This is a genomic window from Rhodococcus sp. MPR-R1B (assembly GCF_058793255.1).
In genome coordinates, this window is sequence record NZ_JBXAFO010000001.1 from 284,605 (window position 1) to 507,879 (window position 223,275).

Sequence of the window (223,275 nt, forward strand, 5' to 3'; positions counted from 1 at the left end):
GGAATCTGCTTGTCCGCATACATTTTCATGTACATCGGATGGCCCAGCCACTCGACGGTGGAATCGAACATCGAGACCTCGACGAGCGCTCCCTTGCCCGTTCGCTCTCTACGGAACAGGGCGCTCAGAATCGAAGTCAGCGCGTACATTCCTGCCGCGATGTCGGAGACCGGGATGCCGGTCTTGGTGGCCGTCTCCGGTGTGCCTGTCACGGAGATCATTCCGGTCTCGGCTTGGACCAACATGTCGTAGGCCTTGCGCTCGCGCCGCGGGCCGGCACTGCCGTAGCCGGACATGTCGATCACGATGAGCCGTGGGTATTTATCGCGCAGTTCCTCCGCGCCGAACCCCAGTCTCGCGGCTGCGTCGGGAGCCAGGTTCTGCAGGAACACATCGGCTCGCGCGACCAGATCGAGAAGGATCTGCCGGCCGGCTTCCGACTTCACATCGACGGCGATCGATTCCTTGGAACGGTTGAGCCACACGAAGTGTGATGCCTGACCGTGAACCGCCTGGTCGTAGTGACGCGCGAAGTCACCCTCGCCGACGCGTTCTATCTTGATCACCCGCGCACCCATGTCCGCGAGATGTCTGGTGGCGAGCGGTGCCGCCACCGCCTGTTCGAGTGCAACTACGGTGATTCCGTCGAGCGGAAGATCCGAGTTCGGCTGTCCCATGTCAGTAGTCACCCCAGAAGTTTTACACCCAGAATTCTCACACTCTGAATTCTTGCACTCGAACAGGACGGATCAGATGTGGCGGCCGCCGGTGATCTCGAGAACCGTGCCGGTCATGTAGCTCGAGAGGTCGCTCGCGAGGAACAGCACAACCGAAGCAACTTCCGAAGGCTCGGCTGCGCGCCCCATCGGAATCTCGGCAAGCTTCTCGTTCCAGATCCGTTCGGGCATCGCCTCGGTCATCGCCGTGCGGACCAGTCCGGGCTGAACGGCGTTGACGCGAACGTTCTTGAACGCGACCTCTTTTGCCGCGGCCTTCGTCAGACCGACGATCCCGGCCTTCGCGGCCGAGTAGTTGGTCTGCCCGAGCATGCCCACCTTGCCGGAGATGGACGAGATGTTCACGATCGCGCCCGTCTCACGCTCGCGCATGCGGGCGGCGGCAGCGCGTGTTCCGTTCCAGGCGCCCTTGAGGTGAACGGCGATCACGTCGTCGAAGTCCTGCTCGGTCATCTTCCGCATCGTGGCGTCGCGCGTCATGCCGGCGTTGTTGACCATGACATCGACTGGACCGAAAGCGCTTTCGGCCAGATCGAGCATGGCCTCGACCTGTCCGGAGTCACGCACGTCGCAGGAAGCGAAACGGGCGACCGACTCTCCACCGAGTTCGGCGACCGCAGCCGTTCCCACGGTTTCGTTGATGTCGCCGAGAACGACGGTCGCGCCTTCCTTGATGAAGGTGCGCGCAATTTCGAGCCCGATGCCCTGGGCTCCGCCGGTCACTACCGCAACCTTGCCGTCCAACAATCCCATGTCCACTCCGTTCGTGAGGTTAAAGCTCGTCTGGAAAATGTGTCAGCGCTGGTTTTGCTTTTTCGCTTGCGCCACGAGCCCACCACCGAGAATCAGACGCTGGATCTCGCTGGTTCCCTCGTACAGGCGCAACAGGCGAACTTCACGGTAGATGCGTTCGACCGGAACACCGCGCATGTACCCGTTGCCCCCGTGGATCTGCACGGCGAGATCTGCGACCTTGCCCACCATCTCGGTGCAGAAAAGCTTTGCCGCCGAAGGCCCGAGACGGCGATCCTCACCGCTGACGTACCGCGCGGCCACCTCGCGCACCATCGCGCGCCCTGCCATCACACCGGCTTGCTGGTCTGCCAGCATCGCTTGAACCAGCTGGAAGTCGCCGATCGCGGTGCCGCCCTGTTCCGTGACCACGGAGAACGCGACAGATTCGTCGAGCGCTCGCTGTGCTGCTCCCACCGAGAGCGCCGCGATATGGACTCGTCCGCGCGCGAGAGACGTCATCGCTGCGCGGTATCCGGTGTCCTGGTCGCCACCGACGAGGGCCGACTCGGGAACTCGGACGTTGTCGAAGGTGACCTCGGAGGTCCAAGCACCTTCCTGACCCATCTTCTTGTCCTTGGGACCGACCGTGACACCTGGCGTGTCAGCCGGAACCAGGAACACTGCAATTCCCGGACCATCGGAATCCGCCGGGCGAGTGCGCGCGAACACCACGAACAGCTGCGCCAGTGGAGCATTGGTGATGAACCGCTTGTTGCCGTCGATCACCCAGTCGGATCCGTCCAGCACTGCCTTGGTCCGAAGGCCGGCCGGGTTGGAGCCCGCGCCCGGTTCGGTGAGAGCAAAGGAAGCCACGACATCACCGGAGGCGATGCGCTCGAGCCACTGAGCCTTCTGCTCGTCGGTACCGAAGCCGACCAGCACCTGTCCGGCAATTCCGTTGTTGGTACCGAACATCGAACGCAGCGCCAGAGACGTGTAGCCGAATTCCATTGCCAGTTCGACGTCTTGGGCGAGATCGAGTCCGAGCCCACCCCATTCCTGAGGGATCGCGTAACCGAAGAGCCCGATAGCTGCGGCCTTCTTGCGTATGTCCTCAGGAATGGCGTCGGTGTCGGCTATCTCCTGCTCACGCGGAACTACTTCCTTACGGATGAACTCCCGCGCAGTCGCCAAGATATCTGCGAAGTCATCTGCGTCGACCTGCATTCCCACCACTCACCTTGCTGTTTCCGAAGTCCATGCCGTCCCCCGAAGTCAATACCGTGAGGCAATCGGAGTCAAAGACCTGAAAACGAACCGAAGGTAAGGCAGAACCTATAGCAAGCTTCAGACGGTGCGCAGTTCCCGCTTCAGTAGCTTGCCGCTCTGGTTGCGCGGAAGCTCGGCCACGAAACGGACATGCTTGGGCACCTTGAACGGAGCGATTCGCTCCTTGACGTGGGCAATCAACGCCTCGGGCGTCAACGCGTCGTTGCCGTCCTTGAGCACGACGATCGCGGTGACGGCCTCGATCCACTTCTCGTCGGGCGTACCGATCACGGCAACTTCTGCCACGGCGGGGTGCGTGTAGACCGCATCTTCGACCTCGCGTGACGCCACCAGGATGCCGCCGGTGTTGATGACGTCCTTGATCCGGTCGACGACCGTGATGAACCCTTCTTCGTCCCGCACGACCAGATCGCCCGAATGGAACCAGCCGTCACGGAAGGCCTCGGCGGTGGCTTCCGGATTCTCCCAGTAGCCGTTGCACAGCTGCGGTGAGCGGTAGAGAACCTCGCCGGACTCACCGTCGGCAACATCGTTTCCGTCGGCGTCGACGACGCGGGTTTCGACGAAGTACACCGCGCGACCACAGGAAGACGGGCGATCAGCATGCTCGCTGGGCTGGAGAACTGTTGCCAGTGGGCCGATTTCGGACTGGCCGAAGCAGTTGTAGAAACCGATGTCCGGGTAGCGCTCGCGCAGACGATTGAGCACGGTGACCGGCATGATCGAGGCGCCGTACTGCGCCTTCTTCAGCGACGACAGATCGCGGGTCTCGAGGTCCGGATGGTTGGCCAGCGGTACCCACACGGTCGGCGCCAGGAACAGCGATCCGATCTTTTCGGCTTCGACACGGCGCAGGATTTCCGGGATGTCCGGCGCCTGCATCAGACTGACCGTCGCGCCGACGGACAGGTACGGCAGCATGAAGACGTGCATGCCCGCGGAGTGGTACATCGGCATGCAGATCAGCGGGTTGTCGTTCTTGTCGAGGCCGAGCGCGATCACCGAGGACACGTACTCGTGAACCAGTGCACCGTGAGACATCATGGCGCCCTTGGGCTTCGAGGTGGTGCCCGAGGTGTACAGGAGTTGCGCCAGATCGGTCGACGTCGCACGCGGTTCGAAGACCGGCACCTCGCCTGCCTCACCGATCGTGACGACGGACAGTTCCGCGTCCCGCAGTGCGATCACGTGATCGAGATCGAGGTCGGAGCGTACCGAGTCGAGCGTCGGCGCCAATGCCGGATCCACCAACACCGCGCGGGCGCCTGACTGCGCCACGAGGTACCGGAGTTCCTCCCCCTTCAGTGCGTAATTGACCGGAACATGCACCAAACCTGCTCGTGCACAGGCAAGAAATCCGATTGCATAGGCGTCGGAGTTGGTTCCGTATGCCGCGACGCGGTCGCCGTGTTCGAGCCCCAGACCGAGCAAGTAGGCGGCGACCCGCGTCACCGCGTCGTCGAGTTCGCGGTAGGTGCGAGTGCGATCTTCGAATACGACGGCTACACGGTCGGGGTACTTGGCTGCCGAGCGCCGAAGCACTCCGTCGACAGTGTTGGTGCGTGGATCCAGGCTCATGCGCCTCAGGTTATAGGACGTCCAACTAAACCGGAAGAGCGATCGTTACTTATTGCGCCATTCGGGCTTTCGCTTGTCCACAAAGGCCTGCATACCTTCCTGAGCATCGCAGGTCACGGCGTTGGTTGCCATAGTTTCCGCCATCGCCTCGTACGCCTGCGCTTGCGGCAGATCGATCTGGCGATAGAACGCCTGCTTACCGATCTTCACCGTCAAGGGGCTGGCCGTCGTGATCTTGGCGGCCAGTTCGCGCACCTCTCGGTCCAGGTCTTCGGGCGCGACGACGAAGTTCACCAGACCCCAGTCCGCAGCGGTGTCGGCGTCGATCGTCTGCCCGGTGAGCAACATCTGCATCGAGCGCTTGCGCCCTACTGCCCTGCTCAGCGCCACCATGGGCGTCGAGCAGAACAGTCCGATCTTGACGCCCGGCGTGCCGAAGACAGCATTCGACGCAGCAACAACCAGATCACACGACGCGGCCAGTTGGCAGCCCGCCGCGATAGCCGGGCCCTGTACTGCGGCAATCACCGGCTGCGGAATCCGCTGTACGGTCTCCATCATCTCGGTACAGCCGTCGAAGATCGCCCGCTCGTCCTCGAGGGTTCTCCCGATCATCTCCGTCAGATCGTGTCCGGCGGAGAACACCGGGCCTTCGGCGCGCACCATCACGACCCGCACGCGCTCGTCTACAGACAATTCGACAAGGGCAGCCGTCACCTCACGCATGGTCTCCGCCGAGAGCGGATTGCGCCGCGCCGGCCGATCGAGCGTCAGGAAACCGAGTCCCACCGATTCCTCGACGGAAATCTTCACTGCAGTGTCTTCTACCTGTGTCTGCGACATGTGTTCTCTCTACCAATCGAATCCGTCCCGGTCAACGAGACGAAAAGGGCATCCACTCGCACCGCGTCGATACGGTCCGGTCAATACTTCGCCACTACGAGGAGTGCCCATGAGCACCGATGCCGCCGTCACCACTGATCTCGAAGAGATTCTGCGCGCTCAGCAGGAAGCAACTCGAGCCGCTGGTCTTCCGTCCGCGCAGACACGACGCGAGCGCATTCAACGCGTCGTCGATCTCCTGGTGGCAAACCACAAGGATCTGACCGAGGCGATCAACGAAGACTTCGGCGGCCGAATCCCGGCCTACTCGGTGATGAATGACGTTCTCGGGTCGATGGTTTCACTCAAGCACGTTCGTGATTCGCTCGAAGAGTGGATGATTCGCTCACCGAGAGCTACCGGAGCGATGCAGGACCAGTTGGGTGCCACGGCGTACGTGTCGTACCAGCCGAAGGGTTCGATCGGCATCATCGGAACCTGGAATGCTCCCCTGTTCACTCTCCTGAGCCCGCTCGCCTGCGCCCTCGGAGCAGGAAATCGCGCCGTTCTCAAACCGTCGGAGATCGTGCCCAATACTGCGGCCGTCCTGGCCGAGGCGGCGCGTCGAACTCTCGACCCCGTGGAGGTCGCGGTGGTGACCGGCGGCCCGGAAGTCGCTGATCTGCTGACGTCGCTGCCTTTCGACCACCTCGTCTTCACCGGCAGCACGACCGTCGGAAAGCTGGTCATGGCCAATGCTGCGAAGAACCTGGTGCCGGTCACCCTCGAACTCGGCGGCAAGTCACCGAGCGTCTTGAGCCGCAGTGCCGATATCAGCTCTGCTGCTTCGCGTTTGGCTATCGCGAAGTCCACCAACGCCGGTCAACTCTGTGTCTCTCCCGATCTGATCTACGTTCCGCGCGAGAACACGGAAGCATTCATCGACGCGTTCACCGACCAGTTCACGGGACTGTTTCCCACGATCGCCGACAACAAAGACATGGTCTCGATAGTCAGCGATCGTCACCTCGCACGCATCGAGGGGTACATCGCGGACGCCGAAGAACGTGGGGCACGAATCATCACCGTTCCCGACGAAGAACTCTCCGCAGACACTCGTCGTCGCCCACTGCGAATCGTGGTCGACCCTCCGACCGACGCGCAGATCATGAAGGAGGAGATCTTCGGGCCGGCCGTCGTCGTCTTGCCGTACGACCAACTCGACAACGTCGTCGCCGACATCAATTCACGACCGAAACCGTTGGCGCTGTACTACTTCGGAACCGATCTGGACGAGAAGGAATCCGTACTCGAACGCACCGTCTCGGGCGGCGTCACCATCAACGACGCGATGTCTCACCCCGGGCTGAGCGACGCACCCTTCGGCGGCGTCGGGGCTTCGGGCATCGGGCACTACCACGGCCGTGAGGGTTTCCTGGAGTTCAGTCACGCGCGAACGGTATTCGAAGCAGCGCAGCATGACCCACGCGGTGAATGGGGAATGCTCCCGCCGTACGGTGAGGGTTTCGAGCAGATGATGTTGGCTCAGGTAACGCCCTAGGGCCTCCGGCCCCGTGCGCCTTTTTGGTAGTTCGCGCTACCGGAAAGGCGCACCGGCAAGGCCGCGACTGAGGAACTCCACCAGCTGACCCGGCTCGGTGTCCTCGGACTCGATCAGTTGGATCAACTCCTTCTTGTCTTCTACCGCAAGCGGTTCGATGCCACCGAACGTGCGCATCGTGGACCCGGCCGGAAGAACACGAGCACACACGAGTGTGCCTGGCTCGAGGTTCAGCGAGCCCCACTCGTCCGTGACCTTCACCAGATGCCCGTTGCGGACGTCGCTGAGGGTCACCAACTGTCCCGGCTCCGTCGAGGCGACCTTGTACACCGAGCGCGGAATCGACAACCACTGATCGGCCAGTTCGCGTTCGTCGGCAGGCAGCAGTTCTCCGCGGCGCTCGACAAAAGCCGCGAAGATACCCGCATCGAACAAGGCAGCGTCGACGGCCAAACCACCTTCGACGGCCAGCGTCAGTGCTTCTTCGCTGTTGAACTGCTCGGCACGGATGAGCGCAAGATCGAACACGGCGTCGAAGTACTCCGGCGTGCGCGAGAACAACTGAGCCTTGACGTAGAGCCAGCTGGCCCGGTCGTCGAACGTCACCTCGGACTTACCGAGATGGCAAACCTTGAACTTTCGCCCGGAACCGCACCAGCACTTGTCATTTCGTCCGAGTTCGGGATGCTCGGCCGGGGCGTAGCGCTGGAGAACCTCGTGCAGAACCTCGGACTCGCCACCCTCGATTCGGCCCAGCAAAGCCAGCGCGCGCGTCACATCGCTTCGATCGGCGGCCAGTAGCGCCAGATCGAAGATCGCGGGAGTCCAGTCGGGATCTAGATCGTGCGCAGTTTCGTACGACGCCTCAGCGGCCAGGATCTTGCCGAGACGATCCGAAGCCTTGCCCGCCAGCCAGTGCGCTGCCGGCTTGACACGACGCGACCCTTTTTCGGCGAGAGCAGTTGCAACAGAATGCAATACGGATTCATGATCGTCGAGTTCGGACAACAGCTCCAACGCTGCCGCAGCCGCGGGCGGCTCGGCGAGGCCTGCGAAGGCCTGCGGATCCTCCTTGATCTGCTTGCGCGTCCAGTCCGAGACATCCTCGACGCCTTCGGCTTTCGCGGCCATGACCACATCGACGAAGGCGATCACCGACGCGGCTTCTTCGGGGTGCAGATTCTCGCGGACCTCGAGCATGCGGGCCCGGTTCGCCAGGTGGTATGCCTCGAAATCGAATCCGTCGACCGCAACGTAGTCACCGTCGCGGACGTAACCTGACGCCTCGAGCATCTCGCCCAGCGGGGCGGTCGGCTGACGGAACAGCGACGGCTCGTCGAGCATCAACTGCCAGACAATGGCATCGAGGGTGTCAGCACCGATGTCGGCAAGGACCGTCGCCAGGTGCTCGCCGAATCCGGGTGCGGGATCCAGTACCTCGGGGATGGTGCAGAGCGTCAGCTCACGGTCAGCGACGAACAATCCGATCAAGTCACCTGCCGAGCACTCGGCAAGGGTGTCGGTGTCGAGCAGAAAGCCTTCGTCGTGTGGGAACTCCGGATCTTCGATCCCACGATCAGCCAAAAGATCGTCGTCGGTCCCGCGGTGCACGACGCTGATGCCATGAATCTCGTCGTCGTCACGATCGAGGAACACCCGCAGCATCATCAGATCGGGGTTCGCGTCGAGAACGCCGGACCTGATTTCCGCTTCGGTGAGCCGATGGGTCAACACTCGATGCTCGAACAACGTGTCGAGGGCGGCGTACCGTTCCTCACTCAAGTATCCGAGCAACGGGTCCTCGACGTACTCGACAAATTCGGTCATGTCCTCGGCTGTGCCGTGGCCGGCGTCAGCCAACAGAGTGCCCCAGTCCGCCGCTGTCTGCGGGCCGTGCTCACGCAACAACTCCATCGCGGCTTCGGCGATCAAGTCATTGGCATCCATCGGTTCGTTCACCTATCCAACTTTAACGGGGTCGACTCGATACATCGTCACCGGTCATCGGTCGAGTGATCGGCGCCTCCACGCAACTCGCGCACCAGTTCTTCGGCCTCGAGATCTTCGGAAGCGAGAACCTCGAGCACCCTCGCAGCCTGCGATTCCGTTGCCATGACCACAACACCCACCGCAAACGCGCCAGTGGAGGCCGTCAGGACCCGAGCACTGATCACATCACCTGGCTTGCCTTCGACCGAGTGAGCAACCGTGACGGTCTCCTTGGACCCACGATCGAGCAGCACGACGCCGGTGTCGGACGTTTCGATCACCTCGTACACCGACCTCCGGATTCCGAGCCACTGTGCGGCTGTCACAACTTCCGCCTCCGGAAGTAGTTCGCTGCGTCTGGCCAAGAATTCGGCAAAGATTCCACCCTCGAACAGAGCGACGTCCAGTGCCGATCCGTCGAAGATCGTGGCCGCGATCAGTTCGTCCTCGGAGAGATTTTCGTTTTCGAGATCGTCGAGCCCGGTCACGATGTCGACGAATTCGGAGGCAAACGCAAACAGGCATGCCTTCTTGTACAGCCACCGACCGTCCGCCTTGACGGATTCATCGGCCTTTCCGAGGTGGCAGACCTTGTACTTGCGGCCGGAACCGCACCAACACTTGTCGTTTCGCCCGAGTTCCGGGTGATCGGCTGGCACGAAGTCCTGCAGTACGGCGTAGAGATTCTCTTCGGTTCCGCCGTCGATCCGCCCGAGCAGTGACAGCGCCCGGGTCGCATCGCCGCGGTCCGACGCGAACTGAGCCAGCTCGAACAAGGCCGGACCCCAACCGGATTCGGCAAGGAGCGCTTTCTCGTAGTGCGCCTCCGCTTCGAGGACGCGCCCCAGCCGATCGACGGCCTTACCGGCGAGCCAATGAGCCGCCGGCCGCACCGACCGTGGCCCTCGCTCGGCCAGTTCGGAGGCAAGCGCTTCGAGGATTGCGTCGGTCACCGGGTCCTGATTCCGAAATCCGAGATCGAACACGGCCACTGCAGCACCCGGATCTGCCAGTGAGACAAAAGAGTCCGGAGCAGCGCTCACATGACGGTGGGCCCAGTCCGCGATATCGAAGTCGGCGATGACCGCGTCGGTGTATCCGCGGTCCGCCAGATCGACAAACGCAACGGCAGAGACTGCCTCGTCGTGGGTCAGGTCGTAGGTACTGGCCACCAAGGCTGTCCGAATCTGCAGGTCGTAGGCGTCGAAGTCGAATCCCCGCCGAGCCAGTAGCTCACGCTCGTGCTCGTAACCTGCCACCTCGAAGATCTCACCCAGCGGCGCAACAGGAACCGTGAAGAGTGACGGATCCTCGATCAGGAGTTGCCAGCACACAGAATCCAGGGCCTCGACTCCGTCCTCCTCGAAGAGTTCGCCGAGCGCCGGAGCGAGATCGGGTTCGTCCTCGATCTCGACCAGACGAAACGCAAGTGTTCCGTCTTCGACAGCCAAGCCGACGAGATCACCGTCGGCGCACTCGCCGAGGGTTCCGGCCGGAAGTACCACAACTCGTCGACTCCGGAAGGGAGCAGCTCCGCGTTCGGAGGCTGCTTCTTCCGCCAGGGCCACCCGGATCGCCCCGTCGTCGTCGCCGAATGCCAAGATCGGTTCCAGGTCGGGGCTCGCGTCAAGGATGTCCGACGCAATTTCGACTTCGCTGAGCCGGTGAGTGAACACGAGCCCTTCGAGGACCGTGTCGAGAGCGACGTACTTTCCGTTGGGCAGGTACCCGAGCATCGGTTCGGACAGGTACTCGAGTACATCGGCCAACTCGGTCGCAGTTCCGTACTCCTCGAGATGGGTCGCCCACTCTTCGAGACTCAGCGGGCCTTGCTCGCGCAGAACAGCCAAAGCAGCGGAGGCAATGGAACCGGCAGCGTCGTCGTCGAAATCAGTCACCCGCCAATGGTAGGCGACCTATTGCAGTCCACTGAGCCCCTCGCCCAGCACGGTCGCACCGAGGATCGTCAGGATGACCGTCATCATCACCGCGTTGTTGGCGGTCATCCATGCCTTCGCGGACGCGAGGATCTCGTCGGCACGCTTGCCGGAGAACACCTTCACCAGGATCGGCAACGCGATGCCGACGCTCGCGATGACCGTGAAGATCACCGCGGCAACAATCTGTTGGGCAACGACATTCGTGGCGACCGCGATAGTGGCCGCACCGGATACCGCCAGCGCTGCATTCTTGGGATTGACCGCCGCGGACAAGAACGCCAACCCGAACGCCTTCCGCGGAGTCAACCCGTCGACGCTCTTCATCCACTTCGGAACTGTCGGATCACTTCCGTCTCTCGGTCGCGCTCGCCACTGCTTGTACGCCAATCCGAACAGAACAAGGCCCAACACGATTCGTACGACGCTCGACCACACCGAAGTCTGCGACGACTCCGACTCCGCGAACGAGTAGTCCGCGATCACGATGGTCGCTGCAACGACTGCCGAGATTCCGAGGACCCACCCGAGTAGAAAAGATGCCGCCCCTCGATGTGCTCCAGCGGTGATCATGACGAGCACGATCACCGCCATGGGCATCGAGGCGAAAAGCAGGCCGAGGGCAATCGGAAGAGACAAACCGATCGCAGCTAGCACCGAAAACCTCCAGTTGAATGCACGATCGACGATCGATTCGAGGTCGAAATCACGACGTCGGAGGCAGCATGACCTCGATGAGATGCGGGCCGGGTTCCGCCAGCGCTGCGGCAAACTGTTCGGCCAACTCCTCCGCTGTGTTCGCCCGCGACGCGGGCACTCCCAACCCCTCGGAGATCTTGACGTAGTCCATGTTCGGAGATGACAGATCCAGCATCGACTGTGCGACGACGCCGCCACCTTCTGCGCCGACTCGTTGCAGTTCGCCACGCAGGATGGCGTATGCGCGATTGTTGAGCAGAATCGTCGTGACGTTCAACATCTCTCGCGCCTGCGTCCACAACGCCGTGATGGTGTACATCGCGCTTCCGTCGGCTTCGAGATTGATCACCGGTCGCTCCGGCGCTGCCACAGCGGCGCCCGTCGCCACCGGGATGCCCTGGCCGATGGCACCTCCGGTGAGCGTGAGCACGTCGTGGCGCGGCGCTCCGGCAAGGGCAATCGGGATCGCCCAACCGGAAGTCGCCGCCTCGTCGGAGATGATGGCGTCGCCTGGCAGCAGGGCGCCGATCACGTCGGCCCAATTTCGAACGTCCAGAGGCCCGCTCGGCAGCGCCGGCCGATTCGCTTCCTGCAAAACAGGTTCGACTCCCGGTGCCACGAGTTCGGCCACTGCCTCCAGTGCACCGGCAACATCGTCGCCGACGCTTGCCAGCGTTGTCACCGCAGCACCCTCCGGTGACAGATCGCTCGGTTTTCCGGGATACGCAAAGAACGAGACCGGCGAAACCGCTCCGGCCAGAACCAGCTGAGTTGTTCCGCGAAGTTGTTCGGTGGCGTGCTCGGCGAAGTATCCCAAGCGCTCGAATGACGGTAGCCCCGCACCTCGTTGAAGCCTGGCTGGAAAAGTCTCGATCAGAATCTGGGCACCGGTCGCGACCGCAATTCGGGAAGCGGCGCGCAGCCCAGCTTCGGAACAGGCTGCGCCGCCCAGCAGTAGCGTGGCGCGACCCTCGGCATTGAGCGCGCCCACCACCGAGTCGATCTGTGTTGCAGAAACTTCCGCCCGCGGCGGCATGTCCCGAGGACCCGCAAGAACTCCACCTTCGCCCCACGAGACGTCGGCAGGGAGGACAAGTGTGGCAATGCGTCCGGGCGGATTCAACGAGGCGGCAACGGCGTCGGCCGCGTCGCTACCGACGGTCGCGGTGGATTCGGAACGTCGACTCCACCCCTCCAACCATTCGGTCAGCGCATCGATGTTCGATTCGAGAGGAGCGTCGAAACCGTGGTGGTAGGTCGCGTGGTCCCCTACGATGTTCACGATCGGTGTGTGGGCGCGGCGCGCGTTGTGAAGGTTCGCCAGTCCGTTCGCCATACCGGGGCCCAGATGGAGCAGCGTCGCGGCAGGCTTTCCGGCGATCCGTGCGTAGCCGTCCGCGGCACCGGTCACGGCGCCCTCGAACAAGCCGAGTACCGCCCGCATCTGCGGAACGGAATCGAGTGCGGCGACAAAATGCATCTCGGACGTTCCTGGATTGCCGAAGCACACCTCGACGCCCGAGTCGACCAGGCTTTGGATGAGCGACTGTGCACCGTTCATTTCGATCACCTCTTCTTCATGAAAAGCTGCGAATGCTTCCTGCGCTTCATCGTGAGCAACCGAACTCCCGGTGCGTGCTCCTCGATCCGAACAGTCATCCGTACCTCCGTCGTGGCCGAGAGTCTCGATTCAAGCTACTCGGTCGGGAGTTCAGCGTTCGTAGCCCTTGCGCATATCGTCGACGATGCGTGGCCGGTCGAGCGTCGAGGGTTCCAACTCCCGCCTCGGGCGATCGCGAGGAAACACCGAGGCCGACGCCAGCGTCGGCTCGTCGAGGAACCGTAGTTCCGGCACATCAGCGGGCAGACGAAGGTCGGGTGGAGTGGATCCCGCTTGCGCGAGCACATATCCCCAGTCACCGAAGCTCGGCACGAAAACGTGGTAGGGCGAGACGCTCAGTCCGACAGCCGATACCGTCGACACCGTTCGCCAGTACGCATCCGGCGTCGAGTACGGGCTGCCGGATTGGACGACCATCAGCCCGCCCGGATTCATCGCGGCAGCGGCAAGTCCGTAGAACTCCATCGAATACAAGCGGCCGAGTGCGGGGGTGTCGGGATCCGGGAGGTCGACGATCACCGCATCGAAACCCGGTTCCGGACGCTCTCGCAGCCACCGAAACGCATCGTCGAGTACGACGTCCACCCGTGGATCCTCGAGCGCTCCCTCGTTCAGATCACGAAGACGCGTGTTGGCCAACTCGATGACTGCCGGATCGAGTTCCACTTGAACGATCTGCTCGACGCTGTTCATTCGCAGCACTTCCCGTGCAGCGAGGCCGTCACCGCCGCCCAGAATCAGCACGCGCCGGGGGTCGTTCACCAGGGCCGGATACACCAGCGACTCCGTGTACCGATGCTCGTCGACACTGGAGAACTGCAGGTCTCCGTCGAGGAACAGGCGCACGTCGTTCCCCCGCTCGGTGACGACGATTTCCTGGTACACCGATCGCTCGGCGGCCACCACGGGATCGGTGTAGAGCCGCTGCCTCGACGTGGTCTCGATGTCCGACGCTGCGATCAGCAACCATCCGATCAAACTTGCTGCCAACAGCATTGCGACGACGACGGCGATCGATCGTGCGCGCAGGCTGAGCTGCCACCGAAGGAGTATCAGCGCGACCACTGCCGCAGCCACGAGATTGATCATGCCGGTGAGTGCGGCACCGCGAATCATTCCCGCCCACGGCAACAGTACGAACGGCCACAGCAGACCACCGATCAATGCGCCGAGGTAGTCGGCGGCATTGAGGTTGGCCAGTACCTTTCCGGTGCTCTGTGCGTCGTTGTCGCTGCGACCGGACTGCAAGAGCGTCATCAGCAGAGGCACTTCGGCACCGACGAGGATGCCGATCAGCGCGGTCGCCGCCACCAGAACTGCTGCGCTGGAACCAAAGAACGTGAAGGTCACGTACAGCGTGACGGCACTGAATCCGCCGATCAGCCCGAGCAGTATCTCGACCGTCACGAACGAAACGGCAGCGTGTCCCAGCAGAGGTTTGGCGGCCAGCGCTCCGATACCCAGAGCCGCAACAAATCCCGCGACGATCAACGACGTCTGGGTGATGCCGCCGCCGGTCAGACTCACGCTGAGTGTCAACAGGGCCAGCTCGTAGATCAGGCCACACGCAGCGCACGCCGCAACAGCCGCAAGGAGAAGGACGCGTGCGCGCGGGCCGAGCATCGTCGAACGCTCGTCAACTGTCACATCGGGATCAGCGGCAACCATCAGGTGAGCGCTGCGGCGTTCACCAAACCGATGGACAGCAAGCTCACACCCACAGCCCACGCGGCGCCACACATCTTCGGATCCTGCACCAGCGCAACCAACTTGCCGGGAAGGAATGCGTTCATCAATCGCAGCGCGATCGCTTGCAACACGATCGCGAACAGTCCGTACACCGCGGAGTCGGCGAGTCCCTGAGCAAAGCCGTCCGAACTGGTCAGGATTGCCGTCACCACGATGATCGCCAGCGCAAGATGATTGGAGGCCAACAGAATCGCAGCGTTCGGGTTCTTGTCGACGTAAACCTGGTGGCGGAGATTTCCGGGTGTCATGAGGTCGAGGACCAGGAATCCCGTCGCCAGAACCGCTGCACCGACGACGAAGTAGGCGAGGGTGCCGAGAACGCCCCCGACGAGCAATGCCGGATCCACCGTCCCGATCTCGACGGAAGTGGATGCAAAGATGTTCGTCACGCCGTTCTCCTTCTCATTGAGCATTACCGTCATTTGGCACTACCCGAGCCGCCGCTGCCACTGCTTCCACCCGCCGGGGATCCCGGGTTGAAGCCCGGTCCCAGGTACGCGTATCCGCCGCTGCGATACGTGCCGTCGATGTCCTCTACCTTGATGGTGCTGCCACCGCCCGAAGCCGAACTGACAGTGACGATGTCGTCGTCGTAGCGCAGGTATTCGTTGCCGCCGTCAGCACTTCGCGCCGCTGGTTCGTCCGCGTCGACAATCCGTGAGACGGTCGTGCCCACTGGATCTTTCGACGAGTACAACACGACGTCGCCATCCTGGGACGTCTTGGAATAGTTGTCCGCGATGAAGTCTTTGGCTCCACCACCGCACGCCGACAAGACAATTGCGGCCGCCAGCATCACCGGAGCCAACCACGTCCGCCCCCTCACGGGCGCCACCTGCTGCGTGTCTTCACGATCACTCCTGTCCCCTCCCCCGGGTACAAATGCCAACTCTGCCAACTCCACCCCTGGCGGTCTCGCACGCCATACAACGCGGTCAACGCTGTGTCGTCGCCGGGAAAGGATCCGCAGATCCAACCGTCCTGGCCGGCGGACTCTCTCAACGATGCAGCTTCCGAATCGAATTCGACTCGGTCCAGGATCAGCGAGGAAGACTCGAACCGGTAGTTTTCCGTGGACTCCACTGCCGGCAAGGGTTCACCGCCGGCGGCAAGAGCATCGCACGAAACCTGTTCGGTCAGTTTCTTTCCCGACGCCCAGGCCGTCACCACGTGCGAAGCCCCGAGCACTCCGAGTGTCAGCGTCGCGTCGGAAGTTCCGATCACCAACTCGGCGAGGGTCGGTGGCGCAGGAGCTCCCAGTACCAACCCCAGTGCCGAGGCATCCACGTCGGTCGGCTCCACGTCGAGTAGATACAGGCTCATTCCGGGGGGCCCGAGTGGATGACAGTGAGTTCGCTGCGAGTGACCGCCCGTCCCGTGGAAACCTCCCACAACTGTCCGCGCGCCCACTTCTCGAATGCAATCAGGCCGGTCTTGTCTGCGGTCGCATAGTCCGCGTATTCCATCGAGCCGGAAGGGGCCGTACCCGTCGTACCCTCGGCCGTGAACTTCGCCGTTCCACTTTCGATCTTGCGGTGAACCTTGTCGTCGAGAATGACGTCGCCGTTCGGGACCAGGTTGGTTCCTTCTCGACGCATCCAGAGAGTCATCTCCAATTCGCCCTCGTCGTCCTCGACCGTCAACCAACGACGACCGGTCGAACCGTCGAGAAGGTGCTCACGCCAGATGTACCCCTCTTCGTCGAGCGTGATGGTCCCTCGAACAACATGGTCGATACCCGCGTACGTGATGATGTCGCCGACCCCGATCTTGTGGGGGTCGTACACCTCGGGATAGTCGGCGAGCGGGTCGACGCGAGCACTCGGCTTACCCTGGCGTCCACGCAGGACCACAAACACGACGGCAGCGATCACTACGAGTATCAGGACAACTATCAGCACGTTGGTCAACGGTTTCTCCGAAATCGTCTCGGCAGGGTTGCCGCGGGCCATACCCTACCGATCCGTTCTCAGCCTTTTCGGATGAGACTGCCGGCAATCCGGCCTGTCGCCGACCGGACAGGTCTCCAGCGCCGCGGGCAGATCGAAAGACTGCCCCGGCGCACCTTTGCGTTTACGCTCAGCCCGAGGAACTCCGCGCGAACGAAAGCCGGTCGACTGACGATGAGCAAGAACACGGAGCCGTCTGCCCGCACCGTCATGCACACACCACGATTCTGGTTGACACCATTGATAGTGGTCACCCTGTTGATGTCTGCGCTGGCAGCGTTGTACATGGGCGGAATACTCGACCCCAAGAAACACCTGGACCAGTTCCCGATCGCCCTGGTCAACCAGGACGAGGGCGACACCCTCCCCGGTGGCGACCCCGCCGACCGCAAGAACTTCGGAAACGACATCGTCGCCGGCCTCGAAAGCGGAATCGACCACCAGAAGATCGACCTGCAGCAGATCGGTATCGCCGAAGCCCAATCGCGGTTGAACTCCGGCACGCTGTACGGCGCGATCGTGATTCCCAGTGATTTCACGAAGAGGACGATCATCCTGGCGGAGGCCAGCGTCGTCGCCGGTGACGTAGAGCAACCGATCATCACGATCTACACCAATCCTCGCGCCGGTTCCGTCTCGGCATCGCTGGTCCAGTCGATCGGAACCACAGCCCTCGCCTCGGTCAACAAGAACATGGGCGAGCAACTCACCGCCCTTGTCACCGCGCAGTTGGAAGCGGGAGGCACCGGAACCCAGATCTCCGGAGCGAGCCGCCTGCTGCTCGAAAACCCGGTGAACGTACTCACGGTTGCCCACGATCCGCTTCCCGACGGAACCGGATTCGGTTTGGTGGCATTCTATTTCGCGCTGCTGTTGGTCCTTGCGGGATTCACCGGAGCAACCGTGGTCAATTCCTTGGTGGACGGCATGCTCGGATACGCGCCTACCGAATTCGGTCCACTCTTCGTTCAGAACGACGTTGTGGGTATCAACAGGTTTCGAACGCTGCTCGTCAAATGGGCATTCATGATCGTGTTGTCCGGCATAGTCTCCGCGTTGTTCCAGTGGATCAGTCGCGCCCTCGGAATGCCGGTCACTCACGGGCTTGCATTGTGGGAGTACGGCGCGCTGGTCATCACAGCGGTGGGCATCACGGCGATGTCGGTGATGGCCGCGTTCGGCTCGTTGGGCATGTTGATCAACCTGTTCGTGTTCGTCATTCTCGCGCTGCCCTCGTCCGGTGGCACCATCCCCCTCGAAGCCAGCCCCAGGTTGTATGACTGGCTGGCGCAATTCGAGCCGATGCACCAGATCTACATGGGCACGCGATCGATCCTGTTCTTCGGCGCACGCGGTGAGGCAGGCCTGCTGCATGCCGTCTGGATGACGTTGGTGGGTCTACTGATCGGCGTCGTACTCGGCATCGTGACCACCCGTTTCTACGACCGCAAGGGCTACGAGCGCACCCATCGCCGCAAGGTGGCGTGACATGGTACCCAGCCGGGATTTGATCGAAACCTGTTGAGCCGATTCAATGTGATCGCGCGTTTCGGGAATCTTCGAGCCCCTTCCGCACGTTGTACAACTATGGCTAATTACAAAACAGTCAATCCCGCGACAGGTGAAACCGTCAGGGAATTCGATACTTTGGATGACGCCGGAGTTGAAGCCGCACTTGCGAACACGCATCGCGGCTACTTGACCTGGCGCAACAGTGCGCCACAGCAGCGTGCGGCAGTCCTGAGCAAGACCGCCGAACTGTACACAGAGCGCGCAGACGAACTGGCCCGAATGATCTCCTTGGAGATGGGTAAGCCGGTCCGCGAGGCCAAGGGCGAAGTACAACTCTCGGCCGCGATCTATCAGTGGTATGCAGACCACGGTCCGGCACTGCTCGAGGAAGAACGACTCGACGTTCCCGGGGCCGAGGAGTCGGTTGTGTACCGGCGACCGATCGGCGCTCTCATCGGCGTCATGCCGTGGAACTTCCCGTACTACCAAGTCGCCCGCTTCGCGGCACCGAATCTGATGCTCGGTAACACGATCATTCTCAAGCACGCATCGAACTGTCCGCAGTCGGCGCTGCTGATGGAAGAGATTCTGCGACAAGCCGGATTGCCGGACGACGCCTACGTCAACGTCTTCGCGACCAACGAGCAGATCGCGGACATGATCGCCGATCCCCGAGTTCAAGGTGTGTCACTGACCGGCAGCGAACGCGCCGGAACCAGCGTCGCCGAAACTGCCGGACGCAATCTCAAGAAGGTCGTCCTCGAACTCGGCGGATCAGACGTGTTCATCGTCCTCGATTCCGACGACATGGATGCCACCGTCAAGTCCGCAACCAAGGCACGTCTGTCCAATGCCGGCCAGGCCTGCAACGCGGCCAAGCGTTTCATCGTCACCGAAGATTTCTACGACGACTTCACCGACAAGTTGGCGACGTCCTTCGAATCCGTCACTGCCGGTGACCCGTTGGACGAATCCACAGTCTTGGGTCCGCTCTCTTCGCAGAGCGCGGCAGACACTCTGATCGAGCAGATCGACGACGCTGTGTCCAAGGGTGCCACGCTGCTGACCGGTGGAAAGAAGATCGACGGCCCGGGCGCCTACGTTCAACCGACATTGCTCGCAGACGTGACACCGGACATGCGGGCCTACAGCGAAGAACTGTTCGGACCTGCCGGAGTCGTCTACAAGGTCAAGTCGGCCAGCGAGGCTGTGGAACTTGCCAATTCGTCGGTCTACGGTCTGAGCGGATCCGTCTGGAGCAGCGATCTCGATTCCGCCCGGTCGGTCGCCGCAGATCTCGACGTGGGAATGGCGTTCGTCAACGAGCACGGAACGACGTTGCCCGGTCTGCCCTTCGGCGGAGTCAAGCGCTCCGGAGTCGGCCGCGAGCTGGGTCCGTGGGGAATGGACGAGTTCGTCAACAAGAAGCTGCTCCGCGTCTCGAAGAAGTAGTTCGACACAGAAGTAGCGCAATACAAAGGAAGGCCCTGATCTCTGTTGAGGTCGGGGCCTTTCCTCATATCCCACGAACCAGCAAGAGCAATGCCCTGGTCACTCGCTTGCCGGAGTGACACTCCCACGAGTGAGGCTCCACCCGAACCTCGTCGCGATGACAGCTGACAGCCAGCCCAACAGCGCACCCACCAGTGGAGCAGCGATCGCGGTGTAGATCGCCTCGTTGGAAACACCAACCGACACGGCGGAGTCACCGACGAAGGCGAAATCGGTTCGGGAGGCGAAGGACGCCCACTCGATCAGGCCGGAGACAACAATAATCAGGAACCCCAGCAGGAAGCCGAAGCCGGCCAGCAGAACGTGAAGTGCGCGCATCCGGTCAGTCTGCCTGTAACACCCACCCAGATAAAACCGACCTGCTGGTATGACACTTTCACGAATCGCTCGAACTACCGTAGTCGCCGCTGCCCTCTGCGCGAGTGCAGCCATCTGTTCCGCGACGTCAGCTTCCGCGGACGTAGTCGACGTCACGATCCTTCCGGGTCTCAGCAGCGGGCCGACGACGTCGTACGGAGCGGGCTGCACGTATCTGGTGGTTGCCAGGACAGCAGCGTTGAACGAGCCGAACGTCTCGATTGTCGACATGAACCGAGCGTCGACCATGTTCCCGCAGGAACTGATCTGGGACACCGTCAATCCCTACTTCACCTTGCCGGTCGTACTCGGCCACGCCGTCACGCTGTGGACTCCGACTGCACCGGGCGAACACTCTCTGATGGCCTACCAGACGTCCGCGGGCGGGCCGGTCACAACGGTCGATGTCAATCCGGCGACACCGATCGGTCCGGGGTGCGTCGTCGCACCCTGATCCGCTAGCCCTCCAAGAAGTCGACGAGCACCCGGTTGATTTCATCGGCGGGAACCATCGGAATGCTGTGATGCGAAGAATCTTTCAGCACCTCGACACGCGCTGCGGGAACCCTCTCCCGCACTGACTTCGACACGATTTCCGCATCATGCACCCGTCCGTCTTGTGCGAGGACCACCAGCAACTCGACATCCAGTGCGCTCAAGGCCTCCTTCGAAGGACGTCGAGGCACTACGAGATCGGGTCGCGGTAGATCCGAAGTGCCCACTTCCACAAGAGACAGCCAGTCGGAGTCGATACTCAACTCGCCTGTCTCCCATTCCAACAGTCGCCGTCGGCGCGCTCGCGACGGGGAGAGCAACAGCGGAAGCGCACGCAGAAGGTAGCCCGCCTTCATGCCGGAGAAACTCGAATTAGGGTCGAGCAGAACAAGTTTGCCGAGACGATCAGGTCGATGCAGCGCAAAGGCCAACGCAATCATCGCGCCGTAGGAATGTCCGATCACATCGACGGTGTCGACCCCGGTGCAATCGACTATCGAGTCCATCCACTCGATCAGATCGTCGACGGACTTCATCCGATCACCATTCGGAATGCTGAGTCCGGCATCACCCAGCGTGTCGACGGCAAAAACACGCCGGGATTTCGACAGCGCCCCAACATTGTCGAACCACACCGTCGAAGTGGCACCTCCCCCGGGCAGAAGGATCAACGGCCGCGAGTCTGCAGGTCCACAGACGTTCACGTGAGTGCTACCGAACCGCCCCGCGAGATCCACACCCAGCGGTTTCTGCGGCCATTTGGTCAGTACTGCGTCGTATGCGCGATTGAAGTCCATCCCCCACCCCCATTTCTCTCGATTATCGAGATAGTAGACAATCAAGAGACAACACACCAGGGCTGGAGGCATCCTTGAGCGTCGGAGATGCAGAAGACGAAGCGATGGCGATCGTCCACTCGCTTCGCGCACTGACCGTCGACTTGAACGTGGCGGTTTCCGGCTTTGCGAACAAGTACAAAATGCACTCCACCGACGTGCGCGCGTTGATCTGCCTTCTCGATGCCGAGCGCTCGAACACATCGGCGACGCCAGGTTGGTTGGGCTCACAGCTCGGGATCAACTCGGCGTCGATGACTGCACTGGTCGACCGGATGGTCAAAGCGGGGCACGTAGCTCGGGAGCGAGATTCAGCGGACCGCAGGCGGGTGCTCTTGCAGGTCACACCAACCGCAGTCGCACTCGGCGAGAGTTACTTCGGCCCACTCATTTCACGGGCGGTGAGCACCCTCGGCAATTACACCGCGGCCGAGCGAGCCACCATCGCGAGTTTCATCGTGGCGATGCGAGCGGACGTGGTGCGGACTCGAGTCGATAGGGAGCCCTCCCGGTGACTCGCATACTTCCCGCGGGAGAACGCGCATTGCTCGTGGACTTCGATTCCGATGCCGAGGTTCTCGCGTTCACCGAAGCACTGACGCGTAACACCCCGGTCGGGGTCGAAGACTTCCTCCCCGCAGCTCGCACGGTCCTGGTCACGTGCACCCCGGCGGCAGATCTCACGTACGTCCGGAAGTGCTTGAACGATCTCGAGCAGACCGATTCTGCGGCGACCACAGACGAGCATTCCGAGACGGATGCACTCACCATCGCCGTCAGGTACGACGGGCCCGACCTCGACGACGTCGCACAGTCACTTGGTATGAGCCGATCCGAGGTGGTTGCGGCCCACACCGGGGCAATGTGGCGTTGCGCCTTCATCGGATTCGCGCCCGGCTTCGCCTACCTGACTTCAGGCGACGCTCGGCTCGACGTTCCGCGTCGAACGCAATCACGAACCGCTGTGCCTGCCGGTTCCGTCGCCCTGGCCGCTGGATACAGCGCGGTCTACCCCCGTGCATCACCGGGTGGCTGGCAGATCATCGGGAGCACCGATGCCGTGATGTGGGATCTGAACGCCACACCACCGGCCACCGTTCAGCCCGGCAGACGCGTGCGCTTCGTGAACGAGGAACAACGATGAACGGCCTCGAGATACTCGACACCGGGCCGCTGAGCCTGATCCAGGACCTCGGACGGATAGGTCATCTTCGCTCGGGTGTCGGGGTTTCCGGTGCGGCAGACAGGCGATCTCTCAGGCTTGGCAATCGGCTCGTCGGCAACAACGAGGGCGCAGCCGGTGTCGAGGTCCTCCTGGGCGGGCTGAGTCTTCGGGCGCAGCAACCGACAACGATCGCATTCACCGGTGCGCCTGCACAGGCCTACCGCGACGGCATTCCGGTCGGGCATTCGAGCGTGATCGATCTGCGGGCTGGTCAGACCGTCCGCCTGGACTACGCACCGAGTGGACTGCGGACGTATTTGACCGTCCGAGGCGGCATTGTGGTTCCCGAGATCCTGGGATCGCGCAGCACCGACACGATGTCCGGGATCGGTCCGGCGCCTCTCGAGCCTGGTGTTTTTCTCCCGATCGGGCCATCGCCGACCACGTTCTCAGGCGTCGACCTCGCACCGGTGCCGCCGATGGCAAACGAGACTCTCGCCATTCGAGTGGTGTTCGGTCCTCGCGCAGATCGATTCACCAACCCCGAAACACTCCTCCAGGGCCGATGGGCGATCTCGACCGACTCGGACCGAATCGGCGCACGCGTCGATCGCGTCGATCGCGTCGGCGCCGACGAACTACTTCGAAGAACAGACGACACCGAACTGCCCACCGAAGGCGTGGCACTCGGATCGATCCAGGTCCCACCCAGCGGCCAACCTGTCGTGTTCCTCGCCGATCACCCCATCACCGGCGGCTATCCGGTGGTGGGAGTGGTCGCGGACGCAGATATCGACCGACTCGGCCAAGCCCGCCCGGGTCAGCACATCCAGTTCGTCGGGGCCTGAGCACGCCGAGCGATGGCGTGTCGGACCCAGCCGTCACACTGATGTCGTGCGAGTTGTCCTGGTCCCCGGTAGTACGACGTCCACGGGAGCTGTGACGGCAACTGTCCTACGGACCGATCCCGCTGGAACGCCGCTCGCCGATCCCGTCGAATACCCCGACCTGATCGCAGCGGTACGCACCATCGAGGAAGCCGAGCACCCGCGGTGGGTGTGGCCGAGTACGGCGACCGTGTACCCACCTCTACTGCGGGCAGGCGTACGGGTTCAGCGGTGCCACGACATCTCCCTGACCCGCGCGATACTCGGAATGCGCGCCGGCAAACCGTCACCGCCCGCCGAGGAGTTCGACGACGATCGACTCGGACTCTTCGACACTGCACCCGTTCTCGATCCCCTCGCCGTCGTCACCGAATTCGCCGAGCAGCGCGCAACCATCGGCGCGGACGCTCGACTGGACTTGTTGATCGCAGCAGAATCGGCCGGCGCTCTCAGCGCCGCCGAGATGACGCACACGGGCCTTCCGTTCTCGACGCAGAAGCATCGCGAACTCCTCGAAGAACGGCTGGGGCCGCGGCCGACGGGATACGACCTCCCCGCTCGTATGCAGGAACTTGCCGCACAGATCAGTGAGGTCTTCGGGCGCACCGTCAATCCTTCGTCTTCGGTGGAGATCACCGAGGCGTTCGGGCGTCAGGGCATCGAACTACCGTCGACGCGCAAGTGGTTTCTGCAGGAAATCGATCATCCGGCTGTGCCGCTACTCCTTCGTCATCGCGAACTCGCCAAGCTGTACAGCACCAACGGGTGGCAGTGGATGGACAGTTGGGTGCGGGGAGATCGATTCCGTCCGATCTACGTTCCCGGTGGTGTCGTGTCCGGCAGGTGGGCGAGCCGGGGCGGCGGGGCCCTCCAGATTCCTAAGACCATGCGCTCGAGCGTCGTCGCAGATCCGGGCCACGTGTTCGTCGTCGCCGACGCCGGTCAGCTCGAACCCCGAATTCTGGCCGCCATGTCCGGCGACCGCCGCATGATGGCGGCCGCCGGCGACGACGATCTGTACGCACTTGTCGGTGCCGAAGCCTTCGGCGGGGATCGCGCAAAAGCCAAGGTCGCAATCCTCGGAGTCCTGTACGGGGCGACGGCGGGTGAAGCCAAAGCACTGCTCATCTTGTTGCGGAAGCGATTCCCGGTCGCCGTCGAGTACGTCGAGCAAGCTGCCAAGGCAGGTGAGCGCGGCGAGGTGGTGAAGTCACTGCTCGGCCGGGCCTGTCCCCCACCGTCTCCCGACTTCTACTCCCACGGCGACGCTCATGCCCGCGGTCGTTTCACGCGAAACTTCGTCGTTCAGGCCACTGCGTCCGAGTGGGCGTTGTGCCTGCTCGCCGACCTCAGGCGCCGCCTCGCCGAAGATCCGGACGGCGAGTTGGTCTTCTTCCAGCACGACGAAGTGGTCGTGCATACCCGAAACCCCGAGTCAGGTGCCGCCCACGTGCTGGCCGCCGCGGCTTCGGCAACTCGATTGTTGTTCGGCGACACAGTCGTTCGTTTTCCCATGGACGTCGCAGCCCGCGAGACTTACGGCAAAGGCACTTCGTAGCGTCGTCAATTCCACTCCAAGTGGTTCCACCACGCCCGTATTGCGTGTTCTACTGGAAAACGTTGCTTTGTTGGTGCTGGTCGACTGTGTTCGAGGAGAACCATGACCAAGCTGGATACAACTGATGCAGAACGGAACGAGCGCGGAACGGTCAAACGCCTTCGCGTGCCGATCTTCACCGTGATCGCGCTTGCAATCTTTGCCTTCGTCGCAGGCGGATTCGGCGGTTCTTTCCAGGGCAAACTCGCCGAGGTTCAGAAGAACGACAACGCCTCGTACCTGCCGAGTTCCGCAGAATCGACGATCGTCAGCAATCAATCCGCGAACTTCCTCGCGGTCGAGACGATCCCTGGTTTTGTTCTGTTCCATCGAGATTCGGCCCTCACCGAGGCGGACAAATCTGCAATCAACTCGGCGTCCGGCGCCATTGCCGGCATCTCCGGGGTAGACGCCGACGGAATGCAACCCACTCAGTACTCCGCCGACGGCACAACTGCGTCGATCTTCGTGCCACTCGTCGCCAAGGACGGAGACACATCCGTGGCAGGCGATGTCCTGGCGACCACCGAGCAGAACGTCATCGACGCAGCAAAACAAGCAGCTGGTGATGTCGAGGTACTCCCAGCCGGGCCAGGTGGGCTACTCGTTGCGTTCATCGACGCCTTTGCCGGTCTGGACGGAGCGCTCCTTGGCGCGGCACTCCTGGTCGTGATCCTCATCCTGCTTGTCGTGTACCGATCGCCGGTGTTGTGGTTCTTCCCGCTGTTCTCCGCGCTCCTCGCCATCGGCTTGTCGTCGATGGTGATCTATTTCCTCGCGAAAGCCGAATTACTCACTCTGACCGGACAATCTCAAGGCATCCTTTTCGTGTTGGTGATCGGTGCCGGTACCGACTACGCCCTACTCTTGATCTCTCGCTATCGCGAAGAACTGCACACGTATCCCAACCGCTTCGACGCGATGATCAAGGCCTGGCGCGAGTCTGCGCCGGCCATCACCGCTTCGGCTGTCACCGTGATTCTCGGTCTGCTTTGCCTGACGTTCTCTCAACTCAACTCCAACAAGAGCCTCGGACCCGTCGCCGCCATCGGGATCGCCTGCACCTATCTGGTGATGATGACGTTCATGCCGGTCGCTCTGGCCGCCACCGGACGGTGGGTCTTCTGGCCGCGCAAGCCCAAGGTCGATCACGCCGCAGACCTTACGACGCACGGGATGTGGGGCAAGATCGCCGAGGCCGTCGGCAGCAAGGACCGCCCACTGTGGATCGGCGCCACAGTCTTGTTGATCATCCTGTTCGCGGCCGGGATCGGCAGTCTCAAAACCGATGGCCTGACATCCACCGAAAGCTTCACCAATCGTCCCGACGCTGTTGTCGGACAAGAACTCTACGACTCGAAGTTCGATCCCGGAGCCGGCGCACCGGCCGTGATCACCGCAAACGCCGACCAGGCCGACGCCGTCATCAAAGCAGCCAGCGGCGTCGAAGGTATCTCGCAGGATCCCGGCGCCGTCTGCACCCAGGTGGACGTCGCAAAGGTCAGCGAGCTGATCAAGACCAACCCCGCTGCCGTCGCACAAGCCGCCGCTGCGGGTTGCGCCCCTGCGGCTTTCACCGTTGCACCGATCGACGGCCGAACCATGATCAATGCAACCCTCGCCGACTCTTACGATTCGCCGCAGGCACTCGAAACTGTCAAGCGACTGCGGACTGCCGTCCACGACGTGCCCGGCGCCGAAGCGCTCGTCGGCGGCAGCACGGCCACCACCCTCGATGTCCAGGCCGCCTCGGTCCGCGACAGAAACCTGATCATCCCGATCGTGTTGGTGGTGATCTTCCTGGTCTTGGCCGCTTTGCTCCGCGCTCTGCTGATCCCGGTGATTCTCATTGTCACCGTGGTACTTTCCTTCGCGGCGACCCTCGGTGTGAGCGGATTCTTCTTCACACACGTATTCGGGTTCGCCGGGGCGGATCAATCGTTCCCACTGTTCGCCTTCGTGTTCCTGGTCGCTCTGGGTATCGACTACAACATCTTCCTGATGACCAGAGTCCGGGAGGAGACCGGAGAATTCGGCACCCGCGCAGGTGTACTGCGCGGTCTTGCGGTGACGGGCGGTGTGATCACGTCAGCCGGAATCGTCTTGGCCGCAACATTTGCCGTACTGGGCATCCTGCCACTGGTCTTCCTCGCCGAGATCGGATTTGCCGTGGCCTTCGGCGTGCTGCTCGATACGATCATCGTGCGCAGCGTCCTGGTGCCGGCACTCTCTCACGACATCGGGAAACGTATTTGGTGGCCGTCCGAACTGGCGCGCGCGAAAGACTGACCGACTACAGAAACGCTTCCTTGGTCCACAGATGAAAGAGCGCGTAGGCTCGCCAGGGTCGCCAGCGCTCGGACAACGCTGCGGCTTCTTTGCCCGACGAAACCCCCAACGCTCGCTTCAACACCAGATCGTCGGGTACGAAGGCGTCGCGATCACCGAGAATTCGAACAGTGAGATAGTCAGCGGTCCACGGTCCGATTCCCTTTAGCGCCAACAGCTCTCGCCGAAATTGGACAGGATCCGCATTCCAGGAGAGATCGAGGCCGTTCGCTGCCGCAGTTGCCAGCGTGTGCACTGTCCTTGCGCGCGCTGTGGTCAATCCGACGGCTTTCTGTATGCCCTCGGTTGATTGCGCTGCAACCACGTCCGGATCAGGGAAGGCAAGAAAATCCCCTTGCACCGGTACCCCGAATGCGCTGACAAAACGACCACCGAACGTCCTCGCCGCGCCGAGCGAAACCTGTTGTCCCAGAACAGTGAGCACTGCGGTCTCGAACCCGTCCACCGAACCGAGCACACGCAATCCTGGACGGGCGGCAACAAGTGGGGCCAACAACTCATCACTACCGAACGCCGCTTCGACAGCAGTGTGATCGGCGTCGAGGTCGAGCCAACGGCGCACGATCACCTCCAGCACTGCGGAATCCGCTACCGGCACATCGGAATCCACGACGACACCGTCGTCGGTCCACGACACCGACACGACAACGGGTCCGGAAGGCAACGGTACGACTCTGGTGTGAACACCGTCGTCGTGACGCTCGAGGCCTGCGACGCAGTGAGCCCGCAGGGCACCGGTGAGCGGTTCGACTGCATAGGGCGCCTGAAAGCGCAGCGTCACTGCGCTCACCGGCCGGCTTCCAGATCCAGCAGAATCGCTTTCAGTTCGGGGCCACCCGCGTACTGCCCGAGGCTGCCGTCGCTGCGCACCACCCGGTGACACGGGACCACCAACGGCAGCGGGTTCTTTGCACATGCGGTCCCTACGGCACGCACCGCACGTGGGCTTCCCGATGCTGCCGCGACCACCGAATAGCTTGCAGTGTGGCCGTATTCGATCTCGGGAAGATGACGCAACACTTCGCGTCGGAACCCCTTCGCGAGTTGGAAGTCCAAGCGCAGATCGAATTCTCGACGCGCACCGGCAAAGTACTCGTCCAACTCGCGAGCGACAGTGTCCAGCCTGCGCGGGTAATGAAGCACACGGGGGCTGACGGTGTCCGCCAAACGTTCCAGAACGAGGTCGTGCCCTTCGACGGCAAAGGCAACCCGCACCAGGCCGACATCGGTCGCCGCCAGGAGCAGCTTTCCGACCGGCGAATCGACGGTTCGATATGCCACGTCGATCAATTCAGCTTCGGACGCCTGAGCAGCCAGGCGCGCCCGTAGGCGGATCATGGCGTCAGCGTCAACGGCTGGAAGCGCCTCGAACACATCGTTACTCATGAGTGACTCCCTTCCGCAGCGGTAGCGGACAAGTAGGTTCTTCGTAGTGTGGCGATACCGTCGGCACCCGCGCGTCTGGCGGCCGCCGGGGTGTTGCCGAGGATGTCCGCGATCTCTGCGTACGGCAGCCCACCCAGAAAGTGATAGGCGACTGCCGCACGTTGTTTGAGCGGTAGCTGTTCGAGTGCGTCCCAGAGTTCGTGATCCCACGTTCCGGGTACGCCGATTCGCGTCGGCAACTCCGGAACGTCGTCTGTCGGCACGGCCACCCGGGCGCGCACTCGGGTGATGTCGATTGCCTTGCGGTGCGCGATGGTCACCAGCCAGGCTTCGATGTTCGCGTCCGGATTCAGATCCGGATATGCCCGCATCGCTGCGATGAACGTCTCGGACCACGCGTCCTCGGCGTCGACGGGCCCGACCACCGCGCGGCAGACACGGAGGACCACTGCACCGTATTCGGTCACGACGTCTTCGAACGGTTTGAGTGTCACGACCGGTAGACGTTCCCGATTACCGAATTGTGAGCCGAGCGCATCAGAAGAGGACATCCGATTCGCCGCCGTGCTCGCGGTCGAGCAGGAACCGCTTACGTTCGAGGCCGCCGGCGAAACCGGTCAGACTTCCGTCGCTACCGACCACACGATGGCAGGGAACGATGATGCTGATCGGATTCTTGCCGTTTGCCGCGGCGGCGGCACGGATCGCAAGCGGGTTACCCAAAGTTTGCGCGAGCTCCATGTATGTCCAGGTTTCGCCGTACGGGATCGTTCGCAAGGTATCCCACACCCGCTTCTGGAACTCGGTACCCACGGGCGCCAGCGGCACGGAGAACTCCGTGCGATCACCCTCGAAGTACTCGGTGAGCTGCGATTCGACTTCACCGAAGACCGCCGCGGAACGATCACCGAACGTGGACTCGTCCGGCTTGTGGCGATGCTCCGCCATGTACAGCCCGCAGAGGTCGTCACCTGCTGCTACCAGCGTCAACTCCCCGATCGGCGAGTCGATCACGGTGTGCGTACGGATAGCCGTCATGTCTCGATCCTTCCAGGTTGCGCGGTGCAGCAGGCAGCGGGTGAATTGACTGTCCGCGCCGGCACCGACACCTCGAAGACGCCGCTGGCCTCGTGAATGTGAGATTTACCTGTACTTTGACGTCACATCAGGCAGTATCGAGGGATGGCTCTAGTTTTGCCCGGCAGCTCCACCGTCGTCCGCTCCGTCGGCGACGTGGTGCACTGGTCCCTGTCCACGGTCGCTTTTGCGGTCACCCTGCCCACTCGACTCGAGGCGCTCCTCTTCTCGGTCGAGAGGTTGGTGGCACGCATCAACCAGATCGCCGACAACGCCGACCGCGTCGTCATCGGAGCCGCCGCCGTGACCGTTCGAGCTGAGACGCTGGTCGAGGCCGTCGAGCAGACGTCGGACATCGCGGGACAACTCCTCGAGATCTACGAGCCCATCGCCCTACAGCTCGCGCCGCTGGCCGCCAGGTTCGCCGACGACCTTTCCGAGGCAGAGGTCAGCGCCGCGATCAAGCTGATCGACCAACTACCGGAGCTCACCGACCGGGTGGCCGCGGTGTTGCCCATCCTCGGAACCTTGGACTCCGTCTCGCCCGAGATCCACGAACTCCTCGGAGTGGTCAAGGACCTGCGGCAGGCGATCGTCGGGGTGCCTGGCTTTCACTTCTTTCGCAAGCGGGGCGAAGCCAAGCTGGATTGAAATTTCAGGCGGAGTAGCCGTTGGTCCCGGCCCGCGCCATGACGACCTTCGGAACGACCGCTCGAGACGAGAGCTTGAGCAGACCGTCCACCAACTCCACGATGTCGTCGACCTTGATCATGGTGTCCGGTGTGATCCGATCGTGTGTCCATGCCGACATGTCGGTGTCGACGTAACCGGGAGCGATGGCCGTCGCACTGACGCCGTTTCCGGATTCCTCGGCGTTGAGTGCCTCGACCATCGAAATCAGCGCAGCTTTGGTGGCTCCGTAGACGGCCAGGCCGCTCTCGGCATACACACCGGCCATCGAGGCGAGAGCTATCACCTTCGCTCCGCCGGCAAGGTCCGCGTCCGCCGCTGTACGCAGGAGCGGCAGCGATGCTTGCAATAGTGCCAACGGTGTCCGGAGATTGACGGCAACGGTCTTGTCGAAACGTCGCATCGGGTAATCCGCCACTCGCCCACTGGTTCCCACTCCGGCGTTGAGGACGAGAGCCCTCATGGAGCCGAATCGCTCATTGTGTGTGGCGGCGAGTGCTGCGGCGAAGTTCTCGTCCGCCATGTCGCCGGCCGAGACGACGACGTCCGGCGATCCGGCGCGCGTAAGTTCTTCGGCGACAACGGCGAGCCGCTCGGTATCACGCGCCGTGATGGTCAGCCCGTACCCTTGCGAAGCCAAGCGTGTTGCGATGCCGAGCCCGATTCCCTTGGAGGCGCCGGTGACCAGTGCTGATCGAGTCATTCGAATTTCCCTTGCAGTGCGTTGAGTCCGGCCGAGATCAGTTCCGGCACAGAAGATCCAGCCTTGTCGAATCCCCCGCCGACGGTGGCTCCTGCGCGGAATCGGTGATCGATGCCCTGCGCCACGACGGCGAGTTTGAAGAACCCGAGCGCCATGTAGAAGTTCCAATGCGCCAGTTCACGACCCGACACGGACGAATACCGTTGCGCCAGATCGACAACGGACGGTAGCGACGGGCTCGTCCACGCAGCAGGCTCACCCAGAACCAGATCCAGCGCGGGATGCCGATAGACGCACATCATCGCGATGTCCGCCAGCGGATCGCCCAGCGTCGACAGTTCCCAGTCCACCACTGCGGCAACCTTGGTGACGTCGTTCGCCGCGAGAATCGTGTTGTCGATCCGGTAGTCGCCGTGCACGATCGACGAGGCTGATTCCGCCGGAATCAATTCCGCGAGGCTCGACGCCAACCTGTCCACGTCGGCCGAGTCCTCGGTCTTGACGCGTGACCATTGACCGGCCCACAACTTCACCTGGCGGGCTACGTAACCGTCGGGTCTGCCGAGTTCGCCGAGACCCACTGCGTTGTAGTCGACGTCGTGCAAGGCAGCGAGAACACGCACCAACTCGTCGGTGCACTGCGTGACCTGCTCTGCCCGAACAGCCTCCAACTCGGTTTTGGTCCGGATCACTTGACCGGTGACGAACTCGACCACCGTGAACGACGCACCCATCACCGAGGCGTCCTCGCACAGCACGACGGTCGGCGCGACCGGCACGGCGGTGTTCTGCAACGCCGAGGTGATTCGGAACTCACGCGCAACGTCGTGCGCCGACGGCGTGAGGCCGGCCGTGGGTGGACGACGGAGAATCCACTTCGAGTTGTCGTCGAAGATTCCGTAGGTGAGATTGGATTTGCCGCCTGAAATCAGTTCGGCTCGCAACTCTCCGCTCACCTCGACGCCAGCGGCTTGCAGATACTTGTGGAGCGCCGCGAGATCGAGTCCTGGAAAGTCCGTCACTTCGACTCCTCCCGAGCAGCGCGCTTCGCAGCTCCGACAACACGTTTCGCAATTGCCCAGCGATGAACCTCGGACGGGCCGTCGTAGACGCGGAAGGGACGCACTTCGCGGGACAAGCGTGCCAGCGGCAGATCGCCGGACACGCCCATTCCGCCACACATCTGAATGGAGCGGTCCACGATCCGGAAGATCGCCTCGGCAGCGTAGGTCTTGGCGATGGACGTCGCGTTGCTCGCGTGCCCGCCCTGATCGAGTTCGAAGCAGGCCTGCACCAGAAGTGCGCGGCTGGCTGCGATGTCGATCTCGTTGTCGGCGACCATCTTCTGGATCATTCCGAGATCACCGAGTTTCGAGCCGAAGCCTTCTCGTTCGGCAACTCTGGCCACGGCGACGTCGTGGCCGCGGCGCGCTGCACCGAGCCAGCGCATCACGTGCGTCATGCGGGCGGGACCGAGGCGAACCTGCGCGTAGGCGAAACCTTGATCGACCTCACCGAGAACGGCCTCGTCGGGTACGAAGAGATCCTCGAACGTGACCTCGCAGTGCCCACCGATCATGGCCTTGTCGAGGGTGTCGATGTGTCGACCCACTACCAGGCCGGGAGTGTCCGTCGGCGCCAAGAACATGGTCGCTCCGCCGCGCTGCCCGGGCTCGCCGGACGTGCGCGCCATGATGATGAAGAACCCGGCGCCGTCGGCGCCGGTGATGAACCATTTCTTACCGTTGATCTTCCAGCCATCGGGGACTTTTTCGGCGCGGGTGTTCAAAGCCGAGGGATCGGATCCCGCTCCGGGCGCGGGTTCGGTCATGGCGAATGCCGACCGCATGTCCCCGCTTGCGAGCGGCGCGAGGAACTGCTGCTTCTGTGCTTCGTTCGCCACGTGGGCCAGCATGTGAACGTTGCCCTCGTCCGGCGCCGCGATGTTGAGCGCCGTCGGCCCGAATAGCGAGTAGCCGGCTTCCTCGAAGACCGGCGCGCGATCACTCATGTTGAGTCCGCGTCCGCCGTACTCGATCGGCGCATGCGGGGCGAAGACACCGGCTTCTTTTGCTGCCGACTGCATCTCGATGCGGATTGCATCGCCACCCGCTACAGCGATGTCACCGGCGTGTTCGTCTTCGATGGGGAGCACTACGTTGCGCGTGAAGTCGCGCGTCTTCTCGATCAGCGCCACCACCTCGGGCGCGTACGTCAGATCGATTGCCACCAGCCACCTCCGAAAGAACATCCCGACCGAGCGATCGCTCGGTATCAGCACTCTCGCACACGCCGACGCGTCGGGTCAACAATCCTCGAGCATTGCCTCGCCCTGATCGAGCCGGCCGGCAACCACCATGTCGCGGTACAGATCGTCCTTGTCCATGAGCTCGTCATGGTTGCCGATGTTCCGGATCCGACCGTCTTCCATGACCACGATCCAGTCGGCGTCACGCACCGTCGAGAGCCGGTGAGCGATAGTCACCACGGCCCCGGTGCGCGCACGTTCGTTGATCGCGTCGACAATCGCGGCTTCGGTGAGCGTGTCGACCTGGGCAGTGGCTTCGTCGAGCAGAAGCAAAGCACTCGGCCGCAGAACTGCGCGCGCCATCGCGATCCGCTGACGTTGGCCGCCCGACAGCGAAGTGGCCGTCAGAGCGGTGTCGAGTCCGTTGGGCAGGGCCTCGATCGCGTCGTCGAGCCGGAGCAAGCGCAGAACGGCCTGGACTTCTTCGTCCGTCGCATCGGGATGGCTGAAGACGACGTTCTCCCGAATCGTTCCGGGCACCACCGGTGTCTCCTGCTCCACGTATGCGAGACTCTCGCGCACAGCGCGGTGATCGAGCGCGTCGTAACCGACTCCATGCAGGAGAACCTCACCCGATCGCGGTTCGACAAATCGCAGCACGGTCGAGAGCAAGGTCGTCTTTCCTGCGCCCGACGGGCCGACGATGGCCATGTGCCCACGCGTCGGAATGACCAGCGAGACATCGCGCAACGCCGGCTGGTTCGATCCGTGGTAGCTCACGGTGACGTCGCGCAACTCGATCAGCGGCGCGGCAGCGCTCGTTTTCGCGACCACGTCCACGACCTCGTCGTACTGCTCGGTGGGCAACGACTGCATCTCGCGAATCCGGATAGCTGCCGCGATTCCCGACTGAACGGAGGTCACGTTCTGCGCAAGCTCCGACACCGGCCCCATCAGGGTGAAGGCGTAGAGCAGAAACGCGATGAGCGTCGAGACTGCCATTTCGCCGTCGGCGACTCGCCAGGCACCGAAGCCCAGGATGGCAATGATCGATCCTTGAATGGCGGTCCACGCGACAGTCCACGCGGTTGCCGACACTCGCACCGCCGTGATCGCATGCTTTTTCGCATCGGACGCATTGTTCGTCACCAGAGCGCCGACGCGATCCTCGGCGAGGGAAACTTTGACCGTCCGGATCGCACGCAAGCCACCCTCGAGTACGCCGCCGAGCTGACCGAGCGATTCCTGGGTTCGCGCTTCGGCTGCGGAAATCCGAGGCATCAGAACGGCAAAGAGTATGGAGGCGAACACGATTGCCACCATGGTGACGCCCAACAACGGCAGATCCAGTACGCCCATCAGAACAATCGTTCCGATGGTCAACGCGGCTGCGTTCAGAATATTCACCGCGGCCGACGACGCAGCCTCCCGCAGCAGCAAGGTGTCAGACGTGACCCGGGTGACCAATTCACCCACGGATCGCGATTGCAGCGAAGGTACGGTCGCCGCCAGGAATCGCTTCACCAGCGACGACCTGGCGTCGAAGACAACCTTCTCGGCGGCGGTTCCGAGAACGATCCACTGAGCACAACCGAGCACGGCACCGACGATCAGAAGGACGACGAGCGTGAGGATAGGTCCTTTCAGCGACGCACCGGTATCGAGGGTGTCGAGAACCCACTTGGTGACCATGGGCGTTGCCAGCGTCGCCGCGGAGCCGCACAGCGCCAGTACCAATCCGAGAAGGAGCGACGGCAGATGCGGTCGAGCGAACTCCGAGAGGACGCGGAGATTGCTCCATTTCGGTGCGGGCTGAGAAGCGTCGGATTCAAGCATGAATTTATGGAACACGAATGTTCCATAAAGGGCAAGAGAAATTCCGATTCGGAAACACTGGATACCGAAACCGGACACGGCTACGCTTCGGATTCGTGACAACGATCCACAGCGCACCAGAACAAAGCGCGACCCGCGAGCGCACACGGAAGGCCATCCTCGATGCTGCCGTTTCGGTGTTCGCATCCAAGCCTGCTGCGACCCTCAGCGAGATCGCTTCGGCCGCAAAGGTCGGCCGGACCACTTTGCACCGCTACTTTCCCGAACGGTCAGACCTGGTCGACGCAGTCGCGGCCGAGGCCACCCGCGCCGTCGGAGAGGCAGCAGCAGCAGCTCGACTCGGCGAGGGTACCGGAGCCGAAGCACTGGTTCGCCTGTGCCATGAATACTTCGAACTGGCCGACCTCTTGACGGTCCTGTTCTTCACTCCCGGTGTGTATCAAGAAGATTCGTTTGCCGAGTCCGCGTCGAACGACGACTCAGTCACCGATGCCATCGAGCGCGGACACTCCGACGGTTCCATCGACCCCGACATGGGTTCGGACTGGGTGCAGAACCTGCTGTGGTCACTGCTCTACACGTCGATGGACTACGTGAACCGCGGTTCCGGGACGCGACTACAAGCCTTGGATCTGACGGTTCGCAGCCTCCGCCGCGGAATCGCCCCCGATCCCGCGGTCTAGGTTGTCGGCTGCTTGAACAGCGGCACGCCGTTTGGTCACGCCTAGTTTGCGGTAGATCGAGCGAATGTGAGTCTTCACAGTGGGATAGGCGATGCCGAGGTGCGCAGCGATCTCGTCTGCAGTCATCGTAGTTCGCAGAAAAGTGAGGATCTCTTTCTCACGTTCCGTCAGGACTCCGGCGAGCTTGGCAGAGAGCTGGCCCCGTTTTTCCAGAATCGTGCGTAGGAGCTCCTGGTGTCTCGACCCCTGTGTTGCGTGCGCGTTCAACAGATCGACGATTACCGGATCGCCGCTCAGAAATGGGGCGAGAATCCGCTCGGGGATTGCTTCCGCCAGCGCACGATCCAACTGCTCGTGCGCCTGCGGTCCACGCCCGGCGACGGAGCTCAGGGCGGCAGACGTGACAAGGGTGCTCACCAGCGCATATCGCGGCAGCGCGGCCGAGGTTGCCAAGCGAAGCGCTTGAGCCGACGGTTCCGGATCCCCCATGACTCGGTAGAGCTCCGCGAGAAGCGCGTGAGCGACCGCAGCACCTGTTCTGGTCAGCGTGGGCATTGCGATGCGGCGAGCTTGCTCGTCCTGTCCTTGAGCGTGGGCGAGCCAGGCCGTGGTGACGCGCCGCAGCGTATCCCAAGGAATGCCGTGCTTGTCCGCAGTGCTCACGCCTCGCAGCAGACGAGCGGCGTTGTGGTACCGGTCTTCCCGGTTCAGAGCGATCAGGCTCATTACCAGGTACAGACGGGCGAGCGCCTCGAAGTTGGTTCCGGGACTGCCCTCCTCGATGATCGAGTCGAACTGAGCGATCGCCTCCTCGAAGTCACCACGCCAGTAGGCGATGCACCCTCGATTCGACTGTGGGAGACCGCCTTCGAAGCGTTCCCAGTCGGACGCCACCTCTCGAGCAGGAAGGCCGTCGAGGATCTGTTCGGCTTCGGTGAATATCCCTGCGTGGGTGAGCGCGAAAGCCAAATTGGATTGTGCGAGACGCAACGTCTCCGTACGCGACTGCAACTGCGCCTCGTCGCCGGCCGAGCGAAGTAGCGCGATGGCACGAGGAAGGTCACGACGAAGCCTGATCTCGGTCCACCCGAGGAGGAAGAGCGCGGACGGGTAATCGTCCTCGGGCTCGCACTGGGCGAGCGCGTGGCGAGCGCGATCGGCGATGACGGCCTTGGTCGAGGTGTCCGGAGCGAGCAGCAGGTCGGTGAAGCAGACGACAAAATCGTCGGACGCCACCCGCAGACCCTGCCCGCGGAGAAACTCAGCGCCGTACGGATCACCGCTGAGATCGCGGCAGCACGCCCGTATCAGCAGGATGTGCGGATCGTGGGGATCGGGATGAGCAAGGCAGAGCTGCTCGAGTTCCCTGGTGTGAGATTCGAGAATCAAACGAAGCCAGTTTTTCCGCAGGACTCGTCGAGCCTGCTCCGCCTCACCAGAGGCGAGTGCGTCACGCACGGCTTCGATCATGTGTCGAAGATACTCGAGACGTTCGATGTCCGTGGAAATCCGGTCTCATCCGCTTCGGATGAGACCGCGATCGAAGCCTGCGGAAACCAGTGAGAATTGCCGGAATCAACCGAAATGCGCTAGTCGGCGGAATCCCGGTGCGCAGGCCTGACACGAAACGGATAAGACACATGAGCTTCTGGGAAAGCCTCGGCTGGATGCTGTGGGCAACCGTCTTCATCGGATATCTCTTCGCGCTGTTCGCGATCATCGCCGACCTGTTCCGCGACCACAAGCTCAGCGGTTGGTTGAAGGCCGTCTGGGTGTTCTTCCTACTCTTCCTGCCCATCCTCACCGCGCTCGTCTATCTCGTCGCCCGCGGCGAAGGGATGACGGAACGCAGCAACAAGGCCGCACGCGACGCCGAGAAGGCCGCCGAATCGTATATCCGCGAGGTCGCGGGGAAGAGCCCCAGCGAGGAGATCGCCGCAGCCGCAGCACTGCTCGAAGCCGGAGCGATCAGCGAGGACGAGTTCGCCGCACTCAAGCTGAAGGTCCTCTCGTGAGTGCCGCGCGTTTCGGCCCCGTCGACTTCTACCTTCTCGGCCTGCCTGGGCAGAGCCTCGACCCGGCCGCGCTCTCCGCACTGACCGACCTTACGGATACCGGCCTGGTGCGGCTGCTCGATCTGATCGTCATCTCCAAGTCCGAGGACGATGAACTCACCCTCATCGAAGTCGAGGAGTTGCCGAACGGCTTCGAGATCAACGTCGAGATGCTCGGCGCGTCCGGTCTGCTCGGGCATGAGGACATCACCGAACTCGCGGCCGCCATTCCCACCGGTGCCACAGCGCTGCTGGTCGCGCTCGAGCTGGTCTATCAGCGCGAACTCGCCGCCCGCACCGCTGCGTCAGGCGCGGTGCTACTGGGTTACGAGCGGATACCCGCACCCGTCGTCAATGCCCTCATGGACACGATCATCCCGAAATTGGAGGTCTGACATGCCGTACATCCCGAGACGAGGCCGCCCCGGACTGCTGGGCCTCGCCGCCCGCACCGCGGTCGTCACCGGTACCGCGACCGCCGTCAGCGACGGTATGGCCACCCGCCGGCAAAGGAGAGCTCAGGCCGACTACGAGCAGGCGCAGTACGAATTCGCCCAGCAGCATGCCGCACTCCCGATGCCCACACCCGCACCCGCGGCCCCGGTCGATCTCGTCGCCGAGTTGCAGAAACTCGGCGACCTCAAATCACAAGGCCTGCTGAGTGACGCCGAGTTCCAAGCCGCGAAAGCACGACTGCTGGGCTGATTCACCCCGACGGGCCATGGATTACCGCGCCCGCTTCCGTACCCCGACACCGATTGGAACCCACTATGTCCACGATCGCCGTCAACGTCCTGAACTTCAATCGGGCAGAGTCCGATCTCATGTTCGCTCGCCTGGCCGCGGGCGTCGGCCTGGGCACGTGGAACCACACTCGTGATCTCGGGTCACTCGACAACCAGCCGATCATCCGCCAGAACCGCGACACTCTGTACAGCAGCGCGATCATCGACGTGCGCGAGAACGTCACCATCACGGTGCCCGATACCGGCGAGCGCTACATCTCCGTGTGGGTGGTCAGTCAAGATCACTTCGGTCCCGTCATCCTGCGCGACCCGGGAGAGCACCTGCTCACGCGTGAATTGGTCGGGACCGACTACGCCGCACTGATCGTGCGCATCCTCGTCGATCCGAACAGCCCCGAAGACGTCGCCGAGGTGAACCGGTTGCAAGACGCCCTCAACATCGACGGCGGCGGAACGGGAGAGTTCCCGTTGCCCGACTACGACGAGCAATCGCAGACCGAGACCCGCGACGCACTCCTCGCACTCGCGCGTGGCATCACCACGTACGACCATTCATTCGGTACCGCTGCGGAAGTCGATCCGATCAGGCACCTGCTCGGTACCGCATCCGGCTGGGGTGGCCTTCCCGAGTACGAGGCCACCTACGTCAACTTCGACGAACGTCTCCCGGTCGGGGAATACCGTCTCCGCCTGAACGATGTTCCCGTGGATGCGTTCTGGTCGGTCTCGCTGTACAACGCGGCCGGATACTTCGAAGAGAACGCCCTGGGCGTCAACAGCATCAACAGCCTCACGGCCACCCCAGACTCCGACGGCAGCACCACCATCCGCTTCGGGGTCCATCTCGACGGCGTCGCGAACGCACTGCCCATCATGCCCGGGTGGAACTACGTACTGCGCCTGTACCGCCCCCGTCCCTCCGTGCTCGACGGCACCTGGACGGCGCCTCGTCCCGAAGCCCTGCAGCAAAGCGTTCCCCACGCACACACCACTCTCGGGTGACTCGACCTGATCACGGAGGTACAAGCCATGCGTCTGTTATTTCAGCTCATTTCGCAATGTGTTCTCGGCGCGATCGCGCTGATCGTCGTGCATTTTGCTCTTCCCGGGGTCGGCCTGAGCGTGAACGGCTTCTTGGCCGCTATCGGTGTATTCACCCTCGCACACATGATTCTCGGCCCATTCGTGCTCAGCGTGGCACTGCACTACGCGGCTCCGCTCGCGGGTGGTGTCGGCTTGGTCGCCACACTGCTCGCGCTCTGGGTTGCGACCCTGGTCCCCGACGGTATCGAGATCAGCGGCGTCGGGCCCTGGATCCTCGCCCCGATCATCGTGTGGGTGATCACGGCATTGGGCGGGTGGATCTTCATGGCTCTCGTCATCGACAAGTGGATCAAGAGACGCAATGCCGAAAAGCTCGTGCGCAGTGTGCAGAAGGCATGAATGATCAGTTCGGAAACGGAACCCACAAGGAGTCAGCCATGCCAACTCACCCGCTCGATCGCCGCGTTCTCCTGAAGACCGCTCCGAACTTCCGGGACCTCGGTGGCATTCCTGTTGCGGACGGCACCGTCCGCGCGGGCGCGCTCTATCGTTCGGCGACTCTGGCGAAACTCGACGGCGACGACCTTGCCGCGGTCGCCGACTTGGACGTCCGGACGGTATACGACCTGAGGACCGCCGCCGAGCGCGACGGCGCACTCGACAATCTCCCTGACTCGACGCGCACAGTCTGGCTCGACGTACTTGCCGACAATGCCCAAAACGCCGCGGCCACTGGACTACTCATGACGGACCCGGTCGCATACGCCGAGACCATCAGCGATGGACGTGGGATCGCACAGATGGAGGAAGCCAACCGCAACTTCGTCAGCCTGCCGTCCGCTCTCGACGCCTATCGCACGTTCTACCTCGACCTCATCGACGAAAAACGCACCGGGGCAGCACTTTTCCACTGCACCACCGGCAAGGATCGAACCGGGTGGGCCGCGACCTCTTTCCTACTCCTCCTCGGGGCCGACGAAGCCGATGTACGCGCCGACTACCTGGAGACGAACACCGATCTGGCTCCCATGACAGAACCGATCCTCGACTTCGCCGCGAGCAAAGGCGTTGACGCAGAAGTGCTACGACCCCTCCTCGGAGTCCGTGACAGCTATTTCGACGCAGCTCTCGACGAAATGCGCACGCACTTCGGCACCGTCGAGGACTACGCAATCAACGGACTGAAGCTCACCGCAGAGCAACTCACCGCGCTCCGCGAGCGGTTCACATCCAGGTCGGGAGTCATCAGCGCGAAGTGATCGGAGCCCTTACCGAACAGGCATTTTCGCCCTCTCCCCGCTTTTTCTGGTGATTGTCCGCCCGGGTGACCACGACGACGGCGAGGATCCCCACCGCCAAGCCGAGCGCGGTGAACGCAGTGAACGATTCTCCGAACATCAACGCGCCCCAGACCGCGGTGACGGGGGCGATCAAGAACATCAAGGTGTTGACGGACGTGATGCCGATGCGACGGAGCAGTAACCAGTACAGCCCGTAACCACCGAACGTGGACAGCACGACTAACCAGAGCAATGCGATCCAGAATGTGTTGACGCTTGGTGGTACGGCGACACCTGAGGCCACCGCCAGTGTCGTGAAAACTATTGCGCTGGTATAGCAGTGGATGGCCAAAGCCTGCAGTGGCGGTGTAGACGTGGGAGCGCGTTGTTGGACGAAGGTGGATGCAACCAGGCTGAGCATCCCCAGGAACGGAATCGCGTACGCCCACCACGGCGCCGATGTACCGGCCCCGGCATCGGCTGCCGTGACCATCACGACGCCGCCCATTCCGATCGCCAACCCGACCCACTGCATACGCGGGACTGCGACACCGAGGACCGGACCGAGCAGCGCGGCAGCCACCAGCGGCTGAATACCGTCGATCAGCGCAGTTGTTCCGGTGTTCACGCCGAGATCGACTGCCCAGTACACCGACAACAGGTAGCCACTCTGGGAGAGCATCCCGATCACCACCTGCCTGCCGAGAGCCCGTGGTGTCGGCATCGTGTTCTGGCGCCGGGCGGAGAACCAGACAATCGGGAGCAGTACCACCGCGAGCGGGAGAAAACGCCACATCAGCAGCGTGGGGACCTCGGCACTGCCAGCGCCGAGTTTGGCCCCGATGAATCCCGAACTCCAGCACGCGACGAACAGGACCGACAAGGTAGCCGTCACGGCAGATCTCGAGGTCACGATCCGAGGTATACCGATCTGTTTACTCATGAGCCCGACTATACAGATCGGTATACTTTTGTCCATGGCAGAGGAATCCACACCCGAATTGACTCCGAAAGCGCGTCGCATTCTGGAGTCTGCGTCGAAGCTGTTCTACGAAAAGGGGATTCATGCCGTAGGCGTGGATACCGTCGCACTGGACGCCGGGGTCACGAAGAAGACTTTGTATGAACGGTTCGGCTCGAAAGACGGTCTCGTCGTTGAATACCTGAGGGCTCGAGATCGGCGGTGGCGAATCTTTCGCGACGAGAAGCTCGCATCAGCCGGAGCTAGCCGCGCCGAACAGTTGAGTGCGGTATTCGACGCTTCCGCCTCCTGGTCCAAGGCGAGCGGAGGCAAGGGGTGCAGCATGATCAACGCGCACGCCGAGTTCAGCGATCACTCACATCCGGTGTTCGCTGTCATCGCCGAACAAAAGCGGGAGATGTCAGACCTTTTCCGGCGCATTCTGGCGACGGACGGACTAGCCGACGAACGTCTCGTCGAGGCAATCATGCTGCTTCACGAAGGTGCCCTCGTCGCAGACGGGATCGGTATCGGCACCAACCCCTTCGGTGCCGGCCGGAACGCAGCCCTCGAATTGTTGAAGACCTCGGGGTAACCCACCCCTCTTCGCACATTCCACAAGACCCTTCGACAGCGTCCACACCTGACATCGCGATCATTCCTCAGGCGCTACAAACTGACCGTCAACCATCGCCCAACCCGGGGAATACAGGAAACGCACATCACCGCGCATGGAGGTCGGGATTCCTGTCGACAATCTCATGCAAGGCATCGCTTATCGCCCGTACGCGGGCCAATCTGATCAGCTCGCGCGGGACAACGAGCCAATACGACCTCCGAATTACGAACTCGTCACGCAGCACCGGCACGAGGTCATCGTCGGTCGCGCCGATGTATGTCGGCAAGGGCGCGATTCCCACACCGTGCCTGACCGCCTCGTAGTGACCAGCGATGTTATTGGTCTGGATCTGCGCCCGCCCGGTGGGCAGTATCCGGTCGAGGATACGCAGAGGTTCGACATCCAAGAACGCGTCCACATACCAGACGAGCGTGTGATGACGTAGGTCGTCCACCGACGAGATCGACTCGTGCGTCTCCAGATACCGACGCGAGGCGTAAAGCCGCAAGTTGTAGTCCGCAAGTTTGCTGACGACCACAGATCGGGGAGAGGGACGCTCCAACGTGACGGCGACGTCGAAGTCACGCCCGGTCAACACATCGTGGGTAGTCGAAGTCAGCACTTCGGTGTACAAATCCGGGTGCCGGACACGGACAGAGCGCAGGCCCGGAACCAAGACGAAGGCACCGAAGCCGTCTGGGGTCAGGATCCGGACCGTCCCGTTGAGGCTCGGCGACGCCGAGGCGGTCGTCTCACCGAGCGCAGAAAGTAGCGTCGACTCGATACTCTCCGCGTAGGGAACCAATCGCCTGCCCGCCTCGGTCAGCTGCCAGCCCGAGACGCCGCGATCGAAAAGCCTTGCTCCCATGTCTTTTTCAAGCCTAGAGATTCTCCTGGAGACAGTGGTCTGATCGACCCCCAGCCGCTTCGACGTATCCGAAATGCGCCCCGTGCGTGACAGTTCCAGCAGAAAGCGCAGGTTGTCAGAAGTAAACATCGCCATTCCCGTTCTTGGCTGCAATTTTGCATTGAGTACTGCGATCTTACTTGTTGACGACGGCAATTCTGCGGCACAGACTCGAATCAACCCCAGCCTCAGGAGTGAATAGTCATGACTGTCATCGCACATTGGATCGACAACACGATCGCCCCCGGTTCGAGCGGAAACTCCGCTCCGGTCACGAACCCTGCGACCGGCGCCGTCACTGGCAGTGTCGCGCTCGCCAGCGTGCAAGACGCACGCGCCGTTATCGACGCAGCTGCTGCTGCGTTTCCCGATTGGCGCGACAGTTCGCTCGCCAAGCGAACCGCAATCCTCTTCGCGTTCCGCGAACTGCTCAATGCCCGCAAGCACGAACTCGCCGAGATAATCACCGCCGAGCACGGCAAAGTCCTCTCCGACGCACTCGGCGAGGTGTCAAGAGGCCAGGAAGTCGTCGAATTCGCTTGTGGCATCGCGCACCTGCTCAAGGGCGGTATGACCGAGAATGCCTCGACGAACGTCGACGTCACCTCGATCCGTCAACCACTCGGCCCGGTCGCGATAATCTCGCCGTTCAATTTCCCCGCGATGGTCCCGATGTGGTTCTTCCCCATCGCGATCGCCACCGGAAACACGGTAGTACTCAAGCCGTCCGAAAAAGTTCCATCTGCTTCGCTGTGGATCGCGGCACTCTGGGCCGAGGCAGGACTTCCAGCAGGCGTGTTCAACGTCCTGCAAGGCGACAAGACAGCTGTCGACGAACTTCTGACCAACCCTGCGATCAAGGCCGTTTCGTTTGTCGGTTCAACCCCCATCGCCCAGTACGTGTACAGCACCGGCACCAGCCATGGAAAGCGCGTTCAGGCTCTCGGAGGAGCGAAGAACCACGCGATCGTCTTGCCTGACGCAGACCTCGATCTGGCCGCCGACGCAATGGTCAACGCCGGATTCGGCTCGGCCGGCGAGCGCTGCATGGCGATCTCGGCACTGGTCGTCGTCGGCGACATCGCCGACGAACTCGTCGGCAAGATCGCCGAGCGGACCCGCACCCTGAAAACCGGTGACGGCACGAAGAACTCAGACATGGGCCCTCTGGTGACCAAGGCCCACCGCGACAAGGTCGCCTCCTACGTCGACGCCGGTGAGGCCGCCGGCGCGACACTCGTCGTCGATGGCAGGCAAGTGCAGGCGAACGGTGGTGAGGGCGGATTCTGGCTCGGCCCGACCCTGATCGACCACGTCACCACCGACATGAGCATCTACACAGACGAAATCTTCGGCCCTGTGCTCTCGGTCGTGCGGGTGAACTCCTACGACGAAGCACTCGACCTGGTGAATTCGAGTGCATTCGGGAATGGCACCGCGATCTTCACCAATGACGGTGGCGCAGCACGTCGCTTCCAGAACGAGATCGAGGTTGGTATGGTCGGGATCAACGTCCCTATTCCAGTCCCCATGGCCTACTACAGCTTCGGTGGTTGGAAGAACAGCCTGTTCGGCGACACGCACGCTCACGGTACCGAGGGTGTCCACTTCTTCACCCGCGGGAAGGTCGTCACTACCCGCTGGCTCGATCCCAGCCACGGCGGCATCAACCTCGGCTTCCCCGAAAACAACTGAGTCCCTATCCCGTCCGAATACCACGGGCTGGGAAATACATTCACAACATTCGAAGGGATCGGCATGGTTGCCAACATTTCATTTCCCCGGTTCTTGAAACTTGGTCCTGGGTCCGTCGAGAGTCTCGGCGAAGTGCTGACGGATCTGAACATCGAGCGTCCGCTTCTCGTCACCGACGCATTCATGGTCAGCAATGGTTCAGCCGATCGATTGCTGAAGATCGTTGCAGCAGCAGGAAAGAAGGCCGCACTCTTCTCCGAGACGGTTCCCGACCCCACTACCGATTCTCTACAGGCTGGTCTCGACGCTCTGACCGCCCACGATGCCGACTCGATCATCGGCTTCGGCGGTGGCAGCCCGATGGACACGGCAAAAGCACTTGCCGTCTTGTTCAAGCAGGGCGGCGTCATGCGCGATTTCAAAGCCCCTCGGGTGTACGCGGGGCCGGCGCTTCCGATCATCGCCATCCCGACGACGGCAGGAAGTGGCTCGGAAGCAACCCAATTCACGATCATCACGGATGTCACCACCGACGAGAAGATGCTGTGCCCTGGACTTTCATTTCTTCCGATCGCCTCAATCGTCGATTCCGACCTCACGATGTCGATGCCGCCGAGACTGACGGCCGACACAGGTGTCGACGCACTTACACACGCGATCGAGGCCTACGTCAGTAAGAAGGCAAACCCCATCTCGGACGGGCTCGCACTGTCTGCGATGAAGACAATCGGGGAGTACCTCTTGCGCGCGTACCGTGACGGCTCAGATCGGGAGGCGCGCGAACAGATGATGCATGCTTCCACTCAGGCGGGTATGGCGTTCTCCAATGCGAGCGTGTGCCTGGTACATGGGATGAGTCGTCCGATCGGCGCACATTTCCATGTGGCGCATGGACTTTCCAATGCAATGCTGCTTCCGGCGATCACCGCGTTCTCCATACCCGGGGCGCGTGATCGATACGCCGATTGCGCCAGGCAGCTGGGCGCGGCAGATCGCGGCGACTCAGACGAGGCGGCCTCGCACAAGCTGGTCGACTTCATCGATACTTTGTGCGTCGACGTAGAGGTACCCAGTCCGCGCACATTCGGCATCGACGAGACTCGCTGGGAGGAGCTCATTCCACTGATGGCGGACCAGGCGTTGGCGTCGGGTTCTCCGTCGAACAACCCGGTGGTGCCCAGCGCACAGGAAATCGCCGAACTGTACCGGAAAGTCTATCGATCCTGACCACTCCGGCCCGGTCAGCATGGTCTCGTTCAGACTGTGCTGACCGGGCCTGTCGAGTTTCGGACGATCAGCTTGGTTTTGAAGATCTTCTGCCTTCGCTTCGCGCCGTCGATATTGTCGAGCAGCATGGAGGCTGCGGCGCGGCCCTTCTCCACCAGCGGTTGACGCACAGTGGTCAGATCCATGAGTTCGGCGATGGGGGCATCGTCGAATCCGACAACCGAAACAACCTCAGGTACTGGGATATTCATGCTACGAAGCACGCTCAAGGCAGCGACGGCAAAGACATCTGACGTCGTGGCTATTGCGGTCGGATTCAGTTTCTCGACCATCGAGCGGACAGCACGGACGCCGCTGTCACGATCGATACCTGAAGCCTCGTAAACCTCGATCGAGACACCGGCATCTCCCCGCGCAGTTGCAGCATCGAAGTACCCGAGGATCCGATCTCGCTGGACCCGCTCGGAAGAATGTTCGACAACTGTCTTGGAGATCGACCCGTCGGTGCCACCGATGTTCAAACGTTCGCAGACCACACCGATTCTTCGGTGCCCGAGATCCAAGAGATGGGCCATCTGCTTGAATCCTGCAGCGCGATCATCGATTCCGATGAACGGCAAGCCGCAGTCCGCGGGTGAATCGATCGCAACTGCCGGCGTTCCGGAGTGAATCAGGGCCGCAATGATCGGGTGGGTAGGAGTCACATTGTGCAGGACGACTCCGTCGACCAAACCTCTGACCGCGGGAGAATTGAATCCTTCTTCCCTACTGGAGACCAACGGCAACAAAGTCAGGGCAACATCGGCGAGTTCGTTGACTTCGACTACCCCCTTCATCAACAGCATGGTCGACGGGTCTTCCAGTGCGTGCCCCAACGACTCCATCACCATGATGCCAACCGCTCCGACTCGGCCGGAGCGCAGGCTACTGCCGACGATGTTCGGCCCGGCGTAGGACAAAGACTGAGCGACTGCGTAGATGTGATCACGCTGCGATGCAGAAACTTTCGGAGAGTTACTGAACGCGTATGAGACAGCGGCTTGGGAGACGCCTGCTGCCCGCGCCACGTCCTTCATCGTAACCACTGAAGCGACTCCCCTTGCTCCGGACGAATCATCCGCCGTAACCCTTGACGATCTCACGAATTCTATCGTGGTCTCGTTTCAACCGAGTGTCGGCTTCGGTTGACCTGTCGTCACAGTAGATGGTGTTCACACATTCGCCCACACCGGACTGCATGCGTCCAAGCTCTACGAAAGCCCCCGAAGAGCTCGACACGGTATGGCACATCGTCTTTCCGCCCCGACATCGCCGTGTCGATCTCGCCACAGAGGTTGCATCGAGCTCGCACGGCGAGCGGCACAGACGGCTTGGGCATAGGCAACGACGAACCGATATGGCGACACGTGACACAGACGTACCCCACTTCTTCCTCCATACGGTGACCAGCCATGTTCGTCGCCCCACTCCTGCCGTAGCTCGGTAGCCTGAAAGATGTTTCTGCACTGAAGGTCCCGCATATGTACACACGACGACGTCCGTGAGACGTACTGTCGACAGCGGCGATTGCCCCGACTGGACACTTCGGGAGAAGGTAGGCGCGACACCGCGGTTTGCGATACTTTCGCCTGTCGCGCCACATCTCAACCTTCACCTTGTTTTACCACCACCGACATGAGTGAATCGTATCACCTAGTGATACGATTCACTCATCTCTTCTATGAAGGGAATCAACGAAATGCTCTAGCCGAAGTCGCCGTTCGTGCTCGACCGCACGAAATGGGCATTGCTTGTCATCTTTCGCACTTCACGGAGCTTGCCAAGCCTCTTGGGCGACAGGGACACCCGACGTCAAGAATGCACTCGAGCTCACCACCAGCGGATTCGGTTTCGTCATCTTGGGACTGCCCGGTGGTTCCCTGTGCGGATTGCCGGCAACAGGCCGTCTCACTGCCGCGCGCGCAGCCCGCACCGCCGTCCCCCTCATCGAAGTCGGAATGCTAGTTCCTTCCGGAACGTCGCGACGAACTGATCGCCGACCCCTCCAGCAGCTCGAGACCTTTGACTGCCAACAGCAAGCGCTGCCGCGTTTCCGGGGCATCGAGGGATTTCCCGAGAATCGTCGAGATCCGCTCCAACCTGTTGTACAGAGTTCTGCGCTGCACGTAGAGCTTGTCCGCCGCTTCAGTCTTGCGACCGTCGACGCTGAGAAATGCGCGCAGTGTCGGCAGTAGCGGACTGGCCGAGTGCGCATCCTTCGTCAACAACGGACCCAATTCGTCTTCGACGAAGCTCGCCAGTTCCGGGCCCTGCGCCAGGGTCACCAAAATCCGCTCGACCCCCAGTTCGTCGAAGTGAAGGACACCACCAGAAGCTCGGGCGACCGCGGCAGCACTGCGCGCTTGAGTGAGCGCGACAGCAACCATGTCACGTGAAATAGCGCGGCTCACACCGACACCCGCACCGACGAAACCGACAAGATCCTCGATCTCCGGCGGACGGCCACTCACTTCCGGCGCCACCGTGACGATGTAATCACCCATGTCGGCACTGATCGCATTGGGACTGCTCCTGCGCTTGGGCCGGATTCCAGCAGAATCATCACGAGTATTCTTGTTGGCCACGAACACTCGCATCAGGCCAGATCCGAGCCGATACCCCAGACGACTGGCCTGCTTCACGAACTCATCGCCGGAAATTTCTCCCAGCAGCAAGTGTGTCATCAAAGCGGTACTGCGCTGATCGTCACGCGCCTCGCGGCTACGATCGGTGAGAAGCGAGATCGCGATCGCTGCTGCTGCCCGCTCCGCCGCGAATTCAGCCGAGAACGGCGCGGTCGGCGATTGTCCTTGGAGCACGTGGATCCACCCCCACGGTTGACCACGCATGACGACGGGCCTTCGGACACAATCAGTTTCATTGTCGTGCGATACTCTGGCGTGACGATTCCACTCGTCGTCGTCGAATTCGACACCGTCCACTGAGAAATAGACCGTCACCCGGTGAGCGATGTTTTCCAGAACCACCGTGCTGTCGGTGAGCGCCGCCAGAGTCTCCACTATTCCGAGATGGTCTGCGCCGTCGAGCAGCAATCCCGAGAATGTTGCTTCGACCTCACGTTCACGAGTCAGGCTCCGAAGTCGCATTTCGGTCAGAATTTCGTGCACCTGGGCGGAGACTCCGGCGAACGACACTTCGTGGGTCAGCGCGATCACCGGAAGCAGCATTTGTTGGGCTTCCTGCACAACAGCTTGAGGAACTCGATCGAACATGCGACCGGATTCTTCGATCACCAGAGCTGCCGCACCGGCTCGAGAAACCGCCTTCACGTAAGCACGCTGCTCGGCTTCTGTTTCCCCTATACCGAGGCCCGCCGTCAGCAACAATTCGCCGCCGCTGAGAAATCGTGCGATATCGGGGATCTCGGACGAGTGAACCCATCGGACTTCGCGTTGATCCAGATCCGTTCCGCTGGTGAGTACGTGAGGACCGGCCGCGCGGATCAGTGAGAGTTCCAGAGCGTCCGCAACCGTGAAAGACATGTCAAAGACACTACACAAAACGTGTCGTCCAGCCGAGACATCTTTCCCGGCTTGCGTCTAGCTGTGAATGCAGTCACAGGACAGTATTTCTACAACCCCAGGGCTTCGCCGGGGGTCGCCAAACAGAGTTGAGACACATGGCGAACCCGCTTCCTACCTGTCCGAAGATTTGTTTCAGCGCCCCTGTACTGCCGGCCCACCGTCCGAGTAATCGCTACCGATTCTCGAACCGAACGCGAACTGCAGGGCACCGATCCGAATCTCGACACGCACAACGCCGTGCGACCGGGTGACCTGATTTCGCTCTTTCGACCGAACACCGAAACACCCTTTCGAGGAGTCCTCAATGCCCCTGACCGAAGACCAGCAGAAACGGCCGCCAAGCGCGGGAATCTCTGTCGATGACGTCGGCCGTTCCACTCGTTCCGCGGCACCTCAGCCGCCCCACGCATCCTCGCAGGAATGGCTACCGGCTCTGCTCAAACGCATTCTGCCGAGCACACCTTCGCAGGTCGTTCAGCGGGTGATGCTGACTGTACTGGTCGCATCGGTGGTGATTCTGTGCATCGCCAACCCGATCTTCCGGCAGTCGGACAACCTGCTCAACGTGCTGCAACAGGCGGCGATGGTCGGAATCATTGCCGGCGGTATGCAGCTGATGATTATCTCGGGTGGCTTCGATCTCTCGGTCGGAATCGTGGCAGCGGCAGCCGGATGCGCTGCAGCGTACGTCAGTCTCCAGCACGGTATAGCCATCGGAATTCTCGTCGGATTGGTCGCCGGTCTACTCGCCGGCTTCGTGAACGGCATCCTCGTAGCCAAGATCGGCATCAACCCATTCGTGGCCACGTTCGGTACACAAGCCGTCGTCACCGGACTGCTGTACGCCGCAACCGGCGCCACCCCGATCGCTCCTCTTCCTTCCGGATGGACCGATCTGGGCTTGAAGAACATCGCCGGAATCTCCTTTGCCAGTCTTACATTCGTCGTGGTCATCCTGATTCTGCTGTTCGTCTTACGATGCACGCTCTTCGGCCAGCACATCTACGCCGTCGGGAGCAACAAGGAAGGGTCGCGCCGCGCCGGAATCCATGTCGATCGGGTTCTGATTGCCGTCTATGCCATCGGCGGGCTGTGCGCCGCCATCGCAGGAATTCTTCTTGTCTCGATCTCCGGAATCGGGAGTCCGGCAACAGGTACACAGTGGGCACTTCTCGCCATCGCCGCCGTCATCATCGGCGGCACACCACTCACCGGCGGAGTCGGCGGCATCAGCTCCGCGGTGATCGGCATCCTGTCGCTCACCGTCCTGACAAACGCGTTGAACCTGTACAGCGTGTCCGCTTACTGGCAGCCGGCGCTGACGGGTGCGGCCGTTCTGCTCGCAGTCGGCTTCGAAGCGTTCCGCAGCGCCCGCAAACGCTGATACATCCGATTCCCCTCGCAGCCAACCACATTCCAGGAGTGAAAACACATGACCGTAAGAAGAACTTCTCGAACGATCCAAACCGCATTTGCCCTTTGCCTGGCTGCGTTCGTCGCCGTCGCACTCACGGCCTGCGGAACCGCACCTTCCTCGGGTGCGAACAAGACATTGGGCTTCGTGGTGTACGACGTCGGCGTCGACCCATGGATGAACGTAGCCATCTCGACTGTGCAAGAAGAAGCTGAAGCTGCGGGATACAAGCTCAGTGTTGTCAACGGGCACAACGACATCGCTCAGATGAGTAGCGGAATGGACCAGCTGGTCACGCAGAAGGTCGACGCCATTCTCCTCGCCCCCAGCGACCAGGACAGCATGACTCCGTCTATCAAACGAGCCGAAGCAGCAGGAATCCCGGTCATCGCATTCTCCCTGGCGCTGTCCGAAGACGCCCCGGTCTCCTCGTTCGTAGGGACCGACGACGTTCAGGTCGGACGCGAGCAGGCGAAGATGGTCGCAGGAGCAATAGGCAATCGGGGCAACGTCGCCTTGATGACCGGCATCCTCGGCAGTGGGCCGCAGATCGGTCGGTCGGAAGGATTCCGTGCCGAACTGCAGGAGAACTTCCCCGACGTCAAGCTCGTAGAAGAGCAGCCGAACAACTGGGCGAACGACAAGACCATCAGCCTGACCCAGGACTGGCTCGCGAAGTATCCGGCGGGGCAGATCAACGCCGTTGTCGCGCAAGGACCTGAATTGGCTGCGGGCGCCCGCCTGGCCAAGTCTATGGGCCGAAGCGAAATCGTCTTCGTCGGCAACGACTATCCGGAAGAGATGCGCGAGAGCATCCTCGCGGGAGACACGTACGGAACCATCAACGGTGATCCCAAGGAGATGGCGCGAGAAGCTGTCGCCGCCATGCTGACCCTGCTGGACGGTGGCACGGTGCAACCCAAGATCTTCGTCCCGATCCCGCCCGTAACATCCGCCAATGTCGCCGACTCTCCCGCAGCGTACTGATTCGAGACGACCCCCCAGATCGGAACCACCTCAATGAGTACTATCACCAACACCACCGAGCCTCTTCTCCAGACTACGAACCTCTCCAAGTTCTACGGCGGCGTCAAAGCTTTGCAAGGCGCCTCCATCAGCGTCGGACACGGTGAGCACATCGCCATCATGGGCGACAACGGCGCAGGCAAGTCCACCTTCGTCAAGATCCTTTCCGGCGCGCAACCGTCGAGTGATGGCACCATCCGATTCGACGGTGCGGACTGTGAGTTCCAAAGCCCGATCGATGCACGCGAAGCCGGGATCGAAACCGTCTATCAGGATCTTTCACTCGCAGACGACCTCGACGTCCTGACCAACCTGTTCCTCGGGCGTGAAGAGAAGCTGATCAACTTGGGCGGCTTGAGCGTGCTCAACAGACGCAAGATGGCCAAGCGTGCAACCGAATTGCTCACGGAGATCGGAGTGAACGTGCCCGAGGTACACCGGACCGTTCGGGGTCTTTCCGGTGGCCAGCGCCAGGGTATCGCCATCGCCTGCGCATCCGGTTGGGGATCGAAGCTCATCATCATGGACGAACCCACAGCGGCACTGGGCCTGCAGGAGACCGCCCACGTCCACGACATCATCAAACGCCTCAAACAACGCGGAGTCGCGGTCATCATCGTCAGCCACAACATGCAACAGGTGCTGGAACTGACCGACCGGGTGTACGTTTTCCGGCGAGGCCAGGTCGTCGGGTGCCGAAACACCAAGGAAACCACCGCCGACGAGATCGTCTCGATGATCACCGGCGCTCGACCTGCAGAGGCCGTCACGTAAGCAGCTGTAGCTGCAGGCAGATCGACGTACAGGCCCGTCTGAAGTCACCACGACTTTCGACGGGCCTGTTCGTGTCGCGGATCCGATACTCACCGTCACCGTCACCGTCACCGTCACCGTCACCGTCACCGTCGGCGTCGGCGTCGGCGTCGGCGTCGGACATCCGAGACCCTTTCCGTCACCCCTCTGGCCCCCACCGCCCCAGACGAGGCAGAACTACAGCCGCCGAGACGAAAAGTGCTCGGGCCCAACCTGATGAGGTTGGGCCCGAGCACTTTCGGTGTTCGGTTAGTTGATCTGTACTCGGCCATCGACGGCTTCGATCCGCGGGATCGGCAGTGCGCGTAAGGCAGGCGGGGCTGTCACGAACTCCTCGACGGTCGGTACTTCACCGTTCGGAATCCTCTGCTTCATCACGGACGGGTTCATGATCACGACTGTATTCATGTTTCCCGGATGCGTCTCCAAACCGAACACGGCTACTGACCGACTGCTTCGATCAATGCGCTGAGGTGGGTGTAGCTCTTCTTCGCGGCGTCGAGCGTGCCGCACTCCACCGACAAGACGACGTCGTGGTCGGCCGCGGCGAGCGTGTCGACGATGCGCTTCCAGTCGATGACACCTTCACCGCAGGCGCATCCCAGCATGCCTCTCACTTTTCCGCGTAGACGTTTCGCGTCGTCCACCGCAATGTCCTTGGCGTGCAAGTGCGTGACCTGACCGATGATGGCTTCGAGCCACTCGTGCGGATCGTTCTCACTCAGGTAGCTGTTTCCGGTATCGAGGTTGATCGTCAGGGCAGGACTGTCGACCAAATTCATGATCTTGTCGAGGCGCTCCGGAGTCGCGGTGTACGGCCCGTGGGTCTCGATTGCGATCTTGATACCCCGGGGCTCCGCGACCAGCGCTGCCTCCTTCAGGGTGTACCGCATGAGCGTGTAGTTCTCTTCCTCCGTGGTCCAGGACGGGGTGGGTCCATCGTCGACCATGATCATCGGAGAACCCACCTCCGCGGCGTAGCGGATGGCCTGGCGGAAGTACTCCACTGCCACCTCCGGCTTGGCGAGTGGCGCGTGGCTCGACAGCGACGAGATGCTGAGACCGCGATCTTCGGCCGCATTCCGCAGGATCAACGGATCGTCGAGCATGGAACGGCTGTGGAAATATCCTGCTGCACTGAGCAGTTCACGACCCCAGTGCACCATCGGCTCGACGTACTTGTAGCCGATCTCGGCAGCTTGGTCCATGGCCCAATCGAAAGAGCCGTTCTCGTATCGCGCGAACTCCAGATTAAGTCCGAGTTTGATGTTGCCCATGACTTACAACTACTTTCCGGTGAGGGGTGGGTCAGAAGCCGCGCTGGTTCACGTAGTCGTCTCGAACTTCGCCGTGGTAGGCCGGCACGGTGATATCCCACCAACCCATTGCATGCATCTCGGTCCAGGGAAGCTCGCGAGCACTGATCGCCTCGATGACTACGGGGCCCTCGGTCTCGAATGCGCGCTGAACAGCGGCGCCGAGCTTTGCGGGATCCTCGACTCGCTCGGACTTGCATCCGAGGGACTGCGCGAACGCAGTGATATCGGCGAAGTACGGGGATCCATCCGGCAACTTCCAGCCTGAGATGATTTCCCGTTCCGCGCCGAAGAGATTGATCTGGAGGTCCTTGATTGCTTCCCAGCCACCGTTGTTCAGAACGACGAAGACGACATTGACGCCGCTCATGGCGGCAGCTGCGATCTCCGTGCCGGTCTGTAGGAACGCGCCATCGCCGACGAGCGCGAGAACCGGCTTGTCCGGTGCGCCGATCGCGGCGCCGATCGCGGCAGGTACACCGAATCCGATTCCGGAGAATCCGCCGGCAACGATGTTGCTCTTCGGCTCGTAGATCGGGAATTCGTTGAACGCCTGGTTTGCCGGGTTGCTGGAATCGGTGACCAGAATTCCGTTACGCGGAAGGACCTTTCGGATCTCGACCATTGCCCGCGAGTTGGTCATCGGCAAGTAGTCGGTCTCACGCATAGGGCGCAGGTGCTCGTCCCACTGTGCCTTCAAGTCCTGAAGTTCGGCGTAGTAGTCGGTTGCCCGGAAGTCGTAATCCGCTGCCGGTGCGCCGAGTTCGTCGATCAGAGACGAGAGCGAGGTCTTGGCGTCGCCGACGATCCCGACCTCGACCGGGTAGTTGCGGCCGATCTCGAATCCGTCGATGTCTATGTGAACGAGTTTCGTGTTAGGGATGTCGAATGTGACTCCTGGGCGATACGAGGACGTGATGCGATCGCTGAACCGGCAACCCACTGCAAGAATGACGTCGGCGGTCTTGGTGACTCCGTTACCCGGAATCGATCCCATGTCGCCGCACGGCCACGCGTACAGATCGTGGTCTGCAGGGAATGCGCCTTTGCCCTGGAAGGAGTGCGTCACGGGAGCGCCGAGACGTTCCGCCAGTGTGAGGAGTTCCGCACCGGCCTCGGCTGCGATGACGCCTCCGCCAGCGAGGATTACGGGACGCTTAGCACCCGCCAGTAGCTTGGCTGCCTCGGCAATGGCGACGGGATCACCAGTCGCCCGGGTCTGAGCTCGGCGCGAGTACAACTCTGGAACATAGTCGCCGTACTCAGCTTGCAGGTCCTGCGGGATATCCACCAGGACAGGCCCTCTGCGACCTTCGAGCATCGTGTTGAACGCCTGAGCCATCGCGGAAGGTAGCTGCTCGAGTCGACCGGGCTGCCACCAGCGCTTGACGACCGGCTCGACCATCCGTGGGAAATTGTTCCCATGCGGCCGATCGATCTCCTGGAGGACGCCGCGGTTCTCCATATACGTGTGAACGGCGCCGGTGATCAGAATCATCGGCTGCGAGTCCGCGAACGCAGTCGCGATTCCGGTTACGGTGTTTGTCGCTCCCGGTCCGATGGAAGTACAGACGGCCGCGATCTTGCCCGATGCGCGGTAGTAGCCGTCGGCCATGTGTGCGGCGCCCTGCTCGTGGATGGCGGGAACCAACTCGATTTCGTCGGCCCGGTCGACGAACGCATCAAGTAACGCCGTATTGCCGTGTCCCGGAATAGCGAATACCTTTTCAACTCCTTCACGGATCAGTATGTCGACCACCATCTGGCCACCGGTGAGCTTTTGCACAGTCATGTTCTTCACTTTCGAATCGAAAAGAATTGGGGGTGAGCAATTTATGCAGAGATCGACGAGCCGTGCGATGCACCCGCCGTGGAGTCGCCGCTTCGAGCGATGATCGAATCTGCAACACGCAACGCGTTCGCCGCGATCGACAGCGCCGGATTCATCACCGGGAGCGACGGAAAGAAGGAGGAGTCGACGACATACAGGTTGTCGACATCGTGTGCCTGGCAACTCGGATCGAGGACCGATGTAGCCGGGTCGGTACCGAGCCGAACGGTTCCGGCCTGATGCGAGTTGACCTCTATCCCTGTTCCTTCACTGATGACCACCGGAAATCCGATCTTGCGAAGCATTTTTCGCGTCTCGCGAACCAGAACCTCGTGTGCCCGGACGTTATTCGGTTTCCATGCGATCTGGATACGCCCTCCGGGAGTCAGCGTGACACGATTTTCAGGGTTGGGCAGATCCTCCGTGAACAGCCACCAATCGGTACTACGGTTCGTGGCAAGGCTCAACGCCCATTTGGGGATGTGGGGTCGTTGCCCCTTGATCATCTCCGCTTGGAGCTTCCCGATCAGTTGCACGTGGCCTAGCGGATACGGATGATCGTCAGTGCCACGCAGGTAGAAGTCGTTGAAGTACAACGTCTTTTGAAATTCGGACTTGTTCTTCTTGAGTGGGTCGATGGCCACCATGATCGAGTTCATGTGCACCATGTAGTTACGACCGACCATTCCGGAGGAATTTGCGAGCCCGTCAGGATGGACAGATGTGGCCGAACGTAGCAGCAGCGCTGCAGAATTGACCGCACCACAGGAGATTACGACCGTATCCGCACGTACTGTGGAGGTGACGCCGCGATGGGTCACTTCGACGCCTGATGCTCGACGTCCGGAATCGTCGGTCAACACCTTCTCCACGTACCCGTTCGTGACGATTTCGACGTTGCCCGAATCGAGTGCGGGTCGCACGCAACAGACGTCGGCATCCGATTTCGCCAAGGTACGGCAGGGGAACCCGTCGCATGTCTTGCATCGAATACATGACCCACCCTGCCGAAGGTCGACCCCGAGAGGGAGATTGGAAGGGGTGAAACCCGCCTTACGCATGTCGTCGGCGACCTGCTGTATCGCTGGCTCGTGCCCTACGGGAGGGTACGGAAATGGTTGGTCGCGTGGCAACGTCGGGTCGTCGGTGTGGTCGCCGTGAACCTTGTACACCTGCTCGGCACGTGCGTAGTGGGGTTCGAGATCGTCATACGAGAACGGCCATGCCGGCGATTCACCGTCGTGATGCCGTGAGGACTGAAAATCCTCTCTCCTGAACCTGACCAACGAGCCACCGTAGAATTTGGTGTTTCCGCCGACGTAATAGTAGGTGCCGGGGGCGAACTCCCGCCCTTCGGTGTCGACCCATTTTTCGGCGTTCTTGTACCGATCTTTCTCGAACACCGCTCGGGGGTCCCAATTCTGACGTTCCTGTGGAAGGAAGTCTCCCCTCTCGATCAAGAGCACATCGAGGCCGGAATCCTTGAGAGCGTATGCCATCGTTCCACCCCCCATTCCGCTTCCCACGACGATGACGTCGTAGTTGCTCTTACAGGGGGGATGACTGTCCATTCGTGTCTTTTCGAACATGGTTTCCGTCTCCTGGCTGGCTTGGCGCGGTACGTCCTTGAACCGTGCCGACTCAGCTTCTGTCAATCCTGACACAACAGGACTGCAAGTAGTTATACGTATCACTAAACGATACCGCCCACATGTGCGGTGTCAACCGCCCTGAAGACCTGGTCAGGTCGACGGGACGAGTGGATCGAAATCGGGAGCCGACACGATCGCAGTTCGTGCCAAATTCGCAGGCTCCATGATCGCGTCCAAATCCTCCCTGCCCAACAACCCGCGTTCGAGCACCAACTCCACGACGGTACGACCGGAAGCAAGCGCGTCCGCCGCCAATTCCGTCGCGGCTGTGTAGCCGATGTAGGGATTGAGCGCGGTCACGACACCGATCGAAGCCGCGACCGTTCGTTCGAGATGCTCGACGTTGGCGGTAATGCCGATCACGCATCGCTCGCGCAACACAGTGCAGCCCCGCGTGAGGAGTTCTGCAGTCTCGAACAAGCTGTGTGCAATGACCGGTTCGAATGCGTTGAGCTGCAGTTGACCCGCCTCGGCAGCCATGGTGATGGTCAGATCGTTTCCCACCACCCGGTAGGCAATCTGATTGACCACTTCCGGAATGACCGGATTGACCTTTCCGGGCATGATCGACGAACCTGCCTGCACCGCAGGTAAATTGATCTCACCCAGACCTGCTCGTGGGCCTGAGGACAGCAATCTCAGATCGTTGCAGATCTTGGACAGTTTGACCGCGGTACGCTTGAGCACTCCCGACAGCTGAACGAAGGCCCCGACGTCCTGGGTTGCTTCGATGAGATCCGATGCCGTCGAGATGTCGAGACCGGTGATCGACACCAGATGCTCACGCACACGTCTGGCGTACTCCGGGTGCGCATTGAGACCGGTACCTATCGCCGTCCCTCCCAGGTTGATCTCCGAGATCAACCGAGCGGCCTCTTCCAGTCTCTGAGAGTCCTCCTTGATCATCACGGCGAACGTGACAATCTCTTGACCGAGAGTCATCGGGACCGCGTCTTGCAACTGAGTCCGCCCGACCTTGAGCACGTGGGAGAACTCGGCTGCTTTCTCCGCGAATGCGCCTGCAAGTTCGTCCATCGCACCTCGAAGCCTGGTGACGGCACCTTGCAAGCCGATTTTGATCGCGGTGGGGTAGACGTCGTTGGTGCTCTGACTCATGTTGACGTGTTCGAGCGGATGGAGGAATTGGTACTGCCCCCGTTCGCCGCCGAGAATTTCGAGCGCGCGGTTCGCGACCACTTCGTTGGCGTTCATGTTCGATGACGTGCCGGCACCACCCTGAATGACGTCGACGACGAACTGGTCGGTGAACCTGCCCGCACGAATCTCCTTGCAAGCTTGCTCGATCGCCGCTGCATGCTCGGGCGAGAGGATTCCGAGGTCGGCGTTCGCCCGAGCAGCGGCCTGCTTGACCGCAGCCAACGCCGATACCATGTCCGGGTGGACCGAGAGAGGAATACCGGTGATCGGGAAGTTCTCCAGTGCTCTCAGCGTGTGGATGCCGTAGTAGGCCTCCGCAGGCACTTCGCGATCACCGAGCAGGTCGTGCTCGATGCGCATCGTCATTTGAGGTTTGCCGCCACCGGGATCTCGCCCCACGGTAGTTCGGCTCCACCGAACTTCGCCGCACGCAGGTCACCTGAACGGGCGTGGCCTTCGAAGCGTTCCAGTCGGGACAGTCGCGCAGCGATCTCGCCGATCCTGGCGCTCGCCGCCGGATCGCGCACCTCCTGGAAAGTGAGGGTTTTGAGGAACTTCCCTACCCAGAGCCCTCCGGTGTAGCGCGCAGCGCCAAGAGTAGGAAGTACGTGGTTGGTCCCGATCACTTTGTCGCCGTATGGAACACACGTTCCTTCCCCCAGAAAAAGGGCACCGTAGTTGCTCATGCTGTCGAGCGCTTCACGCGGATTCTGCGTCAGGATCTGTACGTGCTCGGAGGCAAACTTGTCCGCGAGTTCATATGCTTCGGAGAGAGTCTCGACAACGTGGATCTGTCCGTGGTCGCGCCAAGCGGGCCCGGCGATCGCGTTCGTCTCCAGACCGGGTAGCAATGCGTCGATGTGTTTGATCACCTCGTTGCCCACAGCCTCGGACGTCGTGATCAACACACACGGTGAATCCGGACCGTGTTCAGCCTGGCTGAGTAGATCCACTGCGATGGTGAACGGGTCGGCGCACTCGTCGGCAACGATCAGTGTTTCGGTGGGACCTGCAAAGAGATCGATTCCGACCTCACCGAAGAGTTGACGCTTTGCCTCTGCCACGTATGCGTTGCCCGGCCCCGTGAGGATCGAGACAGGATCGATCGTCTCGGTACCGAGAGCCAGCGCTGCAATCGCCTGTACGCCACCGAGCACGAAAATCTCGTCGGCCCCGGCGAGATGCATTGCGGTGATGCTGATCTGGGGCGGAAGCCCGTCATTCGGGGGCGTCGTAGCCGCGACGCGTTCGACGCCTGCGACCTTCGCGGTCAGCACCGTCATGTGCGCCGACGCTGTCAGCGGGTACCTGCCACCCGGAACGTAAGCTGCAGCCGCGTCGATCGGAATGTTCCGGTGCCCCAAGAACACGCCGGGCAGAGTCTCGACCTCGAGGTCTGTGATGGTGTCGCGCTGCGCCTGGGCGAAGTCGCGAATCTGACGCTGCGCGAACTGCAGGTCCTCGAGGACCGTTGTCGGGACGGACTTGACGATCTCGCGGATCTGATCTTCGTCGAGCCGGAACGAATCCGGTGACCACCGGTCGAAACGGTCAGAGTACTTACGGACCGCGTCGTCACCGTTGGCACGAATGTCTGCGATCACACCCGCGACAGTGTCGACCACCGCCGGATTGCTGGCACGCTGCGCTGGTTCGCCGACTGCGGCTTTGAGAACGAACGACATTGGCGGGTTGCTCCTTCGAGGTGAGGCATGAAATCAAACTGATAGCCCTAGCTTTCCTGCGAAGTGATCCAGCGGACAGACACATAGGGGGAACCACTTCTGCCAAATTCTGCCCAATCCGTGCATGATATGCCGGTCGTTCGAAAGCTCACGGTCAGAGCAGGTGCAGCGCTCGCGCCTGCTCACAGTGGTCGATCAGCGGCTCACGCTTGCACGTTTTGGCGCTGTCGATATCTATCGCCACTTCGTAGGGTTGGCCTACCAGATTTCGTCCGCGCCGAACTCCTGACGTCGAGTCGGCCGATACCCGGAGCCGTCGCTGTCTATTCGACATCGTCGATGCCCGAGAAGGAATACTTCGATGAGCGAACAACCGCATCTCGTCTGGGGAATCGTCGGTGCGAGTGATATCGCCGAAACGAGAATGATTCCCGCACTGCGAAGGACCGGCCACCACATCAGTTCCGTGTACAGCGGAAATGCGGACCATGCCGAGCAGTACGCACGTCGGAACGAGATATCGAACGGAACGAACAAGCTGAACGATCTGCTCAGCGATCCCCTCATCGATGCGGTCTACATCTCCAGTGCAAATGATCGCCACCTCGAGCAGGTGTGCGCGGCGGCAGCAGCCGGAAAACACGTTCTCTGTGAGAAGCCGCTGTCGACGAGCATCGACAATGCGCGGAAGATGACCGCCGCTTGCGAATCCGCCGGCGTAGTCCTAGGCGTCAACCACCACCTGCCCGCCGCAGGTACGCACCAGGCCATTCGACGCACAGTGGCGCGCGGCGACATAGGCCGGATTCTGTCGGTCAGTGTTCGCCACACGTCGCTCCTACCCGAACGTTTGCGAGGGTGGCGACTCGGTAGCACGCCGGGATCAGGCGCCGTCATGGATCTTTCCTGCCACAACGCCTCCGTCGTGAATCCGCTACTCGGCACAAGAGCACTGACGGCGAGCGCGATCACTGTGGCCCAAGGAGATTGGGTGACCGAAGCCGAAGATGCAGCCTCCTCGTCGATTCTCTACGAGAACAACGTCCTTGTACGATTCCACGACACTTTCACTACGCCATTCGCACCCACGTATGTGGAGGTGCACGGGACAGCCGGCAGCCTTCATGCAGCCGACGTCATGACTCCGGAACCCATCGGGTCGGTCGTTCTGCACGATCGCCGGGGATCGCACGAGATCGATGTCGAAGACCGCCGGCACACGTACGACATCACGCTGGAACACTTCACCCGTGCCACGCGCGGTGACGGCCGACCAGTCGTCGACGGACTCGACGCGACCAACGCACTGGCAGTGAGCATCTCGATACTCGAGTCGGCCAGGACGGGTAACCGGGTCCCAGTCGACTTCTGTGGACAGTAGCCGTTCACAATTCACACTCGGAGCTGGTTCGATCCAAGGTAGAGGTTCATGAAACGTCCCACTGAGCGTGACGAAAATACGGATTGGAATAGATTCGCGATCCCACAATTCGTGGAACTTCTGCGGGCCGGTTCAGTTGGGCGCGGCCCGGCAATCGTAGGGATCGATGGGAGGGGTGGTTCCGGCAAGTCGACGCTGGCCGCACTGTTATCGGCAAACTGTACAGGGACGGTCATCGTGCACACAGATGACATCGCGTGCAGTCGAACATTTTTTGGCTGGGATACCTTGCTCGCCAAGGAATTACTGGAACCTATCCGGCGAAATGGGCTTCCATTCACCTTCCAGCCGAACCACGACAAGCCTCGCGATATCGCTGTCCCTGACCAGACGACGTTGCTTCTCGTGGAAGGTGCCGGGTCGATCCGCCGTTCATTGCGGATGTTGTACGACGCGACAGTGTGGGTCGACACCGCACCGGAGACAGCGCGACAACGATTGGTCGAGCTCGGCGAGGATCCACAGGGCTATCACGACGACAGGATGATCGAAGAGAATTCGTTGCTGAACGCGGACCGCCCTTGGGCGCACGCAATGTTTCACGTGTCTGGAACCAACTCTGCGACCAACGGCACAGTCCTGGTGCGCCGAACATAACCCCGTCGACCTCGAACGGCATTGGCATCACGAGTCGTCCACGGGGTTGTCTACGACGGGTCGCTGCCCAGTTGCGGCATATTCTCCTGTACAGAGCGTCGGTGTCTTGTCATGTACATGGCGTCGGTGTCGCCAGCGATCGCGCGGCCCGATTCTGTACGAGTAGCAACCTGGATCAATCCGAGCCGAAACACACTACCGGGCACGGCGAGCCGCGACGAAGGGTGAGATCGAGTCTCTCGGCGATATCGTGAGGCGCGAAAAGGGCCGAACCCGAATAGTTCTCGATCTCTTCCAGACTCCACCATCTGAAACCGTGTAGGTGCTCATCGCGCAATTCTGCGTCGGTCAGTGCCCCTCGTGGTTCGAATTCATGAACTCGAACCAGGAAATAGAAGTTGTCGACGCCGCTGAATCCGGGAAAGTGCTCTGGATCGATGATCGTTTGGCGCCAGACGAGCGGCTGCGTCGTGCGTAGTTCGAGCCCTACCTCTTCTCGAAGCTCTCGCTCGAGTGTGCCGCGTGGGGTCTCACGTTCCTCACAACGGCCACCGGGCGTGATCCAATAGGTTTCATCGGATCTAGATCGAAACTCGCACAACAGTATTCGATACGAATGATCCACGATCAGCGCTCGCGCAGAACGTCTGATCGACTCCGAAGGTCCGCCGGTGCTCATGTTTCTTCCTCAAATCCCGAACAGAATTTCCTTCCGTTCGGTGACACCAGTGCGAGTACACCGGATTTCGATGTACTCGCACGTGGGCCACTGCTTGTTCGACCTCAGTGGGAGACCGTGTGATGCTCCGGCTTCGGAGCATTTCCCGTACGTTCAGTTTCCGAGTATCGCGGAACGGTTTTCATCAATACAGGACCGCCGACGGCGATGAGCAGGAGCAAGATTGCCGGCAGCGCCGGCATCCAGCCGATTCCGAATCCGTCGACGATGAGCGTGATCGCAGCCGGCCCGGCGAGCATGCCGACGTAGCCGATCGCATTGACAATTCCGATGTTTCTTCCGGCGTTCTCGGGGTCACGACGGCCGGCAGCAGAGAGCATCAGCGGAGCCATGCATGCCAGCCCGAGCCCCAGGAGAACGAATCCCACCAGGGCGAACGGAGCTGACGCACCCCCGATCGCGAGCAAGGCACCGACGAATCCGATCACACCACTGACGGCCACGATGACGCGCGCACCGAAGTACTCGGCGAGCCGGTCGCCGAAGAGGCGCCCCACGAATTGTGCACCGGAGTAGAAGGTCACAGCTGTCGCAGCCATACCTGCGCTGGTATCGGCATGGCGCCGGACGAACTCCTGTCCCCAGTCCAGAATTGCGCCTTCGCTGAGCATCGATGCCAGCATCAAGAGGCCGAATCCGGCCATGATCAGCAAAGTCGTCGTCGACGCCGATCTCTCGGTTGTCGATTGCTTCTCGATCGCGACTGCGGCAGCCGGGGGAAGCAGCTCATCGCGAGTCAACAGCCAGCGACCGAACACAGCTCCGAGAACCGACATCGTGACACCGATCGAGATGTAGGCCACGGCGGGGCTCTCGACATAGTGACGGGCGATTGCACTGGCCACCAGGCCGATGACGAATCCGCCTGCCGGATAGGCCGCGTGGAACGCTGACATGATGGGCCTGCCGTAGTAACGCTCCACCTGCACACCGTGTGTGTTGAAGGCGGTATCGAAGGCACCTCTCAACAGGCCGATCATCACGCCGAGGAACATTGCGCTGGCAATACCCTGCAAGAACGCGAACGGGATATACATCAACGGGTAGATGATCATCGTCGGCATACAGGTGGCTCGCGGACCGTACCTGTCGACGAACGGCCCGATGAGGAAGCAGCCGACTGCAGCGCCGACGCCGATCGCCAGTGCCACCAGCCCGAAATTCGAGTCTCCGCCCTCCCCCGACCACCCCAGGTGAGCACGGAGCGCAGTGGTGTTCGTCGACCACGTGAGCATGACCGCTCCCAATTGCGCGAATCCGAAGAATGTCGCAACCCGGGCGAGCCGAATTCGCTGGAGGCTCAGCGCCGGCCGGTCTTCCGAAATGTTCGTAGTCATTGTGAGTCCTCAATCTGCACACGCGTGCCCCTCAATAGGGTTGCGAGGCACGTCATGTACTGCAATCAGCGTTGTCCAAATCACGTTACGGAGTCGCCATCACAACAACGATGCGCAGTGCGAGAACTAATTCACCATAAATATGCACATATCGCGCACATCCTAGGCCAAACAGTCCCCGCAGCCGCACGCCCGCCAGGTCGACACTGCGCACTGCATCATTGCGCGTAACGACACCGGGGGATAACATTCACCATTCTCGTGCGGTTAAACGTATCACCGCACGTGGAAGAGTCAATAGGGCAAGAATCAGCGCACTGGTAATTGATCGACCGAGCCGTGTGCCCGAAGGTGAGCCTCGTGCCGGTGTAGAAGTAGCTACAGCGAGCCTGCACTGTTTTGCAACGACGCGTGGACGGTCACCCGCGAGACCGCACTCGCAAGCCTCCTGGCCGGCGCTGACCGCCTACTGATCCCCGGCGGCGATGAAGTCACCACTGTTGCAAAGTCGTTGGCCGCCGCGGCCGTCCGGAATCCGATAGCTGGAGAACGCCTTCGCAACGCAGCAAACCGTGTCCGCGCGCTGGTCAATGCGACCGACCTACGCGATTTCCCAGGCAAACAAAAGCGAGGTTGAACGCGTCGTGGCCGACACCAAACGCTGGCGACCGCCTTCCGCGACACTGCACACAGCAGTTACTCCCCCACCCGCTTCGCCCCCACCATGCGCCTCGCTATCTCCAAATACCTCTCCACCAACTCGTCCGGAGACAACTCACCGTCCGGTCGGTACCAGACCGCGACGGCGACGCACATCGTCACCACGGCTCGGCTGGCGTCCTCGGGATGGTCGGCCTCGAACACTCCCGAAGCGACGCCGTCGAGGACGATCCGGTCCACCTGCTTCTGCTGTTCGTCGCGCTGGGCGATGTAACCAGCCCGGCTGTCGGGCTCCATGCTGCGGATCTCGGAGGAGGCGACGAACGACTGCTCGCGCCGAAACATGTGGAACCGCAACAGAGATTCGATCACCGCGTCGAAGCGATCGGAGGGATCGTCCCCGGCATCGAGTTCGGCGGCGCGGCTTCGCTCCAACAACTCCGTCATCACAACGGTCGCCAGACCGATCAGCAGAGCCTGCTTGGACGGGTAGTGGTGGTAGAGCCCCGGCACCGACAGCCCGGACCGCGACGCGACGTCACGGATCGAAGTCCCGTGATAGCCCTGCTCGACGAACGCCTCCAACGCCGCAGCGAGCGGTTTCGGTAGTCCCAGGTCTTCGTAATCGCGCCAGGACCCGCGTACCGGAAGCTCGTTCGTCATACCGATACCGTAGATCGCTCTTGCGCCGCCGCCGAACACGTCGGAGCCATTGGTTAGAGTCGGTGTTCACCGAAAGACAGGGACCAGTCATGATCCATGTTCGCCACACCGCGGTTGCTGCCGTGCCGGTTGATGTCGCCTTCGACTACATCGACAACTACCGCAATGTCCCGACGTGGATGTTCGGTGTTTCCGAGTTCACCCCGTTCGGAGAGTTCGATCAGGGACTCGGCGCCACGTTCGACGCGGCCATGCAGATCGGGCCGAGCACGTTGCGCTCCAAACTCGAGGTCACCGAGTGGGAGAAGAATCGGATCATCAAGCTGTCCTCGCTCGGCGGTGTATCCAACTCGTCCACGTGGGAGTTCGCCGCGATCGACGATTCCAAGACCGAGCTTTCCGTCGACTTCGCCTACAAACTGCCCGGCGGCATTGCCGGCAAGGCACTCGGCCGATTGATCGGGCCGTTCGTCGAAAACGCTGTCAAGAACAGCGAGGAAACACTGCGCCACAGCCTCGAGGAGCAGTTCGCGGCCCGCGGCGAAGGCTGAAACTACCCGCGGTCGCCTTCGAGCCCCAGCGCGTTGGCCCACACCTGAGTAGCCGTCTTGACGACGTCCTCGAACGGGACGGGGTTGCCGTCGGCGCCAGGTTCCTCGGAGACGAATGAACTGTAGGCAAGACGGCTCACCATCGCCGACAGTGCTCGGGAAGCCAGCAGCGGGTCCAACGAGGCGTCTGCCTTGCCAGCTGCTTGCAAGCGTTCGATGGCTCGGGCATTGCGAGAAATGAAGGTCTCGGCTCGGTCCCGACGCAGTTTCGCGAAGGCCGGGTCGATGTGCGATACCTGCTCGAGTAGGCCCATGAGTTTGGCGTTGCGGCGAAAAGCCGTCAGGTAGGCACGGTTGCTCGATTCGAGGACCGCATACGGATTGTCGACGTCGCGGACCCGTCCCATGCCTGGGTGCAGCATGTCTTCCTGCGCGACGTCGAGAACTGCGGCGAAGATCTGCTCTTTGTTGTCGAAGTAGGTGTAGAACGTGCCGGTGGAGCAGTTCGCTTCCTTGGTGATGTCCGTGAGACGGGCGTCGAGATACCCTGCGCGCTCGAACACCGTTCGAGCCGCTGCGACCAAAGAAGCCCTGGTCCGGACGCCGCGGGCAGTCACCGGCAGGTCACGCAGAAGCTCCGTCGCAGCCATGGATGGTGGCGGACGGTCTTCCCAGTTCTCCTGAGGTTCGGCGCGAGAGGTCACCAGCTACTTATACGGCAAAGCCGGCGACATCTCGGCATCGGCGTCAGGTGATGGTGATTCCTCCGTCGACGGCGATGGTCTGACCGGTGACGTATCCGCCGGCCTCGGACGCGAGCCACACCATGGTGGCCGCGAGCTCTTCCGGATCGCCCATGCGGCCGAGGATCAGGCGCGGAGCCATCGCGTCCAAGTAACCGTCGTTGTATTGGTCTGTCATTTCCGACTTGAAGAAGCCGGGCGCGATCGCGTTGACGCGAATGCCCTTGCGCGTTCCCCACTGCTGTGCGAGGTCGCGGGTCAATCCGACGACGCCTGCCTTGCTCGCCGCATAGGCGGCCTGCGGGAGTCCGGCGGTCGTCAATCCGAGAATGCTCGAGATGTTGACGATGGAGCTGCCCGGGAGCATGACGCGGCCGCAGGCCTGCGCTGCCCAGTAGGACCCATTGAGGTTGATGTCGATGACGGCGCGGAACTGGTCCGGGGTCTCGCGGGTCGCCGGAACGGCAGTTCCGACGCCGGCATTGTTGACCAGCACGTCCACGCGGCCGAACTTCTCCATCGCGGCGTCGACCATGTTCTGAGCCTGAGCCGGATCGACGATGTCGGTGGCCACGCACAATGCTTCGCGGCCTGCGTCACGCACGAGCTTGGCCGTGTCTTCGAGCTTGTCGACGCGGCGAGCAGCGAGGACGACGTCCGCGCCGGCCTCTGCTGCGGCTTTCGCGAACGCCACCCCGAGGCCCGACGACGCACCGGTCACGATGACCACTCGATCGGTCAGAGAGAACTTGTCGAGAACAGACATGCGCGGTGATGCTCCTGCGTCGTCGGGTTCGGGAAGTGGCGGTTGCAGTGACGTATCGACTGCAGTTGCGAAATTACAGGCCGAGATCGCGGCCGATGAGTTCCTTCATGATCTCGTTGGATCCGGCCCAGATCTTGGTGACGCGGGCGTCCATCCACGCGCGAGCGGCGCGGTACTCGGTCATGAAGCCGTAGCCACCGTGCAACTGAACGCAGTGATCGAGGACCTCGTTCTGCACCTGCGCGGTCCACCACTTAGCCTTGGCGGCGTCGATGGCGGTCAGCTCGCCGGCAGCGTGTGCCGCGACGCAGTTGTCGACGTAGGCCTGGGTGACCTCGATGCGGGTGACGAGATCCGCGAGAAGGAATTTGTTCCACTGCAACGAGCCGATCGGCTGACCGAAAGCCTTGCGGTCCTTGGCATATTGCAGCGTCTCTTCGAGGATCGGAGCGGCGTGCGCGATGTTGGACACCGCAGCGCCGACGCGCTCCTGCGGCAGCATTTCCATCATGTGGATGAAGCCGCGGTCGATCTCACCGATGATGTTGGTGGACGGCACGCGAACGTTCTCGAAGAACAGTTCGGCGGTATCGGACTCGTGCTGGCCGACCTTGTCGAGCTTGCGTCCGCGCTCGAAGCCTTCCATGCCGGTCTCGACGGCAAAGAGGGTGATGCCCTTGGACTTCTTCTCGGGACTGGTCCGAGCCGCCACGATCACGAGGTCGGCGTTGTAGCCGTTGGTGATGAAGGTCTTGGAGCCGTTGATGATCCAGTCGTCGCCGTCCTTGACCGCAGTGGTCTTGAGCGAGGCGAGGTCGGATCCACCGGAAGGCTCGGTCATGCCGATGGCCGTCAGCATCTCACCGGTGCAGAACTTGGGCAGCCAACGCTGCTTCTGCTCTTCGGTGGTGAGCTGAACGAGGTAGGGAGCAACGACGTCGGCGTGAATGCCGAAGCTCGAGGCAACAGCTGCACTGGCGCGCGAGAGCTCTTCGGCCAGAACCGCGTTGAAGCGGTAGTCGCCGGCTTCGCTTCCGCCGTACGCCTCCGGAACCTCGAGTCCGAGGAAGCCGTTGCGTCCCGCTTCGAGCCAGATTTCACGATCGATGAAGCGCTGGTCGATCAGCTTCTCTGCGACCGGAAGGATGTTCCGGTTGACGAATTCGCGAGCAGATTCGCGAAATGCCTCGTGATCGGGTCCGTACAGAGTGCGACGCATGACGAGTTGCTTCCTTTCGGCGTGGCAAAGCCACACGTAACGATGTTCCTAAGCATTCGCTTAGAATCTAAGCACCTGCTTATAGTGAATCGAGAGCGGGATATTGTCAACATCGAAATCCGTCACACCTGGAGGAAACCGTGAGCGACTCACCTGACGTGGTGATCAGCCCCTCCAAAGCCGCGGCCCGTATCCGCGCGGCAGCCGTGGACGCTTTTGCCTCCGCGGGCTACGGCGGCACCACCACCCGTGACATCGCCGCGCGACTCGACATGAGTCCCGCCGCCATGTACCCGCACTACCGCTCGAAAGAAGAGCTGCTTTTCGCGATCAGCTTCGAAGGCCACACCGAAGCGTTGAAGGTGGTCGAGGGCGCCGACCGACCTGGTGAAGAACCGTCCGTTCGTTTGCAGGAACTGATCAGCACCTTCGCCAGTTGGCAGGCCGGGCACCATTCACTCGCTCGCGTTGTCCAGTACGAACTCACTGCCCTCACACCAGAGCACTACCGAACCGTCGTCGCGCTTCGCCGCAGCACGACGCGGGTGGTCCGGGAGGTTGTCGATGCCGGCGTGCAGTCGGGCGATTTCACGATCCCTGATGCCGAAGGCGTCACCCTCGCCTTGATGTCCCTGTGCGTCGACGTGTGCCGCTGGTTCCCGGCCGGCAACTACACGAATCCGGAAGACATCGGAAAACTGTACGGAGACCTGGCATTGAGGATGGTGGGCGCCGCCCGAATCAGGTGACGCCGACCGCAGAAAGGACTCGGCCAGTGGCCAACCGCACCTATCTCTACTCGACCCCTGTTGCCCCGCATGAGAATCCGGCTGCCGCTCGCACCCGTGGACTCAAAGGAATCTCGGAGTGGTCGTACGCGATACCGCTGGTCCCCCGGATCCTTGTGTCCGTGAATCCGCTCCCCCGCCAGTCGATCATCTGGGACGACACCCCCGACCTGATCGCGGTCACCGCGCCCTGTGGTCCTGGTATCGCCCGGCTCGAAGACTTCCTCGGCCGCATCGATCACCCCGCACTCGGCACGATGGCCGGCGATGCGCTGCGTTTCCTGCACAGCCACACCGAACCCGACCACTACTTCGTCCTCGAGTGCGGCGAGATCTTCGACATGGACGACGAACCGTTCGCCGAACAGGGCACGGCCCTGATGACCGGTCTGGCGGACATCGACGCCGAGATGGAGGCGGCGCTGGCCACGCTCGCGCCCGTCAAGCCGCGCTTCTGGGAGCGACTGTTCACGCCGACTCAGGAGAGCGTCGAGGAACCGCTACGCGAGCTCGGCCTCGGTTACTGGTCCGAGACCCTGTACTTCGATCTCGACGTCCCGCGATAGGAGCCGATCAGTCCGAGATCTCACCCAACCGACGCTCCAGGTAGGCCCGCTCCGGTTCCGTACCAACGAGTTTCAGAGCTTGTCGGTACGCGGATGCCGCTGCGTCGGTGCGCCCCAACCGCGCGAGCAGTTCGGCGCGTGCAAGGTGATACGGGTGGTAGTCGGTAAGTTTGGGCTCCGCTGCCAGTTCTTCCAAAGCTGCCAGCCCAACCTCCTCGCCGTCGCGCATCGCCAGCGCCACTGCCCTGTTGACTGCGACGACGGGCGAAGGCGTCAACGTGAGAAGCACTCCGTAGAGCGCGCAGATCTGCGGCCAGTCGGTGCTCTCCACATCTGCGGCCTCGTCGTGCAATGCGGCGATGGCGGCCTGCACCCCGTACGGCCCCGGCGCTCCCCCGGTCAACGCGACTACGACGAGGTCGCTGCCTTCCTCGATCATCGGCTGGTCCCAACACCCGCGATCCTGGTCTTCGAGGAGCACGATCCCGCCGGCGGCGTCGGTACGGGCATCCCGACGCGCGTGGACGAGAAGCATCAATGCAAGCAACCCGGCGATCTCGCGCTCATCGGGAAGCAATGCGCGCAAGATCCTCGCCAGCCTGATCGCCTCCACCGCCAGGTCGACGCGTTGCAGATCCGGACCCGAACTCGCTGCGTACCCCTCGGTGAACACCGAGTAGATCACCTGCAGAACACCGGGCAAACGTTCCGGGAGTTCTTCGGCGCTGGGAGTGCGGAAGGGAATCCGAGCCTGACGGATTTTCTTCTTCGCGCGCACGATCCGCTGCGCCATCGTCGCCGAAGGAACGAGGAAGGCCCGAGCGACTTCGGGCGTCGTCAACCCGCCGAGGCAACGCAAGGTGAGTGCGATTCGGTCGTCCTCGGCCAGCGCTGGGTGCGAGCAGGTGAAGAACAGCTGCAACCGCTCGTCGGGAAGTTCTCCGTCGACCGTGGGCGGCGCCGGGTCGGCACGATCGGCGTCCACCTGCATCACCGCCAAGCGCGCCGCATAGGCCTGATCACGACGAAGCCTGTCGACAGCTTTGCGACGCGCCGTGGTCAGCAGCCAGGCACCGGGTTTGGCGGGCACACCGTCCACGGGCCAGTGCACCAACGCGGACTCGACGGCTTCGGAGGTGACTTCCTCGGCAAGATCCAGATCACCGAAGCGGCGGACGAGCGAGGCCAAGAGTCGTCCGCGTTCCTCCCGGAACACTGACTCGATGGAGTTCTCGGCCTGCTCGTCCACGGCGAATCAGTCCCCGAACCCGGCCAGTGGACGCACCTCGACGCTGCCGCCGTCGCGCGCGCCGGGGCACCGCGCGGCCCATGAAAGCGCCGCATCCAGATCGGGAACGTCGATGACGTCGTAGCCGCCGAGGATTTCACGGGTTTCTGCGAAGGGTCCGTCGGTGACGGTCTTTTCTCCGGACTGCGAGACCCGAACCGTCGTCGTAGTCGTCAGGTCGGCGAGGTCATCGCCGGACACCCAGATCCCGGCATCCTTCATTTCCTTGTCGTATTGCTGCCAGTCCTCGAACGTGCACTGGGGTTCGGTGTCTCCGCCGGGTGCGGTGTAGATGAGCAACATGTACTTCATGACTGACTCCTTGGTCTGTTGTTTTTCTTGCGGCTTTCTTGCCTTACAACATGACGACGAACGGTTCTCCCCGGAATCGACAGGCGACTCGAAAAAACTTTTGGCGGGTTCGTCCGAGGTGCTGCCGTTAGGCTGAGTGTATGACCGAACGCGACCGGGACGCCGCTGGGAACCCCCTCAATTCGCGGCCCCGTGACGGACTCGGACGTCCACTGCCACGCGACGCAGCGGGCGGTGTCCCGCGCATTCCGGACGATGTACGCCTGCCACCAGACGAGTCGATCACCGAGGCGCAGCGCCTCCTCGACCACGGCATGCCTTTCCACGCACACGAGATTCTCGAAGGAACGTGGAAAAGCGCGCCGCCCGAGGAACGTGACCTGTGGCAGGGACTGGCTCAGTTGGCCGTCGGGCTCACCCATCTGCTTCGGGGCAACAACACCGGCGCCGTCTCACTCCTCGGCCAGGGTCACGACCGCATCAGGCACTACGAGGTCGAGAGTCCGCACGGCCTCGATATCCTCGGTCTACTGACGTGGTCCGAACACCTGCTCGCCGAAATCGATCGCCCCGGCGATTTCCCCGCCCCTCCGATTCCGAGGTTGAGAATCCCCTGATGCCCATCTTCCCCATGTTTCCGCTCGGCTCCGCTTTGCTACCGGGTGAGGTGTTGCCCCTGAACATCTTCGAACCTCGGTATCGCGCACTGGTCGAGAACGTTCTCGAAGCTGCCGACGGCCCACTGTTCGGAGTCGTGCTCATCGCTCGTGGCCACGAGGTCGGTGGCGGCGAATCACGTCACGACGTCGGCACTCTGGCTCGGATCGAGTCTCATGTCGCCATGGGTGCCGGGCGGTATCAGTTGTATTGCCGGACCGAAGACCGCATCCGGGTCAATCGATGGCTGCCGGACGATCCCTACCCACTTGCCGAGGTCGAATTGTGGCCTGACGAGAACAACGGAACACCAGTCACTGCTTACGAATACGACTCGCTCCTCGAGCGCATCGAGTTCATGTACGGAATGTTGGGAAAGCTCGCACTTCGGGCCGGCGAACAGACTCCGCGAATGCCCGTCCCACCGGATCCCTTGGATCCGCTGGGTTCTCGGCTGTTTGCCCTCGCCAGGAGCATTCCGATGGGTGACGCCGATCGCCTGGCGATTTTGACCGCGCCAGGTGCCGACGAACGTATTCGCGCACTCTCGGAGGCAGTCGAGAACACCATCGAGGTCGCGCAGTTCAATCTCCTCTGAGCGCAACTACGCCATCGTCTGACCCATGTCGATGACGATCTTCGTCCCGGTGACCGCGCGGGAGAGGTCCGTCGCGAGGTAGACGACAGCGTTGGAGATGTCCTCGACGGTGGTGCGCGGGACGGACGTGAGCGGCCACTTGTACGAGTTCATGTACTCCGGATGAGTAGTGAGTACCTTACCGACGTTGGGATCGTTGCCCATCTCGGTCTCCACCGCGCCAGGGTGGATGGTGTTGACTCGAATGTCGAAGCTTCCCAATTCCGTTGCAGCAGTGCGAGCCAAACCCACGAGGCCGTGCTTGGCCGCCGAGTAGTGCGCGCAGCCGGGCGCTTCGGCGACGCCGGCAGCACTGCTCACAATCACGATGGAACCACCGTTGCCGGCTTCGATCATTGCAGGAACCGCAGCTGTCATCGTGCGCCAGACACCATTGAGATTGATGTCCACCAGCGTCGACCACTGCTCTTCAGGCATCTCCCAGAAACGGTTCCACGTAGCGATGCCCGCATTGGCAATCACGACGTCGAGGCGACCGAACTTGTCGACGCCCGACGCCACCGCCGCACGCAGTGCCTCGAGGTCACGGACGTCCGCTACAGCGGTGACGATCTCGCGCCCCTCCGCTCGCACGAGACGAGCCGTTTCTTCGAGGTCGGCTTCAGTCGCGGCCGCGTAACCCACGTCTTCGGACACCGACGCGCACACGTCGACAGCGATGACGTCTGCACCTTCCTGCGCGAGTCGAATCGCGTGATTGCGTCCCTGACCCCGCGCTGCACCGGTGATGAAAACGACCTTGCCTGCCAACAGTTGTGTCATGGCCGGGACGTTAGACGCTGATGTGGCCCGCTGCCTCCGAGTTCCCGCTCGACGGGAATCAACCGTCGACGATGACGACGTGAAGATTCCTCGGACCATGGACACCTTCGACGCGCTCGAGTTCGATGTCGGAGGTCGCCGACGGGCCGCTGATCATGGTGGTGGGGCGCTCCGGTGTCAGCTTCGCAATCGCCTCCGGCACTCCCACTTCCACACTGCTGCGATACACGACGCAGATGTGTGTGTCCGGTACCAGTGTCAACGCACGGCGTCCCTGTGATGGACCGGCGTCGAGGAAGATGGTGCCGGTTTCGGCGCACGCTACCTTCGAGCCGGTGACAACGGCGTCGAGGTTCTCGAGTTCAGGAGCCGGTACGTCCGGGCTGTCCACCACCAGCGTTCCGTCGAATCCGGCTACCCATGATCGGTCGAGGCCGGCGGGGATCCCCAGAGTGTGTAGTCCGTGCTCTCTCACTATTCCGGTGAAGGCCTCAGCGATTTCTGTTGCAGCGCAATGGTGAACGTGCGCCTTGTAGTCCACCAGACGGTCGACGAACAAATCGATGAGTTCCTCGTCGGACATGGTTCTGCCAGTCCGGTAGTTTCGCGGTATCTCGCCTTCGCGGGCGGGCGCCAAGGTGATGGCATCACGAATGCGTCCGAGCACCACGTCACGTGAATTCATCTGTCCGCCTTCCCGTCACGACGAGCCTCGTCCAATGCCGCGCGGCCTTCGTCGGAGTCCCACCAGGATCGGAAGGTCTGCTTGGGCGGTGCGGGAATGTCTCTGGCAGCTGTCCAACCGTTCAATGGAGGTGGCAACGTAGAGATCTTCCCTTTCCTGCCGGCCACGACGCGTCCGAGCCCGGCAGCTTTCTGAGCCAACGTCCACCGGCCCTCGGTCGACATCGCCAGAGAGGCGGCTTTCATCGCCAAAGACTCTGCCGTGACACCGGATTGCTCGACCTTCTGGTGCCGCAATTCGACGAGCAGCGAGGGTATGTCGATCTTGACCGGGCAGGCGTCGAAGCACGCACCGCACAGACTCGAGGCAAAGGGAAGCGTCGAGTTGGGATCGTCTTTGCCATGCATGCCCGCGAGCTGCGGAGTCAGCACCGCGCCGATCGGTCCCGGATAGGTCGATCCGTAGGCGTGACCGCCGGTGCGCTCGTAGACCGGGCACACGTTCAGACACGCCGAGCACCGTATGCAGCTCAGGGCTTCCCTCCCGATCTTGTCGGCAAGCGCGGCAGTCCGACCGTTGTCGAGGAGGACCAGGTGGAACTCCTGTGGACCGTCGTCGGGCGTGACGCCGGTCCACATGGAGGTGTACGGGTTCATCCGCTCCCCCGTCGAGGACCGCGGCAGCAGTTGCAGGAAGATCTCCAGATCCTGATACGTCGGCAGAATCTTCTCGATGCCCATCACGGTGATCAGTGTTTTCGGCAGCGTCAGGCACATTCGCCCGTTGCCCTCCGACTCCACGACGGTCAGAGTGCCCGTGTCCGCGATGCCGAAATTGGCGCCGGAGACGGCGACCGGCGTCGTCATGAACTTGTGGCGCAGAAACTTTCGTGCAGCAGCGGCAAGTTCGGCCGGGTTCTCCCCGAGGTTGGGGTCGACATCTGGCATCTCACGAAGGAATATCTCCCGAATCTCGGACCTGTTGCGATGGATCGCGGGAACCAGGATGTGCGACGGTTTGTCGTGGCCGAGTTGGACGATCAATTCCGCGAGATCGGTCTCGTAGGCGGTGATTCCGTGGGCTTCGAGATGCTCGTTGAGACCGATCTCCTGCGTGGCCATCGACTTGACCTTGATGACCTCGTCGGAGCCGGTGGCTTTGACAAGTTCGGTCACAATGGCGTTGGCCTCGTTGGCATCCGCCGCCCAATGCACATGCCCACCGCGCGCGATGACTGCAGCCTCGAACTGTTCGAGCAGTTCCGGCAACCGCGCCATGACGTCGGCCTTGATCGCCGAACCCGCGTCACGCAGCTCTTCCCAATCGGGCAGCTCTCCAGTCACGTTGATGCGCTTGGCACGGATGGTGTGCGTCGCCTTGCCGATATTGCGTCGCAGTTGCGCGTTGGCCAGCTCGTGATGTGCTGCGACGGGGAATTTCTCAGTACCTCGCAGGAACCCTGCACCCTCGGGCGACCTCGGCGGGAAGCTGGGCAGACCCAGCGTCACAGCGCTCATGCGTGCACCCGGCTTTCCACCGACGCCAGAATCTCCGCGAGGTGAATGGTCTTGGCGCCCATCTGCAGTCGTGACATACCGCCGCCGATGTGCATGAGGCAGGACGAGTCTCCGGCGCTGCAGAATTCGGCGCCGGTGTCCGCAACGTGGCGAATCTTGTCCGCCAGCATGGCCGTCGAAGTCTCCGCATTCTTGATGGCGAAGGTGCCGCCGAATCCACAGCAGGAATCTGCTTCGGGGAGTTCGACCAGATCGATGTCGCGGACGTTGCGCAGCAACTGAAGTGGCTTGTCCCCTACCCTCAGCATCCGCAGTGAGTGACAGGTCGGGTGATAGGTGACCCGGTGCGGGAAGTACGCGCCCACATCGGTGACCCCGAGAACGTCCACGAGGAATTCGGAGAGCTCGTACGTCTTTGCCTTCACGGTCTGCACCTGTCCACACAGCGACGCGGTGCCGTAGCGCTCGGCGACGATCTCGTGTTGATGACGGACCGAGCCGACGCACGACCCCGATGGTGCGACAACCGCGTCGATCGACGCATCACCGAAGGTGTCGGCGTAGTTCGCGACCAGCGGCAGTGCTCCCGGCTGATAGCCGGTATTGACGTGCATCTGCCCGCAGCAGGTCTGCCCGGACGGAAACACGACGTCGTGCCCGAGACGGGTGAGCAGGAGGGCGGTGGCCTTGACGGCGTCGGGAAACATCGTGTCCCCGATGCAGGTGGCGAACAGCGCTACTCGCATGTGGTTCCCCGCAATCTGTCGGTGTGGTCTGACCACAGTAATACATCCCCGGACAGGCCACCCCATAAACGGCGTCCACCCGGTTATGCTCTTGCCTCATGCCGACCGAGCCGAGCCCGCGAGCGTGGGAACAAGTACTGAGCCACCTCGAACGTCGGCTCGTTTCAGGCGAGGTGTCTCCTGGCCAGCGCCTGCCGGGAGAGAGAATTCTGGCAGCAGAGTTGGGCGTCGGACGGTCATCGGTCCGAGAAGCGTTGCGGGTCATGGAAGCACTCGGCCTCCTCAAGGCGCAGACTGGCTCCGGCCCGACATCCGGCGCGATGATCGTAGCCAAACCGACCGGCGGTATGACCATGCTGATGCGGATGCAGGTTGCAGCACAAGGCTTTCCGGTCTCGGATGTGGTGAAGACACGACTCGTGCTCGAATCCGAGGTGATGCAGTCCCTGGCATCGCGGACCCCGACACCCGACCTCCGCGCGGCCGTCGAACTGCTCGACTCGATGGAGGACGCAGCTCTCTCGGCCGAGGAATTCTTGCTACTCGACGCACAGTTCCACGTGGCGCTCGCCGACGCGGCGGGCAATCAGGTGATCGCAGCCATGATGACCGGCCTGCGCGAGTCCATCGAGGACTACGTTCTCGCGGGCGTCCAGATCGACAGCTGGCCGAGCACCTGCATGCGACTGCGTGACGAACACCGAGGATTGGTGGATGCGGTCAACGCGGGTGACGGCGAACTCGCACGTCAGCGCATAGTCGGCCACATCCGCGGTTACTACTCGGAAAGCGCGCACTCCAGCCGGTGACAGGGGGTGGTAATTGCGCCTCCAGAAGTCGTGTACTGTTGGTTTCACACCGACGCGGGGTGGAGCAGCTCGGTAGCTCGCTGGGCTCATAACCCAGAGGTCGCAGGTTCAAATCCTGTCCCCGCTACAAAGAAGAGGCCCGTAGGTTGCGAAAGCGACCTACGGGCCTTTTGCTGTGCGCCTTTATTAACCGTCGGGGGTTAATAAAGGCGCACAGCAGTGGTTCACACCACCACGTTGTGAAAATCGATCTCTGCGACCAGCATGCCGGAGAACCACCGATCCAGGTCCTCGTCGGTGACGGACTCGGGCATGGCGTCCACCTCGCACGCCAGCACCGCCACCTGAGACACGAACGGCGGAGCGACATGCATGTCCACCCAGTCCTGCAACGCTGGTTCGCGATCTACCTTCACTGCCGCCGCCTCCCGGCACCACGACAGATACAGGGTTTCCGCGGCGTACATGCCCACCAGCGCCGCCGCCCTGCCCTCTTCGCGAGCGAGGGCCAAGGCGTGCGTGGACAGCACGGCCGACTCCTCGACCAGCGCCGCTGCGTCACCCTCGTACGGGAAGCGGGAACGCAACTGCGCGAAATACTCGCGCTGCTCGCCCACCAGGTTCGACATCGACGTCACGTGGTCGAGCGCGTCGTCGAGCGTCGGGGATTCGGCGACCACCAACCCCAACACCTTGACGGCCGTCCGTACAAATGCCTCTTCGATCACGAGGTACCGGCGGAATCCCTCATCACTCAACGTCCCGCCGATGGTGTCCTCGATGAATGGAACCGCCCGCGCGGCAGCGAGATTACTCTGCTGCCGCGCGAGCAGGTCTGAGGAGCGACTCATTCGCCGGCGACCCAACTGATCAAGCCGTCGAACAGGTCGGTGTATCCGGGCCACTGCTCACAGAACTCCGGCGGAGCCCAGTGCGGCGAGCAGTCCGAGGTGAAGACGATCGACCGTCCGGCGCCGTATTCACCGGCAGCGACAAGCGGATCGCCGTTGATGGTGGCGGGAACCACGGCACCGTCCTTCGCGACGACGCGGTTGTATCCCAGGAGCGCCGGCCAGGAATCGCCGGCACCACCGAGAGCCGGGTGAGCAGCATCGACGACGGTGGGAACGATCCCAGCCGGTGTCTCGACGCGATCGTCTTCGGCCAGCATCGTCACGGGCAGTACCTCGGCGATCGCGGTCTGGCGGAAAGCTGCTCGCGCCTGGAATCCGGAGAACGAGAGGTAGCCACCGATCATCATCAGTGAGCCGCCGGCGTTCACCCAGTCATGTAGCGCGACAAGACGATCCTCGCCGGCGCGGAACTGGTCGAACACGCCGGGAGCCAGCTGCAGCGAGTTCGCTCCGATGTCGGAGAGAACGACGACGTCGAACTGCGACAGTGCTTCTGCGGTACCGGGGAACTGCGTCGGCACCAGGTGTGCGGGCATGTGTGTCACGTCGTGGCCACGTGAGGTGAGCGCATCCCGAAGCGGACCGACTCCCTCGACGTAGGAATGGACACTGAACTCGTCGACGCCCTTGACGTGCGTCGACGTCGTCATCCAGCTCTCGCCGGCGATCAGTACTCGTTTACCCATGACTGCTTCTGTTTCCTTTCGCGGCCTGCTCGAAGAGCGACCTCGGGTTGTCTCGCATCAATGCGGACACTTGCTGGGGATCTACGCCTGCGCGCACCAATCGGGCGGCGAAGGCGAGTGGTACGTAGGAGAATCCGTTTCCGCCGTGCTTTCTGAGCATTGATTTGAGGAAGAGGTCGTGACTGAGCAGGAGCTGTGATGCGTGACCGGAGGTGACCAATCCGGCTACCGCAGTGGCTGTTTCCGCCGGATGTGGAGAAAGACCCTCGCCGGGGAAATCGAAAGGCATCCCGATCATGTCGAACTCGAGAAAGACACCGCGGTCGGCGAGCGATCGTTGGTAGTCGGCGTCGTGTCCGGACGGGTCCATGTGGCACAGGACCACTGCTTGCGGATCGACGCCCATCTCGTCGACCACGATGTCGACGACGTGATGTCCCACGCGCTGCCAGCCCGGAAGGTGGACGAACAGGGGCACGTCCACCTCGCGCTGGGCGATGCATGCCGCCCGCAACGCTTTCGCCTCGTTCTGAGTGAAGAGCGGGGAGACTCCGATCTCCCCGATCACGCCAGGAGCCAATTCCTTTGCCGGATCGAACTCCTCGACGAGCGAACCTGCCAGATCGTCGACACCGAGTTCGTGGACCTCGACCGGATGGGTCGTCTCGAGGTACCACCCTGAACCCATGATCACTCGCACGTCTGACTTTCGTGAGAACTCCGCCAGCTTCTCCGGTGCCCGGCCCAGTCCCGGCGGTGTCAGATCGACGATCGTCCGACCACCGAGGCGGGCGAAGTCCGCAAGGTCTTCCACCACGGCCGATCCGTCGTCGACTCGACAATTGTCAAGACTGTAGTACGGATTGTCGTGAAGAAGCCAGGCATCCTCGGCGCGTACCGGACCAGCCAACCGCTGCGCCACAACCGGATCCGGGGCCTCGGTGTACGCACCGGTGACGTCGTTGTGCAGATGTTCGTGTGGGAGAACCAGTCCGAGTTCCGAGCTGTCCACGGTTCCCGTGACGGTACGAACCTTGCTCATGAGCGTGCAGGCCCCGACGGTGCGGACTGCAGGTGTCGCCACAGCGCGCTCAGTGTATGTCCGCGCATGTTGATCCAGATGGCCAGTAGCAGAACGACACCGGTGATGATCGGCGTCAGGAACGGGCTCACGCCGAGCAGGGTCAATCCGTTGGCGATGATTCCGGTCAGGACGGCGCCGATGACGGTACCGATCACGGTGCCGCGACCGCCGAAGAGATTGGTGCCACCGAGAACCACCGCGGTGATCACGGTGAGCTCGAATCCCGTTGCGGAGTTGGCCGAACCCGAGCCCAGTCGAGCCGCGATCAGCAGTCCCGCGATGCCGGCAGCCAGGCCGGTGAAGACGAGCGTCATCATGAGCACACGACGCGTGTTGACGCCGGACCGTCGCACGGATTCGACGTTGGATCCGATACCGGTGACGTAGCGCCCGAAGCGCATGCGGTTGAGCGCAATTGCTCCGATGACCACGACGACGAGAGCAATCCAGGCGCTGGCGGAGAACCCGAGGAACTCAGCAGTTCCGAGCTTCGCGAAGTAAGTGTCGGCCGGAACCGGAACGGAGAATCCTTCGGTCCGATACAGCGCGATACCGCGAATGACGGACATCGTCGCCAGAGTCACGATGAACGGCGGAATGCCCTGATAGGCAGCGAGCCATCCGTTGACCAGGCCCCAGGCCGCACCCATCACCGGGGCGGCGACGAAGACCAGGGACGAATCGACGCCGGCCTGGATAAGCTCGGCACTCATCGCCGCGACGAACGCGACGATCGCACCGACGGACAGGTCGATCTGACCTGCCGTGATCACGAAAGTCATCGCCACCGCGATGATCAGAACCGGAGCGATCTGGGTTGCCAGGTTCGACAGGTTCGTGAATGTCAGGAACGACGACGTGGTCGCCGAGAAGACGGCTGCGACAGCAACTGTCACCGCCAGCATCGCGAGGGTGGGCTTGTTGACGCTGTCCCACAAGGAGGGTTTCGCGGCGAGCTTGCGCTCGATCGGCGCCTGGGTCTTCTCGAGAGTGGTCATGCCGTGGCTCCCTGTGTTGCTGCCGATGTCCGTTGCGGCACCGGAGTTCGAGTGATGAGTCCGACGAGGGACTCGATGTTGAGGTCGCCGATCGGAACGTCGTCGACACTCTGCCCCTCGTACATGACCGTGATTCGGTCACACACGCGGAACAGGTCCTGCAGGCGGTGTGTCACGAGAATGACGCCCACGCCGGCCGCTGCGACGTCCGTGATCAGCTTGAGCACCGACTCGACCTCGGCGACGGCAAGCGCTGCGGTGGGCTCGTCGAGGATCAGTACGTCTGGGCGGAAGGAGACTGCGCGGGCGATCGCGACGGTTTGCCGCTGTCCGCCGGACAGTTGCCCGATCTCCTGGTAGGTCGACTTCACCTTGACATGCAGGTCGGCAAGAATGTGAGCCGCCTTCTCGTGCATGGCATGCCGGTCGAGGAAGGGGCCTTTTCGCGGTTCTCTGCCGAGGAACAGGTTGCTGGCGACATCCAGCGTGTCGCACAGAGCCAGATCCTGGTAGACGATTCCGATCTTTTTCTGCTGGGCGTCGAGAGGCGTCGAAAAGCGCACTGGTTCACCGTTGACGCGCATTTCGCCGCCGTCGTGCTGAACCGCACCGGCGAGAATCTTCATCAGAGTGGACTTACCGGCGCCGTTGTCGCCGACCACTCCGAGTACTTCACCCTTCGCCAGCCGAAGGTCCACTCCTTGAAGGGACTTCACCGGTCCGTACGACTTGGTGATGCCCGAGAGTTCGATCAGTGGAGGTGCCATGATTACTTCTCCAAGTAGTACATGTAGTCGGCCACGTTCTCCGGGGTCACGATCTGGGTGGGAACCGGGATGTTTGCCGGAGCGCCGCGTCCGCAAGCCAGGTCGATTGCCGAATTCATTGCCTCATGGCCGAATTCGAAGGTGTTCTGCTGGACCACGCCTTTAAGCCAACCGGCTTTGAGTCCGCCTACCGCCTGATCCGAAAGATCCCAACCGACTGCTTCGATGCGATCCTGCGCCTTCTGACTGTTGACCGCCGCGACGAGACCGATCAGTGCCGGCTCACCGGTTGCGTAGACGTACTTCATGTCGCCACCGCCGGTCAGCAGGTTCTCCGCCGCGGTCTGTGCGTTCTCCTGAATGTTACGTCCGTCCACGACGGTGCCGACGGTCATTCCGCGGCCGGTCACGGTCTCCGTGAAGCCCTTCTGCCGCTCCAACTGAACAGTACTGTTGAGCGCGCCGACGATACCGACCGTTCCGGTGTTGTTCGCGACGTCGGCCAAGGTGTTTCCGATCTTGGCACCACCCTCGGCGTTGGCCGTACCGACCTGAGTCGACAGTGCCGGATCGTCGATGGTCGCGTCCACCGCGACGACGGGGATGCCCGCGTTCTTGGCCTTGACCACCGACGGCTTGATTCCGTCCGTGTCGATTGCATCGACGATGATCGCGTCGACTCCGGCGGCGATCAGATTGTCGAAGGCGTTGGCCTGCGCGACGGAATCGTCGTTGCCGCTGATGATCTGCAGGTCGACGCCTGCCTTGTCCGCGACGTTCTTCGCGGCATTGTTGATCTGGTTGAAGTACAGCGCCTGGAGGTTGATGGTCACCAGACCGACCTTGAGCTTGCCGTTCGTCCCGTCACAGCTTTCGGCGACCCGGGTCGGCTGCGGGATGGACGAGCCCCCCGATGCGTCCTTCGAGTCACTCGACGAAGCCGAGTCACAAGCGGTGAGCGTGAGCGCGACTGCAGCTCCCAGCGCCAGAGGCAATGCACGTTTCATCATCGAGTCTCCAAAAGGGTGTGAGGGGTCAATGTTGCTGTGAAGCGGTTCAATTCATCTCGGGTGGGGCATCCGCGGGGGCCTGCGGTGGCGCAAGCCAATGCAGCCGATGCCCCGGCGAGTCGTGCGGCGTCCACCGGTGATCGCCCGGCGTCGACAAAAGCGATGTACGTACCGCCGAAGCAATCACCGGCCCCGACGGCGTCGACGACGTCGACCACTACTGCCGGTTCGCTCGTCACCTCGCCGTCCGGTGTGGCCAGTGTCCAACCTCGCGAGCCGTCGGTCACCAGCAGGTGTGTGTTGTGCTCGGCGGCCAGAGTCTGCCACTGGTCGAAACCGATCCCGAACTCGCCTTCCCACAGGGCACGCCCTACGACGACGTGGTCGGCCAGAGCGAACGCGCGCAGTGCCGCGGATTTGTTTTCACAACCGTCCAGATCGATTACCAGACTTACGCTTCCCGGCAATCCCTCTGGCAGGAAGCCCGCACGGTATCCGTCGAGGAACAGCCGTCCACCACCGGCAGCAGCCAATCGGGTGATGACAACTCCGATTCGTTCGGCATCGTTCGGGTCGTCCTGGCTGATGATTGAGCGATCGCCGTCCTGCGCGATGAGAACAACTGCCGTCGACAGGAACGCATCTCGCGGCGACCAACTGGTGTCGACGCCGTCTGCCTCGAGGGATTCGAGAAACTCGGTGGACCGCGCGTCCGGGCCCACGGCACCGGCAAAGATCACTTGCGCGCCCATTCTGGCCGCGGATACCGCAGCATTTGCATTCATTCCACCGTCGATCTGACTGATGGCCGTTGCCTGAACGCGCTCACCGAGTACCGGTACGTGTGGGACATGTACCGTCACATCGTTGTTGGCGTATCCACAAAAGACAATCATGGTTACTTTCCTGCGGCCCGGGACAGTTCGCGGACCTTCTCGCCTGCGACCCGTCCCCACCAGCGTCCATTGTCCTTCACCGAGGATGCAACTATGGCGCCGTCGCATTCCTTCATCAGCGCTGCGACATTGGCAGCCGTGATGCCGGATCCGATGATCACGGGAAGAACGGTGTTGTCTCGGATCACGGAAACCTCGTCGACCGAAGCGGCGTCACCGGTGCGCGAACCCGTCGCGATCAGAACATCTGCGTCGAAGAACTCGGCGTCTTCGGTCTGTTCCGCGACAGTGCGGTCCGCGACAATGGCATGCGCACCGTGCTTGACGTGCACGTCAGCGAAGATCCGGACCGGGTCGGCGCCGATGCGATGGCGGAAGCGCGTCGTCTTGGCGGCCTGGCCCTCGATGAAGCCCTCATTGGCAATGTAGGCATTGGCCCACTGATTGACGCGCACAAAACTCGCGCCTGCCGCCCACGCTGCGGCCACTCCGCACTCGCCGGCGTTGGACAGGATGCTGACGCCGACGGCCTTGCCGAACTCGCCGACCACCGCTGCCGTGATGACTCCCATGCTCGCGGCGGTTTCGTATCCGTGTTCGCCGGGCTTGAGGAACGGTATGTCCCAGTGATTTTCGACGATCACCCCGTCGAAACCGTTGTCGACATACGCGTGTGCTTCCTCGACGGCGAAGCGAGCAATTTCCGAAACCGGCTGCCCGGTGTAGTGCGGGCTGCCCGGCAGGGCCGGGAGGTGAATGGCCCCGATGAGAGATGGCGTGCCGGTGAACATCTCTGCCAGCGCCGAGGGCTTGGGCGGAAAGACTCCGAGCGGTGATGCGGTCACTTCAGCTACCCCATTCCATGCGCAAGATTTGCGCTGTATGTCCATGCACAAGATCTGCACACGATGTAATCGATTGCCTTGATGAATTAGCAGGTTATGCGATCAACACCGGGTTGTGTCAAGGATTTCACAATTCGAATTTGTAAACGATTGCCTCAATCGCGTTACATGCGGGACACTGGACCGTGCGGTTCGATAACCTCGGACCCGAATCGAGCAGAAAACGGGGGACGCATGCGCAAGGCGACCATTCGCGATGTCGCGGAACTGGCCGGGGTGTCGACGGCCACCGTGTCGCGGGCACTGTCCGGCTCCCGCCCTGTCTCGGACGAGCTTGCAGCGACGATCAAACGAGCCGCGGATTCTCTCGGATACTCGGGAAACATCATCGCCAGCTCACTGCGTCGCAATCGGACGGACACTGTCGGAATGGTGGTTCCGAGTATCGCGAACCCCTTCTTCACTTCGCTGGTGGTCAACGTCGAACACGTCCTCGCTCGGCGCGGCCTACAACTGTTCCTGTGCGATTCTCGTTCCGATCCCGACGTGGAAGCGCAGCGGCTCAAGTCGCTCGTCTCCCGGCAAGTGGACGGAATCATCATCAGCCCGTGCCACGGCGAACTGAGTGCAGAAGCCGTCCGAGCCAGCGCGGCAACGCTTCCGGTCGTTCAACTGGACCGGTTTGCAATGGATACCCAGACGGACTGGGTCGGCGTCGACGACGACGCCGCTCAATCCCTGGTGATGGAGCATCTGTCGGAGCGTGGCGCGCAATCAGCCGCCTTCATCAGTTCCGAGCTGACCAATTCGTCAACAGAACTTCGCCGGGCCGGCTTCTTCCGCCACGCGGATCGAATGGGCATCGAAACTCGTGACGAGTGGACACAACTCGGCGAGTACTCGATCGAGTGGGGGCGCACGGCATCCAACATCATCCTGACCGGCAAAACTCGCCCCGACGCCCTGGTCTGCGCCGACGACTTGATCGCACTTGGCGTGTTGCAGACGTGTCACACATTGGGCATCGACGTTCCCGGCGACGTTCTGGTCACCGGTTTCGACAACATCCCATTCTCCGAATTGTGCAACCCGCCGTTGACCACCGTCGGGCAGCCGCAGGAAAGAATCGCGGAAGAAGCTGTGCGACTTCTGGATCAGGCGATGAACAACTCTTCCGAGTCGACAGCCCACATCGCGCTTGCTCCTGAACTGATTGTCCGTCAGTCCACCGTCGGCCAAGCGGCGGCAACCGCACCGTAAGCAGCGATCGCATCGTCCAGTTCGGAGACCTTGACGCTTTCGTTGGCCGCATGCATCAGCGAGGGAGTGCCAGGGCCCCAGATCACGACGGGAGCACCAGGGGCGGCGGCGGCCAGTACCGAAGCGTCGGTGAAGTACGAAACCGGTTCGGTTGCAACAGGGATAGGCAGGGTGGCCAACCACGGGTCCGACGCGTCGGTACGCACACCTCCCAGATGAATCGACGTCTCCACCGAGTCGACTTCTGGTTGGGCTCGCCACCACGCGAGCAGGTCGGCGCCGTCTCCCACCGTGCGGGGATCGATCACCGCACGTGCACTGTCCGGCACGATGTTCGGAGCCGAACCCCCGCCGACCAAGCCGAGGTTCCAGGTTTCGGCACCCAGAAACGCGTCGGACGACAGCGGAAGCTCACGCCGGGCTCGGTCGACGACGTCAAGCAGTTTGAGGACGGCGTTAGTTCCTCGCTGCGGCGTACTCCCGTGCGCGGCTTTTCCTTTGACGGACACTTCGAGCCACAGTGCGCCGCGGTGCCCCAGGTTGATGCGATTGCCGGTCGCCTCGGGAACGATGACCGCCCCGACCTCGAGATTCGCAACGGCGTCGGCCGAACGAACAGCCCCGAGCGATCCGATTTCCTCGTCGCTCGTCAGCAACAGCGCGACCGGGACTCCACGTTCGAAAGCGTCGACAACCGCGGCAGTAGCGGCAACAAGGCCGGCCTTCATATCCGATGTCCCTCTGCCGAGGAACAATTCGCCGTCGACCTGTGCGGCATACGGATCGAACTCCCAGTCGGAGACAGTGCCCACCGGCACCGTGTCCACGTGGCAGGCGAACAGGAGTCTGGCTGCCGAGGGTGCAGCTTCGTTGGTGATCAAGGCCCAGGGATGATTGCCGGTCAGGTCTGACTCCACCTTCGCCTGTGGCGCACGTGAGAGAACCAACGAGACAATCGAATCCATCGCCCGCTGTTGAGGAGCGGACTCCCCCGAGACCGTGTCGAGAGCTACCAGTTCCGAGAGAAGTCCGAGGGAATCCATGTACCTATTCTTGCACTGCCACGGATTCAGTGCGCTGCCAGCTGGGCGATGACAACGTAATTGTCGTCGGTCGACTCTCCTTCGACGACATCACAATTGGCGAGGATCAGCCGTCCCGGAACCGATTCGCGCAACTCGTGAGCGCCCAGCAGCGAACCTTTGTGCAGCGGCCCGACTGTTTCGACGTCGTACTCGAGTGTGCCGTTCGGTGTACCCAGGAGAATTCGATCGCCCGGCTCCACTACCCGGAGCGCCCGGAATGGTGCTTCGCGAGTGGTGTAGTTGTGGCCGACCACGACAACTGTTTGTGTGGTCGACGTTCCCGGCATTCCGCTTTCACCCCACCACACCGGCAGTTCGTCGACGGGATTCAGTTGCTGCCCACTCTCGCCGCCGCGCATCAGTTTCTCCGAGTGCAACGGACTGCTCAGGTACGTGACCCCGGACGCAGACCTCAACTCGATCCTCTCGGGTTCTGCCGGATCGACGGTCACCGAAGCCGGTGCAGCCGCGATATGCGACTGCACCGGCGAGCGGTCAGGTAGCGATCCCGCGTTCTCGCCCGAACATCCGGATACGAGGACGGCGAGGATCGCTACCGCCGAGAGACCGAGGCTACGCAGACGTGTTGCCCGGGCCGTCATGACGCTTGCGACGAACAACCACCGTCGTAGCTGCTGCGGCGGCAGCGCCCACGACTCCGACGCCGATCAATACAGCCGGCAGGTTGGAGTTGCTGCTACCGCTGGTGCTGCTGCTTGCGGTGTCACCGAGAGCAAGGTCGACCGGGGGCAGGCTTCCGGCGAGCGCCGGATCGCCGTCGGCATCGGTGACGTAGTAGTCGACGACGTCGAAGGCTCCCTTGTTGTTGTAGTAGCCGACCAGCTTGACGCCGGTCTTGTTCACTACAGCGGTGGTCTCGTCGACCTTCGTGACCCCGGAGCCGTCGTCAGTGTGCTCACCGATGATCACTTCACCGCCGACGCCTGTTCCGTTGTCGATCTCCTTCTCGCCCTTTGCCTTGAGCTCGTCGACGATCTTCTGCGCTGCATCCGCTTCGGCCTTTGCGGCGGCTGCAGCGGCCTGAGCTTCCTTGGCCTTTGCTGCCGCGGCGTCGGCCGCCGCCTTCGCGTCTTCGGCGGCCAGGTAGAGATCCTGCGCCTTCTTGCTCGCCGCTTCGGCAGCTTCGGCCTTCTTGGCGGCTTCGGCAGCCTTTTCGTCGGCGATGGCTCGCTTGTCGGTGGCAGCCTCGCCCGCAGCATCGGCTTCGGCCTGGGCCGTCTCCGCGGCCTTCTGCGCAGCGTCGGCATCCTTCAGCGCGGAAGCCGCAGTAGCCGCCGCTTCATCTGCGGCCTTACGGGCGGCGGTAGCAGCTTCTACCTCGGTGGCAGCTGCGGACTCGGCTGCCTTGGCCGTGGTTTCAGCGGCGGTGGCCACCTTCTGAGTTTCCTTGACGGTGATCGCGAGCTGCTTGGCATTCCAAGCTGCGGCCAACGCCTGAGCCTTAGCGACGGCTGCCTTCGCGAAATCCCAGTTCTTGAAGGCTTCCTCGGCTTCCTTGTTCTTGTCCGCTACCAGTTTGGCGTTTGCATCCGCGGCAGCCTTCGCCTCATCGGCCTTGGCCTGCAGAGCATTAGCCTCGGCGCGCGCCTTTGCTGCCTCTTCGGTCTTGGGCCCCGAACCGGCGGCCTTCGCAGCCTCCTCGAGTTCAGCAGCCTTGGCTGCGGCCGCGTCGGCTTCTGCCTGAGCTGTTTTTGCTACCTCTTTCGCATCGGCCGCCGCGGACTCCGCAACCTTGGCTGCCTCTTCGGCTTCCTTGGCAGACTGTTCCGCGGCCCCGGCCTCCGCCTTGGCCTTGGTCGATTCGACCGCCGCCTTGGTTGCCTCGACGCTCGCCTGGGTCATTGCCTCGGTCGCCTTCACCGAAGTGTCTGTCGCTGCGGACGAGTCGACCCCTGCCGTCGCGGCTGCTTCGGCGGCCTTCGCTGCCGCGTCGGCAGCTGCCTTGGCTTTTGCTTCGGCTTCCGCCAGTGCTGCAGCGTCCGTACCAGCGGTTTCGGCACTGCCCGTGCCCGCGACCCCGGCTTCAACCTTCTCCGGCGTGGTCTCGGTGCTCGTCGCCGCGTCGGCGTCGGTGGTGGCAGCTGCCTCTTCCTCGGCGCAGGTCACCAGCGGATCAGCGCTCGGGGTACACACGGTTTCCGGCTCTGCCGATGCAATTCCCGTGCCGCCCACCGCCAATCCGAGAGCTAGTACGGCACCGGCGGCCGCAGAGCGGACCCTCCGAGAATGGGCGATGGACTTCTCCGACATAGCGCTCAACCTTTCGGCCTTCTTTACGAAGACGGCAATTCCGGCGTGGACAGCCTTTACTTCGTCGGCTGACTTCCAGACGTTACGACCGGTCGGTCCGAAAAATTGAGAGCTGCTGCGCTAACCGCAGGAATCAGGACCGCGGAACGCGCCCCATCAGGTAGAACTCCGGATTGGGCAGCATGCCGGAGAAGCTCGCCATGCGATTGCTCAGCCCGAAGAATGCAGTGATCGCGGCGATGTCCCACGCGTCCTCGTCGCCGAAGCCGTGCACACGAAGGGCGTCGAAGTCGGCGTCGGCGATTTCGTGCGAGGCGGAGTTCACCTTGGTGGCGAAGTCGAGCATCGCGCGCTGACGATCGGAGATCTCTGCGGTGCGATAGTTGACCGCAACCTGGTCGGCAACCAACGGCTTCTTCTCGTAGATACGCAGAATTGCGCCGTGCGCGACAACGCAGTACGTACATTTGTTGGCCGCAGAGATCGTGGTGACGATCATTTCTCGATCACCCTTGGTGAGTGCGGAATCTTCCTTGAGCATGATCGCGTCGTGGTATGCGAAGAATGCCCGGAACTCGGCTGGGCGCCGAGCGAACATCAGGAAGACGTTGGGCACGAACCCCGACTTCTCCTGGATCTCGAGAATCTTGGCGGCGATGTCCTCGGGCACCTCGGTCAATTCAGCCTGCGGAAAACGGGTGCTCACTGTGCCTCCTGGTCAACCATCGATGTTCGATTCAAGATAATGATGATTAACTGAGTTGTCCAGATGCATTTCCTGCCCTACTTTTTCGGGCACGGATAGTCGGGTACGGCCCAAGTGATCTGCGTAGCGTGAAACCCGTGAACAGGAAGACACGATGATCGACGGACTGAACCGCGCGCTCGACTACATCGAATGCAATCTGAGCGGCGAGATCGAGACAGCCGAGATGGCAAGCCTGGCAACCACCTCGGAGTATCACTTTCGGAGGATGTTCTCGGCCCTGGCCGGCATTCCCGTATCCGAATACATCCGTCGACGTCGACTCACCCTGGCCGGTGCCGAGTTGTCCGTCAGCAGATCCGGAGTGTTGGAGACCGCCGTGAAGTACGGCTACTCGTCCGCGGAAGCCTTCACACGAGCGTTCACCGCATTTCACGGCGTGAGCCCCGGCGCGGTCACACGCGCTCCCGCCGTTCTCAAATCCCAACAGAAACTTGTCATTCACGTGACACTGGAAGGAGCCACACCGATGGACTACATGCTTGTGGACAAACCTGCCCTGACGGTAGTCGGGTTCAAGACCCGGGTTCCATTGGTTCACGAAGGTCCCAATTCTGCGATCGAAGATTTCACCCGCTCCGTGGACAAGGTTGCGTTGCGAGGGTTGCGCGAGCTCTCCGATCAGGACCCGGCGGGAATCGTCAGTGTCGTCGACAATTTGGCGCATCCCAGAACCGAAGGCACAGAACTGGATTACTACCTGGGAGTGGTCACCGGCAAACCTTCACCCACGGGTTTCGATGTGCTGACGGTCGACGCACACACGTGGGCCGTCTTCACCGCCGACGGGTCGGAAATCGAATCTGTGCAGTATTTGTGGCGAGATATCTACACGGAATGGTTCCCTGCCAACCCTTTTCGCTCCGTACCTGGTCCCGAGATCATGCGTACCGAATACAACGACGATTTCACCGTCGCACGGTTCGAGCTCTGGATTCCGGTCGAGAGCGAGCTGAGCGACGTCGGGGCGTAAAACAGCCGCCAGGTCGGATGGAAGTCACGACCCGGCGGCTGAGCCATCAGATGAAACAGACTGTCAAAGAATCAGTTTCGCTCCGGTAGCAGCAACCACGTCCTGGACGCTGATGCCCGGCGCCGTCTCCACCAGGCGGAGACCGTCGTCAGTCACGTCGATCACGGCCATGTCGGTGATGATTCGCTGGACGCAGCCCTTACCGGTCAGCGGAAGCGAGCACTTCTCGACGATCTTGTGCTCACCCTTCTTCGAGACGTGCTCCATCATCACGATGACACGCTTTGCGCCGTGGACCAGATCCATCGCGCCGCCCATGCCTTTGACCATGTGGCCAGGGATCATCCAGTTCGCGAGGTCTCCGGTGGCACTGACCTGCATGGCACCGAGCACGGCAACGTCGACCTGGCCGCCGCGGATCATGCCGAACGACGCTGAGGAGTCGAAGAACGACGCACCGGGGAGAACGGTGATGGTCTCCTTGCCCGCATTGATCAGCTCGGGATCGAGTTCGTCCTCGGTCGGGTACGGCCCCACGCCCAGAACGCCGTTCTCCGAGTGCAATACAACGGTGATGTCGGTCGGGAGGTAGTTCGGAACCAGCGTCGGCATACCGATGCCGAGGTTCACGTACTGCCCGTCCTCGAGTTCGCGCGCGACGCGGGCCGCCATCTCTTCGCGGGTGAGTTTGGTGGGTAGTACAGAAGTCATGCTCGTACCGTCCGATTCTCGATGCCGACCGTCACGGGGCCGACGTGGACAACACGCTGAACGTGAATGCCCGGCGTGTGGATCTCGGCGGGGTCGAGCTCACCCGGCTCTACGAGGTGCTCGACCTGCGCAATGGTGATGCGCCCCGACGTTGCTGCAGCCGGATTGAAGTTCTGGGTACTCGCGCGGTAGACGAGGTTGCCATGCCGGTCACCTTTCCAGGCATGGACCAGTGCATAGTCGGCGACGATGCCGCGCTCCATCACATAGGTGACGCCGTCGAAGTCACGAGTTTCCTTGGGCGGACTGGCAACTGCGATGCCGCCGCTGCCGTCGTAACGCAGTGGCAGGCCGCCGTCGGCGACCTGGGTGCCGACGCCGGCCGGGGTGAAGAACGCGGGGATGCCCGCTCCCCCGGCGCGCATGCGCTCGGCGAGCGTGCCCTGCGGCGTGAGTTCGACTTCCAGCTCACCGGAAAGGTACTGACGCGCGAACTCCTTGTTGGAGCCGACGTACGAGCTGACAGTACGACGGATACGCCCCTTCTCCAGAAGCACTCCGAGCCCGAACCCGTCGGTGCCGCAGTTGTTGCTCACCGTTTCGAGTGATGTCGCGCCCTGCTCGAGGAGCGCATCGATGAGGATTTCCGGCACTCCGACGAGCCCGAAACCTCCGACAGCGATCGTGACGCCGTCCGGCACGTCGGCGACGGCCTCGGCAGCAGTGGGAATGACTTTGTCCATCATGTCGATCACAGTAGCGCGACCCGTACGTATTGTGCACCCCTGTCCGCATAACGAACATTTCTCGCCCCCGGCATTGCCTGGGTCACATCTACGAACTATTCTGTTCGCAGAGCGCAACACATGTACACATTGCGAACAACTTCACGTAACCGAACGACGAGGTTCCCTATGCTGCATCTCCCGCCGAGGTACCAGCGGCCGACTGGCGTCAACGCCCCGGCCGATTTCGCGGACTACAAGACGACTTCCCTTCGCCACCCGAAGCAGCCGCTGAAGCTGCTCCCCCAGCGGCTCACGGAGCTCACCGGGCCGGTATTCGGCGAGGATCGCGTCGGCGCCGGCGAAAACGACCTGACCATTGCCAACGGCGGCGAAGCACAGGGACAGCGCATCGTCGTTCACGGCCGCGTACTCGACGGCGACGGAAAACCCGTCCCCCACACACTGCTCGAGGTGTGGCAGGCCAACGCCGGTGGACGCTACCGCCACACCGGCGACAACTGGCCCGCGCCGCTGGATCCGTTCTTCAACGGCCTGGGTCGCTGCGTCACCGACGCGAACGGCCACTACAGCTTCACCACGATCAAGCCGGGCGCCTACCCGTGGATGAACCACGACAACGCCTGGCGACCGGCACACATCCATTTCTCGCTGTTCGGCACGGCATTCACGCAGCGCCTCGTGACGCAGATGTACTTCCCCGACGATCCGATGTTCTTCCAGGACCCGATCTACAACGCGGTACCCGAAGCAGCACGTCACCGCATGGTCAGCGTCTTCGACTACGACGCCACAGTCCCCAACTGGGCTCTCGGGTTCCGCTTCGACATCGTCCTGCGCGGCCGTAACGCCTCCGTATTCGAGAACGAGGAAGACCACGATGACTGATCACACCGCGAAGCCCGCACCCACTTATCCGGTCGTCCCCGGCGACTTCACCACCGCCCCCTTCGGTGTCACGCCCTCTCAGACCGTCGGGCCGTACTGGCACATCGGCCTCCCCTGGACGGACGGCCCCGACGCCGCTCCCGCCGATGCCCCCGGACGAATCACGCTGGCCATCACGGTGATCGACGGCGCCCGTACACCCGTCGCCGACGCGATGATCGAAACATGGCAGGCCGATACGCTCGGACGCTTCAACCATCCGGACGATCCCCGTGGCGCAGTGGAGCTCACTCCGGCTGGTTTTCGCGGATTCGCCCGCAGCGCAGCGGATCCCACGGGCACTGCATTGGTCCACACTGTCAAGCCCGGTGCGCAGCCCACTGAAACGGATGCGGACGAGGCCCCACACGTGAACGTGTCGGTCTTCGCTCGCGGCATGCTCGACCGCCTGGTCACCCGCTTGTACTTCCCCGAAGACGCCGACGCACACGCAACAGATCCGGTGCTGTCCTCACTGAGCGAAACCGAACGCGCGAAGCTGGTTGCAACCAAGGTCGACGGTGGGTACTCCTGGACGGTCTATGTTCAGGACGAGGACGCGAACGGCGTCGAGACGCCCTTCTTCGAGCTGTAAGAGGAGTACACATGCCCACTCGCGGCGCACTGTTCGACCCGGTGTTCGGGGCCACCCGCGTATCGGAGCACCTGTCCGACCAGGCGTGGGTCACCGCGTTGCTCGACGTGGAGGCCGCACTGAGTTGTGCGATGGCCACAGTCGGGTTGGCGGACGGGGAACATTGCGCCGCGGTGGCTGCTGCCGCGGCCGAACTCTCACAACCGGGCGGGATGGACATCGTGGCGCTCGGCCGCGCGTCGGCCGCCGGCGGAAATCCCGTCATTCCGCTGGTGAAGATGCTGCGCGAAAGGGTCGGACAGGAAGGTGTGCCTGCCTCCGTGGTGCACCCGGGCGCCACCAGTCAGGACATCATGGACTGTGCGCTGATGCTGTTGACGCGACGCGCGGGCGCGGTGGTTCTGGCCGACCTGACCCGCGCCGCCGATTCCGCCGCCCACCTCGCCCGTATCCATCGCTCTACTCCGATAGTCGCGAGAACCCTGGGACAACAAGCACTTCCGACCACCTTCGGGCTACTGGCATCGAGTTGGTTCACCGCACTCGACGCCGCAGCGATTCGCCTCGAGATCGTGCTGTCCACGTTGCCGGTTCAATTCGGCGGCGCCGCAGGCACACTCGCTGCGTTGTATCCCGACGGGCTCAGGATCGCCGACGCGCTGGCCGACGAACTCGGCCTGGCCAGGCAGGTCACTCCCTGGCACACCGACCGCGTGACTATCGCAGAACTCGCGACCACACTCGGTATCGTCGCCGGCGCCATTTCCAAGCCCGCCACCGACATCACCGTCATGGCGTCCACCGAACTGTCCGAGGTTGCCGAGAGCGCTCCGGGCGGCTCATCGGCCATGCCGCACAAGCAGAATCCGGTTGCCGCGATCACCGCCCGCGCGGCAGCGCGACGTGCTCCCGCGCTGGTGGCCACAGCCCTGTCGAACATGGATCACGAATTCGCTCGCGCCGCAGGCCCCTGGCACGCCGAGTGGGAAACCGTCACCGATCTCCTGCGTCTGGCAGGCGGAGCGGCGCACCAGCTTTCCGTGAGCCTCACCGGCCTGCAAGTACACACCGAGTCGATGGCTCGCAATCTCGACATCACCGGTGGCCTGATTCTCGCCGAGCGTGTCACCAAGGCCCTGTCCGCACACACTGATCGAGCGCGCGACATCGTCACCGCGGCAGCCACTTCCGGAACCAGATTGGATCGTGATCCCGCCATCGCAGAGCACCTGAGCGAAACCGAGATCGCCGAACTACTCGACCCCGCACACTATCTGGGCCACGCCACCGATCTGGTCGACCGCGCCCTCGCCGAACGCCCCACAGGAGGATCTCGATGAGCGTCGCGCTCAACTTTCAACAGACCGGCAATCTCGATGCCCCGGCAGTGGTTCTCCTGGGTTCACTCGGATCCGATCTGTCCATGTGGCAGCCGCAGATTCACACGCTGTCGAATCGCTACCGCGTCATCGCCGTCGACCATCGCGGCCACGGCAAGTCACCGGTGCCTGCGGGCCCCTACTCAATTGCCGATCTCGCCGGCGATGTCATCGCTCTCCTCGATTCGCTCGAACTCGAGTCCGTACATCTCGTCGGGCTCTCCCTCGGCGGCGCTGTCAGCCAGTGGATCGCCGCACACCACCCCACTCGCGTCGAGACGTTGACGTTGATGTGCACGTCCTCGCAGTTCGCCCCGGCTCAGCCGTGGATCGATCGTGCGCAGGCTGTCCGTGCGGACGGCATCGCGTCCATCGCGGCCGCCGTCGTCGGACGCTGGTTCACGCCGGGACTGGCCGAAAACGATCCGGAGCTTGTCGCCCGCCACGTCGCGATGGTCGAAGCCACACCCGACGAGGGTTATGCCGCCTGCTGCGAGGCGCTTTCGACGTGGGACGGCCGCAACGACCTGGCCCGCATCGTCGCTCCGACGCTCCTCGTCGCGGGCGAGCAGGATCCGGCGACGCCTCCGTCGACGTTGGGTGCGATCGCCGACGGCATCGCCGATGCGGTACTGCACGTGGTCGATCCGGGCGCACACCTGGCCAACGTCGAACAAGCCGGGCGCGTCACCAAACTACTTGCAACGCATATTGCCTCGCACACATCTGCGCTCGCCCAACGTAGCGCCGCGGTGTCGGCCGGCATGACCGTACGACGCCAGGTGCTCGGCGGCGCCCACGTCGACCGTTCCATTGCCGGTGCCACCGAGTTCACCGCCCCTTTCCAGGACTTCATCACTCGCACGGCGTGGGGTGACATCTGGTCGCGCCCCGGCCTCGATCACCACACCCGCAGGCTCCTCACTCTCGCGATCCTCACTGCCGTCGGCAACGAACACGAACTCGACATGCACATTCGCGCTGCGCTGCGTGCCGGGATCGATCCCGACGAACTCGTGGAAGTATTTCTCCATACCGCGGTCTATGCGGGTGTGCCGAACAGCAACTTGGCTTTTGCGCTGGGAAAGCAAGCACTCGCGGACCTCTCGGCCGAACCTGAGGAGAACGAGACAACATGAGTGAGAACAGCAGCGAGCAGGCGCCGGGACCGTCCCCGGACTACGTGCAGTCGCTGGCCCGTGGGCTTTCCGTCATCAAGGCTTTCGACGGTGAGCACCCGCGTCGCACCCTCAGCGAGGTTGCCCGGCACACCGATCTCACGCGTGCGACTGCTCGCCGCTTCCTACTCACGCTCGTCGAACTCGAATACGTACGTACTGACGGTTCGGTGTTCTGGTTGACGCCTCGCGTCCTCGAACTCGGCTACAGCTACCTGTCCAGTCTGTCTCTCCCCGAGATTGCCGGGCCGCATCTGGAAGCTTTGTCCGCCAAGGTCCGTGAATCCACGTCCGTGTCGATCCTCGACGGTGACGACGTCGTGTACGTGGCTCGTGTTCCGGTCAGCCGCATCATGACGGTGTCCATCACCATCGGCACGCGCTTTCCCGCGTACGCCACATCCATGGGTCGAGTTCTGCTCGCCGGCTTGCCGGACGACGCACTGGACGCCTACCTCGCCCGAGTGTCCTTCGCCCGCCTGACCGGCAAGACCATCTCCACCGCCGACGGACTGCGTGCCGAACTCGAGAAGATTCGCGCCGACGGGTTCGCGATTGTCGATCAGGAACTCGAAGAGGGTCTGCGCTCGCTCGCCGCACCCATCCGGGACGCGACCGGTGACGTGGTCGCTGCCGTCAACATCTCCACCCAAGCCGCCCGCTACAGCGCCGAAGCTGTTCGCGGTGAACTGGTTCCGGCCGCAGTCGCCACCGCGGACGCCATCTCCGTCGATCTCGGACGTACTCAGTCGTCCAACAATCACTCGGCTGCCACCCGCTGACCGAGCAGACCCAAGGAAGAACCAATGCCTGACGTTGTCATCTGTGAACCGCTCCGTACCCCTGTCGGCCGCTTCGGCGGTGTCTTCCGTGACGTAGCCCCGGAAGATCTCGCCTCGACGCTGATCACCGAACTCGTCACGCGTACCGGCATTTCCGGCGCGGAGATCGACGACGTCATTCTCGGCCAGGCTTCGCCGAACGGTGAGGCTCCGGCGATCGGACGCATCGCGGCGCTCAACGCGGGTCTGGGCATCGATGTTCCCGGCATGCAGGTGGATCGCCGGTGCGGGTCGGGATTACAGGCAGTCATCCAGGCCGTCATGCAGGTTCAGTCCGGTGGCAGTGACCTGGTCCTCGCGGGCGGTGCCGAGTCGATGAGCCAGGCCGAGTTCTACGCAACCGGAATGCGTTGGGGCGTCAAGGGTGAAGGAGTTGCGCTCAGCGATCGTCTCGCGCGCGCCCGCGTCACAGCCGGCGGACGTGACTTCCCGGTTCCCGGCGGAATGATCGAAACGGCAGAGAACCTGCGCGCCGAGTTCTCCATCAGCCGCGAGGATCAAGATGCACTCGCGGTTCAGTCCCATCAGCGTGCAGTCGCAGCACAGAAGAACGGCGTCTTCGCCGAAGAAATCGTTCCGGTATCCGTTCCGCAGCGCAAGGGCGAGGCCCTGCTCGTCGACACCGACGAGCATCCACGCGCCGACACCTCGATGGAATCGCTTGCGCGCCTTCGTCCCATGCGCGCAAAGATCGACCCCGACTCCACCGTGACTGCAGGTAATGCCAGCGGTCAGAACGACGGCGCAGCACTGGCGATCGTCACCACCGCCGACAAAGCTCGTACCCTCGGACTGCGACCGCTCGCACGCCTCGCGAGTTGGAGCGTTGCGGGCGTTCCGCCGCGCACCATGGGCATCGGCCCCGTACCGGCGTCGGAGAAGGCACTCGGCCGCCTCGGATTGACCCTGGCGGACATGGACGTCATCGAACTCAACGAAGCCTTTGCGGCACAAGCACTTGCAGTCCTGCAGAGTTGGAATCTCGAGGCCGACGACCCACGCATCAACCCCAACGGCTCCGGCATCTCCCTCGGACATCCGGTCGGAGCCACGGGTGGACGAATCCTGGCCACCCTGTTGCGCGAGATGGACCGTCGCGAAGCGCGTTACGGCCTCGAGACGATGTGCATCGGCGGCGGGCAGGGCCTGGCTGCGGTCTTCGAGCGCCTGTCCTGATCAAGCCCCGACGTGCGCGACGCCGGAGTCACCGAGTTCGCCGCGTAGGCCGTCGAGAAAGACACGCAGCAGTTCGGTGAGTTCGGCCTGCTGCTGCTCGGTGAGAATCGACGTCAGTTCGGCTTCACGGCCGAGAACTCGGTCCACCAATTGCTCCACCAGCTCGTGACCGGCGGCAGTGAGGGTCACGAGCACTATTCGTGACCCTTGCGCGGCGGAGGACCTCTCCACCAGACCCGCGTTCTCCGCGCGTGCGAGTCGCTGCGAGATCGCACCGGCCGTGACTCCGGTCTGCTCGGTGATCTGGCGAGTCGTCAACTGATACGGCTCGCCGGATCGCCGCAGGACACTGAGTAGGTCCAGCGTGGCTGTGTCCGCACCGGCCGAGGCGAGTACCCGTCGGCGATCCTCACCGAGCAGCTTGGCGCACATCCACAGCCTGGTGACGATGCCGATACCCTCCACGGGCGTGCCCGGCCTTTCGCGAAGCCACGCCAAGGCAACCGCGTCCACCGCGTCGTCCGGGTTGTAGTCGCCCACCACTGCACACCTCGTTTAGCTCTAAATGATACGTTCTTCGTATAGGTCTAAACGTAGCTCACGGAGGTAGGCATGACACGCACAGTTCTGGTAACCGGCGGCGGAACAGGGATCGGGCGCGCAGTTGCAGCGGCGTTCGCCCGGGACGGAGACACCGTTTTTGTCACCGGCCGACGCACGGAACCACTCGAAAAGACCGCGGAGGAGTTGGGCGATAATGTTCACGCCTTGACTTGTGACAACTCCGACCCGAAAGACCTGAAGCGGCTGCAGGATTCGCTTCCGGGAACCATCGACGTCGTGGCGCACTGCGCCGGCGGTAACACGGACTTCGATCGTGAAGCGCCGTCAGATCTGGAATCCCTGGCCGCCGGGTGGCGGGCCAATCTGGACTCCAATCTGATCTCGGCAGTGTTGACCACAGCAGCAGTTCGAGATCGAATCCCCAGTGGCGGTGCCGTCATCACCATCGGATCGATTGCCGCCGACAAGGGAGCTGGAGCGTACGGCGCTGCCAAAGCAGCAGTTGCGACGTGGAATGTCGATCTGGCCGCCGAACTGGGCCCAGAAGGCATCACGGCGAACATCGTCTCCCCCGGTTACATCGCCGACACCGAGTTCTTCCGGGACTTTCTGACGGACGAGCGTCGCGCGATGCTGATCGAATCCACCAGCACCAAGCGCGCCGGAACCCCGGACGACATCGCATCAGCCGTCCATTTCTTGGCCTCACCGGGTGCCCGGCAGATCACCGGTCAGGTATTGGCAGTCAACGGCGGTGAGAGAACCAGTCGCTGATCACGCCAGGTGGCGCTCGAAGAACGAGTCGATTCGCTTCCAGGCATCCTGCGCTGCAACAGGATCGGGACCGATTCCGAGGATGCGCTCCAAAGGACGAAGCACCTTGGGTCCGGCCTCCGCGTCGTTGAGGAACGCGTGGCCGGCGGTGGGGTACTCCTTGACGTCGTTCTCGATACCGGCATTGCTGAGCGCCGTCTCCAGCTTCGCTGCCGCGCCCCGGAGCGAAAAGTCCTTGCCTCCGAAACTCCCGACGATCGGGCACGCATCCACCACGGCCTCATCGAGTTTGCGTGGAAGCTGACCGTAATTGACCGAGGCAGCGTCGAAATCTCCGGCGCTGACCATCGCGAAGCCGCCGCCCATGCAGAATCCGATGACACCAATCTTTCCGGTGCAGTCCGGGGATTCCACCAGCCAACTGCGAGCGACTTCGATGTCGGTGAACGCCTTGCCGTGTCCTCGAAGCATCGACGTCATGGTGGGCACTAGGCACCGCTTCGCCCCGCCCGCGCTGTAGAGGTCGACAGCGAGCGTCAGGAATCCCGCAGCGGCCAGCCGCTTGGCTTGCCGCTGCATCACCTCCTCGAGCCCGAAGGCCTCGTGAATCATCACTACCCCCGGCCACGGGCCGGGGGTAGTGGGGGTTTCGAGTATCGCTCGCAGCGGTTGTGATCCGCCGACTACTGCGGCGCGGCCCGTCAGATCTATGTCCACCATGTTTCGATGCTAGGCCGACGCGGCGTCAATAGGCTCGGAAGCGAGGTCAGGGGAGCTGTTTTCCCTGGCCCGCCGCAAGCCCGGTCAAGACCCCGGCGAGCTGCGGCAAGGCGTACGGTGCGCTCAGTGGACCGAAATTGTCGACAAAGGCATTCGAGAGCAGAAGTTCGACCGGCGCATAGGCTCGCGCCTTCACCGCGGGGAGGTTCTGGAAAACTGCGAAGTTCTCCAACCTCGTCGTCGCTTCCTGATCAGAAGCGAGGCTGAGCAAAATGTCTGCGGGTGCGAGTACCTCCGCCTGCTCCATCGACAGCGCAGTCATCTGCTCGGCGTTGTATCCGCGATAGTCGAGTCCGAGTTCGCGCAGCAGAACCCCGGGCGCACTGGCATCCCCCTGCACATACAACTGATCGCCGTACATCGAGCCGATCATGATCGTCTTGCCACCCAAGCCGTTCAGCGAAGCGGCGGTGTCGGAGATCAGGGCGTCGGTCCGGGCGATCGCTGCAGCAGCGGCCTCGTCGACAAAAGCGGCCTGCCCGACCGTGGCGACGCCGTCACGCCACGAGGTGGTCCAGTCCAGCGCGATGACCGGCGCGATCTGGCTGAGCCTCTCGGCTGCCGGTTCGAGATAGGTCTTCATTCCGATGATGAGATCCGGTGAGTAGCGCGCGATGATTTCCGGGCTGATTTCGCCTGTGGTGTCGAAGCTTTCGAGATCGGCTATTCCAGCGGTGCTCTGCCACGGCAGTGCACCGCGGTCCCACGCACCCGTATTGCCGTAGGCGACTGGGTGAACGCCGAGAGAGAGCAGGAATTCGAGATCCGTGAAGTCGCTGGCAACAACGATCCTTTCCGGCTTCCCCGAGATCGTGGTGGTTCCGAGCGCATTGATCACCTCACGTTGTTCGCCGGCATCAGAAGCATCTGATGTAGTCGAACACCCCGCAAGGATGGCGGCCGCTGCCGCCGCGCCGACGCCGAAGAACCCACGGCGACTGAGCTGGTCCACAAGTTCAGCGGTCGTCGGTGATTCGCGAATCGTTCCGTACACGTGTGCACTCTCCTTCTCGGCGTCTGCTGCGCGCGCCGAGGGCACAGCGAATGAGAGGTTAGCCCACCCTCAGCTCCCGTGGGGCCCTACGTTGTCGACTTCGAGCGATCCGAGCGCGAGAACACAGCTGGGCAGCTTCTCGCTGGTCTAGCCCCGCAGGCTGGCATGCGAGCCACGAGTCCACGCCGTCGACGGATTGATCAGACAAGTGCTGAAGATCGGTATCCCTCCTCCTTGTCGGCCCCTGACAAACTCGCTTCTGCACGTCGCCCACCGTTCGACTTGCGCGGCATGGGAGGATAGACACATCGAGATCGGGACTTCGATGTGAGGGCCCGGATCGAGTTTGTAGGGAGTATCGGTATGGCACAGGGCATCGTGAAGTGGTTCAACGGCGAAAAGGGCTTTGGTTTCATCGCTCCCGACGACGGAACACCGGACGTGTTCGTTCATTACTCTGAAATCTCGGGCAACGGCTACAAGTCGCTCGACGAGAACCAGCGTGTGGAGTTCGAGGTTGGCCAGGGCCAGAAGGGTCCTCAGGCCACCAATGTGCGCGCTGTCTAATCAGTGACACAAGAAGAGGGGCCCCCCCCCCAAGGGTGCGGCCCTCTTCTGCATCGGATTCACCTCTGAATCACTGATCCTGAATGACGGCCAACGCTCCAACGATGTTCGACTCCGCCACCGACTTCGAGATTCCGAGATCAGCCAGAACACCTGATCCGTCTTCGAGTTCGAGCAGTGCGAGCAGGATGTGCTCGGTTCCGATGTAGTTGTGGCCCAGGCGAAGAGCCTCACGGAACGTCAGTTCCAGGACCTTGCGCGCACGAGCGTCGTACGGAATGAGTTCTGGTAGTTCGGAAGTCGGAGCCGGTAGTACACCGGCCACTGCAGCTCGGACGGATCCGAGCTCCACCCCCTGCGCCACTATCGCCTTCGCAGCCAACCCGGCAGGCTCCTCGACGAGCCCCAGGAGCAGGTGCTCCGGCCGGATCTCTGCGTTACCGGCGGCGCGGGCTTCGTTCTGCGAGGCCATGACGACGTTCTTCGCCCGGGGAGTGAACCGGTTGAACCCTTCGTTCGGATCCATCGGCTTCTGATCACTCGGCGCCTTGGGAACAAAACGCTTCTGCGCAGCCTGCTTCGAGACACCCATGCTCGCGCCGATCTCCGTCCACGACGCTCCCGACCTACGCGCCTGGTCGACGAAGTGGCCGATCAGGTGATCTGCAACTTCACCGAGATGATCAGCGGCAATCACGGCGTCGGAAAGTTGGTCGAGCGCGTCGGTGTGCACCTTCTTGATCGCGTCGATGAGGTCGTCGAGTCGAACCTTGTTGGTCATTTCCACTGGTTTGCTCATGCGTCAACCATAGGTTGACGCAATCGAAAACGTCAACCCTAGGTTGACGATCGTCTTCGCCGCCCAGTGCTCAGCCGGAAAAGAATTCACGCAGAGCCGGGACAATAGCGTCGTCGGCGACGCCGTGGCCCTGACCGGGGATCTCCAAAGTCTTTGTCCCCAAGACTTTTGCAGCGATTCTCGTCGCCGAGGCAGGTGCCCATTGACCACTGTCACCGCCGTACATGACCAACGTGGGGACGGTAATGGAGGCAAGCCAGTCGAGCGACTGACAGCCGTGATCACACACAGCGACGTCGTAAGGCAAGGTGTGCGCGATGGCGCACATGTCGGGCCAATCGGCACTCCGCTTGATCTCGTCGACCATCTCCGCGGATGCACCGGTCAGATCCAGAAAACGCGTCACAGCACCTTCCCTGTCGCCGCCCGCAATCAATCGCTCCAGGTCACTTTGGGCAGTCTCGTCACGCTGGTCGTCGTCCATGTACGGCGCCTCGTAGACGGCGAGCTTACGCATCGGAACGGCCTGCGCAGCGGCCTCCAAAGCCAGCGCGGCACCCGACGACAATCCGTAAACGAGCGGTGTTTCACCGGTGGCAGCGACGACCGCCCGCAAGTCCTCCACCTCGGCGTCGATCGAGAACGCGCGACTGTCACCGCTGTCCCCGCGTCCGCGCCTGTCGTACGAGTACACCGTGAAGTCCGCCGCCAACTCTGCAGCCAGGGAATCGAACCAACCGCGGTCGCAGAACGCTCCGGCGACCAGGACCACTGCTGGTCCGGCACCGGAGCGTTCGTATGCGATGGTCGTACCGTCGCGGGATTGCACTACCGCTGGGGATTGCTCTGTTTGCACGTCGATCTCCTCAGGTCTGGTCAATGCCTACCTGATTAGACCGCCCGCGTTACCTAAACTCATCGGTCCGGTCGGCAGAGGCTTCAGCTGATCTTGTTGTACAGGGCATCCCAACCCTGTGCCACGTACGAAATCGTGTAGATCGAACCGTAGAACGTAGAGCCACCCAGACTGGTGACGTTGCCCGCCTGCACTGCCGGGAGTCGCTGCCACAGCTTGCTCGCCACCAATGCCTGGTACGCCGCACTGTCCTCGTTCTCGGTGATCATGAAGCCGTCGACGCCGGCCAGCACGTCGAGGCCTTCGAGGCTGACGCCGCCCTCGGGATCGAGCCCCTCCGAGGTGGCGGTTTTGCCACCGATGTCGCCGAGCGTCATGTCGCTGGGCTTGTCGCCCTTCTCGGAGGTACGGATGCTCGTGACGTACAGCGTGTTCGTGTCCGGCATGAACGAGACACTGGCGACGGTCTTGGACGCAATCTTCTCGGCATGACGACTGCGGATGTCGGAAATCAGATTGTCGTAGTCGAGCGTCAATCGATCGAGTGTGGCCGTTCGACCGAGCCAGCCCGACAACCGCGAGAGGTTTGTGCGCCAGTCGTCGGTGAACTCTGTCGTCAGAACCGGTGCGATGGTGGACATCTCGGCCACCGGCCACCACTCGCTCTCGTAGTTCAGGCACACGATCAGGTCGGGCTCGAGCGCCAAGATCTGCTCGCGGTTGGGGATCTCCGACAGGAACGGTACCGACGAATCGATAGGCACCCACGGTGTCGCCTGGGCGTACGTGTAGCCGACGAGCGGAAGTTCCAGAGCTACAGCAGGTTCCAGATCGAGCCGCGAGTCGATCGCGACAACCCTCTTCGGATTGACAGGAATGTCGTACGTTCCGAGAGGTGTCGTCACAGAACGCATTTCGGTTTCACCCGAACTGCTCCCGCTGTCACCGCAGGCCGCCAGGAACGCGCCCAGCCCGGCGATCCCGGCACCGAAGCCGAACTGCCGACGTGTGAGGTCCGAAACGAGGCGGTTGTCGGAGTAGCCCTCGGGAAGCAAGAGCGTGGATTGAGCGGGCATGCGTGTCGAACCTCCAAAAGAAATGAATCATCCACTGTTGCGAGCGGATAAGGATGCCCTAACAGCGTACGCAGGGAGGGTCGTCGCGATCGGCCCAGAAATAGTCGAATCAGGCCAAATCGAGCCGCCCTACTTGTCGAGCTTGCGCATCTCGACGAAGTAGACCGCGCTGAACGCGAGGTAGGTGCCGACGATTCCGAGAACCGAGATGATCAGGACGAGAGCAAGAAACATAGCCATGATGGTCTCCACTGACACGGGTTGTTCACGATGTCGATCGAGAGAAAATGGCTTCGAACTGCGGCGCTGCGACTCGAAGCGGTGCCGAAACTTTGAGTTACACACACCACGGTAGCCCCAGGCGTCTCGAGTTTTGATGAACTCGAGGTGAACTCTCCTACGGCTGCGTCACACTTTTTGTCGGACGGTCAGTTCGGTCCGAGCACCTGCCCGGACCATTCGACCAAAGGTGTCAGTGCGCGCCACGCCGCGCGAACTTCCTTCAATGTCCTGGCGCTGTCCAACCACGGCGGGCTCGGGTAAGTACGCCCAGCGGTCAGCGACTTGTGACGCAGCAATTCGATCCGCGGGTGATCGACCGTGTATCCGCGAGGCGCCGTCTTGAGCTTGTCGCCGCCGATCGTGAATCCGGCCTTCTCGACGGAGGCCAGGATCTTCTCGAGCTCCGGGCCTCGAACGTCGTCGTCGACGGCCGCACGATAACGCGCGATGGTCTCCGAACTGCTGGCGTAGAAACCACCGGCCACCATCAACCCTGCCGCGTCGATCTGCACGTAGTAGCCACAGCTCTCGGCGAGACCGACGAACGCTCCCTGGTGCGTCTTGTACGGGATCTTGTCCTTCGAGAATCGAACGTCACGATACGGCCGAAAGAGCTTGGCCGTGCCGAATTCGTCCTCCAACGCCGCGGTCAACGACGCCATCGGACGACGAACCACTTCGTCGTACGTCTCCTTGTGCGCTGCCCACCAGGTCTTGCTGTTGTCGGCTTCCAGGTCTTCGTAGAAATCGAGTGCAGCAACGGGTATGCCAGTGAACGCAGCCATGACGTAAGCCTAGCTGCCTGTTCGGCTTTGGACCGTCTGCCCTGCACCGATGCCCGGATCGGCCCGAATCCGTAGACTGCATGGAGATGATTTCCGAAATACAAGCATGGGAACTGACCGATACCAACCGAGACTGGTTGATTCACCGACCCGTCGAGATCGCGATCTACGTGGCGCTCGCAGTCGTTCTGCGCTTCGCACTGCACCGCGGGATCGATCGAATGTCGAAGCCTCGCAAGTCTCCGAACGCCAAGGTGAACGAGCGCAGATCGCAGCGAGCCCGGACCATCGGTTCGGTACTCAAATCGACGGTGTCCATCGTCATCCTGGTCTGGTGTGTGCTGCAGATTCTCGGCATCCTCGGGATCAACGTCGCGCCGTTCATCGCATCCGCCGGAGTCATCGGCCTTGCCATCGGTTTCGGTGCACAAAACCTGGTGCGTGACTTCCTCTCCGGCATCTTCATGTTGCTCGAGGATCAGTACGGTGTCGGCGACGTCGTCGATCTCGGCGACGCGGTCGGCACCGTCGAAACAGTGGGCCTGCGCGTCACCACGATTCGAGATGTGAACGGCACCTTGTGGTACTGCCGCAACGGCGAAATCCTGCGAGTGGGCAACATGAGTCAGGGTTACGCCACTGCAGTTCTCGATCTCCCCATCGCCCACAATGCGAACGTGCACAAAGCGTGTGAGGTGGCGACGCGAGCTGTCCTCGAGGCGGCAGAGTCCGAACCGATCAGGGCGGACATGATCGACAAGCCGGAGATGCTGGGAGTCAATTCGGTTACTGCCGAGGCAATTACCATTCGAGTGACGGCGCAGGTCAAGCCTGGGCGCCAATGGGCAGTCCAGCGCGCATTTGCGCGCTCGGCTCTGACTGCGTTCGAAGAGCAGGGTATCGAGGCACCGTACCTGCCTGTTCTGCGATGACGGTTGAGACGGAAGCGTCTGCCCTTTCCATCAAGTGCGCGAGCCCCCGGCGCGGTCGATACCGCCGGGGGCTCGCTGGTGCCTGAAGCATGATTCAGACGGTGGAGGTCGAGACCTCCCGATCTGCCGATCTGTTGCCAAACGCCTTGTGCAGGAACATCGTCAGTGCAATGGCTACCACGATTCCGATCAGCGGCGGGATTCCCACCTCGAACTCACCGGAAAGCCAAGCGAGGAACGCTGCGACGGCATAGACGGCGAGGTTGCGCCAGTGGACCGGCTGCGGGGTGTACCCCTCGGGGATGCCTCGCCGCCACCGGCACAGGAAGTCAGCGATGATCACGCCGCCCAATGGCGGGATGAAAGTTCCGAGCAGACTCAGGTAGTCGACCAGATGGTTGTGCACACCGGTCAGAGCGAGCGCCGTGCCGATCACACATCCACCGATGACGAACGGGGTCTTGCGAGGCTTTCTGAACAGTTCGGCACCGGCCACTCCGAAGGCGTATGCGGTGTCTGCGTTGCTCTTCCAGAGGTTTCCGAACAGCAAGACCAGGCCCCAGCCGACAAGCCCGAGGTTGTAGAGGATCAACACGAAGTCACCCTCGTGGAACGTGATGGCTCCGATGGCGCCGAACAGGATCATCAATCCGTTTCCGAGGAGGAACCCGATAACGCAGGCCCACACCGCTTGTGATCCGGAGCGAGCAAATCTGGTCCAGTTGGGCGCTTGCGTTCCCGCCGATACGAACGTGCCGACGACAGTGGTGATTGCGAGCGCGATCGTCATGGTCGTCTGCGGTTGAACCGAGACCAGGCCGGAGAATCCACCGACCTCTTCGAGGGACCGGAACACGACCCAGCAGGCCAACGCCAGGATCAAGGGCGTCGAGACGAGCGAAACCCAGTACATTCCGCGGTAGCCGTAGCAGGCGGTGACGCACATCAAGATGCTCGCCGCGATCATCACCGACGCCCGCGCGAGATAGGACTCCCAGCCCAATGCCTGCGCGGTGAGATCACCGATCGTGCCGATGATGACTCCGTACCAGCCGATCTGAGTACCGCCCAGCAGGATCGAAGCGAGCTTGGACCCGCGAGTGCCGAAACTGTAGCGCGCCATCACAACTGTAGTCAGTCCGGTTCGGGCTCCGACGAACCCCATCATGGCGACGTAGACCCCCAAGATGGCGGATCCGGCGGCGATCACCACCATCAGTTTCCAGAACGAGAACGCGGTACCGAGCGCTGCTCCGGCCAACATCGTCGGCGTGAAGATGGTGAACCCCAACAACACGACCGCGAGCGAGAAGAACGGCTTACGTGCATGAAGCGGAACCGGAGTGACGGGATAGTCTGGATCGATCGGGTGGCCTGCGCTCTCCGAATCGCCTGCGACCGTGGCAGGTTCGACGGCGCTGCTCATACAACTTCGCCGATGTCTTCGAGCCACAGGCTCGCGCGCTCGGCCAGCATGCGGTCCATCAGTGCCACACACTCCGCGTCGTCGACGACGTCGACCTGAATTCCGCTGCTGCGCAACCATTCCTCCGATGCCTCGAAGGAACGATTTTCGCCGACCACGATTCGAGGGATCTCGTACAGGCGAGCCGTTCCGGCGCACATGAAGCACGGCGACAAAGTCGTGTAGAGGACACACTCGCGATACACCGAGGCCGGCAGTCGTCCGGCGCGCTCGATGCAGTCGGTCTCGCCATGACGGATGGCGCTGTTCATCTGGACCCGACGGTTACGTCCGACTGCGAGAACCTCGCCCCGGTGAATCAGCGCCGCGCCGATCGGCACGCCGCCCTCCTCCCAACCGATCTTCGCCTGTTCGATCGCAAGTCCGAGAAAATACTCATCGGTGTGTGCCGGATGATTCATGTGCGCTCCTGGAGTCTGATCAAAATCGTCGATTGTGGCTCGTGTCACAATCCGACCACGGTGGTAACAGCCCGACAAGGGACAACCTGTCAGTTCGGCAGAACTAGCTCTATGACGAAGTGCCCCCTCGGCGGACGATATAGAAATGCTCCCGACTCTGCGACAAGTTCTTGCGATGCCCTCGTTCAAGGCCGCCGCAATCGAGGTGCTCGCGGGCGACGTCGATACCGCGGTGGTCCGCTGGGTCCATTCGTCCGAGGTGTACGAAATGGGTGGGCTGCTGTCCGGAGGTGAGGTCCTTCTGACCACGGGCCTCGGTCTGCACGGGCGATCTCCCGAGCAGCTCACCGCCTACATCGACCAATTGGCGGACGCGGGATGCGTCGCACTCGCGATGGAAGTCGGGCGCTCGTTCCTCACGGCCCCTCCCGAACTCGTCGAAGCTTCGCGCCGACGGGGACTCGCGTTCTTGGCCCTGCACGCAGTAGTGCCCTTCGAGCGGATGGTCGAAGACTTTCACGACCTCATGCTCCGCCGCACTCTCGGTTCGGCGCAAGCGGGCGAGCCTGTCTGGCAAGAACTTCTGAGTCTCGTGGTTGCAGGCCAGGGCATGACTGCGCTGCTCGACAAGGTGTCACGACTCGCGGGGTGCGGCGTCGATCTGCTCGACGCGGATGGCAGAACCGTCGAGCGCAGCACAACCGGCGCAGAGCGATCCGAGACCGAACGCACTATCCACGACGTACGCGGCCCGACGAACTCACTCGGTCGACTTGTCCTGTGCGGGCCGGCAACCACACGCCGAACCGCCGTCGCAAACTGCGCCGCCGTCGCGGTAGCTCTGGAACTCGGCCGTCACGGCGATCTCGGCCCAAGACAGTCACTCGCCCAATCGGTGATCACCGACGTGGTGGGCGGTGTGCTCACATCGCACGGCGACTTGTCCGAGCGACTGACAGCGGCCGGGTGGACGCCGTTGTCGGAGGGGCACCACGTCCTCGTCGCCGCTGTCGACATCGATCGGCAAACCCCGGTTCGAGAGCTCGCTGACCAAGTACGCGACGCCGTGCGGGCCGTGCTCGGCTCCTGTGTCGTCGGGACTGCGGCCAATCACGTCATCGTGCTCGCGCACGGGTGGGCGTCCGCATCCCCCGCTCGAGTGCGGACTGCGTTCACCGAAGCCGACGAGCTGCTACGCCGCGGGCCGGGCGGTTCCGCGGTACGCACGCTCGGAGTGGCGACGCCGGTCGCGGATCTGTCGGGCGTCGGGGCTGCGGTCGCGCAAGCTCGCGAAGTCGTCCAGATCGCGCGGCGCTTCGGCTCCCGGACCGGAGTGATCCTCGCGAGGGACGTCGGCGTCCAACGACTGCTCACCGCCGGAACGACACCCGCTTCGCTGTCCGTGTTCGTAACCGAGCAACTCGGTTCGCTGATCGCATACGACACAGCACATTCCGCCGATCTCGTCCGAACGCTCGACGCGTACCTCGCACATCGGGGCGGCAAGGCGAGAACCGCGGATTTCCTCGGCATTCGGCGTCAGTCGCTTTATGCACGGCTCACGCGTATCGAGAAGCTGATGGGTGTTTCCCTCGACGATCCGGCACAGGTGGTCTGCCTCGGGCTTGCGCTGACCGCATGGCGCATGCGCACCGGCCTTGATCCACAAGCTGCGTTCGAGCGTCTCCCCGGGTGAGCGACAACCTCTGCGATGATGAACGAATGACCGGAGCAGCAGAGTTGATGATCGAGATCCCTGCCGGCCAGGTGCACCTTCGGGACGACCGCAAAGGTACTGCGTGGACCTCGAAAGTCGAATCCTTCCGCCTCGCACGCCATCTCACCACCAGGGCGCTGCTTCACGGAGATTCGTCGGACGATTCGAGCAAACCAGCGGTCGACCTTTCATGGAAGGACGCCATCGCAACCTGCAACACACTTTCGGTCGCGGACGGTCTGACACCCGCATATCGAGACGTCGACACCGATTCTCCGCAGTGGGACCGCGGCGCAACTGGCTACCGGCTCGCCACCGAGGCCGAGTGGCAGTACGCATGCAAGGCCGGCACCTCCGGCTACCGCTACGGCGAGATCGACGAGATTGCCTGGTACAGCGACAATTCAGAGGGTAGAGCGCATCCCGTCGGAACCAAGACACCCAACAACTGGGGCCTGTACGACATGATCGGCAATGTCTGGGAATGGTGCTGGGATCTCTACGACCCCGAGGTTTACGGCACGTACCGGATCTTCCGCGGCGGCAGTTGGGCCGAAAGTGAGCGCGGTTGCGGCGCTACCGTAAGGAGGCGAAGCCACCCGACATTTGCTATCGACGACTTGGGATTTCGCCTAGCTCAGACGATCTGAGGGCAGACGGCCGAGGACTTCGAGCACAGCCTCGATCTCTTCTCGACTGCGAAGCCTAACTATCGGCAACGACGGCACATCGACAAGGACCGTGGCCATACGCCCGACGTTGCGTCCGTCGCTTCGCCAGGCCCAGCGCACCACGTGATCCGGATCGAACAGAATGGTGTGCAGTGGCGGCTCCATGTTGCGATTCCACAACACCTCTCGCTGCAATCGCCGACGCACGGTTCGTGTGATCACCTGGCGCATCACCGTCCGCCGAGGCAGATCCAACCACAGCATCAGGTCCGCACGCTCGGCCAGAAGCTCACGCACCGCACCGTACTGCCACTCGGTCACCCAGGCCGGCTCGCTGGAAAAGCGTCGTACTTCGGTTTCGAAACTGTCGAGCGGAATCCAGTCGGGCCCGTGGAACAGCGAGTCCAGCTCAGTGTGTTCGATCTCGAGAAGCCGCCCGATTCGACCGGCGAGAGTCGTCTTTCCGGCACCGGAAGTCCCCGCGACAAGGATCTTCTGCGGACGAATCGTCAGCGCGGCGGGGTCTACGAAAGGCACCGATACACCCTAGGGGCCTTACACTTCGCAGTCCACCCATTCGATGTAACCGGTACCGTTGATCGACGCACCGTCGAAGCTTCCCCGGTAGGTGTACGCGCCGACGTATCCCTTGCCGTGACCGTAGCGCCACTCCGAGTCGATCTCCGCCTCGAACTCCACGACCGTCCTACCGTAATCGCGCACCTGCCAACGCAGTACGCGCGGCACACGCATCTCGCGACCCTGTGGGTCGACGTGCAATGCGTCGGCGTACTCGAGCACGTCGAACTCGACGTCGTCGAAGACCTTCGCACTACCGTCGACAGTCCGAATGTAGGCGAGCTTGCACGCCGAAACCCCTGACGCTCGAACATCGGTGAGCAACAACTGATGCCGGTCGTCCAGTTGAACGATCTGGTAGGTGAAAAAGTCGGCCGGGAGCTTCCACGACTCGGGAAGCGCGCGGCGAGTCAACGATTGCGGTGTCATGCACCGCGCGTACTCGACGGTGCACGGAGCCGAAATACTCACCGGTCCATCCGGACTCGCAATTGTTCCGGAGCACTGTGCCAGCAGACTGACGTGGTCGTAGACGGGATTACGCACGAACCACGACGCTTGGTCCGTTGCCACGATCTCGAGATCGACGTCGAATGAGTCGTATCGCCCGGTGACTCGGAAGTTCGGATAGCTGTTCTCGATGATCAGGTTGTCACCGAAGGCGATTCGCGAACCATCTTCTTCGAACGCACACTCATCGGCAGCGTCGTACGCCCGGTAGAAGTGATGGCCCGGCGCTGCGGTGGAACTCAGCACGGTTGCGGTGTTTCGCGCGTCGGGTGCAGCGAGATAGTCGTTGTCGAACACCACCGTCCCGGTTGCACCGATCAACGTCATGGTGTTGAGGTAACGGAAAGGCCCTGGCAGCCGGGGAACGAAGATCCCGTAGTGCGTCCACGCAAACTTCCGCGAAGCCAGGTGCGGACGCAGCATCTCGGGCCGATCGAACGGGCGTACCGATTCCGCCATTCGCTTGTCGATCAGCGGTAGCGCGCCGTCCAGCAAAGCCCGAACCGCGGGTCGCCACAATCGGCGCGAGCGGGTGGCGGGAACAGGGTCGGAACGATCAACGGTTTGTCCGGTCACGCCCCTAAGTTAATGTAACCAGCCGTAACAAACAAGTGTCGAAGTTTCCTCGACGACCTCACACCCTGAACACCCGCGCCCTGCCCACCGGGCGAATAGCATGTGAGAATCCGCGTACCGGAACCGGTCGCAGAGAGGGCGCAACAATGCAGCACGAAGAGTCGTCGTTCACCGGAGTCGCCGGTGCCAAGATCGTCTACGACGTGTGGACACCGGACCGCGAACCCACCGGGGTTCTCGTCCTGTGCCACGGACTCGGCGAACACGCGAGGCGCTACGACCATGTTGCTGCGCGGCTCGGGGAACTCGGGCTCATCGTGTATGCACCCGACCATCGCGGGCACGGACGCTCTGGCGGCAAGCGCGTTCACCTCAAGGAATTCTCCGACTTCACCGACGACGTCCACACGTTGTTCTCGATCGTGACGGCGGCACATCCCGGCAAGGACAAGTTCCTGCTCGGGCACAGCATGGGCGGCGCGATCGCCCTTTCCTACGCCCTCGACCATCAGGCCGATCTCAAAGCCCTCGCCCTGTCCGGACCTGCGGTGATCATCGCAACCGGCACTCCGAAGATCGTGATGCAGTTGGGCAAGATCGTCGGCAAATACCTCCCGGACGTGCCCGTCGAGAACCTGGAAGCTGCTGCCGTATCGCGTGATCAGAAGGTCGTCGACAAGTACAACGCCGACCCGCTGGTTCACCACGGCAAGGTTCCCGCCGGTATCGCGCGCGGCATGATCACCGCCGCGGAAGGCTTCCCGGCGCGCCTGCCCTCGCTCACCATTCCCGTACTGCTTCAACACGGCTCGGACGACCGTTTGACGGACCCGGCCGGCAGCAAGCTCGTCGCAGATCTGGCCGGCTCTTCGGATGTCACCTTGAAGGTGTACGACGGCCTGTACCACGAGATCTTCAACGAGCCTGAGCAGGAAGAAGTTCTGAACGATCTGATCGAGTGGCTGCGTCCGCGGGTCACCGGAGCATAGTCATGTCTACGTGCGGGATCCTGCTGGCGGCAGGGGCCGGATCCCGCATGGGCAAACCCAAAGCGCTCGTCACAAACACCGAGGGTCAGTCTTGGCTCCACCACGGGGTGACGACACTGCAGTCCGCAGGCCTCTCACCGGTCATCGTGGTGCTCGGCGCGCAGGCAGAGGACGCCCTCGAACTACTGCCCACCACCGATGTCATTGTGGTGATATCGGATTGGCAACACGGAATGAGCGCGTCACTGCGCTGCGGACTCGAAGCCGCCATGCGAATCGACGACGCAGATGCGGCAGCGATCTCTCTGGTCGACGTCCCGGACCTCAACGCCGACACCGTGACGCGGATCGTGGGTCAGATTTCCCCATCACGAAACATACTGCGAAGAGCTGTCTTTCACGGAAGACCCGGCCATCCCGTCCTGATCGGACGCGACCACTGGCCGACGCTTGCAAAGTCACTCACCGGGGACGGCGGCGCCAACACCTACCTACGCGAACACGGGGTCGAGTTGGTGGAGTGCAGCGACCTCAGCAGCGGCGTCGACGTCGACTATCCCGAAGCCTGATCGCACGTCACAATCCTCCCAGGTGGTGGGTGTCCGTATTCGGTGTAAAGATGGCCCGATGAAACGTACCGTCGCCGCCCTGCTCGACATCGAGATCGACGAGGCGACCAACCTGGAGTTCAAGATCGCGGTGACGCGCGCGCCGGGTGTCGAACTGCTGGAAACGATGTCGTTCGTCCATGACGGCAATCCGCTCGAACCCCGCGAGATCACCGCCGAACACGGTACCCGGATTCACCTACTCGACTGTGCCCCAGGCAAACTGATCGTCAGCTACGACGCAACCGTCATCGGCCGCGCAGAACCGGCGTCGGTCAGCGACTACGACGTGTCGAAATATCTGCGCCCCAGCCGGTATGCCGAGGCCGACAAGTTCTTCGGTTTTGTCGCCGGGCAATTCGATCTCGCCACTCCCCCGGCCGAACTCCTCCTCGAAGTCACTCGCTGGGTGAGTACACATTTGAGTTATGTTCCCGGCACCAGTCGCGGCACCGACAGTGCGGTCGACACCTTGCTCGCCGGCGCCGGAGTGTGCCGCGACTACTCGCACCTGACCATCTCACTGCTGCGCGCCGTGGGGATTCCCGCTCGACTGGTGGCCGTCTACGCGCCGGGCTGCGATCCGATGGATTTTCACGCCGTAGTCGAAGCCAATATCGACCACGTCTGGCGCGTGGTCGATGCAACGCAGTTGGCGCCGCGCAGCAATCTTGTGCGCATCTCGACCGGCCGAGATGCCGCAGACACAGCCTTCCTCGACAATCACGGCGGATCGATCACGTTGCATGCCTCGGAAGTTCGCGCAGTCGTCGACGGCGTTCTCGACAACGACGACTACGCAACACTCACATCGATCGGCTGAAAAGCAGCGTCAGGCGCTGATCTGGTTCTGCGAGGCCATCGTTCGCTCGAGGAACTTGATCGTGAGATCGACGATCGCCTTCCCCTCCCGAAGAGCTTTCCCGATCACCGGGAAAGCATGGATCTGCCCACTCCAGATGTGCGTTTCGACGGCTTGTCCTGCCTTGATCAAGTTTTCGGTCATGATCTCGACGTCCGGACGCATCAGTTCGTATTCGGCGGACACCAGGAACGACGGCGGAATCAGACTGGCGTCGGCGTTGATCGGCGACTGCGCACCAGGAATCTCGTCCGGCCCCTCGAGCCACCGGTCCTTGAGCTTTTCCACCTGTGACATCGGTAGGTAGGCATCACGTTTCATGAAATCGGGATCATGGTCCTCGAGGTTCACGTTGAGAAGAGGGGAATATCCCACCACGGCAGCGGGCCGCGTGATTCCGCGCAGTGCGGCAATTTCGGCGACCTTCATGGCCAGGTATCCGCCCGCCGAGTCACCGGCAACCACAATCTTGTTCGGGTCTTCGGCTGTCTCGAGCAACGCGGTGTACGCGGCCATTGCGTCCTTGACGGAGGTACCGATGGAACCTTCCGGCAGCTGGCGGTAGCGCACGGAGATCACCGGTACGCCGGCCTTCGCAGAGAGCAAACCGCACAGTGCCCGGTGCGTTGCCAGACCGCAGAAGACGAATCCCCCTCCGTGGAAGTAGAGGATCGTGGCGCCGGCCAACTCGCCCTGCGCTTTGCGTGGATGCTGCACCTTCTCGCTGGGCACACCACCCAGCGTGAAAGGCTCGATATCGAGGTTCTTCGGCTTCGGCAGTTTGTCCGCCATCGCGTCGAGTCGCTCGAGTTGGCGGATACCACGTTCGGTGGTCGGCCAGAGGGTGAACATCGGCTTCACGAACGTCCTGGTCAGGCAGAAGATAACCCGCGCTCGCGGACTCACGTTCCAATGCCATACCGTCGAATCTCGCGTCCGCATAGCGTCCTCCCAGGTCAAGCCGTTTTGTGCATTTGAGTTACACATACTTGTCGGCTGCTGATGTGAACGATAACTGACGCTGCGTCAAATTGACACGACGGGTATGGATCAATTGCTCGAGCGTGTGCAAGTTCTGGTCGCGATCACGGCCGGGAGAGATATGCGCACAGTCCGCGGTGCCCTCCACGCATCATCGCTTCATGATTCCACTCGAACAGCGGCTTCGCGACCTTCGCGGCCAGACCAAGCGCTCCGGACACCGCTACCTGTTGCCGAAATTCGGCTGTGCAACCAGATCCAGCGGGGCGCACCGCCCAGCTACTCCACCCGGTCATTGCGCCGGTGAGACGCACTTTCAGAAAGCGGTCAACTGAGTCTTCCACCTCGCGTCGCCCGAAGACCAGCAGCGTCAGAGGGACAGCGCTGCGGATGGACATGGAGCCTGAATGCTCGTCGATCGTCCCGACTCGGCGTATCTGAGGCCACCACTGCGAATACCGTTCGGCATCCGCGAGAACCTCGTAGACGCGGTCAGCAGAGGCAGGAAGCGTCCAGACGCTGTGGAAGTCGAAGTCGGTCACGGTTCAGTCCGTCTGCGCAGCAGCAGTCACCCAAGCACCGTAACCCGAACCGCGGGTGCCTACACGCCGGGCTTGCTCAGTATTCGAATGTCTCCACCCGTCGCAGGATCTCCTCCGCGATCTTGGCGGGACTCCCGCCCACGTCGACGACGATGGCCTGTTCGTCCGGGTCGACGGCCTCGAGTGTCGAGATCTGGGAGTCGAGCAGCGAGGCGGGCATGTAGTGATCGAGGCGAGCGGTCAATCGCTGGCCGATCTGATCCCGCGAACCGGCGAGGTGCACGAACACGACGTGCTCACCGCGAAGCACGTCGCGGTAGCTGCGCTTGAGTGCCGAACACGTGACGATGCCCGGCTGACCGGCGTCGGTATGGCTCTTGATCCAGACGGCGATCTTGTCGAGCCAGGGCCAGCGGTCTTCGTCGTTCAACGGATGCCCGGTCGCCATCTTGTCGATGTTCGCCTGCGGGTGGAGATCGTCGCCTTCTTGAAGGTCCCAACCCATCGCTCCGGCGAGCATGCCGCCGACCGTCGACTTTCCCGAACCCGAGACACCCATCAGGACGAGCACGGGATACTGCTTCTGCTGTGCCGCTTCGCTGTTCATGTGCTCGCCTACCTAGATGAATGCGCTCAACACGAGCACTCCGGCCAGGCCCGATACCGAGATGATGCATTCCATCACGGTCCAGGTCTTGAGGTTCTGTACCACGCTGACGCCCAGATACTCCTTCACCAACCAGAATCCGGCGTCGTTGACGTGCGAGAGGAAGAGCGAGCCCGCACCGATCGCCAAGACCATCAGCGAGACATGTGCGGACGAGAGGTCTGCCGCAACCGGAGCGAGGATGCCCGACGCCGTCACCGTTGCCACCGTTGCCGAACCCGTTGCGACGCGGATCAATACCGCTACCAGCCAGGCCAGGAACAGCACGGGGAGGCTGCTGCCCTTGATCGCGTCGGCGATCACTCCGGCGATACCGGTGTCGATCAGGACCTGCTTGAAACCACCACCGGCGCCGACGATCAACAAGATGCCTGCGATGGGAGGTAGGGAACTCTCGAGTGACTTCGAGATGGCCTTGCGGTCCATTCCGCCGCCGCGACCCAGCAGCACCATACCGACCAGAACCGCGAGACCCAAAGCCACAACGGGTGTTCCGAGGAAGTCGAGGACGGACTTGGGGAGTGCCTCGGAATCGGGTGCGATCACGTCTGCAAATGCTTTGCCCAGCATGAGAACAACCGGGAGGAGGATCGCTGCGAGGGTAGCCGCGAACGAGGGACGCTGCTTCTTCTCTTCCTCGCCTCGATCTTCGCCTGTGACAAAAAGATCCGGGACCTTCACGTCGACCCACCGCGCGGCGTACTTACTGAAGACCGGTCCGGCGAGAACAACCGTGGGGATCGCGACGAGGACACCGAGAGCGAGGGTGAGGCCGAGGTTTGCGTTCAAAGCCGAGACGGCAACCAGTGGCCCGGGGTGCGGCGGAACCAAACCGTGCATGGCCGAGAGGCCGGCGAGGGTGGGGATCGCGATGCGCATCAGGGACAAGCCGGAACGCCGCGCGACGAGGATGATGACCGGCATCAACAGGACGAGACCGATTTCGAAGAACATCGGCAGACCGATCACTGCGCCGACCAGAGCCATGGTCCACGGAAGCGCCTTGGTGCTGGAGCGGCCGACCAGCGTGTCGACCACTCGGTCGGCACCGCCGGAATCGGCGAGGAGTTTGCCGAACATCGCGCCGAAACCGATCAGGATTCCGACGCTTCCCATGGTCGACCCGAAGCCGGTGGCGAACGCCGCGACCGACTCGGCCGATCCGAGGCCGGCCGCCAGACCGACACCAACCGCACCGATGGACAGTGCGAGGAAGGGGTGCAGGTCGAGCCAGGTGATCAGCGCGATGATAACCGCGACGCCGGCGACTGCAGCGATGATCAATCGTGCGTCGCTACCAGCGGGGACGACCTCGGCCGCCAGCAATGCTGTGGTGTTCATAGGGACTCCCAGTCCGATGAGTGATTGAGGTCACTGTTCCTTAATTAACCTACAATTTCAAGAGCAGACACTAATTTGTAGTATTTATTCGGCTTCCACCGGGCTTACTCCATACGCATGGGACGATCTACGTATGCCTTCTGTCCCGTTTCAGCAGTTACACGACTCGATGCTGGAACAGCTCGGCCAAGACATAGTCGGTGGTGTGCTCGCTCCGGGTACCACGATCTCCGCCGACGAGGTGGCAACGCGCTACGACGTGTCGCGAACCGTCATCCGCGAAGTTGTCCGCGTTCTCGAATCCCTCGGACTTGCCTCGGTTCGTCGACGCGTCGGAATCACCATCCTGGGCTCCGAACACTGGAACTCGCTCGACCCCAATGTCATCCGCTGGCAACTGGCCGGTCCTGATCGGTTCGAGCAGCTGTCTATCCTCAGCGAACTCCGTTCCGGCATCGAACCTCTGGCTGCGCGACTCGCCGCAACTCGCGCCACACCTGAGCAGTGCGGCGCTCTCACTGCAGCCGTCATCGGCATGTCAGCTACCTCTCGCGCTGCCGATACCGGCGCCTATCTCGGCCATGACTCCGACTTCCACCGCACCCTGCTCGCCGCCTCCGGTAACCCGATGCTGCGGGCGATGTCGCAGATCGTCGTCGAGATACTCGAAGGCCGCACCCGCCACTCGTTGATGCCCCACGAGGCCGACCCCGAAGCGATTCACCTGCACGGAGTGGTCGCATCGGCCATTCAGGCCGGAGACGCCGACGCCGCGGAAGCCGCCATGCGCTCGATCGTCGCGGAATCCGCAGAAGCGGTCGAAACAATGCGCGAAAGCCCCGAACCGCCGCCTCATCTGTAAGTCGAGCCACAGACTCGGCGGAATTGGCCCGCAACTGCTCCGCAAGTGGAACGCTTGGCGCCATGACAGCACTCGCTACCCAGAACAGCGCACTCTGATGGCCCGCCCGGTACGCGTCGTCGTCCTCGGTGCCGGATCGTGGGGAACCACGGTGGCCGGCCTCGCTGCCCGCAACACCCCGACCCTGTTGTGGGCACGCAATTCCGAAGCAGCCGACGAGATCAATTCGCAACGGACCAACTCCAAATACCTTGGTGAGCGCAAACTTCCCAAGGGGCTCAAGGCAACCTCGGATCTGGTCGAAGCCGCCCGCGAAGCGGACGTACTCGTATGCGGGGTGCCTTCGCACGCCGTTCGCTCCACCCTCGCCGAGATCGCCAACGAGGTTCGGGCGTGGGTCCCGGTGTTGTCACTGTCCAAGGGTCTCGAGCCCGGCACCCGGCAGCGCCCCACCGAAGTGATCGCCGAGTGCCTGCCCGGCCATCCCGTCGGACTGCTCGCGGGCCCCAACATCGCCAAGGAGATCGTCGACGGCATGGCCGCGGCATCGGTCGTGGCCACCCAGGACGATCGCGTCGCCGCCGCGCTGCAACCCCTGTTCGCATCGTCGGTCTTCCGCGTCTACCGCAACACCGACGTACTCGGCTGTGAACTCGGCGGCATCCTCAAGAACATCGTTGCCATCGCCTCGGGCATGGCCGACGGTCTGGGAGTCGGTGACAACACTCGTGCGATGGTGCTCGCACGCGGTCTCGCCGAGATGACCCGACTCGGTGAGGCGATGGGCGCCAACCCGCGCACTTTTGCCGGCTTGACGGGCGTCGGCGATCTGATTGCCACCTGCATGGCTCCGACTTCTCGCAATCGTCGCGTCGGCGAAGCTCTGGCGCAGGGATTGACCGTCGAGGAGGCGGTAGCCAAGCTCGGCCAGGTTGCCGAGGGCGTCAAGACTGCCCCCACCGTCATGGATCTGGCCCGTGAATACGGCGTCGACATGCCGATTGCCGCGGAGGTCGAGGCCGTCATCGGTGGTCGCCAAAGTGCCAGCGACGCATATCGCGGACTTCAGAAGGTTGCCCCGGGCGGCGAGCACGAGGTGGCGTGAGGAAGATCTACAGGTATCTAGCGATTTGGCTAGATACCTGTAGATCGCCCGAGATCACGGAATTGGCGCGTCGACGAAGATGTCGATCGCCAACGGTGACCGACCGCCGTACTGCGAGAAATCCGAGATCCCCGCCTCGCGCAAGATCTCGACGTCGAGCACTGTACGACCGGTATCCGTGCCGGCGGGACGCCCAAGAATCTCGACAGCCGCATCGGCCATGATCTCGGGTGAACGCGAGTGCTCGATACTGTCGTCTCCCCCGAGCAGGTTTCCGACAGCGGCCGTGGCGATCATGGTCTCCGGCCACAGGCAATTACTCGAAATCGGTGCACCTGAATACTCTGCGGCGATGCCCAAGGCCGCCAATGTCATTCCGTATTTGGCCAACATGTAGCCCGGATGAGCACCCAACCAGTGCGGCGAAAAGTTGAGCGGCGGCGACAGCGTCAATACGTGCGCATTGGCCGAAACCCGAAGGTACGGAAGGCACGCGCGGGTGAGCGCGAAGGTGCCACGGACGTTGACCTGCTGCATCAGATCGAATCGCTTCATCGCGAGATCTTCGGTTTTCGAGATGTCGAGGACGCTCGCGTTGTTGACCACGATGTCGATGCCACCGAAGTGCTCTACCGCTGCAGCCACGGCCCGCGCGATGTCGTCGTCGTTCCTCACGTCGCCGACGACCGGAACGGCATGACCCTCGAGCTCGTTCAACTCGTCCACAGCCGTGTGGATAGTTCCGGGCAGCCTGGGATCCGGCGTATCGGTCTTGGCGAGCAACACGATGTTTCCGCCGCGGCGCGCTATCGCACGGGCGATGGCAAGTCCGATGCCACGGCTTCCCCCGGACATGATCGCGGTTCTTCCGCGGAAGTTCTTGTCGTCCAAAACGAATCCTTGTCATCGTCGACGGTCTTCGTCGCTGCGGGTGTGGCCGCGTGAAGTCCCCACACGACCACTCGTCGACTTCCACGATATGAGCGCCTTCATGCGATGACTACGTCCGCAGAGCATCAACAATCGTTGGTCCGTTGTCCTGACGGGACAAAGGCTCAATCCGGTCAGCCACCCACCGGGCGCAGAATCCACCATCCGCCGAGCACGAGCACCGCGACGTTCACGAGCAGGAACAACCCGACCCAGACGATCGCGGGTATCGGTGAGAGCCTGGCCAATTGGTCGGCGTCCGAGTCCGGTGCCCCGCCTCGTCGCATTCGCTGCCGTTGAAGTTCCACGACCGGGCGTGGTCCGGCAAAGAGGAGAAAGAGCGTCAGGAAGTACGCTGCGGCCACTTGCTGCTCCTGGGTCCCCCACCAGACGAGTCCGAACAACACGGCTCCCACCACGGCAAGTGAGAAGACTCCGTAGAGGTTTCGGATCAGGACCATCATCACCGCGATGACGAATACGCCGATCCACAGCACCGAGACCGCGCGCTGCGCGCCCAACAACCCGGCCGCGCCGAGTCCGAGAATCGACGGACCGACGTAACCCGCGAACGTCATCAGAATGACGCCGAAGCCGGTCGGTTTGCCCGACGAAATAGCAACACCCGACGTATCCGAATGCAGGCGAAGACCTTTCAACCGTCGACCGACCAGGACTGCGACGATCAGATGAGCGCCCTCGTGTGCGATGGTGACGACGTTGCGGGCGATCCGCCACAGGTGCGGTTCGAGAACGATGATCACGGCGATCAACGCGGCCAGTTGAACCACCCAGGCCGGCGGATTGGGACTGAGCGCCGCCACCCGATCCCACGCGGTTTCGAGCGCGTTCACTCCGCTTGTCCGCGCAGGTATCGGCCGAAGTGCGGGACCGTGAATCCGATTGATCCACGTTCTGCCGAATAGATCAGTCCCTTCTTGATCAGTCCATCGCGTGCCGGCGACAGGGAAGCCGGTTTGCGCCCCAACTCGACGGCGATCTTCGCGGTTGCGACGGGTCCGTCGTCACCGGCGAGATCGGCCATGGCGCGCATGTACTCACGCTCCGCGGGCGTTGCTCGCTCGTATCGCGATCCGAAGAAACCGACAGCGAGTTCTTCCTCAGCCGTCGGCGCGCCGACGCGCACGTCTTCTGCCGTGATAGGACTCGACGCCGCCACATCCCACGTGGCTTTTCCGTAGGCCTGAACGAAGTACGGGTACCCGTCAGCCGCTTCGTACAGAGCGTCGAGCGCGGATTCGGTGAACTCGACGTCCTCACGCTCGGCAGGTGCAATCAGTGCCTGATCTGCAGCTTCACGCTCGAGGCGGTCGATCCGGTGGTAGCTGAACAGGCGCTCCGAGTAGCTTTTCGACGCCGACAGCACAGCAGGTAGATGTGGAAGCCCCGCACCGACGACGATCAGCGGTGCCGCGTCCTGACTCAACTCGTGGCAGGCCCCGCAGATCGCCGAGACATCCGCGGCACCGAGGTCCTGCATCTCGTCGATGAAGATTGCGATCCCGACGCCGACATCCCTGGCCAGCGCCGACGCGTCGAGCAGCAACTCGACCAGGTCGATCTCGATGTCGCCGCTGTCCGCGCGACCTTTGATCGCAGGTGCGTCGATGCCTGGTTGCCAGCGCTCGCGCATTCCCTTGTCTGCAGTGGCGCGTAGGGCAAACGATTTGAGGACTCCGAGGAACTGCTCGACCCGCTCCGGATCGCGATGGGAGACCGCGATCTCTCGGACTGCCATGTGCAGCGCCGACGAGAGTGGGCGTCGTAAATCCTGATCGGGGCGCGCCTCGATCTTGCCTGTCCCCCAGCTCCGGGAGATCGCGGCCGAACGCAACTGATTGAGCAGGACGGTCTTGCCGACGCCACGCAATCCGGTGAGGACAACACTTCGTTCCGGGCGGCCACGCGCAATTCGCTCGAGAACGACGTCGAAGGCGTCGATCTGCTTGTCGCGCCCGGCGAGTTCCGGCGGGCGTTGACCGGCACCGGGGGCATACGGATTGCGCACGGGGTCCATGCCCATCGACGGTACAAGCCGAGTAGACGAATATCCCGCTCTCTAGCGCGTGTCCTAGAGAGAACTAGGAACCGCAATATCGGCTCGAACCTTGTCGAACCGGGCTCCGGCGTCGTCGTCTAACCGTCCAGGGTTGACGCTCGGGCGAAGTCCCCGGCCACGTGGGCTCCAATTGCTCCGGACAGAATGATCGCCGGATGCGTCGCGGCCAGATAGAGCCCCGACACGCCTTCGGCGAAGCCCAGCAGCGGGCGGCCACCACGCGGGATGGGACGGTCAGCGACTACCGCCTCGATCAGTTCCACTTGGTCACCGTCCTCGAGCTGACTGCGGATCGCGCGCAGCGTCGGCCCCGCAAGCTCACGAGCATCTCCGGAGAACCCGACCGGAACATCTTCAGCCGCAATCAGTGTCGTGTCGTCCAATTGCCGGATCTCGAAATCCGGAGAGGAGAGTATTCCGTTCACCAATGGGTAGGGCGTCGAGAATCTGATGAGGCAACACGGGGAGGCGTCGACCTCGACGTCCACTCCCGCCGACGCCGCGAGTCCAGGAATCGCGGTACCCGCAGCGAGCACGGTGGCCGATCCGTAGACGGGACCGTCGGCAGTCATTACTCCGCACACTCTCATGCCCTCCGCGAGCACCCCGAGCGCACTGACATCGGAATACACTGTGGCACCGTACTCTTCGGCACCTCGCAGGAGCGATCGAGCGAACGCAACCGGGTCAACGCCACCGTCATCAGGCGCGTACGCTGCGACCGAGGGGGCCGTCCGCAATCCCGGCTCACGAGCAAGGATTTCCTCTTTACCGATGAGGTCGACGGGATGGCCGAGTGCTCGATGAGCATCTACGAACGCTCGAGTCTCCGCTTCCGTCTCTTCCCAGGTGATCGCGCCTCTGCGGCGCAAACCGATTGGCTCGACGAGTTCGCGCTCCAGGCGGTCGATTTCGACTGCAGCGCCTTGCCGGAACGGATCTGAGTAAGTTTCTGCGGCACTCTTCGAGAGGCCGACCCAGGCAAAGGAGTTGCCGGTCACCCCTCCCGCCACCGAGCCGTGCTCCAGCACGGCGACTCGGAGACCAACGCGCGCCAGGTGATACGCGATCGACGCGCCGACGATGCCGGCACCAATCACCAGGATCGGACTGTCGTTTCGACCATTCGGATGCGTCACCATTGGACCATATCTGCGAGCCGCGACCTGGATCCACTCAATTTGGATGCGAGGACTTCGGCGGTTAACGGAGGACTAGGCATGTTCCCGCTCGGCGTACATCGGGAACGATACGGTGTGCTCATGCTCTGGCGTTGGTTCGCAGTCGTGATCGTCATCCTCGCTGTTGCCGGCATTTGGCACGTGACCATCCCCGACCGTCCTGTTGCCGCAATAGTCGACGCCGAGACGCTGGGGTGCGCGACCCCGTATCCGATCGGCCCGCTCCAGACGACACCAACTGCGACAGTTCCAGACGATTTCGTACCCGTCGCCGCCGTCACGTGCGACCCGTTTGTCAGCGACAACGTGGCAGCCGACCGAACCGTCAGCTTCTCTGCTCATCGTTGGGAGGGCGATTTCAGTCGGGCGGTGGAAATGCTGAACCGCTCGTCCGCGCACAAGACTTGGTTCCCCGAAGGCTGCGGTGACAACTACAGCCTGGCTGTCCTGGAGCAATTCTGGTTGGTCGACGATCGAGACCGAGCAACTCGGCCGGGGTATCCCTCCGATTCGTGTGGACTACCGAAACCCGGTGGCCTGGCCGCCATCAAGGAACTGACACCGGTCGGCAGTACCGAACACCGAATAGCGTTGTCCGACGATCAGATCTACGAACTGTCGCATTGCACGCCGACCTACCGACCAGCCACGACAGGTACAACGGCGCTGACATCGCTGTCGGCGGGCAGCGTTTTCTGCCGATTCTCCTCCACCGAATTCGTAGGCACATCGTCTACGACGGAAACCTTCGACGGACTTCCACCCGCTCCCGACTGTGACGCGGTGGCCACCGAGGTGGCGTCGACGATCTACGTGGACCGTCCTACGAACGAGGAACGATTACTCACCGTCGAGATCGACGGCTGTCGGCGCGTCATCGCCGACGGATACGCACCGATGCAAGCGTCGGACGAGCTGTTGGTGTCTTTCCGGTAGTGCTGTGCCACAATGCAGTTGATCTCCCGCCCGGATGCGTAGGTCCCGATGTGACCAGTGACAGCACTCAAAACCTGTCAGGCGCCCGGGAACTGAAGGTGCGCCTGGGTCTTTCCCAGAACCGTCTGGCCCTTGTGCGTGACTGTGACATCGATCCGCGTTGTCCGCATCGTGGCGTCGATCCGCGCGATCTTCGCAGTGATGGAGAGATCAGCACCATCGACGGCATCGACTACGACGGGCCGAGTAAAGCGAGTTTCATACGAGATCACACCGCTCGGGTCACCAAACCAGTCGACGATGGCCTGCAAAGCAATTCCGGCAGTGAGCATTCCGTGAGCCAGAACTCCCGGTAGCCCAGCCGCGGTAGCGATTGCGTCGTTGAAATGGATCGGGTTCATGTCGCCGGAGGCACCGGCGTAGCGAACTAGGTCATCACGAGTGAGGACCAGATCAACCTTCGCGACGATGTCACCAAGGACGAGGTTTTCGAAAACCGGCACGACGGGTACGGTCATGCGCCTTCTCCTCGCGCCAGTAGCGTCGAGGTGACCGTTGCTACCAAAGCGTCGGTCACGTCGTGGATCTCGGAAACTGTCGACAGGATCGCACTGCCTGCTCGCACTGTCACCCCTGTAATCGTCAGTGTCGTAGACAGGTCATCGCCAGCGACTATCGGACGCTGATGCTCGATCTTCTCGGAAGTATGGACCACACGAGTCGGATCGAGCCCGGTATCCGGCGTACGCAGCAGTGCCATGATCGCTCGTTGCTGGACAACGGTTGTGAACGTTGTCGGCGCGATGACATCGACGAACCCGGCCTCCCTGGCGACACCGACATCATGATGCAAGGGATTGCTCGAACGCACCGCCAGAGCGAACTCGCGAATCTTCTCGCGCCCGACAAGGTACGAAGACGAGGGAAACACCCGGCCGGCGAGCGCTGGGTTCACAGGAGACATCCCGGAATACTAACGGCGGCCGACTTCGGGTTGATTCGTGGCCTGAGGTCTCGTCGGCCCGAGAATGCGATCGAGGAGACGCTCAACCAACTGCACCGCCAATTCTGCTGTGCCGTAGCCGGGAAGCATCCCCTGGGCGAGCCCGGCGACAGCCGCCAGAATGAGCTCGGCGTCGAGGTCGGGATCCATTGACGGCGCAACCGCGTCCCGATTGGTCACTCGTTGAAGCTGGCCGGAAATGAGCGCTGTCAACTCTCTTGGCGCAGTGAGGGTTTCCTCGGCGGCGATTCCTTGTCCGGTCAGTGCGGCAGCGTGGAAGGCGCCGAGAACAATCGCTTCCTCCCGACGTTGTCGATCGAGCGGGAGCATGCCAACAAGGAACGCTGAAATAACCTCGCGGGGTGTCGCTTCCGCGCCAAGAACAGACAACTCCTGCATCAAGCGAGCACCCGCATCCTGACGCACAGCTTGATGCGTCGCGAGAAGGAATTCCCGCTTCGTGCCGAAGTAGTACTGCACGAGTCGCACCGAAATCCCTGCCTCGGCAGCAACGGACTGAAATGTCACCGCCGCGAGCCCACCGTCGACAATCACTCGCCGCACCGCATCGGTGATCTCCCGTTGCCTCACTTCATGGTCGACCAGTCGCGGCATGAGGCTGTCCTTCCCCTTTCGAATGGATGACTTTGACTCGTTAATGATACGCACGTACCGCATTAGTGATACGGTCATACCATCAAAATTGAAAGCAGCGAGAGGGAGGCTCATGCCGAAGATCGGACGATTCAAGAACGAGGCATCAAAGCAGGCGTACGAGAGCATCTACCGAGAACTGGAGGGCACCTGGCCGGTTCCGTCGACACAACTCGACGTGCCGACATCGTTCGGAACCACCCATGTCCGTAGGTCGGGGACCGGCACGGAGACGCCGATCGTCCTGCTGCACGCAGTCGGCGCCAATTGTCTGCAATGGCACATCGTCATCGAGGACCTGTGCCGAGACCGAGTCGTTTATGCGCTGGACACGATCGGTACTGCAGGCCGCAGTGTGCAGACCGCTCCATTGACCGGGGAATCCGACTTCGCCACCTGGGTGGGCGAGGTATTGAACGAACTCGGGGTCGATCGCGTCCACCTGGTCGGCTACTCGCATGGTGCGTGGCACGCCGTTCTAGTAGCACTTCACGCCCCTGAACGACTGGCGAGTGTGACCCTAATCGAACCGGGTGGAGTCTTCGACAAGCCCTCGTGGCGTGTGCTGCTGAAGATGATCCGCGCCGGTATGCGCCGCACCGACAAAAATATTCGCAAGCTCAACGATTGGCTGTCCCCCGGGTACGTCATCGGCGATCGCGAGTTCGCTTTGGTTACAGAGGCATTGAACTACCGGCCCGGTGTCGGGTGGGCACGAATGCTCAAAGATGCAGAAGTGCAGTCGATCTCGGTCCCAATGCTCGTAATCTCCGGCGCTGAGACGGTGGTCTCCAGCCCCGAGCAGGTGGCCGCGAGGTTAGCTGATCTCGTACCTGAAGCCGAAGTGGAGATTTATGCCGGAACCGGCCACGGAATCCTGGGACACATACCTGATCGGGTAATTCCCCGACTCATGAAGTTCGTCCGCAATCATGACGACGCGAAGCGGACGTGATCTCGCGGACCAGCCGCCGACAAGGTAGTGATGAAGCCGGTCAATCAGCCGGCCAAGGCGGTACAACTGACAGATGAGAACATTCCTCTCCGACCGCCGCGGTCAGGTAATGGTGGCCGTTGCCGCCGCCATTTTGGTCGTAGCGGGAGGTCTGTGGTGGACGAAGACCATCTCCTCGCGCAGATACTCGGTGGCAGTGCTTCCGACTACGAGTCCGATCTGACGATCACAGATGCGGACGTACCTGGGCTCGCGGTGACTGCCCGAGGTCGAACCCCCAGCGCTGCCCGAGCATTGGCGACCGACGCCGCCGAAGCTCTCTGTTCGATGTTCGAAGAAGCCAACGCAATGACTTCCGGAGGGTTCACGTTCACCGTCGTTCCACCGGGGAACTGACGGATCTATGGTCAGTAGCGCGGCCGCACCAGGTTTATGCCTGTTCGCGCTCGGCTGCGAGGGCGACCGCCTGTTCGAAGGTATGGACGAGCACTGCACGTCGAGCGACCTTGTGATCCTCGTCCGGTTCGAGTTCGTCAATGTAGCCATCCCACACGCGCAGATATCGATCGCGCCAGTCGATCAGCACTTGCGTCGATGGAAACGTCACACCGACTCGTTTCGTCTGGGCAATATCGGTGAGGATCTCGAGCCACGCCGGCACCATCTCCCCGCCCCATTCATCCGGCTCCAGACTCGAATCGTCTTCGAACTCGGCAGTGATGTCGTCCACGATTCGACCGGTCAGGGCCCCCAACCCATCCGCGACGGTGTCACTGTCAAAGTTTCCCGGACCCCAGACTCCCACAAGCCCTCCCATATCGATTGCGGATAAATTCAGGTCGACAGTCGCGTTCCTGTCGCAGCAGGCCGTGAGCGTGCTCGCAGTCGCAGGTCGGCAATTGCAAATTGGAGAATCTGCCGCCCGCTCAGTCAGAGCTTGCGGTCATTGGCGCCCGCCCAAATCGGACTGTCGACTATCTTCCGAAATTTCGGCGACCCGCCGATTGCTGAAATTTTGAGCATCAACCAGTTCCAGATTCTCACAGCCACCTCCGCGTCGTATCTCACCGTCAACACTAACCGACCGGCGGGACTCTTTTGGCTACCGGTACACCACTATGCGTCGACCAGTTAGATCAAGTGTGAACTCGAACTGGCGCAACAGATCGCCGGGAACTGCAGGAGCGCTTGGGTCTTTCCCAGAACCGTCTGGCCCTTTGTGCGTGACGGCGATTGGTTCTGGGTGCATCGATCCGGTCGGAAGCACTGCGATGTTTGTCGGCACACGGAATTGCGCTCGGTGGAGATCGAGGATCCGTATCCACGGGTGTCGCAGGCAATTCCTGAAGATTCGCAGAGGAAATAGCTGCGCATCGCCACCCCCAACAGCGATTCCGTCGATTGTGTAACAACCACACGAAGAACAGCCATCGATGTCCGAAAGGAAGACTGATCCGGCGAGACCGCGAGGTAGTGTCACATCTGCCCAGCAAAACTCGCCACGATCTCGAGAAGACGGTCGGCCTCGCCAACTGCCACCTCTGACGTTACGACGTTGCTGGGCAGGTGGTTACGGAAAAAGGTTTCGCACGCGGGGTACCGATCGCTGATGGGACTGATCACCCCTTCTCCGAAAGATATTGGTAACGAATCGAACCCGGAGCACAGAGGTGCAACGATTGGGCGAGTTGATTCAACGCCCCCGGTGTGCGATCTATCTATTTGCGCCAATCATCCTCGGCAACGGTTTAATTCGCCGAACGGGGCCGGGTACTGCAACAGCTGGTCGAGTATTCGATTACGCGTCTTACGCTAAGGAAGGACCGAGAACATGACTGAAGTAATTTTGTGGATTGTCCAGAATCCGATTGGTGCCGTCGTCGCGTTTGTTGCCGACATCATAATATTGACGATGTCGTCTGTCGCGGGATACTCGTAACCGAATCCGCCCGTCCTTCACGGTATTCCTAAGTCGGGAAACTACATTCGAAGCGCATAGGGCCGCAACCGCAGCGTACTGTCGGCGCTCGTCACCGACCGTTCGTGGCCTCATATGCCCAACTGCGCTGGATCCGTACTACGTCCCTCGTGTCGAGTGTCAAACCACCAGTTTCAATCAATCACGCCATCACTACTCAGGAGGAATCACAATGGGTTCGATCAACGCATTCAACGAATGGGTCAACCAAGCTACGTATGCGGGCGACCCGTTTGCCACCGCCATAGCGATCGTCCAGTTCTTCGCGGTGAGTCTCGTCAACCTGTTCACCGGCGGCCCCATTCTTTAAAGGAGTCCACTCGGTCTCACTTCTGCTCGGCGTCCATCGCAGCCTGTTCTTCGGCTGTAATGCTCCTCGCGAAAGGTGGCCGGGACATCGCTGACGAGCATGATGCGCAGTTCGGCCTCGCGGATGGCCAGTGAACGCAGTTTTGGACGGTCGATCAGGACGAGTCGACATCGGAGCGAATGAACACCGAAGTGCCCAAGCATGTTCGACGCTTGGGCACTATCGGGCTTGTTACCCGGCAGTCGGGGTGGGCTCGGGGTTTTCCTGGATGTATCGCAGATTGCGAACCCGTACGCTATCGCAATGGACTTGATGGTCTGGATCGTCACGACGCCATTTCTTGCAGCAGCACTGGCGGGCGTGATGCGACGAACGCTGGGGACGAGAGTCGGATGGCCGCGAACCCTTGCGGTCGCGGTGATAGCACTCTCGGTGGGGGTTCCACTGTCGGGATACGTCGCAACACTTGCAGGAATTGCCAGCCAGGACGATCAACTTCTGGTGAGCGTAGGAACAGCGCTCATATTCTTCGGAGTTGTCGCGCTCTGGGTGTTCGCAGCATGCCTGGCCGCATTGGTTTTCCTCGAAGTTGTCCTTCCAACAGGGTCCATCCCCGGACCGCCAGAAGCATTGCAGCGCAGCCGCAAATCGTGGCGACGAACCAAGCGATACGTCCAGATCATGGGCATCGTCGTGCGAGCGGGAGGCGGGCCGGCTCTCCGTGCTGGGCCATCAGCGCCTCAGTTCGGGGACGCGCTGATGGAAGTAATCAACCGGTGCGGTGTCACTTTCGTCAAGCTGGGACAGATCCTCGGCACGCGAGACGACCTCATACCACCCGAGTTGGCTCGCACTCTCTCGTCTCTGCAAAGTTCGGCACGACCGGCTGATCCAGTCCGCATTGCGGAGCTACTGGCATCGGAACTCGGCGACGCACCAGAGTCGGTGTTCGCATGGTTCGATGTGGAGCCGTTCGCCGCCGCCTCTGTCGCACAGGTACATTCCGCGCACACCGTTGAAGGCGTCGACGTTGTGGTGAAGGTTCAACGGCCCGAGGCGAGCGCACAAGTGAGCGTGGATTGCGATATCTTCCTTCGCGTGTCATCCCGCGCGGAGACCCGTTTTCCCTGGGCACGCGATATCGGCGTTCACCGACTCGCCGGGGGCCTCGTCACGTCACTGCTCGAGGAACTCGACTACCGCACCGAAGCAGCGAATACCGGCGCGATTGCTTCCACCATGTCGAACCGCCCGGATATCGTCGTTCCGCACATCTACCCCAACCTCAGTAGCGGACGGGTGCTCGTGATGGAACGTCTTCACGGCACACCGCTCTCCGACGGTGAGTCGGCGCTCACCGGCCTCGACCGCGACACCCGCAGCAGCATCGCCAACGAACTTCTTGCGTCGTTGCTCGACGGGATCTTTGTCCACGGCGTGTTTCACGCGGACCTGCACCCCGGCAACATCATGATCCTCGATGACGGCCGGGTCGGGCTCCTCGACTTCGGCGCAGTAGGGGTTCTGGACGGCGAGACACGGATCTTGTTCGCCGTGCTCCTCAACGCTGCCCTCGCAGGTGATCCGGTGGCGACAGTCGACGCGATGCTGATGGCATTCGACGTGCCGCCCGAAGTTGATCGCGGAGCACTACGTCACCAGGTGGGCCGAGAGATCACCCTGCTCAGTGTCCAACCCAATGTTTCCATGGCATCGTTCGCGCGAATGTTCACTGTGCTTCGCGAACACCGAATCGGAGTGCCGGGAGACGTCGCCGCCGCTTTCCGTTCGCTCGCGTCCTTGGAGCGCGCCCTGCGGCTCCTGGATCCGCAGATCGACCTCGTCGCTGCTGTTCGGGCCGAAGTACCCCGACTGTTGACCCATGTCGCCAGCCCGACTGCAGCCGCGCAGGCAATCCTGTCGACGACGGCGGTCACAACCGCGGTGGTCAGGCGCCTGCCTGGTCAGCTCGATCAGATCGCGACCTCGATCGCGTCGGGAAGCTTCACACTTCGCACTCGCTCGGTTGCACACCCCGACGACAGGCGATGGCTACGACGGTCGGCGAACAACGCCCTGGGTATGGCGGCGGGAGTGACCGCGCTGATCGTCGCGGCGATCCTGCTGTTCGTACCTGGCGGACCACAACTCACACCTCAGCTGTCGGGCTATGCACTCGCGAGTGCGGTACTGGGCTTCGTCGGCGTCGTTCTGTGCATGCGGACCGTGTTCCGTTTGTTCACACTCGACAACCGGTAACCGAGAACTGATTTTCATCGCTTGATCTCGATGTCGTCGAAGTCGAGCGCCAGGAGGGTCGGCCGCGAGAGAACGCGACTGCCTGGGCCCCGCGGGAGAACGCGCCGTCGAGTGGGAAAGGTGAGACCGTCGAACTGACGGTGATGGTCACAGTAGAGAGCAGCTTTCGCCCAGCTGCCTACCGGTTCGGCGACGAAGTCGTGACGGCGGATGAGGCCACCGTTGTCGACATAGAAGGTCTGCTGCCGGCAATGGGTGTCGATTTCTGGCGCAAATGTTGCTTGTAGTCGTCGCCATTGCTGCCCGGATTCCTGCCAAGGTTCGGCTTCGGTGACAGTGATGTCGTCGCGGGCGAGCAGCAGCGGTGCGTTCAGATAGTTCCAAAAGGCGTAGCCGGCAAAGTAAGCGGTGTCGAGCGCGTCCCAGTGGAGGTTGCGCCGGACTCCACTCAACCCGAAAAACTCTGGACGTGGGTCGGTTCGCCTCCCGAGTTCTTCGCCGTCACGAGTTTCGATCCGCACGACGCCCTTGTCGAACACAGCGCACTCGCCGACACGCGGAAAGTCTTGGAGGACAGTGCGTTGCTCGGCGACTTCAACCTCGACCGTGAACTTCGCCAGCTTGTTGCCGGGGAAGCGCTGAGGCAGCAGACCGCCCAAACGTCCCCGTGCCGTGATCGCTGAAACAGACTGCCAACGTTCGACTCCGCCATGTGCGGTGAGGACTTCATCGAGTAGTTCGGTCATATGTCGACGCTCTCCGTCCCCTGACGGAACTGTGGAAATCAGCGATCAGACGGACGCGTAGTTGTAGTTGCGTTCCTCCCGCGGTACCACTGCCACCCCGCGGTGATGATGACAGCGCCGGCAAGGGACCCGAGGATGCCGCTCGGGCGCAATGATAATCCGTCGCCTGCAATCAAACTCACGAGCAATCCGCCGACCAGCGAACCACCGATTCCCGCGATGAACGCGAAGGTCCAGTCCACTCGTGCGGTCGTTTTCCCCAGAATCAGCTGGGCTCCCGCTCCGATGACGATCCCGAACAGGAGTATTCCGATGATGAGCATGAGCTGAGACCCTTTCGTGGAGTGACGACGCAAGGCGCGAACGACTTACTCTGCGCCATCTTTCCGGTATGTCTCTTATGTCGTGGTGAAATCCGTGTGAAAGGTTGTCGCCACCCACTCCACACTGCTAGGACGACGCCAGTGTCGTCGCCCAGCGGTAGTCCGCCTTACCGGCCGGGGTCCTCTTGACTTCATCGACCAGCACGATCGTGCGCGGCACCTTGTAACCGGCCAACGTCTTACGGCAATGTTCCTGAACCGCTTCGAGAGTCAGCTCGTCGGACTCGGGATAGGTCGCGATCACCGCGGCAACCTGCTGCCCCATGCGCGCGTCGGGTGCGGGGACGACAAGCGCGTCGGAGATCGCCGGATGCGCGTGAAGGGCAGCCTCGACCTCTTCGGCGAAAACCTTCTCGCCGCCGGTGTTAATGCACTGTGAGCCGCGGCCCAGGAAGACAATCGTGCCGTCCGCTTCAACCTTGCCCATGTCGCCGAGCACCGAAAGACGGGTGCCGTCAGCGCGGGTCGGGAACGTGCGGGCGGTCTTCTCTTCGTCCTTGTAGTACCCGAGCGGGACGTTTCCGATACGCGCGATGTAGCCCACGTCGTCGGAGCCGGCGGGGATCTCTTCGAGCCGCTCGTCGACCAGGATCATGTTCGGCGAGGGCGGCATTCGCAGATTCCCCGCCTCGTCGATGGAGAAGGCGCCGTCGTTACCGGACTCCGAGGCTCCGAAGTTGTCGCGCAACAGCAGGTCCGGCTTCACCGCCAGCATGCGATCCCGAACGCTGGTGGACCAGATCGCACCACCCGAGGTGATCGAGAACAGGGTGCTGAAATCGACCTCGTCTTTGCGTCGTTCCATCTCGTCGACCAACGGCAGTCCCATGCCGTCACCGACGATCAAGATCACCTGTACCGAATCCTTCTCGATCGCTTCGACGACCTTCTCCGCAACGAATTCTCGTCGTAGTACCACGCGCGCGCCGAGGGTGAGGAACGTGAACAGCGAATACAACGCTGCGCCGTGCATGAGGGGGGCGGCAATGAGGAACGAGAGTTCCGGAAATTCCTTTGCAGCGCTGGCTATCTCGGCGAGGTCCTGTCGAGCTTCCTCGCCGTACGGATTTCCGCCGGAGAGCGGCTTACGGAAGAAGTCGTCGTGACGCCACATGACACCCTTCGGGTATCCGGTCGTCCCGCCGGTGTAGAGGAGGTACACGTCGTCGCCCGAACGAGAATCGAACTCCCCTACCGGTGACATCTCGCGAGCGTCGTCGAAGGAAATCACCGACACTTCATGGACTTTCGCGGCAGCGACCAGTTCGGCCTCGACCTCGCCGATCACGATCACCGTCTTCACCTTCGGGCATGCACCGAAAAGGGAAGCAAGGACACGCTGATGCTCGGGGAGTTCCACGACCACTGCGACCGAGTCGGAGTTGGTGAAGATGTACTCGAGCTCGGCGGGCGTGTACCGGTAGTTCACGTTGATCGGGACCGCACGGATCTTGATCAACCCGAGGATCGACGTGACATGTTCGACGCTGTTCTTCAGGAACAGGGCTACATGATCGCCGCGCGAGATGCCGGCTTGCGCGAGCAGGTTGGCCGTTCGATTGGCTTCCGCGTCCAGCTCAGCGTAGGAGAAGTTCTCTCCCTCGTAAGTCAAGGCGACGCGATCAGGCACCGAGCTGGCGACGGTTTCGAATACATCAGCGAGGTTGAACTGCATCGTCTTCCCTTTCAGAGTCTGCGCCGCGATACCGAGGCATACAACCCTGAATCTAGAACACGTTCCATGTCACCCGAGGCAAAACGGAGCGATTAGCTGACCATTACCTGGACCTGACCTTGATCGGCGCAGCGACGGCCGAGCCCGTACCGCCCGACACCCATTCGGCGAGCAAGGTCTGCCACGACCCGCAATGGCAGCGCAGGTAGGTGACCGTCCCCTCGCTGGTCCGATGCCGAGATTCGATCTCCCAGCGGTGGATGCAACTTATCGGCGCGAAATCTGTTTTCTTCATACGACGAGCATGATGTAATGGCATTGTGCATCTCAACCCTTACGGCGAATATGCGGTGACGCTGGCCGCCGACCTGGCCAATCGAAATCCCGAGACCTTGGCCGAACTCGTCGAACGCTGCGTCGATGCAGGCATCATTCTCGATTTCCCCATCGCCGAGAAGGACCTCGACGAGACCCTCGACCTTCTGATCGAGTGGTCGAAAATCGTCGACGTCACGGAGGAGGCAGCCCGCGCCGAGTTGGTGAACGTCATGCTCGAGCAAGCGTCGGCGTATCCGCGCATGACCAACCACGCCAACGACGGGTGGCATCTGCACTACCGCGATCCGCAACAGTCGCTCGCCGAGGTCCTCAAGGCCCTCTTCTCGGTAGGCACGGCGCTGCACCTCGTCGGCCGCGGAATGCACAGATTAGGTCGGTGCACCCTGGACGAGTGCACCAACATCTATGCGGACACCTCACGCAACGGCAATCAGCGGTACTGCTCCCCCACGTGTGCGAATCGCGACGCGGTGCGGCGTCATCGCGCACGCAAGTGAGCTGCACCTACTACGACGTCGGACCCACTACCTCGAAATCCGAGCCACCTTGGTACTCGAACTGAAAGCTACCGCCGCTGCTTCCCGAGCTGATCCGATTCCATGCGTCGATCAAGTCCTGGACCGTGTTGTATCCCAGGTCCTCCAAAGAACCTGAGAGACTTCCAGTTCCGGCGCCCTCGAACCAGCCGCCGACCACAACGGCCTGCGGAATCGCGATAGTGGGGTTGGTCGGATCGAGCAGTCGAACGCACGCTCCCGCAACGGCGTACACCCCGGCCGGCAGATTGCCGACGGTCCGCGTGATCGTCTGCCCAGGCGAAACGGCAAACAGATCGAGGATGTTGCTGACGGTCGGATACACCAACACGCCGGGCTGGAGCAGCTTTGCCGGATCGCGGATCACGTCGGGGACATCCCTGGCGTTGAGGATCGCCACTGTGCAGTTGATGAAGCTGAACCGCGGGTTCGGATTGGTGATGGTGAAGGTGATCGCATTGTCCGCTGCGCTCACCGACACCGGAGGCGGGAGAATCGCCGGTGATGCCGACGCCGACGCCGGAGTCATGACAACCAGTCCCACGACGGCGGCCGACGCCGCGACAATGCTTCCGAGAACGCGTTTGAATCCACGACTTCGCATTTCCGAACCTCCAGGCAAGTCGGTCAGATCACCAGATGCCTGAAGAATAGACCGCTCAGTCGGAAAATTGGGGAGACAGACGGTGAGCTACCCGAAAAGTCCTTCGAGGCTGCCGCTGCCGAACAGGTCGCTCAGGCTTCCGGTATTGATGCCGCTGAACGGTCCACCGATGACAACGAGGCTCGGCACGCCAGGAACAGGCTTACCCAACGTCTCCAGATCGAGAAGATCGGAGCAGGCACCGAGCACGGCGTAGGTTCCGTCCGGAACATCGGTCACGGTGTTGGTGACCGTCTGCCCCTTACCGACGGCGAACAGTGAGGACGGGTCGGTGATCTTGGGGTACACCACAAGGTTCGGATCGAGCAGCTTGAGCGGATCATCAAGCACGGCAGCAGAATCCGCGGCGTTGACGACAAACGCCTGGCACAACGGGGCAATGCCCGTGTTGTTGTTCGTGATCGTCAGTGCCAGATCGTTTCCGGTCACCTTGTACGAGACGACCGGTGGGACCACCTCGGCCGACGCAGTTGCAGGATTGACCATCGCGACGCCTGCCGCGGTTGCAGCGGCGACTGCCACGGTTCCCACGACGCGACGTACTCCACTCGTGCCCAGCTTCATCGAGGATCCTTTCGTACTGCGCCTTGAGTTCGGCAACAGTGCGCAGCCTAGAACGGATCTACTGACCGAATTGCGTGAATAGTCCCGGAGGGAGGCCGTGCCCGAAAGATCGGGACAAACGTCCCCTTCTCGAAGAGCTCGCTGTTCGACTCAGTTCCCACTGGAGACGAAGGGCGTTCGCACCGGTCCGCCGACCGAACCGTGCGGTGCTACCAATCCACGCTTTTCGAGGATCGGACGCACACCCTCACCGAACTGATACGCCTCTTCGAGATGGGGATAGCCCGACAATACAAAGTGATCCAGGCCGATCGCCGCGTACTCGGCAATCCGATCAGCCACTTCTTGGTGCGAACCTACCAATGCGGTGCCTGCACCCCCTCGCACCAATCCGACGCCGGTCCACAGGTTCGGCGCAATCTCCAGCGACCTCGCTCCGACGCCCTCCTTGTAAGCCGAACCGCCGCCGTGCAATTCGAGCATTCGACGCTGACCTTCGGAGCCGGATCGCGCAAGACTCGCCTGAGCCTGCTCGACGGTCGCCGGATCGAGCGCACTGAGCAGCCGATCCGCTTCTGCCCATGCCTGTTCCGAGGTGTCCCGGCTGATGACATGCAGACGGATTCCGTAGTCGAGGTGACGACCTTGGACTTCCGCGAGGTCGCGGATCCAGGCGATCTTGGCGGCAACAGCGGACGGCGTCTCACCCCACGTGAGATACGTATCCGCGTAACGCGATGCGACGGTTCCGGCCGCCGGCGACGATCCGCCGAAGAAGATGGGCGGTACCGGATCCGGAATACGCTGCAGCGTAGCCTTTTCCACGTTGACGTACTCGCCGGAGAAATCAACCGGACCGTTACCGGACCACAACTGGCGGATCACGTCGAGGAACTCGCCGCATCGTGCGTACCGTTGGTTCTTGTCGAGGAAGTCACCGAACGTGCGCTGCTCGTGGTCCTCCCCGCCGGTCACGACGTTGAGCAGCAGACGACCGCCCGACTGCCATTGGAAGGTTGCGGCCATCTGGGCGGCCAGCGTCGGGCTGAGCAATCCCGGTCGCAGAGCAACCAGAAACTTGAGCGTCTCGGTGGTCTCGAGCATCATCGCTGTCGTCAGCCATGCGTCTTCGCACCACGCGCCGGTCGGCGTGAGGACGGCCTCGAAGCCGTTCGTCTCGGCGGCCGCGCCGATCTGATTGAGGTATTTCAGCGTCGCCGGACGATCACCGGACATCGAGCTGCCGTGCCCACCCGCCATCAGATTCCGGGAATCACCGTAAGTAGGCAAGAACCAGTGGAAACGCAGTGACACGGTGATTCCTTTCGTCGACGAACAGGCAGAACTCTTCTGTCATTACAACCACAGTCCACCTCGAAGAACAGGGTTGAAATCACCCTGATCGCTACGGGTGCCCACTTTCGGCTCCGGCGATACCTTCGTGAATTTGCACCGCGACCCGGGGGCTCCGATGACCACGTTTGCCGAAGTCGAGCACAATTCACCGTTCTCGAACGAGACCGACGACGAGCGGCGATCCAGACTGAGAACCGTCGTCGCCGCGAGCCTGCTCGGCACGACGGTCGAGTGGTACGACTTCTTCCTCTATGCGACGGCCGCGAGCCTCGTCTTCAACCAACTGTTCTTCCCCAACCAGAGTTCCTTTGTCGGGACCATGCTTTCTTTTGCGACCTTCGCGGTCGGCTTTCTCGTTCGCCCCATCGGCGGAGTGGTGTTCGGTCACATCGGCGATCGCATCGGGCGCAAGAAAACGCTTGCCCTCACGATGTTCATCATGGGTATCGCGACGGCGCTCATGGGTGTCCTTCCGACCGCAGCTCAAATCGGGGTCGTTGCACCGATTCTGCTTCTGCTGCTTCGTATCCTGCAGGGATTTGCTCTCGGTGGTGAGTGGGCCGGAGCCGTTCTTCTGGCGGTCGAACACAGTCCGGAGAAGAAGCGCGGGCTGTTCGGCAGCATCCCGCAGATCGGACTGGCTCTCGGCTTGGCTTTGGGCACAGGAATGTTCGCACTACTTCAAACGGTCTTCGACGACGAACAGTTTCTCCGTTTCGGCTGGCGCATAGCCTTTGTTCTGAGCTTGGTACTCGTGATCGTGGGGTTGGTGGTCCGTTTGAAGGTCGACGAGACGCCGGCATTTCAGGCCGTTCGCGACCTCGAACAGCGCTCATCCGCCCCGCTCAGGGAAGTCTTTCAAGGAAGAGTCGCGCGAAACACCGTACTGGGCATGCTGTCTCGCTGGGGCGAGGGCGCCGCGTTCAACACCTGGGGCGTCTTTGCAATCACGTATGCAACCAAGACTCTGCATTTCGAAAAGGTTCCGGTACTTCTTGTGGTCACCGTGGCCGCAGTAGTGATGGCGATCTTGCTGCCGTTTTCCGGTTCACTCGCTGATCGGTTCGGCCCGCAACGGGTCTACATCGTGGGCATCGCCGCGTACGGCCTCGCGATCTTCCCCGCCTTCGCACTGTTCGGTACCGAGAATCTCCTGCTCTTCGGAGTCGCGATGGTCGTGGTCTTCGGAGTGATTCATGCCTTGTTCTACGGCGCCCAGGGAACGCTGTATGCGAGCCTCTACCCCACAGAAATCCGGTACACCGGGTTGTCGGTCGTTTACCAGTTCTCGGGTATCTACGCCTCCGGCGTCACACCTCTGATTCTGACGGCACTGATCGGCGCCAGTGGCGGTTCACCGTGGCTGGCTTGTGGATATCTGGTGGCCACCTCGGCGATCAGCGTCGTCGCCACTGCGGCGATCAGGAAGCGTGATCTGCATCTGTAGCGATCACATCTGAATATTCACTTCTCTTGGACATTTACTAGATACCCATAGAAATACCTGCGAAGAAGAACAGATCGAGATACGCCTACGCATCGGATACATCGGTGTATCGTTTGGGGTCCCACCCTGACGGAGGCGCCGATGACGACTGGAACGGACAACTCGCCGGCCAAGCGTGTCACCAAACGCCGTGGTCAGACCCGGCAGCGCCTGCTCGACGCGGCTGCAGATGTCTTCTCCGAAGCCGGGTTCGGGCACGCCACGGTCGAGCAGATCTGCGAACGCGCCGGATACTCCCGAGGCGCGTTCTACTCCAACTTCGATTCACTCGACGAATTGTTCTTCGCGATGTGGGAGCAGCGATCCGCAGCAATGCTCGCCGATCTGCGGTTGGCGACGGAGTCGATCACCGCCGGTAACACCGTCGACATCCATGCCGCTGTCGCCCGGATCGTGGCGGTGGTTCCGGTCGACCCGCAGTGGTACCGGATCAACGCGGAATTCACAGCCCACGCGCTCCGCAACCCGGCACTTCGCAAAGCCCTTGCCGACCGTGAAGACGCGATCCTTCGCACCCTGTTGCCCATCGTGGAGTCCGCACTCAGCGACGTCGGGCGAACAATCGTCGGCGACCCGACGGCGTTGGGACGGGCATTGGTTGCAGTGCACGACGGCACCAGCGTGCAGTGCCTCGTCGATACCGACACCAACGCCGCCTTTGCACTGCGCCGCGATATCTTCACTCGAATTCTGCTGTCCTACAGCGAAATAATCCAGAACAACCAATCGGAAGAGGAGTTGTCGTGAGCGAACAAGCTGACGTCATCGTTGTCGGGGCAGGGCTGGCGGGACTGGTCGCCACCTACGAACTGACGCGCGCGGGCCGCAAAGTCCTTGTCGTGGAACAGGAGAACGCTGCCAACCTCGGCGCGCAGGCATTTTGGTCTCTCGGCGGACTCTTCCTCGTGAACAGCCCCGAACAACGCCGACTCGGCATCAAGGACTCCCTCGAGTTGGCGATGCAGGACTGGATGGGCACAGCGGGATTCGACCGCGACCGCGAAGATCACTGGCCGCGTCAGTGGGCCAAGGCGTACGTCGAGTTCGCGGCCGGCGACAAGCGTCAGTACCTGCACGATCTGGGGCTTCGCCTGATGCCGAATGTCGGCTGGGCCGAACGCGGCCGCGGAATGGCTCTCGGACACGGAAATTCGGTGCCGCGCTTCCACCTCACCTGGGGCACCGGACCTGGCGTCGTCGATGTCTTTCTGACCAAAGTGATCGCCGCTCAGAAGCGTGGACTGGTCACGTTCAAGCACCGCCACCAAGTCGATCAACTCGTCGTCACCGATGGTGCGGTCACTGGTGTACACGGAACCGTCCTCGAACCTTCCAGTGATCTGCGCGGCGTGAAGAGCTCGCGCACCCCCATCGGCGAATTCGAGTTCGCCGCACAGGCCGTCGTAGTGACATCCGGTGGAATCGGCGGCAACTACGAACTGGTGAAGAAAAACTGGCCCGAGCGACTCGGCAAGGCACCCAAGCACATGCTGACGGGAGTACCGGCGCACGTCGACGGGCGCATGCTCGAAATCACCGAATCCGCGGGCGGAAACATCGTGAACCGCGACCGCATGTGGCACTACACCGAAGGCATCCAGAACTGGAATCCCATCTGGCCGAACCACGGAATCCGAATCATTCCCGGACCGTCCTCGATGTGGTTCGACGCCACCGGCAAGCGTCTGCCGGTCCCCAACTTCCCGGGCTTCGACACGATGGGAACTTTCAAGTACATCCTGGACAGCGGCCACGAGTACACGTGGTTCATCCTCGACCAGAAGATCATCGAGAAGGAGTTCGCACTCTCGGGATCGGAACAGAACCCGGACTTCACCAACCGCGACTTCAAGCTCCTCCTCGAACGAATCAAGAAGGGCGCGCCGGGACCGGTCGAGGCGTTCAAGCAGAAGGGCGCCGACTTCGTTGTGCGCAACAACCTTCGTGATCTGGTCGACGGCATGAACGCCCTCACCGACGAACCGCTCCTCGACTACGAGGACATCGAGCGCGAGATGATCGCCCGCGACCGCGAAGTCGACAACAAGTACAGCAAGGACTTCCAGGTCACCGCCATCCACGGTGCCCGTAATCTGTTGGCAGACAAGATCGTGCGCGTCGTTGCACCGCACAAGATCCTGGACCCCAAGAACGGCCCACTGATCGCGGTCCGGTTGCACCTGCTCACACGCAAGACTCTCGGCGGCTTGGAAACCAACCTGGATTCGCAGGTCATCAAGGCCGACGGCAGTGTCTTCGACGGACTGTACGCAGCCGGTGAAGTCGCGGGCTTCGGCGGCGGCGGAGTCCACGGTTACAGCGCACTCGAGGGGACCTTCCTCGGCGGCTGCATCTTCTCGGGCCGCGCAGCCGGACGAGCATTGGCGCGCGACCTGTAGCCCCGAAATCAGGCGAGCGAATGCGTGACCAGAATGTGGTGGGCACGCATTCGCCGCGCCTCGTGCACGGATTGATGGTGGTGATGGTGCGTCGGCCCGCGCGCGTGGCGGACCAGATCGTGAACAGTTCGGATGACGGTCGGCATTGCGACCCTCCCTCAGGAGATTGTGACTGCTGCTCTTGCCTGTGGAATCACTGTCTGGACACCGCCACTCGCGCCACCTCCTCCGGATCGATGAGGTGGGTATGGTCGTCGTCACCGACATCGATCTGCACGACGTCGATACGTGCGTTGAATGTGGTTGCGCCACTGTAATCGACACTGACAGGCATGCCGTAGTCATCCCCGATGTCGGTGGTCTCGTCCGCGGAGAAGACCATCGGTTGCGTCTGCTCGACGCGACCTGAGCCCACTTCGCGACCGTCGTGATAGATCGTGACCCCACCGCCTCTCGCGAGACCACCTCCGTCGTAGGCGAACTCAGCTCTGATCTGGTGTGATCCTGCCGGGATGTCAACGTCGGAACCGATGACGAACTCGGTCATGCCCAACAGGTTGTAGACGAATTTGGCGCGGCCTTCCCGCGCGTAAAGTGCCCAGCCGCCAAACCTGCCTCCCTGCGCGATCATCACACCGTTGGCAGTAATGCCATCCGCGACGTCGACAGCTGCTGTGACACTGAATGATCGGTTCTTGATACTCAGCACGCTGTGCTCGCTCAGTCGCTTCATTCCGGGAAACAGAACTTGCGTGTTCCCGGACACCAACTGCGGACGCCCCGCGATGTGAGGGTTGAACCTCTCGAATCTTCGGTCGTCGATCGGAAGCACGTTGTACTTGACCGCTTCGATCAACCACAAGCGTTGCAGTGCAGCGAGTTTCTCCGGCATCTCAGCCGACAAGTCTTTGGACTGCGTCCAATCCTGAGACCCGTCGTAGAGCTCCCACACGTCGTCGTCGAGTGCGGGGAGTGCCTCCGCGAACAGCCACGGAGTGCTGTGCCTGGTGACCGCACTCCAACCCTTGTAATAGATTCCACGATTGCCGGCCATCTCGAAGTACTGCAGATCGTGACGTTCGGCGACTTCGGCGTCGTCGAAGGTGTAGACCATGCTGGTCCCCTCGATGGGTGATTGCTGGACGCCGTTGACAAAGGTCGGTTCCGGTAGTTTCGCGACCTCGAGGATCGTCGGTGCAACGTCGATGACGTGGGTGAACTGCGACCGCGTCTCCCCCTTGGTCCGAATCCCTGCAGGCCAGTGCACGATCGTCCCGTTGCGAGTGCCACCCCAATGCGACGCAACCTGTTTCGTCCACTGATACGGCGTACACATTGCCCACGCCCACCCCACGGAATAGTGGTTGTACGCATCCTTGGTACCGAACTTGTCTTTCACTTCCGCCATGAACTCGGGCGTCTCGATGGCGGCGAGTCCGTTGAAGTTGGCCATCTCGTTGAAGGCTCCGTTGATCGTCCCCTCTGCGGACGCTCCGTTGTCTCCGATGATGTAGTACACAAGGGTGTTGTCGAGGGCTCCGAGTTCTTCGATCGCATCGACAAGACGGCCGACATGGAAATCGGTGTGTTCGAGAAATCCTGCGTAGACTTCCATTTGGCGTTCGAGGACAGGCTTCAATTCCTCACTCATGTCCTCCCACGCCGGAATGGCATCGGGACGCGGAGTGAGTACTGCATCCGCGGGAACGACCCCCCGCTGCTTCTGCTGCTCGAGAATCGACTCGCGTTGCGCATCCCAACCTCCTGCGAACCGGCCCTCGTACTTGTCGGCCCACTCCTTCGGAACATGGTGCGGCGCATGTGTGGCGCCGGGAGCGAAGTAGACGAAGAACGGCTTGTCTGGAGCCAAGGACTTCTGCATCCGAACCCAGTCGATCGCGTGGTCGGCAAGGTCCTCGGTGAGGTGGTAGCCCTCTTCCGGTGTCTTGTCCGGCTCGACAGGCGCTACGCCCTCGTACAGCGCCGGGTAATACTGATTGTTCTCCCCGCCGATGAATCCGTAGAAATGCTCGAATCCGCCTTCTCCCGTCGGCCACGACGTGAACGGTCCCACCGGGGATGTTTGCCACGGCGGAACCTCGTGACACTTGCCGAACTGAGCCGTCGAGTATCCGTTGAGTTTCAACGTCATCGGCAGTGCGGCTTTGGTATTCGGCCGCAGGCCGGAAAGACCAGGAGCCGAGGTAGCGGTTTCGGTGATCGATCCCATGCCGACCGAATGATGGTTGCGCCCGCTCAGAAGAGCGGCGCGGGTCGGAGCACACAGTGCCGTCGTGTGAAACCGCGTGTACGTGAGCCCATTACTTTGCAATCGCTCAGCAGTCGGTGTGTCCGCTGGTCCGCCGAAGGCACTGCTCGCGCCATATCCCACGTCGTCCAACAGGACCACCAGAACATTGGGTGCGCCGGCCGGCGGTAGTAGCGGAGTGATCGGCGGAAACTCGGTGTCCGGATCCTTCGCGTCGTACGTCACCAGACCAAGATGTTGTCGATCCGGAATCGGTAGTACGGCGCGGCTCTGGTCTGTCGGATCCGTCATGACGTCTCGCCTTCTGTCTCTCACATGGCTCTTTCAAGCGTTTCAGGATCACGACGACGTCGACATCATCCGTTTCGGGTGAAGGCGCACCATTGCCGCAGCGTGGAGGCTTGAAGTGTGGATCAGCCCGGACGTTTCGCTCCCACCCCGATCGGGCATGCCTTCCTCGTCCCCCGGCGCCGTGTACGTGCCGGCCTGACCCAGATCCTGTGCGTCGTCGTGGGACTGGCTGCCGGACTGGGGATGCCGTACGTCCGGAGCGGCCCGATGATTCCTGCCCGTCAGGTCAGCGAGATGCTCGTTGCCCTCGGACTGGGGCTATTAGGTGTAGTGGCAGTGATCTTCTCGCTGCTGTTCCTCGTCGTCCAATGGGCCGCGACCACCTTCACTCCTCGCTTGTTGTTGTTCCGCGACGACCCCATCGTGTGGCGGACGTTTGCCTTCGCGATAGGCCAGTCCGTTTTCGACATCACGGCAGCGCTCGCCATCAGCAACGAAACGGATGTGTCCGTGGTTGTGCCAAGTCTCGCAGTGCTGGCACTCTTGGCCACGCTGACGCTGATCAGACTGCTCCAGCTGCGCGCATTCTCGGCCATCCAGTTGGCTCCTGTACTGACCTCGATCTCGAGTCGTGGCCGAGCAGTCTTCGCCGCCGTGTACCCCACCACTGATCTGGAGTTGCCTCCTCTACCAACACTTCCGGTGATCACGACAATCGAGTGGCATCGACCGCCGGCCGTTCTGCAACAGATCCTCGTCGAAGATCTCCTGCAGAGCGCTCGGAACTGCCGATCCATGGTGGTCCTCCGAGTGTCGCCGGGTAGCACGCTGCGAGACGGATTGCCGCTCGCCGACGTCTACGGCGGACCCATGCCCGCCAACACGATCCTTGACGCCTTGGTCAGTGGGAGTGAGCGGACCTTCACCCAGGACCCCCTACTCGCGATTCGGTTGTTGGCTGACATCGCGCTCAGAGCGCTCTCACCCGCTATCAACGATCCTGCGACGGCCGTGCAGGCTCTGGACGCGATCGAGGACCTCCTCTCTCTGGTGACCTCCGTACGCGCAGATTCGATCCGGGCCGTCGACGAGCATGGTGATCTGCGTGTGGTGATTCCACTGCCCGACTTCACGAGCTTCGTCAGAACCGGACTGGACGACGTCTTAGCCTCGGCATCGAACTCGCCACTCGTTCTGGGCCGACTTCGCGACCTACTTTCGCACGTCGCCGCCCAATCGGAGTCTCGGAACCGCGATATTCTCGCCACGCGCGCTCGCTGGATTGATCAGCTGTCACAAGGCTTCCCGCGACTCGAACCCCCGTTGTGAACCCGTACAGATTTGCAGGCCATCGCGTCAAAGCATCGTCAAGATCAGTCTCAGAGCTACGGGAAATGACGATACTGACTCGGTGAGACATGCAGTGATACTCGGACACCGTGGAGTCATATCGTCGACCATCCGCGCCGGCGGCGAACCTGAGAAGCAAAAGCTCTCCGTCGCAACCGGACTGGCGGGTCTGTCGCTCGACGCGATGGCCTCGGTGTCGTACGGTCCAGAGGCCATCGTGTTGGTGTTGGCCCTCGCAGGCGGCGCGGGGATCGGCTTCACCGTGCCGGTGACGATCGCCATCGCAGTGCTGCTTGCAGTCCTGGTGGCGTCGTACCGCCAAGTGATCGCCGCATTTCCCGAAGGCGGTGGCGCCTACGCCGTCGCAAAGAAGCATCTGAGCCCGCGGGCAAGTTTGACCGCCGCCGCGTCGTTGATCGTCGACTACACCCTCAACGTCGCGGTATCGATCGCAGTCGGTGTCGCGGCTCTGACCTCCGCCTTCCCTGCGCTTCTTCCCTACACGGTCTGGATCGCACTGGCGATACTCGGCGGCATCACGGCACTGAATCTGCGGGGCATCGCAGATTCCGCGCGGGTATTCATGTTGCCCACCGTGGTTTTTGTCGTCAGCATCTTCACGGTGATCGGTGCCGGACTACTTCGGGAAAACCCTGCCGCCGCCACGGCTCCCTTCCTCGCCGACAACGCACACACGATCGGCATTCTCCTTCTGCTCAAGGCATTTTCGAGTGGTTGCGCCGCATTGACCGGAGTCGAAGCCATCGCCAATGCGGTACCCAGTTTCAAGAAGCCTCGCGTGCGTAGCGCTCAGCGTGCCGAAGTAGCTCTGGGAATCCTGTTGGGCACCATGCTGATCGGCCTTGCCGTGTTGATCGAGAAGTTCTCACTCGCACCTGTCCCTGGAACAACAGTCCTGTCGCAACTCACTTCCGCTGCTCTCGGAAATGGTGTGGGCTACTACGTCGTCCAATTCTCCACCGTAATTCTGTTGGCGTTGGCCGCGAACACCTCGTACGGCGGACTTCCCAACCTGATGCGGATCCTCGCGGACGACAACGTGCTCCCGCACCGCTTCAGCCGAAAGTCGACGCGCGACGTCTTCACGTATGGCGTCTTGTCGCTCGGTGGCGTCGGCGCTCTCCTGCTTGTCGGATCGGGCGGAAACATGAACACCTTGGTGCCGCTGTTCGCCATCGGTGTGTTTATCGGATTCACGCTCGCGCAGTTCGGCATGGTGCGCCACTGGCTCGCCGAACGGACACCGGGCTGGAAGTGGCGATTGGCGCTCAACGGTTTCGGGGCTGCGTTGACTTCGATCGCAGCAGTGGTGACTACCGCCATGAAGTTCACCGAGGGCGCCTGGCTGATCGCTCTCGCGCTCCCTGCGCTCGTCCTCGGCATGGAACGCATCCGCGGTGCGTACACACATATCGGTACGCGGTTAACCGTTCAGGGTGAGAACGATTCTCTGTCTATCGGATACAAACCAGCGGTCCTAGTACCCGTGTCCGAAATTACGTCGCTCTCCACCCGCGCGATGGCCGCGGCAACGGCGATGTCGTCACAGCCCATCGCAATTCGAGTCTGCCTGGCCCACGAATCGACGACGGACTTCACACGCCGATGGCAAGCCCGACACACGAATTCGCGTTTGATCGTCATCGAGGACACCGAGAATTCCGTGGGGAACACCCTCGCCCGATACATCCGCACACACTTCCCCCACCGAGAGACCTTTGTTGTCGTCGCCACCATCGACCCGGCGACCAGATGGCACCGGTTCCTCCCGAGCCAACGGACCGATGAGATCGCTCATGCACTGCGCAAACACACCGAGGCCGTGGTGTGCCAGATTCCGGTTCGGATCGATCCGGCTCACCGCGATCCCGCCCTACGCGCGTAAGCCGACGCTCAGAGCGAAGTCCCGAACAACATGCCGAGCAGATACGTCGCGCCGGCAGCGCCGTAGCCGATCGCAAGTTGGCGTAGCGCCCGCTTGAATGGCGGCCCGCCCGAGAGCAACCCGACCACAACGCCCGTCGTCAGCAACGCGATCCCCACGAGAACAGATGCGACGATCAGAGCCGTCATGCCTTCCAGGCCGAACAGATACGGCAGCACCGGAATGATTGCGCCCGAGGCGAAGAAGCAGAAACTTGCCGCCGCTGCGCCCAACCCGGTTCCGACAGCTTCATGGTCGTCGACAACGTCGGCGGCGCCGAAGGTGCTGTTCGCGAGGACCTCGGCGGCGCGCTGATCCGCTTCCTCGGCGGACATGCCGCGGGCCCGGTAGACCAGGGCCAATTCGTTCGCGTCGACGTCGAGCAGTCCGACAGCTTCGCTGGCAGCCGGACCAGGATTGGACGCTTCCAACAACTCTCGCTGCGAGCGGACTGAAACGTACTCGCCGGCGCCCATCGACAGGGCGCCGGCCAGAAGCCCGGCCATGCCGGTGATCAGAACGATCTGATTGGAGACGCCGCTACCGCTGATGCCGAGCACGAGAGCGAGATTGCTGACCAGGCCGTCGTTGGCTCCGAAGACGGCGGCACGAAACGTCCCCGAGAGTCTGTTCCGACCCCGAGTGGCCAAGGCCCGCACCACTTCTTCGTGGATCTTCTCGTCCGCGCCCATCGATGCGGTCGCGTCGGCGTCGTTCGGATAGGGGGATCGTGTCTCCGCGCGCTGGGCAAGAGCGAGCACGAAGACGGAGCCGAAGCGTCTGGCCAGAAAGCCCAGTATCCGAGTGCGGATATCGCCGCGCAGTGGTTTGCCGACGTGATCGCCGAGAAGCGCTCGCCAGTGCGCCTCATGTCGACCCTCCGCGTCGGCCAGTGCGAGAAGGATTTCGCGCTCCTCGCCGCTGCGCCTACCCGCGAGGTCTCGGTAGACGGCGGCCTCGGCTTGTTCGTCGGCGAGGTATCGTCTCCAGCGCTTGACATCTCGCGGGTCTGGATCGGGTCGTGCGGCCGGAACTGTGGACATCGTGTTCCCCTTCCGGTGAGGCGGTCACGCTTCGAGTACGCGATCCATCCACGTCGTCAGATCATTGATGACGTCGTCGCGGTTGGTCTCGTTGAAGATCTCGTGCCTGGCGCCCGGATAGGTGTAATAGGTGACGTCTTCGATCCCCGCCGAGTTGTACCGTTCGACTGCGACGTCGGTACGGCTCAGCGCGGCGTTGAGAGGATCCGAGGTGCCGACGAAGACCAGGATCGGAAGGTCTTGCCGCACACCCTCGACGTCGACGAACCTCGGTCCCGCTGCGATAAGTCCGCCCATGCCGGCGTCGTCCAGGCTGAAACCGCACAGCGGATCGTTGATGTACAAATCCACCTGCGCTTCGTCACGGCTGAGCCAGTCGTGCGGAGTACGGGCCGGTTCGAATTCGGCGTTGAACTGGGCGAGGACGTCCGGGCCGTCGTTGACGAGGCTCTCGATGAGTTGATCGACCGCGGTGGTCCCCGACAGTGCGACGGCGTCGATCAGGTGCGAATGATCGAGGATGTACTGCTGCGAAGCGAACGAACCGAGGCTGTGGCTGAGCAGTACGACGGGCAGGCCGGGGTGTTTGTCGCGGATGATGCCCGTGAGGGTCACCATGTCTGCCACCAAGCGGTTCCAGCCGTCGTCGCCGATGTTGCCTGGGCCGGCGTGCATGCTCTCACCGTGGCCGCGGTGGTCCGCCGCGAAGACGTGGAAACCGCGAGCATTCAGGGCTTCGGCAACGTATGCGTAGCGTTTTGCGTGCTCACCCATACCGTGCGCGAGTTGAACAACCCCTCGAGGTTCCTGCTCGGTGGGCCATTCGTGGACATGAATGACCACTCCGTCGTCGCTGGTGAAGGTGAACATGCGCTACTCCCGGTGGTCGCGATCCGGACAGGTCATTTCTCATGCTAGATCCGCAGCGGCAATCCATCCGGGAAGTAGGTCCTGATCACCGGCGAGCCTGATTCGTTTCTGCACATCCGGCCTCGGATTCGGATATACCGGACACGGATGTTCCGGAGCCAGTTGTCGACCAGCTTGAGGAGTTCAGAGCGATGAATCCCAACCGCATGCGCAACGTCGGCTTGTTGGCGGCTCCACTTGCTGCTCTCGCCCTTCTCAGCGGTTGCGACTCGGATGAAACGGGAACGGCCGAGAGTTCACCGGCACCCGCCTCAACCACGACCGCCTCTGCGCCGACGACCCAGACCGGTACTGCCGCACCTTCGACGACCCATACCGACCACACCCAAACCACAACCTCGACGGCACCCAATCCCGAAGGCTGCGCGATCGGGGAACTGAACGTCACCCTCGGCGAGTCGAGTGGCGCCGCCGGTTCTGTGGAGCTTCCGGTGGTCTTCACCAACACGGGCAGCCGCACGTGCACGCTCGACGGTTTCCCCGGCGTCTCCTATGTCACGGGAGCGTCCGGAAGCGAAGTGGGTGCTGCCGCCGGCCGCTCCGGATCCGGTTCACTCGTCTCCCTTGCCCCTGGCTCTGCCGCAACGTCTTTGGTGCGAGCTACGAACGTCGAGAACTACCCGGCAGATCAGTGCGGCCTGACCGACGTTGCGGGACTGAGGGTTTACCCACCCAACAGCTACGACTCGGTCTTCCTCGCCTATCCCACAAAGGGTTGCTCGATGACCGGCGCGAACATCAACCAGCTGACGGTCGCGCCGGTCGCCCGCTGAGTCACGGCTTGAGGCGTCGTAGACCCCAGAGCGCCGGCAGGAGGAACAGGCCTGAAAGGATCAGGACGAGTGCAGCTTCCGTGAATTGGAATCGTCTGACCTGGTCGACCGAGTGGTACCAGGTTTCGTAGTGGTCCACTCCCTGCGCGAGCACACACGCACGATATTCGGCGTCGAGTTGGGCCAAGAAGGCTTTCTGGCGAACATAGAAATCCACGTCACTCTCGTCGGATCGCTGATCGTATTCATTGCCGGCTGTATCGGTAGTGCACGCCTGATAGTCGATCTCGACCGGCTTGCCGTTGGCATCGGTGTATCCACTCCGTATCACCCACGCCATCGAGGAGTCCATGACGTAAGTTGCGTAGAAGGTGTCGTGCTCGATACCTTGGGTCAGCACAGTCGGCTCGGCATAGTGCGGCCGTGCCAGATTCTGAAATCCCACCATCAAACCTGCGACGGCGACCAAGGTGACGGCCACCGCGGCGATGGGTGATCGCACCAGCAGTGATACCGCAGCTCCGGCGACCAACGCCATGAAAGTGTATGCACCCAAGACGATTCCGCTGGAATTGAACAGAGGGAAGAGCATCGAACTCATTCCGTATGACTGAACGGGTCCGACGTTGACCACATAACTCCAACTCTCGAATCCAACCCGAGCGGCTTCGAGAATGAAACCGAGGATCGCGGCTGCGGCAGTGAGCGGAAGAAAGACAACAACGACTCGCATCCAGAACCATCGTGCTCGACTCACCGACTGCGTCAGACCGAGAACATGTGTTTGCTGATCGATGTCGCGGGAGAATACCGTCGCGCCCACCAGCGCCCCGAGTAGTACCGGTAAGGCGGCGGCGATCGTGTTCACGCCGGTAACGGCGGTATCCGCCCAGCAGTCCCATCCGACCCCGACACACCCGAAATACGTTCCTCGGCCCTCTGTACCCAAGCTACTTCGAGTTCCGATCCCGCCGACTATCGCTGCCATAGCCAAAGCTGCGATGAATCCAAGCGACACAACGAGCGATGTCCGGTGGTGCCGCCACGTAACCCAGATCATGCCGCCACCATCGTTTCTGCGCTCAGGTGCCCGAGCACCACGTCGTCGAGAGTTGCGTCGTCGATCACCCAGCCGTCCCGAGGGCTCGGACGCACGCCCTCCACCACGTGAGAATTCGACCGCACCCCCTTCTCGGTATGAATGACCGCACCGGCGCCGACCACGTCCGAAGGATCGCCGTCCCCGATCAATACGTAATGGGCAGCGATCAATTCATCCAACGGACCGGACAATCTCGCGTTTCCGCCGCCCAGCAGAAGAAGTCGATCCGAGACGTCTGCCAATTCGGAAACGATGTGTGACGACAACAGAACTGTGGTGCCGTACTCGGCAACGTCTTCGAGCAGAGTGGTCGCGACGGACCGCCGCGCCACGGGATCAAGATCCGCCAAGGGCTCGTCGAGTAGAAGCAACTGCGGTCTGCGCCCCAGCGCCAAAGCCAGTGCAACCCTGGTTCGTTGACCTGGTGACAGAGTCTTCGCCTTTGCATCGAGAGCAATCCCAGCGCGCTCCACCAGATCCAGAGCGTACTTCGCATCCCACTCGTCGTTGGTATATGCGCCGAATCGAAGAAGTTCTGCAACAGTGAATTTGGGATACAGAGGCTTGTGCTGAGCGAGGTACGACAGGCCTGGGCAGATGCCGTCCTGATCCGGCGTGCTGCCCAGGACGGAGATCGAACCGTGGTCAGGCATCGTCAACCCGACCGCCAAGGACATCAGTGTGGACTTGCCCGCTCCGTTCACCCCGACCAGGGCAGTGATGCTTCCCGTTGCGACCTCGAAAGTGCAGGCGTCGAGCACCTTCTTCTTGCCGAAGCGCTTGTCCACGTCCTGCATCGTGAGCGCAGATTCTTGCTCAGTCATGATGTCTCCCCCTGCTTTCCGGACGGATCCGATTCGATGAACGTCTTCTCGAGCTCCAAACTCACCAATGCTTCGATGTCCGTGCGCTCGAGTCCGGCGGCCACGGCATCTGCCACCCAACGCGCCAACTCGCGCCGTAGCGCAGAGCTTTCCGCCATACCGGGCTTGGCCAGGGACTTGACGACGAACGTGCCCAATCCGGGCCGCGGAGCAACAAGTCCGTCGCGCTCGAGTTCCTTGTAGGCCTTCAGGACTGTGTTCGGGTTGATCGCGAGCGCTCCCACGACGTCCTTGGCTGTGGGCAGCCGATCCCCGACTTGGAGATCACCGAGCCTGAGCGCCTGCTTCACCTGAAGGACCAATTGCACGTAAGTGGGAATGCCGGATCGGCGGTCGATACGGAAGTCGATCATCCGAACCCTTTCACTAGTTCATTAGTGGAATAGATATTTACCCTGCCTTGACCTCCCGGGTCAAGCCAGACGACCCCTGTAAAGTGCAGATGCCCCGGTTCACCGGGGTGCCACGCTGCTCGTGTGAAGTTCGGTGAAACCCCGGCACTGTCGACGCAACTGTGAATTCGCCCGTCACTACTCGAGGCGAACGAGTCAGGTCACCGGCCTCGTGGCGACACGATGGTTCTCGGACGAAGGACCGCTCGTGGCGCTTCGCCTCGCGGCCGCGCTGCTCGCGACCCTTCACCACTAGCGGAGGGGTGGCTGTGAGTACTCGGCCGACACGTAGATTCAGATCTGTACTTGCAGCACTGACGGTGAGCACCGCACTGCTTGCCGGTGCGTGCAGTAGCTCGACGTCAGATGCACCCGCAACCACAGCGGCCTCGGACGGCTCGTTCCCGGTGACTGTTGTTTCCGGTCCCACGGATTCCGGCACGGACATCACCATCGAGTCACGTCCGCAGTCGATCGTGTCACTCAGTCCCAGCGCCACCGAGACCCTGTGGGCCGTCGGCGCGGGCGATCAGGTGAAGGCCGTCGACAATCAGTCCGACTACCCGGCCGGTATCCCGGTCACCGATCTCTCGGGCTTTCAACCGAACGTCGAAGCCATCCTCGGCTACGCACCGGATCTGGTGATCGCATCGGATGACATGAACGATCTTGTCTCCGGGCTGCAAAAGGCGAAGGTGCCGACCCTCCTACTACCCGCAGCCACAAGCATCGACGACGTCTACGCCCAGATCGAGCGCGTCGCGAAGGCCACCGGCCACGAGGACAAGGGCACCGAAGTTGTCGACACCATGCGCTCGGACATCGACGCCGCTGTCGCCAGTGTTCCTGCGCGCCAACAGCCGCTGACGTACTTCCACGAACTCGACTCCTCGCTCTACACCGTCACGAGTTCGAGCTTCGTCGGGCAGATCTACTCGCTGTTCGGAATGAAGAGCATCGCCGACGCCGCGGGGCAGGGTGACTATCCGCAGTTGTCCGCCGAATTCGTGGTACAGGCCAATCCCGATCTCATCTTTCTCGCAGACTCCCAATGCTGTGGAGTGACAGCAGAATCCGTCGCCGCTCGACCCGGGTGGAGCGGCATGAAAGCGGTTACCGGCAACCAGATCCATGTGCTCGACGAAGACCTCTCCAGCCGCTGGGGACCTCGTGTCGCCGACCAGGTGAAGGCCGTCGCGGCCATCGTTGCCCAAGTTCCCGCGGCCTGAGCACTCGATGATCAAAGCCGGTATCTCCCAACATCGGACCGCCGTTCTGCTCGGCGCCGCGCTCATTCTGTGCGCTGCCTTGCTGATCGGTGTTCTGGTGGGGCCGGCCGGTTTGACGCCTGATCGGACCATTCTCGAACTTCTGGACGGAATACCCGGCATCCATATAGATTCCGGCCTCACCGCAACACAGCAGGCGATTCTCTGGCAGATCCGGCTTCCGCGAGTAGTCCTGGGCGCGTTGGTCGGAGCAATGTTGGCCGTAGCCGGCGCCGCCTACCAGGGCGTGTTTCGAAATCCCTTGGCAGATCCGTATCTCCTCGGAGTTTCCAGCGGAGCCGGACTGGGCGCAACCCTCGCCATCGTTTCGGGTGGAGCGCTGGGCATGTTCGGAATTCCCATGGCCGCCTTCGTCGGTGGTGTGCTGGCGGTGTTCGCAACTTATTCGCTCGGCCGAAGCATTGGCGGGCCGCAGAACGCGGTAGTCATCATCCTCGCCGGTGTCGCAGTCGCAGCGTTCACGAATGCAGCGCAGACTTTTGTTCAGCAGCGGTTCGACGATTCACTGCGCGAGGTCTATTCCTGGCTACTCGGCGGACTGTCCACCGACGGTTGGTCGGAAGTTCTCGTTGTCCTGCCGTACGTTGCGCTGGCCTCAGCCGTCATCCTGGTACACCGGCGCGTACTCGACGTGATGGCCGTCGGTGACGTCGAAGCCGCCAGCCTCGGCGTCGACCCGGCCAGATCACGCCTGGTGCTGGTGCTCGCCGCAACTCTGGGAACGGCCGCGGTCGTGAGTGCAAGTGGACTCATCGGCTTTGTCGGAATCGTTGTTCCCCATGCGGTTCGACTGGTCGTCGGCCCGTCTCATCGACTGCTTCTCCCCCTGTCACTCATGCTCGGAGCGGCGTTTCTCGTCCTCACCGACGTTGCCGCCCGCACGGTCATGGCACCGGCCGAACTCCCCATCGGGGTTGTAACCGCGATGATCGGCGCTCCGTTCTTCCTTCTGGTTCTGCGCCGCAGTCGAGTTTCCGCATGACCGACACCGCAGTGCGATGCCGCGACCTCCGAATCAACCTCGGCGGCAAAGACGTCGTCGACGGCATCGATCTCGATGTGACACCCGGCGATTGGGTTGCCGTGGTCGGGCCGAACGGCGCCGGCAAGACGACCTTGATGCATGCCCTCGCTGGATTGATTCCGTCCATCGGTGAACTCACCGTCGGGGGACTCAACCCACGCAGTTCGAGCCGCAAGGCCATGTCAGCCGTCGTCGCGCTGATGCCTCAGCGCCCGGTGGTACCCGAGGGCGCGACGGTTGCCGAACTGGTTGCGCTCGGCCGTACACCGTATCTACGACGCTTCGGAACCGAAACCGCCACAGATCGTTCGGTGATCTCTTCGGTGATCGAGAGGCTCGACCTCACCGAGTTCGCAGATCGACGAGCCACCGAACTTTCCGGTGGCGAATTGCAGCGCGTGGTCCTGGCTCGGGCATTGGCTCAAGAACCGCAGGTACTGCTCCTGGACGAACCCACCAGCGCGCTCGACATCGGTCACCAACAGCAGGTTCTCGACTTGGTGGAGGAACTGCGTGAAGCCGACAACATCACGGTCATCGCCGCGATGCACGACCTCACTCTCGCGGGTCAGTACGGTCGACGAATCGTGTTGCTGGACAAGGGCAGCGTGGTTGCCGACGGCACTCCCTCATCGGTGCTGGAGGCAGACCTCCTCGGCCGCGTGTACGGCGCTCGGGTCGAAATCCTGGACCGGCCCAGCGGTCCCATAGTTGTTCCGATTCGGCAGGAAGGCACCCGCTGATGGAATTGGTGATGCTCGGCACCGGTGCTGCCGACGGTTGGCCGAACCCGTTCTGTACCTGCCCTTCCTGCCTGGCCGCCCTGTCGAGTGAAACCATCCGCGGGCACACTGCCGCCCTGGTGGACAACAGAATCCTGTTGGATTGTGGTCCGGAAGTACCGCGTGCCGCGTCGCGATTCGGTCGCACGCTGGCACACGTCGAACACATCCTGCTGACGCATTCGCATCCCGATCACCTCGGCCCGATGGCATTGCTGTTCCGGTCCTGGGCCTCGCGCACCGAACCACTACAGGTTCTCGGACCACCCGACGCGCTCGATCTCTGCCGAGACTGGGTAGGCCCGGACGATCCGGTGACCTTCACACCGCTCGAGACCGACCAGTCGATCATGTTGGGCACCTATCGTGTTCGCGCACTCGAGGCCGCGCACGAAGTACCCACCCTTCTCTACGACATCACCGACGCATCCGGAACCCGAATCTTCTGGGCCACCGACACCGGGCCTTTGCCCGAATCAATTGTCGACGCCCTTGCCGACGCGCGTTTCGACGCCGTCTTTCTCGAAGAGACCTTCGGCTACAAGACCGACCACGGCACCGGGCACCACGATCTGTCGAGTTTCGCGGAGACGGTGTTGCGGCTCCGCAACTGCGACGCGATCACCGATCGAACCGATGTGGTCGCCGTACACCTCGGGCACCACAACCCCGTCGAAAACGAACTCTCGGAAGCACTTCGTGTGTCAGGGGCGCGAGCGGTTCCGGATGGAGCTGTGCTCGAGATCGGGGTAGGACAGAGCCATCGAACTCTGGTCACCGGTGGCGCCCGCTCGGGCAAGTCCACTTACGCGGAGGGCCTGCTTGCCGGCTACCGGCACGTCACGTACATCGCCACCGGGGATCCGCTGGACGACGATCCCGACTGGATCGAACGAATTGCGTCGCATCGCGCGCGGAGGCCGCCGACGTGGACGACGGTAGAGACCTCCGAGGTCGCCGAAATTCTCGTGGCCGCAACAACACCGATCCTGATCGACTGCCTCGGCACGTGGCTGACCGCACGTCTGGACCGACATCAGGCGTGGGCGACAGAAGATCTCAGCGACGTCCACGCAGATATCGACCGGTTGGCCGACGCCTGGACCGCCTGTCCGGTTCCGATTGTCGCCGTCACGAACGAAGTGGGAAGCGGCGTCGTCCCGGACACGAAGTCCGGGAGACTGTTCCGCGATCTACTCGGTCTGGTGAACAGCCGCATCGCCAGTGAATCGGAGTCCGTGGTCCTGATGACCGCCGGGCTCCCCCTGAGCCTGCGCGTGTGACGTCAGAGCAATCCGGTGAGCTGACGCGCGCAATCGAGTAGGAAACCGACCAACTCTCGATCCTCGTCCGTCACTCGCCCGCTCGCTCCCTGAACACACAACCCGCCGGCCACCTGGTCTGCGTGATCTCGAACCGGTACTGCGACCGCGGATCGACCCAGGCGACATTCCTGGTTCTCGAATGCAAAACCCTGCAGGCGAACAGACCTCAACTGCTCATACAACGCATCGAAATCACCGAGGGTGAACTCCGTGACCCGGCGAAGTTCCAAACCCGAAAGCAGCCGCTCGTCGTGCGCCAACAGAACCTTCCCCAGCGCATTCGCGTGAAGGTTCTTGGCCAGTGCCGCTATTCCGATGATCTCGTGATCCGGATCCTTGTCGACGAACCTCAAGCGCCCACCAGCGAATGAGGCGACGTGCAATCCGAACCTCGTGTGTGTCCGCATGTCCTCGACGCGCTCGTGCAGCGTCGGCGCCGGACCACTCGACGACGCCGCATGCGAGAGCTCGGCAGTCCGACGCCCCAACGCGAACCCTGACAGGTCCGGCACCCGCACGAGAAAGCCCTCCGCCACCAGCAGATTCAGCATCCGGTACGCCGTGGCCGATGGAACGCCTGCAAAAGTGGCGATCTCCTTCGCGGTTGTTCCCGGTCCCAGATGAGCCACCGCCTCGAGCATCCCCAGCGCCTTCTGGACCGCACGCGGTTGTTGTCCACTGAAGTGGGTCTCGTCGCCGATCTGTTTGCCTGATCGTGGACCAGCGGTTGCACGGTCCGCGGTCACCGCCCATGCTCCGGCGAGTCACCCTCGGCGGTCCCACGATCCGGAACGAGTCGCCTTCGCCCGTCACCGTCGATCAGCAGAGTGCCCGCACCGGGCAACAGGTCCGCCGTCTCGACGCTGTCGAAAGCGCCGACCATCAGAAGGCTTTCCGGTCTGGCTCTTCGAAGCAATGAACTCCACACTGTCCCCGACACAGCAACAGCAAGAGCAGCGATCGGCAGTGCCCACATCCCGTGAACCGCACCGTCGAGAACGATGTAGACCAGTAGACCGGCACCGGCGACGCTCACGGATACGGTGCATATCCGGGTCAGCGAAGTATGTTCCCCGATTCGGCGCAAGAACTTCCACGAAGCAAAGGCCACCAGCGTGTAAGCGCAGACCAACGCGGTCTCCACCACGCCGTCGAAGGATCCCGAATCGTCGCGAACCGTATCCGAATAGATGAATACGCCCGCCGCACTTACCGCGACGAACGCAAGTACCGCAACGTACGGGGTGCGGAACCGTCTGTGTACGCGAGCGAGCGGCGCAGGCAGTACCCGTTCGATCCCCATCGAGTACAACAACCGCGAACCCGCCTGCGCACAACCGAGAGTGGATGCGAACCAGGAACACGTCATTCCGATCTTGACTGCCAGAACCACTTCCGCGCTGGCTCCGGATGCCGTTCCTTCGAAGTACGCTCCGACGATCGTTGCGCCGTGGCCGGTCATCGCCGCCCAGGCCGCAAAAACGAAGAGGACCCCGCAGATGATCGGCGAAATGAGAACCGTGCGTGTGACGCTGATGAGTGGTCGTTTTGCTTCCGGGCCGAAGAAGGCCGAGCTTTCGAAGCCCGCCATGCTGAGCACCGTCAGCATCGCGAGAAACGGAACTGCACTCAGCGACGGATTCGGCAGGGCAACAGCAGTTGTCGTGTCACTGTGCGTCGCCAGCATGACCACGACGATGAGAATCAACGAGCACGCTTCGACGACCAGGATCGCTCGGGTGGCGAACCGGACGCCTCGCACTGCAATCCACGCGACGGCCAGGGCAATCGCCACCGTCGTGATCACCGTCGCGGCAGGCCCTCGCACGTCGGGGCCGACAATGGCGATGGTATCGAGCAGACTCGGAACTGCCTGCGAGAAAACCGAAACCGAGATTCCGAGATACCCGAGTACCAGTGCGGCACCCGCCGTCAGTGTCGCCCGGATACCGGAGCCTTGGAAGACGAAGCTGTACAACGATCCTGCTGCTGCCAGTCTCCGCGTGAACTGAGTGATGCAGAACGCAACGATAAACACCGCCGAAGTTGTCGCAGCAATCGCAGCCAACCCGACGTAGCCGGGACTGTAGGTGATCATCCACAGGGCGATGAACACCATTCCCGTTGCCGGAGCGATCGTGGAAAGTGATTGCCCCAACAGGTCGATCGGGGTCAGACGTCCTCGTCCGAGACCACGGAGCGGGGAGAACACGGGCTCACTGTGTTGATCCGCATTCTGCGCTCGCGTGATCGCCGCACGCAGTGCCGCACTCACGGCCATGTGTCACCGTCCGTCGCGTCCAGGCCCGAACCTACGAGCGAATTGTCAGAATTCGGTCAAGTTAGTCCGCTTATGTTTCCGCGCAGTTTCCACGATGGCGCGCACAGAACTTTCAAGTGAGAATCCGACTCTGTTTCCCACCCAGCGTCATGCCGGATCAAGGGCGGCCGACGGTATCCGGCCCCTCCGGGAGCACCTTGACCTGCGAGTTCTCCGATTCTCACACGACAACTGCTCTCTCAGTTGCACCTCGTCCAGGCGTAGCGCGGTCGACGCGGGTTCGCAGCATCGCCCGTACAGGATGTGTCCCACACACCACCGGCACTACCCGAGAGGAACGGAGGAAGCATGCACTTGGTCAGCGCCACCACTTCGGCGATCATCGGATTTGTTCTCCTGCTCGCCGGCATTCCCAAGCTGAACGACCACGACGGGGTCCTTCGTTCGGTGCGCGGATACAAAGTGTTGCCGGTGCGACTCGAAGTACCGATCGCTCGCATCCTTCCCGTCGCGGAAACCGTCGTAGGCATCCTCCTGGTTCTCGGCGTGGCCCATCGCCTCGCCGCCTTGGTTGCTGCCGTCATGTTCGCGTCGTTCTTCACGGGCCTCACGATCAACCTCCTGCGTGGGCGACGCGATCTGGACTGCGGATGTTTTGCATTCGGAGTCGGCGAGATTCCGCGTATCGGATGGTTCCACGCCGTTCGCGCCGGAACACTCGCGGTGATCGCTGTGGCACTGTCGGTCACCGCCGGACAGGCTGAGATCGGCGTCCAGGTCGTGGCGGCGACCTTCGGATTCCTCCTCGTCCTGGCTGGAGTTGCTCTCGCACAGATTCGTTCGGTGGTCCACCTCGGACGACGCCCAGTCGACGACTATCTGTCGAGCGCCTCCATCCGCCTACGAACCGCCGAAACCGCGTCCCGGTACGGCTCGTGACTCACATCCCCACCACTGAAAACTCGAAGGCAGGACTACCACGATGACCACTTTCCTCCTTGTCGCGACAGTGATCCTGGTGATCGCCGTAGCCGTACTGTTCTTGATGGTTCTTGCTCTGGCTCGTGAAATCGGCCGCGTACAAGTACGTCTCGGACCTCTCGGTGCCCGGATGATGGATACCGGCCCCAAGGTCGAACAGGCCGGCCCGTCGTTTGCCGGTCTCATCGATCAGGAAGGACGGACCGTCGGAGTCGGTGGTCACCGCGACAAACCTCAACTCCTGCTGTTCACAGCACCGAGTTGCTCGACATGCAAGAGCCTTCTTCCCGGCGTAAGGGCAATGGCCCGAGCCGAATCGGATCTCGACGTGATCATCATCTCCGACGGAACACCCGAAGAGCATCGCGAGTTCCTGGCCGGCAGCGGGATCGGTTCCGAGCTCAGTTACATCGACGCTCGAGACGTCGGTATCGCATACCAGGTGGGCACCACTCCGTACGGCGTGATTCTCGACGAGCACGGCAAGATCCGAGGAAAGGGCCTGTGCAATCACATGGCTCAGGTGGAAAGCCTGCTCAATGCGCTCGAATCCGGCACCCCCTCACTCCAGCACCTTCATGCCCAGGCGAAATCCGGCAGCGTGGCCTGATCTTCCTGCACAGTTCGATCCTCTTCACGAATCAGGAGAAAATCGTTGGACGACAATGAATTCCCGCAGCACAACATGACGGAGAATCGATATCCCGTCGACGAGGCGACAGTTCAGGCCCAGGCCGAATGGATGGCGGGCCAGGGCGGTTCGCTCACCAGTCGAACCGGACGCAAACTCTCCGAACGAGTTTCGCGGCGTTCCATGATCAGTCGGATCGGCAAGTGGACCATGGGTGTGTCAGGAGTGGCACTGATCAGCACACTTCCTGTGACACGTAGTGCCTTCGCCCAGGAACCCGAGGTTCCTGCGCCGGCACCTGGCCCCGAACCTCTTGTCCCTGTCTACGACGGTAAAGATCCGGCCGAGTGCGAGTACTGGCGCTGGTGCAACATGGACGGAACGTCCTGTGCCGCATGCAACGGCGGCGGTGTCACCACCTGCGCCCCCGGCAGCAAGCCCGGCGCAGAGTTCTGGGTCGGATGCTGCACCAACCCTGATACCGGCAAGACCTATCTGATCGCCTACTACGACTGCTGCGGTGCGCCTTCGTGTTCCAACGCATTCTGCGGCGAACCGGACATGCAGGCCGTGATGTACAACCCGGTCTCCGGAAGCTACGACCAGGAAATCATCTGGTGTGTCTCCGACGAGTCCCAGGCATACACCTGCACGATGGCGCCCATCATCGGTGAGGACTGCCAGACTCGACCGGCCGAGCGCCCCAAGGTCGGTGCCGGATCATGAGCAGTCCGCGAACCCGAAAACTGGCGCGACCCGCCGTTGCCGTCATCCCACTCACCGTCGTACTCGCGCTGGCCGGTTGCAGTTCGTCCGACAACGACGAACCCTCGAGCGCAGGCGATGTCACCTATCCGACAGTTCCGTTCACTGCTCCGGGCGAGGGGATCTCCCTCGGTCACGACGACCAGGAAATCGGCGATACCATTCCCGAGCCGTTGCACGTCGGTTCGATCACCCCGATCGCAGCTGACCGCTTGCTGGGCGTCGAAGGTGGATTCGGCCAACTCGAGCTCAGCGTCAACGTCATCGATCCGAAAACCGGTGTGGCCGAGAGCCGGATCACCGTCGGCCCTGGTATCTGGGATCCGGTCATTCACGGATTCGTCGGGGATTCCGCCGAGGATCCTGCGGTGCTCGCTGCCGAGGTGTGGCGGCCCCGAGGTTCCCGCGGCGCGGCAGATTTCACGGTCAGCACCTACTCCGGAAACCTGCTGGAACCAGCCGAGGTCATGCTTCCGGACGTCGCACGCGTACATTCCCGTCCCGGCTCGAACGCCGTGACGTCCGACGGCAAGTTCTTCGTCACGTGGGACGACGGTTTGTACGGCATCAGAGTGGTCGACCTCGAGAAGAAGGAAGCGACCGGTGCACTCCAGATAGTCGGCTGCGGTCCGTTCACGTGGATGGTCGATCACGAGCTGTACAGCGTCTGCGAGGACACCCGGGAACTGCTGCACGTCACGATCGGTGACGACGGTGTTCCGAAGGAAACCGCCCGAAGCAAGGTCCTACCCGAGGATTTTGTCTCCACCCGCAAGGTCACGTGGGCCTCGGAAGCACAAAAAGCCTTGCTGGTCAGTGAGAACGGCGATGTGTACGTCTTCGACTTCTCCAACGGACTGCCTCAGGAAGGTGTCAAGCCGATCGGAAACGCCGGGCAGGACTCCGGTCGATTCTCGGAGAACGTCATCAACGCCGACGCAACCCGGCTCGCAATCGCGTACACGGACACGGCTATTCATCCGGACTCTGCTAGGGGAGGCTCACTGGTCAAGATCGACTTGTCCGATGCAACGACCTTCGCCCCGGTGAAGAGCTTGACGCTTGCAGACCTCGGCTTGACAGACATCAAGAGCATGACCTTTTCCGTCGACGGCGCCACGTTCTACGTGCTCGGTACCGGACCTGAGGTCGAAGGCTCCGCTCCGCAGAAGATCGTGGGTTACAACGCGAGCACCGGCGAGCAGGTCAGTTCCGTCGATGTCTCGGGCAACGTCGGGGATGTCAGCGGGTTGATCACACCAGAAGTACTCCGATGAGTCGTCCCGGATCCGGTGTGGTGATGGGCCGGCGCCGCTTCCTGAGTTTGGGAGCACTCGGCGCCGGAGCACTCGGGCTCGGCGCAATGGGGACGATTGCCGGATGCAGTTCCACTGCAGCATCTCCGACGCCGACGACCGATCTCGACTACATCCTGCCCACCGACCCGGAAGTTGCCGCCGCAGAATCGGCGCGAGCCTGGAACGGGACCACCGCTGCGTTTGCCCTTGCCGCCGGATTCTCGACGGTAGATCTTGGCGGACGCCTCGTGGACACGTGGACGTACGGAGGCGCTGCGGTGGCTCCGGAACTTCGCCTGAAGTCCGGTGACCGGGTGAACGTCAGCGTCCAGAACGGCCTCGACGCCGAAACAACACTGCATTGGCACGGAATTCGAATCCGCAACGACATGGATGGCGCGGCACCCACCACGCAGGCTCCCATCGGCGCCGGTTCGAGTTTCGAGTACAACTTCATCGCACCGGATCCGGGAACGTACTGGTACCACTCGCACAGCGGATTACAAGCCGATCGGGGGCTGTTCGGCGCCTTGATCGTCGAGAACCCGAACGACATCACCGGGGCCGACATCGATGCCGTTCTGGTGCTCGACGACTGGCTCGACGGATTGGGTACCACACCGGATTCCGTCCTGATGGCCCTGAACCCGGCAATTTCGGGCGGGCACGGCGGACACGGCGGTGGGGCAACAACTCCGGCGGAACACTCGGAAGCCGACATGTCCGTCGCGCAACAGTTGGTGAGCGGCGGACACGGTTCTTCCGAACCACTCGGCGGGATGACTCAACACATCGCGTATCCACTGCACTTGATCAACGGGCGGCCACCCAACGATCCTGCTGTCGTGACTGCAGCGCCCGGTTCGACCCTGCGACTGCGAATCATCAACGCAGCCGCCGAAACTCCGTACCGGTTTGCTGTGGCCGGTCACGAGATGACAATTGTCGCTACCGATGGCTACGACGTGGAACCAACTCCCGCCGACACCATCATCGTCGGAATGGCGCAGCGCTACGACGTGCTGGTGACGGTGAAGTCGGGAACATGGCCGGTGGTGGCGAAGGTCGAGGGCCGAGATGGTTATGCGTCGACCGTCCTACGCAGCACCGACGCGTTGGCGCTGGCGAACCCGGATGTCGGCGGAAACCTCTCGGAACTGGCCGGCCGACTGGTCACCGAAAGCGAACTCCGGCCCACGGAATCCGCACGGCTCGAGACGAAATCGCCTGATCGCGACTACCGCATCGAGTTGATCCAGGCCGGCGATCGGTACGTCTGGGGAATGGCGGGGGCCGATGCAGGCAAGCTCGTCATGAAACAGGGCGAACGGGTCCGGATCACGATGAAGAACGCGTCCACGATGTGGCACCCCATGCACACCCACGGCCACACGTTTGCGGTACCGGATTACGGCGGACTTCGCCGCGACACCGTCAACGTCCTACCCGGCACCGAGCTTGCCATCGAGTTCGACGCCGACAATCCCGGCGAGTGGATGTTCCACTGCCACAACGCCTACCACTTCGAGGCCGGCATGACGGCAAATCTGCGTTACGTCCGCTGACAAGTCGAAGAATGGAGAGAACACCTCATGAAGAAACTCGTTCCCGCTTTCCTGGCCGCGTGCGCTGCCCTGAGCCTCACCGCCTGCAGTAGTGATGCCGGTGCGTCGTCGGACGAACCTGCAGTCGTGATCGAGGTGAAGAACATGGCGTACACACCGGCATCGGTCGCAATCGAGAAGGGACAGACCGTCGAATGGAAGTTCGACGACAGCGGACTCCCCCACGACGTGGTCGGCAACGGTGATCTCGACGGGAAACTGAAGAGCGAGTTGCTCACCGAGGGAACCTTCTCGTACACGTTCGACGACGCCGGAACCTTCACCTACCACTGCACGCCCCACCCGATGATGGTGGGCACCGTGATCGTTCAATAGTGAGGAGGTGGATCGCCGGCTTCGGCCTCGCTGTCGCGGCGACGTGTGTCCCAGCTTGCGGCACAGAAGATCCCGTCCCCGACGTGGTGGTCGAGATCAGCAATGTTCAGTTCAGCCCGATGGACGTCACCGTGGAACACGGCGGCACCGTCGAGTGGCGCTTCGACGACGGTGGACTCCTGCATCATGTGGAATCACCCGGCCTGTTCGACAGTGGTATCACCGGAGACGGAACGTTCCGGCACACGTTCGAGAGCGTCGGCGTCTACGAGTATTCGTGCTCCGTGCACCCGTACATGATCGGAGTCATCACAGTGCTGTGAACACTGGCTCATCACTTTTCGCTGCGACTTCGACTCGACACTTTTCCTGAACCACAAACACTTCGGAGGATCTGATGACTACTGTTCTCTCACACGGCCCACTGCAGACCGATGTCCCTGACATCCGGCCGACCCTTCAAGGCTCGGTCGGCACCGCGACCCGTGTCAGCCTCGTCGCGGCGGGCGCCGCTGCGGGTGCCGGCCTCGCACTCGTGGCCACGCCATCTGCGACAACAGCTTTGACCACAGCTGTTATCGGCGCCGGACTGGTTACGTCGCTGGCCGCGAACTGGTCGACCTGCGGAATGTCCGTCGCCGGAGTTGTTGCCGCGCCGAAGCAAGTCGATCGGAAGGGATCCTCGACTCCCGTCCGCCGACTCGGCTGGCACGCTCTGGGTTCGGTCACGACGGGAGCCGTCACCGGGGCATTGATCGGCGCTCTCGGTGCGGCGATGTCCGGGTACGTGCCGATCGGCTGGGCGCTCGGCGTCTGGGCCGTCGTCGCGGTTGCCTACGGGCTGCATGAATTGGGTGCGGTGAGCATGCCGACTCCGATGCGGCGCCAACAGCTTCCGCGCCATCTGCGCCGCACGATGGCGCCGTGGAAGGTCTCGCTGATCTTCGGCGCGATCATCGGTCCGGGATTTCTGATCTTCATCCGCTCGAGTGCGTACTACCTCTTGGCACTCGGCGTCATGGCTTCGGGTACACCGGCTCTCGGGGCGGCGCTGTTCACGGTCGTATCCCTTGGCCGCTGCATGCCCAGCCTCGCGGCAATCGTGCACACCAAGCGCGGTGGCTCGATGCCGGGATTCCTCTCGATCATGTGCGTCGTGGACCGTCGCGTGCAGAGCGTCACCGGCGCGGCATTGATCGCACTGGGAGCATTCGCCGCCGCAGCACTGATCTGACTCTCGACCGAGCACCCTTCACCTCGAGTGAACACACGCTCCGACTCTCCGGAGCGTGTGTTCGCTCGACAGAAACCGTGCGCACTCACCCCGCGTCAGGGAATCGACAGCGCCACCTGGACCGAGTCCTCCGACGGCGACGTCACCTTTGCGTCCCGACTCCACAGCATGTCCAGCGCTGCCTTGGGCTTGGCAAGAACCCACTCCCGGGCGGCGTTCTTGATCAGCGTCGGAGTTGCGCACCCGCAATCGCTGTTCACACCGTCTGCGTCGATGCCGACGTCTCGGCACAATGCAACAGCGCGGGGCACGTGATACCCCTGAGTGACGATCAACGCCTTGGTCACCCCATACGTATGTATGGCCCGGAAGCAGGTGTCATAGGTGTCGAGGCCGTACGGATCCCCCACGATGCGACGCTCATCTATTCCCTGCTCCACCAGGTAGTTCGTCATCGCCGCGATCTCGTCACCCGAGCCGCCGTTCGCGTCGCCGGAGACCAGGACCGCTTTAGCCTTTCCCGCTTCCACCAGTTCTACTGCTGCGTCCAGCCGCCCTTTCAGGAAAGCCATCGGCTTACCGTCCTTGATCTGCGCGCCCAGCACGATCACGACCGGAGCATCGGGAGCATCGGCGGCGTCCGACGTGTGGCCGGCCGACGCCACGGAAATCCACACGATCGAGCCTGCGTAGACAACCGCTCCGAGCACCGCAATGCCTGCGACCCAACGAGGCCACCGGCGCTTGCGCGGCGGTTTCACTGGATCTGCAGCAGCTTCGTCCATTCGTCGATCAAACCACACGGTTTGCTCATGGCTCGAGCGCTCGGTCGATCCTCCATCCCTCCGCGCCACTGCGCTCGGCCCACAGATCCGAGTACTTTCCACCTCGCGCGATCAGGTCTTCGTGGGAACCGACCTCCTCCACCCCACCGTCTTCGAGGTAGACGATGCGATCTGCTCCCTCAATAGTCGACAGGCGATGAGCGATGATCACCACCGTTCGACCACGGGCCAATCGGTGAATTGCCTCGGTGATGGCGACTTCGTTCTCTCCGTCGAGGGCTGAAGTCGCTTCATCGAGAAGAACAATCGGAGTGTCCTTGAGGAATGCCCGCGCAATCGAGACCCGCTGACGTTCACCGCCGGACAGCAGTGATCCGCCTTCACCTACCCTGGTCTCCTCACCGCTCGGCAAACGGTCGATCACTTCGCCTAGCCTGGAATCCACCACTGCTTGACGGACCTCCGACTCGGTGGCATCCGGTCTCGCCAACCGAACGTTCTCCAGGATGGTTCCGTCGAACAGGTAAACCTGCTGTGAGACAGTCGATATCCGAGACATCAATGCTCTCGTTCCGATGTCGCGAACATCGGCTCCCCCGATGGATACCGCACCTTCGTCGACGTCCCAGAATCTGGAGATCAGCCGAACCAGAGTTGTCTTTCCGGAACCGGAAGGACCGACCAGAGCAGTGACCGAGCAGTCCGGGAATTCGAGACTCACGTTACGAATCACGCGATCCGGGCCGTAGCCGAAGGAGACCGAATCGAACCGAATATCATACGACGTAGGCTCTTTCGGCACCTCAGGTTCCGCCAGCACCGGTACATCGATCATCTCTCGGACAGATCCGAGCGACACCCGGGCCAGTGAGATACCTTCACCGAATCCTGCGAGCATCTGCATCGGCTCCACGAACCTCACGGCCAACACGAGAACAACGATCACGCTTGCTGTGTCGATGGACCCGGTGGTGACCAGCAGTGCCGCCAGTGCCAGGACGGTGAGAAAGGCAACCTGAACGACGATCATGAAGCGCAGCAGATACTTGTCGACCGATCCGATTTCCTGCAGGTGTGCGTCCCGGTTGGACACAAGAGCTTCGTCCAACCGAGTCCAGCCTTCGCCGCTCTTACCGGCCGAACGTAGAACTTGCTGCGCCTGTGCATATTCGACGACGCGCGATGCCAACTCGGATTCGCTCTTGCCGATCGCCTCGTATTCGGGAACAACCGCCCGCTGCACGTTGCGGTAAGCCCGAATCCCCAGTGGAACGAAGACGACCATCGCGAGAGACAGTCGCCAGTCCACAAACAAGACAGCGATCGCCACTGTCGCTGGAGTCACCGTGACGGTGACGAGTTGCGCGATGATCATTCCCGGGATGCTCATCAAGATTGCCGTGCCCTCGGTGACCAGGCGAGTGAACGCTCCACGATTTGCCTTGCTGAACCACCCGAGCGGAACCTGCACCAAGTGCTCACCGAGGCGATGCATGATTCCACCGGCAAAACCATCGATTCCGATGCGGTACGCCCGATTCTCGGCGATCCACCGTACGGCGGCACAGGCTACCGCCACGAGAGCAGCAGTGACAACCCACGGAACTGAGGCGTCGTAATCGCCGCGAACCACCGCTTTCAGGATCGGAATCATCAGTGCAAAGACGACACCCTCGAGTATCCCGGCGAGCGTGAAACCTGCTATCTGACCTCGCATCCCATTGTCGCGCCCGAGGATTTCGTCCAGGTCTTGAATCATTGCGGCGCCTTTCGCGGAGAGATGTCTTCGACGAGGGGGTTCTGGAGCGCCCACATCCGCGCGTAGGTTCCGCCGAGCGCCGACAACTGTTCGTGCGTACCTTTTTCCACGATCCGTCCGGCGTCGAGAACGAGTATCTGATCTGCGTATCGGACGGTGTGCAGTCGATGAGCGATCACCATCAGGGTGCCGCCGTCTGCACTGATCTCGCCCAGTGCGCGTTGAACGGCCGATTCACTGTGGGGATCGGCCTGCGAAGTCGCCTCGTCCAGGATGACGATCGGCGGGTTCTGAAGGATGGCGCGGGCGATCGTCAGGCGTTGCTTCTCCCCACCCGACAGCTCACCGCCCGAACCACCACCGATCTCGGTGTCATACCCCTCCGGCAGTCGCATGATCACGTCGTGAATCTGCGCCCGCCTCGCCGCTGTCTCCACTTCCAGATCCGTTGCATCCGGTCGACCGAGCCGAATATTCTCGCGCACGCTGTCCCGCAGGAGCACAACATCTTGGAAGACGATGGCCATCGATCTCAAGACTTCGCGACTGGACTGATCTCGTAAATCGCTTCCGCCCAGTCGAATAGACCCGTCCGTGACGTCCCAGAACCGCGGAAGTAGACGCGCCAAAGTGGTCTTTCCGGAGCCGGAGGGGCCAACGATCGCGGTCACGGTGCCCGGTTGCATCTCGAAGGAGATGTTCTCGAGGACGCGCTGCCCAGTGGTGTATTCGAAGCCGACGCTGTCGAATTCGACCAAAGTGCTGCGAGCAGGCACTGCATCCTGAGGTTCGGCCAGCTCTGGTTCGCCGAGGATGCTCTCGACGTGAGTCGCTCCCAGTTGGCCTTCGCGGTAGAGGTTGGCCATCGTTCCCATGTGCAGAACCGACGACGGAACACCGATTCCGACGACCAGAAAGGCAACAAGAGCTACCGGGGTAATCCAACCCCCGGACAACATTGCAGTTCCCGTCGCCGTGATGACCACGATGAGTACCGCCGGTGAGAGGAGGATCGACATCGCGACCACCGGCCTTCCCATCCCCGACATCCATCGCGCGCACACCGCAACCATCGAATCGACAGCGCTCGAGTAGCGCGCGAATGCGCGACTCCCACTCCCGTACGTCTTGACAACCTCGATACCGTCGCCCAGTTCTACTGTCGCAGAAGTCAATGTCGACATTGCAAGATTCCAGGAGTCGACGTTCGTTCGATAGGCTCTGCGCATCGACGGCGCGGCGAGAGCGAGACACACTCCGATGTAGCCGACCAGGACCAGGCTGAACTTCCAGTCCATCGCCACCAGATAGATCAGGGCCACTATCGGCGACAAGATCGCGGGCACCACGTCGGCGGGAAGGTGAGCGACGAGAAGATGCATCCGCTTCACGTCGTCCGTCATCGCCTGCTTCACTTCACCGGTGCCACCATTTGCAAACCACCCCAGAGGAACTCGGGACAGATGCCGAGCGATACGTGAGCGGATCGAGTATTTGAAATGCGCGTCGGCGGTGTGACACACGGTCAGTGCTGCGTTGTAGACGACAAAACCGAGAATTGTGCCCGCTGCACCGATTGCGGCCCACATCCAGACCAGGTTCAACGACGAGCCGGTCAGGAGCACCCGCGCGATCTCGACCACCGCAACGTAGGGCAGGAATCGCAACGGCACCGACAGTGCCGACAGACCCGCCCCTAGGAGGAGTTGATTTCTCACCGGCGCGATCATCCTGCCCAAAGCGTCTCGGTCGACGAGTCCAGGCGAGTCTTCCGGGGCTGCGGATTCGTTCACTTTCATTGCCGCACTCACTCTTCGACGATGATCGTGCCGGTCATGTTCGGATGTGGTGTGCACGTGTAGGTGAACGTTCCGGCTTTGCCGAAGGTCTGACTGTAGGTTCCGCTTCCTTGGAGATCGCTCTTGATCCCCAACTCGGCGAACACGACATCGTGCGGCATTCCCTGGTCCTCGAAAATCCACGTGACGGTCTGTCCTGTGTGCACGGTGACGGAGTTCGGTGTGTACGCAAGGTTTTTCACCGAGATCTCGACCGGCGCTTGCTCGGTAGATCCCGTCGAATCGTTGCCGCACGACGTCAGTGTGAATACCGCTGCAACAGCGATCAATGTGGTCAATCCGGTGCGAAATGACATTCTGCTCTCCTCATCGAACGTAGTGGAGGTCGGCAGTCATCCCGGCCTCGAAGTGGTACGCGTTGTGACAGTGAAACATCCACCGTCCTGGATTGTCGGCGTCGAAGTCGATCGCCATTTGTGTACGCGGAAGTACGATCACGGTGTCTCGGCGAAGCCCGCCGTAGGAGGGAACCGAGAAGGTGTGCCCATGGGTGTGCATCGGGTGCCACATGTCGGTGTCGTTGTTCATGACGATTCGTATTCGCTCGCCCTGCTTCATTCTCAACCGACCTGCATCGGCGCCCGCCATTCCCCAGAGGTATCGATCGCCGGCCTGAATGAGATCCACCGAATACGCACGATCCGGTGCCCTCTGCTCCAGCGCTCCTGACGGGCGAAGCTCCGATTCCAGAACGAGCCGACCGCCGGAACCTGACAGCACTGCAGGCGAAGTCAGGTCGACGACCGCTACCGAATCCGGCGTCCGAAGCAGGCACGCGACGCCACCTGACTTCCCTTCCACCTTCGCGGCGATGGGCCACGAGCCGGACTGCACCGTCACCAATACGTCGTATCGCTGCGCGGGTGCGATCAGAATCTCGTCTCCGGCTGTGTAGGCAACGTCCTGCCCGTCAGCACTGACAACGGTCATCTCGTGCCCGGCGACCGAGAAACGGTACGGAGTCTCCGCCCCGGCATTGATCACCCGCAATCGAAGCCGAGTTCCGGCCGTCGCACTGACGACGAAGGGATCTTCCACAGGCCGTCCGTTGATCAGGTGCAGTGGATACGTGATGTGCGTTGCCATTCCACCGAGCGCCTCGGAATTGCCGTGACCGCTGGCGAGAAGTTCTGCGGCAGAATCAATCTCTGCATCATCGACTTCCGGTGGAGCTCCGCCGTGCCCGTGGTGTCCTCCCTGCACGTCCGGTGACAATGCGCGAAGCACTGCATCCGGGGTTGTTCCCAGCCCGTCGAGCCAGTCGTCGATCACGATGACGACGTCCTCGTCGGCTCCGGTCCGGTCGTTCGGGTCCTCGACCACGAGTGCACCGAATAACCCTCGATCGGCCTGCAATCCTGAATGGGAGTGGTACCAATATGTTCCGTGATCCGGGGCCACGAAGTCGTAGGTGAACTCGGCACCTGGTTGGATTCGTTCCTGGGTGACCGGCGGGACGCCGTCCATGTCGTTGCGGATCGCAATGCCGTGCCAGTGCACCGAGGTCTCCGTCGGAAGGTCGTTCTGCAAAAGAACGTTGAGCCGGTCTCCCTTGGAGATTCGAAGCTCCGGGCCAACTGCTTCCGCACCGTACGACCATGTGTCGACCTCTCTGGCGCCCAGACTCACCCGAGCCGGTGCAGCTGTCAGATTCCGTTCGACTGTGCGCCCGCTATGAAATCTCGCCTGTTCGGCAGCACGAACTTCGTCGTCGAACGGTGAAATCTCAGAACTGGATTCGTTCGCCGAGCCACGGCTGCACGCACTCAATGCCACAGAACCCAAAGCCGCAGAACCCACAGCCGCAGAGCCGAGCGTCACCGCTCCCCATCGCAGAGCCAGGCGCCGACTCAACGCACTCGAACTCATGCCGTCAGCGCCGTGAATTCCTGATAGCGCGTCGCGGCAACAGCTTCGGTTCCGGTGCCGGTCAGATTGCCGGCAGCCATGGCATCCATGTCCTCGATCATCCAGAAAGTGGCGAAGGGATGAGTGGCGAGCCACATGTCTCCGTTGACCTTGGCCACTCGGTTCTCCTGCACCGCTGAAAGACTCGAGAACCCGGGAACACCGGCAACCTTGCCGAACTCGTACACGCCCTCGTCGAACACGGCCACGATCCGAGCATCCTGCGCCGGGATCGCCTCGTCGGACAGGGGCGCATACGGCAGTCCTCCAGCGGCATTCGATCGCTGGGATTCCGGACGCCCGAAGCCGCTCTCCGCCAACAACAAGGACGGCGGCGCCTGCTCGGTGGTGGTGGCAAGGATTCCAGAACTGCTCATCAGCACCGACACGGTGTTCGCTTCACCACCGGACCGAGCAGAGACGTCAGCGATCTTGCCCTCCAAGGCGACAGTCAGCTTGTCGGCAACCGACTGACGATCAAAAGCGCGTCCGAAGAAGGCAAGATTCTCACGCCACGGAGTGGTGACGGCCGGGACCGGCACTGTGGGGACGGTCGATGCGAGGGAGTCGTAGTAGCTCCGATCGCCCATCGACGTGAAGATGACCAGTCCGGGATCCTGGGCGAGGACCTGCTCGATCGGGGGTGCACCGAGCGGCGGCACCGTGACCACCTCGGTACCAGCTGACGCCAAGATGTCCTGGCCGATCTCCGATCCCCACGACGTGAAGACCACATCAGGGGTGATGCCGACGGCAAGGAGACCGAGTGCGGCGTATTCGTCGAGGGAAACAACTCGCCCGAGGTCGCCCGGAACCGACGTCTCACCGAATTCGTGGGACACAACACGCGTTCCCTCGGCAGGTTCCGTCGTCGGTCCCGCCTCACTCGAGCTACAGGCGGCCGCAGTCAGGGCAACGACACTGACCAGCAGCGAAGCTCCCAGCCTCGATAGGTAACCGGGTCGCGTTTTCAACTTCATAATGTCCTTCAGCTTCGAAAAATCGGGGGATCGATACAAATCGGAGCACTGCTCGGATTTAGCAAGTAAACCTCACCTAAGTTCATCCGTCAATCGGTTGCGTCGACTACGCGACGCGATCCGACGCCACTAAGCTCGGTCGGACCATGACTGCGCCATCACCTGACAAGAAGTCCGCCGCGAAATCACAGCGCCGCCGGAGTTACAACACCGGGATCACTGCGGACGCGGTACTGACCGTGGCGTTCGGGCTCAGTCGCGAGCACGGAGTCGAGGGCTGGTCGCTGCGGCAGCTGCTCGGCGAACTCGATACGTCGTTCTCCGTCGTCTATCGACTCGTCGGAGATCGGGACGCACTCTCGGCTGCGGTGGTCGACAGTGCGGTGTCGGCCGTGAACGTGCCATCCGCACAGGAAGATTGGCGTCAATGGCTGACGCATCTGCTCTTGCAGATGCGAGAGGCCTTGATCGAGTGTCCAGGCGCGGCACAGTGGCTGCTGATGAACGGAGTTGCCACCCAGCGCAGCCGGGAACTCATGGAGGCCGGATTGGCATCGCTGATCGACGCCGGGTTCGGGGAAGAAGCCGCTCAGGCTTACACCGTCGCCTTCACCTCGACAATCACACTGATCGCCATGAACGACGCCAGGCGCATTCCCAGCGGACAGCCTTCACCCGATCACAGCGCGATGCTGGAACGACTGAGTAACGACGGACCCTCAGATCCTCGTTCATCGATGGAGACACTGATCGGGAAGTTCGCCGGTCCACCGGATGCTGCGGAAGCAACACGGGCAGAACACTATCGCTACACACTCGACCGTGTCCTCGACGGCCTCGAGGCGCGGCTGAACGCAATCAAGGAGTCACAGAAATGACCGAGGGTCGCTGTCGCAGTTGTGCGACAGCGCCCCTCGGATGAGTTGGATTCTCGATATGTCTAACGGAACAGGTTCGCGACGAACGGAATCGTGTCAGCCTGTGATTCGACCAAAGCGCCGCTGTGGTCGGTGTTGTATGTCTTGAACGTGACCGGTTCACCGTTGGCCACCAACGCTGCAACCAGCGAAAGCGCAGACGGTGCAGGGACATCCACGTCGAGCAAGCCCTGGCCGATGAAGATGGGGCGATCGTATCCACTGGTCGGTACACCCATGTAATCGTTCAGCAGACCCTGGAAGTTCGGGATCTGACTGAGCGGGCGGGAGAAGATGTCACCGAGGACCAGATCCTTGGATGCCTCGTCCAGGTCTGCGGCGCAGAGCTTTTCGGCCGAGTCGACCTTTTCCCTTCCCAAGTCGTTCAGGTAGGAATTCAAGTCGATCTCGGGGTGCGCTTCCCGCAAGCCCGCGAGGATGTAGAGCGCGTACGACGTCAACCCGCCGCCGAGGGCGATGGGAGGGAAGCCCGGACCGGCAGGCAGGAGGGTCAACTCGATGTTGGCCGGCACTCCGGTACCCACGCCACCGCGGTAGTCGAGCGAATCCCCTCCATACTCGGTTGCGTAGCGGGCCGTCGTGATGGCCGCACCGCCGCCCTGCGACTGCCCGACCACTGCCCAACGATTCGAGATCGAGGAGTCGATGACCCGTGCCGCCTTGACCGAGTCGACTACGCTGTGCGCCTCCACCTTTCCGTCGAGGTACGGCATCAGCCCTGGTGTACCCAGACCGACGTAGTCGGTGGCGACGACGGCGTAGCCCTCGGAGAGCCAACGCCCCAGGTAGGGGTAGTCACGCTCGGGCAGGCCAGGACCGACCAGCGAAGGGGCACAGGAATCGTCGAGTCCCGTGGTGCCGTGCGCCCAGGCGATGACGGGCCACCCGCCTTCCGGTGCCGGACCGGCCGGGACGTAGTACGCGCCACTGCTCAGCGCAGGCCCGCCGTTGGAACCGATGGTCCAGTACGTGAATCGCTTGGCGTCGGCGGTACCCGGAATCCACAGATCTTTCGGTAGCGGCTCACTCGACACCACAGTGCCGGTGGCTTGCGACGCGCTCGGTGCCTGTGCGGACGCGATGGGCGCAGCAACGGCGGAGCCGATCGTTGCAGCACAGAGGGCTGCGATGGATATGCGGGCAAACGACTTCGACTGGAATTTCACGTCTGACGACTCCGGTTCGTGCGGTGGGCGACCTCGTTGGACGTTATCGTAGATTTTGTTTAACCGATCGGTCAAGCAAAATCTTGCAGCTTCGTGAAACGTATATGTCGAGATTCCGGCCCCAACTCCGACCTAGCATCGAACCGCACGAAAAAACAGTAGGAGGATGTGTCCATGGCACACGTACAGCGTTTCGACCACATCGGCATCACCGTCGCGGACCTCGAATCAGCGACGGCATTCTTCGTCGGTCTGGGTCTCGAGGTGGAGGGCACCGGATCCGTGGAGGGTGAGTTCGTGGAAACCGTCTGCGGTATCCCTGGAGCCAAGTGCGAAATCGCCATGCTGCGCCCGCCGGGCGAAGGATCACGGCTCGAGCTCTCGTCCTTCGTCACGCCCGAGCACGTACCCGGATCGCCCGCTCCGATGGCCAACGAGATCGGGATACGCAACGTGTCTTTCGAGGTGGGCGATCTCCAGGTTGCGGTCGACGCGGTGGCTGCGGACGGTTACGGACTCATCGGCGGGATCGGCGAGTACGAGAACAGCGTGCGCATGGCCTACGTCCGGGGGCCTGAAGGGATCATCGTGTCCCTGTTCGAGCAGATCGCCTGAAGCGTCACGGCATTCGGAGCGTCAGATCGCCTTCCAGGAGCTGGCCAGAGCGCCCATCGCAGCCGCGAATTCGGCGAACGCCGCGTCGATTCTGACGCGGTCACCGGTGGTCACCAGATCGAGCGTCAACCCGCGAATCTGCGCCAACACGATCGTCGCGTAGCGATCAGCGCGATCGGGTGGACATCCGTGCGCGAGCGCAGCTTCCGCCAAACCACCCAACCAGTCCCCCACCACATGGTCGAGAAACTCGCGATACCGCTCCGGATGCAACAACGCCTGTCCGTAGATCTCGAACATCAAGCGAAAGTTCGGCAACGATTCCGCTGATGTGCGCCCATTCCAGTAACTCGTCAACATCTCGACGATGTCGGTCCCGGAAGAGATGTCGAGAGAAGAACTGTCTCGCAGGGTGGCAACTACTTCAGTGAGCAGTTGTTCCTTCGAACCGAAATGATGGATGAGTGTCGCATGACTGATCCCCAGATCCTTGGCCAATGGCCGCATGGACAGTTCACCGACGCCGTTCGCCGTGACGTACGCGGTTACCTGCTCGAGCAATTCGGCACGGCGATGCTGGTAACGCAGTTTCCGGCCGTCGACCGGCGTGCTGTCCTCCACCTGCAGGAGCCTACGCAGTACCGGAAACACAGCAGTACCGGAAACACGGCAGAACCGGAAACACGGCAGAACCGGTTACACGGTGACGTGGTGGCGATCCGATCGACTGATCGTCACAGCGGCGACGACAACTCCGATCACCACGCCGATGAGAGTGTCCGCGACGCGAGCCACTGCCGCTTCGGTCCCGATCGGAGCACTGAAACCGATGAGGAGCAGTGCCATCGGGGTGACGGCCAGTGATGTCAGTGCATAGTTCTTGATCACGAGCAGCTCAGCAGCAGTCTGCAGAATCACGACCACGGCAACCGCTTGCCAGTAGCCGAGCGTCAATGCGATGAGAGCAGCAGCGACGACGGCGCCACCGACATTTCCCACCAACCGCTGAATCCCACGCTGGACGGTCTGCTTGTAGTTCAGCCCCTGCATCGCGGCGATGGCACCCATCGACGCCCAGAGCGGATGCTCCAACCCGGCTCCCGCCGCGAGCCAACCGGCCAGAGCCGACGCTGCCACGATGCGGAGAGCATTCATCCGCACCGGGCGCGAATACAGCCGATTCAATCCTTCGAGAAAATAGCCTTCGGGCGCGGCCAGGTTCTTTGCCGGTGCGAGATCGTGTTCGATCATGCTGGAACGCTTGAGCTTCCGAAGCTCCTTCTCGTGCCGAGCAATGCTGCGAATCAGGGTGGCGTCGCCGTGCAACTGCCACTCCTGAACTGCCGCTTCTGCTTCGTCGAGCACCGCCACCAGTTCGCGTCCGTGATCGACGGTCGACTTGATCCGGCCACTCGACGCAATAACCAAGCGGGCGTTGGCAATCGATCCGAGCGCCGGTTCCACTCCGCCTGCGCCGGACTGTTCGAGACGCCCTACCGCAGAAACTGCACGGGCAACTGCCAGGCGGGCAGGTCCCATCGGCAGTACGAGCGCTGGGAGCATCGCGGCCGCCCAACCGACCAGAACTCCGAGCGCACCGGCAATGACCAACCGCGCCAAATCATCAACGCTGGAGGCATATCCGGCTGCACCGGTCGCCGCGAAGACGAGGATGACGGGCCCTGGTCCGGTGATCCGGAAGCCCGACATGAAGCAGTACGACGCACCCGCAAGCAAAGAGAGGATGCCGATCTGCAACCACATCGGAACGCCCGCGACACCCATGGCGCCGCCGAAGGCAATCGAAACCACCAGTGCAGCACCCACCATTGCCAGCTTGCCGGCCAACCGTGGGTACGGCTCGTACCTGCCGAACGCGGCACACAGCGCACCCAAGGCCGCGAAGCCGGCCAATTCCCGCTGCCCGAGCAGTCCGCCGACCACGAGGACTACGGCGGTGGCGAGTCCGACTCTGATCGCCGGGGCGATGGTCGCGTCCGCGGATCCGATACGAAAAGCCGCTCGCCACGTCGCCCCGGAGACGGTATGTGCAATGGCCTCACTCGAATGAGTGAGACGGCTGGGCGTCCTGGCTGCGGTTTCGGTTCGGGTCACCCACCCAGCATACATTTATTTCACTAGTAAATTACTTGTGAAGTAATGTGAAATCTGTCGCTAAGATGGGGCCATGGGCGCGGCGAACAGATCCGAAGACGACTTCATCGACAAAGTCCGTCGCGAATGGAAGCGCGCCTACCCGGAGTTCGACACCGCCCCCGTCGAAGTGATGGGCCGGATCGCCCGCATCAACGCGCAGTCTCTTCACCAGCTCGACCGCGCACTGGCGTCCAGCGGGGTCTCTCGCGCCGAATTCGACGTGATGAGTGCACTCGCTCGCAGTGACCGTCCCCTGCGGGCGAGCGAAGTCACCGCCGTCACGATGGTCAGCGGCGCCGCCACCACAAAACACGCAGACCGCCTGGCCAAGCTGGGCTTTGTCGAGCGTCAGCGCTTCGAACACGACGGACGAGTGGTTCTGCTTCAACTCACCGATGCCGGTCGCGCATTGGTCGAGGCAGAGTTTCCCCGACGCGTCGAGCGAGACCGTCAAGTACTCACCGGACTCGACGAGGACGAACGTGCCCAACTGACGGCACTGCTCAAACGCATCTCACTCAACATCGACTCGGGGATCTGGGACTGACCTACTTCGGCAGCGGTACGTTCTGCAAACGCACCTGACCGCGCGCCACCTCCTTGCCCGATTCCGGATCGGTGATGACCACCGACCACAACTGCTGAACCCGGCCCTGCTGTATCGGCACAGCCACGACGTCCACGCGCCCACCCGTACGCGCCCGCAGGAAATCCGTTCCGTTGTGCACTCCGACGGCAAATTCGCCACGGTCCGCCACTGCAGTACTGGCCCCGATGCTCGCGGCGGACTCGACGGCGGTCGTGTAGACACCGCCGTGGACTACGCCCCACGGCGTGTGATGCTCCTCGGACAGATCGATGTGCCCGACAACCTTCGTGCCGGACACCTCGTCCAGTTGCAATCCGGCAGCGCTGACAAATCCGCTTGCTGCCTCGAGATTCAATTCCGTCATGACGACCCCTCATCTGCTCCGTTGGATTTCTCGACCTACCTTCCGCCCTCGAATACATGCCGTCAAGTGCTAAGTTGGAATTCCCAACTAACATTTCCAACTAACAGGGGCCCAGAGATGACGGCGACAAAAGGACGCAACTGCTCCATCGCCAACGCCTTGGAGGTCGTCGGCGAGAAGTGGTCACTGTTGGTGCTCCGAGAAATCGTCCTCGGGCAACGACGGTTCGACGAGATCGCCGCGGGCACGGGTGCGAGCCGCGACATCCTCGCCGCGCGTCTACGCACCCTTGTCGACGCCGACGTCCTCACGAAGCGACGCTACGAAGACCATCCACCGCGCTACGAATACGTCGCCACCGAATCAGGGAAGGCGCTCTATCCCATTCTGATGGCGCTCATGGAATGGGGGGACGCCTTTGCGACGACGGGTCCACCGCCAACCGTCGTCGAACACCGTTGCGGTGAGATCCTGCACGCCCAAGTTGTGTGCGCGCACTGCAAAGAGCCGCTGGCCGCCAAAGACGCGCATGTAGTCGAACTCTCGCCGCCTGCTCGATAACGTCAGCGTCCGGGCGGAAACCCGCCTGTTGCGATCGGACCCCAGGAGTCGACGGTGACGCGGATCAGGCTCTTACCCTGCTTGCGCATGGCTTCGCGGTACTCGTCCCAGTCGGGATGATCACCGGCGATGGATCGGTAGTAGTCGACCAACGGTTCCACCGAGTCCGGGAGGTCGATCAACTCCGCGGTTCCGTTCACCTGGACGTACGGGCCATTCCACTCGTCGGAGTGGATACACAGAGACACCGCCGGGGTGCGGCGGACATTCGCGGCCTTGGCCCGTTCCGGGTACGTGGAGATGACGATCCGACCCTCGTCGTCGACCCCGCACGTCACCGGAGAGATCTGCAGCTCGCCGGATTTCTTCACCGTGACGAACGTGGCCCGATGGCGCGGCCTGATGAACTCGAGGAGTTCGGCAAACGACACACGATCTGCGCCGGCGATTTTGGACATGACCTCAGCCTAATTCGATTTACGAACTGACGCTCAGGGCATCTCGATGGTCTGTGCACGTGCGATTTCGTCGATTGCACGAATAATGTACGCGCTCTGAGCTTTCTTCACTCCGGTCGACAAACTCCCGATGACCAGAACCGCCGAACGCAGGTACGCGCCGTGCCCGATGCGGAATGAATCGTCTTCCAGATCCGAAATCCCGAGCGCCCCGGTGTAGACCGCAGCGAGCGCCTGCACGTCCAGATCCGGCAGCCACACGATCGTGGACTTGGCGCAGGCGGTGAGCGCATCCTGCACGTCCTCGCTGGACAAGCCGTCCGGATGCGTGTCCTCGAGCAATTCGCGCACGATCGCCGCGTGAACCGAGCTGACCTGCTCGAACGAGAGCCCGCGCAGTTCCTCGACAGCCACGAGTAGTCCGTCACGATTTGCCGCCCGCACCGCGGCGAGTGCGTCGGCCGTGGCATCGGCGATGTCACGGGCGACCTTCGGCCAATGCGTCGGCCAGCTCTGTTCTGGCGTCCGCTGTTCTGGCGTCATCGTGGTATCTCCTCGGTCCTCGTGTTCATGCGGAAGCCTTCCACATCCCACCGACATGAGAGGCGATCCGTCAGCGCAGTCGCTCCAACAAGGACATTGCGTTGTGCGGCGCAAAGCCTTTCATGTCGTTGTCGAAGTAGACGTACACGTCGAGGCCCTCGTCCATCCAATCCCGAAAGCGCTTGGACCACTTGTCCAGAGCTTCGTCGGTGTACCCACTCGCATACAGTTCCTTGTCCCCGTGCATCCGCACATAGACAAAATCGGCAGTAGGAGTGGTGATGCGGGGATACCTGCCGGCTGTGTCTGCGACGACAAAACCGATGGAGTGCTCGCGCATCAGGTCCACGGCTTCGTCGGTCTCGAAGCTGGCGTGCCGCGCTTCCACCGCGTAACGAATCGGCACGTCCCTCTCGGTCTGGGCGAACACTCGGTCTTCGGTGAGTTTGTCGTCGTGCTGTGCTGCCAGATCGGCTGCAGCCTGAGTGGTACGGGGAAGACCGTCGAAGAAGTCGGCCAATCGCTGCGATTCGAACTGCAGCGTCGGAGGTAGTTGCCACAGAATCGGCCCGAGCTTGGGGCCGAGGGCGAGTGTTCCGGCGGCAAAGAAGTTGGCGAGTCCGTCACGGGCGTCGAGCAGCCGTTTCATGTGTGTGATGTACCGGCCGCCCTTGATCGCGAACACAAAATCTTCGGGAGTTTCGCTGCGCCATTTGGTGTAGCTTTCCGGCTTCTGCAGCGCGTAGAACGAGCCGTTGATCTCGATCGACGTCAATCTCTCTGCGGCATAAGACAATTCTTTGCGGTGAGCAAGACCTTTCGGATAGAAATCTCCGCGCCACGCGGGATACGTCCACCCGGAGATACCTACCCGAATATCTGCCATCGATTCAGACTAAGCGGCACTCGAGCGTTTTGGCACTCCGTGTTTCAAACTCCGGCGCTGAGCGCGACGGATACCGGTACGACGGTCAGGCACACCACCGCACCGATGAACAACGCGATCACGAGGCGACGGTCCCACTTTCCGCGTGCACCACTGGCAGCGAGCATGAAGATCACAAAACCTACACACACGGACACGATAGTCACGATCACCGGAGTTCCAACCATGCCGTGATTGTCCCCTACCCATTGCCACCGAGCGCCCTACGGGTACACGATCGAAGTACCCATCCCGAGCTAGGAGTGGAAATGCCGAAATACCTCTGGCAAGTGACGTACTCACCCTCCGGCGCCGCCGGTCTACAGCAGGAGGGAGGCACTGCGCGGCGCGACGCGATAACGCGAATGGTCGAAAGCATCGGTGGCACTGTCGAATCCTGCCACTTCGCACTGGGCGGTCACGACATGTTCGTGATCGGCAACCTGCCGGACGACGTCGCGGCAGCCGCATTGAGCATTCGCACGGCTGCGGCAGGTGCAGCACGCTCGGAGTCGATCACACTGCTCACGCCGGAGCAGATCGACGAGGCAGTCAAGCGACCGACTGACTACCGCGCGCCGGGCAAATGACGACGGAAGGAATAGATCCCGGCAGCAGCCGAGTTGCACCCGCTGTGACGGAGACTACGAAAACACCTGACCTGGGCACCTACGGAATCTGGCGAGGAGCGGCTGGTTTGCCGCCCGAGCTGGGAACTGCGATCGAGAAACTCGGTTTCGGCACCATCTGGATCGGCGGCTCCCCACGCGCCGATCTACGGATCGCCGAGAAACTTCTCGACGCGACCGAGCACATCACCGTGGCAACCGGAATCGTCAACATCTGGTCCTCACCTGCGGCTGAGGTGGCGGAGTCCTATCACCGACTCGAAGCGGCGCACCCGGGGCGATTCCTGCTCGGCGTAGGCGTCGGACATCCGGAGGCGACCGGCGACTACACCAAGCCGTACGCCTCACTCGTGTCGTACCTCGACGAACTCGACGCGGCCCAGGTCCCGGAATCGCGGCGCGTCCTCGCCGCACTGGGGCCGAAGGTGTTGAAACTGTCCGCCGCTCGCGCCGCCGGCGCGCATCCGTACCTGACCACCCCCGAACACACGGCCGAAGCTCGCGAAATCCTCGGCCCTTCGAAGATCCTGGCCCCCGAGCACAAGGTTGTCCTGGAAACCGATCCGGAGAAGGCCAGAGCAATCGGTCGCCCCGCCGTCGCCAACCCGTATCTGTATCTGCGCAACTACACGAGCAATCTCGAGCGCCTCGGTTTTGCGCCCGAAGAGTTGGCCAACGAGGGGAACGATCGCGTCATCGACGCCCTGGTTGCGCGGGGTACCGCGAAGTCCATCGCGGATCGACTTCGGGAGCATGTCGCGGCGGGTGCCGATCACGTTGCGATCCAAGCACTTCCCGCCGAAGGTGATCCGATCGCGACCTACGAAGCACTGGCCGCCGAACTCTTCGACTGACCGGACAACCCTTGACTTGGATAAGTAGCGTCCGAGTATACTTGGACACTACTTATCCAAGTAAAGGAGAAAACATGAAGATCGTCATTTTCGGAAGCGGACTCATCGGAAGCCAGGTCGCCGCCAAGCTCGCTGACGCCGGGCACGACGTGAAGGCGCTCGGTCGCGGCGACGGGATCGACATCACCACCGGCGCAGGTATCGCCGAGGCAGTCGAGGGTGCCGACGTCGTCGTGGATCTGACCAATTCCCCGTCGTGGTCTGACGACGACGTCTTGGCCTTCTTCCGCGACGGAACCGGCCACATCCTCGCCGCGGAAGAGAAGGCAGGCGTCGGGCACCACGTCATCCTGTCCATCGTGGGTGCCGATCGACTGCCCGATTCCGGGTACATGCGAGCCAAGGTCGCCCAGGAAGACCTGGTCAAAGCGGGCCCGACCCCCTACACGATCGTCCGATCGACCCAATTCTTCGAGTTCGTCGCCGGAATCGCCGACGCGGGAACCACCGACGGCGCCGTCCACGCAACGCCGGGACATCTGCAACCCATCGCGTCTCGAGACGTCGTGTCCCACGTCGCCGAGGTAGTGACCGCCGCGCCGCGAAACGGCACGGTCGAGATTACCGGACCCGAACCGCTGGGCATCGACGAACTGGTCCGGCGCTTGTTCCTCGTCACCGGCGACAAGCGTTCGGTGATCTCCGATCCCGAAGCCGGCTACTTCGGCGCGAAACTCGACAACTCGGCACTGACCCCGACACCCGGTGCAGATGCATGGATCGCGCCGACAACATACGACGCGTGGCTTGCCGAGAAGGCCTGACGTCGACAACTCGAGCGACGTCCGGCCCTCACCGATTTCCGCGGCGTCGATAGAGTCCAATCATGAAGCTTTCCGGAGGCGTGGAGTGGTCACTCCACTGCTGCGTGGTTCTGAGCCAGTCCGAGGGGCCGGTACCCACAGCCAGACTCGCCGAACTTCACGGGGTGTCGAAGACATACCTGGCGAAGCATCTGCGAGCGCTCGCGCACGCCGGTCTGGTCAATCCGACCGAGGGCCGAGACGGCGGGTACGTTCTCACCCGGGCTCCCGAGAAGATCACCGTTCTCGACGTCGTACAGGCCGTTGACGGCACCGAACCTGCGTTCCGGTGCACGGAGATTCGACAGCAAGGAATCCTCGCCGCCCCACCGGAACAGTGCCGTTCCGCCTGCGGAATCGCCAAGGTCATGGCCGACGCCGAAAAAGCCTGGCGCGCATCACTGTCGGGGGTCACTATTGCAGATCTTGCTGCAACCCTGGACCTTCCGGCACTCAGAAAGATCCTGACCACACCGATCACACCCTAGAGCAGCCCACACCCCACGAGACGGCAATCCATCGTTCAACTATCGGGTACCTTGTTCGGGGATCAAATCTTGACGAAGAATCTTCCGGGAATTTTCGCAAGATCTCGGAGGGGGTTTCATGGGAGTCAGTGGCGCTGCGGGGTTGGGGCAGAACATTCGTCAAACAACTGGACTGTTGAGTCGCTGGTGGTCTCTTGCATACGACGGCGAATGGTTCCCGAGGTTCCTGGCTGCTCGATCGATGTTGGGGACAGCCAGGGTGGTCGTCACCTTTTGGTGCGCTGTGTTCGTGGCACTCGCCGTACTGGCTCAATTCGTGAAGGGTGGCGCAACCGAGCTCCCTGAACGGCTCGCGGCGGGCGCAGCATGCATGATCGCGCTCTACTGCATGATTCGCTGGTCACTCGGACGGTCTTGGCCGAGTCACCATCAATCCGTTCGTTTCGTTTCGCTCACCAATATCTGCTTGTCCTTGATACTTCTCGCCGGAATCCATTCGAGCTTCCTGGCATTGACCGGCACCGTTCTGTTCGTGGTCGTCGCGAACTATTCGTCGGTATTCCACAGCCCTCGAATAGTCACAGCACAGATCACCGGCGCGCTGTTCGTCGTTGCGCTACTGACAATTCGAGCTGTAACCGATCCGGATACCGACTCTTCGCTGTCGGTGTCCACTGGATTCGTCATCGGGTGTGTTATCGCTTCAGCTTCGATGACCGTGCATTTCCTCGTCCTGTATTTGACCGACGACGCACGACACTCTTGGCGCGATCCACTCACCGCTGCCCTGAATCGACGTGGGCTGCACAATGTCTGGCAACAGTTGTTCGGTGTCGGCGAACTCCAAGGACACGTAGTCCTTGCGGTGGTGATCGATGTCGATTCGTTCAAGAGCGTCAACGACAAACTGGGTCACGCGGAAGGCGATCGGATGCTGGTGACAGTCGGCCGGCGCCTGAACTCGGTGGTCGGAGAGGTCGGGCTGGTTGCGCGGACTGGCGGCGACGAGTTCGTGATTCTCATGCCCGTGGAGCCACGTCGCATCGAACAAACCGTGGTGGACATTCACAATTCGATATCGCGGCCCGCCGGCCGGCAGTCGATTTCCGTGAGCGTCGGAGCCAGCGTGTGGCTGTCCTCGACAATCCCGGACGCTTCGGGAACCATCGATCGGATTCTTGCCGACGCCGACAACGCGATGTATCGGGCGAAACGACGAGGTGGAGACCAGGTAGCTTGGGCAGTAACGCATCTGAGCTGAATCGGCACGATTACCTGCCGATCGAATTCAGAGCGCCGCTTCGCTGTCGTTCGCCGGATCCAGCTGATCCTGGGTTGCCGCCCAACTCGCCAAGAGTTTGAGTGCGTCAGCCGTGGGCGTCCCAGGCGCCGCGGTGTAGACCAGCAGTGTCAGCCCGGGATTGGACGGCAGTTCCATCGCCTCGAAGTTCAGCTCCAGGTCTCCGACGACGGGGTGACGAACCTTCTTGAATCCCGTCCGATGAAAGCGCACATTGTGTTTCGCCCATCGGGTGCGGAATACCTCACTGCGAGTGGCAAGTTCGCCGATAAGCTCGGTCAACGCCTTGTCATGAGGATTGCGCCCCGCTTCCGAGCGGAGCATCGCAGCGATGTCGTCTGCCGCGCGCTCCCAATCCACGAAGAAGTCCTGCGATGCCGGGTCCAGGTACACGAACCGGGCGTTGTTCGCCGGCCTACGTGGATCGGCCAACACCGGCGAATACAACGCGCGCGCCATACGATTGGCCGCCAGCATGTCGTGCCTGGCATTACGTACCCACGCCGGCGCGTCGGTGATGGCGTCGAGTATCTGCTGAATCGCCGGGCTCACGCCCTTGGGGGCGGGCCGCTTTCTACTCGGTGCGCCTGCACTGGCGGCCTTCGCGAGGTCGTACAAATGGGCAGTTTCGGCTTCGTCGAGTTGCAGTGCTCGGGAAAGGCTTTCGAGCACCGAGTCCGACGCTCCCGCCAGATTTCCGCGTTCCATGCGCACGTAGTAGTCGATGCTCACACCGGCGAGCAGAGCGACTTCCTCACGGCGCAACCCCTTGACGCGACGGTTTCCGCCGTAGGCCGGCAGCCCTGCCTGCTCGGGTGTGATGCGAGCACGACGGGAGCTGAGGAATTCGCGGATCTCGGCTCGGTTGTCCATGCAGTTCACGTTACTCGAGCGGAGAAGACCGAGGGAGGTACTGCCGTTACCTGGAACAACAGACACTCCCGCGCCCGCGAGGCGCGGCGTTGACTGATTGCAGTCGACCGGTCCACGCCGAAACGTCGACTTCGAAGCACGCGACACCAGAAGCAAGAGGGGACACCATGCGAGCAACCATCATGTACGGCGCCGGAGACGTTCGAGTCGAGACCGTGCCCGATCCGGCACTGCAGCAGCCGACGGACGCGATCGTGCGGGTCGTCAGGGCGTGCGTTTGCGGCTCTGACCTGCACCCGTACCACAACATGCCGGCCACGCCCGGTGGTTCCCCGATGGGCCACGAATTTGTCGGAGTGGTGGAAGAGACCGGTCGCGAGGTGTCCACGTTGAAGAAGGGCGACTTCGTCATCGCCCCCTTCGCCTGGTCCGACGGGACGTGCGACTTCTGCCGCGAAGGCTTGCAGACGTCTTGCCGACACGGTGGATTCTGGGCCGGAAACGGGATCGGAGGCGGTCAGGCAGAGGCCATCCGAGTGCCGTTGGCAGACGGCACCCTGGTCAAGGCGCCGGTCGGTGAGGATTCCGAACTCCTACCGTCACTGCTCACACTCTCCGACGTCTTCGGCACCGGCTATCACGCGGCGGTCAAGGGTTGCGTCAACCAACGCACGACGGTCACGGTCATCGGCGATGGAGCCGTGGGGCTGATGGCAGTGCTCTCCGCCAAACGCCTCGGCGCCGAGCGCATCATCCTCATGGGGCGCCACAAGACCCGCACGGATCTCGGTCTCGAGTTCGGAGCCACCGACTTGGTTGCCGAACGTGGAGACGAGGGCATCGAGAAAGTCCGCGAACTGACCGGAGGCGACGGCACTCATGTCGTCCTCGAAGCGGTAGGTCACATGCCTGCCTACGAGCAGTCGCTCGGAGTTGTCCGACCGGGCGGCATCATCAGCCGAGTCGGAGTACCCCAATACGAAGAAGCTCCAATCGGATTCGGGACACTCTTCGGACCCAACATCACACTCACCGGTGGACCGGCCCCGGTGCGCGCGTACATCGAAGAGCTGATGCCGGATGTGCTCGATGGAAAGATCGAGCCGGGCAAGGTCTTCGACCACACCGTCGGACTCGACGACGTAGCGGAAGGCTACCGAGCCATGGACTCCCGTGAATCGTTGAAGGTCCTCGTCCGCCCGTAGTCCACCACTTGCGAAAGTCCACCACTTGCGAAGAAGATGCGCGTGACCCACATTGCCACCCGTCCTGTTGCCGGTCGCATCAATCCCACCGCGATCCTGGCGATCATTCTGATCAGCTATTTCATGATCCTGCTCGACAATTCGATCATCTTCACCGGGCTACCCAGCATCCAAAGCAGCATGGGTTACTCGGCAACCGGGCTGTCCTGGGTCCAGGACGCCTACACCCTGGTGTTCGGCGGGCTTCTCCTGCTGGGTGCTCGTCTCGGGGACATCTTCGGCCGTCGTCGCGTATTCGTGGCCGGTCTCGCGATCTTCGCGATTGCGTCGTTTCTCGTCGGGGTCGCGCCGAACGGTTGGTGGCTCATCGCAGCGCGCGCTCTCCAAGGCGTCGGAGCCGCAGTGGTGGCCCCGGCGTCGCTGTCACTGCTGACCGCCAGCTTCCCGCCCGGCCCGGAGCGAACGCGCGCTGTTGCCTGGTACGGCGCTGCTGCGGGAATAGGCGCCAGCCTCGGACTCGTGATCGGCGGCGCCCTTGCCGACTGGGTGTCTTGGCGCGCAGGCTTTTTCATCAACGTTCCGATCGGTATCGCGATGATCGCTCTCGCTCCCCGGTTCATTCCGGAAACCGAGCCCAACTCCGGACGTTTCGATGTGGCCGGCGCTGTTCTCGCCACACTCGGGATGACCGCGCTCGTCTTCGGCACCGTCAACTCGGCCGAAGTGGGGTGGACCTCACCGATCACCGTTGCGACACTGGCGGCCGGGGCGATACTACTGACCTTGCTCTTCCTCAACGAAGCGAGAGCGGAGCAGCCGATCATGCCACTGAGGTTGTTCCGTAGCCGGGAGCGATCCGGGGCGTACGCCGCCCGAATGCTCTATCTGGGTGCCATGATCGGATTCTTCTACTTCACGACTCAGCTACTCCAAGGCGTCATGGGCTTCAGCGCGTTCCAAGCAGGCATCGCCTTCTTCCCGATGACGATCGTCAATTTTGCTGTGGCGATGCTTATTCCGCGACTGACACCGCGATTCGGAAATTCCGCAATTCTGTCGGTTGGCATTGCCGTCACCCTGGCCGGGATGGCGTGGCTCAGTCTGGTCCATCCCGGCAGCACGTACCTCACTGCGATAGCACTTCCGATGATCTTGATCGGCGCCGGACAGGGGTTGGCTTTCGCCCCTCTGACTTCTGCCGGCATCTCCGGGGTACAGGCCGAGGATGCCGGTGCCGCATCAGGATTGGTCAACACTGCACACCAACTGGGCAGTGCTCTCGGACTCGGCATCCTCGTCGCAGTTTCCGCGGGCGCCGGAGCCTCTGCCGACGACGCTACAACGGCACTCACCGATCACGTATCAACGGCTCTCACCGCAGGCACCGCCCTGCTGGCCGCTTGTCTCGTCATCGTCCTCGCACTGATCGTCCCGGCTACGAGAACGCGAAGTACCAAAAAGCAATTCGAACAGGAGAAAGGAAGCCGAGATGTCGCACTCGTGGACCGAGGCTGAACTGACCAAGATCGGCGACGCCGAGGAGTTGCAGATCTCCTCGTACCGCCGAGACGGAACCGCAAGGCCGTACGTCACGATTTGGGTTGTCCGTACCGACAACCAACTGTACGTTCGCTCGGCCTACGGAACCGACAACCCGTGGTTCGTCCGAGCAACGGCAAGTGGAACGGGCCGAATCCGAGCAGGAGGAATCGAGCGGGACGTGGCGTTCGAGTCCGCCGCACCCGATGCCCACTCGTCGATCGACTCCGCCTATCACACCAAGTACGACCGCTACGGCCCGCAGATCGTCGGCTCCGTCACCGGCCGCGCCGCCGCACCCAACACCATTCGACTTGTTCCGCTGACGCAGAACTGAACCGCCCCTTTCGATTCCGAGGAGACCTCATGGAAATCTTGAAGCCCCAGCCCACCAGCAAAGCACCCAGCGACTGGTTCACCGGCGACGTCTGGTGGGACGTCATCTACGCCGGACAGGAGCCGTCGAGGATGCGCGCCAACATGGTTCGCTTTGCACCGTGCGCGCGAACCGACTGGCACTCCCATGCAGTCGGACAGACCCTCCACATCGTCTCCGGTACCGCGCTGGTTCAAGCTCGCGGCGGCGAGATCGTCGAAGTCCACCCGGGTGAGACCGTCTACACCCCAGCGGGAGAGGAACACTGGCACGGCGCGGCACCCGACCGTTTCATGAGCCACCTCGCACTGTGGGAAGGACCCGGCGACGGAGGCACCGAAACTACATGGGGCGACAAAGTCACCGATGAGGAATACGGCGGTCCCCGCGCCAAACGTCGTTGAGACCGGACACCTCTCAGATACGGCGCATCACGGAAACAACTTTGCCCAGGATGACCGCGTGATCGCCGTCGATGACGCTGTACGCGGGATTGCGAGGCTCGAGGTACACGTGACCGTCGCGACGCCGGAGCACCTTCACCGTGGCCTCGCCGTCGATCATCGCGGCGACGATCTCACCGGAATGAGCTTCGTCCTGGCGGCGCACCACGACGACGTCACCGTCACAGATCGCTGCGTCGACCATCGACTCACCACGCACCCGAAGTCCGAACACCGTGCCGGAGCCGACGAGCTCGCGAGGAAGCGCAAGCACCTCGTCGGCGTGCTCCTCCGCGAGGATCGGCGCGCCGGCCGCGATGTCACCGACGACCGGAACCGTCACCGTATTCGACGACGACTGTTCCTTCGCGCTTACGAGGAACGGCCGCACGTCCAGCTGCCGAGCCATGGCCGCTCCCCTACGGAGGAAGCCCTTCTCTTCGAGACTCTTGAGGTGCTTGGACACCGTCGACGTCGAGCGCAGACCAACCGCGTCTCCGATCTGCCGTGTGCTCGGCGTGCACCCGTTGGCAGCCACGAGATCCCGGATGGTCATCAGAATCTGCTGCTGGCGGAGCGGCAGGGAGGAGGCGTCGAGGCCACCGAACATGTCGAGATCGTCGTAATCGGTCACGACGAGAATCGTAGTGAGGGGTCCCGACATCCAGGCCAGGCAGTCGGAGTCCGCCAGAAACGGCACAGGCAGTTTGTTTCCCGAGCGGCGCATGGCACGCTGAGCTGATGGAGCCTCTCGAACCGATGCGCCCGGTCAGTGTTGCAGTCGACACGCGGACCAAGACTCCACTCTGGAAGTTGGTGGTGCTCTATCCGGCAGTGACATCGGTGTTCATGTTTGCCGCACTCACCACCCGAACGGGAATTGGTCTTGTCGTCCTGGGACTGGTCATTTTCGCAGTCGGCGCGAGCACTTACGCGATGTCGGAGCGACGGATGCTTCGAGAGAACTCCGGGGTTCGAGTTCCATACTTCGCCGGACCTCCTGTCGCCCCGCGGCACGTCGATCTACTCGCGGCAGCAGGGATGCCCCTGCTTACGAGTGGAGCTGTGTTGACCGTCCGAGCATCCGAAGCAGCGCGCCCCTGGGTCTTCATATCGGAGTTCGTGATAGCGATGGTCCTGGCAATAACTGTCCCGATGGTTGTGCATAACGCGCGGGTCAAGCGGACAGAATCATCCTGAGCACGTCAGGACACTCGACATTTCGCAGCGTGATATTCAGCTGTGTACGCCCACTTCCAAACAGCGATCGACAGCTGCACCGCGTCAAGCGCTGAACGGGCGATGCAGCGAGATGTCGAAGTCGCCGGAATCGGCCTCTTTGGCGACCTGGTTCTGATCAGCGGCCCCGATAATGTACTCATTCATGACTGTCGCGCCGAAAACATTCGATGACGGGCCCATCCAGGGCCTGGGCCTGATGCGATTGACCGACAGCGGGTGGGGTGATGCTGACCGCGACCCCGCCGCACTGGTTCGCGCCGCGATCGACTCCGGGGTGCCCATGCTCGACACAGCCGAGATGTATGGAAACGAAGAGCTGGTTGGTCGGGCAATTGGCACCAACCGTGAACACATCACGTTGTGCAGTAAATTCGGTGTCTACCGCGGGCCGTCCGGTCGTCCTGATGACTGGAATGTTCGGGCGGACTCTGCAACGGTGCGCGCGGCCATCGACGGCTCACTCAGGCGCCTCGACGTCGATCACCTCGATCTTTACTACCTGCATCACCGCAGCGAGGACACACCAATCGAGGAGACCGTCAACGCTATGGCCGAGCTCCGCCAGGCAGGGAAGATCCGGGCTCTGGGGCTGTCCAATGTCACGCTCGATGACATCCGACGAGCTCATGCCGTACACCCGATCACTGCCGTGCAAGAGCAATGGTCCCTTATACGGCGAGATGTTGAACTGTTCCTCCCAACGCTCGCCGACCTCGGGATCACACTGGTCGCACATTCGCCGATGGGGCACGGCGACCTCAACCATTCCACCGGCAATCTTGTCGCTCGGTCCCTTGCCAGCATCGCTTCTCGTGTCGGAGCGACGGCTGGCCAGGTCGCTCTTGCGTGGGTCCATCAGCGCGGGCGCGGGGTCGCGGCCACCGTCATTCCCCTGCCCGGCACCACGAGCATCGCTCATCTACAAGCCAACATTGCTGCTTCGCGAATTGATCTCAGTGAGACTGACTTGGCGGACCTTGATGATGTCACGCAGCAAACAAGGGAGCAGTAAGGCAGTTTGTTGAGAAAGTTTGAGGTGCGGGAGGTCAGCGGACCATACCGCGCTCCGATCGCGAATGACCGCACGCGAGAAACCCGGCGACGCCAAGGCGCATCCCAGCCATACTGACCGACGTGACAGAAGTCGAGGTCGTCGTCGCCCATACCGAGCGCGCGACTCTGCGCGTCGGTGAGGTGTTCCTCAAGATCGACGCCGATCAGTCGAATACCGACGTCGAGGTCGAAGCAATGCTCCGGGCCCCAATCCCGACAGCGCAGATTCTGTGGCGCACACCGCCCGTGCTCGCGCTCGCCGCTCTGCCGGGACACGCGCTCGGTCGCCTAGGCAGACCGTCGACCACGTCTTCAGCGGCGTGGGCCGCAGCGGGTGCCGCCGTTCGAACGCTGCACGACGCACCGTTGCCGCCCTGGCCCGGCCGTAGTCTCGACGACATCGCCTCAGAACTGGACCGCGAATGTGCATGGCTGACCAGGAGCGGGGTGGTTGCCACCGGAGTGATTACATCCAACCGTCGGATTGCCGAGATTGCGCTCAGGTCGTGGACACCGGTATTCACGCACGGCGATCTCCAAGCCTCCCATGTGTTCGTGACCGATGACGAAGTTGCCGGCGTCATCGACTGGTCCGAAGCCGCTCAGGGCGATCCCTTGTACGACCTCGCAACACTGACCCTCGGCCACCCGGAACATCTCGATGACGTGGTTGAGGGCTACGGCACTGACGTCGACCTCGAGGTCATCCAGGCGTGGTGGTCGTTGCGCAGCTTGAGAGGCGTGCGCTGGCTGGTCGAGCATGGTTTCGATCCAGCCGCGCCGGGCTGCGAAGTAGACGTGCTGAATCGACAAGCGATGCGCGACCGACAATAACCGAACCATCAGGACGTTCTCCCCCGATCTGCCAAACCTTCGACTCGCGCCAAAATTGCTGCAGCCAAAAGCATTTCGTGTCGATGACGGCACGGTTAGGCAGGTCGCGACGCGTTCGCGCCGCCGTTGATTGCCGTCAGCCGGCAAACGCCTGGATATTGTCAGCGAGCGGTGGTCGTCTCAATCGAGCTTCGGACCGCGGCAAGCATGCCCAGCCGCCCAGATGGCAGACCGAAGTCTGGACTCGCTCTTCCTGCAGCAACTTTCGAAACGCCGCGAACGCGAACCTCGACTCTCCGACAAAACGAAAAGATCACGGATTCAGGCAAGGGGGCGCATCCCCGTTCATTCGAGTGGAGCCGGCTCAGGCGCTGGCGACCTTGCTATCAGGCACGACAGCAATATCGACCTTGCTGAACTGCAGCACACCGTCTTCGATCTCGGCGTCGTGCATCAGCTTGCGGTCGCGGTAGTAATTGTTGACCACTTTCCACGCACCGCGGGCACCCTGACGCGGCATTTCTCCGTCGCCGCGCTGGATGTAGCCCGAGGTCAGGGCTCCGCCCATGAGAGATTCTTCGGCGAAGTCCTCAGGTTCGGCGTGAACCTCGAAAGTCGTGTAGTCGCGCTTACGCATGATCTTGAGTACGCGACACAGATAGGACGCGGCCAGGTCTGCCTTGAGCGTCCAGGATGCGTTGGTGTAGCCGAGGATCATCAGGAAGTTCGGGATGTCGGAGTAGAGCACGCTCTTGTAGGCGACCGTCTCGTTGAGCTTGACGGGCTCGCCGTCGATGCTCATGGTCGCCCCGCCCAGGATCTGTACGTTCAAGCCGGTCGCCGTGACGATGACGTCGGCCTCGATTTCGCGGCCCGACTCGGTCACGATGCCCTTCTCGGTGAACGTGGCGATACGGTCGGTGACGATGTCGGCCTTGCCGCTCTTGAGCACCTTGAACAGGTCCCCGTTGGGAACCACGCACAGGCGCTGATCCCACGGGTTGTAGTTGGGGGTGAAGTGACGCAGGTCCACGTTCTTGCCGAGTTGCAAGCGGATCTGGGTGAGGAACAGCTTCTTCGCCAGCTTCGGATTGGTACGTGAGAGCTGAAAGCTGGCGCGTTGCAGTGCGATATTGCGGGCTCGACCGATCTTGTAAGCGATCTGGTCGGGAACGCGTGCAAGCTTGAGACCCTTGGCAACAGGGTCCTCGGACGGAAGCGCCTGGATCCACGTGGGCGAGCGCTGCAGCATGGTGACGTGACCGGCAGTGGGGGCCATCGACGGGATCAGGGTGATCGCGGTGGCACCGGAACCGATGACCACTACCTTCTTTCCGGTGTAATCGAGATCCTCCGGCCAGTGCTGCGGGTGCACGATCTGACCACGGAAGTCGTCCTCACCGGGGAAGGCGGGGCGGTATCCCTTGTCGTAGTTGTAGTAACCACAGGCGCCGACGAGGACGTTCGCGGTCCACGTCTCGGTCTCCCCCGTCGCCTCGACCAGGACGGTCACGGACCACTGAGCAGTCGCGCGATCGAAGTCCATTGCCACGACCTTGCGGCCGAAGTTGATGTGGTCGGTGACGCCGTATTCCTTGGCGGTTTCCTCGACATAGTCACGGATACTGGCGCCGTCTGCGAGCACTTTGGTTCCGATCCACGGACGGAAACCGAATCCGAAGGTGAGCATGTCGGAATCCGATCGGATGCCGGGATACTTGAACAGGTCCCAGGTGCCACCGATGTTCTCGCGGCGTTCGAGGATCGCGTAAGTACTTCCGGTCTGCTCACGAATGAGGTGGCAAGCCGCGCCGATTCCGGACAAGCCAGCGCCGATGATCAGTACGTCGACATGCTGTGTCATGAGGAAACTCGTTTCGTCGGTCGTCGCGAAGCTACTTCTGGCGTCGGCAGTGACCGAGAACGATCGGCCGGCTCAGGCCGGGTTCCCTAAGGTCAGCGCCAATGAACAGGGTATGTGCAACTGACGGTAACAGTCAATATCTCGACCCGGCCGCGCACGGAACATTGAGGCGCGACGCACCGGCCTCGCGGAAACTCGATCGAGACGCCTGAATGCCTCGAGCCATTGGGGAGTCGTTCACGTCGTCGACGGAACGCCCAATGGCTCGTCTACGCGGGATACTCATCGCCCAAATATTCAGCGCCCTAGCATAATTCGAAGGTCCACGATCAGGTGTCGAACGCGCGAGTTTCCATGGGAGGACGGGCAACTGCGATATCGCCGTAACCTTCGTGCGCATCAGCGGAAAGGTCACTGCGATAGCTAACCTGCTGACGAAACCACGCTGAAAGCAACGGTTTTGGTTCCGCAGCGAAGAGAGCGGGCGGAGTGGACCTCCACCGGAGATGTAGTCGCTATGACACTCTCCAGCACAGTCACCGTGTACACCACTCATAGCGATCGAGAGTTCGCCAATGCAATCGCTGCCGGAATCAGCGCCAGGGCTTATTCCGAGCCACAAACCGCAGACATGAGCCTGTTAAGGCATCACACCAGCGATCACGGTAGAGCGCTCGTTCTCCTACCACTCGGGGGCGTCGATTGGCAGGTGAAGGAGCTCTCCGCGCTCGAGGGATCGGTCCTGGTCGGCGATCTCAGTAGCGGCAACTCCATGATTCGGGGGCTCGCAGCGGGCGCCCACGCCGTGCTCAACTCTCAACTGCCATTCACATCCCTGCTCGATGAGCTGCAGGCCGCGATCAACCCCAACTCCGCTCGGTCTGCACACGACAAGTCCTCGCTCGTACAACGCATCCGGTTGCGCACCGAAGAATTCGCACGAATCAGCAGTCTCACCGATCGCGAGTTCGAGATCGTGGGCCTTCTCTACGGAGGCTCGAATGTCGACTCGATTGCTCGAACCGCCCACATCGCACCGACCACGGTTCGCGCCCACATCCGAAGCATCCTGCAAAAACTGGGGGTGCATTCCCAGCTGGAGGCATGCGCGATGCTCCGCCGCTCTGGTCACGACGCACGCAGACACCCACTGGAACTTCGGATCGGACGCTTCTAGCAGGAAGTGCCCCAGACACACTCGCCGAGATGGGGTGCCGCCCCTGATCGAACTCGACCTTCGAAAAGATCGTCAATTTTGACGATTCGATGACGCGCCCGGACGTCGAATATTAGGTCCTACACGACACCGAAGACACGAGTGAACATCGAAAGGTGCATTCAATCAATGGAATACACACGCACAGTGCCGCGGCATCTCGTCCACAGACATGCTGTTGCCGAGGTTTTCTTGACGGACTACCGGATCGAATCGGACTCGGCGTACCAGGTTGCTGTGCAACTCCCGGTCTCGCACCGGATATTCGACGTATCGAGCGAGCAACACGATCCGCTCGGGGTGGCAGAAGCATTTCGACAGGCAGTGGTGCTTCTGTGCCACACCCGATACGAGATTCCACTGCACTACAAGTTCCTCATGGAAAGGTTCAGCTTCGAGATGCTGGACGCGCTCGACGTGCAATCAGTCGCGGAGCCGTTGAGTTTCTCGATGACAGTGGACAACCTCACTCATCGCGACGGAGCGGTTTCGGGGGTCGAAGTGTCGGGGATCCTCAGCGAGGGCAACCGGCACGTCGCCAGATGCAACGCTGTTGCGCGAGGAGTCAGCCCCGAGGGATACCGTCGAATTCGGCAAGGACGAGAAGACCACCGCCCGAGCCGGCGCATCCTTCCTTCCGGAGCCGCGGTGGTCGGATCGGAGCGAGTCGGACGCCTAACCGATGGAGATGTGCTCATCAGCACTGATCCTGCTCGGCACGCGATGTTCTGCGCTCCCGATCCGCGCAACCACTCCCTTTTCGACCACCCCGTCGACCACATCCCAGGAATGATACTTTTCGAGGCCGCCCGACAAGCGCTCCGATTTCACATCGGCAACCCAGCAACAAAGATCGCCTCACTCTCGGCGGTCTTTCCGAGGTTCACTGAATGGGAAACGCCGTGCGAGGTGTCAACGATCCCCCTTGACGCGTCGGGCCATGTGCACCGAGTTCAGTTCACTCAAGAACTGGAAACCACCGCGGAACTCGAAATTACAGTTGCGGACCAATCATGAGAGGGAACGAACACGTTCTTCTCGTCGCGTCTACCACGTCAAGCGCTCGGTGCTTCCCACTCTCTCGGTGCAAGCGCCGCCAGTTGCATGACGTGCGCCAACTTGTCCTCGCGGACGATCGTTGGCAGCACCAGGTTCCACATCTGACTCAACCGCTCGTACAGATCGGTTCTGCCCGTCAGCATTTCCGAGAGAATCTGCACTCCGGTGAACGACCCCACCACAAATCGAGCCAACGCGTCGATATCGGTGCCCGGGACGATATCGCCGGCTTCGGCCGCTTGGGTTGCCACCTGCTTGATAGCCTCGATCCAATCGAGGTACGGCTGTTCGATGGGGCCTTGAATACTGCCGATCTCCATCGTCAACCGCATGCCACCTCGCGCGATGGGCTCGGTCACAAGCTGCCGAGCCATCTCCTGCGAAACGAGCACCAGGGTTTCGACCGCGATGTCGGAGTGCGCAGCAACCCGCCGGGTACCCTCCATCGCCATACCGTGCTGCGCTGCGATGACCGCGTGCGCAAGCTCCTCCTTGGACGCGAAATGAAAATACATCGCCCCCTTCGACACACCCCCGTGCTGCAAGATCGTGCCCAAACTGGCGGAGTACCCGAACTTCTCGAAGCTCTTCGCAGCACCCAAAATGACGGCCTGGCGCGTCAGGACAGCACGCTCCTGCATGATCTACCCAGCTCTCGTTGCCGACGGAATGAATCTCAACGATACGTCGAAAGAGCCCGCAGCAACGCTCTCGACACGGACACACCGTGACGACTCTGGTACTCGGGGCCACTGGTTTCATCGGCTCCGCAGTGATGAAACAGCTGGTTTCCCGCGACGGAAACGCTGCAATCGGTTTCGTTCGCACGGCCACCGCAGCCAAACAGTTCGGCCGTGAAGGAATCGCCACCGTGATCGGCGATATCAACGAAAGTGCTTCTCTACGAATTGCAATGAGTCAGGCGTCGACCGTCATCTGTTGCGTGTCGTACGTGGGCGACGACGAACAACAGTGCGTTCACGTCAACCAACACGGCGTACAGAACGTTGCGTCGATGGCCGCCGACGTCGGCGTCGAACGCTTGCTCTACGTCAGTACCGCGGCCGTGTACGGGCCGGGACCGTTTCGAGACTTGCCGGTCAACGGCGCACCTCTCAGCCCCTTCTCACCTGCCAGTCGCACGCGCGCTCTCGCCGAGAAGTTCGTGCGCGACGCCGGAGGCCTGGTCGTCCGGCCGCATCTCGTGTACGGACCCGGCGACAGATGGTTTCTTCCGACACTGACGCGAATTGTCTCTCGCCTCGACTCGATCATCGACGGCGGTAGCGCTGTCCTGTCGGTAGTCGACGTAGACCTACTCGCCCGATCCATCTACGAGTTGTCGATAGAACAGCAATTTCGCTACGGCTCAACACTTCACGTCAACGAGCCTGTCCCGCGGACAGTCATCGACCTTCTCGAGCAACATGCGCGGGAGACCAACTGGACTCTGCCCCAGAACTCTATCCCCCGCGCCGACGCGGTGAAAGCTGCTGCCCAGCTGAGTCTCGACATGCACCAGATCGACATGATCAGCCTCGATCACTGGTTCCGGTCGAGACTGTACTGATGGCACACGGATCACTCTCGCCAAAACACCTGTCTCCCAACCTTTTCAGCCCTCTCCATTGTTCAGCCTCAGCAATCAATACGACCTATTTCGCAGTCACTACAGGCAAACAGAGAGCTCTGATCGACGAAAACCACGGCTACACAAAGACGGCAGTGATCGCGCACACCAAAGAAGCGGCGTTCACGCGACTGGCAGCAGCCTGGGGCTCCCTTCCGTCCGCCTTCGCCGCCGAATGCAGTGTGTGGCGATCATGTCGTGCGCGACGGGACCGTCGGGATTTCCGACATCAAAGGAGAAAGTTCTCCGTCTCAACGACCTCGGCTACCGTCATCTGAACCAGAAAACGGGAGAACAGATGCTCACTGCGGATATTTTGCTGTCGGGCCCGCGCGGACGCCGGATGCTGCTCGCGTATGCGATCGACGCCGAACGCGCCCTGCGTCCCGAGCCAGGCGACGACATGTTCCGCATCAACGCTCACCGGGCGGCGTATCACCTCGACATCGGACAAGGAACCTCCCAAGTGTTGTTCGGCCCGGGCGCCGAAGAGGCCCGGCAGACCATAGTCACCGCGGAGGGCGTGGCGCGCAGCCTCACGGAAATATCGCTCCCCGACGTCACCGCCGTCGATCTACGCTCCGCCCTCGCAGAAGCGGTCGATGCGGCGCGTTACTGGCAGGATCCCGACGGAGAAGACGTCCTCGTCGCCACCGAAGTTATGCGAGATGAGCTTCGACGCGTCGCCGAGCACATCGCCGGCTCCGAATGCGCGCGGTGGTGGTCAACCTCGCTCGCCTCATCCGACCAATGGTCGATTCTGAGCAGAGGTGAGGAATCTCCGGACACAGACGAAGTGCCTGCTGCGCAACAACTCCTCAGCGAGTGGCGCACGAGCACCCTGGAATCGGAAGCGAGAGCTGAACGTGACCGCCCGGTGGACCCCGCGGCGAACTGGTCAGGTTATTGGTGGTCGAATCCACCCACTCAGGGTTCGACGAGGGCGCTGTTCGACGGGACTCCGGCGGGCTTGTGGTTCGTCGAAGACAGCATGGGATGGGAACGGGTCGTCGTCCGAGCATTGCGGCCACCGACTGGCGCACGCATCTACGAGATCGACAGCGCGCAAGCCTGGTCGGAGCTGTGCAGACGGTTCCCGCTCGAGGTCACCGCAGAAACGCGGCAGGTTTGGTATCGGACTACCGGCCGATCAGGCAGGTGGGTCATCCCCGACTGGGTGCAGGTCGCGGAAAGATTTGAGGGAGTGCACCTTACCGTGACGGGATACCTCGCGGCAGCAGGAACCGCGATCGAGGTCGATACCGAGACGGCGAGCGTCATCGCGGGCTGGGCACCCGACGAAACATACTGGTTCACCGATGCTGCCACCTACATTTCCGAGCCGTGTGCTTGGGTGCTGCACGACGGCCCGGAAGTGACCGACCAGCCCGCATGGACGCTGGAATCGCAGCAATGACCCGCACGTGAGGGTCTGCTAGGCATGAGGTTCCGTGAGGAATCGATCGCAGTTGCCCTTCGAGTCGAGTCAACTGCCCCGTGCGCGGTCGGCAGGAGCACTCACGTGCACGCAGACATGCGGAAGGGCGGTACCCCGCCCAGGCCGATCCGAACCCGAGTGCCCTAGATCACAAAGGTAAACCTATCCACAAATCGCCAAATGTCCTACATTTGACTCATGCCGGATTCCCGTATCGCACCCACCGCACGCAACATCCCACTTTCAGTGCAGATCGCGGAACAACTGCGGTCCCAGATCACTTCTGGCAACTGGGAATTAGGGGAGAAGATCCCCGGCGAGCATCAACTTGTCGAAATGACCGGCGCGAGCCGCAATACGGTCCGGGAGGCCATTCGCGGCCTCGTCCATGCCGGCCTCCTCGAAGCACGCCCGGGAGACGGAACCTACGTCTGCGCGAGCTCAGAACTCGAAATTGCACTTCAAAGACGTGCAGCGGCGGAGAACGTGCTCGAAATCTTCGAAGCCCGTGAAGCTTTGGAGCTCTACGCCGCCCGACTCGCAGCCGAACGAGCCCTGCCCGAAGACATCGACCGAATGACTCGGGCTTTGGATGGCCGAGACGCTGAGCCCGACGTCGCCAAATCCGTCGAGTACGACCTCGACTTCCACCTGGAGATGTTCGCAGCGAGCGGGAACCAACTGATCACGGACATCTACCGCAGTCTCGATCGCTCTGACACCATGAGCATCCCACAAGGTAAGTCCGACAAGGAGACTCGACAGCTGTTCATCGGACCTTGGACCGACGACGACCCACACCGGCAGCTGCTTGCGGCCATCCGTGACCGCGATCCGGACGGCGCAGCCGCCGCAGTGGTCCGACTGATGGACCACAGCCGATCCCTCTTTCTGCAAAACATGCCGAAGTAGCTGACACACAAGAGGTTCAGCGCACAGACAATCTCAGAAGGGCACACCTATGGCTAACGTCATCTCCGACACCGAAAACGTGGCGTCTGCCCCGAGCGCGATACCGATAATGCGCCGAGGACTCGTTATCGCTGGCATTCTTCTCATCGCAGCCAATCTTCGAGCCTCAATCACAGTCGTCGGCCCGCTACTCGGTGAGGTACGCACCGATCTCGATATCTCGTCGACAACAGCATCAGCGCTGATCAGCCTTCCACTGCTGTGCTTCGCAGTGTTCTCCCCCGTTGCCCCGGTCATCGCAGCTCGGTGGGGAATGGAACGGACACTCGCAGCAGCACTCGGCATGCTCGCCTTAGCGATCGTGATCCGCTCTGTTCCGTGGATGCCTGCGCTGTGGATCGGTACCGTATCGCTCGGCATGTCCATCGCAACAATGAACGTTCTACTGCCGGCGCTCCTCAAACGAGACTTCCCGACCGAAGCCGGCCGTTTGACCGGCATCTTCTCGGCGGTCTCTGCAGCCGTCGCCGCAACCGCATCCGGACTTGCCGTGCCGATCGCCGGTCTCACCGATCACGGTTGGCGGATCGCATTCGGAATCTGGGCTGCTATGGCTCTCATAGGATTTGGGGTGTTCCTTCCCCAACTTCGCCGACGCACGCTTCCGAAACACGATCATGCTGCGGCTTTGGATTCCCATCCAGGCGGCCATCGCTCCCCCTGGCGCTCAGCACTCGGGTGGCAGATCACAATATTCATGGGCGTCCAATCTCTCTTCTTCTACACCGTTCTGACATGGTGGCCCACCATTGAAGAATCACACGGCACTACCGCGGCTACCGCCGGACTGCATCAAGGCATCATGCAAATATTCTCGATCGTCGGCAGCCTCCTCACAGCAGTGCTCCTGCACAAACTGCCCAAGGATCAGAGAGGAGCCGTCCTCGGGCTGGTGTCGGTCGCCGCAGTGGCAGTTCTCGGCCAACTCCTCCTCCCCTCCTGGGCCCTGCTGTGGAATGCATTCCTCGGCATCGGCATCGGCGGATCGATTGTCATTGCCTTGTCCTTCTTCGCAATACGCACTGTCAATCACGGTCAAGCAGCGGCACTCTCGGGTATGGCACAGTCCGTCGGATACCTTCTGGCCGCCACCGGTCCTCTCGTTTTCGGTGCACTGCACGACGCCGTCGATTCCTGGACGACTCCGCTGATCGCGTTGCTGGTGCTGCTGGCCGTGCAACTCGTCTTCGGCTCCCTCGCCGGCCGCAACAAGACACTGGGATAAGCGAACCACGGTCGCCTCGAATCCACCCACCAACCTCCCCAGACCCGTGCCGCGACCCGAACTGTCGTCGACGTGCTGAGGTCCGAGGATGTCGACGAGACAGCGGGGCGCTCAACGGCCTACCGAATTGCACCCGGCCCATCCCCGACTGGTGGATCGGAGCCGGAAGTCGATAATGAGGGCATGAACGAGACACAACCCCACAACCTCGAACGAGAGCGCTGGCGCACGCTGCCAACTCCACCGTCGACCGAGTTGATCGAGATGGTCGGGGACGGACCTTCGAGCGCAGACTTCGACCCTGCTGCACCAGTGGCACAGCAGGGGTGAGACAGTCACGACATTCCGGTATCCCGCAGGGTGATGTTCAGCCGCCCGGACGGCAGACCTATGTCGGGACTTGCACTTCCCGCAATAACTTTCGGCACTCCGTGATATGCGAACCGAGACTCTCCACCGAAGACGAAGAGATCACCCGAATGGAGTTCGACGTCGGTGTACGGCTTGTTCCGGTTCTCGGAATTCCCGAATCGAAAGACACAACTCTGCCCGACGCTCAGTGAGACGACGGGAGCGTCGCAGCGCTCGTCCTTGTCCTGGTGCATGCCCATCCGAGCGCCCTCGTCGTAGAAATTGATCAGCGCGGTGTCCGGCGTGTACCGCTCCCCCGCAGTCGGATCATCATAGGCAGCGGCAACTGCGGCCCGGCCGAGGTCGACGAGCCAGTCAGGCACCGCTGCGACAGGCGCACCGTTCACGTCGTCGGCGGTGCGCGTGTACTTGTACGGCTGCCAATGCCAACCGAGACAGACTGTTTGCACCGACATCTTGTGCCCACCAGGGACAACAGCGGAGCGCATCGGTACGGGTGCGGTCGCCCACCGTCGGCACTCGGCCACCAAGAAGCGTTGCTGTTCGACGCTGAGCCAATCCGGAACGAGGATCGCCCCCGGCGCCACTTCCAATCGTGGCCGAGGAATCAGAGCGTTCATGGTTTCCACGCTAATCGGTTTCGAAGCATTGACACCCTCGGCATGGGCTCGTATCGTAATCAACAGGTTGGTTGATAAAGGAGATGGTTGACAAGTGATCGTGGATCCAGGGGCAGACGAGCGTCTCGACAAAGCGTTCATGGCACTTGCCGACCCGGTACGACGGCGGATCATCGCCCGCCTGAGCACCGGCCCCCAAACGGTCAACGAGTTGGCCGAGCCATTCGAGATCACGAAACAGGCCATCTCCAAACATATTCAGGTACTCGAAGCCGCGGGTTTGGTCACTCGCAGCCGCGAAGCCCAGAGGCGGCCGGTACACCTCAACGCCGCAACTCTCGAGGCTTTGACCGCCTGGATCGACCGCTATCGACTGATCCACGAACAACAGTTCCGCAAGCTCGATCACCTACTCAGCACCACACAGAAGGAGACTTAGCCATGGCTACCACCAATCCCGTCACCATCACGGCTCCTGAGGGCGTGCCGTACATCGACATCACCCGCGAATTCGACGCACCCGTCAGTGCCGTCTTCGCAGCTCATTCGAATCCCGATCTGGTCAAGCAGTGGCTCGGCCCCAACGGATACGAGATGGAGATCGACGAATACGAGTTCGTGAGCGGCGGTCGATACAAGTACGTCCATCGCAACCCCGAGGGCGAAGAGTTCCGGTTCAACGGTGTATTTCACGTCGTTCGCGAGAACGACTTTGCCATCCAGACCTTCGAATACGAGGGATTTCCCGACGTCGTCAGCATCGAATCGATCACGTTCGAGGATCTGGGCAACGGACGCACCCGCCTCTCCGGCCATTCCGTATATCCGAGCCTCGAAGCGCGAGACGGAATGATCGAGAGCAATATGGAGCTCGGCGTCACCGAAGGTTACGAACGCCTGGACAAGATCGTCGCGCAACTCTGACCACCTGTTTGCCCGAACCTCCTCAGCGAAAGGCAGTTTCATGGACTGGACCCTCGAAGTAGTCATCGTTCCCGTCAGTGACCTCGACCGCTCCATCGAGTTCTACCGTGACAAGGTCGGTTTCGATCTCGACCACCACACCGTCAACGAACACATGACGGTCGCCCAGCTCACTCCGCGTGGTTCGGGCTGCTCGATCGTCATCGGGAACCTGCCGTCGCAGACCGAGATGACCCCTGGTTCGTTGAAGGGATTGCAGTTGGTCGTGGCCGACGCTGCAGCGGCTCGCCAAGAGCTCATCGGCCGCGGCGTCGATGCCAGTGAGGTCACCGTCTTCGACGAGCGTGACGGGGGCACCTTCTTCGGATTCGCCGACCCGGACGGCAATACCTGGGCTGTCCAGCAGCTGAAGGTCCGCGGCGACAAGCCGCTCATTCCGAAGGAGTACCGCGACCGCTTCGGCGCGTAGCAACTGCCTTCCAGGCTGCGTAACCTTCGGGCATGCAGACGGCACAGGGGCGATAGCCGGCCGCAATCGCGGTCGGCTCGTCCGCGAAGAACACCCGACTGGCGACATACCCGCCACGCGCGATTGCCTGCGCGGCCCCTCGACAGTCGAGTCGCCCGTAGATCTTCGTTTTCCGGTGCCCGCCAAGCACACCGGGCGTCGAACTCTCGTAGGGTTTGTTGCGAGCGTCGCGGAGAATGTACGTCTTACTCGGCATCGTGAAGCACCAATCCCAATGTTCGACGCGTACCCGAGTGCACCACGCTGACACCATGTCGCACAGGGGCTCTCGACCACCCACGAGAACTCTGCACCGGTCGATCCCGCGTGGTGAAGATCAAAGCGTGACCTTGCCCGAGAACTGTCACCGTCCCTTTCGACTGGGCGCGCGGCCGCTGTTCCACGAGCAAGAACTCGCCGCCGACGTGGTCGATGCGAGGTCTGTCGAGCCCGATCACGACTTGCAAGGGAAACAGCAACTCTCCGTACAAGTCCCGATGCAATGCATTCCAGTCACCAGGTCCGTAGGACAGAAGGATCGGGGTAGGGCGATTCTGACCGGCGTCGTGACACTGATCGATCCATTCTTCGAAAGAATCCGGCCACGGTGCACCCTCGCCCAGCTTGAACGCCCACTCCCGCGCCACGGGCAGGAGGTGTCGGTAGAAGGCGGATCGCATAGCCGTGATCGGCTCCGGTACGGGATCACCGAAGTACCGGTACTCCCCTTGGCCGAAACGGTATCGAGCCATGTCGACGGTGCTCCGGAACCGGTCGACCTCCGAGTACCAGGAAGCAATTTCGCGACATTCCGACTCGTCGAGTATCGGCGTCGTCTGGGCACACCCACTGGAGTCGATTCCCTCGATCAGCGCAGGCCAATCGAGGGATTCAACACGAGCAGACAGAGCGGTGAAGAGGTCCATACGTCGTAGACGACGCGGCGGTCAGGAATGTGAGAATGCCAGCAGCTGGTCAGCCAGATCGTTGTACGTACGGGCGATCCCGGCATAACTGAGCACGGGTTCCGGATTCCAGGTCCCGATCTTCCCCGCCTTCACCGCGGGCAAGTTGGACCACGCAGGATTGGTTCCGAGCGTATCCAGTTGCAAACTGGACGGGCGATCGTCGAGGAAGATCATGTCGGCCGGATAGTGGTCCGCCATCTCCCAAGCCAGTTTCTCGACGTAGACCGACGATCCCGCGGCCGGATCGACGACGGCAAGGCCCAATCCCGCCAGATCTGCAAGGATCGGGAATCCCGAACGACTGACACGAATCGTGTCCGGATCTGCGGACGCGAACAAAACCTGTGAATTATTCAGCGAAGAAGCAACTTCGGAGATCCGTGCACGCGCAGCGTCGTATTCTTTTCGCTGAGCCTCCATATCCTGGTCCGCCCCGAGTTCCACGGCGAGTTCCACGATCTCTTGCACGGTTCGGTCGATGGTTCCTGCTGCCGTTTCCACGAACAGTACTGTCGACAAGCCTTTCACCGCATCCAAGTTCGCCTCGTCGAGTAGTGCCGAACCACGCAGCTGAGGGACTATGACGACGTCCGGCTCCAGCGAAGCGATCTTCTCGAGTTCCACTTGTCCCCAGAGCTGCCCGACCATGTCGGTCTTCGCGAAATCCAAATTGCCGGAGATGCTGGTGTCCGTTGATCCCGGCGATCGTGTCAGTGCCCCGAAAACTCCGACAGGCACCAGTCCGTAATCCCACAGAGCACCCGCGATACCGGTGTAGGTGACAAATGTCCTTGGTGGTGAATCCAATTCGATCAGATTGTCGCGATCATCGGTGAAGGACCAGCCTGCGTCGCCTTCGCCCCCGGCGTCTGCGTCCGAACGCGAGCAACCGGCCGCTGCCAGCGCAGCAGCCAATCCTGCTGCAGCGCCGAGGAACCTGCGGCGATTCCAGTCCATCTCGATACGCCGGTGCGGTCGTGGAGTGAACAGCGTGGTCATGTGTGTGCCCTTTCGGCGATTGGTTGAACTGTTTCAGGAGTTGACGAACGAGAAAAGAGAAGGATCGACACCAAACCCGTGAGCATTCCGACGCCGGCACAGAAGACCAACGGCCACAGCAAGGCGAACTCGTCCGGACCGACGAAGAGCGAGCCGCACAACGCAATTCCGACGGCAAGCCCGAATTGACGCGACGAGTTGGCTGTTGCCGAAGCCGTCCCGGCGCGCTCTGCCGGGGCGTCCGACATCGCGGCACCCGGCAGCACCGGCGACACCATCGCCGAACCGACACCGGTCAGAATCAGCCCGGCGATCAGTGCGGGCCAGACCGGCTCGGCGAGAACGTACAGCATGGCCACGCAACCGATTCCGCAAAGGATCGTCCCGAATCCGAGCGACAGTCGAAGGTCGACGCGCTGAAGCCGTGATCCACACAAGGCCGATACGAAGACAAAAGCGAGCGGTTGAATCGAGAGCACGAGTGCGGCCGCCGATGCCGACAGTTCCAGCCCGTTCTGCAGCCACAGTGAAAGGACTACGAGCGGGCCGTAGGCCGCGAGGTAGTACCCGAAAGCAGCGACGAGGACGCCGTCGAATTTCAGGGATCGGAACAATGCCGGATCGAGCATCGGACTGCTGCCTCGACGCTGCCAGCACACAAACGCCGTCAGCGCACCGATTGCGATCAGGAAGGCAAGAGCTGTCGACGACGAAGCCCACCCGATGTCGCCGCCCCACGTCACGCCGAGAACCGCGGCAACGGCAGCGAGGGTGAACAAAACGATTCCGGCCCAGTCGATGTTGTCGTCGCCGCGCTCACTGTCGGCGAAACAGAACACAGCCATTGCGAGCGCCACTGCGGCCACGGGGATTCCGAAATAGAAGACCGCACGCCAGTCGAAGAACTGCGTCAGCAGCCCTCCTGCAACGTTGCCGATTCCCGCCGCCAATCCAGCGACGGCACCCCACGCGGCAAAAGCCACGTGCCGATCGCGGCCCGAATAAGCGTCGCCAAGCAGAGGCAGGAGTGTCGCGAACATCGCCGCACCGGCAATTCCTTGCGCGCCGCGAGCAACGACCAGAACCGTGATGTCCGGAGCAATCGCGCACACGGCCGTTGCAACCAGGAACACGACCAGTCCACAGATGTAGAGGCGTTTGCGTCCCCACGCATCGCCGAGTGCGCCCATGCCCACCAGAAGCGCGGCAAGAGCCAGCGTGTAGGCGTCGACGACCCATGACATCGCGCCCGTACTGCCGTCCAAACCGACTGCGATGGCCGGCACCGCGATCGTTGTGATCGTGGCGTACGTCAGTAACAGGAAAGTTCCGATGCATGCGGCGATGAGCGGCAGCCATCGTCGTGCCGACATGGTCAACCTCCAGATAGGGCGGTAAGTGCGCCCTAACTATGAAGGTTCAAGTCAACTTGAAGTCAAGCGCCGCTTCGACACGAATGTCGAGCTGCTCGAGCAACCACGGGCACTGCATCGGACGCTCTTGCCGACACGTCAGGTGATGCTCGAGGATCAGCTTCGCTCGCGTAGCAGCGGCGATCTGTGCCTCGAGTGTCGACACTTGATCTGCGAGAACCGTCGAGAACTGGTCGGACGTGGTGTCGGTTTCGATGAAGGACCGCACCTGTTCCAAGGACATTCCCGTCTCGGTGTACATCCGGATCAATGCCAGCCGGCGCAGCTCACGCTGCCCGTACCAGCGTTTGCCGCCAGTTCGCGACCGCGCGGACAGCAGTCCTTCGTCCTCGTAATAACGCAAGGTCGACGCCGCAATTCCGAACGATTTTGCAACCTCGCCGATCGGGATCAAGTGCTCACGCATTCACCGATCGTAGGCTGAACGCGTAGGCGGTTCCGGCAGTTATGTGTGACTTGGCATACTGACTAACGGAAGGGGTCGCGTAAGTGATCTCACGGCAAAATGCTGGATGCGCTCGTTGAACGAGGGAGAGCTGTGCTGGATCCAACGCGACCTGTCGGGCCGTACTCGTCAGGAGTGCCCGCCACTGCCCTCGAAGTCCACATGCCGGACCTCGAACGCTTCGGCCTCGCCCAGTTGTGGCGTTCCGCGATCATCGCCGTCGTGTTGTCCACGTCGATCATGCTGGCACTGATCGTGTGGCCTTTCCGCAAGCGTGGCCGCACCTGGGCAGACGCTGCTTCCGACGGGATGGTCGACGGCTTCATCGCGCTGGGGCCCACCTTCGTCAAGCTCGGCCAACTGGTCGCGTCGTCGTCCGGCCTGTTCCCGGCCCCCGTCGCCAATGCATGCCTACGCTGCCTCGACGATGTTCCGTCTTTCCCGGCCGAGCAGGCCAGAAGCGTCGTGCAGAAGGACCTCGGTTACTCCGTGGACGACCTGTTCGCGAAATTCGACGACGTACCTCTCGCGGCCGCATCGGTAGCGCAGGTACACGCGTGCGTTCTGCACGACGGCCGAGAGGCGGTCATCAAGATCCAGCGTCCGGACATCTATGCGCGGATGCTGATCGACCTGCGGGCGGCGTACTGGGGCGCGAACATCCTCGAGAAATTTGTCGAGTTCCTTCGAATTGCCAATGCCACCGCCATCATTCGCGATCTGCACAACGCCACGATGACGGAATTGAACAGCGCGGTCGAGGCCGACCGGCAAACCACTTTCCGGAACAACATCAGTGCGTTCGGCGACAACAAAGGAGTCACGACACCGGAGGTGTACTGGGACTACTGTGGTCCCCGAGTCATCTGTATGGAACGCATGCGCGGCGTTCCACTGGATCGGTTCGTCGCAGGTCCGGACGGCATCGACGAAGCCCGCATGCTGATCCGGCGCGGAGTGAAGGTCTGGCTCGAATCAGTCATCGTTCACGGTCCGTTCCACGGAGATGTACACGCGGGAAATTTGTGGGTCCTCGACGACGGCCGGATAGCGATGCTCGACTTCGGCATCGTCGGCGTCCTTCCCGAGACCTGGAGATCCATTCTTTCCGATATGTTCCGAGCCACCCTCATCGACGGTGATTTCGCCCGTGTCGCCCGCGGAATTCGATCCTTGGGATATGCAACCGACTACGAAGTCGACGACGATCAGCTCGGTATGCAGGTCGCAACGGCTCTGGCCCCGATTCTCGGCCGTGACCTCGGTGAACTCAAGCTCAGTGAATTGATCATGGCACTGATTCAGTTGGGCAAGCAGTGGGGTGTTGCGAGTCCCGAGGAATTGGTTCTTTTCGGTAAACAACTCGGATACTTCGAGCGATATGCGACAGCGTTGGCACCTGGTTGGGTGATCGGACAAGACCTTTATCTGTTCAAGAACGTTTTTCCAGAGGCAGTCGCCGAAAAGGTACAGGAACTCGGCATCACCATGCCTGACGAATAGATTTGTCCCCTATTTCCTTATTCTGCATTTCGTCTGTCGGGGTTAGCCTGTAATGACCCACCGGCCGAGGAGCAAATGTGCAGCCACTTTCTGTAGCCCTCCCGCAAGCGTCGACAGGTCCGAGGAATAACGGGCCGAGTGTCGGCACCACCCTCGGCGCCCTCATGCATTCCACGGACAAGTCCGTGATCGAGCTTCTGGAAAGCCCGGACGGACTCGATGTCGAAATCCGTTCGATCGCCCTCGTCGAGTCCTCCGATATCGACGGCACCGACAGCCGTGGTGCGATCTCCGACATCTACCTCCCCGTGGGGGTTCCCGAATCGACGTTGACGCAGTGGTTGCGAAAGTTCGAAGGCAGGCCGGCGAGGCGTCGTCCGAAGCTCTTGCTCGTCAAGAATGCGCGCGAGGCGACGACGCTTCTCACCGCCGCACGCAACATCGGAATCGCAGTGGCCGCGGTACATCCGCAGGCTAGTTCCGGACACGTCTATTCACTCGTACAACGACTTCTGACACAGAGCATGTACCGTTCGCGGGCCGTCTCAGGAGCTGTGGCCGGTGGCGATTCGGATCTGTTCGCGCTCTCGGAGACGATCGCCGAATTGACCGGCGGACTCGTGACGATCGACGACACGGCACTCCATGTCATCGCATATTCAGCTGCTCACGAAGGTGAAGACGAACTCCGTCAGCTCTCCATACTGGGCCGGGAGTGGCCGATCGAATACACCGAATGGATAGAGCGCAGAGGCGTGTTCGAGCATCTCAGGCGATCGGACGAGGTCATCAGTCTGCCCTCCGAGCCGAGCATCGGAGCCGCGCACAGGTTGGCTGTGAGCATCACCCGCCCGGACCTGTCAGCGCCGACGGGTTCTGTTGCACACCAACACAATCTCGGCAGCATCTGGGTGCAGCGCGCCTCTGAACCTCTTTCCGACGACGCCCAAGCGGTATTGCGGGGTGCAGCGGCAGTCGCCGCACGCATTCTCATGCGAACCTTGGACGCCTCCAGCCGCGAGAATGCCCAATTGCAAAGGCTGTTCGGCGTTCGCTCCGGCGGAGTCGACATGCACTCGCTGGCCGGCTCCTTCGGCATCAACACCGACGGACCGTCTGCGGTCATCGGATTTGCGACATCACTCGCGCCCGGATCGAATCTCGATCGAATCACCAACGCCTTGCGCCTGCGCGCCAGCGCATTCCGCAGCGACGCGGTCACAACGATCATCGACAACCGGATCTACGTGCTGTTTCCTCAGGCCGAACACGAGGTCGCGATCAGCGACTGGGCTTACGACACCGTGGGAGTAGTCGAGGCCCGTGCGGGCATCAGCGTGCGCGCCGCCGTCGCGGTCCCGATCGCGCGATTGCACGGCGTACCCGAGGCGCGTCGAGAAGTGGACCGCGTGCTCGATACCACCGATGATCACGAAACCTCGAAGGTCACCACACTCGCGGCGTCACGCACCGCGGTGTTGCTGGGCGAGATACTCGACCTCGTTGCTGATCACGAGCGATTGCGGGACCCTCGTATCGACAGACTCGTCTCCTACGACGACAAGAACACCTCTGACATGCAGTTCACGCTCACGGCCTACCTGACAGCTTTCGGGGATGTGAAGAAGGCCGCCTCGTCTCTGAAAGTACATCCGAACACGCTGCGCTACCGCATTCGGCGCGCTGAACAGATCATGGGCATTTCGTTGGACGAGCCGGATACGCGACTGCTCACCGAACTGCAACTCGCCATCTTGGGACGCACCCCGGACGAGTCTGAAAGATACGAAACGTCCGATCAGTGAGATAGGCCTCGAGCCCGTCCTGAACTCTCGAGTAGACAACTGAGGAAGCCGAAGAACAACTCTGACCTCAGGAGATACCTTGCGCACTCGTGGAGCCGTCATTCGCCAAGCACCAGGCACATACGAGGTGGTCGATCTCGAACTCGATTCACCCCGCAGCGGCGAACTCACTGTCAAAATGGTCGCCTCAGGCCTGTGCCACTCGGACGATCACATCGCCAGCGGCGACCACGGAGTCGGCCGCTACCCCATCTGCGGCGGACACGAAGGCGCCGGAATCGTCGTCGAGGTCGGGCCGAACACGGAAGGATGGTCCGAGGGCGATCATGTCGTGTTCTCGTTCCTCGCCGCCTGCGGCCGTTGCCGTTGGTGTGCAAGCGGAATCCAGAACCTCTGCGACAACGGCGCCGCCATCATGACTGGCAGCAGACCCGGCGAAACCTCGAGTTACAGAATGTCTCTCGACGGTCAGCCCGTCGCACAAACCTGCGGCCTGTCCACCTTCAGTGAATACACCACGGTCAGCACTCTCTCGGCTGTGAAAGTCGACAAGCACCTGCCACTCGACGCTTTGTGTCTGCTCGGCTGCGGCGTCGGAACCGGTTGGGGCGCCGCGGTCAACTCCGCTCAGGTGTATCCCGGGCAGACGGTCATCGTCATGGGCGTCGGCGGAATCGGAATCAACGCGGTGCAGGGCGCCTCGCATGCCGGCGCCGCCCACGTGATCGCGGTGGACCCGGTTGCGTTCAAGCGCGACAGTGCATTGAAGTTGGGCGCCACCCATGCCGTGGCCACCATGGAGGAAGCCACCGACATAGCGCGCTCGTTCACCAACGGCCAGGGCGCGGATTCGGCCATCGTCACCGTCGGTGTCACCACCGGAGAACATGTCGCGCAGGCATTCTCGTCGATCCGCAAGGCAGGAACCTGCGTCGTCACCGGCCTCGGGAAGATGACGGACGTCGGAATTCCCGTGAGCCTGATGGAACTCACGCTGTACCAGAAGAGAATTCAGGGATCCCTGTTCGGTGCATCCAATCCCACCGCCGACATTCCCTGGATGATCGATCTCTACACCAGCGGCAAGCTCGAACTCGACGGACTGATCACCAACCGATACACCCTCGACCAGATCAACGACGGTTTCGCCGACATGCATGCCGGTCGCAACCTCCGTGGAATCATCGCCTTCTGAGCGAGTTCTCTCCGGACTTTCGATCGAGAGCAAGTCCGGAGAGATCCTAACTACAGCTTCACCAGGCGTTCATGGTGTCGAGGATTTGTCCTCTGGCCATCCACAATTCAGCAGACCAATACGGCCACGAGTGAATTCCGGCGGGCGGAAAGCTGTACGTCGCTGGGATTCCCAAGGATTTCAGGCGAATTTCGAATGCACGCGCGTGCACCCACGAGAGCGCCTCGAGCCCCATGCCCGTCGCCGTGTGGAAGTAATCGATCGGCGCAGAGGGATGATCGTACGGTCCCGGGATGCCGTTGGACGACGAAATGTACATCGACAGTCCGCGAAGCGATTCCGCGTTGACGAACGGGTCGTTGCGAAGCCATCCGGATGACCACGGCGGGCCCCACATCGAATCGACGTTGTACCGGCCGGCGTCGAACATGGCTACGCGGATCGCTTCACGCATACCCGGACCCGAGATATTGATGTAGCCGGACAGCGAGCCGGCGAACTTGAACTGATCCCGATGATGCCCCGCCAGGTTCAACGCGGCACTGCCGCCCATCGACAACCCGATGATCGCATTGTTGGTTGGTGAAACGCCATACCCTGCAAGGAAGTCCGGAAGCTCGCGGGTGAGGAACGTTTCCCACCTGTACGTTATCGGCTGAGCGTTGAAATTGGACGGCGCGTACCAATCCGTGTAGAAACTCGACTCACCGCCGACCGGCATCACCAACGTGATGTTGTCATTGCGGTACTGATCGAGTGCGTTCGTTTCGAAACTCCAAGCATTTCTGTCGTTTTGCGCGCGAAGACCGTCGAGCAGGTACAACGCGGCGTTGCCACCGCGCGCGGCCCACTGCACCTGAACCTTGATGTTTCCCATCGAAGACGGGACCCACAACTCGTCGTACCCACCCCATGGCGCCGAGCGCGCCGGAGTAGCACTCGCAGCGGTCGGACCTAACATACCGCCGAGCAGGAATATCGACAACAACGCCGCTACGAGCACCCGCACCCGCCGTGTATTGCGTTCGGGCAACGTGAATCTGATTCTCTGCAAGGTTGTGTCTTTCCCCGAAACTGCGCATCAAGAAACTCGCTTCGGTAAGTGCATCGTCGGTTCCACTGTCGACGTGTTTGTCCCTTTCCTGGGGCTCCGGTGTTACAAAGTCGAGGTCATCGCAACAATCGGACAACTGTCGTGCCGAGCGAATCCAGGTGGCGAAAAGCACAATTCACGAAGCACGCTGAATGCGCTCACTCAGCCGAGTGACGAAGCGATCGCATCACGACCTGCGGCAGCACACGCTTGGTCCTGCATTCCGTCTGGAGCGCCACCGACACCGATACCGGCGATCGACCCGGCTCCAGCCTTCAATGTGACTCCACCTGCAAGGAAGAGAGTGCCGGGAAGGTCGGCGATGGTTGATCCTTCGCCTTTGGTACGCTGCGAGAGGTCACTGGTGTCGGCTCCGAAAGCTGCAGAGGTGTATGCCTTCTCGCGTGAGGCTTCCACCGTGTGCTGGGCTGCGTTGTCGCCGCGCACCATGGCGATGACATTTCCCGCGCGGTCTACGACGGAGACGGTGACGAAGCCGAGACCGTCGGCGCGGCATTTCGCCAGGGCCGCACCAGCAGCCTTCACTGCTGCGTCGGCACTGAGTCGATTCTGAGTGACAATCGCCGAATCACCGGTCGCGGCAGGCTGCTGCGTGGCAGAAATCGACGTCGTGCTCGATGCGTTCGCCACCGGTGTGTCGGTGGTCGAGCATGCGGCGCTGGCAAGGATTGCGACAACCGGAACGGCGACAGCGAGCGTACGGGGAAGTCGTGTGTAAATGCGGTGGTTCATGTCGGGCACACTTTCAATCGAATGGTTCGAAACCGTCCACTACAGCGTCGCGTCCGGGTGCGGGTGCGCACATCGGGCGCTCGGGTGACGAACCGTGCCCCCTACGGCTACCCGGATATCATCCGAATGGTTGATACGACGGCCTGGTGCCCTCCGTAACATTCGAGGGATGAGTAACGGAGCCATGAACGCCGACGCCGAACGCGGCCTACGCGGCCCGTTGGCGTATGCGATCCACGCGTCGTTCTTCGTACTGCTGTCTACATCGGGAGTTCGGTACGTCACAGTCCACGGGACCAGCGGTCGGTTCGGGGTGGTACTCGTCCTGGCCGTGGTCCTCGCCCTGCTCTACGCCGTCATGGCCACGGTGTCCTCGCGAGATGTGGTTCGCCAACGGCTGTGGATGTGGCCGGTACTGAGCGCATGGGCAGCGCTGGTCTGGCTTGCCCCGAGTTTCGCGTGGTGTGCGTTTCCCGTTCTCTTCCTCTGCATTCGTCTGTATCCGAGCAAGATCGCCTACCCCCTCGTCGGGATCCTGGGCGTCCTCGCCGGTATCGCGTTCTACCGGGTCACCGGTCGTGCCGAATTGGTGACACTTCTCGGGCCGCTGTGCACCGCGGCACTGGTCGCGGCCGCGTACGGGCAGATGGAACGAGATGCCCGAGAACGCCTTCGGCTTCTGCGTCAGGTAGCAGAAGCGCAATCTGCATTGGCAGATACCGAACGCGCTGCCGGCGTTGCCGCTGAGCGAGAGCGCCTCGCGCGCGAAATCCACGACACAGTTACCCAGGGACTGGCGAGCGCCCTTCTACGGCTCGAGGCAGCCGAACAAACGTGGAATACAACGGGTTCGCCGTCTCGAGCCGATGTCGATGCCGCAGCAGAGAACATCCGAACGAGCTTGATGCAGAGTCGCGACCTCGTCCACGATCTGGCGCCGACCAAGGGCGGTACGGGCGACTTCGACGCCTTGGTCGTGGCCGCCGCCCGCCAGTTCGTCCCGGCCGTTCGGATCCGCACCGTCGGTGAAGCCGTCATCTTGCCCTCGGACGTAGCTCATGCCGTCGTGCGAGTGGTCTCGAGCGCGTCCTCCAACATCGCCCGCCACGCTCGCGCCGAAACGGCGGGCGTGACGATCACGTATCTCGACCACTCCGTCTCCGTAGACATCTTCGACGACGGCGTCGGCTTCGATCCGGGAAAGCTCGCCGACCATTCTCGGTACGGTGGATACGGCCTGCGTGCGATGCGAAGCCGCGTCGCACAGCTCGGCGGATCGTTCACCGTGGAAAGTGCAGCGGGAGACGGCACCGTCGTCGCGGCCCAGTTCCCTCTCGAACGGAGGATCCGGTGACCACCACCATTCGCGTGTTCCTCGTCGACGATCATCTGGTCGTGCGAGCCGGGCTGAGAGCGCTGCTGAACACTCAGCCGGACGTCGAAGTAGTAGGCGAAGCATCGTCCGGCGAGGAGGCGGCCACGGCGATACCGTCGGCCTCACCGGATCTGGTGATGATGGACCTGGACATGGGCACCGGCATGCACGGTGCAGAGGCGATCAAACGCCTGCGAAGCGACAGTGTCGACGTTCCCGTACTGGTTTTCACGACGTATGACACCGACGCCGACGTCGTGCGGGCCGTGGACGCCGGTGCCATCGGTTACCTACTCAAGGACTCGACGCCCGACGAGATCTTCGGCGCGGTGCGCGGCGCGGTAGCCGGGCGCAGCGTTCTCTCTCCTACCGTGGCCTCTCGTCTTGTCCAGCAGATGCAGCGCCCGCAGGAAGCGCTCACCGCGCGTGAGTCCGAACTGCTCAGTCTGCTCGCCGAGGGGATGACCAACCGCGAGCTGGGTAAAGCACTCTTCATCAGCGAAGCGACGGTGAAAACACACCTCGGGCACATCTACGCCAAACTCGGTGTCGATAACCGCTCTGCCGCAGTGTCCGTCGCACTACGTCGCGACGGAATACGCTGACCTCGGTGGCGGCCGAACAGCTCAGCCGCCCATCGCCTTACGCACTCCGTCGATCAGTTCGAGGAATTCAGCCTTGGGAGCAAAGTCGACATACTCCGAGTCGTCGATCGCTCCGGGAACGTGACCGGGTGCCCAGTAGAACACGTCGCCGGCATCGTAGGTTTGCCGACCTGCTTCGGAATCTGTGTAGATCCTTCCTTTCAAGACGTATCCGTAGTGCGGACATTGACAGCGCCCGCCTTCCAATTGTGCGAACGGTTCGGCAAAGTCTGCACCAGCAGGGATTTTGACGAAGTTGACGATCATGTCGCCTTCTTCTCGCATCCGCAGTTCGAATTCGCCGTCCTGCAACACGGTGGGAAGATCATGAGCCGAGATGGTGTGCATAGGAGTACCTTTCGGCTTCAGAAGGGGAAGGTCTGCGCTGCTGGCCGGCTGGTTCGCCACTGCCAGGTGGTGAATTCGTCCCAACTGCTTTGAGTTCCGAATCTCGCGCCGTTTCCGGAGGCACCCGTGCCACCGAATGGTGCATAGGCATCGTTGTTCAAAGTCTGATCGTTTATGTGCACGATGCCGGTACGCAGTCGGTCCGCGATCCGCTCGCCGCGTTCAACCGATCCTGTTTGAATGGCAGCAACCAGACCGTATTCGCTGTCATTGGCCGACCTGACTGCCTCGTCTTCGTCCTTGACGATCACGACGGGCGCCACGGGTCCGAAGATTTCTTCACGGAACGCGGGCATATTCGAGGTGACTCCGGCCAGGACGGTCGGCTGATAGAAGAGCCCTTCGTATGTTCCACCGGCGCGGATTTCGGCGCCGGCCGCCTTGGTGCCCTGGACGATTCGATCGACGTTCGCAATCTGCCGCGCGTTGATGAGCGGTCCGAGAGCGACGTCGCCTGTATTGGGATCCCCGACCGGCAGGACCGCTGCGCGCTTGGCCAGCAGGTCCAGGTACTGATCGGCGACCGATTCCAACACGATGTGGCGGCCTGCGGTCATGCAGACCTGCCCCTGATGCAGGAACGAACCCCACGCGCCCGCCGAGCTCGCGGCATCCAGGTCTGCGTCGTCGAGGACAATCAGCGCATTGTTCCCACCCAGTTCCAGCGAGACACGCTTGAGCGTGCGACCGGCAGTTGCCCCGACCTGACGGCCGACGGCGGTCGAACCCGTGAAGGACACCATCGCGATGCTCGGGCTCTCGCACAATGCCTGACCAGGTTCCGCGTCACCGGCGAGCACATGCAGGAGGCCTTCGGGAAGACCTGCGGACGTGAACAATTCCGCGATGACCGCACCCCCGCTGATCGCGGTTTGAACATCCGGCTTGAGAACGACGCCATTTCCGAGCGCCAAGGCGGGGGCGACAGCGCGCATGGCGAGGAGAAGCGGGAAATTCCACGGGCTGATCACGCCGACCACACCCAGGGGCACCCGGCGACCGATGCTCGTGCGCCCCTCCTGGCTGGCGGGCAGAAGGTGCCCGAACGGCTGTGTCGGCAGTGCCGAGGCTTCCCACAGTTCGGAGATGACAAGATCAACTTCGAACGCGGCTTTCCCTGGTACGGAACCACCTTCACGAATCAGCCAGCGCTCCACCTCGGCTCGCTCGGCTTCCAAAATCTGCGCTGCCTTACGGATCACCGAAGCGCGGGCCTGCCCGATCGTGGCCGCCCACGCCGGCTGCGCGGCCGACGCGATGTGTGCCGCTCGATCGATATCCGCAGCAGTCGCCGTGCCGATCACACCGAGCACCTCGCCGGTAGCCGGTTCGAGCGACTCGACGGTGTCACCGCCTCCGTCGATCCATTGGCCGTCGAAAATCTTTCCGTGCCATTGCTGATGAGCGAGCAGATTCGTCATGAGTTCCTCGATTCGTAGCTTTCGCTGCGGCCCTCGCTGTTCGTGGACCTGAGCTCTTCGCGAGCTTGAAAAAGCGATCTGAAACACACTCTGCCCCGGTATTCGGGCTCCCAGTTGTCGTGATCGGACACGTTTGTTGTTCGGATGCGACAGATCAGTGACGTTCGCGGGCGTTCGGATCAGGCGAGTTACGTACTTCCGACGGCGCCGCACCGAATTCCGCTTTGAACGCACGCGAAAACGCTGGTGCGTCATGGAAACACCATCGTGCGGCCAGGATGGAGATCGAATGACCCCGCAGTGAGACGTCGGTGAGATCGCGGCGTACGCGGATCAACCGTTCGCGGCGAATCAGCGCACTGAGGGTCAGATCCCCGTCACCGAAGTGACGCTGAACGGTTCGCGGCGACAGGTGCAACGCACCGGCGATCGACGCGACCGAGAGGTCTGGTGAGTCGAGATTCCGAAGCGCATATCGCAAGATCTCCTCTCGCGTCGAACGTCCGGGTGTCGCGGGCGCAGATCCTTGCATCAGAACTGCCGAAGCGAGATTGACTCCAGCATCTCCGAGAAGCCCGGCTGCGCTGCCGTCGACCTGGGATGCAACAGCGCCCGAGATGAAATTTTCCAGCAATGCACCGGACCCACGCCGACCGTCGTGGGTGCGCTCGAGCGCGCAATTCAGTTCTCGCTCGGTCAGACTCACCGCACTGCGCGGTAGGGTCATGACGGTGCACGACCAGTGACCGTCGAAACGCAGCGCGTACGAATGCTCGACGTCGTAGAGAATCATCGCGCCGGGCGGGGCCGTCAACTCGCGGTCCGATTGGCGCAGTATCGCGCTCCCGGTTCGGACCGTGCAGATCTTGAGCAGATCACTACCGTGTCGCTTCGCTGCGCGTGCGCTCCGCCGCAGTATCTGCGGCGAACCGGAGATGTCGAAAGCGCCTACGTCCCCGAGACTTACGCCGCTGACCGTACCGACAGGCGCGGCATCGACAGAACTCTCGGGGCACAGGCCACCGAAGGTCTCCGACATCTCGCAGTGCCACTGCTGCACAGATTCCGGCAGGCTCGGAGGCGTGGCAGACACGGCAGACATGGCGGGCTACTTGATCGAAGATCCGTGCTGCGTCAACGGCATGACCTCGATGGTCATGTACGGGAACAGGGGCAGGTTCCAG

Annotated in this window: 234 protein-coding genes and 1 tRNA gene (2 of these 235 cut by a window edge); 105 read left to right on the plus strand and 130 right to left on the minus strand. The window is 62.0% G+C overall.

What is annotated here, in order from left to right; translation table 11 throughout:
• The 5 genes from AC1Q61_RS01370 to AC1Q61_RS01390 form a co-directional block, all read right to left on the minus strand.
• Positions 1 to 677, minus strand: partial view of a CaiB/BaiF CoA transferase family protein gene (locus AC1Q61_RS01370; protein WP_007729534.1) — the 5' portion only. 520 nt of this gene lie to the left of the window's left edge; 677 of the gene's 1,197 nt are visible here — the first part of the coding sequence; it begins with the start codon at positions 675 to 677; the stop codon falls past the left edge of the window.
• A gap of 72 nt (positions 678 to 749) precedes the next feature.
• Positions 750 to 1,490, minus strand: a complete 741-nt coding sequence (gene fabG, locus AC1Q61_RS01375; protein WP_003940214.1) for a 3-oxoacyl-ACP reductase FabG — start codon at positions 1,488 to 1,490, stop codon at positions 750 to 752.
• A gap of 42 nt (positions 1,491 to 1,532) precedes the next feature.
• Complete coding sequence (locus AC1Q61_RS01380) at positions 1,533 to 2,699, minus strand: acyl-CoA dehydrogenase family protein (protein WP_042923971.1); 1,167 nt, start codon at positions 2,697 to 2,699, stop codon at positions 1,533 to 1,535.
• A gap of 120 nt (positions 2,700 to 2,819) precedes the next feature.
• Positions 2,820 to 4,340 carry an acyl-CoA synthetase gene (locus AC1Q61_RS01385; RefSeq protein WP_215516097.1) on the minus strand — a complete coding sequence of 507 codons (1,521 nt, stop codon included), beginning with the start codon at positions 4,338 to 4,340 and terminating at the stop codon, positions 2,820 to 2,822.
• A gap of 45 nt (positions 4,341 to 4,385) precedes the next feature.
• Positions 4,386 to 5,183, minus strand: coding sequence for an enoyl-CoA hydratase (locus AC1Q61_RS01390; protein WP_042923965.1), 798 nt, complete (start codon positions 5,181 to 5,183; stop codon positions 4,386 to 4,388).
• Positions 5,184 to 5,292: 109 nt separating this feature from the next.
• On the opposite strand from AC1Q61_RS01390, the gene AC1Q61_RS01395 reads away from it, so the two are divergent.
• Positions 5,293 to 6,723 (plus strand): coniferyl aldehyde dehydrogenase, encoded by a 1,431-nt coding sequence (locus AC1Q61_RS01395; RefSeq protein ID WP_007729546.1) that lies wholly within the window; start codon positions 5,293 to 5,295, stop codon positions 6,721 to 6,723.
• 36 nt (positions 6,724 to 6,759) lie between these two features.
• Here the strand turns inward: AC1Q61_RS01395 and AC1Q61_RS01400 are convergent, their stop codons facing one another.
• The 9 genes from AC1Q61_RS01400 to AC1Q61_RS01440 form a co-directional block, all read right to left on the minus strand.
• On the minus strand, positions 6,760 to 8,682 hold the full coding sequence (locus AC1Q61_RS01400) for an SEC-C domain-containing protein (RefSeq protein ID WP_308251985.1): 1,923 nt from the start codon (positions 8,680 to 8,682) through the stop codon (positions 6,760 to 6,762).
• Positions 8,683 to 8,717: 35 nt separating this feature from the next.
• Positions 8,718 to 10,610 (minus strand): SEC-C domain-containing protein, encoded by a 1,893-nt coding sequence (locus AC1Q61_RS01405; RefSeq protein ID WP_215516098.1) that lies wholly within the window; start codon positions 10,608 to 10,610, stop codon positions 8,718 to 8,720.
• Positions 10,611 to 10,628: 18 nt separating this feature from the next.
• A complete protein-coding gene (locus tag AC1Q61_RS01410; RefSeq protein WP_215516099.1) occupies positions 10,629 to 11,306 on the minus strand; it encodes a GAP family protein in 678 nt (225 codons plus the stop codon).
• Between the two features lie 49 nt (positions 11,307 to 11,355).
• Positions 11,356 to 12,909, minus strand: coding sequence for an acetolactate synthase large subunit (locus AC1Q61_RS01415; protein ID WP_039973103.1), 1,554 nt, complete (start codon positions 12,907 to 12,909; stop codon positions 11,356 to 11,358).
• Between the two features lie 150 nt (positions 12,910 to 13,059).
• Positions 13,060 to 14,637 (minus strand): polyamine aminopropyltransferase, encoded by a 1,578-nt coding sequence (locus tag AC1Q61_RS01420; RefSeq protein ID WP_492650763.1) that lies wholly within the window; start codon positions 14,635 to 14,637, stop codon positions 13,060 to 13,062.
• A complete protein-coding gene (locus tag AC1Q61_RS01425; protein WP_042448576.1) occupies positions 14,637 to 15,140 on the minus strand; it encodes a DUF350 domain-containing protein in 504 nt (167 codons plus the stop codon). The genes AC1Q61_RS01420 and AC1Q61_RS01425 overlap by 1 nt, the downstream gene beginning before the upstream one ends.
• Positions 15,137 to 15,514: a DUF4247 domain-containing protein gene (locus AC1Q61_RS01430; protein WP_050793959.1), complete on the minus strand. Its 378-nt coding sequence runs from the start codon at positions 15,512 to 15,514 to the stop codon at positions 15,137 to 15,139. The genes AC1Q61_RS01425 and AC1Q61_RS01430 overlap by 4 nt, the downstream gene beginning before the upstream one ends.
• Positions 15,515 to 15,540: 26 nt before the next feature.
• Entirely contained in the window at positions 15,541 to 16,041 is a 501-nt protein-coding gene (locus tag AC1Q61_RS01435) for a DUF2617 family protein (RefSeq protein ID WP_064114200.1), read from the minus strand.
• Positions 16,038 to 16,670, minus strand: coding sequence for a DUF4178 domain-containing protein (locus tag AC1Q61_RS01440; RefSeq protein ID WP_051649674.1), 633 nt, complete (start codon positions 16,668 to 16,670; stop codon positions 16,038 to 16,040). Before AC1Q61_RS01440 ends, AC1Q61_RS01435 begins: the two co-directional genes overlap by 4 nt.
• A gap of 171 nt (positions 16,671 to 16,841) precedes the next feature.
• On the opposite strand from AC1Q61_RS01440, the gene AC1Q61_RS01445 reads away from it, so the two are divergent.
• A complete protein-coding gene (locus AC1Q61_RS01445) occupies positions 16,842 to 18,155 on the plus strand; it encodes a YhgE/Pip domain-containing protein (protein WP_058226597.1) in 1,314 nt (437 codons plus the stop codon).
• Between the two features lie 99 nt (positions 18,156 to 18,254).
• Positions 18,255 to 19,631: an NAD-dependent succinate-semialdehyde dehydrogenase gene (locus tag AC1Q61_RS01450; protein ID WP_030537211.1), complete on the plus strand. Its 1,377-nt coding sequence runs from the start codon at positions 18,255 to 18,257 to the stop codon at positions 19,629 to 19,631.
• Between the two features lie 99 nt (positions 19,632 to 19,730).
• Here AC1Q61_RS01450 and AC1Q61_RS01455 read toward each other — a convergent pair whose 3' ends face one another.
• Positions 19,731 to 20,009, minus strand: coding sequence for a hypothetical protein (locus AC1Q61_RS01455; protein WP_030537212.1), 279 nt, complete (start codon positions 20,007 to 20,009; stop codon positions 19,731 to 19,733).
• A gap of 49 nt (positions 20,010 to 20,058) precedes the next feature.
• Between AC1Q61_RS01455 and AC1Q61_RS01460 the strand changes: the two genes are divergently transcribed.
• A complete protein-coding gene (locus AC1Q61_RS01460; RefSeq protein WP_030537213.1) occupies positions 20,059 to 20,502 on the plus strand; it encodes a hypothetical protein in 444 nt (147 codons plus the stop codon).
• Between the two features lie 4 nt (positions 20,503 to 20,506).
• Here AC1Q61_RS01460 and AC1Q61_RS01465 read toward each other — a convergent pair whose 3' ends face one another.
• Positions 20,507 to 21,340: an alpha/beta fold hydrolase gene (locus AC1Q61_RS01465; RefSeq protein WP_042923958.1), complete on the minus strand. Its 834-nt coding sequence runs from the start codon at positions 21,338 to 21,340 to the stop codon at positions 20,507 to 20,509.
• Positions 21,341 to 21,414: 74 nt separating this feature from the next.
• Here AC1Q61_RS01465 and AC1Q61_RS01470 point away from each other — a divergent pair, with 74 nt between their 5' ends.
• The 5 genes from AC1Q61_RS01470 (at position 21,415) to AC1Q61_RS01490 (ending at position 27,317) form a co-directional block, all read left to right on the plus strand.
• Complete coding sequence (locus AC1Q61_RS01470; RefSeq protein ID WP_074447102.1) at positions 21,415 to 21,894, plus strand: MarR family winged helix-turn-helix transcriptional regulator; 480 nt, start codon at positions 21,415 to 21,417, stop codon at positions 21,892 to 21,894.
• Positions 21,891 to 22,523: a 5-oxoprolinase subunit B family protein gene (locus AC1Q61_RS01475; RefSeq protein ID WP_042448601.1), complete on the plus strand. Its 633-nt coding sequence runs from the start codon at positions 21,891 to 21,893 to the stop codon at positions 22,521 to 22,523. The genes AC1Q61_RS01470 and AC1Q61_RS01475 overlap by 4 nt, the downstream gene beginning before the upstream one ends.
• A complete protein-coding gene (locus tag AC1Q61_RS01480; RefSeq protein WP_058226598.1) occupies positions 22,520 to 23,392 on the plus strand; it encodes a 5-oxoprolinase subunit C family protein in 873 nt (290 codons plus the stop codon). The genes AC1Q61_RS01475 and AC1Q61_RS01480 overlap by 4 nt, the downstream gene beginning before the upstream one ends.
• 46 nt (positions 23,393 to 23,438) lie before the next feature.
• Positions 23,439 to 24,989 (plus strand): bifunctional 3'-5' exonuclease/DNA polymerase, encoded by a 1,551-nt coding sequence (locus AC1Q61_RS01485; protein ID WP_058226599.1) that lies wholly within the window; start codon positions 23,439 to 23,441, stop codon positions 24,987 to 24,989.
• 102 nt (positions 24,990 to 25,091) lie between these two features.
• Positions 25,092 to 27,317, plus strand: coding sequence for an MMPL family transporter (locus AC1Q61_RS01490; protein ID WP_151098281.1), 2,226 nt, complete (start codon positions 25,092 to 25,094; stop codon positions 27,315 to 27,317).
• Positions 27,318 to 27,321: 4 nt separating this feature from the next.
• Here AC1Q61_RS01490 and AC1Q61_RS01495 read toward each other — a convergent pair whose 3' ends face one another.
• From AC1Q61_RS01495 to AC1Q61_RS01510, 4 genes are read right to left on the minus strand one after another with little or no spacing between them, the layout of a single operon-like run.
• The gene (locus AC1Q61_RS01495) at positions 27,322 to 28,167 is read right to left on the minus strand and encodes a DNA-3-methyladenine glycosylase family protein (RefSeq protein WP_030537220.1); all 846 of its coding nucleotides are present in this window, start codon (positions 28,165 to 28,167) and stop codon (positions 27,322 to 27,324) included.
• Positions 28,164 to 28,763, minus strand: a complete 600-nt coding sequence (locus tag AC1Q61_RS01500; RefSeq protein ID WP_007729599.1) for a methylated-DNA--[protein]-cysteine S-methyltransferase — start codon at positions 28,761 to 28,763, stop codon at positions 28,164 to 28,166. The genes AC1Q61_RS01495 and AC1Q61_RS01500 overlap by 4 nt, the downstream gene beginning before the upstream one ends.
• Positions 28,760 to 29,314 (minus strand): RNA polymerase sigma factor, encoded by a 555-nt coding sequence (locus AC1Q61_RS01505; RefSeq protein WP_080712778.1) that lies wholly within the window; start codon positions 29,312 to 29,314, stop codon positions 28,760 to 28,762. The genes AC1Q61_RS01500 and AC1Q61_RS01505 overlap by 4 nt, the downstream gene beginning before the upstream one ends.
• Positions 29,301 to 29,801 (minus strand): methylated-DNA--[protein]-cysteine S-methyltransferase, encoded by a 501-nt coding sequence (locus AC1Q61_RS01510; RefSeq protein ID WP_030537222.1) that lies wholly within the window; start codon positions 29,799 to 29,801, stop codon positions 29,301 to 29,303. Before AC1Q61_RS01510 ends, AC1Q61_RS01505 begins: the two co-directional genes overlap by 14 nt.
• 144 nt (positions 29,802 to 29,945) lie before the next feature.
• Here AC1Q61_RS01510 and AC1Q61_RS01515 point away from each other — a divergent pair, with 144 nt between their 5' ends.
• Positions 29,946 to 30,491, plus strand: a complete 546-nt coding sequence (locus AC1Q61_RS01515; RefSeq protein WP_007729604.1) for a hypothetical protein — start codon at positions 29,946 to 29,948, stop codon at positions 30,489 to 30,491.
• A 4-nt stretch (positions 30,492 to 30,495) separates the two neighbouring features.
• On the opposite strand, the gene AC1Q61_RS01520 is transcribed toward AC1Q61_RS01515, so the two are convergent.
• The 4 genes from AC1Q61_RS01520 to AC1Q61_RS01535 form a co-directional block, all read right to left on the minus strand.
• Entirely contained in the window at positions 30,496 to 31,233 is a 738-nt protein-coding gene (locus AC1Q61_RS01520) for an SDR family NAD(P)-dependent oxidoreductase (protein ID WP_215516100.1), read from the minus strand.
• Positions 31,230 to 32,255, minus strand: a complete 1,026-nt coding sequence (locus tag AC1Q61_RS01525) for a phosphotransferase family protein (protein WP_075834459.1) — start codon at positions 32,253 to 32,255, stop codon at positions 31,230 to 31,232. The genes AC1Q61_RS01520 and AC1Q61_RS01525 overlap by 4 nt, the downstream gene beginning before the upstream one ends.
• Entirely contained in the window at positions 32,252 to 33,463 is a 1,212-nt protein-coding gene (locus tag AC1Q61_RS01530) for an acyl-CoA dehydrogenase family protein (RefSeq protein WP_042924022.1), read from the minus strand. The genes AC1Q61_RS01525 and AC1Q61_RS01530 overlap by 4 nt, the downstream gene beginning before the upstream one ends.
• Before the next feature lie 75 nt (positions 33,464 to 33,538).
• A complete protein-coding gene (locus tag AC1Q61_RS01535) occupies positions 33,539 to 35,317 on the minus strand; it encodes an ABC transporter ATP-binding protein (RefSeq protein WP_037120584.1) in 1,779 nt (592 codons plus the stop codon).
• A gap of 95 nt (positions 35,318 to 35,412) precedes the next feature.
• Here AC1Q61_RS01535 and AC1Q61_RS01540 point away from each other — a divergent pair, with 95 nt between their 5' ends.
• A complete protein-coding gene (locus tag AC1Q61_RS01540) occupies positions 35,413 to 36,000 on the plus strand; it encodes a TetR/AcrR family transcriptional regulator (protein ID WP_030537226.1) in 588 nt (195 codons plus the stop codon).
• Here the strand turns inward: AC1Q61_RS01540 and AC1Q61_RS01545 are convergent.
• A complete protein-coding gene (locus AC1Q61_RS01545) occupies positions 35,935 to 37,470 on the minus strand; it encodes a helix-turn-helix transcriptional regulator (RefSeq protein WP_042923949.1) in 1,536 nt (511 codons plus the stop codon). The two genes, AC1Q61_RS01540 and AC1Q61_RS01545, sit on opposite strands and share 66 nt — an antisense overlap.
• Before the next feature lie 170 nt (positions 37,471 to 37,640).
• On the opposite strand from AC1Q61_RS01545, the gene AC1Q61_RS01550 reads away from it, so the two are divergent.
• From AC1Q61_RS01550 to AC1Q61_RS01575, 6 genes are all read left to right on the plus strand, one after another.
• Positions 37,641 to 38,015 (plus strand): PLDc N-terminal domain-containing protein, encoded by a 375-nt coding sequence (locus tag AC1Q61_RS01550; protein ID WP_030537228.1) that lies wholly within the window; start codon positions 37,641 to 37,643, stop codon positions 38,013 to 38,015.
• On the plus strand, positions 38,012 to 38,449 hold the full coding sequence (locus tag AC1Q61_RS01555) for a DUF6325 family protein (RefSeq protein WP_042923946.1): 438 nt from the start codon (positions 38,012 to 38,014) through the stop codon (positions 38,447 to 38,449). The genes AC1Q61_RS01550 and AC1Q61_RS01555 overlap by 4 nt, the downstream gene beginning before the upstream one ends.
• 1 nt (position 38,450) lies before the next feature.
• Positions 38,451 to 38,759 carry an SHOCT domain-containing protein gene (locus AC1Q61_RS01560; protein WP_007729626.1) on the plus strand — a complete coding sequence of 103 codons (309 nt, stop codon included), beginning with the start codon at positions 38,451 to 38,453 and terminating at the stop codon, positions 38,757 to 38,759.
• 65 nt (positions 38,760 to 38,824) lie between these two features.
• The gene (locus AC1Q61_RS01565; RefSeq protein ID WP_003940299.1) at positions 38,825 to 39,802 is read left to right on the plus strand and encodes a DUF1214 domain-containing protein; all 978 of its coding nucleotides are present in this window, start codon (positions 38,825 to 38,827) and stop codon (positions 39,800 to 39,802) included.
• 27 nt (positions 39,803 to 39,829) lie between these two features.
• Entirely contained in the window at positions 39,830 to 40,243 is a 414-nt protein-coding gene (locus tag AC1Q61_RS01570; RefSeq protein WP_042923943.1) for a phage holin family protein, read from the plus strand.
• A gap of 38 nt (positions 40,244 to 40,281) precedes the next feature.
• Positions 40,282 to 41,103 (plus strand): tyrosine-protein phosphatase, encoded by an 822-nt coding sequence (locus tag AC1Q61_RS01575; RefSeq protein ID WP_228401356.1) that lies wholly within the window; start codon positions 40,282 to 40,284, stop codon positions 41,101 to 41,103.
• On the opposite strand, the gene AC1Q61_RS01580 is transcribed toward AC1Q61_RS01575, so the two are convergent.
• The gene (locus tag AC1Q61_RS01580; RefSeq protein ID WP_492650777.1) at positions 41,090 to 42,019 is read right to left on the minus strand and encodes a DMT family transporter; all 930 of its coding nucleotides are present in this window, start codon (positions 42,017 to 42,019) and stop codon (positions 41,090 to 41,092) included. The two genes, AC1Q61_RS01575 and AC1Q61_RS01580, sit on opposite strands and share 14 nt — an antisense overlap.
• An 82-nt stretch (positions 42,020 to 42,101) precedes the next feature.
• On the opposite strand from AC1Q61_RS01580, the gene AC1Q61_RS01585 reads away from it, so the two are divergent.
• Entirely contained in the window at positions 42,102 to 42,680 is a 579-nt protein-coding gene (locus tag AC1Q61_RS01585; RefSeq protein WP_042923936.1) for a TetR/AcrR family transcriptional regulator, read from the plus strand.
• A gap of 127 nt (positions 42,681 to 42,807) precedes the next feature.
• Here AC1Q61_RS01585 and AC1Q61_RS01590 read toward each other — a convergent pair whose 3' ends face one another.
• Entirely contained in the window at positions 42,808 to 43,701 is an 894-nt protein-coding gene (locus AC1Q61_RS01590) for a LysR family transcriptional regulator (protein ID WP_042924016.1), read from the minus strand.
• 114 nt (positions 43,702 to 43,815) lie between these two features.
• Here AC1Q61_RS01590 and AC1Q61_RS01595 point away from each other — a divergent pair, with 114 nt between their 5' ends.
• Together AC1Q61_RS01595 and AC1Q61_RS01600 are read left to right on the plus strand one after the other, a co-directional pair.
• Positions 43,816 to 45,306 (plus strand): CoA-acylating methylmalonate-semialdehyde dehydrogenase, encoded by a 1,491-nt coding sequence (locus tag AC1Q61_RS01595; protein ID WP_054188408.1) that lies wholly within the window; start codon positions 43,816 to 43,818, stop codon positions 45,304 to 45,306.
• Positions 45,307 to 45,369: 63 nt separating this feature from the next.
• Positions 45,370 to 46,533, plus strand: coding sequence for an iron-containing alcohol dehydrogenase (locus AC1Q61_RS01600; RefSeq protein WP_042923934.1), 1,164 nt, complete (start codon positions 45,370 to 45,372; stop codon positions 46,531 to 46,533).
• A gap of 29 nt (positions 46,534 to 46,562) precedes the next feature.
• Here the strand turns inward: AC1Q61_RS01600 and AC1Q61_RS01605 are convergent, their stop codons facing one another.
• Both AC1Q61_RS01605 and AC1Q61_RS01610 read right to left on the minus strand, forming a co-directional pair.
• Positions 46,563 to 47,609, minus strand: a complete 1,047-nt coding sequence (locus AC1Q61_RS01605) for a LacI family DNA-binding transcriptional regulator (protein WP_081377525.1) — start codon at positions 47,607 to 47,609, stop codon at positions 46,563 to 46,565.
• Positions 47,610 to 48,533: 924 nt separating this feature from the next.
• The gene (locus tag AC1Q61_RS01610) at positions 48,534 to 50,075 is read right to left on the minus strand and encodes a PucR family transcriptional regulator (RefSeq protein WP_021331895.1); all 1,542 of its coding nucleotides are present in this window, start codon (positions 50,073 to 50,075) and stop codon (positions 48,534 to 48,536) included.
• Positions 50,076 to 50,421: 346 nt separating this feature from the next.
• Here AC1Q61_RS01610 and AC1Q61_RS01615 point away from each other — a divergent pair, with 346 nt between their 5' ends.
• The 3 genes from AC1Q61_RS01615 to AC1Q61_RS01625 are packed head-to-tail and all read left to right on the plus strand — an operon-like array spanning position 50,422 to position 53,331.
• Positions 50,422 to 51,501, plus strand: a complete 1,080-nt coding sequence (locus AC1Q61_RS01615; protein ID WP_118606947.1) for an ABC transporter permease — start codon at positions 50,422 to 50,424, stop codon at positions 51,499 to 51,501.
• Between the two features lie 48 nt (positions 51,502 to 51,549).
• Positions 51,550 to 52,518: a sugar ABC transporter substrate-binding protein gene (locus AC1Q61_RS01620; RefSeq protein ID WP_054188412.1), complete on the plus strand. Its 969-nt coding sequence runs from the start codon at positions 51,550 to 51,552 to the stop codon at positions 52,516 to 52,518.
• 33 nt (positions 52,519 to 52,551) lie between these two features.
• Entirely contained in the window at positions 52,552 to 53,331 is a 780-nt protein-coding gene (locus AC1Q61_RS01625) for an ATP-binding cassette domain-containing protein (RefSeq protein ID WP_492650764.1), read from the plus strand.
• On the opposite strand, the gene AC1Q61_RS01630 is transcribed toward AC1Q61_RS01625, so the two are convergent.
• From AC1Q61_RS01630 to hisD, 7 genes are all read right to left on the minus strand, one after another.
• Entirely contained in the window at positions 53,324 to 53,494 is a 171-nt protein-coding gene (locus AC1Q61_RS01630) for a hypothetical protein (protein ID WP_181992031.1), read from the minus strand. The two genes, AC1Q61_RS01625 and AC1Q61_RS01630, sit on opposite strands and share 8 nt — an antisense overlap.
• A gap of 125 nt (positions 53,495 to 53,619) precedes the next feature.
• Positions 53,620 to 53,760 (minus strand): hypothetical protein, encoded by a 141-nt coding sequence (locus tag AC1Q61_RS01635; RefSeq protein WP_156778931.1) that lies wholly within the window; start codon positions 53,758 to 53,760, stop codon positions 53,620 to 53,622.
• A gap of 50 nt (positions 53,761 to 53,810) precedes the next feature.
• Positions 53,811 to 54,647: a sugar phosphate isomerase/epimerase family protein gene (locus AC1Q61_RS01640; protein ID WP_054188413.1), complete on the minus strand. Its 837-nt coding sequence runs from the start codon at positions 54,645 to 54,647 to the stop codon at positions 53,811 to 53,813.
• 31 nt (positions 54,648 to 54,678) lie between these two features.
• A complete protein-coding gene (locus tag AC1Q61_RS01645; RefSeq protein ID WP_031330783.1) occupies positions 54,679 to 56,478 on the minus strand; it encodes a thiamine pyrophosphate-binding protein in 1,800 nt (599 codons plus the stop codon).
• Between the two features lie 41 nt (positions 56,479 to 56,519).
• A complete protein-coding gene (locus AC1Q61_RS01650; protein ID WP_238704835.1) occupies positions 56,520 to 58,106 on the minus strand; it encodes a GMC family oxidoreductase in 1,587 nt (528 codons plus the stop codon).
• 153 nt (positions 58,107 to 58,259) lie between these two features.
• Positions 58,260 to 59,693, minus strand: a complete 1,434-nt coding sequence (locus tag AC1Q61_RS01655; protein ID WP_118606949.1) for an aspartate ammonia-lyase — start codon at positions 59,691 to 59,693, stop codon at positions 58,260 to 58,262.
• Positions 59,690 to 61,012, minus strand: a complete 1,323-nt coding sequence (gene hisD, locus AC1Q61_RS01660; protein WP_042923916.1) for a histidinol dehydrogenase — start codon at positions 61,010 to 61,012, stop codon at positions 59,690 to 59,692. The genes AC1Q61_RS01655 and hisD overlap by 4 nt, the downstream gene beginning before the upstream one ends.
• Positions 61,013 to 61,373: 361 nt before the next feature.
• Between hisD and AC1Q61_RS01665 the strand changes: the two genes are divergently transcribed.
• A complete protein-coding gene (locus AC1Q61_RS01665; RefSeq protein ID WP_042923914.1) occupies positions 61,374 to 62,393 on the plus strand; it encodes a Gfo/Idh/MocA family protein in 1,020 nt (339 codons plus the stop codon).
• A gap of 237 nt (positions 62,394 to 62,630) precedes the next feature.
• Positions 62,631 to 63,050 carry a nucleoside/nucleotide kinase family protein gene (locus tag AC1Q61_RS01670; RefSeq protein ID WP_125052065.1) on the plus strand — a complete coding sequence of 140 codons (420 nt, stop codon included), beginning with the start codon at positions 62,631 to 62,633 and terminating at the stop codon, positions 63,048 to 63,050.
• 175 nt (positions 63,051 to 63,225) lie between these two features.
• On the opposite strand, the gene AC1Q61_RS01675 is transcribed toward AC1Q61_RS01670, so the two are convergent.
• From AC1Q61_RS01675 to AC1Q61_RS01685, 3 genes are all read right to left on the minus strand, one after another.
• Positions 63,226 to 63,729, minus strand: coding sequence for an NUDIX domain-containing protein (locus tag AC1Q61_RS01675; protein WP_054825966.1), 504 nt, complete (start codon positions 63,727 to 63,729; stop codon positions 63,226 to 63,228).
• Between the two features lie 104 nt (positions 63,730 to 63,833).
• Entirely contained in the window at positions 63,834 to 65,126 is a 1,293-nt protein-coding gene (locus tag AC1Q61_RS01680) for an MFS transporter (RefSeq protein ID WP_021331879.1), read from the minus strand.
• A 696-nt stretch (positions 65,127 to 65,822) separates the two neighbouring features.
• Positions 65,823 to 66,449, minus strand: coding sequence for a TetR/AcrR family transcriptional regulator (locus AC1Q61_RS01685; protein WP_030536574.1), 627 nt, complete (start codon positions 66,447 to 66,449; stop codon positions 65,823 to 65,825).
• An 89-nt stretch (positions 66,450 to 66,538) separates the two neighbouring features.
• On the opposite strand from AC1Q61_RS01685, the gene AC1Q61_RS01690 reads away from it, so the two are divergent.
• On the plus strand, positions 66,539 to 67,000 hold the full coding sequence (locus AC1Q61_RS01690) for an SRPBCC family protein (protein WP_003940411.1): 462 nt from the start codon (positions 66,539 to 66,541) through the stop codon (positions 66,998 to 67,000).
• Between the two features lie 2 nt (positions 67,001 to 67,002).
• Here the strand turns inward: AC1Q61_RS01690 and AC1Q61_RS01695 are convergent, their stop codons facing one another.
• The 3 genes from AC1Q61_RS01695 to AC1Q61_RS01705 form a co-directional block, all read right to left on the minus strand.
• A complete protein-coding gene (locus AC1Q61_RS01695) occupies positions 67,003 to 67,650 on the minus strand; it encodes a TetR/AcrR family transcriptional regulator (RefSeq protein WP_007730038.1) in 648 nt (215 codons plus the stop codon).
• A 97-nt stretch (positions 67,651 to 67,747) separates the two neighbouring features.
• A complete protein-coding gene (locus AC1Q61_RS01700) occupies positions 67,748 to 68,509 on the minus strand; it encodes an SDR family NAD(P)-dependent oxidoreductase (protein WP_003939707.1) in 762 nt (253 codons plus the stop codon).
• A gap of 73 nt (positions 68,510 to 68,582) precedes the next feature.
• The gene (locus AC1Q61_RS01705) at positions 68,583 to 69,728 is read right to left on the minus strand and encodes an acyl-CoA dehydrogenase family protein (protein WP_007730036.1); all 1,146 of its coding nucleotides are present in this window, start codon (positions 69,726 to 69,728) and stop codon (positions 68,583 to 68,585) included.
• 140 nt (positions 69,729 to 69,868) lie between these two features.
• Between AC1Q61_RS01705 and AC1Q61_RS01710 the strand changes: the two genes are divergently transcribed.
• Both AC1Q61_RS01710 and AC1Q61_RS01715 read left to right on the plus strand, forming a co-directional pair.
• The gene (locus AC1Q61_RS01710; RefSeq protein WP_030536572.1) at positions 69,869 to 70,477 is read left to right on the plus strand and encodes a TetR/AcrR family transcriptional regulator; all 609 of its coding nucleotides are present in this window, start codon (positions 69,869 to 69,871) and stop codon (positions 70,475 to 70,477) included.
• 26 nt (positions 70,478 to 70,503) lie between these two features.
• Positions 70,504 to 71,082, plus strand: a complete 579-nt coding sequence (locus AC1Q61_RS01715) for a DUF7822 domain-containing protein (RefSeq protein WP_021331877.1) — start codon at positions 70,504 to 70,506, stop codon at positions 71,080 to 71,082.
• A 7-nt stretch (positions 71,083 to 71,089) separates the two neighbouring features.
• On the opposite strand, the gene AC1Q61_RS01720 is transcribed toward AC1Q61_RS01715, so the two are convergent.
• Both AC1Q61_RS01720 and AC1Q61_RS01725 read right to left on the minus strand, forming a co-directional pair.
• Positions 71,090 to 72,331 (minus strand): RNA polymerase sigma factor, encoded by a 1,242-nt coding sequence (locus AC1Q61_RS01720; RefSeq protein WP_118606953.1) that lies wholly within the window; start codon positions 72,329 to 72,331, stop codon positions 71,090 to 71,092.
• A 6-nt stretch (positions 72,332 to 72,337) separates the two neighbouring features.
• Complete coding sequence (locus AC1Q61_RS01725; protein WP_492650765.1) at positions 72,338 to 72,682, minus strand: YciI family protein; 345 nt, start codon at positions 72,680 to 72,682, stop codon at positions 72,338 to 72,340.
• Positions 72,683 to 72,822: 140 nt separating this feature from the next.
• Here AC1Q61_RS01725 and AC1Q61_RS01730 point away from each other — a divergent pair, with 140 nt between their 5' ends.
• Together AC1Q61_RS01730 and AC1Q61_RS01735 are read left to right on the plus strand one after the other, a co-directional pair.
• Positions 72,823 to 73,299: a DUF309 domain-containing protein gene (locus AC1Q61_RS01730; RefSeq protein WP_118606955.1), complete on the plus strand. Its 477-nt coding sequence runs from the start codon at positions 72,823 to 72,825 to the stop codon at positions 73,297 to 73,299.
• On the plus strand, positions 73,299 to 73,937 hold the full coding sequence (locus AC1Q61_RS01735) for an LON peptidase substrate-binding domain-containing protein (RefSeq protein WP_099698113.1): 639 nt from the start codon (positions 73,299 to 73,301) through the stop codon (positions 73,935 to 73,937). Before AC1Q61_RS01730 ends, AC1Q61_RS01735 begins: the two co-directional genes overlap by 1 nt.
• A gap of 6 nt (positions 73,938 to 73,943) precedes the next feature.
• Here the strand turns inward: AC1Q61_RS01735 and AC1Q61_RS01740 are convergent, their stop codons facing one another.
• Genes AC1Q61_RS01740 through AC1Q61_RS01755 form a run of 4 tightly spaced genes read right to left on the minus strand, consistent with a single transcriptional unit; the run spans position 73,944 to position 77,707 of the window.
• Positions 73,944 to 74,759, minus strand: coding sequence for a mycofactocin-coupled SDR family oxidoreductase (locus tag AC1Q61_RS01740; protein WP_007730029.1), 816 nt, complete (start codon positions 74,757 to 74,759; stop codon positions 73,944 to 73,946).
• A 58-nt stretch (positions 74,760 to 74,817) separates the two neighbouring features.
• Positions 74,818 to 75,444 carry a LutC/YkgG family protein gene (locus AC1Q61_RS01745; protein WP_118606957.1) on the minus strand — a complete coding sequence of 209 codons (627 nt, stop codon included), beginning with the start codon at positions 75,442 to 75,444 and terminating at the stop codon, positions 74,818 to 74,820.
• Positions 75,441 to 76,961 carry a LutB/LldF family L-lactate oxidation iron-sulfur protein gene (locus AC1Q61_RS01750; protein ID WP_118606959.1) on the minus strand — a complete coding sequence of 507 codons (1,521 nt, stop codon included), beginning with the start codon at positions 76,959 to 76,961 and terminating at the stop codon, positions 75,441 to 75,443. Before AC1Q61_RS01750 ends, AC1Q61_RS01745 begins: the two co-directional genes overlap by 4 nt.
• Positions 76,958 to 77,707, minus strand: a complete 750-nt coding sequence (locus tag AC1Q61_RS01755) for a (Fe-S)-binding protein (protein WP_003940529.1) — start codon at positions 77,705 to 77,707, stop codon at positions 76,958 to 76,960. The genes AC1Q61_RS01750 and AC1Q61_RS01755 overlap by 4 nt, the downstream gene beginning before the upstream one ends.
• 98 nt (positions 77,708 to 77,805) lie before the next feature.
• Here AC1Q61_RS01755 and AC1Q61_RS01760 point away from each other — a divergent pair, with 98 nt between their 5' ends.
• Together AC1Q61_RS01760 and AC1Q61_RS01765 are read left to right on the plus strand one after the other, a co-directional pair.
• Positions 77,806 to 78,516, plus strand: coding sequence for a FadR/GntR family transcriptional regulator (locus AC1Q61_RS01760; RefSeq protein WP_007730027.1), 711 nt, complete (start codon positions 77,806 to 77,808; stop codon positions 78,514 to 78,516).
• Positions 78,517 to 78,569: 53 nt separating this feature from the next.
• Positions 78,570 to 78,643 (plus strand) — tRNA-Met (locus AC1Q61_RS01765).
• Between the two features lie 97 nt (positions 78,644 to 78,740).
• Here the strand turns inward: AC1Q61_RS01765 and AC1Q61_RS01770 are convergent.
• From AC1Q61_RS01770 to AC1Q61_RS01805, 8 genes are read right to left on the minus strand one after another with little or no spacing between them, the layout of a single operon-like run.
• The gene (locus AC1Q61_RS01770; RefSeq protein ID WP_492650766.1) at positions 78,741 to 79,367 is read right to left on the minus strand and encodes a TenA family protein; all 627 of its coding nucleotides are present in this window, start codon (positions 79,365 to 79,367) and stop codon (positions 78,741 to 78,743) included.
• On the minus strand, positions 79,364 to 80,116 hold the full coding sequence (locus AC1Q61_RS01775) for a glutamine amidotransferase (RefSeq protein WP_042926515.1): 753 nt from the start codon (positions 80,114 to 80,116) through the stop codon (positions 79,364 to 79,366). Before AC1Q61_RS01775 ends, AC1Q61_RS01770 begins: the two co-directional genes overlap by 4 nt.
• Positions 80,109 to 81,200, minus strand: coding sequence for a phosphotriesterase family protein (locus AC1Q61_RS01780; RefSeq protein WP_228232250.1), 1,092 nt, complete (start codon positions 81,198 to 81,200; stop codon positions 80,109 to 80,111). The genes AC1Q61_RS01775 and AC1Q61_RS01780 overlap by 8 nt, the downstream gene beginning before the upstream one ends.
• Positions 81,155 to 82,198: an ABC transporter permease gene (locus AC1Q61_RS01785; RefSeq protein WP_003939698.1), complete on the minus strand. Its 1,044-nt coding sequence runs from the start codon at positions 82,196 to 82,198 to the stop codon at positions 81,155 to 81,157. The genes AC1Q61_RS01780 and AC1Q61_RS01785 overlap by 46 nt, the downstream gene beginning before the upstream one ends.
• Positions 82,195 to 82,965 carry an ATP-binding cassette domain-containing protein gene (locus tag AC1Q61_RS01790; RefSeq protein ID WP_003939830.1) on the minus strand — a complete coding sequence of 257 codons (771 nt, stop codon included), beginning with the start codon at positions 82,963 to 82,965 and terminating at the stop codon, positions 82,195 to 82,197. Before AC1Q61_RS01790 ends, AC1Q61_RS01785 begins: the two co-directional genes overlap by 4 nt.
• 2 nt (positions 82,966 to 82,967) lie before the next feature.
• Positions 82,968 to 83,975, minus strand: coding sequence for a substrate-binding domain-containing protein (locus AC1Q61_RS01795; RefSeq protein ID WP_019745494.1), 1,008 nt, complete (start codon positions 83,973 to 83,975; stop codon positions 82,968 to 82,970).
• Positions 83,972 to 84,871, minus strand: a complete 900-nt coding sequence (locus AC1Q61_RS01800; RefSeq protein ID WP_030536560.1) for a carbohydrate kinase family protein — start codon at positions 84,869 to 84,871, stop codon at positions 83,972 to 83,974. The genes AC1Q61_RS01795 and AC1Q61_RS01800 overlap by 4 nt, the downstream gene beginning before the upstream one ends.
• Positions 84,872 to 84,873: 2 nt before the next feature.
• A complete protein-coding gene (locus tag AC1Q61_RS01805) occupies positions 84,874 to 85,716 on the minus strand; it encodes a BtpA/SgcQ family protein (protein WP_003940276.1) in 843 nt (280 codons plus the stop codon).
• A 234-nt stretch (positions 85,717 to 85,950) separates the two neighbouring features.
• Between AC1Q61_RS01805 and AC1Q61_RS01810 the strand changes: the two genes are divergently transcribed.
• A complete protein-coding gene (locus tag AC1Q61_RS01810; RefSeq protein WP_003939717.1) occupies positions 85,951 to 86,976 on the plus strand; it encodes a LacI family DNA-binding transcriptional regulator in 1,026 nt (341 codons plus the stop codon).
• Here the strand turns inward: AC1Q61_RS01810 and AC1Q61_RS01815 are convergent.
• The 4 genes from AC1Q61_RS01815 to AC1Q61_RS01830 all read right to left on the minus strand — a co-directional run bounded on the left by AC1Q61_RS01815 (position 86,937) and on the right by AC1Q61_RS01830 (position 91,038).
• Positions 86,937 to 88,019 carry a M20/M25/M40 family metallo-hydrolase gene (locus AC1Q61_RS01815; RefSeq protein WP_492654875.1) on the minus strand — a complete coding sequence of 361 codons (1,083 nt, stop codon included), beginning with the start codon at positions 88,017 to 88,019 and terminating at the stop codon, positions 86,937 to 86,939. The two genes, AC1Q61_RS01810 and AC1Q61_RS01815, sit on opposite strands and share 40 nt — an antisense overlap.
• A gap of 26 nt (positions 88,020 to 88,045) precedes the next feature.
• Positions 88,046 to 88,663 carry a sortase domain-containing protein gene (locus AC1Q61_RS01820; protein WP_030536558.1) on the minus strand — a complete coding sequence of 206 codons (618 nt, stop codon included), beginning with the start codon at positions 88,661 to 88,663 and terminating at the stop codon, positions 88,046 to 88,048.
• On the minus strand, positions 88,635 to 90,332 hold the full coding sequence (locus AC1Q61_RS01825) for a hypothetical protein (protein WP_030536557.1): 1,698 nt from the start codon (positions 90,330 to 90,332) through the stop codon (positions 88,635 to 88,637). The genes AC1Q61_RS01820 and AC1Q61_RS01825 overlap by 29 nt, the downstream gene beginning before the upstream one ends.
• A gap of 133 nt (positions 90,333 to 90,465) precedes the next feature.
• A complete protein-coding gene (locus tag AC1Q61_RS01830) occupies positions 90,466 to 91,038 on the minus strand; it encodes a peroxidase-related enzyme (protein ID WP_003940498.1) in 573 nt (190 codons plus the stop codon).
• A 154-nt stretch (positions 91,039 to 91,192) separates the two neighbouring features.
• Between AC1Q61_RS01830 and AC1Q61_RS01835 the strand changes: the two genes are divergently transcribed.
• On the plus strand, positions 91,193 to 92,071 hold the full coding sequence (locus tag AC1Q61_RS01835; RefSeq protein WP_118606963.1) for an AraC family transcriptional regulator: 879 nt from the start codon (positions 91,193 to 91,195) through the stop codon (positions 92,069 to 92,071).
• A gap of 63 nt (positions 92,072 to 92,134) precedes the next feature.
• Here AC1Q61_RS01835 and AC1Q61_RS01840 read toward each other — a convergent pair whose 3' ends face one another.
• Positions 92,135 to 92,782 (minus strand): CoA transferase subunit B, encoded by a 648-nt coding sequence (locus AC1Q61_RS01840; RefSeq protein ID WP_030536555.1) that lies wholly within the window; start codon positions 92,780 to 92,782, stop codon positions 92,135 to 92,137.
• The gene (locus tag AC1Q61_RS01845) at positions 92,779 to 93,525 is read right to left on the minus strand and encodes a CoA transferase subunit A (RefSeq protein WP_030536554.1); all 747 of its coding nucleotides are present in this window, start codon (positions 93,523 to 93,525) and stop codon (positions 92,779 to 92,781) included. Before AC1Q61_RS01845 ends, AC1Q61_RS01840 begins: the two co-directional genes overlap by 4 nt.
• Before the next feature lie 171 nt (positions 93,526 to 93,696).
• On the opposite strand from AC1Q61_RS01845, the gene pcaH reads away from it, so the two are divergent.
• Genes pcaH through AC1Q61_RS01875 form a run of 6 tightly spaced genes read left to right on the plus strand, consistent with a single transcriptional unit; the run spans position 93,697 to position 99,625 of the window.
• The gene (pcaH, locus tag AC1Q61_RS01850; RefSeq protein WP_007730015.1) at positions 93,697 to 94,416 is read left to right on the plus strand and encodes a protocatechuate 3,4-dioxygenase subunit beta; all 720 of its coding nucleotides are present in this window, start codon (positions 93,697 to 93,699) and stop codon (positions 94,414 to 94,416) included.
• Entirely contained in the window at positions 94,409 to 95,050 is a 642-nt protein-coding gene (pcaG, locus tag AC1Q61_RS01855; protein WP_042446987.1) for a protocatechuate 3,4-dioxygenase subunit alpha, read from the plus strand. Before pcaH ends, pcaG begins: the two co-directional genes overlap by 8 nt.
• Before the next feature lie 11 nt (positions 95,051 to 95,061).
• Positions 95,062 to 96,390, plus strand: a complete 1,329-nt coding sequence (gene pcaB, locus AC1Q61_RS01860) for a 3-carboxy-cis,cis-muconate cycloisomerase (protein ID WP_118606965.1) — start codon at positions 95,062 to 95,064, stop codon at positions 96,388 to 96,390.
• Positions 96,387 to 97,568, plus strand: coding sequence for a bifunctional 3-oxoadipate enol-lactonase/4-carboxymuconolactone decarboxylase PcaDC (gene pcaDC / locus AC1Q61_RS01865; protein WP_118606967.1), 1,182 nt, complete (start codon positions 96,387 to 96,389; stop codon positions 97,566 to 97,568). Before pcaB ends, pcaDC begins: the two co-directional genes overlap by 4 nt.
• Positions 97,565 to 98,389 (plus strand): IclR family transcriptional regulator domain-containing protein, encoded by an 825-nt coding sequence (locus AC1Q61_RS01870; RefSeq protein ID WP_007730008.1) that lies wholly within the window; start codon positions 97,565 to 97,567, stop codon positions 98,387 to 98,389. The genes pcaDC and AC1Q61_RS01870 overlap by 4 nt, the downstream gene beginning before the upstream one ends.
• Positions 98,390 to 98,413: 24 nt before the next feature.
• Positions 98,414 to 99,625: an acetyl-CoA C-acetyltransferase gene (locus tag AC1Q61_RS01875; RefSeq protein ID WP_030536550.1), complete on the plus strand. Its 1,212-nt coding sequence runs from the start codon at positions 98,414 to 98,416 to the stop codon at positions 99,623 to 99,625.
• Here AC1Q61_RS01875 and AC1Q61_RS01880 read toward each other — a convergent pair whose 3' ends face one another.
• Positions 99,626 to 100,165, minus strand: coding sequence for a MarR family winged helix-turn-helix transcriptional regulator (locus AC1Q61_RS01880; protein WP_099698127.1), 540 nt, complete (start codon positions 100,163 to 100,165; stop codon positions 99,626 to 99,628).
• 72 nt (positions 100,166 to 100,237) lie between these two features.
• On the opposite strand from AC1Q61_RS01880, the gene AC1Q61_RS01885 reads away from it, so the two are divergent.
• Positions 100,238 to 100,963 carry an SDR family NAD(P)-dependent oxidoreductase gene (locus AC1Q61_RS01885; protein WP_054188428.1) on the plus strand — a complete coding sequence of 242 codons (726 nt, stop codon included), beginning with the start codon at positions 100,238 to 100,240 and terminating at the stop codon, positions 100,961 to 100,963.
• Here AC1Q61_RS01885 and AC1Q61_RS01890 read toward each other — a convergent pair whose 3' ends face one another.
• A complete protein-coding gene (locus AC1Q61_RS01890; protein ID WP_030536547.1) occupies positions 100,964 to 101,683 on the minus strand; it encodes a dienelactone hydrolase family protein in 720 nt (239 codons plus the stop codon).
• A gap of 46 nt (positions 101,684 to 101,729) precedes the next feature.
• Positions 101,730 to 102,782, minus strand: coding sequence for an ABC transporter substrate-binding protein (locus AC1Q61_RS01895; RefSeq protein WP_238704836.1), 1,053 nt, complete (start codon positions 102,780 to 102,782; stop codon positions 101,730 to 101,732).
• Between the two features lie 318 nt (positions 102,783 to 103,100).
• On the opposite strand from AC1Q61_RS01895, the gene AC1Q61_RS01900 reads away from it, so the two are divergent.
• Positions 103,101 to 103,304 carry a cold-shock protein gene (locus tag AC1Q61_RS01900; protein WP_003939930.1) on the plus strand — a complete coding sequence of 68 codons (204 nt, stop codon included), beginning with the start codon at positions 103,101 to 103,103 and terminating at the stop codon, positions 103,302 to 103,304.
• 70 nt (positions 103,305 to 103,374) lie between these two features.
• Here the strand turns inward: AC1Q61_RS01900 and AC1Q61_RS01905 are convergent, their stop codons facing one another.
• From AC1Q61_RS01905 to AC1Q61_RS01920, 4 genes are all read right to left on the minus strand, one after another.
• Positions 103,375 to 104,103 (minus strand): Clp protease N-terminal domain-containing protein, encoded by a 729-nt coding sequence (locus tag AC1Q61_RS01905; protein ID WP_081558480.1) that lies wholly within the window; start codon positions 104,101 to 104,103, stop codon positions 103,375 to 103,377.
• Between the two features lie 70 nt (positions 104,104 to 104,173).
• Positions 104,174 to 104,959: an alpha/beta fold hydrolase gene (locus AC1Q61_RS01910; protein ID WP_007729994.1), complete on the minus strand. Its 786-nt coding sequence runs from the start codon at positions 104,957 to 104,959 to the stop codon at positions 104,174 to 104,176.
• Between the two features lie 83 nt (positions 104,960 to 105,042).
• Positions 105,043 to 106,035, minus strand: coding sequence for an ABC transporter substrate-binding protein (locus AC1Q61_RS01915; protein ID WP_007729992.1), 993 nt, complete (start codon positions 106,033 to 106,035; stop codon positions 105,043 to 105,045).
• 428 nt (positions 106,036 to 106,463) lie between these two features.
• Entirely contained in the window at positions 106,464 to 107,102 is a 639-nt protein-coding gene (locus AC1Q61_RS01920; RefSeq protein WP_054828147.1) for a DUF2461 domain-containing protein, read from the minus strand.
• A gap of 80 nt (positions 107,103 to 107,182) precedes the next feature.
• On the opposite strand from AC1Q61_RS01920, the gene AC1Q61_RS01925 reads away from it, so the two are divergent.
• Positions 107,183 to 108,034, plus strand: a complete 852-nt coding sequence (locus AC1Q61_RS01925; RefSeq protein ID WP_007729990.1) for a mechanosensitive ion channel family protein — start codon at positions 107,183 to 107,185, stop codon at positions 108,032 to 108,034.
• Positions 108,035 to 108,128: 94 nt separating this feature from the next.
• Here AC1Q61_RS01925 and codB read toward each other — a convergent pair whose 3' ends face one another.
• Both codB and AC1Q61_RS01935 read right to left on the minus strand, forming a co-directional pair.
• Positions 108,129 to 109,460 (minus strand): cytosine permease, encoded by a 1,332-nt coding sequence (gene codB / locus AC1Q61_RS01930; RefSeq protein WP_058226626.1) that lies wholly within the window; start codon positions 109,458 to 109,460, stop codon positions 108,129 to 108,131.
• The gene (locus AC1Q61_RS01935; protein WP_064114107.1) at positions 109,457 to 109,921 is read right to left on the minus strand and encodes a nucleoside deaminase; all 465 of its coding nucleotides are present in this window, start codon (positions 109,919 to 109,921) and stop codon (positions 109,457 to 109,459) included. The genes codB and AC1Q61_RS01935 overlap by 4 nt, the downstream gene beginning before the upstream one ends.
• 175 nt (positions 109,922 to 110,096) lie before the next feature.
• Here AC1Q61_RS01935 and AC1Q61_RS01940 point away from each other — a divergent pair, with 175 nt between their 5' ends.
• The gene (locus AC1Q61_RS01940) at positions 110,097 to 111,617 is read left to right on the plus strand and encodes a PucR family transcriptional regulator (protein ID WP_492650767.1); all 1,521 of its coding nucleotides are present in this window, start codon (positions 110,097 to 110,099) and stop codon (positions 111,615 to 111,617) included.
• A 26-nt stretch (positions 111,618 to 111,643) separates the two neighbouring features.
• Positions 111,644 to 112,288 (plus strand): formylglycine-generating enzyme family protein, encoded by a 645-nt coding sequence (locus tag AC1Q61_RS01945; RefSeq protein WP_179090786.1) that lies wholly within the window; start codon positions 111,644 to 111,646, stop codon positions 112,286 to 112,288.
• Here the strand turns inward: AC1Q61_RS01945 and AC1Q61_RS01950 are convergent.
• A complete protein-coding gene (locus AC1Q61_RS01950; protein ID WP_064114105.1) occupies positions 112,271 to 112,846 on the minus strand; it encodes a P-loop NTPase family protein in 576 nt (191 codons plus the stop codon). The genes AC1Q61_RS01945 and AC1Q61_RS01950 overlap by 18 nt on opposite strands.
• Positions 112,847 to 112,864: 18 nt before the next feature.
• Complete coding sequence (locus AC1Q61_RS01955; protein WP_047272028.1) at positions 112,865 to 113,974, minus strand: DUF6670 family protein; 1,110 nt, start codon at positions 113,972 to 113,974, stop codon at positions 112,865 to 112,867.
• Between the two features lie 146 nt (positions 113,975 to 114,120).
• On the opposite strand from AC1Q61_RS01955, the gene AC1Q61_RS01960 reads away from it, so the two are divergent.
• The 3 genes from AC1Q61_RS01960 to AC1Q61_RS01970 are packed head-to-tail and all read left to right on the plus strand — an operon-like array spanning position 114,121 to position 116,394.
• Entirely contained in the window at positions 114,121 to 114,963 is an 843-nt protein-coding gene (locus AC1Q61_RS01960) for an alpha/beta hydrolase (protein ID WP_064114103.1), read from the plus strand.
• Between the two features lie 2 nt (positions 114,964 to 114,965).
• Positions 114,966 to 115,532 (plus strand): nucleotidyltransferase family protein, encoded by a 567-nt coding sequence (locus AC1Q61_RS01965; RefSeq protein ID WP_007729982.1) that lies wholly within the window; start codon positions 114,966 to 114,968, stop codon positions 115,530 to 115,532.
• Positions 115,533 to 115,590: 58 nt separating this feature from the next.
• Complete coding sequence (locus AC1Q61_RS01970; RefSeq protein ID WP_030536536.1) at positions 115,591 to 116,394, plus strand: transglutaminase-like domain-containing protein; 804 nt, start codon at positions 115,591 to 115,593, stop codon at positions 116,392 to 116,394.
• 9 nt (positions 116,395 to 116,403) lie between these two features.
• On the opposite strand, the gene AC1Q61_RS01975 is transcribed toward AC1Q61_RS01970, so the two are convergent.
• The 4 genes from AC1Q61_RS01975 to AC1Q61_RS01990 all read right to left on the minus strand — a co-directional run bounded on the left by AC1Q61_RS01975 (position 116,404) and on the right by AC1Q61_RS01990 (position 119,964).
• Positions 116,404 to 117,375, minus strand: coding sequence for an alpha/beta hydrolase (locus tag AC1Q61_RS01975; RefSeq protein ID WP_030536535.1), 972 nt, complete (start codon positions 117,373 to 117,375; stop codon positions 116,404 to 116,406).
• A gap of 143 nt (positions 117,376 to 117,518) precedes the next feature.
• Complete coding sequence (locus AC1Q61_RS01980; RefSeq protein ID WP_007729979.1) at positions 117,519 to 117,956, minus strand: SRPBCC family protein; 438 nt, start codon at positions 117,954 to 117,956, stop codon at positions 117,519 to 117,521.
• A gap of 76 nt (positions 117,957 to 118,032) precedes the next feature.
• Positions 118,033 to 118,563, minus strand: coding sequence for a gluconokinase (locus AC1Q61_RS01985; RefSeq protein WP_003940404.1), 531 nt, complete (start codon positions 118,561 to 118,563; stop codon positions 118,033 to 118,035).
• A gap of 12 nt (positions 118,564 to 118,575) precedes the next feature.
• Positions 118,576 to 119,964 (minus strand): GntP family permease, encoded by a 1,389-nt coding sequence (locus tag AC1Q61_RS01990; protein WP_003939838.1) that lies wholly within the window; start codon positions 119,962 to 119,964, stop codon positions 118,576 to 118,578.
• Positions 119,965 to 120,097: 133 nt separating this feature from the next.
• Between AC1Q61_RS01990 and AC1Q61_RS01995 the strand changes: the two genes are divergently transcribed.
• Complete coding sequence (locus tag AC1Q61_RS01995; RefSeq protein WP_030536531.1) at positions 120,098 to 120,826, plus strand: FadR/GntR family transcriptional regulator; 729 nt, start codon at positions 120,098 to 120,100, stop codon at positions 120,824 to 120,826.
• Positions 120,827 to 120,923: 97 nt separating this feature from the next.
• Positions 120,924 to 121,931 (plus strand): NAD(P)H-dependent glycerol-3-phosphate dehydrogenase, encoded by a 1,008-nt coding sequence (locus AC1Q61_RS02000; RefSeq protein WP_003940093.1) that lies wholly within the window; start codon positions 120,924 to 120,926, stop codon positions 121,929 to 121,931.
• Positions 121,932 to 121,985: 54 nt separating this feature from the next.
• Here the strand turns inward: AC1Q61_RS02000 and AC1Q61_RS02005 are convergent, their stop codons facing one another.
• The 4 genes from AC1Q61_RS02005 to AC1Q61_RS02020 all read right to left on the minus strand — a co-directional run bounded on the left by AC1Q61_RS02005 (position 121,986) and on the right by AC1Q61_RS02020 (position 126,080).
• Entirely contained in the window at positions 121,986 to 122,822 is an 837-nt protein-coding gene (locus AC1Q61_RS02005) for an SDR family oxidoreductase (protein ID WP_118606969.1), read from the minus strand.
• 173 nt (positions 122,823 to 122,995) lie between these two features.
• Complete coding sequence (locus tag AC1Q61_RS02010; RefSeq protein ID WP_003940327.1) at positions 122,996 to 123,715, minus strand: M50 family metallopeptidase; 720 nt, start codon at positions 123,713 to 123,715, stop codon at positions 122,996 to 122,998.
• Complete coding sequence (locus tag AC1Q61_RS02015) at positions 123,712 to 124,899, minus strand: ATP-binding protein (RefSeq protein WP_063315718.1); 1,188 nt, start codon at positions 124,897 to 124,899, stop codon at positions 123,712 to 123,714. Before AC1Q61_RS02015 ends, AC1Q61_RS02010 begins: the two co-directional genes overlap by 4 nt.
• Before the next feature lie 119 nt (positions 124,900 to 125,018).
• A complete protein-coding gene (locus tag AC1Q61_RS02020) occupies positions 125,019 to 126,080 on the minus strand; it encodes an NAD(P)/FAD-dependent oxidoreductase (protein WP_118607045.1) in 1,062 nt (353 codons plus the stop codon).
• Positions 126,081 to 126,203: 123 nt separating this feature from the next.
• Between AC1Q61_RS02020 and AC1Q61_RS02025 the strand changes: the two genes are divergently transcribed.
• The gene (locus AC1Q61_RS02025) at positions 126,204 to 127,058 is read left to right on the plus strand and encodes a hypothetical protein (RefSeq protein ID WP_054780965.1); all 855 of its coding nucleotides are present in this window, start codon (positions 126,204 to 126,206) and stop codon (positions 127,056 to 127,058) included.
• A 77-nt stretch (positions 127,059 to 127,135) separates the two neighbouring features.
• Here the strand turns inward: AC1Q61_RS02025 and AC1Q61_RS02030 are convergent, their stop codons facing one another.
• Genes AC1Q61_RS02030 through AC1Q61_RS02040 form a run of 3 tightly spaced genes read right to left on the minus strand, consistent with a single transcriptional unit; the run spans position 127,136 to position 128,676 of the window.
• Positions 127,136 to 127,576, minus strand: coding sequence for a MaoC/PaaZ C-terminal domain-containing protein (locus AC1Q61_RS02030; protein ID WP_007729969.1), 441 nt, complete (start codon positions 127,574 to 127,576; stop codon positions 127,136 to 127,138).
• A complete protein-coding gene (locus AC1Q61_RS02035; protein ID WP_019745537.1) occupies positions 127,573 to 128,022 on the minus strand; it encodes an FAS1-like dehydratase domain-containing protein in 450 nt (149 codons plus the stop codon). Before AC1Q61_RS02035 ends, AC1Q61_RS02030 begins: the two co-directional genes overlap by 4 nt.
• 9 nt (positions 128,023 to 128,031) lie before the next feature.
• Positions 128,032 to 128,676: a TetR/AcrR family transcriptional regulator gene (locus AC1Q61_RS02040; protein WP_007729967.1), complete on the minus strand. Its 645-nt coding sequence runs from the start codon at positions 128,674 to 128,676 to the stop codon at positions 128,032 to 128,034.
• A gap of 112 nt (positions 128,677 to 128,788) precedes the next feature.
• On the opposite strand from AC1Q61_RS02040, the gene AC1Q61_RS02045 reads away from it, so the two are divergent.
• Together AC1Q61_RS02045 and AC1Q61_RS02050 are read left to right on the plus strand one after the other, a co-directional pair.
• Complete coding sequence (locus tag AC1Q61_RS02045) at positions 128,789 to 129,670, plus strand: alpha/beta fold hydrolase (protein WP_042447046.1); 882 nt, start codon at positions 128,789 to 128,791, stop codon at positions 129,668 to 129,670.
• A gap of 156 nt (positions 129,671 to 129,826) precedes the next feature.
• Positions 129,827 to 130,066, plus strand: coding sequence for a hypothetical protein (locus AC1Q61_RS02050; protein ID WP_041815312.1), 240 nt, complete (start codon positions 129,827 to 129,829; stop codon positions 130,064 to 130,066).
• 34 nt (positions 130,067 to 130,100) lie between these two features.
• On the opposite strand, the gene AC1Q61_RS02055 is transcribed toward AC1Q61_RS02050, so the two are convergent.
• Positions 130,101 to 130,400 (minus strand): DUF4259 domain-containing protein, encoded by a 300-nt coding sequence (locus AC1Q61_RS02055; protein ID WP_223304584.1) that lies wholly within the window; start codon positions 130,398 to 130,400, stop codon positions 130,101 to 130,103.
• Between the two features lie 1,420 nt (positions 130,401 to 131,820).
• Between AC1Q61_RS02055 and AC1Q61_RS02060 the strand changes: the two genes are divergently transcribed.
• A complete protein-coding gene (locus AC1Q61_RS02060; protein WP_021345701.1) occupies positions 131,821 to 131,958 on the plus strand; it encodes a hypothetical protein in 138 nt (45 codons plus the stop codon).
• Between the two features lie 303 nt (positions 131,959 to 132,261).
• Positions 132,262 to 134,217, plus strand: coding sequence for an ABC1 kinase family protein (locus AC1Q61_RS02065; protein ID WP_492650768.1), 1,956 nt, complete (start codon positions 132,262 to 132,264; stop codon positions 134,215 to 134,217).
• A 14-nt stretch (positions 134,218 to 134,231) separates the two neighbouring features.
• Here the strand turns inward: AC1Q61_RS02065 and AC1Q61_RS02070 are convergent, their stop codons facing one another.
• The 3 genes from AC1Q61_RS02070 to AC1Q61_RS02080 form a co-directional block, all read right to left on the minus strand.
• Positions 134,232 to 134,963: a hypothetical protein gene (locus AC1Q61_RS02070; protein ID WP_042447058.1), complete on the minus strand. Its 732-nt coding sequence runs from the start codon at positions 134,961 to 134,963 to the stop codon at positions 134,232 to 134,234.
• Between the two features lie 38 nt (positions 134,964 to 135,001).
• Positions 135,002 to 135,286 (minus strand): hypothetical protein, encoded by a 285-nt coding sequence (locus AC1Q61_RS02075; RefSeq protein WP_003939785.1) that lies wholly within the window; start codon positions 135,284 to 135,286, stop codon positions 135,002 to 135,004.
• A gap of 127 nt (positions 135,287 to 135,413) precedes the next feature.
• On the minus strand, positions 135,414 to 137,021 hold the full coding sequence (locus AC1Q61_RS02080) for an AMP-binding protein (RefSeq protein ID WP_063315715.1): 1,608 nt from the start codon (positions 137,019 to 137,021) through the stop codon (positions 135,414 to 135,416).
• A 320-nt stretch (positions 137,022 to 137,341) separates the two neighbouring features.
• Between AC1Q61_RS02080 and AC1Q61_RS02085 the strand changes: the two genes are divergently transcribed.
• Positions 137,342 to 137,857 (plus strand): CGNR zinc finger domain-containing protein, encoded by a 516-nt coding sequence (locus tag AC1Q61_RS02085; RefSeq protein WP_003940315.1) that lies wholly within the window; start codon positions 137,342 to 137,344, stop codon positions 137,855 to 137,857.
• A gap of 10 nt (positions 137,858 to 137,867) precedes the next feature.
• Here AC1Q61_RS02085 and AC1Q61_RS02090 read toward each other — a convergent pair whose 3' ends face one another.
• From AC1Q61_RS02090 to AC1Q61_RS02100, 3 genes are all read right to left on the minus strand, one after another.
• Positions 137,868 to 138,500, minus strand: a complete 633-nt coding sequence (locus tag AC1Q61_RS02090) for a hypothetical protein (RefSeq protein ID WP_042447070.1) — start codon at positions 138,498 to 138,500, stop codon at positions 137,868 to 137,870.
• An 87-nt stretch (positions 138,501 to 138,587) separates the two neighbouring features.
• A complete protein-coding gene (locus AC1Q61_RS02095; RefSeq protein ID WP_007729952.1) occupies positions 138,588 to 139,124 on the minus strand; it encodes a hypothetical protein in 537 nt (178 codons plus the stop codon).
• Positions 139,125 to 139,274: 150 nt separating this feature from the next.
• Complete coding sequence (locus AC1Q61_RS02100) at positions 139,275 to 140,438, minus strand: LLM class flavin-dependent oxidoreductase (protein WP_003940457.1); 1,164 nt, start codon at positions 140,436 to 140,438, stop codon at positions 139,275 to 139,277.
• Positions 140,439 to 140,595: 157 nt separating this feature from the next.
• Between AC1Q61_RS02100 and AC1Q61_RS02105 the strand changes: the two genes are divergently transcribed.
• The 3 genes from AC1Q61_RS02105 to AC1Q61_RS02115 all read left to right on the plus strand — a co-directional run bounded on the left by AC1Q61_RS02105 (position 140,596) and on the right by AC1Q61_RS02115 (position 144,386).
• Positions 140,596 to 141,927: an MFS transporter gene (locus AC1Q61_RS02105; RefSeq protein ID WP_030536520.1), complete on the plus strand. Its 1,332-nt coding sequence runs from the start codon at positions 140,596 to 140,598 to the stop codon at positions 141,925 to 141,927.
• 141 nt (positions 141,928 to 142,068) lie between these two features.
• Positions 142,069 to 142,734, plus strand: a complete 666-nt coding sequence (locus AC1Q61_RS02110; protein ID WP_003939987.1) for a TetR/AcrR family transcriptional regulator — start codon at positions 142,069 to 142,071, stop codon at positions 142,732 to 142,734.
• Entirely contained in the window at positions 142,731 to 144,386 is a 1,656-nt protein-coding gene (locus AC1Q61_RS02115) for an FAD-binding dehydrogenase (protein ID WP_492650769.1), read from the plus strand. Before AC1Q61_RS02110 ends, AC1Q61_RS02115 begins: the two co-directional genes overlap by 4 nt.
• A gap of 8 nt (positions 144,387 to 144,394) precedes the next feature.
• Here the strand turns inward: AC1Q61_RS02115 and AC1Q61_RS02120 are convergent, their stop codons facing one another.
• Both AC1Q61_RS02120 and AC1Q61_RS02125 read right to left on the minus strand, forming a co-directional pair.
• Positions 144,395 to 144,532, minus strand: a complete 138-nt coding sequence (locus AC1Q61_RS02120; protein WP_153211511.1) for a hypothetical protein — start codon at positions 144,530 to 144,532, stop codon at positions 144,395 to 144,397.
• A 47-nt stretch (positions 144,533 to 144,579) separates the two neighbouring features.
• The gene (locus AC1Q61_RS02125; RefSeq protein ID WP_492650770.1) at positions 144,580 to 146,946 is read right to left on the minus strand and encodes an arylsulfatase; all 2,367 of its coding nucleotides are present in this window, start codon (positions 146,944 to 146,946) and stop codon (positions 144,580 to 144,582) included.
• A 117-nt stretch (positions 146,947 to 147,063) separates the two neighbouring features.
• Here AC1Q61_RS02125 and AC1Q61_RS02130 point away from each other — a divergent pair, with 117 nt between their 5' ends.
• Positions 147,064 to 148,275: a DUF2254 family protein gene (locus AC1Q61_RS02130; protein ID WP_492650771.1), complete on the plus strand. Its 1,212-nt coding sequence runs from the start codon at positions 147,064 to 147,066 to the stop codon at positions 148,273 to 148,275.
• 94 nt (positions 148,276 to 148,369) lie between these two features.
• On the plus strand, positions 148,370 to 150,202 hold the full coding sequence (locus AC1Q61_RS02135) for an APC family permease (RefSeq protein WP_492650778.1): 1,833 nt from the start codon (positions 148,370 to 148,372) through the stop codon (positions 150,200 to 150,202).
• A gap of 8 nt (positions 150,203 to 150,210) precedes the next feature.
• Here the strand turns inward: AC1Q61_RS02135 and AC1Q61_RS02140 are convergent, their stop codons facing one another.
• Together AC1Q61_RS02140 and AC1Q61_RS02145 are read right to left on the minus strand one after the other, a co-directional pair.
• The gene (locus AC1Q61_RS02140; RefSeq protein WP_042924901.1) at positions 150,211 to 151,284 is read right to left on the minus strand and encodes a VIT1/CCC1 transporter family protein; all 1,074 of its coding nucleotides are present in this window, start codon (positions 151,282 to 151,284) and stop codon (positions 150,211 to 150,213) included.
• 24 nt (positions 151,285 to 151,308) lie between these two features.
• Positions 151,309 to 152,154, minus strand: a complete 846-nt coding sequence (locus AC1Q61_RS02145; protein WP_042924898.1) for an alpha/beta hydrolase — start codon at positions 152,152 to 152,154, stop codon at positions 151,309 to 151,311.
• Between the two features lie 191 nt (positions 152,155 to 152,345).
• Here AC1Q61_RS02145 and AC1Q61_RS02150 point away from each other — a divergent pair, with 191 nt between their 5' ends.
• Positions 152,346 to 152,987: a DUF4232 domain-containing protein gene (locus tag AC1Q61_RS02150; RefSeq protein WP_042924895.1), complete on the plus strand. Its 642-nt coding sequence runs from the start codon at positions 152,346 to 152,348 to the stop codon at positions 152,985 to 152,987.
• A 1-nt stretch (position 152,988) separates the two neighbouring features.
• Here AC1Q61_RS02150 and AC1Q61_RS02155 read toward each other — a convergent pair whose 3' ends face one another.
• The 3 genes from AC1Q61_RS02155 to AC1Q61_RS02165 are packed head-to-tail and all read right to left on the minus strand — an operon-like array spanning position 152,989 to position 155,326.
• Positions 152,989 to 154,047 carry an ABC-2 membrane transporter-related protein gene (locus tag AC1Q61_RS02155; protein ID WP_042924892.1) on the minus strand — a complete coding sequence of 353 codons (1,059 nt, stop codon included), beginning with the start codon at positions 154,045 to 154,047 and terminating at the stop codon, positions 152,989 to 152,991.
• On the minus strand, positions 154,044 to 154,913 hold the full coding sequence (locus tag AC1Q61_RS02160; RefSeq protein ID WP_215516125.1) for an ABC transporter ATP-binding protein: 870 nt from the start codon (positions 154,911 to 154,913) through the stop codon (positions 154,044 to 154,046). The genes AC1Q61_RS02155 and AC1Q61_RS02160 overlap by 4 nt, the downstream gene beginning before the upstream one ends.
• Entirely contained in the window at positions 154,910 to 155,326 is a 417-nt protein-coding gene (locus AC1Q61_RS02165; RefSeq protein ID WP_007729675.1) for a GntR family transcriptional regulator, read from the minus strand. The genes AC1Q61_RS02160 and AC1Q61_RS02165 overlap by 4 nt, the downstream gene beginning before the upstream one ends.
• Before the next feature lie 308 nt (positions 155,327 to 155,634).
• Here AC1Q61_RS02165 and AC1Q61_RS02170 point away from each other — a divergent pair, with 308 nt between their 5' ends.
• From AC1Q61_RS02170 to cobU, 4 genes are read left to right on the plus strand one after another with little or no spacing between them, the layout of a single operon-like run.
• The gene (locus AC1Q61_RS02170; RefSeq protein WP_020970983.1) at positions 155,635 to 156,594 is read left to right on the plus strand and encodes an ABC transporter substrate-binding protein; all 960 of its coding nucleotides are present in this window, start codon (positions 155,635 to 155,637) and stop codon (positions 156,592 to 156,594) included.
• 7 nt (positions 156,595 to 156,601) lie between these two features.
• Positions 156,602 to 157,636, plus strand: a complete 1,035-nt coding sequence (locus AC1Q61_RS02175; protein ID WP_042447095.1) for a FecCD family ABC transporter permease — start codon at positions 156,602 to 156,604, stop codon at positions 157,634 to 157,636.
• Positions 157,633 to 158,421, plus strand: a complete 789-nt coding sequence (locus AC1Q61_RS02180; RefSeq protein WP_042924885.1) for an ABC transporter ATP-binding protein — start codon at positions 157,633 to 157,635, stop codon at positions 158,419 to 158,421. The genes AC1Q61_RS02175 and AC1Q61_RS02180 overlap by 4 nt, the downstream gene beginning before the upstream one ends.
• Positions 158,421 to 159,743, plus strand: a complete 1,323-nt coding sequence (gene cobU / locus AC1Q61_RS02185) for a bifunctional adenosylcobinamide kinase/adenosylcobinamide-phosphate guanylyltransferase (RefSeq protein WP_215516126.1) — start codon at positions 158,421 to 158,423, stop codon at positions 159,741 to 159,743. Before AC1Q61_RS02180 ends, cobU begins: the two co-directional genes overlap by 1 nt.
• A gap of 2 nt (positions 159,744 to 159,745) precedes the next feature.
• Here the strand turns inward: cobU and AC1Q61_RS02190 are convergent, their stop codons facing one another.
• Both AC1Q61_RS02190 and AC1Q61_RS02195 read right to left on the minus strand, forming a co-directional pair.
• A complete protein-coding gene (locus AC1Q61_RS02190; protein WP_020909339.1) occupies positions 159,746 to 160,531 on the minus strand; it encodes an IclR family transcriptional regulator in 786 nt (261 codons plus the stop codon).
• The gene (locus AC1Q61_RS02195; RefSeq protein WP_042925920.1) at positions 160,528 to 162,066 is read right to left on the minus strand and encodes an APC family permease; all 1,539 of its coding nucleotides are present in this window, start codon (positions 162,064 to 162,066) and stop codon (positions 160,528 to 160,530) included. The genes AC1Q61_RS02190 and AC1Q61_RS02195 overlap by 4 nt, the downstream gene beginning before the upstream one ends.
• 348 nt (positions 162,067 to 162,414) lie before the next feature.
• On the opposite strand from AC1Q61_RS02195, the gene AC1Q61_RS02200 reads away from it, so the two are divergent.
• The 8 genes from AC1Q61_RS02200 to AC1Q61_RS02235 all read left to right on the plus strand — a co-directional run bounded on the left by AC1Q61_RS02200 (position 162,415) and on the right by AC1Q61_RS02235 (position 168,915).
• Positions 162,415 to 163,005 (plus strand): MauE/DoxX family redox-associated membrane protein, encoded by a 591-nt coding sequence (locus AC1Q61_RS02200; RefSeq protein WP_042925923.1) that lies wholly within the window; start codon positions 162,415 to 162,417, stop codon positions 163,003 to 163,005.
• Positions 163,006 to 163,048: 43 nt separating this feature from the next.
• Positions 163,049 to 163,657, plus strand: a complete 609-nt coding sequence (locus AC1Q61_RS02205; protein WP_492650772.1) for a redoxin domain-containing protein — start codon at positions 163,049 to 163,051, stop codon at positions 163,655 to 163,657.
• A 75-nt stretch (positions 163,658 to 163,732) separates the two neighbouring features.
• Positions 163,733 to 164,404 carry a methylamine dehydrogenase light chain gene (locus AC1Q61_RS02210; protein WP_029256402.1) on the plus strand — a complete coding sequence of 224 codons (672 nt, stop codon included), beginning with the start codon at positions 163,733 to 163,735 and terminating at the stop codon, positions 164,402 to 164,404.
• The gene (locus tag AC1Q61_RS02215) at positions 164,401 to 165,720 is read left to right on the plus strand and encodes a hypothetical protein (protein ID WP_042925925.1); all 1,320 of its coding nucleotides are present in this window, start codon (positions 164,401 to 164,403) and stop codon (positions 165,718 to 165,720) included. Before AC1Q61_RS02210 ends, AC1Q61_RS02215 begins: the two co-directional genes overlap by 4 nt.
• A complete protein-coding gene (locus tag AC1Q61_RS02220) occupies positions 165,717 to 167,306 on the plus strand; it encodes a multicopper oxidase family protein (RefSeq protein WP_047271941.1) in 1,590 nt (529 codons plus the stop codon). Before AC1Q61_RS02215 ends, AC1Q61_RS02220 begins: the two co-directional genes overlap by 4 nt.
• Positions 167,307 to 167,333: 27 nt before the next feature.
• Positions 167,334 to 167,681 carry a plastocyanin/azurin family copper-binding protein gene (locus AC1Q61_RS02225; RefSeq protein WP_042925927.1) on the plus strand — a complete coding sequence of 116 codons (348 nt, stop codon included), beginning with the start codon at positions 167,334 to 167,336 and terminating at the stop codon, positions 167,679 to 167,681.
• A complete protein-coding gene (locus AC1Q61_RS02230; protein WP_080712742.1) occupies positions 167,681 to 168,004 on the plus strand; it encodes a cupredoxin domain-containing protein in 324 nt (107 codons plus the stop codon). Before AC1Q61_RS02225 ends, AC1Q61_RS02230 begins: the two co-directional genes overlap by 1 nt.
• 74 nt (positions 168,005 to 168,078) lie before the next feature.
• On the plus strand, positions 168,079 to 168,915 hold the full coding sequence (locus tag AC1Q61_RS02235; protein WP_042925930.1) for a hypothetical protein: 837 nt from the start codon (positions 168,079 to 168,081) through the stop codon (positions 168,913 to 168,915).
• 95 nt (positions 168,916 to 169,010) lie between these two features.
• Here the strand turns inward: AC1Q61_RS02235 and AC1Q61_RS02240 are convergent, their stop codons facing one another.
• The 6 genes from AC1Q61_RS02240 to AC1Q61_RS02265 are packed head-to-tail and all read right to left on the minus strand — an operon-like array spanning position 169,011 to position 176,068.
• Positions 169,011 to 169,700, minus strand: coding sequence for a SanA/YdcF family protein (locus AC1Q61_RS02240; RefSeq protein ID WP_019745580.1), 690 nt, complete (start codon positions 169,698 to 169,700; stop codon positions 169,011 to 169,013).
• 25 nt (positions 169,701 to 169,725) lie between these two features.
• A complete protein-coding gene (locus AC1Q61_RS02245) occupies positions 169,726 to 171,459 on the minus strand; it encodes an ABC transporter ATP-binding protein (RefSeq protein WP_256520012.1) in 1,734 nt (577 codons plus the stop codon).
• Entirely contained in the window at positions 171,456 to 173,270 is a 1,815-nt protein-coding gene (locus tag AC1Q61_RS02250) for an ABC transporter ATP-binding protein (RefSeq protein WP_257216741.1), read from the minus strand. Before AC1Q61_RS02250 ends, AC1Q61_RS02245 begins: the two co-directional genes overlap by 4 nt.
• Positions 173,267 to 173,614 carry a cupredoxin domain-containing protein gene (locus AC1Q61_RS02255; RefSeq protein WP_116057799.1) on the minus strand — a complete coding sequence of 116 codons (348 nt, stop codon included), beginning with the start codon at positions 173,612 to 173,614 and terminating at the stop codon, positions 173,267 to 173,269. Before AC1Q61_RS02255 ends, AC1Q61_RS02250 begins: the two co-directional genes overlap by 4 nt.
• Positions 173,615 to 173,624: 10 nt before the next feature.
• A complete protein-coding gene (locus tag AC1Q61_RS02260; protein ID WP_050656041.1) occupies positions 173,625 to 175,187 on the minus strand; it encodes a multicopper oxidase family protein in 1,563 nt (520 codons plus the stop codon).
• Positions 175,184 to 176,068 (minus strand): ABC transporter substrate-binding protein, encoded by an 885-nt coding sequence (locus AC1Q61_RS02265; RefSeq protein ID WP_230793261.1) that lies wholly within the window; start codon positions 176,066 to 176,068, stop codon positions 175,184 to 175,186. The genes AC1Q61_RS02260 and AC1Q61_RS02265 overlap by 4 nt, the downstream gene beginning before the upstream one ends.
• A gap of 284 nt (positions 176,069 to 176,352) precedes the next feature.
• Between AC1Q61_RS02265 and AC1Q61_RS02270 the strand changes: the two genes are divergently transcribed.
• Positions 176,353 to 177,084, plus strand: coding sequence for a TetR/AcrR family transcriptional regulator (locus AC1Q61_RS02270; RefSeq protein WP_030536498.1), 732 nt, complete (start codon positions 176,353 to 176,355; stop codon positions 177,082 to 177,084).
• 62 nt (positions 177,085 to 177,146) lie between these two features.
• Here AC1Q61_RS02270 and AC1Q61_RS02275 read toward each other — a convergent pair whose 3' ends face one another.
• Positions 177,147 to 178,310, minus strand: a complete 1,164-nt coding sequence (locus AC1Q61_RS02275) for an alpha/beta hydrolase family protein (protein WP_007729711.1) — start codon at positions 178,308 to 178,310, stop codon at positions 177,147 to 177,149.
• 174 nt (positions 178,311 to 178,484) lie between these two features.
• On the opposite strand from AC1Q61_RS02275, the gene AC1Q61_RS02280 reads away from it, so the two are divergent.
• A complete protein-coding gene (locus AC1Q61_RS02280; RefSeq protein WP_007729713.1) occupies positions 178,485 to 178,925 on the plus strand; it encodes a VOC family protein in 441 nt (146 codons plus the stop codon).
• A gap of 21 nt (positions 178,926 to 178,946) precedes the next feature.
• Here the strand turns inward: AC1Q61_RS02280 and AC1Q61_RS02285 are convergent, their stop codons facing one another.
• Together AC1Q61_RS02285 and AC1Q61_RS02290 are read right to left on the minus strand one after the other, a co-directional pair.
• Entirely contained in the window at positions 178,947 to 179,546 is a 600-nt protein-coding gene (locus AC1Q61_RS02285) for a TetR/AcrR family transcriptional regulator (protein ID WP_030536496.1), read from the minus strand.
• A gap of 75 nt (positions 179,547 to 179,621) precedes the next feature.
• The gene (locus tag AC1Q61_RS02290; RefSeq protein ID WP_037128727.1) at positions 179,622 to 181,055 is read right to left on the minus strand and encodes an FUSC family protein; all 1,434 of its coding nucleotides are present in this window, start codon (positions 181,053 to 181,055) and stop codon (positions 179,622 to 179,624) included.
• Positions 181,056 to 181,113: 58 nt separating this feature from the next.
• Between AC1Q61_RS02290 and AC1Q61_RS02295 the strand changes: the two genes are divergently transcribed.
• Positions 181,114 to 181,629: a MarR family winged helix-turn-helix transcriptional regulator gene (locus tag AC1Q61_RS02295; protein ID WP_003940222.1), complete on the plus strand. Its 516-nt coding sequence runs from the start codon at positions 181,114 to 181,116 to the stop codon at positions 181,627 to 181,629.
• Position 181,630: 1 nt separating this feature from the next.
• Here the strand turns inward: AC1Q61_RS02295 and AC1Q61_RS02300 are convergent, their stop codons facing one another.
• Positions 181,631 to 182,035 (minus strand): PaaI family thioesterase, encoded by a 405-nt coding sequence (locus AC1Q61_RS02300; protein ID WP_003940256.1) that lies wholly within the window; start codon positions 182,033 to 182,035, stop codon positions 181,631 to 181,633.
• Between the two features lie 117 nt (positions 182,036 to 182,152).
• On the opposite strand from AC1Q61_RS02300, the gene AC1Q61_RS02305 reads away from it, so the two are divergent.
• Positions 182,153 to 182,596: a winged helix-turn-helix transcriptional regulator gene (locus AC1Q61_RS02305; RefSeq protein WP_064687803.1), complete on the plus strand. Its 444-nt coding sequence runs from the start codon at positions 182,153 to 182,155 to the stop codon at positions 182,594 to 182,596.
• Positions 182,597 to 182,598: 2 nt separating this feature from the next.
• Here the strand turns inward: AC1Q61_RS02305 and AC1Q61_RS02310 are convergent, their stop codons facing one another.
• From AC1Q61_RS02310 to AC1Q61_RS02325, 4 genes are all read right to left on the minus strand, one after another.
• Complete coding sequence (locus AC1Q61_RS02310) at positions 182,599 to 183,054, minus strand: PPOX class F420-dependent oxidoreductase (RefSeq protein WP_492650773.1); 456 nt, start codon at positions 183,052 to 183,054, stop codon at positions 182,599 to 182,601.
• Between the two features lie 33 nt (positions 183,055 to 183,087).
• On the minus strand, positions 183,088 to 183,597 hold the full coding sequence (locus tag AC1Q61_RS02315; protein WP_003940463.1) for a hypothetical protein: 510 nt from the start codon (positions 183,595 to 183,597) through the stop codon (positions 183,088 to 183,090).
• Between the two features lie 70 nt (positions 183,598 to 183,667).
• Positions 183,668 to 184,483: a DUF72 domain-containing protein gene (locus AC1Q61_RS02320; protein WP_030536491.1), complete on the minus strand. Its 816-nt coding sequence runs from the start codon at positions 184,481 to 184,483 to the stop codon at positions 183,668 to 183,670.
• A gap of 44 nt (positions 184,484 to 184,527) precedes the next feature.
• A complete protein-coding gene (locus AC1Q61_RS02325) occupies positions 184,528 to 184,710 on the minus strand; it encodes a hypothetical protein (protein WP_003940600.1) in 183 nt (60 codons plus the stop codon).
• A gap of 81 nt (positions 184,711 to 184,791) precedes the next feature.
• Here AC1Q61_RS02325 and AC1Q61_RS02330 point away from each other — a divergent pair, with 81 nt between their 5' ends.
• The 5 genes from AC1Q61_RS02330 (at position 184,792) to AC1Q61_RS02350 (ending at position 188,617) form a co-directional block, all read left to right on the plus strand.
• Complete coding sequence (locus tag AC1Q61_RS02330; RefSeq protein ID WP_007729728.1) at positions 184,792 to 185,112, plus strand: GYD domain-containing protein; 321 nt, start codon at positions 184,792 to 184,794, stop codon at positions 185,110 to 185,112.
• Between the two features lie 44 nt (positions 185,113 to 185,156).
• Complete coding sequence (locus tag AC1Q61_RS02335; protein ID WP_030536489.1) at positions 185,157 to 186,005, plus strand: LLM class F420-dependent oxidoreductase; 849 nt, start codon at positions 185,157 to 185,159, stop codon at positions 186,003 to 186,005.
• A gap of 74 nt (positions 186,006 to 186,079) precedes the next feature.
• Positions 186,080 to 186,829, plus strand: coding sequence for an SDR family oxidoreductase (locus AC1Q61_RS02340; RefSeq protein WP_042925949.1), 750 nt, complete (start codon positions 186,080 to 186,082; stop codon positions 186,827 to 186,829).
• A gap of 62 nt (positions 186,830 to 186,891) precedes the next feature.
• The gene (locus AC1Q61_RS02345) at positions 186,892 to 187,356 is read left to right on the plus strand and encodes an RrF2 family transcriptional regulator (RefSeq protein ID WP_039973110.1); all 465 of its coding nucleotides are present in this window, start codon (positions 186,892 to 186,894) and stop codon (positions 187,354 to 187,356) included.
• A 118-nt stretch (positions 187,357 to 187,474) separates the two neighbouring features.
• The gene (locus AC1Q61_RS02350) at positions 187,475 to 188,617 is read left to right on the plus strand and encodes a GGDEF domain-containing protein (protein WP_007729732.1); all 1,143 of its coding nucleotides are present in this window, start codon (positions 187,475 to 187,477) and stop codon (positions 188,615 to 188,617) included.
• A gap of 27 nt (positions 188,618 to 188,644) precedes the next feature.
• On the opposite strand, the gene AC1Q61_RS02355 is transcribed toward AC1Q61_RS02350, so the two are convergent.
• Complete coding sequence (locus tag AC1Q61_RS02355; protein ID WP_007729733.1) at positions 188,645 to 189,529, minus strand: helix-turn-helix transcriptional regulator; 885 nt, start codon at positions 189,527 to 189,529, stop codon at positions 188,645 to 188,647.
• Positions 189,530 to 189,696: 167 nt separating this feature from the next.
• On the opposite strand from AC1Q61_RS02355, the gene AC1Q61_RS02360 reads away from it, so the two are divergent.
• Genes AC1Q61_RS02360 through AC1Q61_RS02375 form a run of 4 tightly spaced genes read left to right on the plus strand, consistent with a single transcriptional unit; the run spans position 189,697 to position 193,053 of the window.
• Entirely contained in the window at positions 189,697 to 190,734 is a 1,038-nt protein-coding gene (locus tag AC1Q61_RS02360) for a zinc-dependent alcohol dehydrogenase family protein (RefSeq protein ID WP_492650774.1), read from the plus strand.
• A gap of 36 nt (positions 190,735 to 190,770) precedes the next feature.
• Positions 190,771 to 192,249 (plus strand): MFS transporter, encoded by a 1,479-nt coding sequence (locus tag AC1Q61_RS02365; RefSeq protein ID WP_241199053.1) that lies wholly within the window; start codon positions 190,771 to 190,773, stop codon positions 192,247 to 192,249.
• A complete protein-coding gene (locus tag AC1Q61_RS02370) occupies positions 192,224 to 192,610 on the plus strand; it encodes a DUF2255 family protein (RefSeq protein WP_054825998.1) in 387 nt (128 codons plus the stop codon). Before AC1Q61_RS02365 ends, AC1Q61_RS02370 begins: the two co-directional genes overlap by 26 nt.
• Positions 192,611 to 192,639: 29 nt before the next feature.
• On the plus strand, positions 192,640 to 193,053 hold the full coding sequence (locus AC1Q61_RS02375) for a (R)-mandelonitrile lyase (RefSeq protein WP_007729736.1): 414 nt from the start codon (positions 192,640 to 192,642) through the stop codon (positions 193,051 to 193,053).
• A 13-nt stretch (positions 193,054 to 193,066) separates the two neighbouring features.
• Here the strand turns inward: AC1Q61_RS02375 and lexA are convergent, their stop codons facing one another.
• Positions 193,067 to 193,756, minus strand: a complete 690-nt coding sequence (lexA, locus tag AC1Q61_RS02380) for a transcriptional repressor LexA (protein ID WP_198531590.1) — start codon at positions 193,754 to 193,756, stop codon at positions 193,067 to 193,069.
• A 77-nt stretch (positions 193,757 to 193,833) separates the two neighbouring features.
• Between lexA and AC1Q61_RS02385 the strand changes: the two genes are divergently transcribed.
• The 3 genes from AC1Q61_RS02385 (at position 193,834) to AC1Q61_RS02395 (ending at position 196,221) form a co-directional block, all read left to right on the plus strand.
• Positions 193,834 to 194,292: a hypothetical protein gene (locus tag AC1Q61_RS02385; RefSeq protein ID WP_042925136.1), complete on the plus strand. Its 459-nt coding sequence runs from the start codon at positions 193,834 to 193,836 to the stop codon at positions 194,290 to 194,292.
• Between the two features lie 184 nt (positions 194,293 to 194,476).
• Positions 194,477 to 195,346: an aldo/keto reductase gene (locus tag AC1Q61_RS02390; RefSeq protein WP_197487714.1), complete on the plus strand. Its 870-nt coding sequence runs from the start codon at positions 194,477 to 194,479 to the stop codon at positions 195,344 to 195,346.
• A 122-nt stretch (positions 195,347 to 195,468) separates the two neighbouring features.
• On the plus strand, positions 195,469 to 196,221 hold the full coding sequence (locus AC1Q61_RS02395; RefSeq protein WP_042925138.1) for a phosphotransferase family protein: 753 nt from the start codon (positions 195,469 to 195,471) through the stop codon (positions 196,219 to 196,221).
• Between the two features lie 364 nt (positions 196,222 to 196,585).
• Here the strand turns inward: AC1Q61_RS02395 and AC1Q61_RS02400 are convergent, their stop codons facing one another.
• Positions 196,586 to 198,085 (minus strand): flavin-containing monooxygenase, encoded by a 1,500-nt coding sequence (locus AC1Q61_RS02400; RefSeq protein ID WP_003940522.1) that lies wholly within the window; start codon positions 198,083 to 198,085, stop codon positions 196,586 to 196,588.
• Positions 198,086 to 198,602: 517 nt separating this feature from the next.
• On the opposite strand from AC1Q61_RS02400, the gene AC1Q61_RS02405 reads away from it, so the two are divergent.
• Positions 198,603 to 199,262, plus strand: a complete 660-nt coding sequence (locus AC1Q61_RS02405; RefSeq protein ID WP_007729739.1) for a helix-turn-helix transcriptional regulator — start codon at positions 198,603 to 198,605, stop codon at positions 199,260 to 199,262.
• A gap of 168 nt (positions 199,263 to 199,430) precedes the next feature.
• Complete coding sequence (locus tag AC1Q61_RS02410; protein WP_204855321.1) at positions 199,431 to 200,318, plus strand: ScbA/BarX family gamma-butyrolactone biosynthesis protein; 888 nt, start codon at positions 199,431 to 199,433, stop codon at positions 200,316 to 200,318.
• Positions 200,319 to 200,356: 38 nt separating this feature from the next.
• Here the strand turns inward: AC1Q61_RS02410 and AC1Q61_RS02415 are convergent, their stop codons facing one another.
• Complete coding sequence (locus AC1Q61_RS02415) at positions 200,357 to 201,001, minus strand: ScbR family autoregulator-binding transcription factor (RefSeq protein WP_003940238.1); 645 nt, start codon at positions 200,999 to 201,001, stop codon at positions 200,357 to 200,359.
• 86 nt (positions 201,002 to 201,087) lie between these two features.
• Between AC1Q61_RS02415 and AC1Q61_RS02420 the strand changes: the two genes are divergently transcribed.
• From AC1Q61_RS02420 to AC1Q61_RS02440, 5 genes are all read left to right on the plus strand, one after another.
• On the plus strand, positions 201,088 to 201,930 hold the full coding sequence (locus AC1Q61_RS02420) for an NAD-dependent epimerase/dehydratase family protein (RefSeq protein ID WP_042925145.1): 843 nt from the start codon (positions 201,088 to 201,090) through the stop codon (positions 201,928 to 201,930).
• Between the two features lie 358 nt (positions 201,931 to 202,288).
• On the plus strand, positions 202,289 to 203,407 hold the full coding sequence (locus tag AC1Q61_RS02425; protein ID WP_050656070.1) for a hypothetical protein: 1,119 nt from the start codon (positions 202,289 to 202,291) through the stop codon (positions 203,405 to 203,407).
• Between the two features lie 219 nt (positions 203,408 to 203,626).
• Positions 203,627 to 204,340, plus strand: coding sequence for a FadR/GntR family transcriptional regulator (locus AC1Q61_RS02430; protein WP_003940486.1), 714 nt, complete (start codon positions 203,627 to 203,629; stop codon positions 204,338 to 204,340).
• Between the two features lie 49 nt (positions 204,341 to 204,389).
• Entirely contained in the window at positions 204,390 to 205,625 is a 1,236-nt protein-coding gene (locus AC1Q61_RS02435; RefSeq protein WP_050656055.1) for a CynX/NimT family MFS transporter, read from the plus strand.
• A 183-nt stretch (positions 205,626 to 205,808) separates the two neighbouring features.
• Entirely contained in the window at positions 205,809 to 205,955 is a 147-nt protein-coding gene (locus AC1Q61_RS02440; RefSeq protein ID WP_020723613.1) for a hypothetical protein, read from the plus strand.
• A 5-nt stretch (positions 205,956 to 205,960) separates the two neighbouring features.
• Here the strand turns inward: AC1Q61_RS02440 and AC1Q61_RS02445 are convergent, their stop codons facing one another.
• Complete coding sequence (locus AC1Q61_RS02445; protein ID WP_037128920.1) at positions 205,961 to 206,617, minus strand: alpha-ketoglutarate-dependent dioxygenase AlkB family protein; 657 nt, start codon at positions 206,615 to 206,617, stop codon at positions 205,961 to 205,963.
• Positions 206,618 to 206,711: 94 nt separating this feature from the next.
• On the opposite strand from AC1Q61_RS02445, the gene AC1Q61_RS02450 reads away from it, so the two are divergent.
• From AC1Q61_RS02450 to AC1Q61_RS02460, 3 genes are read left to right on the plus strand one after another with little or no spacing between them, the layout of a single operon-like run.
• Positions 206,712 to 207,056, plus strand: coding sequence for an ArsR/SmtB family transcription factor (locus tag AC1Q61_RS02450; RefSeq protein ID WP_003939956.1), 345 nt, complete (start codon positions 206,712 to 206,714; stop codon positions 207,054 to 207,056).
• Positions 207,057 to 207,058: 2 nt separating this feature from the next.
• Positions 207,059 to 207,541, plus strand: a complete 483-nt coding sequence (locus tag AC1Q61_RS02455) for an SRPBCC family protein (protein ID WP_003940319.1) — start codon at positions 207,059 to 207,061, stop codon at positions 207,539 to 207,541.
• Between the two features lie 40 nt (positions 207,542 to 207,581).
• The gene (locus AC1Q61_RS02460) at positions 207,582 to 208,010 is read left to right on the plus strand and encodes a VOC family protein (RefSeq protein ID WP_007729747.1); all 429 of its coding nucleotides are present in this window, start codon (positions 207,582 to 207,584) and stop codon (positions 208,008 to 208,010) included.
• On the opposite strand, the gene AC1Q61_RS02465 is transcribed toward AC1Q61_RS02460, so the two are convergent.
• From AC1Q61_RS02465 to AC1Q61_RS02485, 5 genes are read right to left on the minus strand one after another with little or no spacing between them, the layout of a single operon-like run.
• Positions 207,973 to 208,266, minus strand: coding sequence for an Ada metal-binding domain-containing protein (locus AC1Q61_RS02465; RefSeq protein WP_007729748.1), 294 nt, complete (start codon positions 208,264 to 208,266; stop codon positions 207,973 to 207,975). The genes AC1Q61_RS02460 and AC1Q61_RS02465 overlap by 38 nt on opposite strands.
• Entirely contained in the window at positions 208,256 to 208,975 is a 720-nt protein-coding gene (locus AC1Q61_RS02470) for a 2OG-Fe(II) oxygenase (RefSeq protein WP_042925149.1), read from the minus strand. The genes AC1Q61_RS02465 and AC1Q61_RS02470 overlap by 11 nt, the downstream gene beginning before the upstream one ends.
• Before the next feature lie 21 nt (positions 208,976 to 208,996).
• Entirely contained in the window at positions 208,997 to 210,016 is a 1,020-nt protein-coding gene (locus AC1Q61_RS02475; protein WP_042925153.1) for an ABC transporter substrate-binding protein, read from the minus strand.
• Positions 210,013 to 211,389 (minus strand): MFS transporter, encoded by a 1,377-nt coding sequence (locus AC1Q61_RS02480; protein WP_042925156.1) that lies wholly within the window; start codon positions 211,387 to 211,389, stop codon positions 210,013 to 210,015. The genes AC1Q61_RS02475 and AC1Q61_RS02480 overlap by 4 nt, the downstream gene beginning before the upstream one ends.
• Before the next feature lie 46 nt (positions 211,390 to 211,435).
• Positions 211,436 to 211,855 carry a MerR family transcriptional regulator gene (locus AC1Q61_RS02485; RefSeq protein ID WP_007729752.1) on the minus strand — a complete coding sequence of 140 codons (420 nt, stop codon included), beginning with the start codon at positions 211,853 to 211,855 and terminating at the stop codon, positions 211,436 to 211,438.
• A gap of 132 nt (positions 211,856 to 211,987) precedes the next feature.
• Between AC1Q61_RS02485 and AC1Q61_RS02490 the strand changes: the two genes are divergently transcribed.
• The 3 genes from AC1Q61_RS02490 (at position 211,988) to AC1Q61_RS02500 (ending at position 216,397) form a co-directional block, all read left to right on the plus strand.
• A complete protein-coding gene (locus AC1Q61_RS02490) occupies positions 211,988 to 213,397 on the plus strand; it encodes an ABC1 kinase family protein (RefSeq protein WP_007729754.1) in 1,410 nt (469 codons plus the stop codon).
• Positions 213,398 to 213,561: 164 nt separating this feature from the next.
• Positions 213,562 to 215,202, plus strand: a complete 1,641-nt coding sequence (locus AC1Q61_RS02495) for a PucR family transcriptional regulator (RefSeq protein WP_030536470.1) — start codon at positions 213,562 to 213,564, stop codon at positions 215,200 to 215,202.
• 79 nt (positions 215,203 to 215,281) lie between these two features.
• Positions 215,282 to 216,397, plus strand: a complete 1,116-nt coding sequence (locus AC1Q61_RS02500; RefSeq protein WP_042447159.1) for an NDMA-dependent alcohol dehydrogenase — start codon at positions 215,282 to 215,284, stop codon at positions 216,395 to 216,397.
• A 58-nt stretch (positions 216,398 to 216,455) separates the two neighbouring features.
• Here the strand turns inward: AC1Q61_RS02500 and AC1Q61_RS02505 are convergent, their stop codons facing one another.
• Positions 216,456 to 217,358: an alpha/beta hydrolase gene (locus AC1Q61_RS02505; RefSeq protein WP_228232592.1), complete on the minus strand. Its 903-nt coding sequence runs from the start codon at positions 217,356 to 217,358 to the stop codon at positions 216,456 to 216,458.
• 294 nt (positions 217,359 to 217,652) lie between these two features.
• A complete protein-coding gene (locus AC1Q61_RS02510) occupies positions 217,653 to 218,243 on the minus strand; it encodes a GlcG/HbpS family heme-binding protein (RefSeq protein ID WP_042925227.1) in 591 nt (196 codons plus the stop codon).
• Positions 218,244 to 218,427: 184 nt separating this feature from the next.
• Between AC1Q61_RS02510 and AC1Q61_RS02515 the strand changes: the two genes are divergently transcribed.
• On the plus strand, positions 218,428 to 219,597 hold the full coding sequence (locus tag AC1Q61_RS02515; RefSeq protein WP_492650779.1) for a sensor histidine kinase: 1,170 nt from the start codon (positions 218,428 to 218,430) through the stop codon (positions 219,595 to 219,597).
• Complete coding sequence (locus AC1Q61_RS02520; protein ID WP_042925164.1) at positions 219,594 to 220,223, plus strand: response regulator; 630 nt, start codon at positions 219,594 to 219,596, stop codon at positions 220,221 to 220,223. The genes AC1Q61_RS02515 and AC1Q61_RS02520 overlap by 4 nt, the downstream gene beginning before the upstream one ends.
• A 21-nt stretch (positions 220,224 to 220,244) precedes the next feature.
• Here AC1Q61_RS02520 and AC1Q61_RS02525 read toward each other — a convergent pair whose 3' ends face one another.
• From AC1Q61_RS02525 to catC, 4 genes are all read right to left on the minus strand, one after another.
• The gene (locus AC1Q61_RS02525; protein WP_042925167.1) at positions 220,245 to 220,610 is read right to left on the minus strand and encodes a cupin domain-containing protein; all 366 of its coding nucleotides are present in this window, start codon (positions 220,608 to 220,610) and stop codon (positions 220,245 to 220,247) included.
• A gap of 17 nt (positions 220,611 to 220,627) precedes the next feature.
• On the minus strand, positions 220,628 to 222,091 hold the full coding sequence (locus tag AC1Q61_RS02530) for a benzaldehyde dehydrogenase (protein WP_215516133.1): 1,464 nt from the start codon (positions 222,089 to 222,091) through the stop codon (positions 220,628 to 220,630).
• Positions 222,092 to 222,245: 154 nt separating this feature from the next.
• A complete protein-coding gene (locus AC1Q61_RS02535; protein ID WP_003940292.1) occupies positions 222,246 to 223,193 on the minus strand; it encodes a helix-turn-helix domain-containing protein in 948 nt (315 codons plus the stop codon).
• A gap of 6 nt (positions 223,194 to 223,199) precedes the next feature.
• On the minus strand, positions 223,200 to 223,275 hold the 3' portion of the coding sequence (gene catC, locus AC1Q61_RS02540; protein WP_042925169.1) for a muconolactone Delta-isomerase. The gene runs 206 nt beyond the window's last position; the window shows 76 of its 282 coding nt (coding positions 207–282); its start codon lies beyond the right edge, outside the window; its stop codon occupies positions 223,200 to 223,202.

Bases quoted from the DNA above. Each gene is read 5' to 3' on its own strand.
- fabG (WP_003940214.1), bottom strand. From the start codon at position 1,490: ATGGGATTGTTGGACGGCAAGGTTGCGGTAGTGACCGGCGGAGCCCAG.
- AC1Q61_RS01380 (WP_042923971.1), bottom strand. From the start codon at position 2,699: ATGCAGGTCGACGCAGATGACTTCGCAGATATCTTGGCGACTGCGCGG.
- AC1Q61_RS01385 (WP_215516097.1), bottom strand. From the start codon at position 4,340: ATGAGCCTGGATCCACGCACCAACACTGTCGACGGAGTGCTTCGGCGC.
- AC1Q61_RS01390 (WP_042923965.1), bottom strand. From the start codon at position 5,183: ATGTCGCAGACACAGGTAGAAGACACTGCAGTGAAGATTTCCGTCGAG.
- AC1Q61_RS01395 (WP_007729546.1), top strand. From the start codon at position 5,293: ATGAGCACCGATGCCGCCGTCACCACTGATCTCGAAGAGATTCTGCGC.
- AC1Q61_RS01415 (WP_039973103.1), bottom strand. From the start codon at position 12,909: ATGAACGGTGCACAGTCGCTCATCCAAAGCCTGGTCGACTCGGGCGTC.
- AC1Q61_RS01420 (WP_492650763.1), bottom strand. From the start codon at position 14,637: ATGGTTGCCGCTGATCCCGATGTGACAGTTGACGAGCGTTCGACGATG.
- AC1Q61_RS01425 (WP_042448576.1), bottom strand. From the start codon at position 15,140: ATGACGGTAATGCTCAATGAGAAGGAGAACGGCGTGACGAACATCTTT.
- AC1Q61_RS01430 (WP_050793959.1), bottom strand. From the start codon at position 15,514: ATGCTGGCGGCCGCAATTGTCTTGTCGGCGTGCGGTGGTGGAGCCAAA.
- AC1Q61_RS01435 (WP_064114200.1), bottom strand. From the start codon at position 16,041: ATGAGCCTGTATCTACTCGACGTGGAGCCGACCGACGTGGATGCCTCG.
- AC1Q61_RS01440 (WP_051649674.1), bottom strand. From the start codon at position 16,670: ATGGCCCGCGGCAACCCTGCCGAGACGATTTCGGAGAAACCGTTGACC.
- AC1Q61_RS01445 (WP_058226597.1), top strand. From the start codon at position 16,842: ATGAGCAAGAACACGGAGCCGTCTGCCCGCACCGTCATGCACACACCA.
- AC1Q61_RS01450 (WP_030537211.1), top strand. From the start codon at position 18,255: ATGGCTAATTACAAAACAGTCAATCCCGCGACAGGTGAAACCGTCAGG.
- AC1Q61_RS01455 (WP_030537212.1), bottom strand. From the start codon at position 20,009: ATGCGCGCACTTCACGTTCTGCTGGCCGGCTTCGGCTTCCTGCTGGGG.
- AC1Q61_RS01460 (WP_030537213.1), top strand. From the start codon at position 20,059: ATGACACTTTCACGAATCGCTCGAACTACCGTAGTCGCCGCTGCCCTC.
- AC1Q61_RS01465 (WP_042923958.1), bottom strand. From the start codon at position 21,340: ATGGACTTCAATCGCGCATACGACGCAGTACTGACCAAATGGCCGCAG.
- AC1Q61_RS01480 (WP_058226598.1), top strand. From the start codon at position 22,520: ATGAACGGCCTCGAGATACTCGACACCGGGCCGCTGAGCCTGATCCAG.
- AC1Q61_RS01490 (WP_151098281.1), top strand. From the start codon at position 25,092: ATGACCAAGCTGGATACAACTGATGCAGAACGGAACGAGCGCGGAACG.
- AC1Q61_RS01500 (WP_007729599.1), bottom strand. From the start codon at position 28,763: ATGAGTAACGATGTGTTCGAGGCGCTTCCAGCCGTTGACGCTGACGCC.
- AC1Q61_RS01505 (WP_080712778.1), bottom strand. From the start codon at position 29,314: ATGTCCTCTTCTGATGCGCTCGGCTCACAATTCGGTAATCGGGAACGT.
- AC1Q61_RS01510 (WP_030537222.1), bottom strand. From the start codon at position 29,801: ATGACGGCTATCCGTACGCACACCGTGATCGACTCGCCGATCGGGGAG.
- AC1Q61_RS01515 (WP_007729604.1), top strand. From the start codon at position 29,946: ATGGCTCTAGTTTTGCCCGGCAGCTCCACCGTCGTCCGCTCCGTCGGC.
- AC1Q61_RS01520 (WP_215516100.1), bottom strand. From the start codon at position 31,233: ATGACTCGATCAGCACTGGTCACCGGCGCCTCCAAGGGAATCGGGCTC.
- AC1Q61_RS01535 (WP_037120584.1), bottom strand. From the start codon at position 35,317: ATGCTTGAATCCGACGCTTCTCAGCCCGCACCGAAATGGAGCAATCTC.
- AC1Q61_RS01545 (WP_042923949.1), bottom strand. From the start codon at position 37,470: ATGATCGAAGCCGTGCGTGACGCACTCGCCTCTGGTGAGGCGGAGCAG.
- AC1Q61_RS01550 (WP_030537228.1), top strand. From the start codon at position 37,641: ATGAGCTTCTGGGAAAGCCTCGGCTGGATGCTGTGGGCAACCGTCTTC.
- AC1Q61_RS01560 (WP_007729626.1), top strand. From the start codon at position 38,451: ATGCCGTACATCCCGAGACGAGGCCGCCCCGGACTGCTGGGCCTCGCC.
- AC1Q61_RS01565 (WP_003940299.1), top strand. From the start codon at position 38,825: ATGTCCACGATCGCCGTCAACGTCCTGAACTTCAATCGGGCAGAGTCC.
- AC1Q61_RS01570 (WP_042923943.1), top strand. From the start codon at position 39,830: ATGCGTCTGTTATTTCAGCTCATTTCGCAATGTGTTCTCGGCGCGATC.
- AC1Q61_RS01575 (WP_228401356.1), top strand. From the start codon at position 40,282: ATGCCAACTCACCCGCTCGATCGCCGCGTTCTCCTGAAGACCGCTCCG.
- AC1Q61_RS01585 (WP_042923936.1), top strand. From the start codon at position 42,102: ATGGCAGAGGAATCCACACCCGAATTGACTCCGAAAGCGCGTCGCATT.
- AC1Q61_RS01590 (WP_042924016.1), bottom strand. From the start codon at position 43,701: ATGTTTACTTCTGACAACCTGCGCTTTCTGCTGGAACTGTCACGCACG.
- AC1Q61_RS01595 (WP_054188408.1), top strand. From the start codon at position 43,816: ATGACTGTCATCGCACATTGGATCGACAACACGATCGCCCCCGGTTCG.
- AC1Q61_RS01600 (WP_042923934.1), top strand. From the start codon at position 45,370: ATGGTTGCCAACATTTCATTTCCCCGGTTCTTGAAACTTGGTCCTGGG.
- AC1Q61_RS01605 (WP_081377525.1), bottom strand. From the start codon at position 47,609: ATGAAGGACGTGGCGCGGGCAGCAGGCGTCTCCCAAGCCGCTGTCTCA.
- AC1Q61_RS01610 (WP_021331895.1), bottom strand. From the start codon at position 50,075: ATGTCTTTCACGGTTGCGGACGCTCTGGAACTCTCACTGATCCGCGCG.
- AC1Q61_RS01615 (WP_118606947.1), top strand. From the start codon at position 50,422: ATGCCCCTGACCGAAGACCAGCAGAAACGGCCGCCAAGCGCGGGAATC.
- AC1Q61_RS01620 (WP_054188412.1), top strand. From the start codon at position 51,550: ATGACCGTAAGAAGAACTTCTCGAACGATCCAAACCGCATTTGCCCTT.
- AC1Q61_RS01625 (WP_492650764.1), top strand. From the start codon at position 52,552: ATGAGTACTATCACCAACACCACCGAGCCTCTTCTCCAGACTACGAAC.
- AC1Q61_RS01630 (WP_181992031.1), bottom strand. From the start codon at position 53,494: ATGTCCGACGCCGACGCCGACGCCGACGCCGACGGTGACGGTGACGGT.
- AC1Q61_RS01635 (WP_156778931.1), bottom strand. From the start codon at position 53,760: ATGAACCCGTCCGTGATGAAGCAGAGGATTCCGAACGGTGAAGTACCG.
- AC1Q61_RS01640 (WP_054188413.1), bottom strand. From the start codon at position 54,647: ATGGGCAACATCAAACTCGGACTTAATCTGGAGTTCGCGCGATACGAG.
- AC1Q61_RS01645 (WP_031330783.1), bottom strand. From the start codon at position 56,478: ATGACTGTGCAAAAGCTCACCGGTGGCCAGATGGTGGTCGACATACTG.
- AC1Q61_RS01650 (WP_238704835.1), bottom strand. From the start codon at position 58,106: ATGTTCGAAAAGACACGAATGGACAGTCATCCCCCCTGTAAGAGCAAC.
- AC1Q61_RS01655 (WP_118606949.1), bottom strand. From the start codon at position 59,693: ATGACGATGCGCATCGAGCACGACCTGCTCGGTGATCGCGAAGTGCCT.
- hisD (WP_042923916.1), bottom strand. From the start codon at position 61,012: ATGTCGTTCGTTCTCAAAGCCGCAGTCGGCGAACCAGCGCAGCGTGCC.
- AC1Q61_RS01665 (WP_042923914.1), top strand. From the start codon at position 61,374: ATGAGCGAACAACCGCATCTCGTCTGGGGAATCGTCGGTGCGAGTGAT.
- AC1Q61_RS01675 (WP_054825966.1), bottom strand. From the start codon at position 63,729: ATGAGCACCGGCGGACCTTCGGAGTCGATCAGACGTTCTGCGCGAGCG.
- AC1Q61_RS01680 (WP_021331879.1), bottom strand. From the start codon at position 65,126: ATGACTACGAACATTTCGGAAGACCGGCCGGCGCTGAGCCTCCAGCGA.
- AC1Q61_RS01685 (WP_030536574.1), bottom strand. From the start codon at position 66,449: ATGACGAACGAGCTTCCGGTACGCGGGTCCTGGCGCGATTACGAAGAC.
- AC1Q61_RS01690 (WP_003940411.1), top strand. From the start codon at position 66,539: ATGATCCATGTTCGCCACACCGCGGTTGCTGCCGTGCCGGTTGATGTC.
- AC1Q61_RS01695 (WP_007730038.1), bottom strand. From the start codon at position 67,650: ATGGCTGCGACGGAGCTTCTGCGTGACCTGCCGGTGACTGCCCGCGGC.
- AC1Q61_RS01700 (WP_003939707.1), bottom strand. From the start codon at position 68,509: ATGTCTGTTCTCGACAAGTTCTCTCTGACCGATCGAGTGGTCATCGTG.
- AC1Q61_RS01705 (WP_007730036.1), bottom strand. From the start codon at position 69,728: ATGCGTCGCACTCTGTACGGACCCGATCACGAGGCATTTCGCGAATCT.
- AC1Q61_RS01725 (WP_492650765.1), bottom strand. From the start codon at position 72,682: ATGAAGTACATGTTGCTCATCTACACCGCACCCGGCGGAGACACCGAA.
- AC1Q61_RS01730 (WP_118606955.1), top strand. From the start codon at position 72,823: ATGACCGAACGCGACCGGGACGCCGCTGGGAACCCCCTCAATTCGCGG.
- AC1Q61_RS01735 (WP_099698113.1), top strand. From the start codon at position 73,299: ATGCCCATCTTCCCCATGTTTCCGCTCGGCTCCGCTTTGCTACCGGGT.
- AC1Q61_RS01740 (WP_007730029.1), bottom strand. From the start codon at position 74,759: ATGACACAACTGTTGGCAGGCAAGGTCGTTTTCATCACCGGTGCAGCG.
- AC1Q61_RS01745 (WP_118606957.1), bottom strand. From the start codon at position 75,444: ATGAATTCACGTGACGTGGTGCTCGGACGCATTCGTGATGCCATCACC.
- AC1Q61_RS01750 (WP_118606959.1), bottom strand. From the start codon at position 76,961: ATGAGCGCTGTGACGCTGGGTCTGCCCAGCTTCCCGCCGAGGTCGCCC.
- AC1Q61_RS01755 (WP_003940529.1), bottom strand. From the start codon at position 77,707: ATGCGAGTAGCGCTGTTCGCCACCTGCATCGGGGACACGATGTTTCCC.
- AC1Q61_RS01760 (WP_007730027.1), top strand. From the start codon at position 77,806: ATGCCGACCGAGCCGAGCCCGCGAGCGTGGGAACAAGTACTGAGCCAC.
- AC1Q61_RS01770 (WP_492650766.1), bottom strand. From the start codon at position 79,367: ATGAGTCGCTCCTCAGACCTGCTCGCGCGGCAGCAGAGTAATCTCGCT.
- AC1Q61_RS01775 (WP_042926515.1), bottom strand. From the start codon at position 80,116: ATGGGTAAACGAGTACTGATCGCCGGCGAGAGCTGGATGACGACGTCG.
- AC1Q61_RS01785 (WP_003939698.1), bottom strand. From the start codon at position 82,198: ATGACCACTCTCGAGAAGACCCAGGCGCCGATCGAGCGCAAGCTCGCC.
- AC1Q61_RS01790 (WP_003939830.1), bottom strand. From the start codon at position 82,965: ATGGCACCTCCACTGATCGAACTCTCGGGCATCACCAAGTCGTACGGA.
- AC1Q61_RS01795 (WP_019745494.1), bottom strand. From the start codon at position 83,975: ATGATGAAACGTGCATTGCCTCTGGCGCTGGGAGCTGCAGTCGCGCTC.
- AC1Q61_RS01800 (WP_030536560.1), bottom strand. From the start codon at position 84,871: ATGATTGTCTTTTGTGGATACGCCAACAACGATGTGACGGTACATGTC.
- AC1Q61_RS01810 (WP_003939717.1), top strand. From the start codon at position 85,951: ATGCGCAAGGCGACCATTCGCGATGTCGCGGAACTGGCCGGGGTGTCG.
- AC1Q61_RS01815 (WP_492654875.1), bottom strand. From the start codon at position 88,019: ATGGATTCCCTCGGACTTCTCTCGGAACTGGTAGCTCTCGACACGGTC.
- AC1Q61_RS01820 (WP_030536558.1), bottom strand. From the start codon at position 88,663: ATGACGGCCCGGGCAACACGTCTGCGTAGCCTCGGTCTCTCGGCGGTA.
- AC1Q61_RS01825 (WP_030536557.1), bottom strand. From the start codon at position 90,332: ATGTCGGAGAAGTCCATCGCCCATTCTCGGAGGGTCCGCTCTGCGGCC.
- AC1Q61_RS01835 (WP_118606963.1), top strand. From the start codon at position 91,193: ATGATCGACGGACTGAACCGCGCGCTCGACTACATCGAATGCAATCTG.
- AC1Q61_RS01840 (WP_030536555.1), bottom strand. From the start codon at position 92,782: ATGACTTCTGTACTACCCACCAAACTCACCCGCGAAGAGATGGCGGCC.
- AC1Q61_RS01845 (WP_030536554.1), bottom strand. From the start codon at position 93,525: ATGGACAAAGTCATTCCCACTGCTGCCGAGGCCGTCGCCGACGTGCCG.
- pcaH (WP_007730015.1), top strand. From the start codon at position 93,697: ATGCTGCATCTCCCGCCGAGGTACCAGCGGCCGACTGGCGTCAACGCC.
- pcaG (WP_042446987.1), top strand. From the start codon at position 94,409: ATGACTGATCACACCGCGAAGCCCGCACCCACTTATCCGGTCGTCCCC.
- pcaB (WP_118606965.1), top strand. From the start codon at position 95,062: ATGCCCACTCGCGGCGCACTGTTCGACCCGGTGTTCGGGGCCACCCGC.
- pcaDC (WP_118606967.1), top strand. From the start codon at position 96,387: ATGAGCGTCGCGCTCAACTTTCAACAGACCGGCAATCTCGATGCCCCG.
- AC1Q61_RS01870 (WP_007730008.1), top strand. From the start codon at position 97,565: ATGAGTGAGAACAGCAGCGAGCAGGCGCCGGGACCGTCCCCGGACTAC.
- AC1Q61_RS01875 (WP_030536550.1), top strand. From the start codon at position 98,414: ATGCCTGACGTTGTCATCTGTGAACCGCTCCGTACCCCTGTCGGCCGC.
- AC1Q61_RS01885 (WP_054188428.1), top strand. From the start codon at position 100,238: ATGACACGCACAGTTCTGGTAACCGGCGGCGGAACAGGGATCGGGCGC.
- AC1Q61_RS01890 (WP_030536547.1), bottom strand. From the start codon at position 101,683: ATGGTGGACATAGATCTGACGGGCCGCGCCGCAGTAGTCGGCGGATCA.
- AC1Q61_RS01900 (WP_003939930.1), top strand. From the start codon at position 103,101: ATGGCACAGGGCATCGTGAAGTGGTTCAACGGCGAAAAGGGCTTTGGT.
- AC1Q61_RS01905 (WP_081558480.1), bottom strand. From the start codon at position 104,103: ATGAGCAAACCAGTGGAAATGACCAACAAGGTTCGACTCGACGACCTC.
- AC1Q61_RS01915 (WP_007729992.1), bottom strand. From the start codon at position 106,035: ATGCCCGCTCAATCCACGCTCTTGCTTCCCGAGGGCTACTCCGACAAC.
- AC1Q61_RS01920 (WP_054828147.1), bottom strand. From the start codon at position 107,102: ATGGCTGCGTTCACTGGCATACCCGTTGCTGCACTCGATTTCTACGAA.
- AC1Q61_RS01925 (WP_007729990.1), top strand. From the start codon at position 107,183: ATGGAGATGATTTCCGAAATACAAGCATGGGAACTGACCGATACCAAC.
- codB (WP_058226626.1), bottom strand. From the start codon at position 109,460: ATGAGCAGCGCCGTCGAACCTGCCACGGTCGCAGGCGATTCGGAGAGC.
- AC1Q61_RS01935 (WP_064114107.1), bottom strand. From the start codon at position 109,921: ATGAATCATCCGGCACACACCGATGAGTATTTTCTCGGACTTGCGATC.
- AC1Q61_RS01940 (WP_492650767.1), top strand. From the start codon at position 110,097: ATGCCCTCGTTCAAGGCCGCCGCAATCGAGGTGCTCGCGGGCGACGTC.
- AC1Q61_RS01945 (WP_179090786.1), top strand. From the start codon at position 111,644: ATGACCGGAGCAGCAGAGTTGATGATCGAGATCCCTGCCGGCCAGGTG.
- AC1Q61_RS01960 (WP_064114103.1), top strand. From the start codon at position 114,121: ATGCAGCACGAAGAGTCGTCGTTCACCGGAGTCGCCGGTGCCAAGATC.
- AC1Q61_RS01965 (WP_007729982.1), top strand. From the start codon at position 114,966: ATGTCTACGTGCGGGATCCTGCTGGCGGCAGGGGCCGGATCCCGCATG.
- AC1Q61_RS01970 (WP_030536536.1), top strand. From the start codon at position 115,591: ATGAAACGTACCGTCGCCGCCCTGCTCGACATCGAGATCGACGAGGCG.
- AC1Q61_RS01975 (WP_030536535.1), bottom strand. From the start codon at position 117,375: ATGCGGACGCGAGATTCGACGGTATGGCATTGGAACGTGAGTCCGCGA.
- AC1Q61_RS01985 (WP_003940404.1), bottom strand. From the start codon at position 118,563: ATGAACAGCGAAGCGGCACAGCAGAAGCAGTATCCCGTGCTCGTCCTG.
- AC1Q61_RS01990 (WP_003939838.1), bottom strand. From the start codon at position 119,964: ATGAACACCACAGCATTGCTGGCGGCCGAGGTCGTCCCCGCTGGTAGC.
- AC1Q61_RS01995 (WP_030536531.1), top strand. From the start codon at position 120,098: ATGCCTTCTGTCCCGTTTCAGCAGTTACACGACTCGATGCTGGAACAG.
- AC1Q61_RS02000 (WP_003940093.1), top strand. From the start codon at position 120,924: ATGGCCCGCCCGGTACGCGTCGTCGTCCTCGGTGCCGGATCGTGGGGA.
- AC1Q61_RS02015 (WP_063315718.1), bottom strand. From the start codon at position 124,899: ATGGACCCCGTGCGCAATCCGTATGCCCCCGGTGCCGGTCAACGCCCG.
- AC1Q61_RS02025 (WP_054780965.1), top strand. From the start codon at position 126,204: ATGCTCTGGCGTTGGTTCGCAGTCGTGATCGTCATCCTCGCTGTTGCC.
- AC1Q61_RS02030 (WP_007729969.1), bottom strand. From the start codon at position 127,576: ATGACCGTACCCGTCGTGCCGGTTTTCGAAAACCTCGTCCTTGGTGAC.
- AC1Q61_RS02035 (WP_019745537.1), bottom strand. From the start codon at position 128,022: ATGTCTCCTGTGAACCCAGCGCTCGCCGGCCGGGTGTTTCCCTCGTCT.
- AC1Q61_RS02040 (WP_007729967.1), bottom strand. From the start codon at position 128,676: ATGCCGCGACTGGTCGACCATGAAGTGAGGCAACGGGAGATCACCGAT.
- AC1Q61_RS02045 (WP_042447046.1), top strand. From the start codon at position 128,789: ATGCCGAAGATCGGACGATTCAAGAACGAGGCATCAAAGCAGGCGTAC.
- AC1Q61_RS02060 (WP_021345701.1), top strand. From the start codon at position 131,821: ATGGGTTCGATCAACGCATTCAACGAATGGGTCAACCAAGCTACGTAT.
- AC1Q61_RS02065 (WP_492650768.1), top strand. From the start codon at position 132,262: ATGGACTTGATGGTCTGGATCGTCACGACGCCATTTCTTGCAGCAGCA.
- AC1Q61_RS02070 (WP_042447058.1), bottom strand. From the start codon at position 134,963: ATGACCGAACTACTCGATGAAGTCCTCACCGCACATGGCGGAGTCGAA.
- AC1Q61_RS02075 (WP_003939785.1), bottom strand. From the start codon at position 135,286: ATGCTCATCATCGGAATACTCCTGTTCGGGATCGTCATCGGAGCGGGA.
- AC1Q61_RS02080 (WP_063315715.1), bottom strand. From the start codon at position 137,021: ATGCAGTTCAACCTCGCTGATGTATTCGAAACCGTCGCCAGCTCGGTG.
- AC1Q61_RS02090 (WP_042447070.1), bottom strand. From the start codon at position 138,500: ATGCGAAGTCGTGGATTCAAACGCGTTCTCGGAAGCATTGTCGCGGCG.
- AC1Q61_RS02095 (WP_007729952.1), bottom strand. From the start codon at position 139,124: ATGAAGCTGGGCACGAGTGGAGTACGTCGCGTCGTGGGAACCGTGGCA.
- AC1Q61_RS02105 (WP_030536520.1), top strand. From the start codon at position 140,596: ATGACCACGTTTGCCGAAGTCGAGCACAATTCACCGTTCTCGAACGAG.
- AC1Q61_RS02110 (WP_003939987.1), top strand. From the start codon at position 142,069: ATGACGACTGGAACGGACAACTCGCCGGCCAAGCGTGTCACCAAACGC.
- AC1Q61_RS02120 (WP_153211511.1), bottom strand. From the start codon at position 144,532: ATGCCGACCGTCATCCGAACTGTTCACGATCTGGTCCGCCACGCGCGC.
- AC1Q61_RS02125 (WP_492650770.1), bottom strand. From the start codon at position 146,946: ATGACGGATCCGACAGACCAGAGCCGCGCCGTACTACCGATTCCGGAT.
- AC1Q61_RS02140 (WP_042924901.1), bottom strand. From the start codon at position 151,284: ATGTCCACAGTTCCGGCCGCACGACCCGATCCAGACCCGCGAGATGTC.
- AC1Q61_RS02145 (WP_042924898.1), bottom strand. From the start codon at position 152,154: ATGTTCACCTTCACCAGCGACGACGGAGTGGTCATTCATGTCCACGAA.
- AC1Q61_RS02150 (WP_042924895.1), top strand. From the start codon at position 152,346: ATGAATCCCAACCGCATGCGCAACGTCGGCTTGTTGGCGGCTCCACTT.
- AC1Q61_RS02155 (WP_042924892.1), bottom strand. From the start codon at position 154,047: ATGATCTGGGTTACGTGGCGGCACCACCGGACATCGCTCGTTGTGTCG.
- AC1Q61_RS02160 (WP_215516125.1), bottom strand. From the start codon at position 154,913: ATGACTGAGCAAGAATCTGCGCTCACGATGCAGGACGTGGACAAGCGC.
- AC1Q61_RS02165 (WP_007729675.1), bottom strand. From the start codon at position 155,326: ATGATCGACTTCCGTATCGACCGCCGATCCGGCATTCCCACTTACGTG.
- AC1Q61_RS02175 (WP_042447095.1), top strand. From the start codon at position 156,602: ATGATCAAAGCCGGTATCTCCCAACATCGGACCGCCGTTCTGCTCGGC.
- AC1Q61_RS02180 (WP_042924885.1), top strand. From the start codon at position 157,633: ATGACCGACACCGCAGTGCGATGCCGCGACCTCCGAATCAACCTCGGC.
- cobU (WP_215516126.1), top strand. From the start codon at position 158,421: ATGGAATTGGTGATGCTCGGCACCGGTGCTGCCGACGGTTGGCCGAAC.
- AC1Q61_RS02195 (WP_042925920.1), bottom strand. From the start codon at position 162,066: ATGGCCGTGAGTGCGGCACTGCGTGCGGCGATCACGCGAGCGCAGAAT.
- AC1Q61_RS02200 (WP_042925923.1), top strand. From the start codon at position 162,415: ATGCACTTGGTCAGCGCCACCACTTCGGCGATCATCGGATTTGTTCTC.
- AC1Q61_RS02205 (WP_492650772.1), top strand. From the start codon at position 163,049: ATGACCACTTTCCTCCTTGTCGCGACAGTGATCCTGGTGATCGCCGTA.
- AC1Q61_RS02210 (WP_029256402.1), top strand. From the start codon at position 163,733: ATGACGGAGAATCGATATCCCGTCGACGAGGCGACAGTTCAGGCCCAG.
- AC1Q61_RS02215 (WP_042925925.1), top strand. From the start codon at position 164,401: ATGAGCAGTCCGCGAACCCGAAAACTGGCGCGACCCGCCGTTGCCGTC.
- AC1Q61_RS02220 (WP_047271941.1), top strand. From the start codon at position 165,717: ATGAGTCGTCCCGGATCCGGTGTGGTGATGGGCCGGCGCCGCTTCCTG.
- AC1Q61_RS02225 (WP_042925927.1), top strand. From the start codon at position 167,334: ATGAAGAAACTCGTTCCCGCTTTCCTGGCCGCGTGCGCTGCCCTGAGC.
- AC1Q61_RS02235 (WP_042925930.1), top strand. From the start codon at position 168,079: ATGACTACTGTTCTCTCACACGGCCCACTGCAGACCGATGTCCCTGAC.
- AC1Q61_RS02240 (WP_019745580.1), bottom strand. From the start codon at position 169,700: ATGGACGAAGCTGCTGCAGATCCAGTGAAACCGCCGCGCAAGCGCCGG.
- AC1Q61_RS02245 (WP_256520012.1), bottom strand. From the start codon at position 171,459: ATGATTCAAGACCTGGACGAAATCCTCGGGCGCGACAATGGGATGCGA.
- AC1Q61_RS02255 (WP_116057799.1), bottom strand. From the start codon at position 173,614: ATGTCATTTCGCACCGGATTGACCACATTGATCGCTGTTGCAGCGGTA.
- AC1Q61_RS02260 (WP_050656041.1), bottom strand. From the start codon at position 175,187: ATGAGTTCGAGTGCGTTGAGTCGGCGCCTGGCTCTGCGATGGGGAGCG.
- AC1Q61_RS02270 (WP_030536498.1), top strand. From the start codon at position 176,353: ATGACTGCGCCATCACCTGACAAGAAGTCCGCCGCGAAATCACAGCGC.
- AC1Q61_RS02280 (WP_007729713.1), top strand. From the start codon at position 178,485: ATGGCACACGTACAGCGTTTCGACCACATCGGCATCACCGTCGCGGAC.
- AC1Q61_RS02290 (WP_037128727.1), bottom strand. From the start codon at position 181,055: ATGTATGCTGGGTGGGTGACCCGAACCGAAACCGCAGCCAGGACGCCC.
- AC1Q61_RS02295 (WP_003940222.1), top strand. From the start codon at position 181,114: ATGGGCGCGGCGAACAGATCCGAAGACGACTTCATCGACAAAGTCCGT.
- AC1Q61_RS02300 (WP_003940256.1), bottom strand. From the start codon at position 182,035: ATGACGGAATTGAATCTCGAGGCAGCAAGCGGATTTGTCAGCGCTGCC.
- AC1Q61_RS02305 (WP_064687803.1), top strand. From the start codon at position 182,153: ATGACGGCGACAAAAGGACGCAACTGCTCCATCGCCAACGCCTTGGAG.
- AC1Q61_RS02310 (WP_492650773.1), bottom strand. From the start codon at position 183,054: ATGTCCAAAATCGCCGGCGCAGATCGTGTGTCGTTTGCCGAACTCCTC.
- AC1Q61_RS02315 (WP_003940463.1), bottom strand. From the start codon at position 183,597: ATGACGCCAGAACAGCGGACGCCAGAACAGAGCTGGCCGACGCATTGG.
- AC1Q61_RS02320 (WP_030536491.1), bottom strand. From the start codon at position 184,483: ATGGCAGATATTCGGGTAGGTATCTCCGGGTGGACGTATCCCGCGTGG.
- AC1Q61_RS02325 (WP_003940600.1), bottom strand. From the start codon at position 184,710: ATGGTTGGAACTCCGGTGATCGTGACTATCGTGTCCGTGTGTGTAGGT.
- AC1Q61_RS02330 (WP_007729728.1), top strand. From the start codon at position 184,792: ATGCCGAAATACCTCTGGCAAGTGACGTACTCACCCTCCGGCGCCGCC.
- AC1Q61_RS02340 (WP_042925949.1), top strand. From the start codon at position 186,080: ATGAAGATCGTCATTTTCGGAAGCGGACTCATCGGAAGCCAGGTCGCC.
- AC1Q61_RS02345 (WP_039973110.1), top strand. From the start codon at position 186,892: ATGAAGCTTTCCGGAGGCGTGGAGTGGTCACTCCACTGCTGCGTGGTT.
- AC1Q61_RS02350 (WP_007729732.1), top strand. From the start codon at position 187,475: ATGGGAGTCAGTGGCGCTGCGGGGTTGGGGCAGAACATTCGTCAAACA.
- AC1Q61_RS02355 (WP_007729733.1), bottom strand. From the start codon at position 189,529: ATGGACAACCGAGCCGAGATCCGCGAATTCCTCAGCTCCCGTCGTGCT.
- AC1Q61_RS02360 (WP_492650774.1), top strand. From the start codon at position 189,697: ATGCGAGCAACCATCATGTACGGCGCCGGAGACGTTCGAGTCGAGACC.
- AC1Q61_RS02365 (WP_241199053.1), top strand. From the start codon at position 190,771: ATGCGCGTGACCCACATTGCCACCCGTCCTGTTGCCGGTCGCATCAAT.
- AC1Q61_RS02370 (WP_054825998.1), top strand. From the start codon at position 192,224: ATGTCGCACTCGTGGACCGAGGCTGAACTGACCAAGATCGGCGACGCC.
- AC1Q61_RS02375 (WP_007729736.1), top strand. From the start codon at position 192,640: ATGGAAATCTTGAAGCCCCAGCCCACCAGCAAAGCACCCAGCGACTGG.
- lexA (WP_198531590.1), bottom strand. From the start codon at position 193,756: ATGTCGGGACCCCTCACTACGATTCTCGTCGTGACCGATTACGACGAT.
- AC1Q61_RS02385 (WP_042925136.1), top strand. From the start codon at position 193,834: ATGGAGCCTCTCGAACCGATGCGCCCGGTCAGTGTTGCAGTCGACACG.
- AC1Q61_RS02390 (WP_197487714.1), top strand. From the start codon at position 194,477: ATGACTGTCGCGCCGAAAACATTCGATGACGGGCCCATCCAGGGCCTG.
- AC1Q61_RS02400 (WP_003940522.1), bottom strand. From the start codon at position 198,085: ATGACACAGCATGTCGACGTACTGATCATCGGCGCTGGCTTGTCCGGA.
- AC1Q61_RS02405 (WP_007729739.1), top strand. From the start codon at position 198,603: ATGACACTCTCCAGCACAGTCACCGTGTACACCACTCATAGCGATCGA.
- AC1Q61_RS02410 (WP_204855321.1), top strand. From the start codon at position 199,431: ATGGAATACACACGCACAGTGCCGCGGCATCTCGTCCACAGACATGCT.
- AC1Q61_RS02415 (WP_003940238.1), bottom strand. From the start codon at position 201,001: ATGCAGGAGCGTGCTGTCCTGACGCGCCAGGCCGTCATTTTGGGTGCT.
- AC1Q61_RS02425 (WP_050656070.1), top strand. From the start codon at position 202,289: ATGCTCACTGCGGATATTTTGCTGTCGGGCCCGCGCGGACGCCGGATG.
- AC1Q61_RS02430 (WP_003940486.1), top strand. From the start codon at position 203,627: ATGCCGGATTCCCGTATCGCACCCACCGCACGCAACATCCCACTTTCA.
- AC1Q61_RS02435 (WP_050656055.1), top strand. From the start codon at position 204,390: ATGGCTAACGTCATCTCCGACACCGAAAACGTGGCGTCTGCCCCGAGC.
- AC1Q61_RS02440 (WP_020723613.1), top strand. From the start codon at position 205,809: ATGAACGAGACACAACCCCACAACCTCGAACGAGAGCGCTGGCGCACG.
- AC1Q61_RS02445 (WP_037128920.1), bottom strand. From the start codon at position 206,617: ATGAACGCTCTGATTCCTCGGCCACGATTGGAAGTGGCGCCGGGGGCG.
- AC1Q61_RS02455 (WP_003940319.1), top strand. From the start codon at position 207,059: ATGGCTACCACCAATCCCGTCACCATCACGGCTCCTGAGGGCGTGCCG.
- AC1Q61_RS02460 (WP_007729747.1), top strand. From the start codon at position 207,582: ATGGACTGGACCCTCGAAGTAGTCATCGTTCCCGTCAGTGACCTCGAC.
- AC1Q61_RS02465 (WP_007729748.1), bottom strand. From the start codon at position 208,266: ATGCCGAGTAAGACGTACATTCTCCGCGACGCTCGCAACAAACCCTAC.
- AC1Q61_RS02470 (WP_042925149.1), bottom strand. From the start codon at position 208,975: ATGGACCTCTTCACCGCTCTGTCTGCTCGTGTTGAATCCCTCGATTGG.
- AC1Q61_RS02475 (WP_042925153.1), bottom strand. From the start codon at position 210,016: ATGACCACGCTGTTCACTCCACGACCGCACCGGCGTATCGAGATGGAC.
- AC1Q61_RS02480 (WP_042925156.1), bottom strand. From the start codon at position 211,389: ATGTCGGCACGACGATGGCTGCCGCTCATCGCCGCATGCATCGGAACT.
- AC1Q61_RS02485 (WP_007729752.1), bottom strand. From the start codon at position 211,855: ATGCGTGAGCACTTGATCCCGATCGGCGAGGTTGCAAAATCGTTCGGA.
- AC1Q61_RS02495 (WP_030536470.1), top strand. From the start codon at position 213,562: ATGCATTCCACGGACAAGTCCGTGATCGAGCTTCTGGAAAGCCCGGAC.
- AC1Q61_RS02505 (WP_228232592.1), bottom strand. From the start codon at position 217,358: ATGTTAGGTCCGACCGCTGCGAGTGCTACTCCGGCGCGCTCGGCGCCA.
- AC1Q61_RS02510 (WP_042925227.1), bottom strand. From the start codon at position 218,243: ATGAACCACCGCATTTACACACGACTTCCCCGTACGCTCGCTGTCGCC.
- AC1Q61_RS02515 (WP_492650779.1), top strand. From the start codon at position 218,428: ATGAACGCCGACGCCGAACGCGGCCTACGCGGCCCGTTGGCGTATGCG.
- AC1Q61_RS02525 (WP_042925167.1), bottom strand. From the start codon at position 220,610: ATGCACACCATCTCGGCTCATGATCTTCCCACCGTGTTGCAGGACGGC.
- AC1Q61_RS02530 (WP_215516133.1), bottom strand. From the start codon at position 222,091: ATGACGAATCTGCTCGCTCATCAGCAATGGCACGGAAAGATTTTCGAC.
- AC1Q61_RS02535 (WP_003940292.1), bottom strand. From the start codon at position 223,193: ATGTCTGCCGTGTCTGCCACGCCTCCGAGCCTGCCGGAATCTGTGCAG.